The sequence below is a fragment of the Phyllobacterium sp. SYP-B3895 genome (assembly GCF_009647635.1).
GTDB lineage: Bacteria > Pseudomonadota > Alphaproteobacteria > Rhizobiales > Rhizobiaceae > Phyllobacterium > Phyllobacterium pellucidum.
In genome coordinates, this window is sequence record NZ_WJIG01000001.1 from 454,289 (window position 1) to 684,974 (window position 230,686).

Annotated in this window: 214 protein-coding genes, 3 tRNA genes, 3 pseudogenes and 1 riboswitch (2 of these 221 cut by a window edge); of the genes and pseudogenes, 104 read left to right on the forward strand and 116 right to left on the reverse strand. The window is 59.4% G+C overall.

Going from position 1 to position 230,686, the window contains the following annotated elements:
- A protein-coding gene (locus GF108_RS02160; protein WP_370462049.1) for a long-chain-fatty-acid--CoA ligase crosses the window boundary here: on the forward strand, window positions 1-396 show its end. It extends 1,590 nt beyond the left edge of the window; the window shows 396 of its 1,986 coding nt (coding positions 1,591-1,986); its start codon lies off the left edge, out of view; its stop codon occupies window positions 394-396.
- A gap of 15 nt (window positions 397-411) precedes the next feature.
- On the opposite strand, the gene GF108_RS02165 is transcribed toward GF108_RS02160, so the two are convergent.
- Entirely contained in the window at window positions 412-2,001 is a 1,590-nt protein-coding gene (locus GF108_RS02165) for a peptide chain release factor 3 (protein WP_153666693.1), read from the reverse strand.
- A 172-nt stretch (window positions 2,002-2,173) separates the two neighbouring features.
- Between GF108_RS02165 and GF108_RS02170 the strand changes: the two genes are divergently transcribed.
- Window positions 2,174-2,455, forward strand: a complete 282-nt coding sequence (locus GF108_RS02170; RefSeq protein ID WP_153667298.1) for a type II toxin-antitoxin system RelE/ParE family toxin — start codon at window positions 2,174-2,176, stop codon at window positions 2,453-2,455.
- Between the two features lie 20 nt (window positions 2,456-2,475).
- On the forward strand, window positions 2,476-2,799 hold the full coding sequence (locus GF108_RS02175) for a HigA family addiction module antitoxin (RefSeq protein WP_153666694.1): 324 nt from the start codon (window positions 2,476-2,478) through the stop codon (window positions 2,797-2,799).
- 118 nt (window positions 2,800-2,917) lie between these two features.
- Here GF108_RS02175 and GF108_RS02180 read toward each other — a convergent pair whose 3' ends face one another.
- Entirely contained in the window at window positions 2,918-3,757 is an 840-nt protein-coding gene (locus GF108_RS02180; RefSeq protein WP_153666695.1) for a class II glutamine amidotransferase, read from the reverse strand.
- A 163-nt stretch (window positions 3,758-3,920) separates the two neighbouring features.
- Here GF108_RS02180 and dut point away from each other — a divergent pair, with 163 nt between their 5' ends.
- From dut to GF108_RS02210, 6 genes are all read left to right on the forward strand, one after another.
- Window positions 3,921-4,406 (forward strand): dUTP diphosphatase, encoded by a 486-nt coding sequence (gene dut / locus GF108_RS02185; protein ID WP_027230678.1) that lies wholly within the window; start codon window positions 3,921-3,923, stop codon window positions 4,404-4,406.
- 36 nt (window positions 4,407-4,442) lie between these two features.
- On the forward strand, window positions 4,443-5,261 hold the full coding sequence (locus GF108_RS02190) for an isocitrate lyase/phosphoenolpyruvate mutase family protein (protein WP_153666696.1): 819 nt from the start codon (window positions 4,443-4,445) through the stop codon (window positions 5,259-5,261).
- On the forward strand, window positions 5,262-5,918 hold the full coding sequence (locus tag GF108_RS02195; RefSeq protein WP_153666697.1) for an HAD family phosphatase: 657 nt from the start codon (window positions 5,262-5,264) through the stop codon (window positions 5,916-5,918).
- Complete coding sequence (locus GF108_RS02200) at window positions 5,918-6,922, forward strand: proline racemase family protein (RefSeq protein WP_153666698.1); 1,005 nt, start codon at window positions 5,918-5,920, stop codon at window positions 6,920-6,922. The genes GF108_RS02195 and GF108_RS02200 overlap by 1 nt, the downstream gene beginning before the upstream one ends.
- A 63-nt stretch (window positions 6,923-6,985) precedes the next feature.
- On the forward strand, window positions 6,986-7,366 hold the full coding sequence (locus tag GF108_RS02205) for a helix-turn-helix transcriptional regulator (protein WP_153666699.1): 381 nt from the start codon (window positions 6,986-6,988) through the stop codon (window positions 7,364-7,366).
- A 17-nt stretch (window positions 7,367-7,383) separates the two neighbouring features.
- Window positions 7,384-7,926, forward strand: a complete 543-nt coding sequence (locus GF108_RS02210) for an SRPBCC family protein (protein WP_153666700.1) — start codon at window positions 7,384-7,386, stop codon at window positions 7,924-7,926.
- Between the two features lie 16 nt (window positions 7,927-7,942).
- On the opposite strand, the gene GF108_RS02215 is transcribed toward GF108_RS02210, so the two are convergent.
- From GF108_RS02215 to ubiE, 4 genes are all read right to left on the reverse strand, one after another.
- Window positions 7,943-8,521, reverse strand: coding sequence for a GNAT family N-acetyltransferase (locus tag GF108_RS02215; protein ID WP_153666701.1), 579 nt, complete (start codon window positions 8,519-8,521; stop codon window positions 7,943-7,945).
- 20 nt (window positions 8,522-8,541) lie between these two features.
- Window positions 8,542-9,924, reverse strand: coding sequence for a bifunctional phosphopantothenoylcysteine decarboxylase/phosphopantothenate--cysteine ligase CoaBC (gene coaBC / locus GF108_RS02220; protein ID WP_153666702.1), 1,383 nt, complete (start codon window positions 9,922-9,924; stop codon window positions 8,542-8,544).
- 67 nt (window positions 9,925-9,991) lie between these two features.
- The gene (gene ubiB / locus GF108_RS02225; RefSeq protein WP_153666703.1) at window positions 9,992-11,569 is read right to left on the reverse strand and encodes a 2-polyprenylphenol 6-hydroxylase; all 1,578 of its coding nucleotides are present in this window, start codon (window positions 11,567-11,569) and stop codon (window positions 9,992-9,994) included.
- A 7-nt stretch (window positions 11,570-11,576) separates the two neighbouring features.
- On the reverse strand, window positions 11,577-12,353 hold the full coding sequence (gene ubiE, locus GF108_RS02230) for a bifunctional demethylmenaquinone methyltransferase/2-methoxy-6-polyprenyl-1,4-benzoquinol methylase UbiE (RefSeq protein ID WP_153666704.1): 777 nt from the start codon (window positions 12,351-12,353) through the stop codon (window positions 11,577-11,579).
- A 108-nt stretch (window positions 12,354-12,461) separates the two neighbouring features.
- On the opposite strand from ubiE, the pseudogene GF108_RS02235 reads away from it, so the two are divergent.
- Together GF108_RS02235 and upp are read left to right on the forward strand one after the other, a co-directional pair.
- Window positions 12,462-13,480, forward strand: a pseudogene (locus GF108_RS02235) (adenosine deaminase).
- A 32-nt stretch (window positions 13,481-13,512) separates the two neighbouring features.
- Complete coding sequence (upp, locus tag GF108_RS02240; protein ID WP_027230687.1) at window positions 13,513-14,139, forward strand: uracil phosphoribosyltransferase; 627 nt, start codon at window positions 13,513-13,515, stop codon at window positions 14,137-14,139.
- Window positions 14,140-14,200: 61 nt separating this feature from the next.
- On the opposite strand, the gene deoA is transcribed toward upp, so the two are convergent.
- Genes deoA through GF108_RS02275 form a run of 7 tightly spaced genes read right to left on the reverse strand, consistent with a single transcriptional unit; the run spans window position 14,201 to window position 20,965 of the window.
- A complete protein-coding gene (deoA, locus tag GF108_RS02245) occupies window positions 14,201-15,514 on the reverse strand; it encodes a thymidine phosphorylase (protein ID WP_153667299.1) in 1,314 nt (437 codons plus the stop codon).
- 6 nt (window positions 15,515-15,520) lie between these two features.
- Window positions 15,521-16,321: a purine-nucleoside phosphorylase gene (locus GF108_RS02250; protein ID WP_027230689.1), complete on the reverse strand. Its 801-nt coding sequence runs from the start codon at window positions 16,319-16,321 to the stop codon at window positions 15,521-15,523.
- 40 nt (window positions 16,322-16,361) lie between these two features.
- Complete coding sequence (locus GF108_RS02255) at window positions 16,362-16,772, reverse strand: cytidine deaminase (protein ID WP_153667300.1); 411 nt, start codon at window positions 16,770-16,772, stop codon at window positions 16,362-16,364.
- The gene (locus GF108_RS02260; RefSeq protein ID WP_153666705.1) at window positions 16,772-17,743 is read right to left on the reverse strand and encodes an ABC transporter permease; all 972 of its coding nucleotides are present in this window, start codon (window positions 17,741-17,743) and stop codon (window positions 16,772-16,774) included. The genes GF108_RS02255 and GF108_RS02260 overlap by 1 nt, the downstream gene beginning before the upstream one ends.
- A complete protein-coding gene (locus GF108_RS02265; RefSeq protein WP_091947021.1) occupies window positions 17,743-18,888 on the reverse strand; it encodes an ABC transporter permease in 1,146 nt (381 codons plus the stop codon). The genes GF108_RS02260 and GF108_RS02265 overlap by 1 nt, the downstream gene beginning before the upstream one ends.
- A complete protein-coding gene (locus GF108_RS02270; RefSeq protein WP_153666706.1) occupies window positions 18,885-19,436 on the reverse strand; it encodes a cysteine hydrolase family protein in 552 nt (183 codons plus the stop codon). The genes GF108_RS02265 and GF108_RS02270 overlap by 4 nt, the downstream gene beginning before the upstream one ends.
- A complete protein-coding gene (locus GF108_RS02275; protein WP_153666707.1) occupies window positions 19,433-20,965 on the reverse strand; it encodes an ABC transporter ATP-binding protein in 1,533 nt (510 codons plus the stop codon). Before GF108_RS02275 ends, GF108_RS02270 begins: the two co-directional genes overlap by 4 nt.
- A gap of 172 nt (window positions 20,966-21,137) precedes the next feature.
- Between GF108_RS02275 and GF108_RS02280 the strand changes: the two genes are divergently transcribed.
- Entirely contained in the window at window positions 21,138-21,353 is a 216-nt protein-coding gene (locus tag GF108_RS02280) for a SlyX family protein (RefSeq protein WP_153666708.1), read from the forward strand.
- Window positions 21,354-21,363: 10 nt separating this feature from the next.
- Here the strand turns inward: GF108_RS02280 and GF108_RS02285 are convergent, their stop codons facing one another.
- The 3 genes from GF108_RS02285 to GF108_RS02295 form a co-directional block, all read right to left on the reverse strand.
- Window positions 21,364-22,005 (reverse strand): LysE family translocator, encoded by a 642-nt coding sequence (locus GF108_RS02285; protein ID WP_370462050.1) that lies wholly within the window; start codon window positions 22,003-22,005, stop codon window positions 21,364-21,366.
- Between the two features lie 91 nt (window positions 22,006-22,096).
- A complete protein-coding gene (locus GF108_RS02290; protein WP_027230697.1) occupies window positions 22,097-23,092 on the reverse strand; it encodes a BMP family protein in 996 nt (331 codons plus the stop codon).
- Window positions 23,093-23,282: 190 nt separating this feature from the next.
- Window positions 23,283-23,606: a hypothetical protein gene (locus GF108_RS02295; RefSeq protein WP_113281142.1), complete on the reverse strand. Its 324-nt coding sequence runs from the start codon at window positions 23,604-23,606 to the stop codon at window positions 23,283-23,285.
- A 366-nt stretch (window positions 23,607-23,972) separates the two neighbouring features.
- Between GF108_RS02295 and GF108_RS02300 the strand changes: the two genes are divergently transcribed.
- Window positions 23,973-24,063: transfer RNA gene (locus tag GF108_RS02300), tRNA-Ser, on the forward strand.
- A 409-nt stretch (window positions 24,064-24,472) separates the two neighbouring features.
- On the opposite strand, the gene GF108_RS02305 is transcribed toward GF108_RS02300, so the two are convergent.
- The 9 genes from GF108_RS02305 to GF108_RS02345 all read right to left on the reverse strand — a co-directional run bounded on the left by GF108_RS02305 (window position 24,473) and on the right by GF108_RS02345 (window position 30,727).
- Window positions 24,473-24,808, reverse strand: coding sequence for a hypothetical protein (locus tag GF108_RS02305; RefSeq protein WP_153666710.1), 336 nt, complete (start codon window positions 24,806-24,808; stop codon window positions 24,473-24,475).
- A gap of 169 nt (window positions 24,809-24,977) precedes the next feature.
- Window positions 24,978-25,214 (reverse strand): hypothetical protein, encoded by a 237-nt coding sequence (locus tag GF108_RS02310; protein WP_153666711.1) that lies wholly within the window; start codon window positions 25,212-25,214, stop codon window positions 24,978-24,980.
- A 108-nt stretch (window positions 25,215-25,322) separates the two neighbouring features.
- Window positions 25,323-25,607: a hypothetical protein gene (locus GF108_RS02315; RefSeq protein WP_210386047.1), complete on the reverse strand. Its 285-nt coding sequence runs from the start codon at window positions 25,605-25,607 to the stop codon at window positions 25,323-25,325.
- Window positions 25,604-25,870, reverse strand: a complete 267-nt coding sequence (locus GF108_RS02320) for a hypothetical protein (RefSeq protein ID WP_153666712.1) — start codon at window positions 25,868-25,870, stop codon at window positions 25,604-25,606. The genes GF108_RS02315 and GF108_RS02320 overlap by 4 nt, the downstream gene beginning before the upstream one ends.
- A 517-nt stretch (window positions 25,871-26,387) precedes the next feature.
- The gene (locus GF108_RS02325; protein ID WP_153666713.1) at window positions 26,388-28,076 is read right to left on the reverse strand and encodes an arylsulfatase; all 1,689 of its coding nucleotides are present in this window, start codon (window positions 28,074-28,076) and stop codon (window positions 26,388-26,390) included.
- 150 nt (window positions 28,077-28,226) lie between these two features.
- Entirely contained in the window at window positions 28,227-28,415 is a 189-nt protein-coding gene (locus tag GF108_RS02330) for a hypothetical protein (RefSeq protein ID WP_153666714.1), read from the reverse strand.
- A 103-nt stretch (window positions 28,416-28,518) separates the two neighbouring features.
- The gene (locus GF108_RS02335) at window positions 28,519-29,121 is read right to left on the reverse strand and encodes a DUF922 domain-containing Zn-dependent protease (protein WP_370462051.1); all 603 of its coding nucleotides are present in this window, start codon (window positions 29,119-29,121) and stop codon (window positions 28,519-28,521) included.
- Between the two features lie 68 nt (window positions 29,122-29,189).
- Window positions 29,190-29,705: a DUF992 domain-containing protein gene (locus tag GF108_RS02340; RefSeq protein ID WP_153666715.1), complete on the reverse strand. Its 516-nt coding sequence runs from the start codon at window positions 29,703-29,705 to the stop codon at window positions 29,190-29,192.
- Window positions 29,706-29,941: 236 nt separating this feature from the next.
- Window positions 29,942-30,727, reverse strand: coding sequence for an LssY C-terminal domain-containing protein (locus GF108_RS02345; RefSeq protein ID WP_153666716.1), 786 nt, complete (start codon window positions 30,725-30,727; stop codon window positions 29,942-29,944).
- 149 nt (window positions 30,728-30,876) lie between these two features.
- Between GF108_RS02345 and GF108_RS02350 the strand changes: the two genes are divergently transcribed.
- Window positions 30,877-31,989 carry a calcium:proton antiporter gene (locus tag GF108_RS02350; RefSeq protein WP_153666717.1) on the forward strand — a complete coding sequence of 371 codons (1,113 nt, stop codon included), beginning with the start codon at window positions 30,877-30,879 and terminating at the stop codon, window positions 31,987-31,989.
- Window positions 31,990-31,999: 10 nt separating this feature from the next.
- On the forward strand, window positions 32,000-32,641 hold the full coding sequence (locus GF108_RS02355) for an alpha/beta family hydrolase (protein ID WP_153666718.1): 642 nt from the start codon (window positions 32,000-32,002) through the stop codon (window positions 32,639-32,641).
- Between the two features lie 6 nt (window positions 32,642-32,647).
- Here GF108_RS02355 and GF108_RS02360 read toward each other — a convergent pair whose 3' ends face one another.
- Both GF108_RS02360 and GF108_RS02365 read right to left on the reverse strand, forming a co-directional pair.
- Window positions 32,648-33,427, reverse strand: coding sequence for an SDR family NAD(P)-dependent oxidoreductase (locus tag GF108_RS02360; RefSeq protein WP_370462052.1), 780 nt, complete (start codon window positions 33,425-33,427; stop codon window positions 32,648-32,650).
- A gap of 66 nt (window positions 33,428-33,493) precedes the next feature.
- Window positions 33,494-34,135, reverse strand: coding sequence for a TetR/AcrR family transcriptional regulator (locus GF108_RS02365; RefSeq protein ID WP_051614672.1), 642 nt, complete (start codon window positions 34,133-34,135; stop codon window positions 33,494-33,496).
- 210 nt (window positions 34,136-34,345) lie between these two features.
- On the opposite strand from GF108_RS02365, the gene GF108_RS02370 reads away from it, so the two are divergent.
- The 12 genes from GF108_RS02370 to GF108_RS02425 all read left to right on the forward strand — a co-directional run bounded on the left by GF108_RS02370 (window position 34,346) and on the right by GF108_RS02425 (window position 49,830).
- The gene (locus tag GF108_RS02370) at window positions 34,346-36,463 is read left to right on the forward strand and encodes an FAD-dependent oxidoreductase (RefSeq protein WP_246663819.1); all 2,118 of its coding nucleotides are present in this window, start codon (window positions 34,346-34,348) and stop codon (window positions 36,461-36,463) included.
- A 6-nt stretch (window positions 36,464-36,469) separates the two neighbouring features.
- Window positions 36,470-37,756, forward strand: coding sequence for an MFS transporter (locus GF108_RS02375; RefSeq protein WP_153666719.1), 1,287 nt, complete (start codon window positions 36,470-36,472; stop codon window positions 37,754-37,756).
- On the forward strand, window positions 37,753-39,771 hold the full coding sequence (locus GF108_RS02380; protein WP_153666720.1) for a CocE/NonD family hydrolase: 2,019 nt from the start codon (window positions 37,753-37,755) through the stop codon (window positions 39,769-39,771). The genes GF108_RS02375 and GF108_RS02380 overlap by 4 nt, the downstream gene beginning before the upstream one ends.
- Before the next feature lie 37 nt (window positions 39,772-39,808).
- Complete coding sequence (locus GF108_RS02385) at window positions 39,809-40,771, forward strand: ABC transporter permease (RefSeq protein WP_246663820.1); 963 nt, start codon at window positions 39,809-39,811, stop codon at window positions 40,769-40,771.
- Between the two features lies 1 nt (window position 40,772).
- Window positions 40,773-41,684 (forward strand): ABC transporter permease, encoded by a 912-nt coding sequence (locus GF108_RS02390; protein ID WP_153666721.1) that lies wholly within the window; start codon window positions 40,773-40,775, stop codon window positions 41,682-41,684.
- Window positions 41,681-42,679 carry an ABC transporter ATP-binding protein gene (locus GF108_RS02395; protein WP_153666722.1) on the forward strand — a complete coding sequence of 333 codons (999 nt, stop codon included), beginning with the start codon at window positions 41,681-41,683 and terminating at the stop codon, window positions 42,677-42,679. The genes GF108_RS02390 and GF108_RS02395 overlap by 4 nt, the downstream gene beginning before the upstream one ends.
- A complete protein-coding gene (locus tag GF108_RS02400; protein ID WP_172982552.1) occupies window positions 42,676-43,704 on the forward strand; it encodes an ABC transporter ATP-binding protein in 1,029 nt (342 codons plus the stop codon). The genes GF108_RS02395 and GF108_RS02400 overlap by 4 nt, the downstream gene beginning before the upstream one ends.
- 31 nt (window positions 43,705-43,735) lie before the next feature.
- Window positions 43,736-45,295, forward strand: a complete 1,560-nt coding sequence (locus tag GF108_RS02405) for an ABC transporter substrate-binding protein (RefSeq protein WP_153666724.1) — start codon at window positions 43,736-43,738, stop codon at window positions 45,293-45,295.
- 43 nt (window positions 45,296-45,338) lie between these two features.
- The gene (locus tag GF108_RS02410) at window positions 45,339-46,871 is read left to right on the forward strand and encodes a trimethylamine methyltransferase family protein (protein ID WP_153666725.1); all 1,533 of its coding nucleotides are present in this window, start codon (window positions 45,339-45,341) and stop codon (window positions 46,869-46,871) included.
- Window positions 46,872-47,045: 174 nt separating this feature from the next.
- A complete protein-coding gene (locus GF108_RS02415; protein WP_153666726.1) occupies window positions 47,046-48,224 on the forward strand; it encodes a patatin-like phospholipase family protein in 1,179 nt (392 codons plus the stop codon).
- 39 nt (window positions 48,225-48,263) lie between these two features.
- A complete protein-coding gene (locus GF108_RS02420; protein WP_153666727.1) occupies window positions 48,264-49,022 on the forward strand; it encodes an acetoacetate decarboxylase in 759 nt (252 codons plus the stop codon).
- Window positions 49,023-49,047: 25 nt separating this feature from the next.
- Entirely contained in the window at window positions 49,048-49,830 is a 783-nt protein-coding gene (locus GF108_RS02425; protein WP_153666728.1) for a 3-hydroxybutyrate dehydrogenase, read from the forward strand.
- A gap of 49 nt (window positions 49,831-49,879) precedes the next feature.
- Here the strand turns inward: GF108_RS02425 and GF108_RS02430 are convergent, their stop codons facing one another.
- The gene (locus GF108_RS02430; protein WP_153666729.1) at window positions 49,880-50,188 is read right to left on the reverse strand and encodes an MliC family protein; all 309 of its coding nucleotides are present in this window, start codon (window positions 50,186-50,188) and stop codon (window positions 49,880-49,882) included.
- Window positions 50,189-50,223: 35 nt separating this feature from the next.
- Window positions 50,224-50,670, reverse strand: coding sequence for a DUF1810 domain-containing protein (locus GF108_RS02435; RefSeq protein WP_153666730.1), 447 nt, complete (start codon window positions 50,668-50,670; stop codon window positions 50,224-50,226).
- A gap of 81 nt (window positions 50,671-50,751) precedes the next feature.
- Here GF108_RS02435 and GF108_RS02440 point away from each other — a divergent pair, with 81 nt between their 5' ends.
- The gene (locus GF108_RS02440) at window positions 50,752-51,219 is read left to right on the forward strand and encodes a DUF2721 domain-containing protein (RefSeq protein WP_153666731.1); all 468 of its coding nucleotides are present in this window, start codon (window positions 50,752-50,754) and stop codon (window positions 51,217-51,219) included.
- Between the two features lie 28 nt (window positions 51,220-51,247).
- Here GF108_RS02440 and GF108_RS02445 read toward each other — a convergent pair whose 3' ends face one another.
- Window positions 51,248-51,649, reverse strand: coding sequence for an SgcJ/EcaC family oxidoreductase (locus tag GF108_RS02445; protein WP_153666732.1), 402 nt, complete (start codon window positions 51,647-51,649; stop codon window positions 51,248-51,250).
- A 183-nt stretch (window positions 51,650-51,832) separates the two neighbouring features.
- Here GF108_RS02445 and GF108_RS22575 point away from each other — a divergent pair, with 183 nt between their 5' ends.
- Window positions 51,833-51,964, forward strand: coding sequence for a hypothetical protein (locus tag GF108_RS22575; protein ID WP_255453086.1), 132 nt, complete (start codon window positions 51,833-51,835; stop codon window positions 51,962-51,964).
- Window positions 51,965-52,084: 120 nt separating this feature from the next.
- On the opposite strand, the gene GF108_RS22305 is transcribed toward GF108_RS22575, so the two are convergent.
- Entirely contained in the window at window positions 52,085-52,795 is a 711-nt protein-coding gene (locus GF108_RS22305) for a hypothetical protein (protein ID WP_153666733.1), read from the reverse strand.
- A gap of 663 nt (window positions 52,796-53,458) precedes the next feature.
- Here GF108_RS22305 and GF108_RS02455 point away from each other — a divergent pair.
- The gene (locus GF108_RS02455; protein WP_153666734.1) at window positions 53,459-54,094 is read left to right on the forward strand and encodes a transglutaminase-like cysteine peptidase; all 636 of its coding nucleotides are present in this window, start codon (window positions 53,459-53,461) and stop codon (window positions 54,092-54,094) included.
- Here the strand turns inward: GF108_RS02455 and GF108_RS02460 are convergent.
- Window positions 54,087-54,512, reverse strand: a complete 426-nt coding sequence (locus tag GF108_RS02460; RefSeq protein ID WP_153666735.1) for a DUF4864 domain-containing protein — start codon at window positions 54,510-54,512, stop codon at window positions 54,087-54,089. The genes GF108_RS02455 and GF108_RS02460 overlap by 8 nt on opposite strands.
- Window positions 54,513-54,772: 260 nt before the next feature.
- On the opposite strand from GF108_RS02460, the gene GF108_RS02465 reads away from it, so the two are divergent.
- Window positions 54,773-55,960, forward strand: a complete 1,188-nt coding sequence (locus GF108_RS02465; RefSeq protein WP_246663821.1) for an MFS transporter — start codon at window positions 54,773-54,775, stop codon at window positions 55,958-55,960.
- A 156-nt stretch (window positions 55,961-56,116) separates the two neighbouring features.
- Complete coding sequence (locus GF108_RS02470; protein ID WP_153666737.1) at window positions 56,117-56,371, forward strand: DUF982 domain-containing protein; 255 nt, start codon at window positions 56,117-56,119, stop codon at window positions 56,369-56,371.
- Window positions 56,372-56,422: 51 nt separating this feature from the next.
- Here the strand turns inward: GF108_RS02470 and GF108_RS02475 are convergent, their stop codons facing one another.
- The 12 genes from GF108_RS02475 to GF108_RS02530 form a co-directional block, all read right to left on the reverse strand.
- Window positions 56,423-58,078, reverse strand: a complete 1,656-nt coding sequence (locus GF108_RS02475; protein WP_153666738.1) for a GMC family oxidoreductase — start codon at window positions 58,076-58,078, stop codon at window positions 56,423-56,425.
- Window position 58,079: 1 nt separating this feature from the next.
- Window positions 58,080-58,844, reverse strand: a complete 765-nt coding sequence (locus tag GF108_RS02480; RefSeq protein ID WP_153666739.1) for a 3-ketoacyl-ACP reductase — start codon at window positions 58,842-58,844, stop codon at window positions 58,080-58,082.
- Window positions 58,841-60,364 (reverse strand): GMC oxidoreductase, encoded by a 1,524-nt coding sequence (locus GF108_RS02485; RefSeq protein WP_153666740.1) that lies wholly within the window; start codon window positions 60,362-60,364, stop codon window positions 58,841-58,843. Before GF108_RS02485 ends, GF108_RS02480 begins: the two co-directional genes overlap by 4 nt.
- A gap of 11 nt (window positions 60,365-60,375) precedes the next feature.
- A complete protein-coding gene (locus GF108_RS02490; protein ID WP_153666741.1) occupies window positions 60,376-61,491 on the reverse strand; it encodes an ABC transporter ATP-binding protein in 1,116 nt (371 codons plus the stop codon).
- Window positions 61,492-61,495: 4 nt separating this feature from the next.
- On the reverse strand, window positions 61,496-62,377 hold the full coding sequence (locus GF108_RS02495) for a carbohydrate ABC transporter permease (RefSeq protein ID WP_027230745.1): 882 nt from the start codon (window positions 62,375-62,377) through the stop codon (window positions 61,496-61,498).
- Complete coding sequence (locus GF108_RS02500) at window positions 62,374-63,252, reverse strand: carbohydrate ABC transporter permease (RefSeq protein ID WP_027230746.1); 879 nt, start codon at window positions 63,250-63,252, stop codon at window positions 62,374-62,376. The genes GF108_RS02495 and GF108_RS02500 overlap by 4 nt, the downstream gene beginning before the upstream one ends.
- A gap of 97 nt (window positions 63,253-63,349) precedes the next feature.
- Window positions 63,350-64,597 (reverse strand): ABC transporter substrate-binding protein, encoded by a 1,248-nt coding sequence (locus tag GF108_RS02505; RefSeq protein ID WP_113281113.1) that lies wholly within the window; start codon window positions 64,595-64,597, stop codon window positions 63,350-63,352.
- 107 nt (window positions 64,598-64,704) lie between these two features.
- Entirely contained in the window at window positions 64,705-66,210 is a 1,506-nt protein-coding gene (locus tag GF108_RS02510; protein WP_153666742.1) for an aldehyde dehydrogenase family protein, read from the reverse strand.
- On the reverse strand, window positions 66,210-66,989 hold the full coding sequence (locus GF108_RS02515; RefSeq protein ID WP_153666743.1) for an enoyl-CoA hydratase/isomerase family protein: 780 nt from the start codon (window positions 66,987-66,989) through the stop codon (window positions 66,210-66,212). Before GF108_RS02515 ends, GF108_RS02510 begins: the two co-directional genes overlap by 1 nt.
- Window positions 66,982-68,583, reverse strand: a complete 1,602-nt coding sequence (locus GF108_RS02520) for an acyl CoA:acetate/3-ketoacid CoA transferase (protein ID WP_153666744.1) — start codon at window positions 68,581-68,583, stop codon at window positions 66,982-66,984. Before GF108_RS02520 ends, GF108_RS02515 begins: the two co-directional genes overlap by 8 nt.
- A 17-nt stretch (window positions 68,584-68,600) precedes the next feature.
- Complete coding sequence (locus GF108_RS02525; protein ID WP_153666745.1) at window positions 68,601-69,602, reverse strand: Gfo/Idh/MocA family protein; 1,002 nt, start codon at window positions 69,600-69,602, stop codon at window positions 68,601-68,603.
- Window positions 69,599-70,636: a LacI family DNA-binding transcriptional regulator gene (locus GF108_RS02530; RefSeq protein WP_153666746.1), complete on the reverse strand. Its 1,038-nt coding sequence runs from the start codon at window positions 70,634-70,636 to the stop codon at window positions 69,599-69,601. The genes GF108_RS02525 and GF108_RS02530 overlap by 4 nt, the downstream gene beginning before the upstream one ends.
- A gap of 217 nt (window positions 70,637-70,853) precedes the next feature.
- On the opposite strand from GF108_RS02530, the gene GF108_RS02535 reads away from it, so the two are divergent.
- Window positions 70,854-72,017: a dihydrodipicolinate synthase family protein gene (locus GF108_RS02535; protein ID WP_153666747.1), complete on the forward strand. Its 1,164-nt coding sequence runs from the start codon at window positions 70,854-70,856 to the stop codon at window positions 72,015-72,017.
- 116 nt (window positions 72,018-72,133) lie between these two features.
- Here the strand turns inward: GF108_RS02535 and GF108_RS02540 are convergent, their stop codons facing one another.
- From GF108_RS02540 to GF108_RS02580, 9 genes are all read right to left on the reverse strand, one after another.
- Complete coding sequence (locus tag GF108_RS02540) at window positions 72,134-73,858, reverse strand: ABC transporter substrate-binding protein (protein ID WP_153666748.1); 1,725 nt, start codon at window positions 73,856-73,858, stop codon at window positions 72,134-72,136.
- A 71-nt stretch (window positions 73,859-73,929) separates the two neighbouring features.
- Window positions 73,930-74,211 carry a DUF2160 domain-containing protein gene (locus GF108_RS02545; RefSeq protein WP_027230755.1) on the reverse strand — a complete coding sequence of 94 codons (282 nt, stop codon included), beginning with the start codon at window positions 74,209-74,211 and terminating at the stop codon, window positions 73,930-73,932.
- A 111-nt stretch (window positions 74,212-74,322) separates the two neighbouring features.
- The gene (locus GF108_RS02550; RefSeq protein ID WP_027230756.1) at window positions 74,323-75,228 is read right to left on the reverse strand and encodes a carbohydrate ABC transporter permease; all 906 of its coding nucleotides are present in this window, start codon (window positions 75,226-75,228) and stop codon (window positions 74,323-74,325) included.
- Window position 75,229: 1 nt separating this feature from the next.
- On the reverse strand, window positions 75,230-76,096 hold the full coding sequence (locus GF108_RS02555; protein ID WP_153666749.1) for a carbohydrate ABC transporter permease: 867 nt from the start codon (window positions 76,094-76,096) through the stop codon (window positions 75,230-75,232).
- Between the two features lie 60 nt (window positions 76,097-76,156).
- Complete coding sequence (locus tag GF108_RS02560) at window positions 76,157-77,221, reverse strand: ABC transporter ATP-binding protein (RefSeq protein WP_153666750.1); 1,065 nt, start codon at window positions 77,219-77,221, stop codon at window positions 76,157-76,159.
- Between the two features lie 9 nt (window positions 77,222-77,230).
- Window positions 77,231-78,313, reverse strand: a complete 1,083-nt coding sequence (locus tag GF108_RS02565) for an ABC transporter ATP-binding protein (RefSeq protein ID WP_153666751.1) — start codon at window positions 78,311-78,313, stop codon at window positions 77,231-77,233.
- Window positions 78,314-78,391: 78 nt separating this feature from the next.
- Complete coding sequence (gene glpD, locus GF108_RS02570) at window positions 78,392-79,981, reverse strand: glycerol-3-phosphate dehydrogenase (protein WP_153666752.1); 1,590 nt, start codon at window positions 79,979-79,981, stop codon at window positions 78,392-78,394.
- 73 nt (window positions 79,982-80,054) lie between these two features.
- Window positions 80,055-80,819, reverse strand: a complete 765-nt coding sequence (locus GF108_RS02575) for a DeoR/GlpR family DNA-binding transcription regulator (protein ID WP_027230761.1) — start codon at window positions 80,817-80,819, stop codon at window positions 80,055-80,057.
- 92 nt (window positions 80,820-80,911) lie between these two features.
- The gene (locus GF108_RS02580) at window positions 80,912-81,937 is read right to left on the reverse strand and encodes a LacI family DNA-binding transcriptional regulator (protein ID WP_153666753.1); all 1,026 of its coding nucleotides are present in this window, start codon (window positions 81,935-81,937) and stop codon (window positions 80,912-80,914) included.
- Between the two features lie 152 nt (window positions 81,938-82,089).
- Between GF108_RS02580 and denD the strand changes: the two genes are divergently transcribed.
- From denD to GF108_RS02625, 9 genes are all read left to right on the forward strand, one after another.
- Complete coding sequence (denD, locus tag GF108_RS02585) at window positions 82,090-83,073, forward strand: D-erythronate dehydrogenase (RefSeq protein WP_153666754.1); 984 nt, start codon at window positions 82,090-82,092, stop codon at window positions 83,071-83,073.
- Window positions 83,074-83,076: 3 nt separating this feature from the next.
- Window positions 83,077-83,853 carry an SDR family oxidoreductase gene (locus GF108_RS02590; protein ID WP_153666755.1) on the forward strand — a complete coding sequence of 259 codons (777 nt, stop codon included), beginning with the start codon at window positions 83,077-83,079 and terminating at the stop codon, window positions 83,851-83,853.
- 64 nt (window positions 83,854-83,917) lie between these two features.
- Entirely contained in the window at window positions 83,918-84,982 is a 1,065-nt protein-coding gene (locus GF108_RS02595; protein ID WP_091920511.1) for an ABC transporter ATP-binding protein, read from the forward strand.
- Window positions 84,983-85,097: 115 nt separating this feature from the next.
- Window positions 85,098-86,411, forward strand: a complete 1,314-nt coding sequence (locus GF108_RS02600; protein ID WP_153666756.1) for an ABC transporter substrate-binding protein — start codon at window positions 85,098-85,100, stop codon at window positions 86,409-86,411.
- A gap of 81 nt (window positions 86,412-86,492) precedes the next feature.
- Window positions 86,493-87,419, forward strand: coding sequence for a carbohydrate ABC transporter permease (locus GF108_RS02605; RefSeq protein WP_370462090.1), 927 nt, complete (start codon window positions 86,493-86,495; stop codon window positions 87,417-87,419).
- Window positions 87,420-87,441: 22 nt separating this feature from the next.
- On the forward strand, window positions 87,442-88,341 hold the full coding sequence (locus GF108_RS02610; protein ID WP_027230768.1) for a carbohydrate ABC transporter permease: 900 nt from the start codon (window positions 87,442-87,444) through the stop codon (window positions 88,339-88,341).
- Between the two features lie 21 nt (window positions 88,342-88,362).
- Window positions 88,363-90,165: an IlvD/Edd family dehydratase gene (locus GF108_RS02615; protein ID WP_153666757.1), complete on the forward strand. Its 1,803-nt coding sequence runs from the start codon at window positions 88,363-88,365 to the stop codon at window positions 90,163-90,165.
- Between the two features lie 18 nt (window positions 90,166-90,183).
- Complete coding sequence (locus GF108_RS02620; RefSeq protein WP_153666758.1) at window positions 90,184-90,936, forward strand: SDR family NAD(P)-dependent oxidoreductase; 753 nt, start codon at window positions 90,184-90,186, stop codon at window positions 90,934-90,936.
- A gap of 28 nt (window positions 90,937-90,964) precedes the next feature.
- Entirely contained in the window at window positions 90,965-91,804 is an 840-nt protein-coding gene (locus tag GF108_RS02625) for a fumarylacetoacetate hydrolase family protein (RefSeq protein WP_153666759.1), read from the forward strand.
- A 437-nt stretch (window positions 91,805-92,241) separates the two neighbouring features.
- On the opposite strand, the gene GF108_RS02630 is transcribed toward GF108_RS02625, so the two are convergent.
- From GF108_RS02630 to GF108_RS02640, 3 genes are all read right to left on the reverse strand, one after another.
- Window positions 92,242-96,846 (reverse strand): translocation/assembly module TamB domain-containing protein, encoded by a 4,605-nt coding sequence (locus tag GF108_RS02630; protein ID WP_153666760.1) that lies wholly within the window; start codon window positions 96,844-96,846, stop codon window positions 92,242-92,244.
- Window positions 96,843-98,771 (reverse strand): autotransporter assembly complex family protein, encoded by a 1,929-nt coding sequence (locus GF108_RS02635; protein ID WP_153666761.1) that lies wholly within the window; start codon window positions 98,769-98,771, stop codon window positions 96,843-96,845. Before GF108_RS02635 ends, GF108_RS02630 begins: the two co-directional genes overlap by 4 nt.
- Before the next feature lie 284 nt (window positions 98,772-99,055).
- Entirely contained in the window at window positions 99,056-100,330 is a 1,275-nt protein-coding gene (locus GF108_RS02640; protein ID WP_153666762.1) for a D-amino acid dehydrogenase, read from the reverse strand.
- A gap of 207 nt (window positions 100,331-100,537) precedes the next feature.
- Window positions 100,538-100,624: riboswitch (glycine riboswitch) on the reverse strand.
- Window positions 100,625-100,728: 104 nt separating this feature from the next.
- On the opposite strand from GF108_RS02640, the gene GF108_RS02645 reads away from it, so the two are divergent.
- Window positions 100,729-100,965, forward strand: a complete 237-nt coding sequence (locus GF108_RS02645; protein WP_027230775.1) for an Lrp/AsnC ligand binding domain-containing protein — start codon at window positions 100,729-100,731, stop codon at window positions 100,963-100,965.
- 164 nt (window positions 100,966-101,129) lie between these two features.
- Window positions 101,130-102,983 carry a dihydroxy-acid dehydratase gene (gene ilvD / locus GF108_RS02650; protein ID WP_153666763.1) on the forward strand — a complete coding sequence of 618 codons (1,854 nt, stop codon included), beginning with the start codon at window positions 101,130-101,132 and terminating at the stop codon, window positions 102,981-102,983.
- A gap of 40 nt (window positions 102,984-103,023) precedes the next feature.
- Here the strand turns inward: ilvD and GF108_RS02655 are convergent, their stop codons facing one another.
- The 8 genes from GF108_RS02655 to GF108_RS02690 form a co-directional block, all read right to left on the reverse strand.
- Window positions 103,024-104,010: an ABC transporter substrate-binding protein gene (locus GF108_RS02655; RefSeq protein WP_153666764.1), complete on the reverse strand. Its 987-nt coding sequence runs from the start codon at window positions 104,008-104,010 to the stop codon at window positions 103,024-103,026.
- A gap of 27 nt (window positions 104,011-104,037) precedes the next feature.
- Entirely contained in the window at window positions 104,038-105,138 is a 1,101-nt protein-coding gene (locus tag GF108_RS02660) for an ABC transporter permease (protein ID WP_153666765.1), read from the reverse strand.
- Between the two features lie 574 nt (window positions 105,139-105,712).
- Window positions 105,713-106,588, reverse strand: a complete 876-nt coding sequence (locus GF108_RS02665) for an ABC transporter permease (protein ID WP_153666766.1) — start codon at window positions 106,586-106,588, stop codon at window positions 105,713-105,715.
- On the reverse strand, window positions 106,585-107,088 hold the full coding sequence (locus GF108_RS02670) for a GNAT family N-acetyltransferase (protein ID WP_246663822.1): 504 nt from the start codon (window positions 107,086-107,088) through the stop codon (window positions 106,585-106,587). The genes GF108_RS02665 and GF108_RS02670 overlap by 4 nt, the downstream gene beginning before the upstream one ends.
- Complete coding sequence (locus tag GF108_RS02675) at window positions 107,057-107,896, reverse strand: ABC transporter ATP-binding protein (RefSeq protein WP_153666767.1); 840 nt, start codon at window positions 107,894-107,896, stop codon at window positions 107,057-107,059. Before GF108_RS02675 ends, GF108_RS02670 begins: the two co-directional genes overlap by 32 nt.
- Window positions 107,896-109,350 (reverse strand): dihydropyrimidinase, encoded by a 1,455-nt coding sequence (gene hydA / locus GF108_RS02680; RefSeq protein ID WP_153666768.1) that lies wholly within the window; start codon window positions 109,348-109,350, stop codon window positions 107,896-107,898. The genes GF108_RS02675 and hydA overlap by 1 nt, the downstream gene beginning before the upstream one ends.
- 144 nt (window positions 109,351-109,494) lie before the next feature.
- Window positions 109,495-110,742, reverse strand: coding sequence for a Zn-dependent hydrolase (locus tag GF108_RS02685; protein ID WP_153666769.1), 1,248 nt, complete (start codon window positions 110,740-110,742; stop codon window positions 109,495-109,497).
- Window positions 110,743-110,753: 11 nt separating this feature from the next.
- The gene (locus GF108_RS02690; RefSeq protein WP_153666770.1) at window positions 110,754-112,079 is read right to left on the reverse strand and encodes an aspartate aminotransferase family protein; all 1,326 of its coding nucleotides are present in this window, start codon (window positions 112,077-112,079) and stop codon (window positions 110,754-110,756) included.
- A gap of 214 nt (window positions 112,080-112,293) precedes the next feature.
- Here GF108_RS02690 and rutR point away from each other — a divergent pair, with 214 nt between their 5' ends.
- Entirely contained in the window at window positions 112,294-112,947 is a 654-nt protein-coding gene (gene rutR / locus GF108_RS02695) for an HTH-type transcriptional regulator RutR (RefSeq protein WP_027230785.1), read from the forward strand.
- 4 nt (window positions 112,948-112,951) lie between these two features.
- Here rutR and preA read toward each other — a convergent pair whose 3' ends face one another.
- From preA to GF108_RS02715, 4 genes are all read right to left on the reverse strand, one after another.
- Entirely contained in the window at window positions 112,952-114,262 is a 1,311-nt protein-coding gene (gene preA, locus GF108_RS02700; RefSeq protein WP_153666771.1) for an NAD-dependent dihydropyrimidine dehydrogenase subunit PreA, read from the reverse strand.
- An 11-nt stretch (window positions 114,263-114,273) separates the two neighbouring features.
- Entirely contained in the window at window positions 114,274-115,728 is a 1,455-nt protein-coding gene (locus tag GF108_RS02705) for an NAD(P)-dependent oxidoreductase (RefSeq protein ID WP_153666772.1), read from the reverse strand.
- A 205-nt stretch (window positions 115,729-115,933) separates the two neighbouring features.
- Window positions 115,934-119,065, reverse strand: a complete 3,132-nt coding sequence (locus tag GF108_RS02710; protein ID WP_153666773.1) for an efflux RND transporter permease subunit — start codon at window positions 119,063-119,065, stop codon at window positions 115,934-115,936.
- 9 nt (window positions 119,066-119,074) lie between these two features.
- Window positions 119,075-120,238 (reverse strand): efflux RND transporter periplasmic adaptor subunit, encoded by a 1,164-nt coding sequence (locus tag GF108_RS02715; RefSeq protein ID WP_153666774.1) that lies wholly within the window; start codon window positions 120,236-120,238, stop codon window positions 119,075-119,077.
- A 255-nt stretch (window positions 120,239-120,493) separates the two neighbouring features.
- On the opposite strand from GF108_RS02715, the gene pncB reads away from it, so the two are divergent.
- Complete coding sequence (pncB, locus tag GF108_RS02720) at window positions 120,494-121,801, forward strand: nicotinate phosphoribosyltransferase (protein WP_153666775.1); 1,308 nt, start codon at window positions 120,494-120,496, stop codon at window positions 121,799-121,801.
- An 18-nt stretch (window positions 121,802-121,819) separates the two neighbouring features.
- Here pncB and GF108_RS02725 read toward each other — a convergent pair whose 3' ends face one another.
- Together GF108_RS02725 and GF108_RS02730 are read right to left on the reverse strand one after the other, a co-directional pair.
- Window positions 121,820-122,077: a DUF1150 family protein gene (locus GF108_RS02725; RefSeq protein WP_051614838.1), complete on the reverse strand. Its 258-nt coding sequence runs from the start codon at window positions 122,075-122,077 to the stop codon at window positions 121,820-121,822.
- Window positions 122,078-122,133: 56 nt separating this feature from the next.
- A complete protein-coding gene (locus GF108_RS02730; RefSeq protein WP_027230792.1) occupies window positions 122,134-122,556 on the reverse strand; it encodes an Hsp20 family protein in 423 nt (140 codons plus the stop codon).
- A gap of 134 nt (window positions 122,557-122,690) precedes the next feature.
- On the opposite strand from GF108_RS02730, the gene GF108_RS02735 reads away from it, so the two are divergent.
- Together GF108_RS02735 and GF108_RS02740 are read left to right on the forward strand one after the other, a co-directional pair.
- The gene (locus GF108_RS02735; RefSeq protein WP_153666776.1) at window positions 122,691-123,629 is read left to right on the forward strand and encodes a nucleoside hydrolase; all 939 of its coding nucleotides are present in this window, start codon (window positions 122,691-122,693) and stop codon (window positions 123,627-123,629) included.
- Between the two features lie 141 nt (window positions 123,630-123,770).
- Window positions 123,771-124,334, forward strand: a complete 564-nt coding sequence (locus GF108_RS02740) for a L,D-transpeptidase (protein ID WP_172982554.1) — start codon at window positions 123,771-123,773, stop codon at window positions 124,332-124,334.
- Window positions 124,335-124,337: 3 nt separating this feature from the next.
- Here the strand turns inward: GF108_RS02740 and GF108_RS02745 are convergent, their stop codons facing one another.
- From GF108_RS02745 to rph, 13 genes are all read right to left on the reverse strand, one after another.
- Window positions 124,338-124,685 (reverse strand): 2Fe-2S iron-sulfur cluster-binding protein, encoded by a 348-nt coding sequence (locus GF108_RS02745; RefSeq protein ID WP_153666777.1) that lies wholly within the window; start codon window positions 124,683-124,685, stop codon window positions 124,338-124,340.
- 5 nt (window positions 124,686-124,690) lie between these two features.
- A complete protein-coding gene (locus GF108_RS02750) occupies window positions 124,691-125,716 on the reverse strand; it encodes an NAD(P)/FAD-dependent oxidoreductase (protein ID WP_113279862.1) in 1,026 nt (341 codons plus the stop codon).
- A 31-nt stretch (window positions 125,717-125,747) separates the two neighbouring features.
- Complete coding sequence (locus GF108_RS02755; protein ID WP_370462091.1) at window positions 125,748-126,275, reverse strand: DUF934 domain-containing protein; 528 nt, start codon at window positions 126,273-126,275, stop codon at window positions 125,748-125,750.
- Between the two features lie 5 nt (window positions 126,276-126,280).
- Window positions 126,281-127,036 (reverse strand): phosphoadenylyl-sulfate reductase, encoded by a 756-nt coding sequence (locus GF108_RS02760; RefSeq protein ID WP_153666779.1) that lies wholly within the window; start codon window positions 127,034-127,036, stop codon window positions 126,281-126,283.
- On the reverse strand, window positions 127,026-128,696 hold the full coding sequence (locus GF108_RS02765; RefSeq protein WP_153666780.1) for a nitrite/sulfite reductase: 1,671 nt from the start codon (window positions 128,694-128,696) through the stop codon (window positions 127,026-127,028). The genes GF108_RS02760 and GF108_RS02765 overlap by 11 nt, the downstream gene beginning before the upstream one ends.
- A 19-nt stretch (window positions 128,697-128,715) precedes the next feature.
- Window positions 128,716-129,030 (reverse strand): DUF2849 domain-containing protein, encoded by a 315-nt coding sequence (locus GF108_RS02770; protein ID WP_027230800.1) that lies wholly within the window; start codon window positions 129,028-129,030, stop codon window positions 128,716-128,718.
- Window positions 129,031-129,048: 18 nt separating this feature from the next.
- Window positions 129,049-130,500 (reverse strand): siroheme synthase CysG, encoded by a 1,452-nt coding sequence (cysG, locus tag GF108_RS02775; protein WP_153666781.1) that lies wholly within the window; start codon window positions 130,498-130,500, stop codon window positions 129,049-129,051.
- Window positions 130,501-130,875: 375 nt separating this feature from the next.
- On the reverse strand, window positions 130,876-131,241 hold the full coding sequence (locus GF108_RS02780; protein WP_153666782.1) for a YraN family protein: 366 nt from the start codon (window positions 131,239-131,241) through the stop codon (window positions 130,876-130,878).
- Window positions 131,238-132,137 carry a 16S rRNA (cytidine(1402)-2'-O)-methyltransferase gene (gene rsmI, locus GF108_RS02785; RefSeq protein WP_153666783.1) on the reverse strand — a complete coding sequence of 300 codons (900 nt, stop codon included), beginning with the start codon at window positions 132,135-132,137 and terminating at the stop codon, window positions 131,238-131,240. The genes GF108_RS02780 and rsmI overlap by 4 nt, the downstream gene beginning before the upstream one ends.
- An 11-nt stretch (window positions 132,138-132,148) precedes the next feature.
- Window positions 132,149-133,396, reverse strand: coding sequence for a radical SAM family heme chaperone HemW (gene hemW / locus GF108_RS02790; protein WP_153666784.1), 1,248 nt, complete (start codon window positions 133,394-133,396; stop codon window positions 132,149-132,151).
- A 100-nt stretch (window positions 133,397-133,496) separates the two neighbouring features.
- Window positions 133,497-134,144: an RdgB/HAM1 family non-canonical purine NTP pyrophosphatase gene (rdgB, locus tag GF108_RS02795; RefSeq protein ID WP_153666785.1), complete on the reverse strand. Its 648-nt coding sequence runs from the start codon at window positions 134,142-134,144 to the stop codon at window positions 133,497-133,499.
- Window positions 134,141-134,548, reverse strand: coding sequence for a VOC family protein (locus GF108_RS02800; protein ID WP_027230806.1), 408 nt, complete (start codon window positions 134,546-134,548; stop codon window positions 134,141-134,143). Before GF108_RS02800 ends, rdgB begins: the two co-directional genes overlap by 4 nt.
- 12 nt (window positions 134,549-134,560) lie before the next feature.
- Window positions 134,561-135,277, reverse strand: a complete 717-nt coding sequence (gene rph / locus GF108_RS02805; protein ID WP_153666786.1) for a ribonuclease PH — start codon at window positions 135,275-135,277, stop codon at window positions 134,561-134,563.
- A 127-nt stretch (window positions 135,278-135,404) separates the two neighbouring features.
- Here rph and hrcA point away from each other — a divergent pair, with 127 nt between their 5' ends.
- The 3 genes from hrcA (at window position 135,405) to GF108_RS02820 (ending at window position 138,037) form a co-directional block, all read left to right on the forward strand.
- Window positions 135,405-136,475: a heat-inducible transcriptional repressor HrcA gene (gene hrcA, locus GF108_RS02810; RefSeq protein ID WP_091920566.1), complete on the forward strand. Its 1,071-nt coding sequence runs from the start codon at window positions 135,405-135,407 to the stop codon at window positions 136,473-136,475.
- Between the two features lie 66 nt (window positions 136,476-136,541).
- Window positions 136,542-137,246 carry a nucleotide exchange factor GrpE gene (gene grpE, locus GF108_RS02815; protein WP_027230809.1) on the forward strand — a complete coding sequence of 235 codons (705 nt, stop codon included), beginning with the start codon at window positions 136,542-136,544 and terminating at the stop codon, window positions 137,244-137,246.
- Between the two features lie 110 nt (window positions 137,247-137,356).
- On the forward strand, window positions 137,357-138,037 hold the full coding sequence (locus GF108_RS02820) for a trimeric intracellular cation channel family protein (RefSeq protein ID WP_370462053.1): 681 nt from the start codon (window positions 137,357-137,359) through the stop codon (window positions 138,035-138,037).
- On the opposite strand, the gene GF108_RS02825 is transcribed toward GF108_RS02820, so the two are convergent.
- Complete coding sequence (locus GF108_RS02825) at window positions 137,997-138,989, reverse strand: adenosine kinase (protein WP_153666787.1); 993 nt, start codon at window positions 138,987-138,989, stop codon at window positions 137,997-137,999. The two genes, GF108_RS02820 and GF108_RS02825, sit on opposite strands and share 41 nt — an antisense overlap.
- A gap of 154 nt (window positions 138,990-139,143) precedes the next feature.
- Between GF108_RS02825 and GF108_RS02830 the strand changes: the two genes are divergently transcribed.
- Window positions 139,144-139,860 (forward strand): sulfate transporter family protein, encoded by a 717-nt coding sequence (locus GF108_RS02830; protein ID WP_153666788.1) that lies wholly within the window; start codon window positions 139,144-139,146, stop codon window positions 139,858-139,860.
- Here GF108_RS02830 and nth read toward each other — a convergent pair.
- On the reverse strand, window positions 139,853-140,611 hold the full coding sequence (nth, locus tag GF108_RS02835) for an endonuclease III (RefSeq protein WP_153666789.1): 759 nt from the start codon (window positions 140,609-140,611) through the stop codon (window positions 139,853-139,855). The two genes, GF108_RS02830 and nth, sit on opposite strands and share 8 nt — an antisense overlap.
- 22 nt (window positions 140,612-140,633) lie before the next feature.
- Here nth and GF108_RS02840 point away from each other — a divergent pair, with 22 nt between their 5' ends.
- The 4 genes from GF108_RS02840 (at window position 140,634) to cueR (ending at window position 145,173) form a co-directional block, all read left to right on the forward strand.
- Entirely contained in the window at window positions 140,634-141,140 is a 507-nt protein-coding gene (locus tag GF108_RS02840; protein ID WP_172982555.1) for a DUF2244 domain-containing protein, read from the forward strand.
- Window positions 141,141-141,228: 88 nt separating this feature from the next.
- Entirely contained in the window at window positions 141,229-142,128 is a 900-nt protein-coding gene (locus tag GF108_RS02845; protein WP_153666791.1) for a bifunctional helix-turn-helix domain-containing protein/methylated-DNA--[protein]-cysteine S-methyltransferase, read from the forward strand.
- A gap of 146 nt (window positions 142,129-142,274) precedes the next feature.
- The gene (locus GF108_RS02850) at window positions 142,275-144,776 is read left to right on the forward strand and encodes a heavy metal translocating P-type ATPase (RefSeq protein WP_153666792.1); all 2,502 of its coding nucleotides are present in this window, start codon (window positions 142,275-142,277) and stop codon (window positions 144,774-144,776) included.
- A gap of 7 nt (window positions 144,777-144,783) precedes the next feature.
- A complete protein-coding gene (cueR, locus tag GF108_RS02855) occupies window positions 144,784-145,173 on the forward strand; it encodes a Cu(I)-responsive transcriptional regulator (protein ID WP_027230816.1) in 390 nt (129 codons plus the stop codon).
- Window positions 145,174-145,180: 7 nt separating this feature from the next.
- On the opposite strand, the gene GF108_RS02860 is transcribed toward cueR, so the two are convergent.
- A complete protein-coding gene (locus tag GF108_RS02860) occupies window positions 145,181-145,474 on the reverse strand; it encodes a Dabb family protein (RefSeq protein WP_370462054.1) in 294 nt (97 codons plus the stop codon).
- 150 nt (window positions 145,475-145,624) lie between these two features.
- Between GF108_RS02860 and GF108_RS02865 the strand changes: the two genes are divergently transcribed.
- Both GF108_RS02865 and GF108_RS02870 read left to right on the forward strand, forming a co-directional pair.
- Window positions 145,625-148,333 (forward strand): ATP-binding protein, encoded by a 2,709-nt coding sequence (locus GF108_RS02865; protein ID WP_370462055.1) that lies wholly within the window; start codon window positions 145,625-145,627, stop codon window positions 148,331-148,333.
- Window positions 148,330-149,016, forward strand: a complete 687-nt coding sequence (locus GF108_RS02870; RefSeq protein WP_153666794.1) for a response regulator — start codon at window positions 148,330-148,332, stop codon at window positions 149,014-149,016. Before GF108_RS02865 ends, GF108_RS02870 begins: the two co-directional genes overlap by 4 nt.
- Here GF108_RS02870 and GF108_RS02875 read toward each other — a convergent pair whose 3' ends face one another.
- Window positions 149,017-149,799, reverse strand: coding sequence for an SDR family oxidoreductase (locus tag GF108_RS02875; RefSeq protein ID WP_153666795.1), 783 nt, complete (start codon window positions 149,797-149,799; stop codon window positions 149,017-149,019).
- 104 nt (window positions 149,800-149,903) lie between these two features.
- On the opposite strand from GF108_RS02875, the gene GF108_RS02880 reads away from it, so the two are divergent.
- From GF108_RS02880 to GF108_RS02895, 4 genes are all read left to right on the forward strand, one after another.
- Window positions 149,904-150,395: an OsmC family protein gene (locus tag GF108_RS02880; protein WP_153666796.1), complete on the forward strand. Its 492-nt coding sequence runs from the start codon at window positions 149,904-149,906 to the stop codon at window positions 150,393-150,395.
- Window positions 150,388-150,582: a glutathione S-transferase gene (locus GF108_RS02885; RefSeq protein WP_153666797.1), complete on the forward strand. Its 195-nt coding sequence runs from the start codon at window positions 150,388-150,390 to the stop codon at window positions 150,580-150,582. The genes GF108_RS02880 and GF108_RS02885 overlap by 8 nt, the downstream gene beginning before the upstream one ends.
- Window positions 150,583-150,667: 85 nt before the next feature.
- Window positions 150,668-151,000, forward strand: coding sequence for a helix-turn-helix transcriptional regulator (locus GF108_RS02890; RefSeq protein ID WP_027230823.1), 333 nt, complete (start codon window positions 150,668-150,670; stop codon window positions 150,998-151,000).
- 4 nt (window positions 151,001-151,004) lie between these two features.
- Window positions 151,005-151,478 carry an SRPBCC family protein gene (locus GF108_RS02895; protein ID WP_153666798.1) on the forward strand — a complete coding sequence of 158 codons (474 nt, stop codon included), beginning with the start codon at window positions 151,005-151,007 and terminating at the stop codon, window positions 151,476-151,478.
- A gap of 9 nt (window positions 151,479-151,487) precedes the next feature.
- Here the strand turns inward: GF108_RS02895 and GF108_RS02900 are convergent, their stop codons facing one another.
- On the reverse strand, window positions 151,488-152,453 hold the full coding sequence (locus GF108_RS02900) for a DMT family transporter (protein WP_153666799.1): 966 nt from the start codon (window positions 152,451-152,453) through the stop codon (window positions 151,488-151,490).
- A gap of 397 nt (window positions 152,454-152,850) precedes the next feature.
- On the opposite strand from GF108_RS02900, the gene GF108_RS02905 reads away from it, so the two are divergent.
- The gene (locus tag GF108_RS02905) at window positions 152,851-154,692 is read left to right on the forward strand and encodes a DUF882 domain-containing protein (protein ID WP_153667309.1); all 1,842 of its coding nucleotides are present in this window, start codon (window positions 152,851-152,853) and stop codon (window positions 154,690-154,692) included.
- Between the two features lie 61 nt (window positions 154,693-154,753).
- Here the strand turns inward: GF108_RS02905 and GF108_RS02910 are convergent, their stop codons facing one another.
- Window positions 154,754-155,494, reverse strand: coding sequence for an SDR family oxidoreductase (locus tag GF108_RS02910; protein WP_153666800.1), 741 nt, complete (start codon window positions 155,492-155,494; stop codon window positions 154,754-154,756).
- Window positions 155,495-155,622: 128 nt separating this feature from the next.
- Here GF108_RS02910 and GF108_RS02915 point away from each other — a divergent pair, with 128 nt between their 5' ends.
- Entirely contained in the window at window positions 155,623-156,516 is an 894-nt protein-coding gene (locus tag GF108_RS02915; protein ID WP_153666801.1) for a LysR family transcriptional regulator, read from the forward strand.
- On the opposite strand, the gene GF108_RS02920 is transcribed toward GF108_RS02915, so the two are convergent.
- Window positions 156,513-157,190, reverse strand: a complete 678-nt coding sequence (locus GF108_RS02920) for a TetR/AcrR family transcriptional regulator (RefSeq protein ID WP_370462056.1) — start codon at window positions 157,188-157,190, stop codon at window positions 156,513-156,515. The genes GF108_RS02915 and GF108_RS02920 overlap by 4 nt on opposite strands.
- 94 nt (window positions 157,191-157,284) lie before the next feature.
- Between GF108_RS02920 and GF108_RS02925 the strand changes: the two genes are divergently transcribed.
- The gene (locus tag GF108_RS02925; RefSeq protein WP_153666802.1) at window positions 157,285-158,049 is read left to right on the forward strand and encodes an NIPSNAP family protein; all 765 of its coding nucleotides are present in this window, start codon (window positions 157,285-157,287) and stop codon (window positions 158,047-158,049) included.
- Here GF108_RS02925 and GF108_RS02930 read toward each other — a convergent pair.
- The 4 genes from GF108_RS02930 to GF108_RS02945 form a co-directional block, all read right to left on the reverse strand.
- The gene (locus tag GF108_RS02930; RefSeq protein ID WP_153666803.1) at window positions 157,986-159,242 is read right to left on the reverse strand and encodes an acyltransferase; all 1,257 of its coding nucleotides are present in this window, start codon (window positions 159,240-159,242) and stop codon (window positions 157,986-157,988) included. The genes GF108_RS02925 and GF108_RS02930 overlap by 64 nt on opposite strands.
- A gap of 95 nt (window positions 159,243-159,337) precedes the next feature.
- On the reverse strand, window positions 159,338-159,889 hold the full coding sequence (locus GF108_RS02935; RefSeq protein ID WP_153666804.1) for a hypothetical protein: 552 nt from the start codon (window positions 159,887-159,889) through the stop codon (window positions 159,338-159,340).
- 150 nt (window positions 159,890-160,039) lie between these two features.
- Window positions 160,040-160,115 (reverse strand) — tRNA-Ala (locus GF108_RS02940).
- Window positions 160,116-160,264: 149 nt separating this feature from the next.
- Window positions 160,265-160,654 (reverse strand): TIGR02300 family protein, encoded by a 390-nt coding sequence (locus tag GF108_RS02945; RefSeq protein ID WP_027230833.1) that lies wholly within the window; start codon window positions 160,652-160,654, stop codon window positions 160,265-160,267.
- A gap of 234 nt (window positions 160,655-160,888) precedes the next feature.
- Between GF108_RS02945 and aroA the strand changes: the two genes are divergently transcribed.
- The 4 genes from aroA to rpsA all read left to right on the forward strand — a co-directional run bounded on the left by aroA (window position 160,889) and on the right by rpsA (window position 165,482).
- Window positions 160,889-162,244 (forward strand): 3-phosphoshikimate 1-carboxyvinyltransferase, encoded by a 1,356-nt coding sequence (gene aroA / locus GF108_RS02950; protein ID WP_153666806.1) that lies wholly within the window; start codon window positions 160,889-160,891, stop codon window positions 162,242-162,244.
- An 85-nt stretch (window positions 162,245-162,329) separates the two neighbouring features.
- Window positions 162,330-162,674, forward strand: coding sequence for a hypothetical protein (locus tag GF108_RS02955; RefSeq protein WP_091920606.1), 345 nt, complete (start codon window positions 162,330-162,332; stop codon window positions 162,672-162,674).
- 326 nt (window positions 162,675-163,000) lie between these two features.
- Window positions 163,001-163,660 carry a (d)CMP kinase gene (gene cmk, locus GF108_RS02960; protein ID WP_246663857.1) on the forward strand — a complete coding sequence of 220 codons (660 nt, stop codon included), beginning with the start codon at window positions 163,001-163,003 and terminating at the stop codon, window positions 163,658-163,660.
- A gap of 121 nt (window positions 163,661-163,781) precedes the next feature.
- Window positions 163,782-165,482 (forward strand): 30S ribosomal protein S1, encoded by a 1,701-nt coding sequence (gene rpsA / locus GF108_RS02965; protein ID WP_027230837.1) that lies wholly within the window; start codon window positions 163,782-163,784, stop codon window positions 165,480-165,482.
- A gap of 73 nt (window positions 165,483-165,555) precedes the next feature.
- On the opposite strand, the gene GF108_RS02970 is transcribed toward rpsA, so the two are convergent.
- Entirely contained in the window at window positions 165,556-166,143 is a 588-nt protein-coding gene (locus tag GF108_RS02970; protein ID WP_091947279.1) for a hypothetical protein, read from the reverse strand.
- Between the two features lie 423 nt (window positions 166,144-166,566).
- Here GF108_RS02970 and GF108_RS02975 point away from each other — a divergent pair, with 423 nt between their 5' ends.
- Both GF108_RS02975 and GF108_RS02980 read left to right on the forward strand, forming a co-directional pair.
- Window positions 166,567-167,583 (forward strand): LacI family DNA-binding transcriptional regulator, encoded by a 1,017-nt coding sequence (locus GF108_RS02975; protein ID WP_153667311.1) that lies wholly within the window; start codon window positions 166,567-166,569, stop codon window positions 167,581-167,583.
- 122 nt (window positions 167,584-167,705) lie between these two features.
- Window positions 167,706-168,674 (forward strand): complex I NDUFA9 subunit family protein, encoded by a 969-nt coding sequence (locus tag GF108_RS02980; RefSeq protein ID WP_153666807.1) that lies wholly within the window; start codon window positions 167,706-167,708, stop codon window positions 168,672-168,674.
- Window positions 168,675-168,712: 38 nt separating this feature from the next.
- On the opposite strand, the gene GF108_RS02985 is transcribed toward GF108_RS02980, so the two are convergent.
- The gene (locus GF108_RS02985; protein WP_027230841.1) at window positions 168,713-169,519 is read right to left on the reverse strand and encodes an undecaprenyl-diphosphate phosphatase; all 807 of its coding nucleotides are present in this window, start codon (window positions 169,517-169,519) and stop codon (window positions 168,713-168,715) included.
- Between the two features lie 173 nt (window positions 169,520-169,692).
- Between GF108_RS02985 and GF108_RS02990 the strand changes: the two genes are divergently transcribed.
- The 3 genes from GF108_RS02990 to GF108_RS03000 are packed head-to-tail and all read left to right on the forward strand — an operon-like array spanning window position 169,693 to window position 172,447.
- Complete coding sequence (locus GF108_RS02990) at window positions 169,693-170,385, forward strand: glutathione S-transferase family protein (RefSeq protein ID WP_027230842.1); 693 nt, start codon at window positions 169,693-169,695, stop codon at window positions 170,383-170,385.
- Between the two features lie 50 nt (window positions 170,386-170,435).
- Complete coding sequence (queG, locus tag GF108_RS02995) at window positions 170,436-171,578, forward strand: tRNA epoxyqueuosine(34) reductase QueG (RefSeq protein WP_153666808.1); 1,143 nt, start codon at window positions 170,436-170,438, stop codon at window positions 171,576-171,578.
- Complete coding sequence (locus GF108_RS03000; RefSeq protein WP_027230844.1) at window positions 171,578-172,447, forward strand: SDR family oxidoreductase; 870 nt, start codon at window positions 171,578-171,580, stop codon at window positions 172,445-172,447. The genes queG and GF108_RS03000 overlap by 1 nt, the downstream gene beginning before the upstream one ends.
- A gap of 9 nt (window positions 172,448-172,456) precedes the next feature.
- On the opposite strand, the gene GF108_RS03005 is transcribed toward GF108_RS03000, so the two are convergent.
- Entirely contained in the window at window positions 172,457-173,497 is a 1,041-nt protein-coding gene (locus GF108_RS03005) for a zinc-dependent alcohol dehydrogenase family protein (protein ID WP_153666809.1), read from the reverse strand.
- A gap of 179 nt (window positions 173,498-173,676) precedes the next feature.
- On the opposite strand from GF108_RS03005, the gene mepA reads away from it, so the two are divergent.
- From mepA to GF108_RS03045, 8 genes are all read left to right on the forward strand, one after another.
- Window positions 173,677-174,642, forward strand: a complete 966-nt coding sequence (gene mepA / locus GF108_RS03010; protein WP_246663858.1) for a penicillin-insensitive murein endopeptidase — start codon at window positions 173,677-173,679, stop codon at window positions 174,640-174,642.
- A gap of 115 nt (window positions 174,643-174,757) precedes the next feature.
- A complete protein-coding gene (locus GF108_RS03015) occupies window positions 174,758-175,186 on the forward strand; it encodes a methylglyoxal synthase (protein ID WP_091947299.1) in 429 nt (142 codons plus the stop codon).
- A 79-nt stretch (window positions 175,187-175,265) separates the two neighbouring features.
- On the forward strand, window positions 175,266-176,294 hold the full coding sequence (locus tag GF108_RS03020; RefSeq protein WP_027230848.1) for a glucokinase: 1,029 nt from the start codon (window positions 175,266-175,268) through the stop codon (window positions 176,292-176,294).
- A gap of 194 nt (window positions 176,295-176,488) precedes the next feature.
- Complete coding sequence (locus GF108_RS03025) at window positions 176,489-178,318, forward strand: ABC transporter ATP-binding protein (protein ID WP_153667312.1); 1,830 nt, start codon at window positions 176,489-176,491, stop codon at window positions 178,316-178,318.
- A 23-nt stretch (window positions 178,319-178,341) separates the two neighbouring features.
- The gene (dapB, locus tag GF108_RS03030; RefSeq protein WP_370462092.1) at window positions 178,342-179,148 is read left to right on the forward strand and encodes a 4-hydroxy-tetrahydrodipicolinate reductase; all 807 of its coding nucleotides are present in this window, start codon (window positions 178,342-178,344) and stop codon (window positions 179,146-179,148) included.
- 24 nt (window positions 179,149-179,172) lie between these two features.
- On the forward strand, window positions 179,173-179,793 hold the full coding sequence (locus tag GF108_RS03035) for a 2,3-bisphosphoglycerate-dependent phosphoglycerate mutase (protein ID WP_153666812.1): 621 nt from the start codon (window positions 179,173-179,175) through the stop codon (window positions 179,791-179,793).
- Window positions 179,794-179,962: 169 nt separating this feature from the next.
- Window positions 179,963-180,047 (forward strand) — tRNA-Leu (locus GF108_RS03040).
- A gap of 201 nt (window positions 180,048-180,248) precedes the next feature.
- Entirely contained in the window at window positions 180,249-181,193 is a 945-nt protein-coding gene (locus tag GF108_RS03045; protein WP_153666813.1) for an adenylate/guanylate cyclase domain-containing protein, read from the forward strand.
- Window positions 181,194-181,197: 4 nt separating this feature from the next.
- Here the strand turns inward: GF108_RS03045 and GF108_RS03050 are convergent, their stop codons facing one another.
- Window positions 181,198-181,833, reverse strand: a complete 636-nt coding sequence (locus GF108_RS03050; RefSeq protein WP_153666814.1) for a LysE family translocator — start codon at window positions 181,831-181,833, stop codon at window positions 181,198-181,200.
- 61 nt (window positions 181,834-181,894) lie between these two features.
- Window positions 181,895-182,854: an NAD-dependent epimerase/dehydratase family protein gene (locus tag GF108_RS03055; RefSeq protein ID WP_153666815.1), complete on the reverse strand. Its 960-nt coding sequence runs from the start codon at window positions 182,852-182,854 to the stop codon at window positions 181,895-181,897.
- 335 nt (window positions 182,855-183,189) lie between these two features.
- Between GF108_RS03055 and GF108_RS03060 the strand changes: the two genes are divergently transcribed.
- From GF108_RS03060 to GF108_RS03075, 4 genes are all read left to right on the forward strand, one after another.
- Window positions 183,190-184,491 carry a glycoside hydrolase domain-containing protein gene (locus tag GF108_RS03060; RefSeq protein WP_370462093.1) on the forward strand — a complete coding sequence of 434 codons (1,302 nt, stop codon included), beginning with the start codon at window positions 183,190-183,192 and terminating at the stop codon, window positions 184,489-184,491.
- Between the two features lie 114 nt (window positions 184,492-184,605).
- The gene (locus tag GF108_RS03065; RefSeq protein WP_210386049.1) at window positions 184,606-188,103 is read left to right on the forward strand and encodes a GH92 family glycosyl hydrolase; all 3,498 of its coding nucleotides are present in this window, start codon (window positions 184,606-184,608) and stop codon (window positions 188,101-188,103) included.
- A gap of 222 nt (window positions 188,104-188,325) precedes the next feature.
- Window positions 188,326-190,068, forward strand: a complete 1,743-nt coding sequence (locus tag GF108_RS03070) for a cation:proton antiporter (protein ID WP_370462057.1) — start codon at window positions 188,326-188,328, stop codon at window positions 190,066-190,068.
- Window positions 190,069-190,202: 134 nt separating this feature from the next.
- The gene (locus tag GF108_RS03075) at window positions 190,203-191,729 is read left to right on the forward strand and encodes a UxaA family hydrolase (RefSeq protein WP_153666817.1); all 1,527 of its coding nucleotides are present in this window, start codon (window positions 190,203-190,205) and stop codon (window positions 191,727-191,729) included.
- Between the two features lie 74 nt (window positions 191,730-191,803).
- Here GF108_RS03075 and GF108_RS03080 read toward each other — a convergent pair whose 3' ends face one another.
- From GF108_RS03080 to uxaC, 6 genes are all read right to left on the reverse strand, one after another.
- Window positions 191,804-192,649 carry an ABC transporter permease gene (locus GF108_RS03080; RefSeq protein WP_027230858.1) on the reverse strand — a complete coding sequence of 282 codons (846 nt, stop codon included), beginning with the start codon at window positions 192,647-192,649 and terminating at the stop codon, window positions 191,804-191,806.
- A gap of 3 nt (window positions 192,650-192,652) precedes the next feature.
- Window positions 192,653-193,564, reverse strand: coding sequence for an ABC transporter permease (locus GF108_RS03085; protein WP_027230859.1), 912 nt, complete (start codon window positions 193,562-193,564; stop codon window positions 192,653-192,655).
- Window positions 193,565-193,569: 5 nt separating this feature from the next.
- The gene (locus tag GF108_RS03090; RefSeq protein ID WP_153666818.1) at window positions 193,570-194,637 is read right to left on the reverse strand and encodes an ABC transporter ATP-binding protein; all 1,068 of its coding nucleotides are present in this window, start codon (window positions 194,635-194,637) and stop codon (window positions 193,570-193,572) included.
- A 61-nt stretch (window positions 194,638-194,698) separates the two neighbouring features.
- The gene (locus tag GF108_RS03095) at window positions 194,699-195,877 is read right to left on the reverse strand and encodes an ABC transporter substrate-binding protein (protein ID WP_370462094.1); all 1,179 of its coding nucleotides are present in this window, start codon (window positions 195,875-195,877) and stop codon (window positions 194,699-194,701) included.
- 116 nt (window positions 195,878-195,993) lie between these two features.
- Window positions 195,994-197,478: a mannitol dehydrogenase family protein gene (locus GF108_RS03100; RefSeq protein ID WP_153666820.1), complete on the reverse strand. Its 1,485-nt coding sequence runs from the start codon at window positions 197,476-197,478 to the stop codon at window positions 195,994-195,996.
- Window positions 197,479-197,486: 8 nt separating this feature from the next.
- Window positions 197,487-198,884 carry a glucuronate isomerase gene (gene uxaC, locus GF108_RS03105; RefSeq protein ID WP_153666821.1) on the reverse strand — a complete coding sequence of 466 codons (1,398 nt, stop codon included), beginning with the start codon at window positions 198,882-198,884 and terminating at the stop codon, window positions 197,487-197,489.
- Between the two features lie 254 nt (window positions 198,885-199,138).
- Between uxaC and GF108_RS03110 the strand changes: the two genes are divergently transcribed.
- The 7 genes and pseudogenes from GF108_RS03110 (at window position 199,139) to GF108_RS03140 (ending at window position 205,816) form a co-directional block, all read left to right on the forward strand.
- On the forward strand, window positions 199,139-199,909 hold the full coding sequence (locus GF108_RS03110) for a GntR family transcriptional regulator (RefSeq protein WP_153666822.1): 771 nt from the start codon (window positions 199,139-199,141) through the stop codon (window positions 199,907-199,909).
- A gap of 34 nt (window positions 199,910-199,943) precedes the next feature.
- Window positions 199,944-201,134: a mannonate dehydratase gene (gene uxuA / locus GF108_RS03115; protein WP_153666823.1), complete on the forward strand. Its 1,191-nt coding sequence runs from the start codon at window positions 199,944-199,946 to the stop codon at window positions 201,132-201,134.
- A gap of 488 nt (window positions 201,135-201,622) precedes the next feature.
- Window positions 201,623-201,928 carry a septal ring lytic transglycosylase RlpA family protein gene (locus GF108_RS03120; RefSeq protein ID WP_051614846.1) on the forward strand — a complete coding sequence of 102 codons (306 nt, stop codon included), beginning with the start codon at window positions 201,623-201,625 and terminating at the stop codon, window positions 201,926-201,928.
- A gap of 115 nt (window positions 201,929-202,043) precedes the next feature.
- Window positions 202,044-202,985 (forward strand): glutathione synthase, encoded by a 942-nt coding sequence (gene gshB / locus GF108_RS03125; RefSeq protein ID WP_153666824.1) that lies wholly within the window; start codon window positions 202,044-202,046, stop codon window positions 202,983-202,985.
- Window positions 202,986-203,097: 112 nt separating this feature from the next.
- Window positions 203,098-203,199 (forward strand): annotated as a pseudogene (locus tag GF108_RS22645) (ATP-binding protein); the annotation flags it as partial.
- A gap of 44 nt (window positions 203,200-203,243) precedes the next feature.
- Window positions 203,244-205,037: a recombinase family protein gene (locus tag GF108_RS03135; protein WP_172982558.1), complete on the forward strand. Its 1,794-nt coding sequence runs from the start codon at window positions 203,244-203,246 to the stop codon at window positions 205,035-205,037.
- 389 nt (window positions 205,038-205,426) lie between these two features.
- Window positions 205,427-205,816 (forward strand): hypothetical protein, encoded by a 390-nt coding sequence (locus GF108_RS03140; protein ID WP_153666826.1) that lies wholly within the window; start codon window positions 205,427-205,429, stop codon window positions 205,814-205,816.
- Between the two features lie 584 nt (window positions 205,817-206,400).
- On the opposite strand, the gene GF108_RS03145 is transcribed toward GF108_RS03140, so the two are convergent.
- The 4 genes from GF108_RS03145 to GF108_RS03160 all read right to left on the reverse strand — a co-directional run bounded on the left by GF108_RS03145 (window position 206,401) and on the right by GF108_RS03160 (window position 210,706).
- Complete coding sequence (locus GF108_RS03145; RefSeq protein ID WP_153666827.1) at window positions 206,401-207,426, reverse strand: NAD(P)-dependent oxidoreductase; 1,026 nt, start codon at window positions 207,424-207,426, stop codon at window positions 206,401-206,403.
- A 109-nt stretch (window positions 207,427-207,535) separates the two neighbouring features.
- Window positions 207,536-208,366 carry an SDR family oxidoreductase gene (locus tag GF108_RS03150; RefSeq protein WP_370462058.1) on the reverse strand — a complete coding sequence of 277 codons (831 nt, stop codon included), beginning with the start codon at window positions 208,364-208,366 and terminating at the stop codon, window positions 207,536-207,538.
- Between the two features lie 101 nt (window positions 208,367-208,467).
- Window positions 208,468-209,628 (reverse strand): aldo/keto reductase, encoded by a 1,161-nt coding sequence (locus GF108_RS03155; protein ID WP_153666828.1) that lies wholly within the window; start codon window positions 209,626-209,628, stop codon window positions 208,468-208,470.
- Between the two features lie 184 nt (window positions 209,629-209,812).
- Window positions 209,813-210,706, reverse strand: coding sequence for a LysR family transcriptional regulator (locus tag GF108_RS03160; protein ID WP_153666829.1), 894 nt, complete (start codon window positions 210,704-210,706; stop codon window positions 209,813-209,815).
- Window positions 210,707-210,832: 126 nt separating this feature from the next.
- Between GF108_RS03160 and GF108_RS03165 the strand changes: the two genes are divergently transcribed.
- From GF108_RS03165 to GF108_RS03190, 6 genes are all read left to right on the forward strand, one after another.
- Window positions 210,833-211,291, forward strand: coding sequence for a cytochrome P460 family protein (locus GF108_RS03165; RefSeq protein ID WP_153666830.1), 459 nt, complete (start codon window positions 210,833-210,835; stop codon window positions 211,289-211,291).
- The gene (locus GF108_RS03170; RefSeq protein ID WP_370462059.1) at window positions 211,288-211,962 is read left to right on the forward strand and encodes a DUF4405 domain-containing protein; all 675 of its coding nucleotides are present in this window, start codon (window positions 211,288-211,290) and stop codon (window positions 211,960-211,962) included. The genes GF108_RS03165 and GF108_RS03170 overlap by 4 nt, the downstream gene beginning before the upstream one ends.
- Window positions 211,963-212,296: 334 nt before the next feature.
- Entirely contained in the window at window positions 212,297-212,782 is a 486-nt protein-coding gene (locus tag GF108_RS03175) for an Hsp20 family protein (RefSeq protein ID WP_153666831.1), read from the forward strand.
- 494 nt (window positions 212,783-213,276) lie between these two features.
- Window positions 213,277-213,645 carry a hypothetical protein gene (locus tag GF108_RS03180; protein ID WP_153666832.1) on the forward strand — a complete coding sequence of 123 codons (369 nt, stop codon included), beginning with the start codon at window positions 213,277-213,279 and terminating at the stop codon, window positions 213,643-213,645.
- 292 nt (window positions 213,646-213,937) lie between these two features.
- Window positions 213,938-218,017, forward strand: coding sequence for a helix-turn-helix transcriptional regulator (locus GF108_RS03185; RefSeq protein ID WP_153666833.1), 4,080 nt, complete (start codon window positions 213,938-213,940; stop codon window positions 218,015-218,017).
- Between the two features lie 202 nt (window positions 218,018-218,219).
- Window positions 218,220-218,861, forward strand: a complete 642-nt coding sequence (locus GF108_RS03190; protein ID WP_153666834.1) for a recombinase family protein — start codon at window positions 218,220-218,222, stop codon at window positions 218,859-218,861.
- 342 nt (window positions 218,862-219,203) lie between these two features.
- On the opposite strand, the gene GF108_RS03195 is transcribed toward GF108_RS03190, so the two are convergent.
- Both GF108_RS03195 and GF108_RS03200 read right to left on the reverse strand, forming a co-directional pair.
- On the reverse strand, window positions 219,204-221,834 hold the full coding sequence (locus GF108_RS03195; protein WP_153666835.1) for a DNA polymerase: 2,631 nt from the start codon (window positions 221,832-221,834) through the stop codon (window positions 219,204-219,206).
- Between the two features lie 146 nt (window positions 221,835-221,980).
- Entirely contained in the window at window positions 221,981-222,523 is a 543-nt protein-coding gene (locus tag GF108_RS03200) for a hypothetical protein (protein WP_153666836.1), read from the reverse strand.
- Window positions 222,524-223,276: 753 nt separating this feature from the next.
- On the opposite strand from GF108_RS03200, the gene GF108_RS03205 reads away from it, so the two are divergent.
- Window positions 223,277-223,507: a hypothetical protein gene (locus GF108_RS03205; protein ID WP_153666837.1), complete on the forward strand. Its 231-nt coding sequence runs from the start codon at window positions 223,277-223,279 to the stop codon at window positions 223,505-223,507.
- Between the two features lie 180 nt (window positions 223,508-223,687).
- Here the strand turns inward: GF108_RS03205 and GF108_RS03210 are convergent, their stop codons facing one another.
- A complete protein-coding gene (locus GF108_RS03210) occupies window positions 223,688-223,882 on the reverse strand; it encodes a hypothetical protein (protein WP_153666838.1) in 195 nt (64 codons plus the stop codon).
- Window positions 223,883-224,742: 860 nt separating this feature from the next.
- Between GF108_RS03210 and GF108_RS22650 the strand changes: the two genes are divergently transcribed.
- A complete protein-coding gene (locus tag GF108_RS22650) occupies window positions 224,743-224,931 on the forward strand; it encodes an excalibur calcium-binding domain-containing protein (protein ID WP_370462060.1) in 189 nt (62 codons plus the stop codon).
- A 199-nt stretch (window positions 224,932-225,130) separates the two neighbouring features.
- Here the strand turns inward: GF108_RS22650 and GF108_RS03220 are convergent, their stop codons facing one another.
- Window positions 225,131-225,541 carry a PH domain-containing protein gene (locus GF108_RS03220; RefSeq protein ID WP_153666840.1) on the reverse strand — a complete coding sequence of 137 codons (411 nt, stop codon included), beginning with the start codon at window positions 225,539-225,541 and terminating at the stop codon, window positions 225,131-225,133.
- 291 nt (window positions 225,542-225,832) lie between these two features.
- On the opposite strand from GF108_RS03220, the gene GF108_RS03225 reads away from it, so the two are divergent.
- Both GF108_RS03225 and GF108_RS03230 read left to right on the forward strand, forming a co-directional pair.
- A complete protein-coding gene (locus GF108_RS03225; protein ID WP_153666841.1) occupies window positions 225,833-226,060 on the forward strand; it encodes a hypothetical protein in 228 nt (75 codons plus the stop codon).
- A gap of 154 nt (window positions 226,061-226,214) precedes the next feature.
- A pseudogene (locus GF108_RS03230) lies at window positions 226,215-226,859 on the forward strand (alginate export family protein); the annotation flags it as partial.
- Window positions 226,860-226,873: 14 nt separating this feature from the next.
- On the opposite strand, the gene GF108_RS03235 reads toward GF108_RS03230, so the two are convergent.
- Together GF108_RS03235 and GF108_RS03240 are read right to left on the reverse strand one after the other, a co-directional pair.
- Window positions 226,874-227,491, reverse strand: a complete 618-nt coding sequence (locus GF108_RS03235) for an AraC family transcriptional regulator (protein WP_153666843.1) — start codon at window positions 227,489-227,491, stop codon at window positions 226,874-226,876.
- 165 nt (window positions 227,492-227,656) lie between these two features.
- Window positions 227,657-228,292, reverse strand: a complete 636-nt coding sequence (locus tag GF108_RS03240; protein ID WP_153666844.1) for a response regulator transcription factor — start codon at window positions 228,290-228,292, stop codon at window positions 227,657-227,659.
- A gap of 321 nt (window positions 228,293-228,613) precedes the next feature.
- On the opposite strand from GF108_RS03240, the gene GF108_RS03245 reads away from it, so the two are divergent.
- Window positions 228,614-228,988 (forward strand): response regulator transcription factor, encoded by a 375-nt coding sequence (locus tag GF108_RS03245; RefSeq protein ID WP_153667317.1) that lies wholly within the window; start codon window positions 228,614-228,616, stop codon window positions 228,986-228,988.
- Here the strand turns inward: GF108_RS03245 and GF108_RS03250 are convergent.
- Window positions 228,977-230,686 carry the 3' portion of a PAS domain-containing protein gene (locus tag GF108_RS03250; protein ID WP_210386050.1) on the reverse strand. It continues 978 nt past the right edge of the window, so only the last 1,710 of its 2,688 coding nucleotides appear in the window; its start codon lies off the right edge, out of view; the stop codon is at window positions 228,977-228,979. The two genes, GF108_RS03245 and GF108_RS03250, sit on opposite strands and share 12 nt — an antisense overlap.

A 230,686-nucleotide genomic window follows, 5' to 3' on the forward strand; every position in this document is an offset into this window, starting at 1 on the left:
CCTGACGAAACCGCAAAGGTGATGACGGCGGACGGTTTCTTCCGCTCCGGTGACATGGGTTTCATGGATGAGCGCGGCTTCACCAAGATCGTTGACCGCAAGAAGGATATGATCCTTGTTTCCGGGTTCAACGTCTACCCGAACGAGATCGAGGAAGTTGCGATGGAGCATCCCGGTATCCGCGAAGCGGCGGCGATCGGCGTTCCCAACGATCATTCCGGCGAAAGCGTAAAGCTCTTCATCGTGCGCAAGGACCCTGCCCTCACCGAGGAAGCCGTGCGCGCCTTCTGCGCCGAGCGGCTGACAAACTACAAGCGCCCCCGCTCCGTCGAATTTCGCGACGAATTGCCGAAGAGCAATGTCGGCAAGATTTTGCGGCGCGAATTGCGCGGCTAGAGCGTTGGCGGCCGGTCAGGCCGCCTTCTCGCGCACCTGATAGTCCTTGATCGCCGTGAAGCGGATCGCCTTCCAGCGTTCGGCCTCATAGGACAGCGAGAAGCTGTTTTGGGCGAGGAACACCGGATCATTATCCAGATCATGGGCGATATCGGCGCGGTGCGCATTGATGAAGCGCTGCAACTCGGCCGGATCGTCGGCCGATATCCAGCGCGCGACGGTAAAGCGTGCCGGCTCGAATCCGACCGGCAGGGTATATTCCACCTTCAGCCGCTCGGTAAGCACATCGATCTGCAACGCCCCGACCACACCGACGATGGCCGGCGAGCCGTCATCGGGCAGGAACAGCTGCACGACGCCTTCTTCCGCCATCTGCTGCAGGGCTTCGCGCAATTTCTTGGCCTTCATCGCATCGTCGAGCCGCACCCGGCGCAGGATCTCCGGCGCAAAGTTCGGCACGCCACGGAAGAGAAGATCCTCGCCTTCCGTGAGGGTATCACCGATACGCAGCGTGCCGTGATTGGGAATGCCGACGACGTCGCCGGCCCAGGCCTCGTCGGCGATCTGCCGGCTGCGCGCAAAGAAGAATTGCGGCGCCGACAAGCTCATCGGCTTGCCAGTTCGCACGAGCTTCGCCTTCATGCCACGGGAAAGCTTGCCCGAACACACGCGCAGGAACGCGATGCGGTCGCGATGGTTCGGATCCATATTTGCCTGAATCTTGAAGACGAAGCCGGTCATCTTCTCTTCTTCGGCCGCGACCTTGCGCGTATCGGCATCCTGGTCGCGCGGGCTTGGACCGAAATCGCAGAAGGCTTCGATCAAATCGCGCACGCCGTAGTTGCGCAGCGCCGAACCGAAATAGACCGGGGTCAGATGGCCTTCGCGAAAAGCCTGGAGATCGAAGGGATTGCAAGCGTCGCGGGCCAGCGTCACCTCGTCGATCCAGTCCCGGCGCTCATTTTCGGGCAAGAGCCCCGAGGCTGCGTCCGCTTCAGGGCCATTGACCGGCGTCGGCACTTCTTCCTCGTCGCGGCGGCGCACCGTATTGTCCTTGAGATTATAGGTGCCGGCAAAGCTCTTGCCGCGCCCGATCGGCCAGGTGATCGGCGCCGTGTCGAGCGCAAGCTTCTGCTCGATCTCATCGAGGATTTCGTACGGATCGCGGCTCTCGCGGTCCATCTTGTTGATGAAAGTGACGATCGGGATGTCGCGCATGCGGCAGACCTCGAAGAGCTTCAAGGTCCGCGACTCGATACCCTTGGCGGCGTCGATGACCATGACGGCGCTGTCGACTGCGGTGAGCGTGCGATAGGTGTCGTCGGCGAAGTCTTCGTGGCCGGGCGTATCCAGGAGGTTGAAGATGCAATCCTTGTACTCGAAGGTCATCACCGAGGTAACGACGGAAATGCCGCGGTCGCGTTCGATATTCATCCAGTCGGAGCGCGTCTGCATGCGGTCCTTCTTGGCCTTCACCTCGCCGGCAAGCTGGATCGCCCCGCCGAAAAGCAGCAGCTTTTCGGTGAGGGTGGTTTTACCGGCGTCAGGGTGCGCAATAATCGCGAAGGTACGGCGCTTGGTGACAGGATGGTCGACAGAAGACATGAGGAAGGCTCGAACTTTGTAGTGAAAGGATTGCGCGCCTTCTATCAGCCAATGCCTTCCACGTCGACACTTGGATTTGGCGAAGGGGTTACAGCAATATTGTATCACGGCGTGATACCCGGCCCTTGACCGCAACTTGTATCACGATATGATACATCTATTTGAGGCGGTGATGATATGTTCGTTCAAGGACAAGCAGACCGAGGCTATTGCATCAGGGAAAAATCCAAAAGGCTTTCCACCGGACATTGTGCGGCGCGCTCATCGGAAACTGACCATGATTGAGTTTGCAACGTCATTGGACGACCTCCGGTCGCCGCCGGCGAACCGGCTGGAAGCCTTGAAAGGTGCGAGGTCCGGCCAGCATTCTATCCGCATCAATGACCAATGGCGTATATGCTTCCGATGGACTCGCGCCGGCGCCATTGACGTGGAGATCATCGACTATCACTAGTTAACGCGGAGACCAGGACCATGACAATCAAGCACTCCTCGCCGCGTCCGGGTGACATTTTGCCCCCTATTCATCCGGGCGAAATCCTGCGCGAGGAATATCTCGTCCCGCTCGATATGAGCGCCGGCGCATTGGCCAAGGCACTCCATGTGCCCCGGACACGCATAGAGCGTCTCGTGGCGGAACAGACCTCGATAACGCCGGACACGGCGTTGCGTTTGGGAAAGTTTTTCAGCACCGCGCCCGAATTCTGGATGAATATGCAGACGGGCTATGACCTCAAGATTGAAGCTCGTGCAAAGAGGGACGAAATCGAGCAGATATTATCGTTGCAGGCCGCGTAGACAGCGAGGTGGCGCGGAGAATTAGCGGAGGATAGGGCCGAGCCCGACCGCGTGAGTGCTCCAAAGGCACCACATGAAAGACGCAAGGTGCTCCCAAAGGCTGCCCGCTCCAATGCGCCTACTCTGCCGTCTCGTGCCTTGGCAGCGCTACACGACCTCGACACGCCTCTGCTGGCGCTTCTTCGGCCATGAAGGGCTCGATGGCAATGCGTTTCGTGTTTCGCACAGTCACGAAACTGTTGGGTGGGACCGGCATCCAGTTGCCGGCCTCGCCGTCGAGCGGCTCGGAGACAACGCAGAGTCCGGCGCTTGGCGTAAGGCTTGCGGTATAGAGCGAAGGAGCGAAGCGGTCCGTGGCATAGCGCACGGCGTAAAGCTGCCGGCCGTCGGAAAAGGCTGCCGTCAGTCGAATGAAGGCAGGCACGCCCGCCCGCTCGGCTTCGGCAGTGATGGCGTTGACCGTGCCCGTCAGGGCCGTCGGGGCGTCATCGTCGAGACCGTGTTGCAGCATGAGCAGGAAGATCAGCTCTGAATCCGTGGAGCCCAGCTTTTGCGCATAGAGGCCATCGTCGAGACGCGCCTCCAACCCGCGCCGAAGCTTGTCGAAATGGCCGATCTGGCCATTGTGCATGAAGCTCCATCGACCCGACACGAATGGATGGCAATTGGCGCGGCTCGTCGCCCCGCCGGTCGAGGCGCGCACGTGGGCAAGGAAGAGGTGTGAGCGGATCTGCCGCGACAGGCTTTTCAGGTTCTGGTCCGACCAGGCTGGAAGGATATCGCGGTAGAGGCCGGGCTCGTCGCGTTCGCCATACCAGGCAACGCCGAAACCATCGCCATTGGTGCGGGTTTTGGCCTCGTGCGCATCATGGCTCTGTGCGATCAGGGAATGGCAGGGAGAAGCGATGACATCTTCAAGATAGAGCTGCGGTCCAAGATAGGCTGCCCAACGACACATGAATCACCTGGTTAAGAGCAAGTCGGCTCACAATAGCCTGCAATTGCGCCATTGTGAATCGCCTCGATTGGAGTAGCTCGGTAGAAGGGGATTGTGTGCAAAGGATGGATGCTGCAAATCTTGTGAGTTGACGCGTGCCGCCCACTGGTGAAAAAGGTCTCTCATGTCCCAAGAAAACGATTCCGTTCGCCCAAGAAATCCTGCTCTCGGCCTGGTCAGGCTGCCGCACGGTCAGGATATCGACCTGCCCGCCTATGAAACGTCGGGATCCGCCGGAATGGATCTGCGCGCAGCGGTTCCGGCCGATCGCCCGCTCCTGCTGTTGCCGGGGCGGAGGGCGCTGGTTCCGACCGGGCTGATCTTCGAGGTACCGCAGGGCTTCGAGGCGCAGGTGCGCCCGCGATCGGGCCTTGCCCTCAAGCACGGAATTACCTGCCTTAACACCCCGGGAACGATTGATTCCGACTATCGTGGTGAGGTAAAAGTAATCCTGATCAACCTCGGCGAAGACGACTTCTATGTGGAGCGCGGCATGCGCATTGCGCAGGTCGTCGTGGCGCCGGTGGTGCAGCTTGCGATCGAAGAGCGGCAACATGCCAGCGAGACGGCACGGGGTGCCGGCGGCTTCGGATCAACGGGAACATCATAACAGGACGAGACTCTCAGCGTCCAATTGGAGGCCGGTATGGACAAGGGTTTGGTTTTCCGTCAGCTGCATGAACGTCCCGAGACCTTCATCATGCCCAATCCATGGGATCCGGGAACCGCTAAATTCCTTGCCTCCATGGGTTTCAAGGCGCTGGCGACCAGTAGCGCCGGGTTCGCCTTCTCGCGCGGCCTGCCCGATGGGGGGATTACCTTCGATGTGATGATGCAGCATTGCCGCGATCTCGTGGCGGCAACTGACCTGCCCATTTCCGGCGACCTTGAAAAAGGCAAGGGCGACAGTGCCGACAGCGCTGGAGAAACCATCTTTGCGGCGGAAGCCGCAGGGCTCGCCGGTTGCTCGCTCGAAGATTTTTCCGGCGATCCGGCACAGCCGATCTACGAGTTTTCCCATGCGGTCGAGCGTGTGGCCGCCGCTGCGGAAGCCGCGCGAGCCCTGAAGGGTGATTTCGTCTTCACTGCGCGGGCCGAAAACTTCCTGCACGGGCGCAACGATCTCGACGATACGATCAGGCGGCTGCAGGCATTCGAGGCGGCCGGCGCCGACGTGCTCTTTGCGCCCGGTATTTCCGACCGTGAAAGCATAGAAACGATCTGCAAATCCGTCTCGAAGCCGGTGAGCGTGCTTGCCCCGGCACCCTTGTCGGTCAGCGAACTCGCATCCATCGGCGTGCGGCGCATATCGCTCGGACCGCGCCTGACGACCGCCGCCTTCACCGCGATCCGGGATGCCGTGCGCGAAGTTCTCGACAAGGGCACCTTCGGGTTCTCGCAAGCGGGCGTGCCTTTCGGCGACCTGCAGCGGCTATTCTCCCAGGGCATGGACAAGGACAACTGAATGACGCGCCCCGATCTGGTGATTTTCGATTGTGACGGGGTTCTGGTCGATACCGAAACGCTTGCAAACCGGCACCTGGTCAAGATGCTCAATGCCCGCGGCTATGGCATCACCTTCGAGGAAGCGCGCAAGAACCTGTGCGGCATGCCAATGCGCGCAGTCAAGGACAGGGTTGAAGCCGAAGGCCATCTTCTTGGCGATGATTTTGTCGATCGCTGGTACGGAGCCATGCCGATCATCTTCGAAGCGGGCGTCGAAGCTATCCCGCATATTGAAACCGTCATAACCGCCGTCAAGAAGGCCGATCTTTCCTACTGCGTCGCCTCATCCGCCAATGTCGAAAAGATGCACCTCACACTCGGCAAGAGCGGGCTGATCGCGCATTTCGCAGACGTCCTCTACAGCGCCTCCATGGTGGCGCGCGGCAAGCCTTTTCCCGATCTCTTCCTGCATGCCGCGAGCGAAATGGGTGTCGAACCCGGCCGTGCGGTCGTGATCGAAGACAGTGTCGCCGGGACCACCGCCGGCACGGCGGCGGGCATGCGGGTGTTCTCCTATTGCGGCGATGAGCATGCCGACCATGAGGGGCTGGCAGCGGCTGGCGGCATTCTCTTTGACGATATGCGAAAATTGCCGGCGCCCCTGGGGATTGCCTGATGGCGGACCTCCTCAAAGTTATCGATATGCACACCGGCGGCGAGCCCTTGCGGATCGTGACGTCGGGCTATCCCGCCTTGCCGAAGAGCACCATCCTCGAAAAGCGCGCCCAGGTCCGCGACAGCTACGACAATTTGCGCAAGATCCTGATTTTCGAACCGCGCGGTCACTTCGACATGTATGGCGCTGTTCTCGTGGAACCAAACCTGCCGGGGGCGGACCTTGCGGTCCTGTTCATGCACAATGAGGGCTATTCAACCATGTGCGGCCACGCGATCATCGCGCTCGGCCGCTATGCTGTCGATTACGGCCTGGTGCCCAAGGTCGAACCTGTGACGACCGTACATATCGAATGCCCCTGCGGCATGGTGGTTGCTTCCGTGGAAGTAAACGACGGCAAGTCCGGCGGCGTTTCCTTCGAAAGCGTTCCGGCCTTCCTTTTTGCCGCCGACCAGGAGGTGGACTTAAAAGCTTTCGGACCCGTAAAATTCGACGTCGCCTATGGCGGCGCGTTTTACGCGCTTGCCGATGCGACCCAGTTCGGCCTCGAATTCGGGCGCGACCCGGCACGCAGGTTCATCGATGCGGCTACCGCCTTGACCGAAGCTGTCAAGGAAGCCGTCCCGCTCGATCATCCCGATCACAAGGACCTTGCTTTTCTTTATGGCTCGATCCTCACCGACGGCAACGACATGTGGAATGAGGCGCCGACGAAGAATGTCTGCATCTTTGCCGATGCGCAGCTCGATCGCTCGCCCACGGGTTCGGGCGTGACGGCCCGGCTTGCCGCCATGCACGCCAAGGGACAAATCCGCGAGGGCAATGCACGCATCTTCGAAAGCATCGTCGGATCGCGCTTTGCCGGATTTGTCGCCTCGCAGACAAAAGCGGGCAATTTCGATGCCATCACCGCTCGCGTCTCCGGCCACGCCTATTACAGCGGCAAGGCCGAATTCCTTGTCGAGGCGGATGATCCGCTCGGACAAGGATTCCTCGTTCTTTAACGAAGTACCAATATTATTAAACCTACTGGTTGACTATTATTTTCTGCACTGATATTAAACCGTATGGTTGAATTTCAGACACCCCATCTCGACGCAGTATTCCACGCTCTTTCCGATCCAACACGGCGGGCAATGCTGCACCGGCTTTCAAATGGCGAACACACGGTCAGCGAGCTGGCCACGCCATTCAACATGTCGCTGGCGGGAGCGTCGAAACATATCCGGGTGTTGGAATCGGCCGGGCTCGTGCGCCGCAATGTCCGGGGCCGCACCCATATATGCGAGCTTCAGGCGGCGCGGCTCGCCGAAGCGCAGGAATGGCTGCGGCATTACGAGCGGTTCTGGACGACGCGCCTCGACGATCTCGAAAAGCTGCTTCGCGACGAAGATCGCAAATCGGCGGGAGCAACTGGACCAACGCCGACCAAACCGGCAGAACCTTGAAATCAAAGGAGAACGAAATGGACCAGCATATTGGAAATGATCGTCTCGGCGTTGTCACCGCACCGCGAACGCTTCGCCTCGAACGCCTGCTACCCGGACCGGTGGAGCGAGTTTGGGCCTATCTTACCGAATCCGACAAGCGCGCCAAATGGCTGGCGAGTGGGCCCATGGCCGACTTTGTCGGCGGGCCGGTCAAGCTGACCTTCCAACATTCGCATTTGTCAGACGAAAAGACGCCGGCAGAATTTCAGAAATATGAAGGCTCGGGCTTTGAGAGCAAGGTGCTGCGCTATGAGCCGCCGCATCTGCTTGTCATCACCTGGCCCGATGGTGGCCAGGATTCTGAAGTGACGTTCGAACTTTCGGCGAGTGGCAGCGATACGCTTCTGAAACTTACGCATACGCGCCTCGCCAGCACCGATTCGATGGTCAGCGTCGCAAGCGGATGGCACGCACATCTGGGTGTCCTCATCGACCACCTTGAGGGCAAAGCGCCGGCCGGTTTCTGGAGCCATTACCAGCGTGTTCGCGACGAATATAGCCAGGTCATTAAGGATTAATTGCGTTAGCCTCGACTTACCTATCCGCAGGAGCCGGTGAGCCGCCGGCTTCTGCTCCGTTCACAAACTGGAACTTGCGCTCCAGAAGGATGACCGGCTCGTCGGTATAGGTCGTCTCCAGAACCTTCACAAATCCATTCTTCGCCGCGAGCCGCTGAGAGGCAGCATTCTTCGGTGATATGATGCACACTGCGCGCTCCTGCTTAAAGAACGTGTCGCCCCACGCGACGACGCGTGACAGCGCTTCGCTCGCGTAGCCCTTGCCGTGTGCGTTGGGCGCGAGAACCCAGCCCATTTCCGGTGCGTCGCCGAAACCGGGCGTAATCTCGCGCCTGAAATCGGCATAGCCCATCTCACCGATGAATTCCCCGCTCGCCTTGTCTTCCATGGCCCAGAAGCCAAAGCCGATCATGTTCCACAGCCCGCCATAGCGCAGCAGCCGCGCCCAGGATTGCTCGCGGGTCGATGGCTTGCCCGTGATCTGTTCGTAGATCGCCGGATGCTGCCACATGGCATGCACGGCGTCGAAGTCCTCGCTGCGGTGCGCGCGCAGGATGATACGATCGGTTTCGAGGATGGGAACTTCGATAGCCATGGAAATTTACTTTCGTCTGTCTAGACTTCCACCGTTTGCAAGGCGGCTGCGATCCTTGCGGCCAGCCGTTCTGCGACTTCATCCTTCCTCATGTCGGGCCATTCTTCGACGCCCGTGCGAGTGACAATGCGCACTGCATTGCGGTCGCCGCCCATGACGCCGGTTTCGTGGCTGACATCATTGGCGACGATCCAGTCCGCGCCCTTCTTGGCAAGCTTCGCGCGCGCATTGGTGAGCAAATCCTGCGTTTCAGCGGCAAATCCGACGACGAGCCGCGGTCGCAACTTGCTATGACCAATGCCGGCAAGAATGTCGGGGTTTTCGACCATCTGCAGCGCCGGCGCGGTTTCACCAGGCTTCTTCTTGATCTTTTCGCCAGCCTCGTTGGCCGTCCGCCAATCGGCAACTGCCGCAACCATGACCGCCGCATCGGCAGGCAAAAACTGCTCAACCGCATCGCGCATTTCGCGCGCTGATTCGACATGAACGACACTGACGCCTTCCGGATCCGGAATGGTGACGGGACCGGAAACCAGACGCACGGTGGCCCCAAGGCGCGCAAGCGCCGCGGCTATGGCGTGGCCCTGCTTGCCCGAAGACCGATTGGCGATGTAGCGAACGGGATCGATAGGCTCATGCGTCGGACCCGACGTCATGATAATCGTCTTGCCGGCAAGAGGCTTCGGCCTCCTGTCCAGCAATTTCTCGATTGCCGCCACGATTTCCAGCGGTTCGGCCATGCGTCCGGCGCCGCTCTCGCCGCTTTCCGCCATCTCTCCTATGCCGGGTCCGACAAACTGGATGCCGTCTTTTGCGAGCGTTGCGCGGTTGCGCCTGGTTGCCGGATGGTCCCACATCTTCGGGTTCATCGCCGGCGCAATCAGCACGCGTTTGTCGGTCGCCATCAGCACAGCCGAGGCCAGATCATTTGCCAGACCATTCGCCATCTTCGCTATGAGATCCGCGGTCGCAGGCGCGACCACAATAAGGTCCGCCTCACGTGACAGGCGGATATGACCGACATCGTGTTCGTCCTCGCGCGAAAAAAGCTCGGTGAAAACCTTGTCGGCGGCGAGCGCGCCGATAGCAAGCGGGGTGACGAATTCCTCCGCCGCCTTGGTAAGCACCGGCCGGACGCGTGCACCACGTTCCCGAAGCCGACGGATCAGATCAAGGCATTTATAAGCGGCAATACCACCGCCGATAATGAGGAGGATTCGCCTTTCCGAAAGCGAAGCACGCTGGATCGGCGTCTTCGCAGCCACTGGCGTGGGAGCGTACTCCACCAGATCGCCGAGGATAATCCGCGCCTCCTCTTCCATGGAACGGCCATGGGCAGCGGCGCGCACCCGCAATCTTTCCTTGATGGAATCATCCAGATTGCGAATGGTGATACTGGCCATTTGATTGCACTCATTGGATCGCACGGATAGATATGCAATCATTGCTATCACAAAACGCGGCGAAAGCTCAAGCAAAGAGCTTGTAGGTGATCAAAGCAAAGCACAGTGCAATCACCCAGAGCGCGATTCTCCCAGATCGCGTGTGACGCGCCTCGGCCTTGCCGATTGCCTTGGCGGTCTGCTCGTCAAAGCGAAGGCCGTTTGCCGCCATCGTATCGAGTTCGCGCGAAAGGCGATCGGCACGCGCCACCAGATCCGGCGCCTGCCGGGCAAGGTGCAGGATCGCATGGGCGCCGTCCCGCGCATCGATAAGGATGCCTTGCGGCCCGAGATTCTGTCTTATCCAGCCTCCGACAACCGGCTCCGACGCCTTCCACATGTTGAAATGCGGGTCGAGCGTGCGCGAAACGCCCTCCACCACCACCATTGTTTTCTGCAACATGACGAGTTCAGGACGGGTTTCCATGTCGAAGAGTTCCGTAACCTCGAAGAGCAAGGTCAAGAGCTTGGCCATGGAGATCGTCTCGGCCGGCTGGCCGTGGATCGGCTCGCCAATGGCGCGGATTGCCTGTGCGAAGCTCGCAACGTCATGGTGGTGCGGGACGTAGCCGGCCTCGAAATGAACTTCGGCGACGCGGGCGTAATCGCGGGTGATGAAGCCATAGAGAATTTCGGCGAGAAACCGCCGTTCCTTCTTGCCGAGCCGGCCGGTGATGCCGAAATCCACGGCGACGATATGGCCTTCGTCATCGACGAAAAGATTTCCCGGATGCATGTCGGCATGAAAGAAGCCGTCACGCAGCGTGTGGCGCAGGAAGGACTGGATCAGCGTTTCGGCGAGGCCGATCACATTATGACCGGCCGCCCGCAGCCCGTCGATGTCGGACATCTTGATGCCGTCGATCCATTCGAGCGTCAACACATCCCGGCCTGTCCGCTCCCAGTCAACCTTCGGCACGCGAAAGCCGGGATCATCCTTGGTGTTCTCGCCGATCTCCGAAAGCGCGGCGGCTTCGAGACGCAGGTCCATTTCTATGCGCGTGGTCTGGGCAAGCGTGCGCGTAACTTCGATGGGCCGCAGGCGGCGCGTCGCCGGCACGTAACGTTCCTGCCACTGCGCGACCAGGAAAAAGCTCTCAAGATCGTTGTTGAAGCGCTGCCGCACGCCCGGCCGTACAACCTTGACCGCAACCTTCTCAACCTCGCCAGCAACATTAACATAGGCGGGGTGAACCTGCGCAATCGATGCCGCCGCTATTGGTGCGTCAAAACTTACATACAGATCGTCAAGTCTCCGGCCGAGTGAGCCTTCGATAGCCTTGACCGAGGCTTCCATCGGGAAAAAATCCAGCTGGTCCTGCAGCAACGCCAGATCGTCTGCGACTTCCGTGCCGACCACATCGGGACGCGTGGCAAGAAATTGCCCGAGCTTTACGTAGGATGGCCCAAGCTTGTTGATGGCGCGCGACATGCGCTCCGAACGACGCGCGGTCATGGCGCGCCGGCGTGCCAGAAGGCCGGCGACGCGATGGCCAAAGGCGGGAAGACCGCTCAGGCCGTCCGCGGGCAGGGCTGAAATCACGCCTTCGCGCGTCATGATCCATCCGGCCCGCATGAGGCGGAATGTCGCTGCTAGCTTACTCATTCAGAATTCACAACTTCCAGCCGGAATGCAGGGCGGCCACTCCACCGGTGAAATTGCGCCAGGTAACGCGCTCAAAGCCTGCCTTGCGGATCATTTCGCCGAAATCGGCCTGACGCGGAAACTTGCGGATCGATTCGACAAGATATTGGTAACTGTCGGCGTCGCCGGTCACCGCCTTGCCAATCTTCGGAATGGCGTTGAATGACCAGGCATCATAGACCTTGTCGAGGATCGGCAGTTCCACCTCGGAAAACTCGAGGCACATGAAGCGCCCGCCCGGCTTCAGGACACGGAAGGCCTCGGCAAGGGCACGATCGATGTGCGGAACGTTGCGGATACCGAAGGCGATCGTATAGGCATCGAAGCTCGCATCGGTAAAGGGAAGCTCTTCCGCATTGGCTTCGACAAATTCCAAGTTTTCCGCGAGGCCCTTCTTCACGGCGCGGTCGCGCCCGACGCCGAGCATTGAGCCATTAATGTCGAGCACGGTTGCATGGGCGTTGCGCCCGGAGGCTTCCACGATCCGGAACGCGATGTCTCCGGTACCGCCGGCAACGTCAAGGACTTTCCAGTTGGCCGTGCGCGAAGGCGACAGCCAGGCAATCATCGAGTCCTTCCAGACCCGGTGCATGCCGCCCGACATGAGATCGTTCATCACGTCGTAGCGCTTGGCAACGCGGTGAAATACATCGTTGACACGCGACTGCTTATCGCCGTCGCTGACGTCCTGAAACCCGAATGAAGTTTCCATGCCGCCATGGGCGCCGGTGCGTTGCTGGCTCATCTCGATTACCTGATCTACTCTATTTGCGGCGAACCATAGAAGATTAGTTCGCGCAACGCTATTGTCCTCTTGCGCGATGAAGCGACGCGTTTGTTGTCGGGTGGCTTGATGGTTCTGAAAGCTGAGTTGCACTGCCATATAGAAGGCGCCGCATCCGTGCCGCTGGTGCAGCGGAAGGCGGCAAAATACGGCGTCGATGTTTCCGGCTTCATTCAGGACGAGAAATTCGTTTGGGACGACTTCACCTCGTTTCTTCAAGCCTATGACCAGGCATCCATGCTGTTTCGCACGGAAGAAGATTATGCCGACCTCGCCGAAGACTACCTTCTGGCGCTAAGCCGGCAGGATTGCATCTATTCCGAAGTGTTCATTTCCACTGATCATGCGATCAGCGCCGGGCTCGATCCGCGTGCCTACATCGAGGGCCTCGCCGAGGGCATGAGCCGCGCCAAGGCAGCAACCGGGATCGAGGGGCGCCTGATCGCGACGAGCCTGCGCCACAAGGGTCCTGAATCCGTATTGGCGGCGGCGCGTTATATCGTGGAGAATCCGCATCCGCTGGTAACCGGCTTCGGCATGGCCGGAGACGAACGCATGCATCGTCCGGGTGATTTTGCCGCCGCATTCAATCTCGCTCGCGAGGCAGTCTCGGCATAACAGTGCATGCGGGCGAGCTTTGCGGCTGGGAAAGCGTGGCCGCCGCGCTAGATGCCATCAAGCCCACGCGCATCGGCCATGGAGTGCGGGCCATCGAGAATCCGGACCTCGTCAAGCGCCTCGCCGCCGAGCAGATCGTCCTTGAATGCTGCCCGGGATCGAACATCGCGCTTGGCGTCTATCCGGACTTTTCCGCCCATCCCTTGCCCGCGCTGGCTCGCGCTGGCGTCCCGGTAACGCTCAATGCCGACGATCCGCCCTATTTCCATACGGATCTTGCCCGCGAATATGCCATCGCGGCCACCGATTTTGGCTATGACGAGGCGGGCCTCGTCGCCGTCACCGAGACGGCCCTCAACGCGGCGTTCATCGACGAGGATACGAGGCGTTTACTGATCCAACGTCTCACGACGGACAAAACTGTGCGCGCTTCCGTTGAGATCTTTGCGGGATCGGTGCCGAACGGCTAAGATCGCCGCGTAAAAGAGTGAAGGGGATTTCCATGGGCGTGACGCTCGTTTCTCACCCGCTTGTCCAGCACAAGCTAACCATCATGCGTGACAAGGATACCTCGACCGCCGGTTTCCGGCGGCTCCTGAAGGAAATTTCCCTGCTGCTCTGCTATGAAGTGACGCGCGACCTGCAATTGACCACGATCAAGATCCAGACGCCGCTGGCCGAAATGGATGCGCCGGTGATCGAGGGCAAGAAACTGGTGTTCGCCTCCATCCTGCGCGCCGGCAACGGCCTTCTCGAAGGCATGCTCGATCTCGTCCCGGCGGCGCGCGTTGCGCATATCGGGCTCTACCGCGATCACGAAACGCTGCAGCCGGTCGAATATTACTTCAAAGCGCCGGAGGACATCGTTAACCGGCTTATTATCGTCGTCGATCCGATGCTCGCAACGGCAAACTCCGCCATCGCCGCGATCCAGAAGCTGAAGGACCGCGGCGCGAGCAACATCCGCTTCCTGTGCCTGCTCGCGGCCCCCGAAGGTATCGAGCGGTTCACCACTGCGCATCCAGACGTGCAGGTCTTTACCGCCGCGATCGATGATCATTTGAACGAAAAGGGCTATATCGTGCCGGGTCTCGGCGATGCCGGCGACCGCATGTATGGGACGAAATAGCCTTCGGCGACCTCGCCCCGCGAGGGGAGCATGAGATCACGAACTTCTGTGGAATTGGCGCTTAGCCGCCGACGCGCCGCAGGACGGGGCTTACGGTACGCGGCTTGCGTTCCGAGAAGCTGAACGCCTGCTCGATGGCGCGAACGCCTGCTGCCGCGTCGTCGTCGCTGCGCGCATGGACCAATGCAATCGGCTCGCCCGCTTCCATCCTGGCACCAATCGGCTGCAGATCGGTGATGCCGACGGCGTGGTCGATGGGATCCTGGGGGCGGATGCGCCCGCCGCCAAGCGCGACCACAGCGACGCCGATGCCGCGCGTATCGATTGACGAGACGAAGCCCGCGGCCGGCGCTTTCACTTCACGGGTAATCGGCGCAACCGGCAAATAGTGGCGGGGCCGCGCCATCAAATCGGTTGGACCGCCGAGGGCAGCCACCATGCGCCCGAAGATCTCCGCCGCCTTGCCGCTGTGAAGCGCTTCGCGGGCCTTCTCCATTGCCAGCTTGTGGTTGGCGGCCAGTTTGCCCGAAACCAGCATTTCGGCGGCAAGTGCAAGCGTCACATCCTCGAGCCGGCTGTCGCGCTTGTCGCCGGTCAGGAAATCCACGGCAATCTTGACCTCCACGGCATTTCCAGCCGCGAGAGCCAGCGGCTCGTTCATATCGGTGAGCAGCGCCGTCGTCATAAGCCCGGCGCCCTGCGCCACCCCCACGATGCTCTCCGCAAGAGCAACCGCGTCGCGGGTCTTCGCCATGAACGCACCATTGCCAGCCTTGACGTCCAGCACGAGCGCGTTGAGCCCAGCCGACAGTTTCTTCGACAGGATCGAGGCGGTGATCAGCGGGATCGATTCCACCGTCGCGGTGACGTCGCGGATCGAATAAAAGCGCTTGTCGGCGGGCGCCAGGTTTGCCGTCTGGCCAATGATGGCACAGCCCACGCTGTGCACCACCCGGCGAAACAAGGCGTTGTCTGGCTGGCTGCGATAACCGGGGATCGCGTCCATCTTGTCGAGAGTGCCGCCCGTGTGGCCAAGCCCGCGGCCGGAGATCATCGGCACATAGGCGCCGCAGGCGGCAGCGATCGGCGCCAGCATCAGCGAAACATTGTCGCCAACGCCGCCGGTCGAGTGCTTGTCGACAGCGGGTCCGGGCAAATCGGACCAATCCAGAATATCGCCGGAATCGCGCATGGCGAGGGTCAACGCCACAGCTTCGTCGCGCTTCATGCCGTTGAAGAAAACGGCCATGGCGAATGCAGCGACCTGGCCCTCGGTGATTGAGCCCGAACTCATGGCATTGACGAAAGCGGTGATGTCGGCGGCGTCGAGTGTCTCGCCATCGCGCTTGCGGCGAATGATTTCCTGGGGCAACAGCATGGGTCAGCCAATCTCCCGGATCAGCACCCGGATAATCTTCTGCAGGCGCGCGCCACCCATCGGTGCGATGTCCTTGGTTTCCTCGTGCGAGAGTTCAGCTCCAGTCATGCCCGCACCGTAGTTGGTGACAACCGAGCAGGCCGCAACACGCAGGCCGAAGAACCGCGCGAGAATGACTTCCGGCACTGTCGACATGCCGACCGCATCGGCGCCGAGCGTGCGGGCCATGCGAATTTCGGCGGGCGTTTCGAAGGATGGGCCGGAAAACCACATATAGACGCCGGAGGTGATCTTCTCTCCCGCCTCGCTGGCTGCGAGGATTATGGCGTCCCTGAGCTTCTGGTCATAGGCTGTGGTCATGCCGACAAAGCGTTGATCCGAGGGTTCCCCGATCAGCGGATTGAGCCCCGAATAGTTGATGTGATCGTCGATCAGCATGACGCTGCCCGGCGCAATATCGTGGCGCACCGAACCTGCTGCATTGGTGAGGATCAACATCTCGATGCCGAGGTCCGCAAGCGCTGCAATTACCGGGCGCATGACCGATGCATCGCCCTTCTCGTAATAATGCGATCGCCCAGCCAGCATAAGGACCGGCTTGCCTGACAGATAACCGGCAACGACTTCTCCGGCATGGCCGGAGACGCCGCTATGCGGGAAGCCCGGCAGGTCGGCATAGGGGATACGGACCGGATTTTCGACGGCATCGACCAGCGAGCCAAGCCCCGAACCGAGCACCAGTGCCACGCGCGGCGCAAGGCCATTGAGCTTCTTGATGAGAGCGCCGGTTGCAGGTGCGATCATGCGGCACCCACAGGGGCGAGAGCAACGTGATGGATGTTCATCATCCCTTTGCTCCTCCGAGGACTTCCGCTTCAAAGGCGAAGGGGAAAATCTCCTTCATCGTCAAGGTCTCGACAATCCCGTCATTGTCGCAAAGGTGGAGTAGCGCGTCAGGTCCGGCAAATTCCGCAAGGCGCTGGCGGCAGCCCCCACAGGGGGTGCATTTCGCCTTCTTCTCGGCGACAACAGCGATTTCGGTGATCGTGCCGCCGCCACCCATGACGAAGTGCGAGAGCGCCGTCGTTTCGGCGCACCAGCCTTCCGGATAGGAGACAACCTCGATGTTACAACCCGAATAAATGCGCCCGTCGCTGGTGCGAATCGCTGCGCCAACCGGGAACTGCGAATAGGGCGAATGCGTCTTCTGCATTGCGGCATAGGCCGCGTCGAAAAGGTCCTTGCTGTTGGTCATCATCTTTCTTTCACGTAGGCAACGCCCCCGGCCTTGGGCGGGATCGCCTTGCCGATAAAGCCGGCGAGCAGCACGATGGTCAAAATATAGGGAAGCGCCTGCATCAACTGCACCGGCACCTCGCCGATAAGGGGCATGGGATGGCCCTGCATGCGAATGGCGACGGCATCGAGAAAGCCGAAGAGCAGGCAAGCGAACATCGCCTGCACCGGACGCCATTTGGCGAAGATCAAGGCGGCAAGCGCGATGTAGCCCTTGCCGGCTGTCATGTCCTTGACGAAGCCGGCGCCCTGGGCGGTGGCAAGATAGGCACCGGCAACGCCGCAAAGCACGCCGCAGCAGATGACGGCGCGATAGCGCAGCCAGGGTACAGATACGCCCGCGGTATCGACCGCCGCCGGGTTTTCGCCCACGGCACGCAAACGCAGGCCGAATCGCGTGCGGTAAAGCACCCACCAGGTGAAGGGGACGAGCAAGAAGGCGAGATAAACCAGGATCGAATGACCAGAGATCAGTTCGTAATAGATCGGGCCGATGATCGGGACACCTCGCACTGCCTCGGCGCCCGGAAGATTGATCGGATTGAAACGTGCCGTGTTGGGCAAGGACGGCGTGCGCCCGCCCTGGCTGAACCATGCCTGTCCGAGGATGACGGTGGTTCCCGCCGCGATGAAGTTGATGGCTACGCCCGAGACAATCTGGTTGCCGCGATGGGTGATCGAGGCAAATCCATGCACGAGACCAAGCGCCACGGATACGAGGACGGCAGCGAGAAGCCCCGCCCAGGCGGAGCCGTACCAGGCCGCAACCGTGCCGGCCGCAAAGGCTCCGGCAAGCATCTTGCCCTCAAGCCCTATATCGAAGATCCCCGATCGCTCGGAATAGAGACCCGCCAGGCAGGCGAGCAGCAGCGGCACCGAAAGGCGGATCGTTGAATCAAACAGCTGCAGCAGGGTGATCAGAAAATCCATTATTGCCCGCCCCCAGCTGTAACCACCGATGCAGTCTCCCGCTTCACCCGGCCCACGCGCTGAAAAATACGCTGCAGCGAGGGGCGGAACATATGCTCGAGCGCACCGGCAAAAAGAATGACGAGACCCTGGATGATGACGATCATGTCGCGCGAGATGTTGGGCATGTCGAAGGCGATTTCCGCGCCGCCCTGATAGAGCATACCGAAGAGAATTGCCGCGAGCACGATGCCGACCGGATGGGAACGGCCCATCAGCGCGACGGCGATGCCGACGAAACCCGCACCTTGCACGAAATCGAGCTGCATGCGGTGCTGGGCGCCCATGATCGGGTTCAGCGCCATCATCCCGGCGAGGGCGCCGGAAATCATCATGGTGATGATGATGATCCGCAACTCGCTGATGCCTGCATAGCGGGCGGCCTTCGGGCTGAAGCCCATCGTGCGAATTTCATAGCCGAGCTTGGTGCGCCAGATCAGCAGCCAGACCAGGAAGGCGGCTAGAAGCGCGAGCAGGAAACTGATGTTGAGAGGGGCCGAGCGCATGTCGAGGCCGATGATATTGAGCAGCCAGCCGAGGCCCGGCAATTGGCCGCCGTCGCCGAAGACGCGGGTTTCAGGAGCCTGGCTGCCGAGCGGCTTCAGAACGCCGACCAGAAGGTAGACCATGATGCTGGCCGCAATGAAGTTGAACATGATCGTGGTGATGACGACATGCGAGCCGCGCTTTGCCTGCAGCCATGCCGGGATAAGGGCCCAGAGAGCGCCGACCAGTGCCGAGGCGAGGATCGCCAGCGGAAATACCAACCACCAGGGCAGAGAATTGCCAAGTCCAAGTCCAACAATGGTCACGCCCAGCCCGCCAATATAGGCCTGGCCCTCGCCGCCGATGTTGAAGAGGCCGCAATGAAACGCGACCGCAACGCAAAGCCCGGTAAAGATGAAGTTGGTGGCGTAGTAGAGCGTGTAGCCGACACCGTCGCCGGAGCCGAAGGCGCCCTTTACCATCAGAACCGCGGCGTCGATCGGGCTTTCGCCGACAAGCATCACAACGAGGCCTGCCACAAGAAATGCAACGATCAGATTGATCAGCGGCAGAAGCCCGTAATCGGCCCAGGCAGGCAATTTGGCGAAGGGCTGGCTCATGGCAAGGTCTCGATGATCGCGTCAGTCATTGAAATGCGGGCATATTCGCCATCGAGGATGGCCAGTGACAGCGCATGTACGTCTTCGGCGCTCCACACTTTGCCGTTCCGATCCTTGCGGTCGATGCTTGCGACCGCATCCTCGGGGATCGTTACCTCGAACCCGAGATTGCTCGCCATGCGAACCGTTGCATCGACAGAGTTTTCGAGAAGCACGCCGGCAATGACCAGGCTGCGGACCTGCAATTCGTCCAGCACATCCATCAGATCGGTGCCGATGAAGGCATTGTTGGTGCGTTTGTCGACGACGGGCTCGCCCAATTGTGGTTCGGCCTCCGGCTTGAAGTCATTGCCGTCAGTGCCGGGCCGGTAGGGGGACTGCGGATCGGTGGAATCGTGGCGGATGTGGATGACCGGCAAACGTCGCTCGCGCCAGGCGGCGAGCAAACGTGCTATCGCTGCCTCCGCACCGGGTTGGCCGCGCCGCCCCCATTTCGGATCATCAATCGCTTTTTGAACGTCGATGATGAGGAGTGCCTGGGTCGTCATTCGGCTGCTTCCTTCGCTTCGACACCCGCCATCAACAGTCCGAGCTCGCCTTCGCTCGCATCGGACTCCCTTTCGCCGACGATACGGCCGGCGAACATGACAAGAATGCGGTCCGAGAGGGAGCGTATCTCGTCGAGCTCGACGGAAACAAGAAGCACCGCCTTGCCGGCGTCGCGCATTTCGATGATGCGCTTGTGGATGAATTCGATGGCGCCGACATCGACGCCGCGCGTCGGCTGGCCGATAATGAGCACACCGGGATCGCGCTCCATCTCGCGCGCGAGCACAATCTTCTGCTGGTTGCCGCCGGAGAAGTTCGCCGTCTTCAGGCGCGGATCGCCGGGACGGATATCGTACTTCTCGATCTTCTTGCGCGCGTCCGCCTGGATCGCCTCGATATCGAGAAACGGTCCGCGAAGATAAAGCGGGTCGTCATGGTAGCCGAGGATCGAGTTTTCATATTCCTCAAAGGCAAGGACGAGGCCCATGTGATGCCGGTCTTCCGGCACATGCGCGAGGCCGCGATCGCGCAGTTCGCCAGGGTCGGCGGCGCCAGTGATATCGATGACCTGGCCGTCTAGCAGCACGCGCCCCGAAATTGCCGTTCGAATCCCGGCGATGGTTTCGATAAGCTGCGACTGGCCATTGCCGGCGACGCCGGCAATGCCGACGATCTCGCCGGCGCGTACGGTAAAGGATGCGTCGTCCACCATGACGACGCCGCGGTTGTCGCGCACGGTAAGGTGCTCGACCGAGAGCTTGATATCGCCCGGCCTTGCCTCGCCCTTCTTGACGCGCAGGAGCACGCGGCGGCCAACCATCAGTTCAGCGAGTTCCTCCACCGTCGTCTCGTCGGTCTTTCGCGTTGCCACGACGGAGCCCTGGCGCATGACCGACACATTGTCGGTCACCGCCATGATCTCGCGCAGCTTGTGCGTGATGAGCACGATGGTTTTGCCCTGGTCCTTCAATTGTTCGAGAATGCGAAAGAGGTGATCCGCTTCGGGCGGCGTCAGAACCCCAGTCGGCTCGTCGAGAACCAGAATTTCCGCGCCGCGATAGAGCGCCTTTAAAATTTCCACGCGCTGTTGCAAGCCAACGGGCAGTTCCTCGATCAGCGCGTCCGGATCGACATCGAGCTGGTATTCGCGCTCCAGCCGCTTCAGTTCCGCCCTTGCCTTGGAAATGCCGTTCTTCAGGAGCGGCGCGCCCTCGACGCCGAGCATGACATTTTCGAGGACCGTGAAGTTCTCAACCAGCATGAAGTGTTGATGCACCATGCCGATACCAAGGTCGATGGCGGCGTTCGGATCCGGAATCTTCACCGGCACGCCATTAATGCGGATCTCGCCACTGTCAGCCTGGTAGAAACCATAGAGTATCGACATCAGCGTCGATTTGCCGGCGCCGTTCTCGCCGATAATGCCGTGGATCGTGCCCTTTTCGACAAGTATATGGATGTCGCGATTGGCGTGTACGGCACCAAAGCGCTTATCAATTCCAACAAGTTCGATTGCCGGTTCGGCCATATCCCCATCCGCTGTTTTGCAGCTTTTATCGTCTTTTCGCGTTTCGACCCTAACACGGGATTTTTTTCTTTCCAGTCAAGAAACGCAAGATTCAACAGCCATCGGGCGACGAGCCTTGCACCGGGATCGCCCACCGCCTAGAGAGTAAACCGCACGGCAAGGGAGACGAGTAATGACGACGGAAGACCGGCCAGATCGTTTGACGCGCCTCGAGATTATCGTCACCGAGCAGGAGAAGACCATTGAGGAACTTTCCGGCCAGATCGCCGAGCAGTGGAAGACAATCGAAGCCATGCGCCGCCAGCTAGAGGCGTTAACCGACCGCTTCCTTGTTCTCGAAGAACACGCGACACCGGATATCCCAATCACCAAACCACCGCATTATTGAGGGTTGGCAATCAGCCTTTGGCCTTGATCGCTTCCGCCATCAACTTCACGCCGAGGGCGCCCATGACGGCGCCAGCGCCGCGGTCGATCCAACGTTTCAAGCGCATATAGACGAGGCGGGCGCGCGTACCCGAAAAGGCGAGCGCCACGATCGTGTACCATCCGGCCTCGACGCAAAAGAGCATGGGCGGGAGGGCGAGAAGCAGCCAGAGAGGCGGCGATTGTGGCATGAGAGCGGCAAAGATGCTGGCATAGACGATCGACGTCTTCGGATTGCTGAGCTGGGTGAAAAGGCCGACGAGAAATGCCCGCCGCACGGAAAGACCTCTACCCTCGCCGCTCGGACCCGAAACAGCGAGCGGTTCGGATGCGCCGCGCCAAATCTTGATGGCGAGGTAGACAAGATATGCCCCGCCGAGAAGCTTCAATACCGTGTAGAGCCATTCGAACTTGAGCAGCAGCGCAGTCAGTCCAAGAACGGCGAGCGCCGCAAAGAACGCGCCTCCGACGCCCATGCCAAGCGCCGATGCGAGCCCATGGCTTCGCGATGACGCGACGGATATGCGCGAGACGAGGACAAAACTCGGGCCTGGGCTCATGGCGCCTATGGCGATGGCGGCGAGAATGCTGAGGAGTACGGCAAAAGCAGTCACGGCGAGCTCCCTGGTTTGAATGCGCCCAGTACTAACGACGAAGCCGCCGGATGTCACCATCGGCGGCTTCTGAAGTGCTTATGAGCAAGGCTTACTTGTAGGGGCAGGCATTGTCCGTGTTGTAATTGTGGACCTTGATCTTGCCGGAGATGATATCGGCCTTGGCCGCCTCGACCGCCGTTTTGACGTCATCGGTCAAAAGCTTGGCGTTGTTTTCATCGGCCGCATAATCCACGCCGCCTTCCTTGACGCCAAGAACGTTGACACCCGCGGTGAATTTGCCGTCAGCGCCGTCCTTAAAGGCATTATAGGTTGCAACGTCGACGCGCTTCATCATCGACGTCAAAACTTTGCCCGGATGCAGGCCGTTCTGGTTGGAATCGACACCAATTGCGAGCTTGTCCGCATCAGCGGCGGCCTGCAGCACACCGATGCCGGTGCCGCCAGCGGCAGCAAAGACCACATCCGAGCCCTGGTCGATCTGTGACTTGGCGATTTCGCCGCCCTTGGCCGGATCGTTCCATGCAGCAGGGGTATCACCGGTCATGTTCTGGATGACCTTTGCATCCGGGTTCGTGGCCTTGACGCCGCCGACATAGCCGCAGGCGAAATTGCGGATGAGCGGAACGTCCATGCCGCCGATGAAGCTGACCGTCCCGGTCTTCGAAGCCTTGGCGGCGATTACGCCGACGAGGTAGGAGCCCTCATTGTCGTTGAAGACCACGGAGCGAACATTGGGCTTCTCGACAACCGCATCGATGATGACGAACTTGGTGTCAGGAAATTCCGTTGCGACCTTTTCGATCGCGGCTGCGGCCGAGAAACCGGCGATGACAATCGGCGAATTGCCGTCCGAAGCAAACTTGCGCAGGGCCTGTTCGCGCTGTGCCTCGTTCTGGATTTCGAACTCGCGATATTTGACGCCCGAGTCCGTCTTGTACTTCTCGGCGCCGTTGAACGCGGCCTCGTTGAATGATTTGTCGAACTTGCCGCCCAGATCATAGATCACGGCCGGCTTGTCATCGGCGGCAAAAGCCGAGACTGACAATGCTGTAGCGGCCATGAGACCGAGAAGAATGCGCTTCATTTGAACCAACCCTCTGGATTTTTGTTGAAAGAACCAACCTGCCGTCGATCCTCGAAATCGTGGCGGTAACCCAGGATGGCCCCCGCCCCAAAATTCAATCTGGCATGCCCGCAGGCAAATTTCACGCGGAATTTTGCTGACCGGTCAAATATTGCGCAAATATCGAGTTATGTCAGTTGGTTAGATCGGATCAGCGGGCTGCAAAGCGCCCTGCCCGCTGCTCGCGACGGTGACCGAGCGCGTAAAGCACAAAAGCCAGCGCCGCGAAGATGATGAAGGTCGGCGTTTCGAAGATCCAGAGCATCAGGGGATCCCATAGCATGGGATAGAGATGCGAGCGGATATAGTCTTCGGCTGGGACAAGGGTTGAAGGCGAGAAGGACTGCCAGCTGTCGCGCAGCGACGTCATGACCAGACGCGACGCCCCGACGGAGCGGGCAGCGTCCAGGACTGCGGCGATAATCGCCAGGCTCAGGGAAATATAGGCAAGCAGCCTTAGAAACGCACGGATCACTCAACCACTCCAGAATCTTGCGCCCTGATCGCGATCGGGCCGACAGGCATTGCCGGCGATCATAAGAGGACACGAATGAACGCGACCTTACCGGCATTTTGACGGCACGTGATGAAATTTTCGCGAAAACTCCCAGTAAAATCAGCGTCAAATTTGAGAAATTGCGGCAAAGCGCGATAAAACTGAAATAGGTGTTGAACAAGTGCCTGTTCTGACTATATTGCGCGCCGCACGGGGTCGCTGTCGGCTAACCATCGACAGCGCCGTGCATGCTTCAAAAAAGAGTGACCGATGGTTTGACGGTGCTCACGGCCGGCATTTGCGGCCGATATTATCGACCCGCCCGGCAGATGCCGGACGTTCTGCGGAGAGGTGGCCGAGTGGTTGAAGGCGCACGCCTGGAAAGTGTGTTTACGTCAAAAGCGTAACGCGGGTTCGAATCCCGCTCTCTCCGCCAGTTTCACTAAAATTCTAGAAACGCCAATCGCCTATCCTTCCCGAACATCCCGTTCGCGTCAGATGCCTCGGCGACTAGGGCCCCCGTCGCGGTGTCTTGCCATAAAACTCGATGCGGATGATTTGACCATTCGACAATTCGAACACGCCGTTTTGGCCGCCTTGCGCGGAAAATTCCGATCGGATATCCCGCCAACGCCCCATATATGCTCCGCACTCGCTGCAAAAGACCGGACCGTCATCGTTGTCTATTCGGGGAATGCTCAGATAAATTGTCCGGCATTCCTCGCACTGGAGTTTCCCGTCAATTTTTTGGGCCATGATGCGCCTCTAACTCGGTGGTCGCCCGGGCTTAGCCCACTTCTTTAGAAGTGGATGCCTGCAGCCAGCGAACAGTAAAACCGGGTCGGTCAGTGGTAACCATCAAGGCTCTGCCCGCAGCCGGACAATCGGTATTGCCGCGCCTGCTCGTTCGCGGGAACGAGCGTCAGAATCTTGTTCAGGCTGTACGAATGCTGCGCCTGGGCCCGTTCCGTCTGTGCGGCGACTGCCGCGATGATCGCTATGTCACGATGCCCCAATTCAAACAGGCGTAAAACCTGCCTTGCCAAGCGATCAGAGTAACGGTGACCGTTCGGCGATCGACCCAGGTTCTTCGATGCGCTGTCATGGGCAGCCTGCAGCACAAGCCAATCGGCAGCGAGCAGGAGATGGGGGCTGGTTATGGAATGATCGATAGGCAACATGTCTGTCTCCTCGCGGTTGAAAGGCGGGAGCAGATACTCTCAAGCGTCAGCGGCCATTGCATGCCTGACGACCACTGACTAACGCGCTCAAATCACCGTTAAGTCAATCATGCTTCGATCACATTGCCGTCGTTGGGTTTTAAGTGACCGAGAGCACTGGCATATCAGCTCAAAGCTTCGGCTGGACTTTGCGGGTCTGCTCATTTTCGAAGCGGAGGACAACGGCCTTATAGTGCGATATGAGCTGCTTGTAATGTGCCGCCGCTTCGACCGAAATGTCTACGCCTCCGTACTTTCCGGTACTGAACACCTGATCGGTTCCGGCAATAAGGCGCTCTCTTGTTGCCTGGTACTCGGCAATGACAAGCTTGAGGTGTTCGATGAAAGCGTGGCGGGCTGTCCGCACGGTATTCCTCGCCAAAATTCTAGTCCTTTCGCCATGATTCGCCGGGTCGGATAAACCGCGCAGCAGAGTCCTCGCATCGGCTCTTTGAAGTCCTGCTGTCGGCCACTATCACGAGTGTACGTCTGCAAGTGCTCGCAGACTGTCGCGGTCGCCGCTGCTCCAGATATCGATGGCTTCAAGACTATCTTCAGTGGCCATCCGTTCGTGTTTCTCTTCTGCGTCGCGGATACGATACTGGAACGAGCCACCCTGGGGCGGGAGCCTCGCCATAATCTCGAAGGTTGCAGTGCTCTTCATCGCTGCGCCGCCGCCGCTACGCAGGCGGACTTGCTGGCCGATTGCGAACCGATGTGGTGGGGTTACCGGCAACTTGTAGCGTCGGTGGATATTCATTTGTTTGTTTCCTGTTCTTTTTTCAGTGCCATTTCGAGTTCGTCATAGTCGATTGCAACAAGCTGCGTTCGATGCGCTTTCAAGCCCCTTGCCGGAACGTGGATAAAGGTCGCGACGCGCTGATAGGCGAGCCGGGACAGGCCCTCGATCATTTCCTCATCTACATCGACATCGTATTCGCCGGGTGGCTGAACCCCCTCCAATCCGCGCAAGGCGAAGGGTTCCAGGAAATGAGCAATCAAACGTTTGGTACGCGGGTTCATGCCAATTCCTCCATCACAAGCTGCACTCGGCGATTTGGAGAGCAATGGCGGGTCGAGGATTTGCGCGAAGAGCCAGATTGTGGCCAAAAGACGAGAATAGGAGGCTGAGCTTCAATTGCGCTTTAATTGCGGTTCCTCGCCAAAAGATTAAATAATAAGCCAAATATTGTAGACGCGATTTTCCATTTTACTTGCAAGGCGTAGCGGAACAAAAGTCTGAGTGCCCAGTTTGAATTATGACATGCGCCGAATTCAGAAGCATAATTATGAAAGATTCTGAAATGGCGCGCTTTTTTCAAGATTGCAAAAACAATGATGACTTATTCAGCCAATGTCTTCTCAACAAATATTCTGAGCTACGCATTCGGCGCGATGTTCCTGATCGTGCTCGCTTGGGGCTTTTTCATCGTCCGGCGGCGCATGCGAGGACGACCTTCCAACGACGAATAGGCTGCTACCGCGTGCACAGGCAAACGGGCGGCCTTTGAGCCGCCCGCCGCATATAATTCAAACCGGCCTAGTTGCCTGGCTTGTTCTTGATTGCGGCATCGATCTGCCGCTTGACAGCATCGAGGTTGAATGACGCCGGGTCCTGCATAGGCGGGTAGTCGACCGCCGTCAGCGCGAGTTTCCCGACCTCCTGCTGAACACTGACGAACCTCCAGAACTCGCGGGCGAAGAAGTCGTTCATATAACCTCCGCCGAGATCGTTGAGGCTCTGCTCGCCAATCGACGGTGTCCGCTCGAACGGGTCCTGGCGGATATTGACCATGGTCGGCATGTCAGTCGTAACCTTTGCGCCGGGCCAACCTTGTGGCTGCTGGAAGAACTGGAACTTGAAGTCGTCGATGCGCACCGCACCGAGCTGGGGTCCACCGAAATAGAAGAATTCGTGCCGTGCGGAGGGGCCTTTGCCCAGCAAGAGATCCATCTGATTGTAGCCGTCAAGATGGTTCTTATAGGTGGTTTCACCCAGTTTCACACCCTTGAGCAACTGGTCGGTGATATCGGGGTTTCCCGCTGCCGCCACCAGCGTCGGGAACCAATCAAGCGCGGAATAGATGCCGTTCTCGACCGTCCCAGGCTTGACCTTCCCCGGCCAACGGATAATTGCCGGCGCCCGGAAGCCGCCTTCCATCACGGTGCCTTTCGTGCCTTTGAAAGGTGTCATGCCCCCATCAGGCCAGGTAAATACTTCAGCACCATTGTCAGTCGTAAAGAGAACGATGGTATTGTCTGCCTCGCCCGCATCCTGGAGGCATTTCAGGATGGCGCCGACGCTGTCATCCAGTTGCGCCATTCCGGCTTCTTCGAGCCCATAGTTGGACGTGCTGTTCATGAGCGCCTGGTATTTTGGCGACAGAAACGTCCAGACGTGCATGCGAGTCGTGTTGTGCCAAACAAAAAACGGTTTGTTTTCCGTTTTGGCCTTGTCCATGAAGTCGCACGAAGCCTTGACCAGCACTTCGTCAAACGTTCCCATGTCGTACTTCGCCTTGGGGGTTATGTCGTGCATGTTCGGTACATTGGACATATCCGGGTAAGGCGCCAGTGGACCCTCGTCGACGATGCGCTGTTTGCCGACCTTGCCCCAACGCGGCTGTTCGGTCGCGTCATCGGTGTCCGTCGCAAAGCTATGCACGAGATTACGGGGCCCGACCTTGTCGCGGTATGACTGATCGTCGGGGAACGAATACCAGTAGGGATCAGACATGGCATCAAGGTGATAGAGATAGCCGAAGAACTCATCGAAGCCATGCAGCGTCGGCAGGAACTTGTTCAGATCGCCGAGATGGTTCTTCCCGAATTGCCCCGTTGCATAACCTTCGGTCTTGAGGGCGGCAGCAATGGTCGCGGCCTTGTCGGGCATCCCGACATCTGCCCCGGCCTGGCCAACTGTCGTCAGCCCGGTACGCAACGGTATTTCACCGGTAATGAAACTTGCCCGGCCGGCCGTGCAACTCGCTTCAGCGTAGTAGTCGGTGAACATCATGCCCTCGGACGCCAGCTTGTCGAGGTTGGGGGTTTTGCCGGACATGATGCCCCGGTGATAGGCGCCGATGTTGAACCAGCCGACATCGTCGCCCATGATGACGACAATATTGGGCTTGCTGTTTTGAGCCTGCGCCGTATTTGCGACCGGCGATAGAAACGTACCAGTCAATGCCACTGCCGCGGCAAAGTATTTGAGCCTACTTGAACCCATGACCGTAACCTCCGTTGGCGGCGGGCCCACGCTGCCGGGCAGAGGCTTTGGCTATGATGGGCCACGCGCATGGAAAGGTTACTGCAATAAGGAAGGCCAGACAGGTAACTTACGGTAGGCTACATCCGGAGCGCGCCCCCGCATCTATTGTCACGGATACTTTTTGATGCAGGCAGCAGCCTTCCTATGGCCGTTGACTGCCGGCAAGCACCGTCCTGCGAGCGTTGCCAGCGGTGCCCCATAGATCGATGATTGCGGCGTGATATAGGGCGGTTCGATCTTGTTTCCCATGCAGCCGACGAGCGCGAGCGCTGCAAGCGTCAAGGCAAAGGCTTTCATTCGTGTGTCCCCCGATCAAAACTTGATCGGGCTCAGAATATCACGCCGGCAAAGTGCCGTCAGGGCATCCCTTTGGGCAGGGTGGATTGACGAGCCGCGGGTCTCAGGACCCGTTCACGAGTTGCAGGATGAGACGGTGAACATTGCCGCCCTCGCTCATTTCGTCCTGGTCGAAATCCCGGCTCTTCTGCCGCTGCGCCAGCGACAATGCGGAAAGGCGTCGGGTCATCTCAGACCTGATCTTCTGGCATTTGGGATCATCGGGCACGGACAGTCCGACGGTAGACGCCTCGATTGCCTTGACCATCTCCTTGATCGTATCGCCATGGACCCTTTCATGGGTCTCGATGCCGCTTATGAAGGTCTCCCAACCAGCTCGGACGGATGGCGGCAAAGGCTCGGCGGGCTTCGGAAGCGTATAGGTGATGATCAGCTTCGGCTGCGCCGACACCAGCGTGCAGGCGGTGCCCTGATTTTGGTAGTTTCGCCGCCATGTCAATTTGAAGTTTGTGTGAGCGATGGTGCGGACCTTGCCGCCGCCCAGTTGCGGACCGCGCTCTCCAATAGAGGCGTAGAGTTCGGCGCCCGACTTGCCCCGGATTGCGTAGGTTTCGACCTGTTCGACCGCCTGCCAGGCAGCTTTGACCGTCGCTGGAAGCACAATAAGGCACGTGGCAACGAGCGCGCGCTGGACGATCCTGTTCACGTGAGCCCCCGCTCAGTTCGATATCGATGGAAATGCCCCTTCCGGCGAGCGGAAGGGGCAACGGAAGGTCAGTTCGCCGAAGCGAGCGTCATCGACGTTCCGGTCGCGGCCAGGTTCAAGCCAATCTGACCGGTCACGCTTATTGCCTGCAGGTGAATTGAACCTGCGGTGCCGCCAAACAGCACGTTGGTGCCGATACCCGCGCCGATGGTGGCCTCCGCGGTCGCGCCGCTATAGACACCAGCCAGCGAGCCCCGATGATAGCCGGCCGTTGGTGCGAACACCGCCCACAGCAAGCGGCTTTGTGTCGTGAAGCCGAGGTCGACGCCGAGTTTCCTGATCGCACCTGAGTAGCGCTCCGAACGATCACCGGTCAGGCTGGAACGGAAAATGCAGTCGATCTCTTTTGCCGAGCCTAAAAGATAGCCGACACCGCCGCCGATCGTGCAGTCGAGAAAGCCGATCCTGACGCCGCCGCGCGCATCCGGGCTCTGGTAGCGCGCCATATCAGCGGCATTGGCGGAGCCCGCTCCAACGCCTGCCAGCAAAGCTCCAGTAAGCACCATTGCAAAGGTCTTTTTCATGATTTTCTCCTTAAGATTCGGCCTGCGGACCTTGGGTATTTAATCGTCGGCTACGGTTGGGGCAACGGTTTCCACGCAGAACGGTTCCAATTGGGACAATTGGAACGGATGATGTCAACAGCATGTTTGGATGCGCAAATTTCAGACACTTGATAGTACCTCCTGCTTTGGGTCAATTTGAAGGCATCGCGTTGATAAGCTGCGCTAATTTGATTCGAGAAGCGCAACAACGCGCATCAAAAGCCGAGCATGTTCTTGACGCCGTGCCAGGCCTGGTCCTTCGCCTCGATGAAAGGCGGAGGCGGCAGCACCTGCGGCGGCGCCGTGCGCTTCTGCCCGTCCTTGACCAGATCCAGCATGTGAATTTCACCGTCTGTGAAATATCGGCTTCCTTCGCCATTGCGCCCATTCAGCGTCGGGCCGACCCCGGAAACCTCGTAGATGGCGTTGACCATCCCGGCCTCACTGAGACTGCCCGCGAAAAAGTCCCGCTCCCGGTCGACATCGGGTGAAATGTCATGCGTCACCTGGCCGGTATATTCGCTGACGCCGACATGCGCATCATACGTCGCAGAACCCAGCCACACCGGGCGTCCTTCCTCGCCTGACTGCAGCACTTCCCACAGGCGGACATGGTGGCGATGGCGGGCGCTGTCCCCCACGGGTTTTTCGTAGGCAAGGTCCTCATGGCGCCCATCGTAGAACAGCGGGCTAACGGGCGCGCTCTTGTATGCCCGGTCGAAGACGACGCTGCCGATGATATCGATGCTCGATCGCAGGGTCACGGGATCGGCAGGATACCATCCGGCAGCGTGCATGACGCGAACGACATCCTTGCGGCTGCCGATCAATCCAACATTCAAGGGATCGCCAGGCATACCGCCCGCCGTCATCGTCACCATCGGGCGCTGTGCAAGACCGGGCTGGCGCTCGTAATGGGTCCAGGCGGCTGGCAGGATCACATATGCCAGCAGGAGGTAAACCGCGACCACGACTCCAAGCCCGATGAGCAAGCGCTTCATGTTTCCCCCGCGCGATTCCCCCAGATACGCAGATTGATCTTCGCACGGCTTGGCAAAATACGAAATGCAATCTGTGGATGCAGGTCGGGCTAGGCCTGTTCCGGGAGGAGTGGTAGGAATAACGTGCACTCGCTTGACCCGGATCGTTCATGGCCCCACGACCCATTTCAATCCATCGCTATCTTATCCCGATTGCCTGCCTTGCCCTTGCGGTCGGCATTCAAGTGGCGAAGGTGCCGGTCGGCGCCGGGCGTCACGGCATCGGCATTGTTGTTTCCGCGCTTGCAATCGCCTTGCTCCTTGCCACCGTGTTTGTCGTCCTGCAGCATGCGGAAGGCCTGGCGCTACGCCTCGGGCAACCTTACGGCACATTGCTCCTTACCTTTGCCGTTACCACTGTGGAAGTTTCGATCATCCTCGCAATGATGCTGCATGGGGAAAATAACCCGACACTGGCGCGGGAATCGGTGTTCTCGACGGTCATGATCGTTTGTGCCGGGGTCGTGGGTCTTTGCCTTACGCTTGGCAGTATGCAGCACCGCCAGCAGGAGATGAAACGGCAAGGCACGAGCGCGATTCTTTCCGTGCTTACGGCGCTTGCCGTCCTGACGCTGATCCTGCCGAATTTCACCCTGCATGACGCACCCGGCACATTTTCGCGTTTACAGCTCACCTTCGTGAGCATTTGCTCTGCCTTGCTCTACGGAAGCTTCGTCTTCGCGCAGACGGTTCGGCACCGCGATGATTTCGTCGATGACATCGGTGACGCCGGAGGCACACACGCCGGGCACGCACATCCCGGCGAAGGTTCGTGGATCAACGCCGTCCTTTTGATGATCGGGCTTTTCGGCATTGTCCTCCTCGCTGAACGGGTGGCAATCGGCGTCGAGAACGGTCTCGATGCGATCGGCGTCCAGCAGGCGGACGCAATTGTCGGCGCGCTCATTGCAACGCTGGTCCTCTTGCCCGAGGCCCTGTCGGCAATCCGCGCCGCCATGAACAACGAATTGCAGCGCAGTCTCAACATTGCGCTCGGATCGGCGCTCGCGACGATCGGCCTGACAATCCCGTCCATCGGCATTGCCAGCGTCATTACCGGCCGCGAACTGACGCTCGGCCTGCCCGGGGGCGACTCGGTGTTGCTTGCCCTTATTCTCGGCATAAGCATCCACAGTTTCGGGACGGGAAGAACCAACGTGTTGACGGGTCTCGTTCATCTCGTGGTCTTCGTCGCCTTCATCCTTCTCGTCACCACCAAATAGGCAGACTGAAATGCAGGACAGGTTCCTCTTCGACGGCAGTGACGATGCGCCGGTCACCATTCTGCTCGCACATGGCGCCGGCGCGCCGATGGACTCTGCTTCGATGACCGCAATGGCCAAGGCTCTCGCCGAAGCGGGCTTTCGGGTGGCGCGGTTCGAGTTTGCTTATATGGCGGCGCGACGCACCTCGGCAGGACGCAAGCCGCCACCGCGTGCCGAGACGCTCAAACCCGAGTATATCGACGCCATCGCCGCGCTCGGCAAACCGCAGCGCCTGATTATCGGCGGCAAATCGATGGGCGGCAGGGTTGCCAGCATGATCGCCGATGAACTCCATGCGGCTGGCGCGATCAGCGGATTGCTCTGCCTCGGTTATCCGTTCCACCCGCCGGCCAAACCGCACCAACTGCGTACGAAGCATTTTGCAGGATTGATGACGCCGACCTTGATCTGCCAGGGAACGCGCGACGAATTCGGCAGGAGGGAGGAGGTCGCGGGCTACGACCTTTCCGACAAGATCGAAATCCTCTGGCTCGAAGATGGCGACCACGATCTCAAGCCACGCAAGAGCATATCCGGCTTTTCGGCCGCCGATCACCTGAAGACACTGGCCGCCACAGTTGCGGGCTGGGCAGAGGGCCTGAAGCGTTAGGTCGTTTCAGGCGATTGACCAGCCGCCGTCGACGAGCAGGTTCAACCCTGTGATCAATGATGCGGCCGGTGATGCCAGGAAAATGACGGCGCCCACCACATCGCGGGTTTCGCCGATCCGTCCGAGTGGGATGTGCGCGAGCGTCTGGTCATGGAAATCCTTGTCGGCAAGCGCGGGCCTGGTCCCGTCTGTCCAGATGAAGGTGGGTGCGACCGTGTTGACGGTTATCCCATAGGGCGCCCATTCAGCGGCAAGGCACCGGCTCAGATGGTTGATCGCGGCCTTGCTCATGCAATAGATCGCCTCGCCGCGCAGCGTAACGGTACCCGCTTGCGAACTAATGCTGATGATGCGGCCTGCCTTGCGGTCGATCATGTGGCGGGCAACAGTCTGGGTCATCAGGAACGTGCCCTTGATATTGACCTGCAGAATCTCGTCAACCGCCGCTTCCGAAACGCGTTCGGCAAGATCGCCCGGCGCAACGCCGACATTGTTGACGAGCACATCGATGCGCCCGAATTGTTGCAGAGCGGCCTCGACCGCACTTTCTATGTCCGCGCGCTGCGAAATATCGAGTCGTACCGGCAGGACCTTGCGTCCCATGGCCTCGATTTCCGCGATCAGAGCGGATGAACCCGAAATGTCGCGCAAGCCGAGGACGATGTCGGAGCCAGCGGCAGCACAGGCAAGTGCGCAGGCTCTGCCTATGCCGCGCGATGCGCCGGTGACCAGCGTTACCTTGCCGTCCAGACTGAAGTTGGGTGCATGTTCGCTCGGCTGTGCCACGATTTATCCTCCTCGTTCTCCCAAGGCAGACCATAGCATGGAGGTGTGAAATCGGCCTAGAGATGGTCAGGCGAAGGCGCCGAGCCGCAATCCCTCGATCCAGTTCTTGCCGATCCGGATGCCTTCCTCGGGCTGGAATGCCTCGGGATTCAAGCACCAGGCGAGCCAGAGGCCGTCCATCAGCGCCGTGAAGCCGATAGCGGCAAGGCGCGGACTGGCTATCGCGCAGCCCTCCGCCTCGGCATAGTCCGTAATCAGTTTCTCCACGGTGACGACATAGGCGGTATATTCGCCCTTCTGCGAGGCGCTCATGCGCGGCGAGTGCAGGATCAGGCCCCAGAAAACGACCCAAACGCCAAGCACGTCGCGATCGAACAGCGCCGGCGAGAATGAGTTCTCGACAAAGGCTTCCAGCCTTGCCTTGGGTTCGGGCAAAGCGCTGTCAACGGCCGTCATGACCGTATCAAGCATGCCATCGGACATGATGTCGAAGGCATGGGCCACCAATTCGTTTATCTCGCCGAAATGATGGGTGATCAGCCCTTGCGTGACGCCCGCCTCCATGGCGATCTGCCGCGCCGATACCCCGGCATTTCCATGCCGGACGATGCAGCGCAGAGCCGCCTCGGCCAATTGCCGGCGGCGATCCTCCGGAGCTTCACGGCGGAACCCGGCCCGCGTTCTGACACCTGATTTGGACTTGGCCAAGATCAATTTCCCGTCGCTTTGTCACATCGAAGGATCGGGGGCGAAGAGGCGAAAATCTTAGCCTACCGACTCACTTAGTTCACGCTTGTTATCAAAATAACATAACTAATTCAAATACTAATAGAGAAATTATACGATCATATAATTTCTCTTGCGGAACACGCAATTCCTGCATATCCTTTTTCCAACGATCCGCCCCGGATGCGGACAATGGGAACGAGGTTTGGCATGAAGCGGGATCCCCGATACGACGTCCTATTTGAGCCGGTGAAGATCGGGCCGGTCACCGCGCCCAACCGTTTCTACCAGGTGCCGCATGCCAGTGGCATGACCAATGCACTGCCCCGCGTTCGCGCTGCATTTCGTGAAACCAAGGCCGAGGGCGGCTGGGGTGTCATCTGCACCGGCGCGTGCTCCACCGATCCGAGTTCCGACGATTCTCCGCTTCCCTTCGCTACCATGTGGGACACGAATGATATCCGCGCCCATGCGATGATGACGGAGGCTGTCCACCGCCACGGCTCTCTCGCCGGTGTCGAACTCTGGCATGGCGGCGCCTCGGTGATGAACCGTACCAGCCGCATTCCGCCGCTATCGCCGTCCGGCATTCCGTGGATGGCGACGCATGTGGGTTTCATGGGCAATGCGCGGCCGAAGACGATGGATAAGTCGGACATTCGCGATGTCCTCCGTTGGCAGGCCGAAGGCGCGCGGAAGTCACGCACCGCGGGCTTCGACATCGTCTATGTCTATGCCGGCATGGGCTATCTCGGCTATGAATTCCTGCTGCCGGAATATAATCATCGCACCGACGAATATGGCGGCTCGCTGGAAAACCGCGTGCGCTTCGTCCGAGAGCTTCTGGACGTGACGCGCGATGCCGTTGGCAAGGATTGCGGCGTTGCTCTGCGCATCAGCCTTGAAGAGCTGCGGGGCCGTCCGGGCACGCACCAGCCCTCCGAGGCGCACGAGGTGATCGAACTCCTCGCCGACTATGCCGACCTCTTCGACGTCAAGATGGATTCGAGCCCAACTGACTGCTCCGCATCGCGTTTCACGGGCGAAGGCAGCCACGAACCGGTAATCGACTTCGTCAAGGCGCTGACCAAGAAGCCCGTCGTCGGCGTCGGTCGTTTCACCTCGCCCGATACGATGGTCTCGCAAATCCGGCGCGGCGTCCTCGACCTCATCGGCGGGGCGCGTCCATCGATCGCCGATCCCTTTCTGCCGGTGAAGATCAAGGAAGGCCGCCACGACGAGATCCGCGAATGCATCGGCTGCAATATCTGCATTTCGAGCTGGCATGACGGCGTACCGGTGCGCTGTACACAAAACCCGACAGCGGGCGAGGAGTGGCGGCGCGGCTGGCATCCCGAACGGGTGGACGCAGCCAAGAAGCCGGAAAAGGTACTAATCGTCGGCGGAGGGCCTGCCGGCCTCGAATGTGCGCTCACCCTCGGCCGTCGCGGCCACGAGGTGACGCTTGCCGACAAGGGCACGAGCTTCGGTGGCCGGCTCACATTCGAAACGCGGCTTCCGGGCCTCTCCACCTGGAACCGCGTCGCAGAATACCGGCTCGGCCGTCTCAACGAGATGACCAATGTGTCGATGTATCTCGAGAGCGATATTGGCATCGATGAAATCATCGATCTCGCGCCCGATCACGTCGTCATCGCAACCGGCGCGCGCTGGACCCGCATGCTCTATTCATCCATGGAAATACCCGTCGGTGAACTAGATCATCCGCGCGTCTATACGCCCGATGACATCGCGGCGGGGCGCCTGCCGGAAGGGCCGACGCTGGTCTTTGATTTCGACAACTACTACATGGGCGGTGTTCTCACCGAGTATCTTGCGCAGCAGGGCAATGAGGTTACCTATGTGACGCCCGCCGGCCAGGCATCGGCATGGACGATAATGACGAACGAATTGCCATTGGTGCATCGGGCGCTGGCACGGCGCAATGTCCGGGTGACGACGCTGCACATGCTCACCGCCTTCGACGGTGCGATGGCAACGCTCACGCACCTCTTCACCGGCGAAACCTTCCGCATCAAATGCAGGTCGGTCCTTATCGTCGGCCTGCGCATGCCGCGCAACGAACTCTTCGAGGCCCTGACCGCGCGCAGCGAAGACGTTTCGGCGGCAGGTATCAAAAGCATTCGCCGCATCGGCGACGGCCTTGCACCCGGCGCTATCGCCCATGCGGTCCTTAGCGGCCATACCTGCGCCCAGGAGCTTGGTGGCAGGCAATACGCGCCATATCGGCGCGATACGCCGATCGTCGATGCCGAGCCCGAATTCAAATCTCGCGCAGCGGCGGAATAGGCGGCCATGAGCGAGCGTCCCGCCCTTTCCCCCTGGTCGATCGCCTCGCCGCTTGCCGGCGGGGCGCTGCATGCCGCGGGGTCGGGGTTGTTCCACACATTGCTGCCGTTGCGCCTGATCGAGAACGGCTACGGCGCCGACGCTGTCGGTCTCGTGGTCATGGCCGAGGGTGCCGGCTTTCTCATCGGCTGCATCGGCTCGGTGCGGCTCATTCGCTCGGTCGGCGAGGTCCGCGCCTATGCAGCGCTCTCAGCTTCATCCTCCGTACTTGTGCTTGCCCTGGGAGCCGGGCCGGAACTCGCCGTGATGATGGCGATACAGGCGGTCGTCGGCTTCGCCAATGCCGGCCAGTCGGTCGTGATCGAAAGCTGGCTCAATGCGATGGTGCCCAATGAGGGCCGCGGCCGTGCGCTTACCCTCTATGTGCTGGTGCTCGGTCTCTTCTACGGTCTTGGACAGTTGCTTGCACGCGATATCGCCCCTGCCGGCAATGCCATGTTGATGATTACCGCGGCATTCTATGCCCTGGCGCTGGTCCCGGTGACGGCGATATGGGTCGGGGAGCCGCAACTCCATGCGCCGTTGGGCATCGATCTCCTCGGCGCCTTTCGTACCTCGCCGCTCGGCGCCCTCGCCTGCCTGCTGACCGGTCTCGTATCATCGACCTTCTCGAGCATCGGCCCGCTATACGGCCTGGAGCTCGGCTTCAGCCAGGACAGGATCGTCATCCTGATGGCTGCAGTCGCACTTGGCGCCCTCTTTCTGCAGTTCCCGCTCGGCTACCTTTCCGACCGGCTCGACCGGCGCGGCATGATGCTGGGGCTTGCGCTCATCCTTGCCGGCGTCTGCGGCATGTTCCTTCTCGTCGACAGCAACACGCCGCTTTGGGCCTTCCTCATCCTGTTCTCGGTTTTCGGCGGCATTTCGGAAATCTTCTATCCGCTTGGCGTGGCGCACGCCAATGACCGCGCCTCGTCGTCGCAATTCGTTGCGCTCTCTTCGAACCTTCTGCTGATCTGGGCCTTTGGCGGCACCATCGGGCCGGCCATCGCCGCGACCGGCGTACAACATCTCGGCGCGCATTCCTTCTTCTGGTACGGGATTGGGCTATCGCTCACTTTCGCATCCTTCGCCCTGTGGCGGCAGTTCCGCCAGCCAATCGTCGGCACGCGCGATGAGTTCGTCACCTATCCCCAGACATCGCCGGCGGTCTACGAGTGGGTGCCGCGCAAGGAGATCGGGTCCCCTACCGAAACGGATGCCCCAGAATCCAGCGAGACATCAAAGCCATGACGCGCGTTATCGAGACATTCCCGCACAAGGTGCGCTGCATCGACCCTGTCTTCATACCGATGCCGGACGGAACGCGGCTCGCAGCGACGATCTGGCTGCCGGAGGACGCCGAGACGAAGAAGGTTCCGGCAATCCTCGAACTCATTCCCTACCGTCGTCGCGACGGCACGGTTTTTCGCGACCTCAAGATGCATCCCTATCTTGCCGGCCACGGCTTTGCCTGCTGCAGGGTCGATATTCGCGGGTCCGGCGATTCGGAAGGGCTGCTTGCCGACGAATACACCGAACAGGAGTTTGACGACGCCTGTGCGATCATCGACTGGCTGGCACATCAATCCTGGTCAACGGGCGCGGTAGGCATGACCGGCATCTCGTGGGGCGGGTTCAATGCGCTGCAGGTGGCTGCACGCCGCCCCCCGGCGCTGAAAGCGATCATCGCGCTGTGTTGTTCCGACGATCGCTTTGCCGACGATGTGCACTATTTCGGCGGCTGTCTTTTGACCGAGGACGCCATGTGGTCCTCTTTCATCCTCGGACTGGGCGCATTGCCGCCGGACCCGCAGATCGTCGGTGATCGCTGGCGCGCGATGTGGCAGGAACGGCTCGACGCAACCACATGCTGGTCGTCCGAGTGGATGCGGCACCAGCGCCGCGACGCCTATTGGAAGCGCGGCTCGGTCTGCGAGGATTTTTCCTCAATCGACATCCCGGTCTATGCAATCAGCGGCTGGGACGACACCTATTCGAACGCGGTGCCACGGCTGCTTGAAGGTCTTAGCGCGCCGTGCAAGGGACTGGTGGGTCCATGGACGCACGCCTATCCGTTCCTCGGCGAACCGGGCCCTGCCATCAACTATCTGCAGGAAGCAATACGCTGGTGGCGCCATTGGCTCGAAGGCATCGACACCGGCATCATGGACGAGCCGAAATACACGGCATGGATCAACGATCCGCACGCGCCGGCGCCATTTTACGAGGAACACCCCGGACATTTCGTTGCCGAGCCGTCGTGGCCCTCGCCAAACATCAGGGAAAACCGCCTCTATCTCAATCGCGGCGCCCTCGAGGAGGTTGCCCAGATCGGGACGAGCATGGTCCTGCGCTCGCCGGTGACCGCCGGTCGGGATTGCGGACGTTATGGCGGCTACGGCGGCATCGTGCCGGATCTTGCCGTCGACCAACGGCGCGAGGACGGGATTGGACTGCAATTCGAGACCGCGCCCTTGACGCAGGATATCGATCTCCTCGGCGCGCCAAGCATTTCGCTGGTCCTGACTTCCGACGCTCCGCAGGGCTTTGTCGTGGCACGGCTTTGCGATGTCGCTCCCGACGGAGCATCGACCCTCGTCACCTGGGGCGTTCTCAACCTCGCGCACCGCAACGGACATGAGCATCCGCAAGCGGTTGTTCCGGGCGAGCCGCTAACGGTGAGGCTCGAACTCAATCATGTCGGCCGTCGCTTTGCCGCGGGCAGCCGTATTCGCCTCATTCTATCCAACCAGCACTGGCCTATCCTGTGGCCGTCACCGACGATGCCGTCATTTACCATCGACACCGGCATCTCGACGCTCAGCCTGCCTTTGCGTCATGCGCCGGCAAACGATGTGCATCCGACCTTTGCGCCGGCAGAGATTGCGACGCCGGTGCAGATGATCGAACTCAGCAGCGAAGCGCATCGCCGCGACATTGCCATCGATGTCGGCGCATGCAGGGAAACGATCACGCTGACAAGCGACTTCGGTAGCCAGCAGTTGACCGACCGCGCCATTGTCACATCGGCCTGCGTCGTCGACAGGATGGAAATCGTGGACGGCGACCCACTCTCGGCACGGCTCGATACCGGCTGGGTGCTTGGTTTCAAAAGCAGCGAAGCCGACACGGAAACACGCTCCTCGGTGACGCTTACGGCGGATGCTTTGCGTTTCCGCCTGCAGTGGCGGCTCGAAGCCTATGAGCGCAACGAATTGATTTTTGAACGGGAGGGGGACGAATGGATCGACCGCGATCACCTGTAGCCCCCGATCGTGCAGGGGCCCATTGCGGATCCGCCCCTTGGCGGAGGGTCCGCCGGTGACGAGCTTCATCATGCGTCGCATTGGCCTTGCCGCCATCATCCTGCTGATCGTGGCAATACTTCTGTTTTCGATGATGCACCTTATTCCCGGCGATCCAACCGTGGTCGCGCTCGGGCCCCGCTCGACACCGGAAATGCGCGAAGCTTTTCGCGAGATGATGGGACTCGACCAGCCCATCCTGAAACAGCTCGCACTCTTCCTCGGCCGGCTCGCGGAAGGCAATCTTGGCGAAGACGTCTGGAGCAAGCGGCCGGTGCTGACCATGATCTTCGAGGTCCTGCCCTATACGGCGACACTTGCCGTGGCGAGCTTCCTGTGGGCGGTAACGCTCGGCATATTGCTCGGCTGCTTCGCCGTCGTCCATCACGGCAAGTGGCCAGACTGGCTCATCGGCATCCTTTCCGTCGGTTTCGTCGCCGTTCCCTCCTTCGTCGTTGCGCTGTATTCGCTGCTGATCTTCGCCGTCAGCCTCAACTGGCTCCCGGCAATCGGCGCCGGCACGCCTGGCGATTTCGTCAGCCAGTTGAAGGCGCTCGTCCTGCCCTCCTTCGCCATAGGCCTCGGCTGGGTTGGCTACGTGGCGCGGCTGGTGCGCGCTGCGATGATCGAAGCCATGGGCGAGAACTATACCCGTACGCTGCGTTCCTTCGGCGTTTCCGAACGCCGGATCATTTTCCGCTACGCCTTGCGGCAGGCGCTGATTGCCGTGCTTTCAGTGATCGCGATCGGATTTGGCGGCCTGCTGACAGGCTCCGTATTTGCCGAAATCGTCTTTTCGAGGCCTGGGCTCGGCAAGATGACCTATGACGCGGTGATGTCGCGCAATTATCCGCTCGTCATGGGCACCGTCCTCGTGACCTCCGGCCTTTACGTCACCTGCATGATCATCGCCGACGTCGTTACCGCCTGGATCGACCCTCGCGTCAGGAGCGCGCTCTGACATGGCGGTCATCGGCATAGATACGAACCCGCACCAATCGCAAACCAGAGAGCCCGGCTGGCTGCGCCGATCCGGCCGCGTTGTCTCGGACATTTTTCACACGCCGCTTGGCGGCATCGGCATCACCCTCGTTGTCCTGATCCTTGTCGTCGCGGTCTTCGCCCAATGGATCGCGCCATACAATCCGACTGCAATCAGCGTCAAGGAACGCCTCGCCGGTCCGTCCTTCACCCACCTTCTCGGCACCGATCAATTGGGACGCGACCTCTTCTCACGGGTCATCGTCGGCACGCAAACGGCTATGATGGTTGCGATATCGGCGCTTTCCATCGCTCTTGTCGCCGCGTTGCCGCTCGGGCTCATCGCCGGCTATGGACCGCGCTGGCTTGACGCCGCGCTGATCCTCGTCTTCGACAGTCTGAGTTCGCTGCCGATGATCATGCTCGGGCTCGCCATCGTCGTTCTTCTCGGCCCCGGCATCCCGACCGTCATCCTCGTAATCGTGCTCTATTCCGTTCCGAGCTATGCGCGCCTCGTGCGCACGCAGACGCTGAGCCTCAAGTCGCGTGATTTCATCAAGGCGGAGCAGGCCATGAATGCCTCGACGCCGCGCATCCTGTTCAATCATCTCCTGCCGAATGTCATCGGGCCGCTGCTCATTCTCGCTTGCCTCGATATTTCCACTGTCATCACGCTGGAGGCCGGGCTCTCGTTCCTCGGTCTTGGCGTCAAACCGCAGGTGCCAAGCTGGGGCAACATCCTGAGCGACGGGTTCTCGGTCATACGCTCGACCGCGCTACCGGTCATTGCCGGCGGCGCACCGCTTATCCTCGCGACGATCGGCTTCACCTTCTTTGGCGAGGCGCTGCGCGATGCACTCGATCCGAAGCTTGCCCGGGAGCGCAAGCCATGACCCCTGGCCCTGCAACCGCAACGCCCGTCAACCCGGCACCCGTGCTCGAGCTCGCCGATGTCTCAATCAGCTACAGCGGCATCGTACCTGCCGTCGTCGGCGTCGATCTCAAGGTCATGCCCGGTGAAATCGTCGGCATCATCGGCGAAAGCGGCTCTGGCAAGTCGACGCTGGCGCATTCGGTCCTCGGCCTTCTGCCAGACTCCGCCCAGATCTCCGGCAAGACGCTTTCATTGAACGGCATCGACATGCTCGGCGCGCCGGAACAAGCCATGCGCGAGTTGCGCGGCCCGGCCGCGGCGATGATATTCCAGAATCCGATGACGACCTTCAGCCCCATGCATAAGCTCGGTCGCCAGCTCATGGATCTGCTGTGGCGCGAGCGCGGCCTTTCAAATCAGGAAAAGCGCCAGAAGATCCTGAAGGCCTTGCAGGATGTCGGCCTTCCTGACCCGGCCGCGCGGCTTGAAGCCTATCCGTTCCAGCTCTCCGGCGGCATGCTCCAGCGCGTTGCGATTGCCGCGGCGTTGCTCATGCGCCCTTCGCTGCTTGTCGCCGATGAGCCGACAACCGCCCTCGACGTGACCATGGAAGCGCAAATCCTGCATCTCATGCGCCAGATTCGCCGCAACGCCGGCGTTTCCATCCTGATGATTTCGCATCATCTCGGCGTCATTGCCGAAATCTGCGACCGCGTCGCGGTAATGTATGCCGGACGCATCGTCGAAGAGGGACCGGTCGACGTCATTTTCGCCGATCCGCGCCATCCGTACACGAAGGCGCTGTTTGCCTGCGAGCCGGCGCTCATCGAAACAGGTGCGACGCGACTTCCGGTAATCGGTGGCGAAGTGCCCCGCCCCGTCCGGATCGGGTGTGGTTTTGCGGGGCGCTGCCCGCAGGTGCTCGAATACTGTTGCAACGCGACGCCTCCATGGGTCGCTGTCGGCGCCGGCAACGTCTCCCACTTCTCACGCTGCCATCGGAGTGCGCCATGATCCGGGAGACGGCACTGATCGAGGCAAACAATCTTTCGGTCGCGGTGCCGCGATCATCGCGCTGGTTTCCTTCGAGAAAGCCGGACCTCGACATTCTGGTCGACGTTTCGGTTGCGATAAAACCCGGTGAGATCGTTTGCATGGTCGGCGAGAGCGGCTCGGGAAAGACGACTTTCGGCCGCGCGTTGCTCGGTCTCGTGCGTCCCTCGGCGGGACAGATCGTCTTCGACGGTACGCCTCTGCCGGATTTCTCGCCGGCAAGCTTCAAGCGCATCCGGCGCGAAGCTTCACTCTTGTTCCAGGACCCGGTGACCTCGTTCGATCCGCGCCAGCGCATCGGATCGATCCTCGCGGAACCACGCCGCATCGCCCGCAGCGGCAGCGTTGCACGATCGGAGATTGAGGAGCTTGCGCGCAAGGCCGGGCTTGCGAGCCCGCTTCTATCGAAATTTCCGCATGCACTGAGCGGCGGTCAGGCAAGGCGTGCGGCGGTGGCGCGGGCCCTTTCGGTCGTGCCGCGGCTTATCGTTGCCGACGAGCCCACGGCCGGGCTCGACGTTTCGGTTCAGGGCGGCGTGCTCAACCTCTTCCTCGACATTCGCGAAGAATTTCGCACGTCGTTCCTCATCATCACGCACAACCTGTCCATCGCCCGCCACGTCTCGGACCGCATCGTCATTCTCTATCTCGGCCGCGTGCTCGAAAGCGGGCCGGCCCGCGAGATCTTTCGCGCGCCGCGCCATCCCTATACGCGCGCACTGCTCGACTGCGAGCCGATACCCAATCCGGCGAAGCGGCGCGAAGCGCCCCCGGTGATCGGCGAGGTGCCTGGTCTCGCGGCACGCCCAAGCGGCTGCGAATTTCACACCCGCTGTGCGTTCGCGCAGGATCGCTGCCGCCATGAACGGCCACTCCAGACGACGATTTCGGCAGAGCACGAAGTGGCTTGCCACTATCCGCTGACGCCGCGGCTGACCGTCGTCGGCCCGCCGCCACAACGCCTGCCGAAGACCGCAAACAGATAAAATCAAGCATAACAAAAGAGGGATCAGAACAATGCATGCAGTTTCGCTCAATCGCAGACACTTCCTTCTCGGCGCCGCGGCGGGCATGTCCGCCCTCGCCATGCGGCCGGGTCTTTCCTATGCCGTGGAGGGCGACACGCTCGTCGTACGCGGCGCCTCGGACATCGAAGTTCTCGACCCGGCGTTCCAGAACGGGCTGCTCGAGGAGGAGATCGGCCGTTGCCTCTTCGTCTCACTCAATCGCCTCGATGATGTGCGCTCGGGCGCGGCGAACTGGACGCTTTATGGCGCAAGCGAACTCAACCAGAAGTCCCCGACAGAGATCGAGTTCAAGCTCAACGACTGGCTGGAATGGACCGGCGATTTCGGTCCGGTGTCGGCGGAAGACGTCAAGTTCTCATTCGAGCGTGTCGCCAATCCTGAAAACAAATCCGCATGGGCCTACGCCTTCGATGCGCTGGACAAGGTGGAGGTGACAGGCGAGCGGTCCGGCATCATCCACCTGAAAGCGCCGTCAGCGCCGTTCTTCGTTACGACATTGCCCTATTACATGGGCCATATCGTCTGCAAGAAGGCTGTCGAGGCTGCCGGCGGTAAGTTTACCACCGAAGCTCCTGCCACCGCCGGTCCCTACATCATCGAGAAATGGGTACCTAAGCAGAACATCACCCTCGCGCCCAACCCGAAGTGGAAAGGGCCTGCTCCGACGTTCCCGAAGGTGCGCTTCGAGATCGTGACGGACGACGACTCTGCCGCCCTCGCCTATGAATCGAAGTCGCTGCAATACACGAAGATCAGCCTCAACACGCTCGCGAACTATCGCGAAAAGCTTCCGGCCGAAACGGAACTCATCGAGATGAACGGCAACCGCTTCGTCTGGCTCGCGATCAATCTCGGCAACCCGAAGTTTGCCGACGAAAAGGTTCGCCGTGCCCTGCAATATGCCCTCGACGTCAACCAGATCATGGACGGTTCCTATTCCGGGCTGGCGGCCCCGGCGACGGGTGTCGTGCCGCCTTCAATGATAGGTCATCGGGAGGCGATTCTCTTCCCCGCCGACGCCGCCAAGGCGCAGGCACTGCTCGAAGAAGCCGGTGTTTCCGATCTGAAGATCGAGCTTGCCGCGCAAAACGACAAGACCAGCCAGCTGACGTGCCAGATTATCCAGGCGGTGTTCGGTGCCGTGGGCGTTACCGTCGACATCAAGACCTATGATGACGGCGTCTACTGGACACTCGGCGACAAGAGTTCGGGCGATACCTACAAGACGCTCGAGATGGTGCTGATGAGTTTTGCCGGCGGCGTCGATCCATCCGAGAACCTGACCTGGTTCCGCCCGTCGCAGATCGGCGTCTACAACTGGTCGCAGTTCGACAGCCCGGAGTTCGAACAGCTTTACCTCGACGGCATGAAGGAAACCGACAAGGACAAGCGCTCCGTCATCTACAAGAAGATGCAGGACATCATGGAGCAATCCGGCGGCTTCATCTTCCTCACGCACGAGACGTTTGCTGCGGTCGTGCGCAAGGGATTGAAGCCCTGCATCATGGCCGACGGCTATCTCGACGTAACGCGGTTCAGCAAGAGCTGATTTCCCAGGGTTCGGGGCAACCCGGCATGAAAAGGAGGCCATCATGGCCCGGAGCATGTTGAACAGGCGCGAGCGCCGCCTTGCGAGCGCGGGGTCGGTGCGGCAGATGCCGTTTGGCGGTGTTACCAACCGCTATCCGCCGATTGCGATCCTGAGCACGGACGAGATCGAAGCGATCCACCGCGCTTCATTGCGGCTTCTGTCGGAGACCGGTATCGAGATCCTGCACGACGAAAGCCGCACGCTTCTCAAAGCTGCGGGAGCGGACATCGACATGTCCAATCTGCGGGTGCGGTTCGATCCGGCGATGGTCGAGGAAAAAATACGGACCGTACCGTCCAGCTTTACGCTGCAGGCGCGCAATCCGGCACGCAATCTGACCGTCGGCGATGGCAGCCTGATCTTTGCCGCGACCGGCGGTCCGGCCTTCGTCCACGATACTGACCGGGGCCGGCGCGCCGGCAATTATGCGGATATGTGCGATTATATCCGGGTGGTCCAGCAACTGAATGTGATCCATCAGGAGGGCGGGTGTCCGTGCGAGCCGACCGATCTGCCACCTGATTCGCGTCATCTCGATTTCTACCTTGCCGCGATCCGGCTCACCGACAAGAACTGGCAGTGCTGGGCGCTTGGCGGCTACCGGGTCGAGGATGCGATCGAAATGCTCTGCATCACGCTCGGACAGACGCGCGAGGAACTGCGGGCAAAGCCGGCGGCGCTCACCGTCGTCAACTCCAACTCGCCCTTGCGGCTCGATATTCCAATGGGCGAGGGTCTCTGCGCCATGGCCCGCGCCGGCCAGCCGGTGGCGCTCACGCCTTTCACCCTTTCGGGTGCCATGAGTCCAGTGACGATCGCCGGCGCCCTGACGCAGCAAAATGCCGAAGCGCTTGCCCTGATGACGCTGTCGCAGGTCGTTGCGCCAGGCGCGCCGGTGCTTTACGGCGGTTTCACCTCCAATGTCGACATGCGCACCGGATCACCGGCGTTCGGCACGCCGGAATATGCCAAGGCGCAGATTGCGTCTGGCCAGCTGTCGCGGCGCTACAACGTGCCCTTCCGCTCATCGAATGTGACGGCCTCGAATCTGGTCGACGTGCAGGCCGCCTATGAGAGTGGCATGTCGCTATGGAGTACGATCATGGGCGGAGTAAGCCTGATCGAACACGCCGCCGGATGGCTCGAAGGCGGGCTGACGGCTTCGTTCGAGAAGCTCATTCTCGATGCTGAAATGCTGCAGATGATGCGCAGCTTCCTCGATCCTATTCTCGTCGATGAGGACAGTCTTGCGGTCGATGCCATCAGCGAGGTCGGACCCGGTGGTCACTTCTTCGGCACAGGCCACACGCTCGCGCGCTTCGAGAACGCGTTCTACGAGCCGATGCTCTCGGACTGGCGCAATTTCGAAAACTGGTCGGAAAGCGGGGCGCGCAGTGGCACGGACCGCGCCAATGCGATCTGGAAAGACCTTTTGCGCACCTATGAGCAGCCGCCGCTCGACCCCGGTGTCGATGAAGCGCTGGACGCCTATGTGGCAAGGCGCAAGGAGGAAATCCACGCCGGCAAGTTTTGACCGTCGCGAGCCGATAGTAGCGAACAGGTCGCATCGATGTGGCCTGTTCGGCTTTTGAATTCCTGTATATAGTCCTGACAGTCTTGTGGGATCGATGCCGGCTGTCATCACACCAGCCGCAAACCTTTCCGCGGGCGTGATCGAAGCGACCTCTCATAAACCGGATTGGCCCGCATGACCGTCAATCGCACGCCGAGAAAAAAGACCCACCATACAAGCAAGCGTCCACCCTTCGAGCGGATCGCCCTGCTCCTCCAGGGCGGCGGCGCGCTCGGCTCCTATCAGGCCGGCGTCTACCAGGCGCTCGCCGAATCGGACCTTCACCCCGACTGGGTTGCAGGCATATCGATTGGCGCCATCAATTCGGCGCTCATTGCCGGCAATGCGCCCGAGCGGCGCGTCGATGCGCTGCGCAAATTCTGGGAAGCGGTCACCGAGCCGCCGCTTGGCGTCGCGTCACTGGCTTCGGCCTGGCTCGGCAAGCTTGCTGCAAGGGGCGACATGGCCCATGGCTTCGTCAACCAGGCGCAGGCCTTTGGCACCATGGTGGGCGGCGCGCCGGGCTTTTTCATCCCGCGGCCGCTGCCTCCCTTCATTTCGCCAGCTGGCAGCATGGAGGCCGAGAGCTTTTATGATGTCGCACCACTTAAGGCAACGCTCGAAGAGCTTGTCGATTTCGACCGGATCAATGAAGGGGGAACACGCTTCAGCGTCGGTGCGGTCAATGTTCGCTCTGGAAACTTCGAATATTTCGACAGCACGACCCACCACATCACGCCCGACCATATCATGGCGAGCGGCGCGCTTCCGCCGGGCTTCCCGGCGACGCGAATCGAAGGGGAATATTATTGGGATGGCGGACTGATCTCCAACACGCCGCTGCAATGGGTGCTCGAGAGCTATCCGCGCAAGGATACGCTGGCTTTCCAGGTTGACCTCTGGAGCGCACGCGGTGAAATCCCGCGCGACCTCGTAGGCATTGAGCTGCGCCAGAAGGAAATACGCTTTTCGAGCCGTACCCGCGCCGCCACGGACCAGTTCAAGCGGGCGCAGCGCCTGCGCCGGGCGCTCAAGCATCTGCTCAAGATGGTGCCCAAGGAAACGCTGGCAGCGGCCGATGACGAGACCAAGCTTCTGATCGAGCAGGCCGATGAAACCGTCTACAACATCGTGCAACTGATCTATCGCGCACGATCCTATGAGGGAACATCCAAGGACTATGAATTCTCCCGCCTGACGATGGAGGAGCACTGGGCTTCGGGGTACAATGACGCGGTTCGTACGCTGCGGCATCCCGAAGTGCTGGAACGCCCCGATACGCCGGACGGTGTCGCCACGTTTGACTTAGCCTAGACTATCAAACCCGTCTCCCAACGAGCAGCGAGCACACCCATGAATATCGAAGATGTCCGCGCCAAAGCCTTCGCCATGCCGCTTAATGATCCGGCATATCCTAAGCCGCCTTACAAATTCTACAACCGCGAATTCGTGGTGATCAATTACAGGACCGATCCCGACGCCTTGCGCGCCGTAGTGCCGGAACCGCTTGAAGTCATTGGCGATACTGTCGCCTATGAATTCATCCGCATGCCGGACTCGACCGGCTTCGGCGACTACACGGAAACCGGCCAGGTCATTCCTGTTCGTTTCAGGACTCCCTCCGGCGAGGTGCAGGAAGGCGGCTATGTTCACGCCATGTATCTCGACGACAACTCGCCGATTGCCGGCGGGCGCGAGATATGGGGTTTTCCGAAAAAGCTCGCATCACCAAAGCTCAGCCACGAACAGGAGACAATCGTCGGCACGCTGCACTATGGCAGCGTCCTCTGCGTCACGGCAACGATGGGCTACAAACACAGGGAGCTCGATCTCGAGCCCTTAAAGAAGGCGCTCACAAAACCGGCCTTCATGATCAAGATTATCCCCCATGTCGATTGCACGCCGCGCATTTGCGAACTGGTGCGCTACTATTTCGAGGATGTGACCTTGAAAGGCGCATGGTCTGGCCCGGCTGCCCTGCAACTCTACGAACACGCGATGTGCGACGTCGCCCGTCTTCCGGTGCGCGAAGTGATCTCGGCGAGCCACTATGTTGCCGACCTTACCCTTGGCCTTGGCGAAGTCGTTTTCGATTATCTGAAACAGGATTGATTTCCGAACAGCAAAGAGGTGGAGCATGTCTCGCTTTACAGGAAGAGTTGCAATCATAACGGGCGCTGCAAGCGGCATTGGCAAGGAGATCGCGCTGCGCTTTGCCGCTGAGGGCGGCACTCCCGTGATTGCCGATCTCAACATTGACGCCGCCAACGCCGCCGCCGATGAGTTCAAGGCGAATGGCGGTGACGCCTTTGCAGTGGCAATGAACGTGACCGACGAAGCGGAAGTGGATAAGGGCGTTGCCGACGTCATCGCCAAATATGGCAAGATCGACATTCTCGTCAGCAATGCCGGCATCCAGATCGTCAAGCCGATTGTCGATTTTCCGTTTGCCGACTGGAAGAAGCTGCTGTCGATCCATCTCGACGGTGCTTTCCTGACGACAAGAGCCTGTCTCAAGCACATGTACGCAGCCAATTACGGCCGGGTCGTTTACATGGGTTCCGTCCATTCCAAGGAAGCCTCCAAACTCAAGGCGCCTTACGTCACGGCCAAACACGGCCTTATCGGTCTTGCCAAGGTGGTGGCCAAGGAGGGTGCCGAGCACAATGTCAGTGCCAATGTCGTATGCCCCGGTTTCGTGCGCACGCCGCTGGTCGAGAAGCAGATACCCGAACAGGCCAAGGAACTCGGCATAACCGAGGAACAAGTCATCAAGAATGTCATGCTGAAGGATACGGTCGACGGCGAATTTACGACGACCGACGACGTGGCGGACGCCGTACTTTACTTTGCCGGCTCTAGGACAAATGCTTTGACCGGACAATCGCTGGTCGTGAGCCACGGCTGGTTCATGCAATAGATCGGGAAGTGGGGTCTTTCCAGTTCATGGGGAAGACTCCACGCGGTTTCTACTCCTCCTGGCAGGTCGTGCTGCTGCCGTTGCGCGTCAATTTCGCTTCCCTGCCCTTGGTCCAGAACTCGGTATTTTCATCGGCATAGCGTCCGCCGTCGGCCGAGAGCGCCTGCGGCAGGGTATAGGTATCGCCGCTACCGGCGAAGACGAGATCGACCGTGCCGAAGCCATCGCCCGGTGGCGTGAAGCTGGCGGTGAGGTGGGAGCCGTCGGCGCACTTATATTTCACGTCCTTTGCAAGCGCAGCTACCGGCACGAACGCCAGAGCAAACCCGCAGATCCCGAAGATCAACCTTGAATTCATACGCAATACCCCTCGGCTTAGATGTAAAAGGCGAGCTATTCGCCGCTGCCGTTGTCGATCAACGCCAGCGTGTTTTTATCAGGTACACCGTCGCACCAATAGTCAAGCGCCCGTTGGTAGGGACTGTCGGTGCCGGGCGCTGCCAGCGAAAACAATGTCATGCTCGAGCGAAACTTTATGTCGTCGGGCGAACCGAAGATTCCATGCAAGGTCGTCCCGCGGATAGCCAGAACCGTGTTGGTACATTCTTCGAGCCGGCTTCCCAGGAGCGGGTGGTCGAGATAGGAGCGCGCCTCGTCAAGCGAAGCGATGCCATAGAATTTCGCAGTCGATGAACGGCCAAGTTCGCGCAATTGCGGGAAGATGAACCACATCCAGTGGCTCTGCTTTAGTCCCGCGCGCAATTCAAGCAGCACCTGCTGATAGACGGGGGCCTGCGCTGTCACAAATCGCGCGAGGTTGAAGGGATCCTCCGGCGGCATATGAACCTCCTCCGTGTTGCCCAAGCCATCTTGACTGGAATAATGTGCGGCGGCAACGATGTATACATTGGGGGAATGCTTATGGATGCCACGTCGTCGCCTGTCATCGTATCAATCGTCAACACGCTCGAGACGGCGCTGACGCCGGTCTTCCTGCTTGCCGGTACCGCGGGCTTCCTCAATGCCTTTGTCTCCCGCCTCGCCCGTCTCTCCGATCGCGTCAATCAGATCTCGGACTTAATCGGCGCCGACCACGAACTCAATACAGCACGGCTGACTCAACTCAGTTACCTGCGTTTCCGCACGCTCGCGCTGGAGATCGCCGTGGTGTTTGGCACTCTTGCGGGCGTGTTGACCTGCCTTGCGATCGTGTCGCTGCTCGGTGGTGCCATCGGCCGCTCGGGCTTTCGCGAACACGTACTCTATTGGCTTTTTGCCGGAGCCGTCTTCGCCCTGGTCGGCGCGCTCATCGCATTCCTGTTCGAAATTCTGACCGCGAGCCAAAGCATGTTGCGGCAGATAGCCCGCGACCAGCGCAAACGCAAATAAGAGAACGCAGTGCAAAGCCCATCCACGATCAGGCGAAGGTGGAATAGGCCTCCTCGCGGCTGAGCAGATTGGCGTCGCGCGCCAAACGCCACCGGCCATCGCTATCCTTGCGGAGGATCGTCAGCGTATAGCCGGAACGATGGACGGTAGCTCCGTCGGCAGGCGTAACTTCCAGCCTGATATAGTTACGTAAATATGCCCATTCGCCAAGCACATTGACTTCCTGAATGTGATAGGCGCCGTCCATGCGAACCTGCTTCATCGATTTCATCGTCGCAGCAAATGCAGCTTTGCCAAATGGCTTTTGCCCGGAGACCATGAAGATAACATCGTCGGTCATGAGATCGAGAATGGTCGCGGTATCGCCAGATTTGCTTGCGGAAAACCAGGTTTCCACGAGGGTGCGAATCGCCTGCTCGTCGTCGCTCATCTGTCTCTCCCAGTCCACGTTAGCTCGGTCCTAAGAAATTATAGCGAGACGGCGATTAATTGAAGGGGCACCGACATGCGTGCACACTTAAACGGCTGATTGACCCCAGCAGGGGCCCGGTTTCCCATACCCCCTGAATATTTGCCTGGCCGGGCCTCTTTCATTCTTTTCGAGGTAGTGGAGATGGAACCGGACGATCCCACTCCGCCAAGGGCGGAGTACGAACCCTACCTTACGCCGGTGCTTCCCTACGTCATCGTCTTCATCATAACAACGACACTCGTCATCTCCGCGGGGTGGATGCTTCGCCCGTAGGTCGTGCCGGCTGCGATCCTTCGCGGCGATTTTCCTGCTTGGCAGCCGCAGTAAAAAAGCCCCGTCGCGAGAACGGGGCTTTTCTATTTTTCATGCCTTATGGACCGACTGGATTAGCAATCAGTGACCGCCATTGCCGTGGCCGCCACCACCGCTGTTGCCGCCGCGGCCATTGTTGTCGCCCCGGCCGTTGTCACTCTTGCCGTTATCGCCTTTGCCGCGATCGTCCTTATCCTTGTCGTTCTTGTCGTTCTTATCGTTCTTGTCGTTCTTGTCGTGGTTGTCCTTGTCCTTGTCGCCCTTGTGGTCACGATCATCGCCCTTGTGGTCCTTGTCGTCACCCTTGTGGTCTTTGTCGCCCCAGCCGCCCTTGTCGCCTCGGTCGCCCTTATGACCACGATCGCCATGGTCGCCCTTATCGCCCTTGCCGTGACCATGCTTGCCGCCGTGTTCGCCCGGTCCGCAATTGCCTGGATCGCTCGGGCCGGAAGGATCACTCGGACCGGACGGATCGCTCGGACCAGATGGATCGCTCGGGCCACTTGGACCAGTCGGGCCACTTGGACCAGTTGGGCCGCTCGGACCACTTGGACCACTTGGACCACTGGGGCCGCTCGGACCACTTGGGCCGCTAGGACCACTCGGCCCGCTAGTACCGCTCGGGCTACCACCCGTACCGCCACCATTATTGCTTGCCGAATTCGTACCGCCGGACGTGCCTGAACCGCCCTTGCCCGCGCCGCCCTTTGAACGACCGCTGCGGCTATTGTCCGATACGTTGCCATTGTCATGGGTCCAGCTGGATGGCTGGCTGATGGCCGCCGTGGTCATGGGCGGGCACATGTCAAGTTGCTGCTTGCTGAGGATCGACCGTTTGTTCAAGGCATAGCAGCAAAGCCCAACATTACCGTCGTTGAGCTGCCTGCACTGTGCGGCGCTCGCAAACAATGCGCGCCGGCCCTCAGCATAGCTTGGCGCCGTCTGAAGGAGAGTTGAAACCAGACCCAAGGTTGAAATCGTCATAACGGCGAATAAAACGCTGCGTCTGCTCTGGTTTTTATTGTTGTTTGTTATACGCATGTGACATTTCCCCAAGTGTTATTGTTATTAAGCAACTCCACACATCAGGGTAATGTTGTTATCTATCACCTAGCCATTGATGGCTTTATTGCTTGCCAAATATGTAAACTTAAGGTTGTGGTATTGATACATAACAATGCTGCTTATAAACGATGTAAAAAGATTGATGCAAAACGGGGGGTTATACCGTATTATCTAACCCGGGAGTAAGCGCCGGGTAATGAGGCGTCCTGTGTTCCAGTACATACTTTCGTAACCATAAATAAGTACGTTTAAGAAAAAGACGGCGTCAAAGTCGCGACGATCAGTGCGTAACGCCGTGTTAACCGTTGAATCACAAATTCAGGATCTTAGACACGATTTTACCGCCCTGACGCGCCAATTCGTCCCTGCCGATCTTTGGGAGAACACAGCATGTTGCGCAAATTTTCGCTCGTGATCCTGTCCGCAGGCTGTTGCCTGGGGGTCTTTGCTTCAATACCCGCCCGTGCCGACGGGACCGAAATGGAACTCAAGGGCAAGGGATTTGGCCCGCCTGCCTTCCAATCGTTCTGCAATCACTATGCCAGCCTTTGCAACACGCGCTCAGGCGCCAAGGTGGTGCAACTCACAGGTGAAAAACGCAAGCAGTTGCAAGCCGTCAACATGAGCGTCAACTCCTCGATCCGCCAACAGAGCGACATGCAGACAAATGGTGTCGACGATGTCTGGACGATCCCGACCAAGGCGGGTGACTGCGAGGACTTCGCTATCCTGAAGAAGCGCGAGTTGATGCGGCGCGGTTGGCCCGCGGCCTCGTTGCTGCTGACCGTCGCGCGGCTTCCATTCAGCAATGAAGGCCATGTCGTCCTGACAGCGCGCACCTCCGACGGCGATCTCATTCTCGACAGCCGCAACAATTCGGTGCGTGACTGGTCAAGCACATCCTATCGTTACTATGCGCGCCAGTCGCAAACATCGGCAGGCTGGGAACGTATTGGAAGAGCAATTCCGGTCACGACCACCGCCAAGGTGAAACTCGACTACACCACCACCGCCAGCATCAAATAGCAGGGCCGGGTGCGGATTGGAGGATCTGCACCCCGTTGATCTTGTAGCCGCCATCCGGTTGCTTCACCAGCTGGTAGATGGCCGTCCAGTCCTTGCCGTCCGGGCCAGTGATCAAGACTTCCTGTATGACCTGGTCGCCCTCGATCCTGCTGCGGCCAAACGCGAAGTTTCCCGGCCGGAAAACCGGCTGGTAAGCGCGCTTCACCATATCGAAGAAGAGGTTCTGGTTTAGGAACTTCTCCTGGATCGTGGGTGACGCAAACGAATAGGCGGTAGCGGCATCGTTGCTGAGGAAGGCGGCGATCTGGTTCCTGATGATGAGCTGCGCCGAATCGACAGGTTCCTCTGCCCGCAGCGGTCCGCCCAGGACAAGAGCAGTGCATAAAGCCGCGCTAAAGCCGAATGCCCTGATCGTCATGGTCTCCTCCTACATCCCAGTGCCACTTGAAGTAGATGCGCGTATCACTGCCGCTGCTGGGTCTTGCGATTTGTTGCCGCCGAGGTCGCCAACTGCGATTGCTATTTGCGGCGCAGTGGTGAAAAACTACGCCCACAATCACGCTCTTGCAATGAGAGGCGCGCCAGGCTCCCGGCGCGACTTATTTCTTCCATGCCCACCCGCACAAAACCCCTTCACAGATCATGACTGACAATCGCCCGGCCTCGGGCCAAAGCGTAATGGAATCGCGTTATTGGCGGCAGAACCTCGTTGTCTGCCTGCTTGGCTCGTTCACCACCATCGTTGCGATGACGCTCATCCTGCCGTTTCTGCCGCTCTATGTCGAAGAACTCGGTGTGAGCGACCACGCGGCGATCGTGCAATGGTCCGGCATCGCCTATGGCGCGACATTCTTCACCGCCGCCCTTGTTGCGCCGCTGTGGGGCCGGCTCGCCGATCTCTATGGACGCAAGCTGATGCTCATCCGTGCCAGCCTCGGCATGGCGATCGCCATGTCGCTGATCGGGATGGCAACAAACATCTGGATGCTCGTGTTCCTGCGCCTGCTCACGGGCCTGCTCGGCGGCTATGCCTCGGGCTCGACGGTCCTGGTTGCGACGCAAACACCAAAGGCACGCACCGCCTGGGCACTCGGCACGCTTTCCGCCGGCATCATGGCAGGCAATCTCGTCGGTCCGCTCATCGGCGGCGCGCTGCCGCCGCTCATCGGCATTCGCCAGACTTTCTGGCTGGCTGGCGGGGTGATTTTCATTACTTTCCTCGCCACAAGCTTCTTCATCAAGGAAGAGTGGCGCCCGCCCAAGGCCCGGTCAGAGAAACGGCTTGGCGGATGGAGTGCCATTCCCGACAAGCGGCCAGTTGTCGTGATGCTGCTTGCCGGCATGCTGCTGATGCTCGCCAATATGTCGATCGAACCGATCATCACCGTCTACGTGGCGCAGCTGGTCGCCGATCCGGCCAAGATCACGCTCGTCGCCGGCGTCGTCATGTCGGCGGCGGCGCTCGGCAGCATCCTTTCGGCGTCGAGGCTCGGCAAACTGGCCGACCGGGTGGGGCATTGGAACATCATCGTCGGGGCGCTCGGCGTATCGGCGCTGCTTCTCGTTCCCCAGGCCTTCGTAACCGAGAGCTGGCAGTTGATCGTGCTGCGATTCCTGATGGGGCTTTCCCTGGGCGGATTGTTGCCGTGCATCACCGCGGTGATCCGCCACAATGTCCCCGACAATGCGGCAGGCAGCATCCTCGGCTATGCCACCTCCTCGCAATATGTCGGACAAGTTGTGGGCCCACTGGCTGGGGGCTTCGTCGGCGGTCACATCGGCATGCGCGCGGTGTTCCTCGGCACGAGTTTGCTCCTCGCCGGTGCGGCCGTCTATGGCTGGTTGGTACGCCCCAAAGAACGGTGATACGCTCGCCGAAGTACCGAGTGATTCGTAAGCGATGACGATCACGAAAATTCGCCAGATTGTCATGGAACCAGACTGACTCCCGACGCATTACCGTGGTCAGTTTAGCCTGCAACTTGTTGCAACTAGACTGTCCTACATTCCATGGAGGAAGTAATGAACGACAAGCGGTTTCCCATCCCCGTCATGATCACAGTTGGAGCGGCCGGACAACGCGCCGTGTCCACGGTATGGGAAGCGATAGAATGCCTGCGAACGTACTGGCCCACGAAAAAGGGACCGGGTTACAGGCGGGCATTGCAAGCCTGCCTCGACGCACTCGACGGCTGGAAGCCTGCGCACAAGGCGCGGCATGCCTTCATCAGCGCCGCGCGTGAAGCCGGCGTTTTCCTCGACCCACATTTGCATTGATAAGGCGTTCGAGCCAACATATGCGGGCGGCATCGGCCGCCCGACTGCCCTTCAGCGAATATCTGCTCGCGCCCGCGGACGCCTTTCATTCATTTCATGGCTGAAGATCGCCGGCGGCAATGGTGTGCGCTGCCGGATAATGTCTGAACCCTTCTCGCCCATCATGATCGTCGGCGCATTTGTATTGCACGAGGGAACGCGCGGCATCACCGAACTGTCGCACACGCGCAGCCCCTCGATGCCGCGGACTTTCAGTTCGAGATCGACCACAGCCATATTGTCCGACCCCATCTTGCAGGTCCCGACAGGGTGATGGTCGGTCTTCGCATTGGCGCAACCATATTCAAAGAGTTCCTCGTCGGAATTATACCTCGGCCCCGGCAGGCGTTCCGCCATCACATAGGGTTTCAGGGCCGCCTGGCTCATGATCTCGCGGGCGATCTTCAGGCCTTCGATCGACATTTTCCGGTCATGCGGATCGCTCCAGTAATTGGGGTCGATCAGGGGAGCGGCATTCGGATCGGAAGACTGCAACCGCACCGTCCCGCGCGATCGGGGATGAAGATAGGCTGAGTTCAAGGTGACGCCGGCGTTCTTGAGCCGCTCGACGCCGGCTTCGATACCCGAGCCCAGTCCAAGATGGAACTGGATGTCCGGTGAGCGCGCATCGGGATCCGCATACCAGAAGCCGCCCGTTTCAAACAGGCTCGACGCAACTGGACCGGTACGGAAAAGCACGTATTGGATGCCCGCCCACAGTGTGCGGTGCAGTTTGGCGACACCATCATAGGTGTGATCGCCCGTGCATTCGCAAATGACGAAAAGGTCCAGGTGATCCTGCATGTTCTCGCCGACGCCGGGCAGATCATGCGTTACCCGCGCCCCTACGCTCTTCAGATGATCGGCCGGGCCGATGCCGGACTGGAGCAGCAGCTTAGGCGATCCGATTGCACCCGAACTGACGAGAACCTCGCGTTCGGCGCGGATTGTCTCGCGCGCATTGCCCTTGATGATCTCGACGCCGACCGCCCGCCCCTTCTCGGCAAGGATCCGGGACACCTGCGCGCCCAAGCGAATCGTCAGGTTCTTGCGCTCGCTGATTGGAGCGAGATAGGCCATCGACGCCGATGAGCGGCGGCGATTGCGCTGGGTCAGTTGATAGAACCCGACGCCCGCTTGCTGCTGGCCGTTGAAATCGTGGTTGTAGGGAATGCCGAGTTCCTGTCCTGCCCGGATATAGGCATCGCAGATCGGCAGGGTGGCCGCGGGCATCGAGACGCCGAGCGGCCCGCCATAGGCATGATAATCGTCGGCGTAGCGCTGATTGTCTTCGGCGCGCTTGAAATAAGGCAGAACGTCGCGATAACTCCACCCAGTACAACCGTCCTCCCGTGCCCACAGGTCGTAGTCGGTTGCATTTCCGCGCGTATAAAGCTGGGCATTGATGCTTGATCCGCCACCAATGACTTTTGCTTGCGTATAGCGCAAGACGCGGTTGTTCATGTGCTTCTGCGGCACCGTCGACCAGCCCCAACTGGCGACACCCTTGGTCATCTTGGCGAAACCGGCCGGCATATGGAAAAGCGGGTTCCAGTCCCCGCCCCCGGCTTCAAGCAACAGTACCGAAACCTCCGGATCTTCGCTCAGGCGATTGGCGAGAACGCAGCCTGCGGGTCCCGCGCCGGTTATGATGTAATCATAGGTCATTCTAGAGCCTGCTTATAGAAAGGGCGCCATCGGCATTGATGATCGAGCCCGTGGCAAAGTTGAAATCGCCGCTGGCAAGAGCGGCCACGATACGGCCGAGATCGTCGGGCTCGCCCCAGCGCTTCATCGGAACAAGGCCCTCGGCAATAAGCTTGTCGTATTTTGCAGCGGCAACGGCGGTCATGTCGGAACGGATGATCCCGGGACGCACATCGAAAACGCTGATTCCCTGATCGGCAAGACGCACCGCGAGCCCCTGCGTGAAGGACGCGAGCGCCGCCTTCGTCAGGCAATAGTCGAGACGTTCGGGCGAAGTCATCTCGGCGGAAACCGAGGTAACGTTGATTATGGTGCGCGATGTGGCGCTTTCCTGTTGCGCCAGCATGGCGCGCAAGGCGGCTTGCGTGAAGAAAACGGTGCCGCGCAGATTGACGGAGACAATAGCGTCGAAATTAGCCGGCTCAAGGTCGAGGAAGTCACCCCGTACCTTTGAACCGATGCCGGCATTGTTGACGAGACAGTCGATGCGGCCATGGGTGTCGAGCACGCCCTCAATCGTCGCGGCATGGCCGGCGAGAGCGGCAATGTCAGCCGTGTGAAACGAGACCTTCGCCCCGAGGCCTGCCAGTGTGGCGACCGCTGCCTCAGCTGTTTCGTCATTGGCGATATCCGTGATGGCGAGATCGAAACCCTTGCCCGCCAGCGCCCTGGCGATGCCAAGGCCGATCCCGCGGCGCGCTCCGGTGACGAGGGCGACCGGCTTCATGACAATTCCTTTCTGACGATATTATCCGCGACGCGCAGAGCCTGGGCCGCGATCGTCAGCGCCGGGTTGACCGCTGCTGACGTCGGCAGGAACGCGGCATCGACAACGAACAGATTAGGGTGGTCAAAAGCCCGGCAATAAATATCGAGCGGCGCGGTCGCGGGGTCGCTGCCCATTCGAACGGTGCCACACTGATGCGACGGCGTCTTGCGGTCGAAGGCCTTGGAGAGCACAAGCGGGAAGCCGGCCGCGCGCAGGGTCGACTTGATCCGGGCCACCAGCCTCAAATGGGCCGGCCAGTTGCTGCGGATCCACTCGAGAATGATCCTGTCGCCATCAATGCGCACCCGGCTTTCGGGCTTTGGCACATCCTCGCTCATGGCAAGGAAATCCACCGTATGCGCGCAGAATCTGTCAAGCGCCCATTCCGGCACCATCCGAAGATCGGATTTCAAAACCGCGCCGCTGATCCGACCGAGCAATTGCACATTGCCGAGCGGCGCGCCGCCATCGCCATCGGACAGATAGAAATCATTGAAGCCGAACGTCTTCTGGTAGACGCTGTCATTTTTGAAGCGTGGATCGAACCCGATGACGGCCGAAAGGTTGTGGTTCATAAAGTTGCGGCCAACCTGGTCCGAGCGATTGGAGAGCCCGGCGGGATTGGCATCGTCGGCCGAGCGCAGCAGGAGTACGGCGGACTGGACCGCTCCGGCCGAGAGTACGACGAGCTTCGGTCGCACGATATGCCTTGCGCCATTCTGCTCGTAATGGACTGCGGCGATTGACTTGCCATCGGCTGCGGTCTCGAGGCGGGTGACCCGCGCATTCGTTTCGAGCCGGACATTCTCGTGTTTCCGCGCGGCGGCGAGCGCGGTGGTTTCCGCGTCCATCTTGCCGTTGAAGCTGTTCGGATGGGCATCCCAAGGGGTTTTTCCGTGCTTCAGCCAGGTATCGATATCGACGCCCAATGGCAGCGATGCCGGATGAACGCCCACCTTCTTCAACCGGGAGCGAAGCGCGGCGATGGGCGCTTCGTCTGGCACGGGTGGGAAGTTGTAGGGCGCTGAATGAAACGGCTCGGTCGGGTCTTCGCCGAGTGTTCCTCTCACCTGAAACAATTGTTCGGCCTTGCTGTACCAGGGCTCGAGTTCCTCGTAAGCAAAAGGCCATGCCGGGGAGACACCTTCGAGATGCTGCATCTCCGCGAAATCCTCGGCGCGGTAACGCGTCAGCACCGCTCCATAGAACTTCGAATTGCCACCGACATTATAGTAATTGCCCGGTTTGAAGGGTTTGCCGGACTCGTCGTACCAGCTTTCCTTCGGCCGAAAGAAACCACGCTGGAAGATGGCGCGCGGATCGCGGTTCTCCGGCCGGTCCGCCAGGTGATCGCCCGCTTCCAGGATGGTGATCCTTGCTCCCGAACCGGCGAGCCCGGCGGCGATCGTGGCGCCGCCGATGCCTGAGCCGATGATAATGATATCTGCGGCCGCGTTCGGTGTGGGACTGGTGGTCATGACGCCGTCGATCAGGCTCCGATGCGCAATTGCGATTGCGGATCGAAGAAAACCGCCTTGTCGAGATTGAAGGCGAGCGCCGTTCTCGTGCCGGCGGATATTGGCGCATCCGCACGCAGACGTGCAACGACCTCCTTGCCGCCGAGCTTGGTGACCGCGAAAGTGTCGGAGCCTGCAGGCTCGACCACTTCGATGAAACATTCGCCTTCGACGAGTGAACCCGCGTTGCGATCCGCGCCATCAGGATCGGTCAACGCTTCCGGGCGGATGCCGAAAATCACATCCTTGCCCGTGAATGCAACGAGGGCGTTATTGGTCTTGATCGGCAGGCGCAACGGTTCCATGTCGGGGCGCTCGAGCACGACCGCGAGATCGTTGGCGCCACCTTCGATCTTGGCCTTGAGCAGGTTCATGGCCGGTGAGCCCATGAAGTCGGCGACGAAGATGTTGGTTGGATTGTTGTAGATTTCCGCCGGCGTACCGAACTGCTGCAATACGCCGTCTTTCAGGACCGCGATTTTTGTTGCCAGCGTCATCGCCTCGATCTGGTCGTGGGTCACATAGACGATCGTCGTCTTCATGCGCTGGTGAAGACGCTTGATCTCGGTGCGCATATCGACGCGCAGCTTGGCATCGAGGTTGGAGAGCGGCTCGTCGAAGAGGAACACCTGTGGATTGCGCACGAGCGCACGGCCCATCGCCACGCGCTGGCGCTGCCCGCCGGAAAGCTGGCTCGGCTTGCGGTGGAGCAGATGGCCGATCTGCAGCATGTCGGCGACCTGCTTGATGGCCTTTTCGCGCTCCTCCCTGGCGATACCGCGAATTTCCATGCCGAAGGCAATGTTTCCGGCCACGGTCATGTTCGGGTAGAGCGCATAGGACTGGAACACCATCGCGATGTCGCGCTTGGAGGGGTGCAATCCGCTGATCGACTTGCCCTTGATCGAGATGTCGCCTGACGTGATCGGTTCCAGCCCGGCAATGGTATTGAGCAGGGTCGACTTGCCGCATCCGGAGGGTCCGACGAGGACGAGGAAGCCGCCTTCATCGATCTCGATATTGATGTCCTTCAGGATCGGCACGTTGCCGTAGGACTTATGCAGGTCTTGGATCTTGAGAAATGACATTGATTTATCCCTTCACGGCGCCGGACATGAGGCCGCGGACAAAATACCGCCCGGAAACGATGTAGACGATGAGAGTTGGCAGGGCGGCGAGAATGGCGCCGGCGAAATGCACGTTGTATTCCTTCACGCCCGTCGACGAGTTGACGAGATTGTTGAGCGCAACCGTCATGGGCGTACTGCTGAAGCCGGAGAACGATGCGCCGAAAAGGAAGTCGTTCCAGATGTTGGTGAACTGCCAGATCACGGATACGACGATGATCGGCCCAGACGACGGGAGGAGGATACGCCAGAATATCTGGAAGAAGTTTGCGCCATCGATCTGCGCCGCGCGCACCAGTTCGGTCGGAAATGCCTCGTAGTAGTTGCGGAAATAGAGCGTCGTGAAGCCGAGGCCATAGACGATATGGACGAGGATCAATCCCTGGATAGTGCCGGCCATGCCGAGAAAGCCGAGGACGCGCGCCATCGGTATGAGCACGATCTGGAACGGGATGAAACAGCCGAGCAGCAGCATGCCGAACATGACGTTCGAGCCGCGGAACCGCCATTTCGTCAGGACATAGCCGTTGAGCGCGCCGATCACCGTCGATATGGCGACTGCGGGAATGACCATCAGGATCGAGTTGATGAAATAGGGCCGCAGGCCCGTGGGCTGCACGCCGATCTGCGCGGTCGACCAGGCCGAGAGCCAGGGCTGGATCGTCCATTCATGCGGTGGCGACAGCATGCCGCCCTGACGAATTTCATCGAGCGTCTTCAGCGAGTTCACCACCATTACGTAGAGTGGCAGCAGGTAGTAGAACGCGAAAACCAGAAGGGCGATATAGATGACGACGCGGGTGAGTTTGCCGCTGTTGATTACATTGTCGGGGCTTGGAGCGCTCATTTGTTGCCTCCCCTGATTTCGGAATAAAGGTAGGGGATGATGATCGCGAAGATCGTGATCAGCATGATGATGGCCGATGAGGCGCCGATGCCCATGGAATTGCGGGTGAACGTATAGGAATACATGAAGGTCGCCGGCAATTCGGTTGCCTGGCCAGGCCCGCCGCCGGTCAGGGCGATGACGAGATCGTATGCCTTGATCGCAAGATGCGCGAGAACGACGAAGGCGGAAAGAAACACGGGCCGCATCAGCGGAATGATGATGCGCCGGTAGATCATGCCGGTCGATGCGCCGTCGATCTGCGCCGCCTTGATGATCTCATTGTCGACGCCGCGCAAGCCGGCGAGAAACATCGCCATGACGAAGCCGGAGGATTGCCAGACCGCAGCGATAACGACCGTGTAGATCGCCATCTTCGAGTCCTTGATCCAGTTGAACTGAAAGCTTTCCCAACCCCACTGGTGCATGGTGTTTTCAAGACCGATGCCGGGATCGAGAAACCATTTCCAGGCGACGCCGGTGACGATGAACGACAGCGCCATGGGATAGAGATAGATGGGACGCAGGACACCTTCGATGCGGATCTTCTGGTCGAGAAGGATGGCGAGACCCAGGCCGAGCACCGTGCAGATGATGATGTAGAGCGAGGCAAATATGCCAAGGTTGGTAATAGCCCGCCACCAGTGCGGCAACGCCCACAGCTTGCGGTAATTTTCAAAGCCGACAAATCCATAGGACGGCAACATCTTGCTGTCCGTAAACGACAGAATGCCGGTATAGATGATAAAGCCATAGACGAAGATCAGGACGATCAGAAAGCTCGGTCCGAGAACCAGCTTGGGTATAAGGTCCTGTATGCGGCTGCGGGTATCCATAGCCTCACCTCTTAAATCAATATCGTTTTATATCGTTGCCGCGACGGGGCGGAGAATTCTATCCGGGGCATGTGCTGCCCCGGATAGAGGACTAAGCTTATTTCGCAGCGTCAACGGCGGAAACGAGTTCCTTCACCGCGTCTTCGGAGCTCAGTTCACCGTTGAATTCACGCGTGACGACGTCATAGATCGCGTTCTTCACGGCAGCAGGAACCGCATAGCCATGAGCCATGGAGCCGTAGAGCGTGCCGCCCTTGCTGGCTTCGGCAAGATCCTTGATGGCCTTCTTGCCGCAAGCGTCAAAAGCGGTATCCGGAACGTCCGTGCGAGCCGGAGCCGAACCCTTGACCACGTTGAACGCTGACTGGAAGCTCGGGCTTTCGATGGCCGATGCCATTACCAGCTGGTTCTTGTGGTCAGCATCGCTCTTCTTGAAGAAGAGGAACTGGTCGGAGTTGAAGGTTACCGACCCCTGGGTGCCCGGGAAGCGCATGCAGACGAAGTCCACGCCGGGCTCCTTCTTTGCCTTCACAAATTCACCCTTGGCCCAGTCACCCATGAACTGCATGCCGGCCTTGCCTTCGATAACCATGGTCGAAGCAAGGTTCCAGTCGCGACCGGAGAAATTGTCGTCGACATAGCTGCGCAGCTTAGTCATGCGGTCGAAAGCTTCCTTCATCTTGTCGCCGCCCAAAGCCTTGGGGTCGAGATCGATGAATGCCGCCTTGTAGAAGTCGTTGCCGAGGGAAAGAACAACGGCATCAAAGATGGTCGCATCCTGCCAGGGCTGGCCGCCATGGGCGATCGGCGTGATGCCCTGTTCCTTGAACTTGTCGAGGAGAGCGATCAGTTCGTCCCAATTCGCAGGTTCCTTGCCGCCAGCCTTGTCGAGGGCTGCCTTGTTGATCCATACCCAGTTGGTCGAGTGAACATTGACCGGCGCGGCGATCCAGTGGCCGTCATACTTGGAGAACTTCTGCAGTGCCTCCGGGATCACGTCGCCCCACTTTTCCTTGTCAGCGACGTCATCGACATTGGTCAGTGCGCCCTGCTTTGCCCAGTCGGTGATATCGAAACCGAGCGACTGCACCGACGTCGGCGGATTGCCGGCGGTAACACGGGCGCGCAGCACGGTCATGGCTTCTGAACCGCCACCACCGGCGACGGGCATGTCAGACCAGGTGATGCCCTTGGTCTCGAGATCCTTCTTCAGGACTTCGAGCGCCGTTGCTTCACCGCCGGAAGTCCACCAATGCAGGACCTCGACGTTTTCAGCAGCGCGGGCCGCCGTTGCAGTCCCGAGCAGCATCGCTGCGGCGGCGACCGTATTCATCCACTTTTTCATTTCAGGCCTCCCATTTGAAAAAAGAAAATATCCAAAATATCCGACTGAGATTCCTCAAGTCCGGAGCATTCTTACAATAGGCGGAAGGGGCTTTACAATCGATTTAATCAGCTCGCCCATACGACTTTCCTCCTACCCAGATGCATGTTGAGTGTCTTCGTTTCCGTGTAATCCTCAACCGCATGCCTGCCCAGTTCCCGGCCGAGACCGGACTGCTTGTAGCCGCCGAACGGCAATTCCGAAGCGCCGTCCATGAAGGTGTTCATCCAGATCGTCCCGGCACGAACCTGGCGCCCGATCGTCAGGCACGTATCAAAATCGCGGCTCCAAACGCCGGCTGACAGACCATAATCGATGGAATTGGCGATGCGAACCGCTTCATCGAGCGTTTCGAAGGTCAGGACGGAGAGAACCGGGCCAAAAACCTCCTCGCGTGCGACTGCCATGTCCGGCTGCACGGCCGACAGGATGGTCGGCGACATGAACTGTCCCATGCCGAGTTCCAGTGGCTCGCCGCCATGGCTGATATTCGCTCCGCCGGTTGCTGCATTGCGCACATAGCCGTCGATCTTCGCCAGGTGCTCCGGCGTGATGATGGCGCCAACCTTAGTCTGCGGATCGAGCGGATCGCCGACCTTTACCTTGGCCGAATGAGCGGCGATGCGGGCAACGACGTCGTCAGCGATATCGCGGTGGACGATAAGGCGCGAACCGGCATTGCAGCATTCGCCGGCATTGAAATAGGCGCCGAAGACCGCCGCATCGATGAAATCGTCGAGTTCCGCGTCGGGAAACACGATCTGCGGGTTCTTGCCGCCAAGCTCCAGCGACACCTTTTTCAAGGTCTGCGCGGCATTGGCCATGGTCAGCTTGCCGACCAGCGTCGAGCCGGTGAAGGACACCATGTCGACATCAGGATGAACGGTCATGGGCGCACCGACTTCCGCGCCGGTTCCCGTCACGATATTGACGACACCGGCAGGAACGCCGGCTTCCATCAGGATCTCCCCAAGCACAAGCGTCGAGCCGGAGGTAAGCTCCGATGGCTTGACCACGGCCGTGCAACCAGCCGCCAGGGCGAAAGGCAGTTTCTGGCTGACGATAAGGAACGGGAAATTCCACGGCGTTATGATTGAAACGACGCCGATCGCTTCGCGCAGGACGACCCCGAGTGTGCCTTCACCGAGCGTATTATAGCTTTCGCCATGGAGATCCCGGCCGAGCGCAGCGGCATAGCGCCAGATATCCACGGCGCCGCCGAGTTCGGCCTTGGCCTGGCTGATCGGCTTGCCCGACTCGATGCAATCGAGATAGGCGAGTTCATCGGAACGCGCGGCAATCAATTCGGCAGCCTTGAGCAGAATGTTCGAGCGCTCTGCGCCGGTCATGCGGGACCAGGTACCCGTATCGAAGGCGCGGCGCGCTGCGGCGATGGCGCGTTCCGCGTCGGCTTTCGTTGCGGCCTGATAGCGGGAGACGACGACACCATGTCCCGGGCTCTTGCGCTCGATGGAAGCGCCGCCGGAACCATCGACCCACCGGCCATCGATCAGCAGCTGAAATTCGCGCACCTTGAAATCTTCGAGCGCCCGTGGGCGCACCAGAATCGTCATTACCATTCTCCTTTGAATGCGGGCTCGCGCTTTTCGGCAAAGGCCGAAACACCTTCCTTAAGGTCCGCTGTCTTTGCGACGAGGATCGAGCCCAGCGCTTCGACCGCCGTTCCATTGTCTTCGCCATTGGCCGAGGCAATCATGAGTTTAGCCACTTCGACGGCAGCCGGTCCGCGCTTGGCAATACGTTCCGCATAGGCCGTTGCCATTGCGACCGCGGCGCCGGTTTCGGCCACGTGGTCGAGAAGGCCGAGGCCCAAGCCTTCGCCTGCACTGAAGATTTCACCGCCGAGCGCCATGCGGCGCACGACTTGCGCGCCGAAGCGCCGGACAAGGCGCTGCGTTCCCGACCAGCCCGGCACCATGCCTAGGCCGGTTTCCGGCAGGCCAAGCTTGATCTGGGCTTCCGCGATGCGGATATCAGCAGTTGCGGCAAGCTCGAGCCCGCCGCCCAGCGCATGACCATTGAGCGCGGCGATAAGCGGCACGCGCAAGGTCGCAAGGCGCTCGAACACGCGGTGGCCGAAGCGCACCCAGGCATGGCCGAACTCATTGGGCGTCATGGCTGCCCAAGCCTTGATATCGCCGCCGGCCGAGAACGCCTTGCCGGCGCCGGTGAGGATCGCGACGCGCGTTTCGGCGTTGGCTTCGACAGCGTCGCAGGCCGCACTCAGTTCCTTCAGCATGTCGAGATCGAAGGCATTGAGCTTTTCCGGGCGCGACACGGTGATCGTGGCGACGTGACCGGCGAAAGTGACGGTGATGCGCGGCTCAGCCATGGATTGTCCTCTGAGGCTTGTGCGGCAATTCGAGGCCGAACGGCTGCGGCTGGAAGAGGCGGGCATCCATCTGTTTCAGGTCGCGCGCGACAACCAGCGGGAACTCGGACTGGTCGAGAATATGCGCCTGCAGATCGACGCCGGGGGCGATTTCAGTCAGCACAACACCCTCGGGACGCAGCGCCATGACGCAGCGCTCGGTCACATAGGTGATGTCCTGTCCCTGCTCGATGGCGCGGCGACCGGAGAAGGTGACGTGCTCAACCTCGTTGACCAGCTTCTTGAGCTTGCCTTCCTTTTCGATCACCAGCTTTCCGCCTTCGACATGTACTTTCGCCCCGGCATTGAACATGCCCGAGAAGACGATCTTGCGAGCGCGCGCCGTGATATCGACGAAGCCGCCGGCGCCAGCAGTCACATGCGGGCGGAAACTCAGCTTCGATACGTTGACAGAACCGCTCTTGTCGATTTCCAGGAACGAGAGCAGCGACGCATCGAAACCAGCGCCCTGGAAATAGGTGAACTGGTGCGGCGAGGGCACGAAAGCCTCGGCATTCGAGGCGCAACCGAAGGCAAAGTCGAGAAGCGGAATGCCGCCGACCGGACCCTGCTCGATGACCCAGGCGACGGCACCGTGCAAACCCTCTTCGAGCAGAATGCGCGGCACGTTTGCCGAGATGCCGAAGCCGAGATTTACGGCGCTGCCTGCCTCGAGTTCCGTCGCGACCCGTCGCGCGATAACCTTCTGGATATTGAAATCCGGTAGTTCGAAATCTTCGAGCGGATGGAATATCTCGCCGGAAATAGCCGGATCATACAGCGTCTGTGTTGTCTGCTTCTGTTCCGGATCGACCACGACATAATCGACAAGGATGCCTGGAACGCGCACGTCGTGCGGCTTCATCGAGCCGCTCTTGGTGATCCGCTTGACCTGCGCAATGACGATGCCGCCATTGTTGCGCACTGCGAGCGCCTGATCGAAGCCACCAAGATAGGCGCCTTCATGCTCGTAGGTGAGATTGCCGCGCTCGTCGGCGGTCGTTGCACGGATGATGGCGACCTGCGGCACGATCGGCTTGAAGAACAACCATTCTTCGCCATCGAATTCGATCTTGCGCACCAACGGTTCCTTCGCGGCGGATGCATTCATGGCGCAACCCTGTCGGTCCGGATCGACGAATGTGTCGAGCCCGACCTTGGTCAAGACGCCCGGACGCTTGGCGGCAGCCTCACGGTGCATGTCGAAGAGAATGCCTGAGGGCACATTATATGCGGCAACCTCGTCATTGCCGATCATCTGCCAGATCAATGGAGGTTCGGCGCTGGACGGACCCGATGGGTAGGAGCCGCCGACGATCTTCTTCAAAAGCCCCTTCCGGGCAATGTAGTCGACGCCCTTGATCCCGCTCATGTCGCCGGCGGCTATCGGATGCAGGGTCGTCAGATCGCGCGGGTGACCTGTAGCCTCGAAGCGCGCTCCGATCGCCTTCAGCATCAGGTCGGGGCAACCGAGCCCGCTCGACGATGAGACGGAGACGATGGCTTCGTCAGGAATGAGGTTCGCGGCCTCTTCGGGGGTTATGTGCTTGTTCATGCTCTTGGATCGTGCTTTCAAAGGCCTGGATTGATCTTTTGGGCGGTTCCGGTCCGCGCGGCTTCCGTAACGGCGATGACGGCGGCAAGCGACCAGACACCGTCCTCGCCCGACGCTGCAGGCCGGCCGTTGCCGGCAATGGCGGCGTGGAATTTGGCAAGGCCTGTCTCGTAGAGATTCCTGTGGTCGAGCTTGAGTTCGCTTTCGCCGTCGGCATTACGGAGTATGACCGTGCCGACTGGCTTCTGCGTCATGATATTGTGCCCGACAAGCGAGCCTTCCGTGCCGTGCACTTCGAAGCCCGTTTCGGAGTACTTCGTGGTGAAGCCGTCATGAAACAGAGCAATCAGCCCCGACTTGAAGCGCATGACGCCCATCACACCGTCCTCGAGGCCCTCTTTGGCAAGCCCGCTCTTCTGGCCGAAGGCGACTGCCTCGAGCGGGTCGTCGCCAAGCACGTAGCGCAGCGTATCGGTATCGTGGACGGTAATATCGAGAATCACGCCGCCGCCAGCTTCCGGACGATCCAGGCGCCAGCCTTGAAGATGCGGCGGAAGATAGACGGCGTGGAAAACCTTGGCGGCGAGCGGCCTGCCGATCTTGCCCGCAGCAATGGCATCGCGCATCGCCGTATGGCTTGCGGCGTTGCGTAGGTGGTGGTTGGTGGCAAAGACGATATTGGTGGCGCGGCAGGCCTCGACCATGGCCCGCGCATCCTCAAGGCTCGTTGCAAGCGGCTTTTCGCACAGTACATGCTTTCCCGCCTTCGCTGCAGCGAGCACCTGGTCCTTGTGCAGTTCATTGGTCGTCGAGATATAGACTGCATCGATCGGCTGTTCGCTGAACAACGCGTCGAGCGTTGTGACCGAATGGGGAATTGCGTGATCGTCGGCATATTTGCGGCCGCGCTCGGCATTGGTGCTCATGACCGAGACAATCTCGCCGCCACTGGCGCGGATCGCATCGATGACCCATTCATGTGCGATGGTGCTCGCACCAATCAGACCCCAGCGTATCATGCCAATTCCTCCGTTTGCCTGACAGGCGCGCCACAGCTTTGGCGCACGACGAGACGCACCGACGTAACCAGTGTTTCCTGGTCGACCTGCCCGGCATTGATCTGCTTCATCAAAAGCTGTGCCGCCCGCTGGCCCATGCCCTGCGGATCGACCGAGACGGTCGTCAGGGCGGGAACGGCTGTCTTTGCCTCAATGACATCGTCGAATCCGATGACTGCAAAACCCTTGCCCGGCTCGATATTGTTGGAGCGAAGGCCATCGCACACGCCGAAGGCGACTGCATCGTTGAAGCACAGCGCCGCAGTGGGGCGCTCGTCAAAGAACATCATGCGTTCTACCGCGGTGGCGCCGCCGGCGCGCGAGGGCGCAGAATGAATGACGAAGTTTTGGTTGAGGGGAATACCGGCTTCCATCAGGGCATCCCGATAACCCCGCACCCGGTCGGATGACACGGCCGTGTCGGCAAAACCGCCCATGAAGGCGATGCGCCGGTGCCCGAGATTGATGAGGTGGCGGACTGCCGCTTTCGCGCCGGCGTAATTGTCGGAAAGCAACGTCGAAACCTTTGCGCCCGGAAGATTGCGCACGACGACCACAACGGGAATGCCGCTGTCGGCGAGCGGCTTGACGTCACTTGCGTCGGTTCCGCGTGCCGGTGACAGGATAAGGCCGGCGATGCCGTTTTCACGCATCGAGGCGATGACCTGGCGCTGCCTGTCGACGCTTTCGCCGCTATGTGCGAGGAATTGCACATAGCCTGCCGACTGCACCACCATGTCGACGCCGACAGCCAGTTCCGCAAAGAAACTGTTGGTCAGATCGTTGACGACGATGCCGATGATTTTCGATTTCGACTGGCGCAGATTTGCCGCCCCGCGATTGTAGACATAGCCCAGATCATTGATGAGCGCGATGACCTTTTCGCGGGTCTTTTCATTAACGAGCGGACTGCCCTGGAGGACCAGCGACACGGTGGATTTCGACACGCCGGCGGCGCGCGCAATGTCCACAATGCTTGTCCGTGTCTTGCTCAAGGTGATCTCTCCCAGTCGCTGCACAGTTAATTGGAACGTTCCAAATATGTCAAGAGATTTCTTTATGACGCGGCAAAGGCGCTGTTCTACGCGGGTTTTGTCTTCATCGCACCTCTTTCTGGGTGTTAGTCTAACTCTTCCGATAATTTTTCGGCTTGCCACTTGTGTTTTGGAACGTTCCAAATTAAAAAGCCGACGTCAGTATGGGAGCGAACGCATGACAATAAGCCTCAACCTGCCGACTTCAGATGGAGCAAGCGCTGCCTATAGCCTGCGCGGCGAGCCGCTTGCCAAACCATCGTCCCCGCCCTCGTTCAATCGCATCGCCTATGCCGCGGCGCATATCGTTTCCGATCCGCTCCGCGATGCCCATCCCTGGACCTCGCCCGCCATCGACTGGGATGCGACGATGGCATTTCGCCATCACCTGTGGTCGCTCGGCTTCAAGATTGCCGAGGCCATGGACACGGCGCAGCGCGGCATGGGCGTCGACTGGGCTACCGCGCAGGAGCTGATCCGCCGCTCGCTCGCCGAGGCGCGTACCGTTTCGGGCGCCGATCTTGCCTGCGGTGGCGGAACGGACCAGTTGTTGCCCCAGGATGCGAAATCGCTTCAGGATGTCATCTACGCCTACGAGACCCAGATCGGCTTCATTGAAGGCGAAGGCGGACGCTCGGTGATGATGGCGAGCCGTGCGCTTGCTCGTGTCGCCCGCTCTGCCGATGACTACCGCACCGTCTATAACGCCATCCTCTCGCAGACGCGGGAAAAGGTGACCCTGCATTGGCTTGGCGACATGTTCGATCCCCATCTTGCCGGCTATTGGGGTTCGGCAAGCTTTGAAACTGCGCTCGAAACCGTCCTTGCCGTCATCAACGACAATAGAGCCAAGGTGGAAGGCATCAAGATTTCGCTGCTCGACAATGCGAAGGAGATCGAGCTGCGCAAGCGCCTGCCCGACGACGTCCTCTGTTTTACCGGCGACGACTTCAACTATGCCGAGTTGATCGAGGGTGACGGAGAGCGCTACAGCCACGCTCTTCTCGGCATTTTCGACGCCGTTGCCCCATCGGCATCAAAGGCGCTCGCGCACCTCGCAGCCGGCGATGCCGAGGCATTTCGCGAGACCATCGAGCCGACCGTGCCGCTCTCGCGCAAGATATTCGAGGCACCGACGCAGTACTACAAAGCCGGTGTTGTCTTCCTCGCCTGGCTCAATGGCCACCAAAGCCACTTCGTCATGCCGGCCGGGATGCAGTCTGCGCGGGGTATCGTGCACTACGCCGACATCTTCCGGCTTGCGGATGGGGCCAATGTGCTCGACAAGCCTGACCTTGCGGTGGCCCGGATGAAGAGCCTTTTGCAGGTTTATGGGGTGTAAGGCACTTACTCATGGGTTCTCGGGACAAGCCCGAGCATCCATGGACCACCTCTCACACACATAGAAAAAGGGACGGTGCCGAAGCACCGTCCCCTCCCCGCTCCAATCGTTGAAGCTTACTTGTTCCAGCTCTTGACCAGTTCGTCGTAGTTGATGGTCTGCGGCTTCTCCTTTTCGTTTTCGATCTTCAGCTGCGGCGCGAGATTGCCAGCCTTGACCGCGTCCGCGTTCCAGTAGGCAAGGTCATGCTCCTCGGCCAGCTTCGGACCGATATCACCCTGGACGCCTGATTTCTCGAGGCGGCCGAGCACCTTTTCCTGCTCCTCGCAAAGCGAGTCCATGGCTTCCTGAGCGGTCTTGGCACCGGAAGAAGCGTCACCCACGGCCTGCCACCAGAGCTGTGCCAGCTTCGGATAGTCAGGAACGTTGGTGCCCGTCGGCGACCACTGAACGCGAGCCGGCGAACGATAGAACTCGATCAGACCGCCGAGTTCAGGCGCACGCTTGGTGAAGCTCTTGTCCTGGATGGTCGATTCGCGGATAAAGGTGAGGCCGACATGGCTTTTCTTCACATCCACGGTCTTCGAGGTTACGAACTGCGCATAGAGCCATGCGGCCTTGGCGCGATCCTCCGGCGTGGACTTCATCAGCGTCCATGAGCCGACGTCCTGGTAGCCGAGCTTCATGCCGTCTTTCCAGTAAACACCATGCGGCGAGGGCGCCATGCGCCATCTCGGGGTGCCATCTGCATTAACGACGGGAAGGCCTGGCTTGACCATGTCGGCGGTGAAGGCGGTGTACCAGAAAATCTGTTGGGCGATATTGCCCTGCGCCGGAACCGGACCCGATTCGGAGAAGGTCATGCCCTGAGCTTCCGGCGGTGCATAGGCCTTCAGCCAGTCGAGATATTTCTGGATCGAATAGACCGCTGCCGGTCCGTTGGTATCGCCGCCGCGGGCAACGCAGGAGCCGACCGGGCGTGACTGCGCATCGACCTTGATGCCCCATTCATCGACCGGGAGACCGTTGGGCAAGCCCTTGTCACCATTGCCAGCCATGGAAAGCCAGGCATCGGTAAAGCGCCAGCCAAGCGACGGATCCTTCTTGCCGTAGTCCATGTGACCATAGACCTTCTTGCCGTCGATCTCGCGACCGTTGAAGAATTCGGCAATGTCCTCATAGGCAGACCAATTGACCGGAACGCCGAGATCGTAGCCGTATTTCGCCTTGAAATCGGCCTTGTTCTTCTCGTCGTTGAACCAGTCGTAGCGGAACCAATAGAGGTTGGCGAACTGCTGGTCGGGAAGCTGATAAAGCTTCTTGTCCGGCGCAGTCGTGAACTTGGTTCCGATGAAGTCGTCGACGTCGAGACCGGGATTGGTCACGTCCTTGCCTTCATTGGCCATCCAGTCGGTCAAGTTACGCACCTGCTGGTAGCGCCAGTGCGTGCCGATCAGATCCGAGTCGTTGACCCAGGCGTCGTAGAGGTTCTGGCCCGTCTGCATCTGCGTCTGGATCTTTTCGACGACGTCACCTTCCTGAATGATGTCGTGAGTGACCTTGATGCCGGTGATCGCGGTGAAGGCCGGGGCCAGCGTCTGCGATTCATAGCTGTGGGTCGTCAGTGACTCCGACACCACCTTGATTTCCATGCCCGCGAAGGGCTTGGCGGCATCGATGAACCACTGCATCTCCTTTTCCTGAGCAGCGCGATCAAGGGTCGACATGTCGCCGATTTCCTTGTCGAGGAACGCCTTGGCCTCATCGATTCCGGCCCAGGCACTGCCTGCGCCGAACAACAGCACCATTGCTGTCGTTGTCGTCAATAATCGCGTTCGCATGGTTGTCCTCCCAGAGTTGCTGCGATTGCATTGTTGGGACAGGGCGGAATGCCCTGTCTCAATTTCATAAGTCAGACGAAGCGGAACACGCCGATGGCGTAGACCACCGAAATTGCCAGAGCCCACCAGAGGTTGGGACCAACGAGGCCAAGCCAGGCAAGATGGATATAGGCGGCGCCGAGCAGCGACACGAAAAGCCGGTCGCCCCGCGTCGTTTCAAAGCGCAATATGCCGATGCGGGGATTGCCGCCCGGCGAGAAGTATTCCCACACCGCCATGCCGATCAGAAGAAGGAAGATCGTCATGAAGAACAGTGCGGTCGGCACGGTCCATGCCATCCATGAAAGGTCCATGTCAGGCCTCCTTCCGTGCAAATCTAAAGTCAGAACGGGATGCTATCCTTGGCGCATTCCCGAGCACGCGCGCCTCCGCTATCCTCAGCGCACGCTCCTCCAAGCCCGTCATTATACCCTCCCCAGGGCGAAGCCCTTGGCGATATAGTTTCGGACGAAGTAGATGACGATGGCGCCCGGGATCAGGGTCAACACGCCGGCGGCGGCCAACAGCCCCCAATCCATGCCAGACGCTGAAACCGTGCGTGTCATCGTTGCCGCAATCGGCTTGGCATCGGTGGTCGTCAGCGTACGGGCGATCAGGAGCTCCACCCAAGAGAACATGAAGCAGAAGAAGGCGGCGACGCCGATACCGCTCGCGATGAGCGGCACGAAGATCTTCACGAAAAAGCGCGGGAACGAATAGCCGTCGATATAGGCGGTCTCGTCGATCTCCTTCGGCACGCCCGACATGAAACCCTCGAGGATCCAGACGGCGAGCGGCACGTTGAACAGGCAGTGCGCCAGAGCCACCGCGATATGTGTGTCAATGAGGCCGAATGCCGAATAGAGCTGAAAAAACGGCAGCGCAAACACCGCTGGCGGCGCCATGCGGTTGGTCAGCAGCCAGAAGAACAGGTGCTTGTCGCCAAGGAAGCGGTAGCGCGAGAAGGCATAGGCCGCAGGCAGGGCAACCAGCACCGAAATCACCATGTTCATGACGACATAGATGATCGAATTGATGTAGCCGCGATACCATGACGGGTCGGTGAAAATCACCGCGTAATTGTGAAGTGTCGGATTTTGCGGCCACAGCGTGAAGGTAGTCAAAATCTCCTGGTTGGTCTTGAAGCTCATGTTTACGAGCCAATAGATCGGAAGCAGCAGGAAGATGATGTACAGCGTCGGGACCAGCCACCAGAATTTCGACTCGTCGCCACGCCGCCGCATCCTGCGGGCCAGCGCCTTGTCGATCTGCCGCTGCTCGGCGGCAGGCCGTCCGCTTGTGCGTGCAAGGGTTTCGTTCTGCACCGACATGTCAGCGCTCCGCATCGTAGTTGGTCATGACGGTATAGAATATCCATGACAGGAGAAGGATGATCAGGAAGTAGATGATCGACATTGCTGCTGCCGGCCCCAGATCGAACTGGCCAATGGCGATCTTGACGAGGTCAATCGACAGGAATGTCGTGGAATTGCCGGGACCGCCGCCGGTGACGACGAAGGGCTCGGTGTAGATCATGAAACTGTCCATGAAGCGCAGGAGCACGGCGATGAGCAGCACGCGGTTCATCTTCGGCAGCTGGATGTAGCGGAAGACCGCCCAGCGCGACGCGCCATCGATCTTGGCAGCCTGGTAGAAGGCATCGGGGATCGAGACGAGACCGGCATAGCAAAGGAGTACGACGAGGCTCGTCCAGTGCCACACGTCCATGATAATGACCGTGAACCAGGCGTGCAGCGGGTTCTGCACATAATTGTACTTAATACCAAGGCTTTCCAGCGTATGGCCGAGAAGGCCGATATCGTTGCGGCCGAAGACCTGCCAGATCGTTCCGACGACATTCCAGGGAATGAGCAGCGGCAGCGCCATCAGGACGAGGCAGACGGGAACGCCCCAGCCACGGCGAGGCATGTTGAGGGCGATAACGATGCCGAGCGGCACCTCGATGGCGAGGATTATGAAAGAGAAGACGAGATTGCGACCGAGCGCTGCGTGAAAGCGGTCCGAATGCAGGATTTCCTCGTACCATTCTGTGCCGGCCCAGAAGAACTGATTGTTGCCGAATGTATCCTGCACCGAATAGTTGACGACGGTCATCAACGGAATGACGGCCGAAAACGCCACCAGCAACAGCATCGGCAGCACCATGAGCCAGGCCTTGTTGTTCCAGGTCTTATCCATGGCTGTTGCCTCCTGCCAGTGTGTGGAGGGTCGCGGACCAAAAGGTCATACCATGCATTGTCAGTTCCCTCCCACGCGCCAGGAATCGGCGTAGATATTGATGCCCTTCGGATCGAAAGCGATGTGCGGTTCGGCCGGAATTTCCTGGCCCTCGCCGACAATAACGGCGATCTCCTGCGTGCCGAGGCGGGTGCGCACGATCTTGTGGCGGCCAATATCCTCGACCTTGGCGATTTGAACGGGCATGCCGAGGCGGCCGAGCCGCACATATTCCGGGCGGATGCCGAGTTCGACCTTGCCTGCTATGGGAGCCGATGGCGAAGACAGTTGAATCTGATGCTCGCCAATGCGCGCCGCGCCGGCCTCGATCTCGACCGGCATCACATTCATGCCGGGAGAGCCGATGAAATAGCCGACGAAAGTATGTTTCGGCCGCTCGAACAATTCTTCCGGCGTGCCGATCTGCACGATCTCGCCGTCATACATGACCACCACCTTCTGGGCGAATGTGAGGGCTTCGGTCTGGTCGTGGGTGACGTAGACCATGGTATAGCCGAAGCGCTGGTGCAGTACCTTCAGCTGCGAGCGCAGCACCCACTTCATGTGCGGATCGATGACCGTGAGCGGCTCGTCGAAAAGGATGGCATTGACGTCGGAGCGGACAAGGCCCCGCCCCAGCGAAATCTTCTGCTTCTGGTCCGCCGTCAGGCCGCGCGCCTTCTTGTTGGCCCAGCTCGCCAGATCGATCATCTCCAGCGTTTCCTTGACCTTGCGATCGACTTCGGCTGCTGGAACGCCGCGGTTGCGCAGGGGAAAGGCGAGGTTGTCGTATACGGTCATCGTGTCGTAGATGACCGGAAACTGGAACACCTGGGCGATATTGCGTTCCTGGGTCGAAAGGTTGGTGACGTCCTCGCCATCGAACAGCAATTGCCCATGCGAGGGATGGAGGAGGCCCGAGATAATGTTGAGGAGGGTGGTCTTGCCGCAGCCGGAGGGTCCGAGCAGGGCATAGGCGCCGCCGTCCTCCCAGCTGTGGTGCACTTCCTTCAGCGCATAATCCTTGTCCGACTTCGGGTTGGGGACGTAGGCGTGGCGAATATGATTGAGGTCGATGCGTGCCATGGCCAGCCCCTATGCCGCGCGTTTCTGACCGCGGGTGACGGAATTGCCGGCCGCGTCAAAAATCATCAGGTTGCGTGGGTCGATGAAAATGTCGATCTGCTCATCGGGTGCGTAGATATGAATGCCATGGGTCAGCATGGTCCAGCGCGCATCGGCGAAGGAAAGGTGCACGAAGCTTTCAGATCCGGTGATCTCTGTCGCCGTGACCGTTGCCTTCAAGGCGATCTCATCGGGATGAGCCCGCGTCGTCTCGATATGGTGCGGCTGGAAACCGATCGTATAGGTTCCGTCGGCGAAATCCGCGAGATGCGGCGGCACCGGCAGTGTCACCCCGCCCTCGAGCTGGAAGGCCTTGCCGAACTTTGCCAGCGCGATGGTATTGAGCGGCGGGTCGGCAAAAGTCTGGGCGGTGATCAAATCATCCGGGCGGCGGAAGACATCGATGGTCGGCCCGAACTGAGTGATGCGGCCTTGCGCCAGCGTGGCCGTATTTCCGCCAAGCAGGAGCGCCTCATGCGGTTCGGTTGTCGCGTAGACAAAGATCGTGCCCGACTCCGCGAAAATCTTCGGCAGTTCCTGGCGCAGTTCCTCGCGCAGCTTGTAGTCGAGATTGGCCAGCGGTTCATCAAGGAGCACGAGCTTGGCATTCTTGACGATGGCACGCGCGAGCGCCGTACGCTGCTGCTGGCCGCCTGAAAGATTGAGCGGCGTGCGGTCGAGATATGGCGTCAGCTTCAACAGCTCGGCCGCCTTGCGCACTTCGCGATCGATGGTCTTGGCGTCCAGACCGGCAACGCGCATCGGCGAGGCAATGTTCTCATAGACGGTGAAGGCCGGATAATTGATGAACTGTTGATAGACCATCGCAACCGAGCGCTTTTGCACCGGAATACCCGTCACATCCTTGCCGTCAAACCACACCGAACCCGAGGTCGGCACGTCAAGGCCGGCCATAATGCGCATCAGGCTGGTCTTGCCCGACAGCGTCGGCCCTAGGAGCACGTTCAGTGTGGCGTGCTGCAAAGTCAGCGAAATATCGCTGAGATGGGGCTTGCCGCCCACCACCTTCGATACATCGCGCAATTCAAGCATTCGTGGTCCTCCCTTTGAGCGACGCTTGCCGCCCCGGCGATGTGGACCCTCCGTCCCATCGCCCGATTTCATTCCAGTCTATTCGGCCGCCAGCCTGCGCCGCCGGTCCACCGCATCTTCCATGAAGCGGTCGAGCGCGGCAGCCTCGTCGGCAGTCAGGTGCAAACCCTTCTTGGTGCGGCGCCACAGCACGTCCTGCGCCGTGACCGCCCATTCATGTGCAATCTGGTAGCGTACTTCGGCCTCGTAGAGATCGGAACCGAAATTCTTGCCCAGATCCTCGATCGACGTGGCCTTGCCAAGCAGCGTGCGCGCCTTGGTGCCGTAAAGGCGGAACAGCCGCCGCGCATGCGCCGCTTCAAGAAAGGGGTAGTCGGTTTTCAGTTTCTGCAATTCGGCATCGAACGCCGTCGCGGCAAAATCACCCCCGGGCAGCTTGCCGGCAGCGGTCCAGGGCTGGCCGCGCTTGCCGAGAAACGCTTCGATCTTTTCCAGCATGTGTTCCGACAGCCGGCGATAGGTGGTGATCTTGCCGCCAAAGATGTTGAGAAGCGGCGCCTTGCCTTCCACCGTGTCGGCCTTGAGGACGTAGTCGCGGGTCGCTTCCTGCGCCTTGGACGCGCCATCGTCATAAAGCGGCCGCACGCCGGAATAGGTCCACACGACATGTTCGCGCTTGACCGGTTCGACGAAGTACTCGCTCGCCGCGGCGCAAAGATAATCGATCTCGGCGTCGCTGATTTTAACCTCGGCGGGATTGCCGTGATAATCCTGGTCGGTGGTGCCGATGAGGGTAAAATCCTGCTCGTAGGGAATGGCGAATATGATGCGGCCATCGGTGTTCTGGAAGAAATAGGCGCGCGGATCGTCAAACTTCTTGCGCACGACGATGTGACTGCCCTGCACGAGCCGGACATTGTGCGCGTCATTGGCACCGACGACGCCGGTCAACACCTCGTCGACCCAGGGCCCCGCGGCATTGACGACGAGACGGGCGCGAACCTCCTCCGTCTCGCCGGTCAAACCGTCCTTCAGGGTCAAGGTCCAAGTCTCGGCGTCGCGCCGGGCGCTGACGACGCGGGTGCGGGTGCGCACGACAGCGCCGCGATCCGCGGCATCGCGGGCATTGAGCGCAACGAAGCGTGCATCGTTGACCCAGCAATCCGAATATTCGAAGGCGCGCGTATAAAGCGATTTGAGCGGCTTGGCTGCCGGGTCGCGGGTCATGTCGAGCGTGCGCGTTGCCGGCAGCTTCTTGCGCCCGCCAATATGGTCGTAGAGGAAGAGGCCCAGCCGCAACAACCAGGCGGGGCGAAGGCCCGCATGGTGCGGCAAGACGAAACGCATCGGCCATATGATATGCGGCGCGTTGGCCCAAAGCACTTCGCGTTCCATCAGGGATTCCCGCACGAGCCGGAACTCGTAATATTCGAGGTAACGCAGGCCGCCGTGGATGAGCTTGGTCGAACCGGAGGACGTGCCGCTGGCAAGATCGTTCATCTCGGCGAGGAACACCGAGAAACCACGGCCAACGGCATCACGGGCTATGCCGCATCCATTGATGCCACCGCCGATCACGAAGATATCGTAGATCTGTTCAGCCAAGCCCGGCAATCCCCACCCATGATTTCGCAGCGCACCATTTGTTCGCAATTGCGAAACATACATGAGGCGATTACGAAAGCAATACGAAACTGAAATGAACTATATAGCGCAACTTCGACGCGCACAAGAGCCGCAATCAAGCCGATGTTTCAATCAGGCGTACGTCGGCATCGGCGCAAATCCTGCGGATTGCCTCGCTCTCGCAGCGATCGGTGATGAAGGTGTGGACCTGCGAAAGATGCCCGATCCGGACCGGCGCGGTGCGCTCGAACTTGGTCGAGTCGGAAACGAGAATCACATGACGCGCATTCGCCATGATGGCTTGCGCCACCTTCACCTCGCGAAAATCGAAGTCGAGAAGCGCGCCGTCAGCATCGATGGCGGAGGTGCCGATGACGGCAAAATCCACCTTGAACTGGCGGATGAAATCGACCGCCGCTTCACCGACAATGCCGCCATCCGAGCCCCGGACGACGCCGCCAGCGATGACCACCTCGATATCGGGGTAGACACGCAACTTATTGGCAACGTTGATATTATTGGTAATTATCATGAGGCCCTTGCGATCAAGCAGGGCTTGTCCAACCGCTTCCGTGGTCGTTCCGATATTGACGAAGAGCGATGCATTGTCAGGTATCAGGCCGGCGGCGGCGCGTCCGATTGCTTCCTTCTCCGCTGCGGCAATCAGGCGGCGCGATTCATATTCCAGGTTCTGAATGCCCGACGGAAAAAGAGCGCCACCATGGATTCGGTTGAGCAGGCGCTGGTCGCAAAGGTCGTTCAAGTCTTTACGGATCGTCTGCGGGGTAACATTGAAATGAAGCGCGAGATCGTCAACAAGGACGCGCCCATGTTCCTTGGCCATTTCGATGATTTCGGCGTGCCGGGAGGAAAGGAACATGGACATAGACTTTCATTTTCGTTTTTTCGCGCATTATACGAAAACGAAAACGATCACATGTCAATCGAGCCCAATGCGAAACCGCGCCTTTTTCAGGCCGTGGCGCCTTCGATAATGTCGAAGCCGGTGTTGATGATCGTCTTCTCCTGCGGCCTTTCACGGCTTTCGATGAGTTTCTCGGCCGCCGTGAGCCCGATGAGAAAACGCCGGGACAGAATGGTCGAAAGCGGCATCGGCATGGCCTGCCCTATGTCGAGCCCGTTGAAGCCAAAGATACCGAGCTTTTCCCTGACTGCGATCCCGCGGTGCATGCAATGGAAAATGCCGCCCATCGCCATATCGTCGTTCGGAAAGACCACGACGTCGAGGGAAGGCTCGGCACCAAGGAGAATTTCCAGCGAGTCCCGCCCCGCCTTCGTCGAACTCGGACCAGGCTGCCTGTGCTCGGCAATCAGCGAAAGCCCGGCCTCGCGCAAAGAGGTGCAAAGCCCTTCGTAGCGGGCGCTGGCGCGATCGTCCGTGGCGACGCTATGCCCGGCATAGCCGAACCGGCGATAGCCGCGCTGAACCAGATGGCGGCCGGTTTCATAGCCAGCCTGCCGGTGTGACATGCCGACGGCGATATCGACAGGGTCGCCGTCTATGTCCATGAGTTCGGCGACGCGAAAGCGTCCATGTTCGAGGTGACGGCGCGCGGTCGGGGTATGGTGCAACCCCGCGAGGATCACTGCCGCAGGCTGCCAGGCGAGAAACGACAGAAGGATGCGCTCTTCGATCAGCGGATCGTAGTCTGTCACGCCGATGACGGGCTGGTAGGCCGTATGTGTCAGCGCCGAATGAATTCCGCGCAGCACGTCTGGAAAGACGATGTTGGAGAGGGACGGCAGCAGCACGCTCATCAGTGTCGAGCCGGCGGAGGCGAGGCTGCCGGCGGCGCGGTTCGGTATATAACCGAGTTCGGCGATCGCGGTGAGGACGCGCGTGCGGGTGGAATCGGCGATTGGTCCACGATCGCGAACGACGCGCGATGCCGTGATTTCGCTGACGCCGGCAAGGCGCGCGACATCTGCCAGGGTCGGCAGGTCAGGGCTGCGATGAGCGTTGCGTTTGCGCGGCATGTGTCAATCCGGACGGCTGACGAAATTTATTTTATGACAGCGCTACCATAAAACGCTTGATGAATGCTAGTCAGTGTGCATAACTTTATGACAGCGCTGTCATTGTTAAGTGTTTCGGGTCTTGGGAGAGGCCCTTCGGAGGATTCTTGCCCATGCACGTACTGGTCATCGGTGCAGCCGGAATGGTTGGCCGCAAATTGCTCGACAAGATCGCATCGCAGCCGGGCGCGCTTGGCAGGGACATTGAAAAGCTCATTCTCGTCGATGTCATCAAGCCTGATGCCCCAGCTTCGCTCGCAAGCATTTCGACCTCGCGTGCTGCCGACCTTTCGGAACCCGGCGTCGCCGAATCACTGATTGCGAGCCGCCCCGACCTCATCTTTCATCTCGCTGCGATCGTTTCGGGCGAAGCCGAAGCCGATTTCGAAAAAGGCTACAAGGTAAACCTCGATGGTACCCGGCAGTTGTTCGAAGCGATCCGGCTCGAGAGCGCCAAGTCGCCCTACAAGCCACGCGTCGTCTTTGCTTCGTCCATCGCGGTCTTTGGACAGCCCTTCCCGGAAAAGATCGGCGACGAGTTCTTCACGACACCGCTGACGAGCTATGGCACGCAGAAGGCGATTTGCGAACTTCTGCTCTCCGACTATAGCCGCCGCGGCTTCTTCGATGGCATAGGCATTCGCTTGCCGACGATCTGCATCCGCCCGGGCAAGCCCAACAAGGCGGCGTCCGGCTTCTTTTCCAATATCCTGCGCGAACCGCTTGTCGGCCAGGAAGCGGTATTGCCCGTCGATGAAAGCGTTCGCCACTGGTTCGCAAGCCCGCGTTCCGCCGTCGGGTTCTTTCTTCACGCTGCAAGCCTTGATCTCGAAAAAGTCGGCGACCGGCGCAATCTTTCCATGCCTGGCCTCTCCGCCCTGGTAGGCGAGGAAATTGCGGCTCTGCAACGCGTTGCCGGGGAAAAAGCTGTAAGGTTGATCCGGCGCGAGCCGGATGCAACAATCCAGAAGATCGTTGCAGGCTGGGCCACGGATTTCGATACGAAACGGGCCACAGCATTAGGCTTCAAGGCTGAAACCGCCTTCGATGACATCATCAAGGCGCATATCGAAGACGAACTCGGCGGGAACATTTAGGGCATGGCTTACAATCAGCAATCCGGCAAGGGCAAGATTGCCCTCGTCACCGGCGGCGGCACAGGTGTTGGCCGAGCAATTTCCGCAGCGCTTCTCGGTGCCGGCTATACGGTTGTCATCTGCGGGCGGCGCGAGGATGTGCTTGAGGATACGGCAAGGACGCTCGCCGCCGAGACAGGCGGCAAAGTCAAGGCGATCGCGGCGGATGTCAGCGATCCCCAATCGGTTTCGGGGCTCTTCAATGCGATCCAATCGGAATTCGGACGGCTCGATCTCCTCGTCAACAATGCCGGCGTGAATGTTCCGAACATTCCGATGGAAGAACTCACTTTCGATCATTGGAGCGCCATTGTCGGGGCAAACCTGACCGGCGTGTTCCTCTGCACGCAGCAAGCCATGAAACTGATGAAGGCGCAGACGCCGCGCGGCGGACGTATCATCAACAATGGCTCGATCTCTTCGCAGACGCCCAGGCCGCATTCCGCGCCCTATACTGCGACAAAGCACGCCGTGACGGGTCTCACCAAATCGACCGCGCTCGATGGCCGTCCGTTCGACATTGCCTGCGGGCAGATCGATATCGGCAATGCCGGCACGGAAATGACGTCGAAAATGTCCAGCGGCGTCCTGCAGGCGAACGGCGAGACGGCAAGCGAGCCGACGATCCCTGCCCACCATATTGGCGACGCAGTCGTGCACATGGCGAGCCTGCCGCTGGAAGCAAACGTGCTGACAATGACGATCATGGCAACGAAGATGCCGCTCGTCGGACGCGGCTAATACAAAATCGACGGCAGCGGTCGGGAGAATCGCCGCCACAGGGACAATATTTGGAGGAGAACGCATGGCATCGGTTGAATTCGCCAACGTACGAAAATCATTCGGGACGCACCCGGTCATCAAGGGCGTCGATATCGAGATTGCCGATGGCGAATTCGTTATTCTTGTCGGCCCCTCCGGCTGCGGCAAGTCCACATTGCTGCGCATGCTGGCGGGACTTGAAAACATCTCCGCCGGCGAAATCCGCATTGGCGGCCAGGTCGTCAACGGTCTCGCGCCGAAAGAGCGCGATATCGCCATGGTCTTCCAGAATTATGCGCTCTATCCGCATATGACGGTTGCCGACAATATGGCTTTCTCGCTCAAGCTTAAGGGCGCACCGAAGTCGGAGATCGACAAGCGGGTGAAGCCCGCTGCGGAAATTCTCGGCCTGTCGCATCTTCTCGAACGTTTTCCGCGGCAGCTTTCGGGCGGCCAGCGCCAGCGTGTCGCGATGGGGCGCGCCATCGTTCGCGACCCGCAGGTCTTTCTTTTCGATGAGCCCCTGTCAAACCTCGACGCGAAGCTGCGCGTTGCCATGCGGGCGGAAATCAAGGAACTGCACCAGCGCCTGAAGACCACGACAGTCTATGTAACGCACGACCAGATCGAAGCCATGACCATGGCCGACAAGATCGTGGTCATGCATGACGGTATCGTCGAGCAGATCGGTGCACCGCTCGAACTCTACGATCAGCCGGCTAATCTGTTTGTGGCAAGCTTCATCGGCTCGCCGGCGATGAACATGATCAAGGGCAAGCTCGATCCCAACGACAATGCGAAGTTCGTGACCGACAAGGGCATCGTCCTCCCCGTCGCGAAGGCGCCGGAGAGCGCCAAGGGACGCGCGTTGATCTATGGTCTGCGCCCCGAACACATGACTATCAGCAGCGGTGGCATACCGGCAGAGGTTGTGGTCATCGAGCCGACCGGCTCGGAAACCCAGATGATCATGCGTATTGGCGGCGATGACATTACCGGCGTCTTTCACCAGCGCGTCAGCGCCAAGCCCGGTGAGACAATCGGGCTCTCCATCCATGCGGAAGCCACGTATCTGTTCGACGCGGAGACGGGCCAGCGCCTGGTTTGACAAGCGGCTGCCTGCCGTTCGGGGCAGCAGGCGCCGTGCATAATTGTCCCCGAATGCAATTTGCCGGGAACGTGGGAGCGTTCCGGGAGAGGACTTAAATCATGGAGGAGAATCAATGACCATCAATAGAAGACATCTTCTTGGCGCGTCAGCAGGGCTCGTCGCGGCTGCCGGGCTCAATCGCTTCGGCCTTACCCCCGCCTTCGCCCAGTCGGCGCCGGCATACAAGCCGGAGGAAGGCGCCAAGCTGCGTCTGTTGCGCTGGGTGCCGTTCGTTCCGGCCGAAGAGGCGGCCTGGCTCGCAAACACCAAGAAGTTCACCGACGCCACCGGCGTTCAGGTGCGCATCGACAAGGAAAGCTGGGAAGACGTTCGCCCGAAGGCGGCTGTCGCCGCCAATGTCGGCTCCGGTCCCGACATGGTCATGAGCTGGTTCGACGATCCGCAGCAATATCCTGACAAGCTCGTCGACGTGACCGAGCTCGGCGAATATCTCGGCTCGGCGCATGGTGGCTGGTATCCGGGTCTTGAAGGCTATGCCAAGCGCGATGGCAAGTTCATCGCGCTGCCGCTCTGCGCCATCGGCAACGCGGTCGTTTATCGCGACAGCCACATGAAGGCTGCGGGTTTCAGCGAGTTTCCGAAAGACACGGCGGGCTTCCTCGAGCTCTGCAAGGCCCTGCATGCCAAGGGAACGCCCGCCGGCTTCCCGCACGGCAAGGCCGTCGGCGACGGCAACAACTATGCTCACTGGCTGCTATGGAGCCATGGCGGCAAGATGGTCGACGAGAGCGGCAAGGTTGTCATCAACAGCCCCGAGACGCTTGCATCGGTCAAGTACGCGCAGGAGCTGTACAAAACCTTCATTCCGGGCACCGAAAGCTGGCAGGACGTCAACAACAACCGTGCATTCCTTGCCGGCCAGGTATCGCTGACCGCCAACGGCGTTTCGGTGTATTATGCCGCGATCAAGGATCCGGCCATGAAGGCGATTGCCGACGACATGCGCTCGGTCAACCTGCCGATCGGTCCGGTCGGACAGTCTGTCGAGTTGCACCAGACTTCGACGATCTCGATCTTCAAGCACACCAAATATCCGGAAGCAGCAAAAGCCTATCTGCAGTTCATGTATCAGGCCGACAATATGAACGCCTGGATCACGGGGGCCAGTGCCTATTGCTGCCAGCCGTTGAAGGAATTTGCAGCAAATCCGGTTTGGACATCGAACCCGATCCATGCCGCCTATGCCAAGGCATCCGAGACGCTGCGGCCGAACGGCTATGCCGGTCCGCTCGGAACCGCTTCGGCCGGCGTGATGGCCGACTACGTGCTCGTCGACATGTATGCGACGGCCGTAACCGGCCAGATGTCGCCGGAAGACGCCATCGCCCAGGCGGAAAAGCGCGCCAACCGCTACTACACGCTTTAGGCATGACAGCGATCTTCCGCCGCCAACGCGCGGCGGAAGGTCCTCCAGCGCTGACGAGGAAACCGGAGACTTCCGATGACAATGACGCAAACCGCAAAGCAGGAATCCGCCTTCCGCTCCTTCGCGCGCAGCAATACCGCCATCGGCGCACTGTTCATGCTGCCTGCCGCGGTCTTTCTCCTGTGCTTTCTGACCTATCCACTCGGCCTCGGGGTCTGGCTCGGCTTCACCGATGCGAAGATCGGGCGCGACGGCGTCTTCATCGGCCTTGAAAACTACGAGGCGCTGGCGGGCGACTCGGTATTCTGGATGGCCGTCAGCAACACCGTCTTCTACACGCTCTTCGCCTCGATCCTGAAATTCATCCTCGGCCTGTGGCTCGCGCTCATTCTCAACGAGAACCTGCCGTTCAAGTCGTTCTTCCGGGCTATCATCCTTCTGCCCTGGGTCGTGCCGACTGTCCTTTCCGCCCTCGCCTTCTGGTGGATCTACGATGCGCAGTTCTCGATCATATCCTGGTCGCTCATGCAGCTCGGCTGGATCGACACCCCGATCAACTTCCTCGGCGAGCCCAACAATGCGCGCGCCTCCGTGATCGCCGCCAATGTCTGGCGCGGCATTCCCTTCGTCGCCATCTCGTTGCTTGCCGGCCTGCAGACGATCCCGCAGTCCCTGCATGAGGCAGCCTCGCTCGATGGGGCAACGCCGTGGCAGCGTTTCCGCTTCATCACACTGCCCATGCTGACGCCGATCATCGCGGTGGTGATGACCTTCTCGGTGCTCTTTACGTTCACCGATTTCCAACTGATCTACGTTCTGACCAAGGGCGGACCGGTCAATGCCACGCACCTTATGGCGACCCTGTCGTTCCAGCGTGGCATCCCCGGCGGCCAGCTCGGCGAGGGAGCCGCGATTGCGGTGGCCATGATCCCGTTCCTGCTTGCTTCGATCCTGTTCAGCTTCTTCGGCCTGCAGCGCCGCAAGTGGCAACAGGGCGGACAGGATTGAGCGGAACAAGGAGGACAGCATCATGAGCATTACCGAACAGAGCAACGCCCAGCCGCTTACCGATGATGCGCAGGGCATGAGCTATCTCAATCGCCTGCCGCGACGCATTGTGGTGCTGTACCTGCCGCTTGCGGTCTTCGTCTTCGTGCTGCTTTTCCCGTTCTACTGGATGGCGATCACGGCGGTGAAGCCGAATTCGCAGCTGACCGATTACAGCAATTTCAGCCCGTTCTGGGTGGTCGGCCCGACGCTCGACCACATCAAGTACCTCTTGTTCGAGACCTCCTATCCAGGCTGGCTGTGGAACACGGTGGTGATTTCCGTATGCGCAACCTTCCTTTCACTCGCCGCTTCGGTCTTCGCCGCCTATGCCATCGAACGCATCCGGTTTTCGGGGTCACGCTCGGTCGGCCTGATGATCTTCCTCGCCTACCTGGTTCCGCCTTCGATCCTCTTCATTCCCCTTGCCGTTATCGTCTTCAAGTTCGGCATCTACGACACGCGCTGGGCGCTGATCTTCACCTATCCGACGTTTCTCATTCCTTTCTGCACCTGGCTGCTTATGGGCTATTTCCGCTCCATACCCTTCGAGCTCGAAGAGAGCGCACTCGTCGATGGCGCGTCCCGCTGGCAGATCCTCGTCAGGGTCATATTGCCGCTGGCGGTGCCGGGAATGATCTCGGCGGGCATTTTTGCCTTCACATTGTCGTGGAATGAGTTCATCTATGCACTCACCTTCATCCAATCCTCGGAAAACAAGACTGTCCCAGTCGGTGTCCTGACGGAGCTGGTTCGAGGCGATGTCTTCGAGTGGGGATCACTGATGGCGGGCGCCCTTTTCGGGTCGCTGCCCGTCGTCATTCTCTACTCGTTCTTCGTTGACTATTACGTTTCCTCCATGACCGGCGCGGTCAAGGAGTAACTCACCAGGAGTTCTTTCAAAATGACGACGTCCAGCACCCCGAAAAAGCTCCGTTCGCAGGAATGGTGGGATAATCCCGACAATCCGGGGATGACCGCGCTCTATCTCGAACGCTATTTGAACTATGGCCTGACCCGCGAGGAACTGCAGTCGGGCAAGCCGATCATTGGCATTGCCCAGACCGGCTCCGACCTTTCGCCTTGCAACCGCCACCATATCGAACTCGCCAAGCGCGTGCGCGACGGCATCATTGCGGCCGGCGGCATTCCCTTTGAATTTCCGGTGCATCCAATCCAGGAGACCGGTAAGCGTCCGGGCGCTGCGCTCGACCGCAACCTCGCCTATCTCGGCCTCGTCGAAGTGCTTTTCGGCTACCCGCTCGATGGCGTCGTCCTTACCATCGGCTGCGACAAGACCACGCCCGCCATGCTGATGGGCGCCGCAACCGTCAACATTCCTGCGATTGCGCTCTCCGTTGGCCCCATGCTCAACGGCTGGCATCGTGGCGAGCGCACAGGCTCTGGAACCATCGTCTGGAAATCGCGCGAGAAGCTCGCCGAGGGCGAAATCGACTACAACGAGTTCATGGATATCGTCGCCTCGTCGGCGCCGTCCGTTGGTTATTGCAATACGATGGGTACGGCGACCACGATGAACTCGCTCGCCGAGGCGCTCGGCATGGAACTGCCCGGTTGTGCGGCAATTCCCGCGCCATATCGCGAGCGCGGCCAGATCTCCTACGATACCGGAAAACGCATCGTTGAAATGGTGCGCGAGGACCTGAAGCCCTCCGATATCATGACGCGTCAGGCTTTCGAGAATGCCATCGTCATCAACTCGGCCATCGGCGGTTCCACCAATGCCCCGATCCACTTGAACGCAATTGCCCGCCACCTCGACGTTCCGCTCGACAATGACGACTGGCAGACACTCGGCCACGACGTTCCGCTGCTCGTCAACCTGCAGCCCGCCGGTGAATATCTCGGCGAGGACTATCACAGGGCCGGGGGCGTTCCGGCAGTCGTCGCCGAACTGATGAAGGCGGGCAAGCTGCCGCATCCCGGTGCGCTGACCGTCAACGGCAACAGCATCGGCAACAATTGCGAGAATGCCGAGAACCTGAATACCGACGTGATCAAGCCGTTCGAGGCGCCGCTCAAGAAGAAGGCCGGGTTCATCAATCTCAAGGGCAATCTCTTCGATAGCGCCATCATGAAGACCAGCGTGATCTCGGAAGAATTTCGTGAGCGCTATCTATCCAATCCGGATGATCCGGAAGCTTTCGAAGGCATCGCCGAGGTATTCGAAGGTCCCGAGGACTATCACCATCGCATCGACGATCCGAAGCTCGCGCTCAACGAGCACAGCATCCTGATCATGCGCGGTACCGGGCCTATCGGCTATCCGGGAGCGGCTGAAGTCGTGAACATGCAGCCACCGGCCTATCTGTTGAAGAAGGGTATCCACGCGCTTCCGTGTCTTGGCGATGGCCGCCAGTCCGGAACGTCCGGCTCGCCATCCATCCTCAATGCTTCCCCGGAAGCCGCGGTCAATGGCGGGCTCGCACTGGTACGCTCCGGCGATCATCTACGGATCGATCTCCTCAAGGGCACGGCCGATATCTTAATCGACGACGAGGAACTGCAGAAGCGCAAGGACGACCTGAAGGCCGCCGGCGGATACAAATATCCGGCGAGCCAGACGCCCTGGCAGGAAATCCAGCGCGGCATGGTCGGTCAGCTCGATGAAGGCATGGTGCTGAAGCCTGCGGTCAATTACCAGCGCATTGCCCAGACGAAGGGGTTGCCGCGAGACAACCACTGAGCGTTCAGGGAGGACACCATGGCGAATGCAATAAGGCGCTATGAAGGGCGGCATGCGGTCATTACCGGCGGCGCTTCGGGCATCGGCTTGACCACGGCTGCGCGCATTGTCTCGGAAGGCGGCACGGTCAGCCTTTGGGATGTCGACGACGGCAAGATCGAAGAAGCCCGGGCGGCGCTCGGTGATGGCGCCCACGGCATCAGGCTTGACGTCTCGGCTCCGGACGAAGTGGAAGCGGCTGCAAAGGCGACGGCAGAGAAGTTCGGCAAGATTGACGTGTTGATCTGCTCAGCCGGCATTACCGGTCCCAATGCCAAGGTCGCCGATTATCCGATCGACGCATGGAAGCGTGTCTTCGACATCAACGTCAACGGGCTCTTCTATTGCAACCGCTTCGTCGTTCCGATCATGCAGAAGAACGGCTATGGTCGCATCGTCAATGTCGCCTCGATCGCCGGCAAAGAGGGTAATCCCAATGCCTCCGCCTACAGCGCTTCCAAGGCGGCTGTGATCGGTTTCACCAAATCGCTTGGCAAGGAACTGGTCCAGGATGGCATTACCGTCAATGCGATCACGCCAGCGACGGTCGACACGCCGATCCTCCAGCAACTGCAACCGAGTTTCATCGACTATATGCTTTCGAAGATCCCGATGCAGCGTTTTGGCAAGGTCGACGAACTTGCCTCGCTGATCACATGGATCGCCAGCGAGGAATGCTCATTCACCACGGGCGCCGTATTCGATATTTCGGGTGGCCGCGCCACCTATTGACGCCCTCCAGCCAGGAAAAGGTAAACCCATGAAACTCTTGCGCTATGGTCCTGCGGGCCAGGAAAAGCCGGGCCTTGTCGACAAGGACGGGAAGGTCCGCGATCTTTCTGCCCACGTAAAGGATATCGCTGGCGACGCCATATCACCGGAAGGCTTGAAGAAGCTTGCCGCAATTGATCCGGCCTCGCTGCCGCTGGTCGAGGCCGACCGCTATGGCCCTTGTGTGGCGGGAACCGGTAAATTCATCTGCATCGGTCTCAACTATTCCGATCACGCTGCCGAAACCGGCGCCAAGGTGCCGCCGGAACCGATCATCTTCATGAAGGCGACGTCCGCGATCGTCGGCCCGAACGACGATGTCGAGATTCCGCGCGGCTCGGAAAAGACCGACTGGGAGGTCGAGCTTGGCGTCGTCATCGGCAAGCACGCGAAATATGTGAGTGAGGATGAGGCGCTCGATTACGTTGCCGGCTATTGCCTGATCAACGACGTGTCCGAGCGAGCGTTCCAGGCCGAGCGTCAGGGCCAGTGGACGAAGGGCAAGAGCTGCGACACATTCGGCCCGACCGGTCCCTGGCTCGTCACCAAGGACGAAGTCGCCGATCCGCAGAACCTCAAGATGTGGCTCGATGTCAACGGCCACCGCTACCAGGACGGTTCCTCGGCGACGATGGTCTACGGCGTCAAATACCTCGTCTCGTACCTGTCGCAATTCATGAGCCTGCATCCGGGCGACATCATTTCGACCGGCACACCGCCCGGCGTCGGTCTCGGCCAGAAGCCGAACGTGTTTCTCAAGGCCGGAGACGTGATCGCACTCGGGATCGAAGGCCTCGGCGAACAGCATCAGAAGGTCGTCCAGGGTTAGTCCGGCGGATCGTCGCTTTTTTTCGCATTGGATCCTCGCGCTCTCGTCCCTGAGGATCCGCTCTTTGCATCGTGGCTCAGCCAGGGGCATGGATCCTCGGGAGACAAGGGCCCGAGGATGCCGGCAGTGTGGTGGGCGAGGATGACGCCAACCTGGTGGCGAGGATGGCGGCAGCGTGTGGGGAGGATGGCGGAAGTTTGTGGACGAGCAAGATGCTGACCGTTGTGGGCAAGGATGGCAACGGCAGTGGTGCTGGCGGTGACTCGGTCAGGGCAGGCGCTTAGTTTGGCGGAGCTTCGCAGCCCGGAAAAGCCTGTCAGCCTCCATTCCCGACTGCATTCAAGTGGCAACTGATGCCGGGACGCGTTTCTTGATTTCCCGGCCGCCACACTCACCCCGCGACGGCAGCCTCGCCGTCCTCTCCGGCTGGCCAGCCCTCAATAGTCCTTTTCGTAGAACAGTCCTGCGCCCGAATCGCCGTCGGCACCGACGGAGCCTCGCGCCTTCAGGTTCGGCGTGATGTCGAGATTGACCGTACCCTTGCTCGATCCACCTGAACCTGCCTCGACACCGAGGTAGACATTGTCGCGGATATAGCGCCCTGCGCGCACGCCAGTATTGCCCTTGGCGTCGGTAATGACGTCAAGATCATCAAGGCCGGTACTCTTGCGCAGATTATCGAGCAGCGACGAACGCTGGCCGCCGGCGAGTTCCGCCGCGGCAGCGGCGAGGCGCGCCACCTGCAGCGGCGACAATTCGCCGATCGAACGCTTGAATATCAAACGGGCAAGAACCTCGTCCTGCGGCAGTTCCGGCTGCGACGAGAAGGTGATCTTCAGGTCAGATACCCGGCCCCTCACCATGACATTGACGGTAATGTCCGACCCTTGGGTTGTTGCAACAAAGTTTATTTCGGGGTCGAGGTCGCCGACGAGCGTGACCTGGCCTTCGGTAAAGGTAATGCGCTGGCCAAGAATGCCAAGCCGGCCGCGGATAAGATCGAATGCGCCGACCGGCTGGATATCGGTGGCAGGACCAGTCAGGCGCACCGAACCGCCGATTTCGGCATCGAGACCGCGACCGCGAATGAAGATCTTGTTCGGCGCGTTCACGTTGATATCGAGACGAACGATGCTCGGCCGCGCCGTGGATGCGCCAGCCTTCCGCGTTCCATCGACACCGGCGCGGCGCAACGTTTTCACCACCGCCTTTGACGGGTCCTTGTGGCGAACATCGATCATTGCGGCAGAACCGCCGAAGTTTTCCGGCACGGTGATCTCGGCACGATTGACATCGATGTTACCGGCAATCACCGGATCGCGGGTGAGCGGACCGCGGACCGTAAGCGCGCCCGTAACGGTCGCAACGAGCAGGTCGTCGTCGACATAGCGCGCCTTATCCAGCCGGATATCGATATTGGCGGGGAAGTTTGCTGCAGCGTCCGTTGAAATCGTGCCGCTGGCGCTGATCGAGCCGCCGGTCGAAAGCGCGGCGTTGAAGGTGCGAATGGTCACCGTCGTTCCCGCCATATCGCCAAGCAACGTAATGCGTTGCAGCCGAAGATTCGTCTGCGGGTCGAGCACCTCGGCGCCATTGGCGGAGAAGTTGCCGCGAATCTGCGGCTGACTGAAGCTTCCCGAAACTGCGGCTGATACTTCAATGGTGCCCTTGGCCTGCGTCCCGCGCTCGGCGAGGGAGCGATTGACCAGCGAAAGCGGTATCCGGCCGGTGACGTTGACGCCCAGACCGGATCCGGACAGCGGAACATTGCCGTCGGCCGATACAGTCAGTCCTTGCGGCCCGTCCACCTTGGCGGAAGAGAGGTTCAGCGCGTTATTGGCAAAACGGCCCGCGGCGGCAAGCTGCAATGGCGCCAGTCCGTTATCCTGCAGGGGACGTGCAGTAAGGCCGGCACCCTTCAGGTTGAACTCCACATCGGGCCGGCTCAATGTGCCGGTGACACGGCCGCCGCCCGAGATATCGCCGCCAAGATTCTGGTCCCTGACGACGCCGTTGAGCGCCCGCAGCGGCAGGCTGCGCAGGTTGAAATCAATGCCGAGCTGGCCACCGGCAAGCGGAACGGACCCTTTTGCCGACGCATCGATACCGCCGGCGCCGGTTACATGTGCGTCGACGTTCAACTGGTCGGTGGTCGAGGTCCCCTTGGCATCGACATTGACGGCGTCGACACCCGCCTGCTTCAACGCGGCAGCAGTGATGCCGCGTGCCTGCACATCGAAATTTACATCGGGTTTCTGGCGTGTGCCGCTGATCCGGGCCTGGCCGTTGATCTCGCCACCGAGCCCAAGGTCGGGCTTGATCAGATTGGCGATGCTGAGCGGCAATCGCTGGGCGGCGACGGTCAAGCTCAGCGTTTCGGCAACATCACCGCTGACGGTGACCTTGCCCCCGTCAATATCGAGCAGGATATCGCCAAAGGAAATATTGCTGCCAGCAACATTGATCGCGGCCGGTGCGGTCAGCCTCGCGGCAACGTCGCCGCGCGTGAGCTCAGCCTTGGCAAGCGACAACAGGAAACCGTTGTCCGTGGGTTGCAGTGCGCCGGTCGTGGCGATGTGCGCGCTGTTGGCGAGGCTTGCGCCAACTACGAAATTGGTCGTTCTACCCGACTGCATGGCGCGCGCTTCGGCCACGGTGATGTCGATGCCGGCCGCCGATACATCGGTCGCAGTCACCGAACCATTGGCTGAAGGAACTTTGAAAATGTCCTGCGCCGTCAGGGCAATCGCTGCCTTGCCGACACGGATGTCATTGGCCTTCAGACCGTTTACCTGCCCCTTTACCTCGACATTCTGTTTCTCGTCATCGTGGGTAAGCGCAATCGTTGCATCCGCCTTACCGGTGGCGTTGACGAGGAACAGGGCCGCCGCCGTCGAAAGATCCGTCGAAGCAAGGGTAAAATTACCCTGCAGCAGCCCTTTTGGGTTCTGCGTGACGTCGCCGCGCAGCCGTGTCCCGCCGGCGATGAACTGGATATCGCTCAAGCGCTTCTCGTCAGCACGGATTGCGATATTCGTGCTGAGGTCTGCCCGCTTGTCGTCGAGGAAGGCGAGACCGGAAACCCTGCCGTCGACATTGCCATTGAACAGCGTGCCATTGAAGGTCAGGGCCCCATCGGTCAGCTTGCGCCCCGAGAGTGCGCCTTGCGGCACGCCGGCATTGAAGGCGAGCGCTATGATATTGTCCTGGCCGCGTGCGCTGCCCTTCACCTTGAGAGCGCCCTTCGCCTTTTCGGAAAGCAGGGCGAGATCGCTCAGATCGAGGCCGAAATCGAAGTTCGCTGCGCCAGTCGCGAAGGTTCCGTTAGCCGTGAGAAGCGTTTGTGGATTCTCGACGCGGAAGTTCCTGGCGCTAAGACCGGCTTCGCCGCGGGCAAGACCGCCGGTAAGGCGCGTCTCGCCGGCAAGCACCTTGTCGGCAGCGTCGATGCCGAGCTTCATGCCAGTTGCCCGCCCGTCGAGCATGAGATCGAACCCGCCCTTCAGCATTTCGATCAAGCCATTGGCCTTGAGGTCGAGCGAGCCGGCAAGGTCGCGCCCGGCAAGGGCGGAGAACGGTGCAAGGCTCGATGCCTTGACCAGAATATCGCCCTGGTAAGCGAAATTCTGGATCGTGCCTTCAAGGCCAGCGCTGAACCCGTTCGCCGCGATGAGAGCCTGGCTGAGGTTGACAGGGGTACCTGCCTTCCAGTCGCCATTGATCTTGAGTTGGACCTTGTCGCCGAGCGCTTCGGCAACATCGGCGCGCGTCGCGGTAATGCCGGAAACGTCGCCCGTTACGTCAAAGGTGAGCGACCGAGCGGTCGGGCTGTCGAGATTCTCGGCAATGCCCTTGCCAAGAAGATTGACGTTACGGGCAGCAAAGCTCTCCGTCGTCAGATTGGTGATCTCGATGCTGCTCGTCCAGTCGTTGGTGGCGCTGGCGCCAAACGAGACGGCAAGCACGGCCTTGTCGACGGTGGTCTGCCCGCCTTTGACCGGGAGGATCACCTTTTTGCCGGACGGATCGGCAATCGTGCCATCGATCTTCAGGCGGCGCGGGAAGAGATCGTCGGTCGTATCGCCAGTGGCGTTGAGCGTGAGCGAATTGCTCCTGATGCTGAGTTGATCGAGCGCGACACCGCCGCCGTCACGGGCGACGCCATTGACGACGAGTGCGGTCTCGTTGCCGAAGAAATCGCGGAAGATAGGCGGCACCAGCGTGGCGATTTCGCCGTTCATCGTTGCCTTGAAGGCGAGGCCATCTGGCTGGCGGTCGAATTTTGTATCGCCGGTGAGAACGCGCTTGCCGGCAGCGTCGAGGGTCAACTGCAGGGCAAGGTCGCTTACCGGGCCCGATCCCTTCAGCGCCAGCGCCACGGGGGGCCTGCCTTCAATATTGAGAAGATTGGCAACGATGCCGTTCTGCGGCTCATTCAAGGTCAGATCGAGGTCGAGCTGCTGGCTCTGATTTGCATAAGCCGCCTTGATGTTGAACTCGCCGCCGGGCCCATCCAGGCGTTTGACGGCAAGCGTCGTATCAAGCGATCCGCTTTCAAGCTTCAGGTTGCCTGCGATGGAGATTTCCGACCGGAGGCCGAATACACCGTCGCCAAAGGCAATGCGCGCAACCTGCAAATCCTGGAGAATGACGGCAAGCGGGAGTTCCGGCAGACTGAAACCCTTGGCTTCCGGCGAAGGCAAGCTGTCGTCGGGAAGCGGCTTGCGAAAGACGTCGATACGATCGGCAGCAAGCGTGTTGATATCGAGCCGGCCTCTCAGAAGCGCAAGGCGGCTCCAGACAATGCGGGCATTGGTGATCTTGAGCCAGACGCCCTCGCGGTCCGCCACCGTTATGCTGCCGATGCTCGCTTCGGAGGAAAGCACGCCCTGGATGTCCGAAATGACGATCTGCCGGTTGGGGGTCGAAAGCTGGTTCTGAACGAAGCTCAGGAAGTAGGATTTCTCCGCCTCGGCGCTATCCTGCGCCAAGGCCGGGGCTGCAAAAAGCAGCAGGAAGACGCTTACGAGGAACCGGGTCAAAACGCTTGTCCTATGCCAACATAGAGAGCAAAATCTGGATCGTCGTGGGTGCGGTCGAGCGGTACCGCAAAGTCGAGGCGGATCGGGCCAAGGCCGGTATTGTAGCGCAAGCCGGCGCCAACGCCGACACGGAGTTGTTCGGAAAAGTCCGGATAGGACTGTTCGCCGACATAGCCCGCATCGACGAAGCCGACGACACCGATCGTATCCGTCATGCGCACCCGCGCTTCAACCGAGCTTTCGACGAGCGAGCGCCCGCCAATGACGAAATCCTCGCCGTCGCGGGTCACGTTCACGCCGACATTGCGATAAGCATAGCCGCGAATCGAGCCGCCGCCGCCGGCAAAAAACAATTGGTCTGGCGGCAATTCGGCGATGTCGGCTCCAACAATACTGCCGAGCTTCAAGCGGCCGGCCAGGATGAAGCGCTTGTCGGCATCGAAACTGTAGTAAGTGCGGCCTTCAGCGGTGAACTTGCTGGCGAAATTGCCGTACTCGAACTCGTAGAAGGGCGTGATCAGGCCTTCGAGGTAATGTCCCTTCGAAGGATCGACCTTGTTGTCACGGCTGTCATAGGTAAGCCCACCGATAAAGCCCGCCGTCAGAAAATCACGCTTGCCGAAAAAGTCGTCGTCGAAGCGCGATTTCGCGACGTTGGCCATGATCTTGCCGGTCAGTTCATCGGAGAAAATCCGCGTGAACCCACCCTGCGCCGTAATCGACGTCTGCGTATAGGCATCGAGGACCTGGCGCTCGCCGATGAGCGACGTGACGAAATCAGTATCCGGATTGAAAACGCCCGGCTTGGTGAAGGTCACGCCAAGAAGATAATTATAATCCTGCGGATTGAACGACTGGCCACCAATGCCGCCGATCTTCGCATCGAAGCGCAATCGTTCGGCGTGACCGAAGAGATTGCGGTGCAGCCAATAGGCCTCGAAACCGGCGCCGTCGAGCGTTGAATAGCTGCCGCCGAGGCCGAACCGGCGCAGCTTCTGTTCCTGCACGGCGACGGTGATCGGCAGCAGCCCGTTCGGTGTGATCGCGTCGGCTTCTTCAATGCGGGCGGAACGGAACACTTCAAGACGGGAGAGCCGCTTCTTGGCGCGCTCGATTTCGTCCGGATCATACTCCACCCCCGGCTGCAATCCGGTGATGAAGGCCACGAACTCCGGATCCATCCGTTCGGTACCTCTTACGGTCACAGGACCGAAGGCGGCGCGGCGATCGGGCTCGACATCAATGGTGGCATCGATCCTGTTGTCATCGTGATTGGCGACGACGTCGCGCGATACGATCCTTGCCTTGGGGTGGCCCTGTTCGCGCCATGCGTCAACCGCAAGGCGTTCCGCCTTCAGGATCGCCGTCGATGTCGCAACATCGCCTGGTGCGAAGCCTTGATCTTCGGGCCTGTCAACGACGTCCTTGGGGTCGATAGGCGGCGGCGCCATATTCTTTATGCGCGTCGATGCAAACAGGAATTGCGGTCCCGGATCGACGGCGATCACGACCGTGGAAGGATTGGGCAAATCGGCATCGGGTGGAATATCCGCGGCCTCCCGGCCGTCGATCTTGATGCTGATCGTGCCGCCATAGCGGCCATCGGCATAAAGCGCGCCCAGAATGCGGCGGTAGTCTCCCCGTGCCTTGGCGATCAGGCCCGCCGCGCCGGAGGCAGGCTTATCGTCATCCTCGACAAGGCTCGATGCACCCGCGACGAGCTTGGTTGTCGCCTTGTCCTCGCCTTGCGCATTTTCGACGCTGTAACGGTGGGGGTCGGCAATGACAGCATCCGTGTCATCGGTCTTGCGCTCGCCCCAAAGATGAATGCCGAAGAGGTCAAACGCCTGCGCCGGCGAAACAAGCGCGGTGAAGGCCAGCAAAGCGGCGCCGAAAAGCTTGGCCTGTGGGCGCCTCAATTCCATCAACCAGCAAAATCCTTACTCAAAAAATGACACACATTACGCCGCAGGCATGGAGACACATCCCCACGGATTGTTAAAAATCCTCTCCTGAGCTTAAGAAATTGATAACATGCCGGTCAGGGTGGGCCAACCCGCTAAGACCACGCCCTGGTCGGCTAGGGGTTATCTTGTGGCCATATCGCCACAGAACCCCGCCGGCTTGAGATCACTTTTTGTTAGAGCAATGCAACAGACCGGCTTGAAAACGACGAAGCGCCGGTAAGGCCGGCGCTTCTCCAGTTCAATTATTCCGCGGCGGCCAGCCACTCCGATTGCCCGGCTCTTTCCGCGGGCATCGCCGCGCTGATATGACCGGCAACGATCTCCGCAGTTGCAGCCGAGAGCGTCCAGCCAAGATGGCCATGTCCCGTATTGTAGAAGACACCCGGCCGCTTGCCGCTGCCGACGCGCGGCAGCATGTTCGGCATCATCGGGCGAAGGCCAGCCCACGGCACCACATTCGACGTATCCATGTCCGGGAAGAGATCGCGGCTCCAATCGACCAGCGGCTTGACACGGTCATGACGGATGTCACGGTTTTCGCCATTGTACTCGGCGGTGCCGGCGACACGCAGCCGTCCCGCACCGAGGCGGCTGGTGACGATCTTGGCATCGTCATCGAGCAAACTGACCCACGGCGCTGCCGTACGGCTTGCCTCGTCGCCGAGGTTGATGGTGATCGAGTATCCCTTGACCGGATAGATGTTGACCCTGTCGCCAAGCTGCGCGGCAAATTTGCGGCTGGCAATGCCGGCACAGATGACGATCGCATCGAAGCGCTCGCTCTCGACCGGCGAAAGCGCCTGTGAGGCGCTGTTCCAGACAACAACGATGCCATCCTTCCCATGCCTGAGGGTCTGCACATTGGCGTCACCTACGAAGCGAACGCCACGGCGCGTCGATGCTTCGGCAAGGCCCCGGGTGAACTTGTGGATGTCGCCCGTCGAATCCGAGGGCGTAAAAAAGCCGCCATAGAACGTGCCGTCGAGCGCTGGTTCGATGTGGTGAATTTCTTCGTTCGTGACCGAGCGGCGGTCTAGGCCCCCTGCTTCGAGCAGCTTGTTGACCTTGACGGCATGGTCGTAACCATATTTCGAACGATAGATATGCAGGATGCCGCGCTTCTCGAGGTCGAAATCGATCTTCTCTTCGGCAGCGATTTCGAACATGCGCTTGCGCGCCTCGATGGCGAGCCTGGTTGTCGCTATCGTGTTCTTCTCATAGTGCGGAATGTTCATGACGAACTCCGCCATCCACGAATATTTGTGCCACGATGGCTTGGGATTCATGAGCAGCGGCGCATCCTTGCGCAGCATCCACTTCATGCCCTTGAGCACGGTGCCCCAACTGTTCCAGACTTCGGCGTTCGACGCCGAAAGCTGGCCGCCATTGGCAAACGACGTCTCCATCGCGGCATAGCGGTTGCGGTCGAAAACGGTAACGGTGTGCCCCTGGCGGGCAAGCGCATAGGCGGTGGTGACGCCGGTGATACCAGCGCCGATAATGGCGATCGAGGTCATGGCAGTTTAGTCCTTCAGCACAAATGGTTCCCGTTTCGCCGCGAGCGGCACGAAACCCCATCTGTCACGGGACCTGAGAGTTTGGCCCTAACGCACCTGCCGGATGTTTGCCATCCCTTGTCTCGGCTGCGTTACCGGCTTGCGCCGGTCAGGGCTTTCTCCTTCGGTGGGCGAAGCCTTCGAAGCCACGCCACTCTCCAGATGTCCGACGCTAGTCTGGTCCTTTTGCCTGAGAGTTTCCGGGGCGGTTGCTCCATCGGCGCCGGTTTTACCGGTCTCTCCCAGATAGCCTGTGCGAACGGGCTGCTTATATCGCAACCGCGAGACGAGAACAACTGGCTAACGAAGCCCGGACCCATTATGTTGATTGCACCAGTTCAGACCACCGGAGCAGATAAATGAAACCCGTCTTCCTGCAGCTGCAGTGCTTCCCCGGCAAGACCTATGAGGTCGCAGCTGCCCTCTACGAGCGTGAAATCGTATCGGAGCTTTATTCGACAAGCGGCGATTATGACCTTCTGGCAAAAATCTACATCGCCGAGGACAAGGACGTCGGCAAGTTCATCAACGACAACGTGCTCGGAATTCCGGGAATTGCCCGTTCCTTGACGACGATGACTTTCACGGCGTTTTGAACGCGAGCCCCGAGACATTACGTCCCGTTTCGGGCAGAGATGAAGTTCACTATGAAATAAATGCAACAATTTGCACGCCCCGCAGGAAACAAATGCCATTTTGCCATTGGCTCTGTTTGTCTGTAGAGATGCTTTTTCGACCACTGCCATCAGGATGATCCCAAATGCCCCCCTATCGTTCACGCACAACCACACATGGCCGCAACATGGCTGGTGCCCGCGGGCTCTGGCGCGCGACCGGAATGAAGGACGAGGATTTCGGCAAGCCGATTATTGCGGTGGTCAATTCCTTCACGCAGTTCGTTCCCGGCCACGTCCATCTCAAGGATCTCGGCCAGCTCGTTGCGCGCGAGATCGAAAGTGCGGGCGGCGTCGCCAAGGAATTCAATACGATCGCTGTCGATGACGGCATCGCCATGGGCCATGACGGCATGCTCTATTCGCTGCCTTCGCGCGAGATCATCGCCGACAGCGTCGAATATATGGTCAACGCCCATTGCGCCGATGCGATGGTGTGCATCTCCAATTGCGACAAGATCACCCCCGGCATGCTGATGGCCGCGCTGCGCCTCAACATCCCCGTCGTCTTTGTTTCCGGCGGCCCGATGGAAGCCGGCAAGGTCGTTTGGGGAGACAAGGAAAAGAAGCTCGATCTCGTCGATGCGATGGTAGCGGCGGCCGACGACCGCATTTCCGACGAGGAAGTCCAGGTCATCGAGCGCTCGGCCTGCCCGACCTGCGGTTCGTGCTCCGGCATGTTCACCGCCAATTCGATGAATTGCCTCACCGAGGCGCTCGGCCTGTCGCTGCCCGGCAATGGTTCGACGCTCGCCACCCATGCGGACCGCCGCCGCCTCTTCGTCGAGGCTGGCCATCTCGTCGTCGATCTCGCTCGTCGCTACTACGAACAGGACGACGAAACCGTCTTGCCGCGCGCGGTTGCCTCGTTCGCCGCTTTCGAAAATGCGATGACGCTCGATATCGCCATGGGCGGTTCCACCAACACGGTTCTGCACCTGCTTGCTGCGGCGCATGAGGCCGAGGTGGATTTCACCATGAGCGACATCGACCGGCTCTCGCGCCGCGTGCCGGTGCTTTGCAAGGTCGCCCCTGCCGTTGCCAACGTCCACATGGAGGACGTGCACCATGCCGGCGGTATCATGGGCATTCTCGGCGAACTCGATCGCGCCGGCCTCATCGACACGTCGGTCTATTCCGTGCATTCGGCCAATCTCGCCGCAGCGCTCGACCGCTGGGACATTGCCCGCACCTCGAACAAGTCGGTGCACGACTTCTTCCGGGCGGCGCCTGGCGGCGTGCCGACGCAAGTCGCGTTCAGCCAGGATCGCCGCTTCGATACGGTCGATCTCGACCGCGAAAAGGGTGTGATCCGCAGCGCCGAGCATGCCTATTCCAAAGACGGCGGCCTTGCGGTTCTCTACGGCAATCTCGCCGAGGACGGCTGCATCGTGAAAACCGCGGGCGTCGACGACTCGATCCTGAAATTCTCCGGCCCGGCCCGCATCTTCGAAAGCCAGGACAGCGCCGTACTCGGCATCCTGAATGGCGGCGTCAAGCCAGGCGACATCGTGCTGATCCGCTATGAAGGTCCGCGCGGCGGACCCGGCATGCAGGAAATGCTCTATCCGACGAGCTACCTGAAATCGAAGGGTCTCGGCAAAGCCTGCGCCCTGATCACCGACGGGCGTTTCTCCGGCGGTTCTTCCGGCCTTTCGATCGGACACGTGTCACCAGAAGCCGCCGAGGGCGGATTGATCGGCCTCGTCGAGGAGGGCGATATGATCGATATCGATATTCCGAACCGCAAGATTCACCTCGCGGTGGACGATGCTGTACTTGCCGATCGCCGCGCCCACATGGAAGCCAAGGGCGCCGCCGCCTGGAAGCCTGCAGAAAAGCGCAAGCGCAAGGTAACGACGGCACTACGCGCCTATGGCGCCATGGCGACCAGTGCTGCCCGCGGGGCGGTCCGGCAAATTCCCGACGATTGGAACTAGGCGGTAGACGGCCCTCCGCGAACAGGGAGGGCCGTTCCGGTTACTTCGCAGCGTCGGTGATCTTCGAGGTCCACGCGCCTTCGGGCTTCTTGGTGATGACCGGATCCGAACCGCCGCCGAGCAGTGTTTCGACCGTCCGCTCGGCCGCAGCCACGTCGAGAACGCCCGTAGAGCCTTCCGTCAGCTTGTTGATCTCCGCGACCATTCGCTTCTGATGCTTCTCGGTCTGCGCGCCGCTTGCATCATTGTCGAGGACGATGGTCGCAGCCTCATCCGGATTGGCGCGGGCATAGTCCCAGCCCTTCATCGAAGCCTTGACGAAACGCGCAAGCTTGTCGACCATCTTCGGATCGTCGAGGCTCTTCTGCAGCACGTAGAGACCATCTTCCAAGGTCGCGACCTTTTCGTCCTCATATTTGAACGTGACGAGTTGGTCCGCCGGGATGCCGGCATCGATCACCTGCCAATATTCGTTGTAAGTCATGGTCGAGATACAGTCTGCCTGCTTCTGGATCAGCGGATCAACATTGAAACCCTGCTTGAGAACGGTCACACCATCGGGTCCACCATCGGTCTTGAGCCCGAGATGGTTCATCCAGGAGAGGAACGGATATTCGTTGCCGCCGAACCAGACGCCGAGCGTCTTGCCCTTGAAATCCTCCGGCTTGGTAATCCCTGTTTCCTTGCGGCAGGTCAGCATCATGCCCGAGCGCTTGAACGGCTGGGCGATGTTGACGAGAGGCAGCCCCTTCTCGCGGGTTGCGAGCGCCGAAGGCATCCAGTCGACGACCACGTCGGCGCCGCCGCCGGCGATGACCTGGGGCGGCGCGACGTCGGGTCCGCCCGGCTTGATCTCGACGTCGAGGCCGGCTTCCTCGTAAAAGCCCTTATCCTTGGCGACATAGTAGCCGGCAAACTGGCCCTGCGTGACCCATTTCAGCTGCAGGACGAGCTTGTCCGCAGCAAGCGCCGAGCTGGCCATCAGGGTCATGGCGAGGCCGAGTGAGAGTGCCAACGTTTTCTTCATGCTTCAGTTCTCCTCTGTTCTTGTTTGTTATGCGCGATAGGACGGGTGCCAGAAGGTGACGGCCCGTTCGATGAGTGTAATCAGTCCGTAGGATAGCGATCCGGCGAGCGCCGCAACGAAGATTTCGGCCCACACCATATCGACATTCATGCGGCCAACCTCGGCCGATATGCGAAAGCCCATGCCGACGATGGGCGAGCCGAAGAATTCGGCAACGATAGCGCCGATCAACGCAAGGGTCGAATTGATCTTCAACGCATTGAAAATGAAAGGCATCGCCGCTGGCAGGCGCAGCTTGACGAGGGTCTGCCAATAATTGGAGCCATAGGTGCGCATCAGGTCGCGTTCCATCGCGCCAGAGGCGGCGAGACCCGCGACAGTATTCACGAGCATTGGAAAGAACGTCATGATGACGACGACCGCAGCCTTCGACTGCCAATAGGAACCGAACCACATGACCATGATCGGCGCGATGCCGACGACGGGAAGGGCGGCGACCAGATTGCCGATCGGCAAGAGTCCCTTGCGCAGGAACGGGACGCGATCGACGATGATCGCGGCAATGAACCCGGAGCCGCAGCCGATGGCATAGCCGGCGATCGCGGCCTTAAGGAATGTCTGCTGGAAGTCTGCCCAAAGGGTCGGGACGGAGCCAGCAATGCGCCCGGCGATCATCGAGGGCGGCGGCAGCAGAATGGTCGGCACGCCGAAGCCGCGCACCACGATCTCCCAGAGGATCAGCAGCCAGGCGCCGAAGAGGACGGGCAGCGCGAGATTGACGAAACGTTGCGCACCGGCGGATTTGAGGCGTAGTGCCGCAAGTCGCTGGACGGCGACCCAGGCAAGCAGCCAGGCGGATACCACCATGCAGCCATAGCCAATCGCCGGACCGCTTATCGTGAAAGAGCCGAGGAGCGCGATGAGGCACGCTGCCGCGATATGGACGAGGATCAGCAAGGCAACCAGTGAGGTTAGAGACGGGGCCACGAAGAGCCCAACCGCCGCTGTTGCGAAGACGATGGCGGGTGCTACGAAGAAAAGGGCGCCCGGACCATCGGCCCCAGTCGGCAGTACCAGCGATGCAGCCGCAAGCAGGAAGGCGAGAATGGCGAGAGGCGAGCGCTTCATGCCCGCACCCCAGTTGTGGAACATGGCCGTGGGTTCGCCCCCCACCCCGCCGTTGCGCGGCGACCCTCCCCACCCTGGGGGAGGGTAAGGGCGGTGCCCGGCGTTGACAGGTCGATTATTCCAGCTGGTTCCAGGTTTGCCGCTTGAGGTTGGAAGTAAGGCCGCAGCCCCACCCTCCCCCAGCGTGGGGAGGGTCGGATCGAAGATCCGGGGGGGGGGGAAAGGCCCAACCAATAATCAACCGGCGATCGCCGCAGAGCCCCCCACCCCGCCGCTGCGCGACGACCCTCCCCACGTTGGGGGAGGGTAAGAGCGGTGCCCGACGATGATAGGTCGATTATTCTAGCTGGGTCCAGGTTGGCTGCTTGAGTTTGGAAGAAACGCCGCAGCTCCACCCTCCCCCGGCGTGGGGAGGGTCGGATCGAAGATCCGGGGTGGGGGGAAAGGCCCAACCAATAATCAACCGACGATCGCCGCAGAGCCACCCTCGCCGCCGCTGCGCGGCGACCCTCGCCGCGATGGGGCAGGATGAAAGCGGTGCCACGCAACGATCCGATGCTTGTCTTGCCCAGCCTCATGCCCGCACCCCCATGCGCCTGTTGACCAGGGTCGCGATCAGGCCGATCAGGCTGACAAGCACTGCTGCCATCAGCGCCGCTGCGATCAATGCTGCCCAGATTTGCACGGTTTGCCCGTAATAGGAGCCGGCGAGGAGCCGCGCGCCGATACCGGCGACAGCCCCTGTCGGCAATTCGCCGACGATTGCCCCAACAAGGCTGATGGCCACGGCGATCTTCATGGAGGTGAAGAGGTACGGCATCGAAGCCGGCCAGCGGAGCTTCCAGAAAACCTGCATTTTCGAGGCGTTATAGGTGCGCATGAGATCAAGGTGCATGATCTCCGGCGAGCGCAAACCCTTCACCATCCCGACAGCGACGGGAAAGAACGAGAGGTACGTCGAGATCATCGCCTTGGGCAGCAGGCCGGTAATGTTGACCGCATTGAGAACCACAATGATCATCGGCGCAATTGCGAGAATAGGCACGGTCTGCGAGGTGATGATCCACGGCATCAGGCTCTTGTCGAGGGTCCGCGAGTGGACGATGGCGATGGCCAGGAGGATGCCGAGCAGCGTGCCGAGCGCGAAGCCGAGCAGGGTCGAAGAAAGCGTAATCCAGCCATGATAGACGAGGCTGCGCTTCGAGGTCGGACTGACGTCGAAGACGGTCTTGCGTATTTCCGCCGCCACCTGATGCGGCGCCGGCAGCACGGGCCGCTCCTGCGCCATGGTATTGGCGATGAGTTGCTGCGTCGAAAGGGTCGTATTGGCGCGTGCCGCCTGATCGCGCTCGAATGGCGCATTGAGAATGACTGCGAATGCGTACCAGAGCACCAAAATGGCGACGAGGACGGTCGAGACCGGAATGACACTGTGGCGGATGAAATTCATGGCGTGGCTCTCGCCCCGTCCTGAGGGCAGACATAGAGGATATCGGGAAGTTGCTCCTCGTTATCGCCCTCCGTGCGTCGCACTTCCGTAAATCCTTCGTGCTTGTAGAACGCCTGGGCTGCCCGGTTGGCGACGAAGGTCCAGAGCTGCACGGGACCTGTCGCCTCACGCTTGGCGCGGTCGAGCAGTGCCTTGCCCACGCCCTGCCGGCGCGCATCGGCGTGGACATAGAGCGCGCTGACCATGTTGTCCGGCGCCAGCGCAACCATGCCGGCGATTTGCTCGTCGCGGTCGGCCACGAAAACCTCGAAGCGTTCGAAAACCGTATCCCGATAGAATTCCGCCACCTCATCAGGCGAATGCACGCGCGGCATCCAGTCGGTCGCATCGATCCATGTGTTGACGATATCCGCGCAGGCCGGCATGTCGCGCAATCTGGCCGCCCGGATGATCATCAGGCGAGCCTCGTCATAGATGCGCCTCGTCGTAGGAATGGCCATGGCGCAGCCCCTCGCGCACCCGGTGGGCAATCTCGAGGAATTTCGGCGTCTCGCGAATATCGAGCGTACGCTCGCTGCCGAGGTCGCAATCGATTATCTCATGGATCCGGCCGGGGCGCGGGCTCATGACGACGATCTTCGTCGAGAGAAACACTGCCTCGGGAATCGAATGGGTAACGAAGATGACGGTCTTCTGCGTCTTCGCCCAGAGCTTGAGAAGCTCCTCGTTGAGGTGGTCGCGGACGATTTCGTCGAGCGCGCCAAAAGGTTCGTCCATCAAAAGCAGATGCGGATCGAAAGACAGGGCGCGGGCGATGGAAGCGCGCTGCTGCATGCCGCCCGATAATTGCCAGGGAAACTTCTTCTCGAAGCCGGATAAGTTCACGAGGTCGAGATTCTTGGCGATACGCTGCCTGCGCTCATCGCGCGGCACGCCCATCACTTCCAGCGGCAGCGAAATATTGCCGCCTATGGTGCGCCAGGGATAAAGCGCCGCCGCCTGGAACACATAGCCATAGGCGCGCTTCTGGCGGGCTTCGGAAGGCGACATGCCGTTGACAGTTATGCTGCCCGATGTCGGCTGCTCAAGATCGGCGATCACACGCAGAAGCGTGGTCTTGCCGCAGCCAGACGGGCCGATGAAGGACACGAACTCGCCGGCATTGACCGTAAGATCGATATGGGAGAGCGCGTTTACGGGGCCGTCATTAGTCTCGAAGACCAGCGACAGGTCCTTGACGTCAATAACATTTTTGGGTGCCGCCTCGGACATCGTCTTCGCCTTGGGCCTAAGGGCGACGACTGTCATCAGACGCCCGCCGGAATGTTCTTCGGATCGCGATCCACCTTACGCGGCGCCATCAATTCCTTCCAAGTGGAAAGTGCGCGGTTGGCAGGCGCGTTGGCCTCGCGCTCGACGAAACGGCCACTGCCCGTCGCGGCGACAACTTCGCCGTCCTTGTAGGCGACGCGCCCGCGCGACAGGGTCATGCGCGGCAGACCCGTGACCTCGAAGCCCTCGAACACATTGTAATCGATGGCGGACTTCTGCGACGTGGCGGAAATGACTTTGCTGGCCTCGGGATCCCAGATGACGATGTCCGCGTCGGAACCGGGAAGGATTGCACCCTTGCGCGGATAAATGTTGAGAATCTGCGCAATATTGGTCGAGGTGACGGCGACGAACTCGTTGGGTGTCAGCCGGCCGGTGCGGACGCCGCGCGTCCACAACACCGGCATGCGATCCTCAAGTCCGCCGGTACCGTTCGGAATCTTGGTGAAATCGCCGACGCCGAAACGCTTCTGCTCGGTGGTGAAGGCGCAATGATCGGTCGCAACGACCTGCAGGCTGCCTGATGCGAGCCCGGCCCAGAGCCCGTTCTGGTGGATCTTGTCGCGGAACGGCGGCGACATGACGCGCCGCGCCGCATAGTCCCAATCCTCGTTCTTGTACTCGCTTTCATCAAGGACGAGATGCTGAATGAGGGGTTCGCCGTAGACACGCATTCCCTTCTGGCGGGCGCGGCGAATGGCTTCGTGTGCCTGCTCGCAGGAGACGTGGACGATATAGAGCGGAACACCGGCCTGGTCTGCGATCATGATGGCCCGGTTGGCTGCCTCGCCTTCGACTTCCGGCGGGCGCGAATAGGCATGCGCCTCAGGTCCGTTATTGCCTTCTGCCAGGAGCTTCTGCTGGAGCTGGGCGACGACGTCGCCATTTTCGGCGTGGACCAGCGGCATGGCGCCGATCTCGGCGCAGCGCGTGAACGAGGCGAACATCTCGTCATCGTCCACCATCAGCGCGCCCTTATAGGCCATGAAGTGCTTGAAGGTATTAATGCCGCGCTCGACCACCTTCGGCATTTCATCGAAAACCTGCTTGTTCCAGCCCGTGATCGCCATGTGGAAGGAATAGTCGGTGCGCGCCTTGCCCGCCTTCTGGAACCAGTCCTGCAGTGCGGCGAGCAGTCCATCGGCCCCGGGCAGAACGAAATCGACCACCATCGTTGTGCCCCCGGCAAGCGCCGCCGCCGTGCCGGTGTCGAAATCATCGGAGGAGTGGGTACCCATGAAGGGCATTTCGAGGTGGGTGTGCGGATCAATGCCGCCCGGCATCAGATAGCAACCGGTGGCGTCGATAACCTCATCGCCCGAAAGGTCAGTCCCAATCGCCGCGATAGTATCGCCATCGATCAGCACATCCGCCTTGTAGGTGCGATCCGCGGCGATGATGGTGCCGCCCTTGATCACTTTCGTCGCCATGTGTCCGTTCCCCTTTTTGGCTCCCTCTTGCTACCCCCTTTGGGGGAAGGTCGCCGCAAAGCAGCGGGAGGGGTCTTGTTTGAAGCGTTAGCGAGGCATTCTGTGTTCGACCGCGGTCCGCCCCCCTCCCGAGGGGCTAAGTGGCTAGCTGACAACCTCCGCCGTCTCCAGCACCGCATGCAGCAGCACGTCGGCGCCGGCTGTCGCCCATTCCTTCTTGATGTCCTCGTCCTCGTTGTGGCTGAGGCCGTCGACGCAAGGGCACATGACCATGGCCGTCGGCGCCACGCGGTTGATCCAGCAAGCATCGTGGCCAGCGCCGGAAACGATGTTGCGATGGCTGTAGCCGAGCCGCTCGGCGGCGTTGCGCACCGCCGTCACACAACCGGCGTCAAATGCGACCGGATCGAAGTGGCCCTCTTCCTCGATCTCGATGCCCAGGCCGAGTTCCTTGGCGATCCCGGCTGCTTTCGCCTCGATTTCCGCCTTCATGGCGTTGAGCGTGGCAATATTGGGCGAGCGGATATCGACGGTAAAGACGACTTTTCCCGGGATGACGTTGCGCGAGTTCGGATAGACGTCGACATGACCGATAGCACCGACGGCGCTCGGCTGGTGCGCCATTGCGACCTCATGGACAAGCTCGGTGATGCGCGCCATGCCGAGCCCTGCATTCTTGCGCATAGGCATGGGCGTCGAGCCGGTATGGCTTTCCTTGCCGGTCAGGGTGATCTGCAGCCACCACAGGCCCTGCCCGTGGGTGACGACGCCGATATCCTTGCCCTCGGCCTCCAGGATCGGGCCCTGCTCGATGTGCAATTCGAACAGCGCATGCATCTTGCGCGCGCCGACCTTCTCGTCGCCCTTCCAGCCGATCCGCTCCAACTCGTCGCCGAATTTCTTGCCTTTGGCATCCTCGCGCTGATAGGCCCAATCCTGATCGAGCACGCCGGCAAAGACCCCGGATGCCAGCATGGCCGGAGCGAAGCGCGTGCCTTCCTCGTTGGTCCAGTTTACGACGACAATCGGGTGCTTGGTCCGGATATTGAGATCGTTCAGCGTGCGGACGAGTTCGAGCCCGCCAAGGACGCCGAGAACGCCATCGAACTTGCCGCCCGTCGGCTGCGTGTCGAGATGACTGCCGACATAGACAGGCAGAGCGTCTGGGTCAGTTCCCGGGCGCATGAAGAACATGTTGCCCATCGTATCGACGCCCATCGACAGACCGGCTTTTTCGCACCACCCCTGGAACAAGCGCCGGCCTTCGCCGTCCTCGTCTGTCAGGGTCTGGCGGTTGTTGCCGCCGCGCAGGCCCGGCCCGATCTTTGCCATTTCCATCAGGCTGTCCCAGAGACGGTCGCCATTGATCCTGAGATTTCCAGTGAGCGTCATCGGGTGTGCCTCTATGCGAGATTTTTCAGAACGTCGGCCAGCGTATCGAAGAGGTGTTCGATCTGCCCCTTGCTGATGATCAGCGGCGGCGACAGGGCGATGATGTCGCCGGTCGTCCGGATGAGCAGGCCTTTTTCGTAGGAATCAAGGAACGCCTGGAAGGCGCGCTTCGTCGGCGCGCCGTCGATCGGCTCGAGTTCGACGGCGCCGATCAATCCGAGATTGCGGATATCGACGACATGCGGCAGGCCTTTCAAGGCATGCAGCGCGTCGGCCCAGTAATCAGCAAGGTCAGCCGCCCGCGTCATCAGGCCCTCGTACTCATAGGTATCGAGCGTTGCGAGCGCAGCGGCGCAGGCGACGGGATGGCCGGAATAGGTGTAGCCGTGGAAAAGCTCGATCATGTTTTCCGGGCCCGTCATGAAGGCCTCGTAAATCTGCCGCGTGGCAAAGACCGCGCCCATCGGGATGACACCGCTGGTAATGCCTTTCGCAGTGGTGACGAGATCCGGAATGACGCCGAAATAATCCACGGCAAAGGGCGCGCCGAGCCTGCCGAAACCGGTAATGACCTCGTCGAAAATCAGAAGAATATCGTGCTTGGTGCAGATTTCACGCAAGCGCTTCAGATAACCCTTTGGCGGTATCAGGACGCCGGTCGAGCCGGCCACCGGCTCGACAATGACCGCGGCAATATTGGAGGCATCGTGAAGCGCGATGACCCGTTCGAGATCATCGGCGAATTCGACGCCGTATTCGGGCTCGCCGCGCGTAAACGCATTGCGTGCCGGATCATGCGTGTGGCGAATATGATCGATGCCGCCGAGCGCATTGCCGAACGTCTTGCGATTGCCGGATATGCCGCCGACGGAAATGCCGCCGAAGCCGACGCCATGATAGCCGCGTTCGCGGCCGATAAGCTTGACCTTGGTGCCGTTGCCCTTGGCGCGGTGATAGGCGATGGCGATCTTGAGCGCCGTATCGACCGCCTCAGAACCCGAATTGGTGAAAAACACATGGTCGATCGGCGATGGCAGCATGGCCGCGAGGCGTGCAGCAAGCTCGAAAACCTTGGGATGGCCCATCTGAAAGGCGGGCGCGTAGTCGAGTTCTGCAACCTGTTTCTGCACCGCTTCGACAATCTTCGGCCGGGCGTGACCTGCATTGCAGCACCAGAGGCCCGCGGTGCCATCGAGAATCTCGCGGCCGTCATGCGATTTGAAATGCATGTCCTTGGCACTGACGAGCAGACGCGGGTCCTGCTTGAACTGGCGGTTTGCCGTGAACGGCATCCAGAACGCGTCGAGATTATTTGTCCCCATTGCCGCCTTGGACATGTGACTCGCCTCCTGATCGCAGATGGCCCGTTTGGGGCCGATTTTTTTGTTCCCGATTGACTGTGCGTCTGGCACAATCAAAAACTTGACTACTTGGTCAAAATGCAGGCTAGAAGAGCATAGGAAAGCGGTCAAGCGCTTTGTCGGTTTTTCCGCCTGTGGCGGCCGGCAACAGAACTGTCATCTTGTCGCGGTCTGAGAGGAGAGCGGGTGCATGGGGAGAGCGGCCAAAACCAGCGCAGGCGCGGTTCCTGAAAAGACGACGCGCATACAGGAAATCAACCGCCGCCTCATTCTCGACGCCGCGCTCGACGCTTTTTCCACCTATGGCTTTCGCGGCACCACGATCGACCAGATTGCCGAGAAAGCCGGCATGTCGAAACCGAACCTCCTCTATTATTTTCCGCGCAAGCAGAACATCTATGTGACGCTGCTCGAAGAGACGCTGGCGGAGTGGCTGGCGCCGCTCGCCGACATCGATCCCGACGGCGATCCGATCGAGCAATTGCGCAAGTATATCACGCTCAAGATCAGCATGTCGGAAAGCCATCCGGCGGCGTCACGGCTGTTTGCCAACGAAGTGTTGCATGGCGCCCCGGCGATCAGCGAGTTTCTAACCACGCATCTGAAGCCGCTCGTAGACGAGAAGGCGGCAGTCATTCGCCGTTGGGTCGGCGAAGGCAAGCTTGCCCCGGTCGATCCCTACCACCTGATCTTCATGATATGGGCGACCACGCAGCATTACGCTGATTTCGACGTCCAGGTCCGGGCGATCATGGGCAGCCAGGTCGGCCGTCCGGGCTTTCGCGAACAGACGGCGCAGGCAGTGCTCAGCATCATCCTCAATGGGATAAAGCCGCGGGGCTAGCTCCCTACTCCGCGGCGACCTTTGCCGTCGGGTTGTTCGGATGGGTCGTCCAGTTGGCGTAGTCCGGCTTGATCGGCAGCTTCGTGCGCGGATCGACGCCTGCCGTCATCGGCACCATGCTGATGCAATTGTCGACCGGACAAACGTTGACGCAGAGATTGCAGCCGACGCACTCCTCGTCGATCACTTCGAAGTGCCGCGCGCCATCGACCATGGAGGTGATGGCCTGGTGCGAGGTATCCTCGCAGGCGATGTAGCAGCGGCCGCACTTGATGCAGAGGTCCTGGTCGATCCGCGCCTTGGTAATGTAGTTGAGGTTGAGGTATTGCCAGTCCGATACGTTCGGGACGGCAAGGCCGCGGAAATCCTCGATCGTTTTGAAGCCGCGCGAATCCATCCAGTCGGAAAGACCGGAGATCATCTCCTGCACGATCTTGAAGCCGTAGGTCATGGCCGCCGTGCACACCTGCACATTGCCGCAACCGAGGGCAATATATTCCGCCGCGTCGCGCCAGGTGGTTATTCCGCCGATGCCGGAAATGGGCAGACCGCGCGTTTCACCATCGCGGGCGATCTCCGCCACCATGTTGAGCGCAATCGGCTTTACCGCCGGGCCGCAGTAGCCGCCATGCGAGCCGCGCCCGTCGATGGACGGGACCGGGGCGAAATTATCGAGATCGACGGAGACGATGGAATTGATCGTATTGATCAACGATACGGCATCGGTTCCACCCGCATTCGCGGCGCGCGCGGGCTTGCGGATATCAGCAATATTTGGGGTCAGCTTGGTGATAACCGGCATGCGGGTGTACTGCTTGCACCAGCGCACGACCATTTCGATATATTCCGGCACCTGGCCGACCGCCGATCCCATGCCGCGCTCGGACATGCCATGCGGGCAGCCGAAATTCAGCTCGATGCCATCAGCGCCCGTTGCCTCGACAAGCGGCAGGATCGCTTTCCACGCCTGCTCTTCGCACGGCACCATGATCGACGCGATCAAGGCGCGATCAGGCCACTTTTTCTTCACCTCGGTCATTTCGCGGAGATTTACTTCAAGCGGCCGGTCGGTGATGAGCTCGATATTGTTGAAGCCCAGAAGTCGGCGATCCGGCCCATGGATAGCGCCATAGCGCGGGCCATTGACATTGACGACCGGCGGGCCCTCCTCACCTAGGGTCTTCCAGACGACGCCGCCCCAGCCGGCCCTGAAGGCGCGCTCCACATTATAGGCCTTGTCGGTCGGCGGGGCGGAAGCCAGCCAGAACGGATTGGGCGATTTGATGCCGAGGAAATTCGTCGATAGATCAGCCATGTCGATCTCCTTCAGCCTGCCACGTGGCGTGGGTGACTGGGTTTGTGCGCGCTGTCGGTCGCCTTGGTATTGTCGGCCATGACGGCCTCGACAAAACCCGCAACCTTTTCCGGCTTCTGCATCAAGGCGCGATGAATGGATTCGGCGGCAATCTTGCCGTCCTGCACTGCCGCAACGGTCAGATCCTCGCCATCGGCCACGCAGTCGCCGCCGGCCCATATCCCCGGGATTGAGGTTCTGCCTTCCTCATCGACGCTGATACGGCCGCGCGAAAGCGCAATGCCTGCCTCTGCCAGAAGGGTGGCCGCCGGAGCCTGGCCGATAGCCTTGAAAATCTGGTCGCTGGCGAGCGTAATGCTTTCGCCGGTCACGCCGAGACGGCCATCCGTAATGGCGGTGTAATCCAGCGTAATGCCGCAGACTTCGCCATGTTCGTTGCGGGTAAGTTCGCGGGGCTGCAGCCAATGGCGGATGATGACCCCGTTCTTCAGCGCAAGTTCCTGTTCGAAGGCGCTGGCATTCATATGCTCCGGGCCGCGGCGGTAAGCGATAATGACATTTTCGGCGCCAAGCAGTTTGGTCTGCACGGCGACGTCGATAGCAGTCATGCCGCCGCCAATGACGACCACGTCGCGACCGACGGCAATTTCCGAAAGGTCGTCGCTCTGGCGCAGCACCGAGATGTAGTCGACCGCGTCGATACAGCCGGCCGCATCTTCGCCTTCGAGTCCGAGTTCGTTGACGGACGGCAGGCCGATGCCGAGAAACACGGCATCGAAGCCCGCGTGCAATGCATCGAGGCTTACATCGCGTCCAAGCGCCTTATCGTTCTGAATGGTAATGCCGCCGATCTCGAGGATGAAATCGAGTTCCTTCTGGGCAAAATCATCCGGTGTCTTATAGGCGGCAATACCATATTCATTCAGACCGCCGGCCTTGGGCCGCGCTTCGAAGATCGTCACGTCATGGCCGCGCATCGCCAGGCGATGCGCTGCAGACAACCCTGCCGGTCCTGCCCCGACTACCGCCACGGATTTGCCGGACGGTTCTGCGCGCTGGAAGGGATGTTTGCCGTTCGCCATCAGGTGGTCGGTCGCATAACGCTGCAACAGGCCGATCTTCACCGGCTTGCCTTCGGCGATTTCACGCACGCAAGCCTGTTCGCAAAGGGTTTCGGTCGGGCAGACGCGGGCGCACATTCCACCGAGAATATTCTCCGACAGAATGGTCTTGGCCGATCCGGTCGGATTGTCCGCGTTGATCTCGCGGATGAAGAGCGGAATGTCGATGCCGGTCGGGCACGCATTCATGCAAGGAGCGTCGTAGCAAAAATAGCAGCGATCGGATTCGACGAAAGCCTCGTGCCGTGTAAGCGGCGGATGGAGGTCGGAAAAGACATCCGCATAGTCTTCGGCTGGAAGACGTCCGGTCCTGACGTCACGGATTGCAGAATCGATCGATCCCATAAAATCGCATCTCCTCTTTCTGGCCGCGTCCGGTTCCCGGGGATCGCTGCCATTTTCGTGGGCCGGTTCGTCCGGCTCCTCTAAGGGAAGAATGCCATATTTTGACAGAAGGTCAAATTTTTTATCAAACGGTCAATATTTTGCTAAGCAGATTGCACCAACGCCCGTCTACGTCGAGACAGGCGTTGGAATGTTGCGAAGGCGGCTATTCGGCGGCGAGGCGGGGTCGCGAATCGACTTCGAGCAATTCGCGGTTGAGACGCGCCTCTTCCTCGATTTTCGGCTTGGAGAAGCCCGCGAGCAGGAGATAGGCAACCGGCGTCAGGAACAGCGTCGATGCGGTGGCGAGACCCAGCCCGCCGACGATCACCCAGCCGAGCGCTATGCGCGCTTCAGCGCCGGCGCCGCTGGCAAGGACGAGCGGAACGCCGCCGAGGATCGCGCAGAGCATCGTCATCACGACGGGACGCAAGCGGATGTTTGACGCCTCTTCGATGGCCTCGCGCACGCCTTTGCCCTGGTCGCGCAGATGATTGGCGAACTCGACGATGAGAATACCGTTCTTGGCCATAATACCGACGAGCAGCACCAGGCCGATCTGGCTGTAGACGTTCATGCTGGTGCCCGTCATCACCATGGCGAAGACGGCACAGGCAAGACCGAGCGGCACCGTCGCCATGACGATGATAGCGCTGATGAAGCCTTCGAACTGCGCTGCAAGGACAAGCAGGATGATCAAGAGGGCGAAGCCGAACGTCACCATCATGCTCGCCGAATTTTCGCCGAGCGTCGCCGCTTCGGCAAGCGGAATGAGACGGTAGCCGGGCGGCAACAACGGCGCAGCCACCTGCTGCGCCACCTTATAGGCATCGCCGAGGGCAAAATCCGCACGCAGTCCGGCGGTGACCGCAACGGAACGCATCTGCTGTTCGCGGGTAAGTGCAGGCGGAACAGCAACCTCGGTGAGCTTGGCGATTGTCGACATGGGCACGAAACGACCATCGCCGGTGCGCAGGAACACGTTTTCCAGATCGGTCGGATCGTTGATCGGATTGATGGTCGCGACGAGCTTCACGTCGAAGCTGCGATCCTCGATATAGACCGAGCCGACCTTGTAGCCATCAAGGACCGACTGCAGCGCTTCCGCCAGCCCGCTGATGTCGATGCGAAGATCGGAGGCGCGCTCGCGGTCGATCGATACGGCGAGCTGGGGCTGCGTCGGCTCGTTGGTCAGGCGCGGCCGGTCGAAGCGAGGGTCTTTCTCCAGTTCGGAGACGATCTTTGCCGCGGTGGTCCCAAGTTCCGAATAGCTGCTGCCGACGACGGCAAATTGCAGACCATTGCCGGCCCCGCGAATGCCAAGCGAATTGGGCTGCGCCGCAAAGACCTGGATGCCCGGAATATCGCGCACAAGGCGCGAAACGTCAGCGACGATTTCCTGCTGGCTGCGCTGGCGTTCCTTCCACTTGGCGAGGCTCAGAACCATGAAACCGCGATTGGTGTTGCCGTTCTGCCCGGCGATGGAGAAGGTGTTCTCGATCTCGCCGGCATCGCGCAACGGCTGGATGAGCGCCTCGATCTTGCGCATCTCATCGCCGAGATATTCAAGGCTGACGCCCTGCGGCGCCGTTATGCGCAGGAAGGCCGCGGCCCGGTCCTCGGTGGGTGTCAGTTCCTGCTTGAGCAGAGAAAATGCGCCGAAGGCGGCTCCCGCAAACAGGACCGAGACGATGACGACGATCCACGGGGCGGCGAGGCAGGCATGCAGCATTCGCGCATAGAGGCCGCCAAACCAGCTGCCGATGCGGCCGACAACACCGGGCGCGTGGGCAACTTCCTCATGCCGCCGCTCGCTGGCGCTCAAGAGCCGCGAAGCGAGCATGGGGCAGAGCGTCAGGGCGACGACGGCCGAGAGCAGTACGCAGATGGCGAGCACGAAGCCGAACTCGCGGAAAAGCCCGCCGGTCTGGCCAGGAAGGAAGGAGAGCGGCACAAAAACCGCCGCTAAGGTGACCGTGGTGGCGATGACGGCAAAGAACACTTCCTGCGTGCCGAGCACCGCCGCGGCCCGCGGCCCCATGCCCTGGTTGCGGCGGCGAACGATATTTTCAAGGACGACGATGGCATCGTCCACGACGAGGCCGGTTGCGAGAACGAGAGCGAGCAGCGTCAGGATGTTAATGGAAAAACCAGCGAGATATATCGCCGAAATTGTGCCGATCAGAGCAACCGGCATGCTGACTGCCGGGATCAGGGTCGCCTTGAAATCCCAAAGGAAGAGATAGATGATTAGGATGATGATGAGGACCGACGCGCCAAGCGCGATCTCGACTTCGTGCACGGCGCCGTTGATGAAGTCGGCATCATCGCTGGTCACCCGAATGTCGACGCCCTTCGGCAGCGTCTTCTGCAGTTCTTCCACTGCGGCGCGTACGCCCTTCGAGATGTCGAGCGTATTCGACTGCGCCTGACGAATAATGCCAAGGCCGATGCCGGTCTTGCCGTTGGCGCGCAGCGACGAGGTGCCGATATCGGGCCCAAGCGTGACGGTGGCGACGTCGCGGATGCGCGTCTGGTTCTTGATGATGATGTTCTCGAAATCTTCGGGCGTCGTCACCGGCGCCTGCGCACGCACGACGATACTTTGGTCATTGCTGTTGAGCTGGCCTGCCGGCGTGTCGAAGGCCATGGTGTTCAGCGCGTTGCGGATATCGGCGATGTTCATGCCGAGACCGGAAAGCTTGCCCTGGTCAATATCGATGCGGAAAATCTTGCTGCGGTTGCCGTTGATCTGAACATCGGCGACGCCGGGAACCGAGGCCAGCACGTCTTCGATCTGGTCTTCGACGAGGACCGTCATGTCCTCCACCGCCATCGTGTCGGACGTGACCGCGAGGCGCATGACAGCGTCGGAATTGGCGTCCGCCTTGACGATGCGCGGCGGGTCAGCTTCGTCGGGCAGCGTGTTGGAGATGCGGCTGATCGCATCGCGCATATCGGCGGCGGCGACATTGAGGTCGACATTGTCGTTGAACTCGACCGTCACGCGGCTATTGCCGAAGGACGAGCTCGATGAAATGGACTTGACCCCCGAGACGCGGGATACAGCGCCTTCGATGGCGGATGTCAGTTCGCGATCGACCGTTTCTGCTGCCGCCGAGGTGAAATCCGTACTCACGGTCACCACGGGACGGTCGACGTCGGGCAGTTCACGGACATCGACGCCGTAGAACGCCGCCAGTCCGGCAACGACGATCAGGGCGTTCAACACCAGCGACAGAATCGGACGGCGAATGAAAAGGGCGGTAAAGTCGGCTTGGCCTTTCGAGCTGCTCATGGCGCTGCCTCAGCCCTGTTCGCCGACGGAAGCCAAGGGACTTGCCTGGTCAGGAGCGGGCTGGCCCTGAATTTGGACGAGGCCGTCCTGCCGCACCGACTGCACGCCTTCGGCGACGATCTGGTCGCCCGGCTTGATATCGGCGTCGACGAGTACGTTGGTCGTGTTGCGCTGGACGATCCGCACCGGCACCCGGGATGCCTTGCTGTCAACAATGCGCCAGACATAGGCGCCATCCGTCCCCCACTGGATCGCCAGCGGATCGACCGTCGGATAGGTCTCGCCCGGAAAACCGAGCGACACCTGGAATGCCATGCCCTCGCGCAGCGTATCCTTCGGGTTGGTGATCTTCGCCTGGACGTGAAGCGTGCGGCTCGTCGGATCGACCCGGTTGTCGATGGCACTGACTGCGCCCTTGAACGATTCTCCAGGGCGGGCAATCGAGCTTGCCGACACTTCGGCGCCAATCGTCACCGCTGGCGCAAACCGTTCCGGCACCCAGAAATCGACAAGGAGTTCCGACCGGTCGTCGATGGAGGCGACTTGCGTGGTGGTGACGACGTAGTTGCCGGCATTGATCGGGAATATGCCGACGGTGCCGCCGATCGGCGCCCGGATGGCGCGGCGATCCAAGGCAAGCTCGGCTTCGCGCAGGTTCAGCCTTGCATTTTCAACGACGAGTTCGGCGTCGGATACCTGGACCGCCGAGACGGTGTTGGTCGTCGAGAGATTCTGAGCGCGCCTCAGCTTGGTCTCGGCATCCTTGAGAGCCGTCCGGGCCTTGTCTGCCAGGATGCTTTCCGATTCGGAATCGAGCCGGGCAATAACGTCGCCATTCTGCACGTGGCTGCCGGAGGTAACGAGTATCTCGGTAAGACGGCCGGCGGCATACGGCGTCACGGAGACGGAGCTCTTGGCCTTGCCCGTTCCGATCGCCGTCAGCCGGTCATTGATCTTCGCATCGGCGGCCGCACGAACCGTGACGAGCGGCAAAGGCTGTCCGCTGCGCTTCTGCTTTTGCCCGCCGGCCGGCGCGGTCGCCGCCGTGGTTGCGCCGCGATCGATGCCGGCCTTCTTCAGGAAATCACTTGCGCCAGGAAAGACATACAGCCAGCCTGCCCCGGCAGCACCAAGGATTACCAAAGCCAGAGCCAGTTGTTTCCAAACCTTCATACGTCACTCCAAAACGCCGGTCCCGCGTCAAAGCAGAGCCAGCGCCTAAATTAATTATACCTCAACGCGTCATCGAGCGCGAACAGGCGAATGTGGAGCGAAGATAGGGTGCTTTGCCTGAACCGTTAATGACAATTCGGTGAGGTTACAAATATTTAATGGAAGAGCCGCTTCGTGAATTTAGCCAGCTCCGCTTGAAGGCGGATAGTTGCCGTGCAACATGGCTGGCGGAATATTCGGAAGGAGAGCGGCCATATGGCGACCAAGACCGACATCGCACGGCGTGTGTTCAACCACACATGGAAGCTCGATCCCATCGTCCGCAGCCTGCTAGACACGGATTTCTACAAGCTTCTGATGCTGCAGATGATCTGGGGGCTCTATCCCAAGGTCGATGCCACCTTCACCCTGATCAACCGGACGACGCGCGTCCGGCTTGCCGACGAAATCGACGAGCAGGAACTCCGGGCCCAGCTCGACCACGCGCGGACGGTGCGATTCAGCAAGAAGGAAATGATCTGGCTCGGCGGTAATACGTTCTACGGCAAGCGGCAGATCTTCGAGCCGGATTTCCTCGAATGGCTGACGAATTTCCAATTGCCCGAATATGAGCTTACGCGGCAAGACGGACAATACGTCCTGAATTTCTACGGGCCGTGGATGTATACGACGATGTGGGAGATCCCGGCGCTGACGATCATCAACGAGTTGCGCTCGCGCGCCGCCATGAAACAGATGGGGCGCTTCGAACTCGACGTCACCTATGCCCGCGCCAAGGCCAAGATGTGGTCGAAGGTCGAACGCCTGCGCGCGCTCCCCGATATCCGGATTTCCGATTTCGGCACGCGGCGGCGCCATTCATTTCTATGGCAGCGCTGGTGCGTCGAGGCGCTGAAGGAAGGGATCGGCCCTGCGTTCACCGGCACGAGCAATGTTCTGATGGCGATGGACAATGATCTCGAGGCGCTCGGCACCAATGCCCACGAGTTGCCGATGGTGCTTGCGGCGCTCAGCACGACAAGGGCGGAGCTGCTCAAATCGCCCTACAAGGTCCTGCAGGATTGGAACCGCTATTATGGTGGGAACCTGCTGATTGTGCTCCCCGATGCATTCGGTACGGCCGCCTTTCTGCGCGATGCGCCGGACTGGGTGGCTGACTGGACTGGTTTCCGACCCGATAGTGCGCCCCCGATCGAGGGCGGCGAAAAGATCCTCGCCTGGTGGCGGTCGAAGGGAAAGGACCCGCGCCAGAAACTGCTGGTCTTCTCCGATGGTCTCGATGTCGATACGATCGAGGAGACCTATCACCATTTTCGCGGCAAGGTGCGCATGAGCTTTGGCTGGGGCACCAACCTCACCAATGATTTCGAGGATTGCGCGCCGCGCTACAATGACCGGCTCAATGCCATTTCGCTGGTTTGCAAGGTCAGCGAAACCAATGGTCGACCGGCGGTCAAGCTTTCCGACAACCCGAAGAAGGCGACGGGCGATCCGGCGGAGATAAAGCGCTATCTGGAAGTATTCGGGGCGGAGGATCGCGTGGAACAGGCCGTCAAGGTCTGAACCACGCTTATCCGGTTTTTACTGCAGCATTACGGTGCGCAGTTCATGTTCCTGGGCGCCGACGAGGACATTGTCGCGCTCGTCGGAGAGGACGATCGGATCGCCATTGGCACCAAAGAGGGCCCAGAGCTCGACACCCGGCGTCATCGGCGGCAGCGCCGGAAAGCTGTGGGCGAGCTCGTCGGTCTTGACCTTGCGCATATAGGCAACCTGTCCGGCGCCAAGCCGTGCAAATTCAAGATCCGAGAACGGGCTTTTGTGAACAGTGTTTTGCATGTCAGCCTCCATATTCGGACAGTCTATTTCGAAGCCCTGTCCTGTTAGAGCTACGGTCAGTCCTCTACCGCAATGTTTATGCGCTTGACCAACCGTTCGGGTTCCGGCCGATCGAGGTCGATCGACAACAACCCATTCTTCAGCGAGGCAGCGCTTACGCGCATTCCATCGGCAAGTACGAAGATCCGCTGGAACTGGCGCGCGGCTATACCGCGATGCAGATATTCCCGTTCGCCTTCATCGGCCTGCCTGCCGCGAATGACCAGCTGGTTGTCCTCCGTCGTGACTTCCAGGTCTTCGTTGGAGAAACCGGCCACTGCCAGAACGATGCGAAGCTGTTCGCGGTCGTTCGCGCCGCGTATGCGCTCGATATTGTAGGGTGGATAGCCGTCGCCGGATTTCGCGATGCGCTCCAGCGTCTTTTCCATCGAGTCAAAACCAAGCAGCAAGGGGCTTGAAAATGGCGTCATTCGTGTCATTGGTGCAGTCCTTGATAAAAGCGACCTAAAAGCAAAACCCGTGTTCGACAGCATTTCACCTTTGCCAAATGATATGGTCGATCGAATCACGGAGTTCAAGAGAGGGCCGGATTCAGGTCGCGAGAAAGTAGGAAATGACGCGTAAAATCATAATCGATACCGATCCCGGCCAAGATGATGCCCTTGCCATCCTTCTAGCCTTTTCCAGCCCCGAACTTGACGTGCTTGGCATAACCGCAGTCGCCGGAAACGTGCCGCTGGCGCTGACCGAGCTCAATGCCCGGAAGATCTGCGAACTTGCCGGTCGCCCGGATGCGAAAGTCTTTGCCGGCGCGGATCGGCCGCTGCTGCGCCCCCTGATCACCGCCGAACATGTTCATGGCAAGACCGGACTTGACGGGCCCGACCTGCCGGTGCCGACTATGCCGCTCCAGACGCAGCATGCGGTCGATTTCATCATCGAGACATTGCGCCGCGAGGAACCAGGCAGCGTGACGCTCTGCGCGCTCGGCCCGCTCACCAATGTGGCGCAGGTCCTCATCAGGGCGCCGGAACTTGCCCCGCGCATCCGCGAGATCGTGCTCATGGGCGGCGGCTTCTTCGAAGGCGGCAATATAACGCCGACTGCCGAGTTCAATATCCACGTCGATCCCCACGCGGCGCAGATCGTGCTGCAATCCGGCGTTCCCGTCACGATCCTGCCGCTCGATGTGACGCACAAGGCGCTTTCGACGGCAAAGCGCGTCGACCGCTTCCGCAATATGGGAACGCGCGCCGGCGATGCCTGCGTAGAACTCCTCGAATTCTTCGAGCGATTCGACGAGGAAAAATATGGTAGCGACGGTGGGCCGCTGCATGACCCGAACGTGATCGCCTATCTGCTCAAGCCGGAACTTTATGGCGGCCGGACCTGCAATGTCACGGTGGAGGCAGCCAACGAGCTGACGCTCGGCATGACCGTGGTCGACTGGTGGGGCGTCACCGACCGGCCAAGCAATGCCTACTACATCCGTGACGTCGATGATGAAGGCTTCTTCGACCTTTTGATCGAGCGCATAGGACGTATCTCTTGACGCTCCGATGGCGGCCGTCCACGGCCGCCATTCCATCACAAAAAGTTGAGCCGGCGTAAACGATGACTCAGTAATTTCCGGACAGAATCCTCCTGAAAGTGTAGTGTCCTTTGACGGACAGCAGCCAAGTTGGGGGATGAGATGCTGACGCGACGCTTATTCTTGACCGGTGTTCTTGCAGCGGCGGCAGCGCCGCAGGCAGCGCTCGCAAAGCCCGCCCGCAAACCATTCGTCATCGACCCGGTCTTCCAGCCGCAATATGTTTCCTTCGATTCGTCCTATGCGCCGGGCACGGTCGTCATCGACCCGCGCAGCCGTTTTCTCTATCTGGTCGAGGACGGGTTTACAGCGCGGCGCTACGGTGTCGGCGTCGGCCGGGCCGGACGCGCCTTTCACGGCAGCGCCAAGATCGGGCGCAAGGAAGTATGGCCCCGTTGGGTACCGACCCAGGGCATGATCAGCCGCCAGCCGAACAAATATGCGCGCTACGCCGGCGGCGTGTCGGGCGGACCGCACAATCCACTCGGCGCGCGGGCGCTCTACCTCTACCGAAACGGCCGCGACACCTATTATCGCATCCACGGTACGACGGAGCCGTGGAGCATTGGCCGCGCCGTTTCCAATGGCTGCATCCGCATGATCAACGAGCATGTGATGGATCTCTATGCGCGGGTGCCGCTCGGCGCACGCGTCGTTGTGATCTAGAAGCTAGGCCGCGACGCTAGCGCGCTGCGTGTCCGGTGCGAGCGTGACTTCAAGTCCGTTGAGTTCCGGCGTCATTATCAGCTGGCAGGAAAGGCGCGAATTTTCCTCGACGTGGAACGTCACGTCGAGCTGGTCGATTTCCTCATCCTGTGGCTCATAGAGCTTTTCCGTCCAATCCTCGCCGACATAGACATGGCAAGTGCCGCAGGCGCAGGCGCCGCCGCACTCGGCCTTGATGTCCAGTCCCCAATCGCGAATGACCTCCATCACACGAAAGCCTTCGAGGGCCTCGAGCGTATGCCGTTTGCCGTGCTGATCGGTGACGTGGATATAGAGGGCGTCGTCGCTCATCAGTCCTATGCTGCCTTCAGCTTCTTCTGCAGGGAGGTGGATGATGTCGTATACTGGAAGATGATCCGCTCGCCAGGCGATACGATCCGCTTTGCCGCTTGTGACATGAGCGCGGCCTCGTGGAAGCCCGAAAGGATAAGCTTTAACTTGCCGGGATAGGTATTGATGTCGCCGATGGCGAAGATGCCGGGTTCGGATGTCTCGAATTTCTCCGTATCGACCGCAATCAGGTTCTGATCGAGATTAAGGCCCCAATCGGCGATCGGGCCGAGCTTCATGGTCAGGCCGAAGAACGGCAGCAGGCGGCCAGCTTCCAGATGCTCGTCGCCCTCGGCGCCCTTGATGACGACCTTGGACAGTTGCCCGTCGGCGCCCTCGAGATTGCTGACCTGGCCCATGCGGAACCTTACGCGGCCTTCCTTCTCCAGTGCCCACATCTTGTTGACGCTGTCGGGCGCGGCGCGGAATTCCGGGCGGCGATGCACTAGCGTCACCGATTTCGCCACAGGTTCGAGGTTAAGGGTCCAGTCGAGCGCCGAGTCGCCGCCGCCGACAATGACGACGTCATGGCCACGGAAGGCCTCGATCTTGCGAACCGCATAGTGGACGCTCGTTCCCTCATAATGCTCGATCTGCGGCACGGGCGGACGCTTCGGCTGGAAGGACCCGCCGCCGGCGGCAATGACGATGACCTTGGTGATGAACACCTCGTCCGCATCGGTTTCGACGCGGAAGCGGCCGTCTTCGAGCCTGGTCAGCGCGGTTACCATGGTCGAGAAATGAAACTGCGGGTCGAAGGGCGCAATCTGCTTCAACAGATTGTCGGTCAAGGCCTGACCGGTCACCTCGGGCAGACCCGGAATGTCATAGATCGGCTTTTCCGGATAGAGCTCGGCGCACTGGCCGCCCGGGCGGTCGAGAATGTCGATGACATGGGCGCGAAGGTCGAGCAGGCCGAGTTCGAACACAGCAAAAAGGCCCACGGGACCCGCGCCAACAATAACCACATCTGTTTCAATCGTGTCGGACATAAGTGCTTTCCAGGTGATGTCGTGAAGGGGTTCAGGCGACCGGGACGCGGCGCCAGCTATAGGTTCCGGGGGCAGTATGCGATCCCCTGCCAGGCTGGTAGTACACCGGCGCATCGTGAAGGTTGTGATCGGCAAGCCGCTCCAGCGTGACCGCATGCGACACCTTCAGCGTATCGAAACCGGTCCGCAGCATATAGGCGACCTGATCGATCAGGACATCACCCACCGCGCGCAGCTCGCCTTTGAAGTGGCGCTGATTTTTCAGCATTTCAGCCTTCGAATAGGAGCGCCCGTCATTGAAGGCGGGAAATTCGAGGGCGATCAGCGGAATGCGGTCGAGCAAGCCGAGCAGCGGCTCGATGTTCTCGCCGGGCGCCACGGATACGCCGATGCGCCGGTTTGTTGCAAAACGCACATCGTCCTCAAGACTAAGCCAGACCGCGAGCGGCAGAATGACCGCCGGCGCGTCGCCGGCCTCATCCAAAGACGGAGCCGTGATATAGGGATCTTCGCGAAATCCTTCACGGCCCCAGAGTTCGCCGGCGGGCTTTTCGGAAATGTCGCTCATAAATTCGAATCCGTCAGTGAAATATTGCTCAACTGGTCGGTAAGGCCAGTCAGGTGAATACCGCATTCGGTCTTGTCCGACCCGGCCCAGCGTCCGGCCCGGTCGTCATCGCCGTCCTTGACCGGCGACGTGCACGGCATGCAGCCGATCGAACGGTAGCCTTCGGCAACCAGCGGATGCGGCGGCAATTCATGCGCGCTCATATAGGCCTTGAGGTCGGCCGAGGTCCAGTGGGCCAGCGGATTGATACGGACGCGCGAACCGACCGACTCGAAGATTGCCAGGCTGGAGCGTGTCGAGGCCTGGAACTGCTTGCGGCCCGTCATCCAGGCGCGATAGGGCGCAACGGCGCGCGCCATTGGCTCAACCTTGCGGATATAGCAGCAGCGGTCCTTGTTGGTCATGGACAGCGCGCCAAAGGGATCTTCATCCTTCAGGCTCTGCTTGAGCGGGTGGATGTCATGCACGTCAGTCAAGCCAAGCTCGCTGACCAGTTGGTCGCGATAGCGCAAAGTGGCGGGAAAATGCTTGCCTGTCTCCAGAAAAAGCACCGGCGTTGCCCGATCGATCTGCGCGATCATGTGCAGCAAGACCGAGGATTCCGCCCCGAACGAAGAGACAACCGCGATCTCCTCGTTGAAGAGGTGGTCGATGGCGAGTTCGATGACATCCAGCGGCTCGAGATTGCCGTACCGGGCTTCGAGCGAGCGTGCTTCATCCGCCACCGTTTGCTCGTTGAACTCAAGCAGCATTTGCAGCCTCGCTATAGAGCGCATCCTTGAACGGCGCGGCTCCCACACGACGGTAGGCGGCAAGGAACGTTTCTTCCTTGTCGGTGCGGATTTCAAGATAACGATCGACGATGGTCTCGACCGCATCGACGATCTCTTCGGACGAGAAGCCGCGGCCGGTAATATCGCCGATGGTGCAGATCTCGTCGCCCGAGCCGCCCAGCGAAATCTGATAGAGCTCCTCGCCCTTCTTCTCGACGCCGAGAATGCCGATGTGGCCAACATGGTGGTGGCCGCAGGCGTTGATGCAGCCCGAGATCTTGATCTTGAGCTCGCCGATATCCGCTTGGCGATCCGGCTGGCCGAAGCGCTCGGAAATGCGCTGAGCCACCGGGATCGAGCGGGCATTGGCGAGGGCGCAATAGTCGAGGCCGGGGCACGCGATGATATCGGTGATGAGACCGGCATTGGCCGTTGCAAGGCCGTCGGTCAGGAGAAGGTCGTAGACGATGCGCAGATCGGCGACCGCAACATGCGGGAGAACAAGGTTCTGCTCGTGGCTCACGCGGATTTCGTCTTGCGAGAATTTCTCGGCAATATCGGCGACGAGGTCCATCTGCGCGTCGGTTGCATCGCCCGGAATTCCGCCGATGGGCTTGAGCGAGATGGTTACGACGCCGTAATCCGGGTTCTTGTGCGGCGTGACGTTCTGGTCGACCCATGTCGCAAAGGCATGATCCGCCTTGCGCGCGGCGGCAAGACCCGACCACCCTTCCGGGCGCTGCGGCAGGTTGGGCGCGCGGAAATAGCTGTCGATGGCATCGACGTCCTGCTGCGGCAGCTTGAGGTCGCTATCCTTGAGCACCTGCCACTCGGTCTCGACCTGGCGGGTCAATTCCTCGGTCCCGGTCTCATGCACCAGAATTTTGATGCGAGCCTTGTATTTGTTGTCGCGGCGGCCGTTGAGATTGTAAACGCGCATGATCGCCGTCGTATACGTCAGGAGATCCTCTACCGGGAGGAAATCCCTGATTTTCTTGGCCACCATTGGTGTGCGGCCCTGCCCGCCGCCGACATAGACGGCAAAGCCAAGGTCGCCGGCTTCGTTCTTCTTCAGATGGAGGCCGATGTCATGCACCTGGATAGCGGCGCGGTCGCGCTCGGCCCCTGTCACCGCAATCTTGAACTTGCGCGGCAGGTACGAAAACTCGGGGTGCATCGACGACCACTGGCGCAGGATCTCCGCATAGGGACGCGGGTCGGCGACCTCGTCAGCCGCCGCACCGGCGAAATGGTCCGCCGTCACGTTGCGAATGCAATTGCCCGAGGTCTGCAGCGCGTGCATCTCGACCGATGCCAGTTCGTCGAGAACCTTGGGCATGTCTTTCAGTGCCGGCCAATTGTACTGGAGGTTCTGCCGCGTCGTGAAATGACCGTAGCCTCGATCGTAATGGCGGGCGATATGGGCGAGCTTGCGCATCTGGCGGCTCGATAGCGTGCCATAGGGAATGGCGACGCGCAGCATATAGGCATGCAGCTGCAGATAGACGCCGTTCATCAGCCGCAGCGGCCGGAACTGGTCCTCGGTCAATTCGCCGGCGAGACGGCGCTCCACCTGATCCTTGAATTGGTCCACGCGGGCAGAAACGAATGCGTGGTCAAACTCGTCATAGCGATACATGAATGCGAACCTTCAGGAATTAAGCGGCCGAAGCTTTGGGCTTTTCAGCCTGCTTGCCGAGATCGAGGCGGATGGTGGGGCCGAGCTGGCGAATACGCTCGCGCAGACGCAGCGGATACAGATTGGTGCCGCGCTCTTCAACATCGATCACGTTGACGTCGATAACGAGGTTGGACTTGATCGCTGCCTTGCCGGCTTCCTCAAGCGCGGTCACCGCTTCGGCGTGACGGGCGATCAGCGCACCATCGATCTGTTCGAGCCATTCGCCATTGGCGCCGAGCCAGACGGCTTCACCATCGGTCAGGCGATTTGCGGTAAGAACTTTGACACTCATGATCGTGATCCTTCGCGTTCAGGCAGCATTGGTTTCAAGGTGGCGCAGCGCCACGGAATTCTGGTTCCGGGCGGAAAGCGCCTCGGCCTTGTCGATGGCGGCGCCAGCAACGGCGTCACCGATGACGACCATGACGGGACCGCTCAAATCCTCGCGCTGCTCAAGCGACGGCAGGTCGTTCAACGTGCCGTGGAACATGCGACGGTCGGTCCGGCCAGCATTTTCAATGACGGCAACCCCAGTATCGGCATGAAGACCAGCGGCGATCAGCCGCTCTGCCACCGAAGCTGCGACGCTGCGGCCCATGTAGACGGCAATCGTCGCGCCGGAGATGGCAAGCCGCGCCCAATCCGGCAGGACTTCGCCGGTCATGTCGTGGCCCGTCGTGAAGACGAGCGAGGAGGCAACGCCGCGCAAAGTCAAAGGCAGTTGCATATCGGCAGCCGCGGCAAAGGCCGAGGTGATGCCGGGAACGATCTCGAAGGAAATTCCGGCATCGCGAAGCGCGGCCATCTCTTCGCCGGCGCGACCGTAGACGAGCGGATCGCCTGATTTCAACCGCACGACGCGCTTGCCTTCGCGGCCGAGGGCGACGAGCAGATCATTGATCTCGCTCTGGCTCTTCGAGTGGCAGCCCTTGCGCTTGCCGACGGAAATGCGCGCGGCGTCGCGGCGGCCCATGCCGACGACCGCGTCCGGCACCAGCGCGTCATAAACGATGACATCGGCTTCCATGAGGACGCGATGAGCCCGCAAGGTCAGCAGATCCTCTGCGCCCGGACCCGCACCGACCAGCCAGACATAGCCTTGGCCCGTTTCCCGGTTGCCCAGCAGCGCCGTCGCCGCCTCATGCGCGCCGGCAAAATCATTGTTGTAGACATTGCTTGCGACATCGCCGGAAAAAAACGACCGCCAGAACAAACGGCGAGGCAAGCCCTTCCTGACCAGCCGTTCGACCGCGGGGCGATAGGCGTTGGCGAGGCGCGCAAGATCGCCAAGGCGGGGCGAGAACGCCGCATCGATGCGGGCGCGGATCATCTGGGTAAGAACGGGACCGGTGCCTTCCGAACCTATGGCGATTGCGAGCGGTGCTCGGTTGACGATGGCAGGCGTGAAGAAATCGCAAAGGTCGGGACGGTCGACGACGTTGACTGGAATGTGCTGGCGGCGCGCTTCGGCGGCAATCTCTCGATCCTGGTCTTCATCGCCGGTAGCGATGAAGACCAGTTTTGCACCGGTCAGTTGCTTGGGAGCAAATTTTTCCGCGACGTGTTCATATCCACCATCGCGCAGGAAGGCCGCGAGTTCCGGTTCGGGCGCATCGGCGACAACGCGAATTGCCGCATTCGTCTGATCGAGTAGGCGCGCTTTGTTAAGCGCCTCTTCGCCATTGCCCACGACCACAAGCACTTCATTCCGCACGCGGAAAAAGGCTGGAAAGACAGAAAGCTGGGTCTTGCTGATGGACATGAATGCGATAATCCCAATGGTTGCAGGGATTATCCATGAAAGGTCAGCGGTTTATAAGGAACAGAAATGCGCCGAAACCGGGGGCGGAGCATGGAATTTCTGAAAAACCGGGGGCTTGCAGATTCTCGTTCTATCAATCCAACAGCCAACCGCCCCGCTCACCTCAGGGTTTAACAAAGCGGGCGCAATTGCAACCAATAGACGACCACTTTTATAGTGTTAATCAGAAAATGCAAGTACCCTTTTACGAAGAACTTGGCGCCGCCGACTTTGCCATCTCGGCGCCATGAGATTCTCAACGCTCTGAGCGGCGTCGCGATGGAACCTATCTGGAGCCAGCCACCGGGTTCCCACTGGGCGAATTGCAGCTGACCCTCAGCTTGTAAAGATTGCAGGCACATGTACCGGCCAGCGCCAGGGCAGGATCGCCACAAGATCGAACCGCAAGGACAGCAACGCCTGATCCGGTTGGCGCGCCAGCCATTGATCGGCTGCCGCCTCGATGCGGCGCTGCGCAAGAACGTTTACCGAGTCCATGGCCTGGTCGAGCCTTGCCCGTGCCTTCACCTCGATAATGGCGACGATATTGCCGCGGCGGGCAATCAGATCGATCTCGCCGACCTTGGTGCGGTAGCGGCGGGTGACTATGCGATAGCCCTTCAGCATGAGGGCGAGCGCGGCGAGCCGCTCGGCGGAATGGCCGCGGCGGTATGCCTTGCGCCTGCCGCCCCGCTCGCTCATTTCATCGCCAGTAACCGTTGATAGAGCTCGCCCTTGGGCCGCCCCGTCATCCGCGCCGCCTCACCGGCCGCCTTTGCCGGCGACATTTCGAGGACGAGCGCCCGCAGCAACGCGTCGACATCTTCGTCCGAGCGGGGGATATTCGCATCCTCGACGGGAGAGCCGACGACGAGAACCACCTCGCCGCGAATACGATCCTCGTCCGCGAACGTCTCGGCCAGCTTTTTCAGCGGCAGGGTCACAATGGTCTCGTAGGTCTTGGTCAACTCGCGGCAGAGGGAAGCCGGTCGTTCTGCGCCAAATATATCGGCCATGTCCGCAAGCGTCGCGGCAGCACGGTTGGGCGATTCGAAGAAAACCAGCGCCGCATCGAGCGCCTTGAGTTCGGCCAGCCGGGCACGGCGCTGACCCTGTTTCGACGATAAAAAGCCGGCAAAGTAAAACGAATCCTTGAAGAGGCCCGACGCCGTCAGCGCGGCGAGGACAGATGAGGCGCCGGGAATGGGTACCACCCTGATGCCGGCCGCCTTGGCCGCCGGCACCAGCCTGCCGCCGGGATCGGCGACGAGTGGCGTTCCCGCATCGGAGACGAGTGCAACGCTCTTTCCGGCAAGCAGCGCCTCAATGAGTTTAGGGCCGGCGATTTCGGCATTGTGCTCGTGATAGGCGAAAGGGCGGCGTGACATGCCATAGCGCTCCAACAGGACGCGGCTCACCCGGGTATCCTCGCAGGCAATGATGTCCGCGGCGGCCAGGGTTTCAATGCCGCGGATCGTCATATCGCCGAGATTGCCGATGGGCGTCGCCACGATGTAGAGCGCCGGCTCGAGCGGGCGAGCCCGGAAACTGGCGCTGCCGATCTGATAATGCCGGTCGCCGGTTTCAGCTTCGGACAATGTTTTTCCCCTCAAGCCGCGAGATCTGCGATGACCGCATTGAGAACGATCGCGCCCTGCGGGGTCGTGCGTATGCGGCTATTGCCGACATACTCGATAAGCCCCTGCTCGGCGAGGGAAATTACCCGCTTCTCCTTGACGCTGTGCCCGGTAAGACGTTCGTAGCGCGCAAGGTCGATCCCCTCGACAAGCCGCAGGCCCATGAGCAGGAATTCGTCGCCTTCCTGCTCGCGGTCAAGACGCTCTTCCTCGATAATGCCGTGTCCCGCTGCCTCGACCTTTTCGACCCAGGTTTCAGGATGGCGCTCGATGATCGTGACGGCGCGGATATTGTCCTCGACAAAGCGCCCATGGGCGCCGGGTCCCACACCGACATATTCGCCGTAGCGCCAATAGACGAGATTGTGCTGCGACTCTGCGCCGGGAATGGCATGATTGGAAATCTCGTAGGCCGGCAGACCGTGCTTTGCAGTCACATCCTGCGTCTCGGCATAGAGCGCGGCCGCATGATCGCCATCCGGCGTAACGAGCTTTCCTGCCTGCCAGAGATTGTAGAAGGGCGTGCCTTCTTCGATGGTCAACTGATAAAGCGAGAGGTGATCGGCGGCGAAGGAGATGGCACGCACAAGTTCTTCACGCCATGCCTCGACGCTCTGGTCTGGCCGCGCATAGATGAGGTCGAAGGACAGCCGCGGGAAAATTTCCCGTGCAAGGCTGATCGCCGCAAGTGCCTCATCGACACTGTGCATGCGGCCGAGGCGGCGCAGATCGACATCATTCAATGCCTGCACGCCAAGCGAAACCCGGTTCACGCCCGCGGCGCGATAGCCGCGAAACCGATCAGCCTCCACGCTGGTGGGGTTTGCTTCGAGGGTAATCTCGATTCCTTCTGGCACGTGCCAGTTCTGCGCGATCGCATCAAGAACCGAGCCGACCGTATCGGGGTGCATCAGCGAGGGAGTCCCCCCGCCGAGAAATATGCTGGACACTGTGCGCTCGCCGGTGCGCTGGCGCATTGTCGCGAGCTCGCGGGCAAAGGCAGCGGCGAAGCGCTTCTGGTCGACCGGCTGATGCCGCACATGCGAATTGAAATCGCAATAGGGACACTTGGCCATGCAGAACGGCCAGTGCACATAGACGCCAAACCCGCTCTCGCCCTTGTCGGGGTGCGCTTTCGCGCGCCCTCCCTTAACCGCCAACGCGTGGGGGAGGTCGGACCGCAGATCCGGGGCGGCTTGAATCACCGGCAAGGACGCCATCAGACCCGTCCCCCACCCCGTTGCAACCCAACGACCCTCCCCACGAGGGGAAAGGGGAGGCAAACCACAAAACTCCGGCGTGTGATCGGATCGTTGCGGGTCATCCTGCGTCCAGACAATCCCTGGCGAAATGCTGGAAGGCACGGGCGCGGTGCGACAGCGCCTTTTCGTCACCCGGCTTCCAGCCATGCTTCTGTTCAGCAGTCATCTCGCCGAAGGTCGCCTCATAGCCTTCCGGCTTGAATACGGGATCGTAGCCGAAGCCAGCATTACCGCGCGGCGGCCAGACGATCTCGCCCTCGACTTCGCCGCGATAGTAATTGGCTTCACCGTCCGGCCAGGCGAGGCAGATGACGGAGACGAAACGCCCGCTGCGTTCGTCGGGGCTTGTCGCGCCCTTGTCCTGCAAGGCCTTTTCCACCTTTTCCATGCCGTGGCTGAAATCGCGCTTGCCATCGGGAAGCTCCGCCCAGTTCGCCGTGTAAACGCCGGGATCGCCGCCGAGCGCGTCGACGCAAAGGCCGGAATCATCGGAGAGAGCAACGAGGCCGGTCGCCTTCGCCGCCGCATATGCCTTGATATAGGCATTTTGCTCGAACGTGGTTCCGGTCTCATCCGGTTCCGGCAGGCCGAGATCGCCAGCGGAAACCACTTCGAAGCCGAATGGTCCCAGAAGGTCGATCATCTCATTGATCTTGCCCTGATTGTGACTTGCGACGAGCAATTTGCCCTTTTCGAGTTTTCTCATTCCAAATTCCATAATTTCGGTTCTGCGAATTCGATCGAATTTCCGGCGGGATCGCGGAAGTACAGCGAGCGCGCGCCATTCGGCCAGTCGAACTCGCTTTCGATCTCGATGCCATTTGCCTCAAGATGGGATTTCCATCCGGCAATTTCATCCCGTGTTGCCTTGAAACAGACGTGGCCCGGACCTGTTGCCCCATGCGAGGGGATAGGCAGGCTGCCGGGCGGGCGCTCGTTGATCAGCACGGGATCGAACAGGATGAGGACACCGGCGCCGCAGCGAAAGAAGATGGACCGCTTCGGCGTCTCCAATATGATCTCGAGCCCGAGAATGCCGGCATAGAAGTCCTTGGCGGCCGCAAGGTCCGTAACGTAAAGCGCCGTTTCAAGGATACCGGATGGTCGCATCGTCTCGGGCTTTTAGCTCACAGCCATCTGCTGCAGGTTGACCAGCCGCCCGATGCCGTTGCGGGCAAGGCTCATAAGGGCAAGCAGTTCTTCCTCAGAAAAGGGCTCGCCTTCGGCGGTTCCCTGCACCTCGACGATACCACCCTTGCCAGTCATGACAAAGTTCGCGTCCGTCTGTGCCGTCGAATCCTCCTGATAATCGAGGTCGATCACCGGCGCGCCGTTGGAAATTCCGCATGAGATCGCCGCAACATGATCCTTCAGAACTTTTTCGACCTTGATCATCTGGCGCGCTTCCATCCAGCGCAGGCACTCGTGCAGAGCGACCCAACCGCCGGTGATGGCAGCCGTGCGCGTGCCGCCATCGGCCTGGATAACGTCGCAGTCGACCGTGATCTGCACTTCGCCAAGCGCCTGAAGGTCTACGACCGCACGCAGCGAGCGAGCGATCAGCCGCTGGATTTCCAGCGTGCGACCGCCCTGTTTGCCAGAGGATGCCTCGCGGCGCATGCGATCGCCGGTCGAGCGCGGCAACATGCCGTATTCGGCCGTTACCCAACCCTTGCCGGTGTTGCGCATCCAGCCTGGCACCTTTTCCTCAAGGCTCGCTGTGCACAAAACGTGGGTGTCGCCGAATTTGACAAGGCACGAGCCCTCGGCATGCTTGGAAACGCCGCGTTCGAAGGAGATGGCGCGCATCTCGTCGGGGGCTCGCTTGGAAGGACGCATTGGAAAGACCTCTTTGAAAATCTGTGGTCCGGCCTTTTAGCCGTGATGGCAGATCGAAGCAAAGGCTTTGATGATTGCCCGGACAATGCTTATATCAGGGCTGTAATAAGCAGACATACGAGGCAAGATGAAACGGGCCGTGGTACCGGAGGCATATCAGTCGCTTGACCAGCGGTCGCGCGACATTTTCCGGCGCATCGTCGAGAGCTATCTTGGCGACGGCGAACCGGTCGGCTCGCGCAACCTTTCGCGGATTCTGCCCGTGTCGCTGTCGCCGGCGACGATCCGCAACGTCATGAGCGATCTCGAGCATCTCGGACTGGTCTATGCACCGCATATTTCGGCCGGACGCCTGCCGACGCAGCTCGGGCTGCGCTTCTTCGTCGACGCCTTCATGGAAGTTGGCGATCTTTCCGCCGCCGAGCGCAACTCGATCGAGGCGCAGGTTCGTGCCTCAAGCGAAGACCAGTCGACTGAAACCGTGCTGACTCAGGCGAGCCAAATCCTCTCCGGCATGTCGCGCGGTGCCGGTCTTGTGCTTGCGACCAAGGCGGAAGGTGCACTGAAACACATCGAGTTCGTGCGCCTTGAGCCGACCAAGGCACTGGCCGTTCTTGTCAGCCAGAGCGGGGATATCGAAAATCGCGTTATCGATTTGCCCGTCGGCGTGACGCCCTCACAGCTCATCGAAGCTTCGAACTTTCTCAATGCGCATATCCAGGGCCGCACGATCAGCGAGGCGCGCCAGGAAATCGGCCGGCTCAAGGACGAGACCCAGCAGGCGCTCGATGCCTTGTCGCAGCATCTGGTGCAACAGGGGCTCGCGGTCTGGGGTGGCGCAGGCAGCGGACAGCCGCCGCGCCTGATCGTACGCGGGCGCGGCAATCTTCTCGATTCGATCAACGCCGAGGCCGATCTCGACAGGCTGCGCCATCTCTTTGACGATCTCGAAACCAAGGAAGGAACGCTGCAGCTTCTTGACCTCGCCGAGGCGGGACCGGGCGTGCGCATCTTTATCGGGTCGGAAAACAAGCTGTTCTCGCTGTCGGGTTCGTCGCTGGTGATCGCGCCCTATCGGGACTCGGAGCAGCGCATCATCGGCGCCCTCGGCGTCATCGGCCCGACCCGGTTGAACTATGCCCGGATCGTGCCGATGGTCGACTATACCGCCCAGCTCGTATCCCGCCTTTTGCGATAAGACTTGATTTTCAAGAGCCGAACGTCGATATCCAGCGCAACTTCGAAAAATGAACGGACAGGATAGATGGCTGAAGACAAGAAACTTCACGACACCCCGGATCTCGATCAGCGCGACCTGAAGAATCCGCGCGATCGCGATGCGCTGAAGCGCGCTGCCGATGATTTTCTTAAATCGCGCAAGGCCGAGGAATATGCGCTTGCCGAGGAAGACCAGGAGCAGGCAACGACCGCCGAACTCGACGCGCTGCGCGCCGAAAATAACGATCTGAAGGACCAGTTGCTGCGCCTTGCCGCAGATATGGAAAACCTGCGCAAGCGAACCGCACGCGACGTCCATGACGCGCGCAGCTATTCGGTTGCGAACTTCGCCCGCGACATGCTTGCTGTTTCCGACAATCTGAAGCGCGCCATCGAAGCGGTTCCCGCCGATGCACTCGCAGGCGGCGATGCCGGCCTTAAGGGCCTCGTAGAGGGCGTCGAGATGACGGAACGCTCCATGCTCACCGCAATGGAACGCCACGGCGTCAAGAAAATCGAGCCGCAAGGCCAGAAGTTCGATCCGAACTTCCACCAGGCGATGTTCGAAATTCCGAATGCGGATGTTCCGCATAATACGGTGGTTCAGGTTGCGCAGGCCGGCTTTGTCATCGGCGACCGCGTGCTGCGTCCGGCGCTGGTCGGCGTGTCGCGGGGCGGACCCAAGCAGGCGGCCGGCGAAGCCCAACCGGAACCCGGCCCAATCAATCCGCAGGCTGAAAAAGACGCCTGACGGTCTTAACAACGTTCCAAGAGCCGCATTTCCCTGACCGGAATGCGGCTCTTTTCATTTTCCGGTCATGCTCTATCGTGGGACAAAATAACGGCGAGGGGAAACTGCCGGTGACCATGATTCAGCTGTTCAACTATGCCGGAATTTTCGTTTTCGCCGCGACGGGAGCTCTGGCAGCCTCGCGGCGCCAGCTCGACATCATGGCTTTCATCTTTCTCGCCGCGGTCACCGGGATCGGCGGCGGGACGTTGCGCGACCTCATCCTCGGCGTACCCGTCTTCTGGGTGAAGGATCCGATGAGCCTACTTGTCTGCGCCGCAGCGGCAATCCTGGTCTATTTCACCGCCAACCTGCTTGAATCACGCTATCGCGTTCTCCTCTGGCTCGATGCGGTCGGGCTTGCCGCCTACAGCGTGATGGGCGCGGCGAAGAGCCTTGCACTCGGCTTCGACTCGACCATTGCGGTGGTGACCGGCATCATGACGGCGACATTCGGCGGCATCTTGCGTGATATCATTTCGGGGGAGCCATCCGTGGTGATGCGCCGCGAAATTTATGTCACGGCGGCGCTCGCCGGCTCACTTGTCTATATCGTGCTGCACCGGCTTGCCGTCGGGACGGAGATTTCCGCGCTCGTCGCGGCGCTTGCCGCCTTCACGGTTCGAGGCGGCGCGCTCTATTTCGGCTGGTATCTGCCGACCTATCACAAGCCCGGCCGCAGCGCGGACGAGCTTGAGCGGGAAGGCTTGATCAGAGCAGCCCCGCCCGCTCCGCCGCGGCCTTCAGATTGATCTGCGGACGCGGACCGATCTGCTGGATGACAAGACCCGCCGTCAGCGAGCCGAGGCGGGCGCAATCGGTCAGCGAGCGGCCGTTGGTGTAGCCGAAGAGGAAACCCGCTGCATAAAGATCGCCCGCGCCTGTGGTATCGACCAGTTCCTCGATCTCGATGGCTGGAACCGCGACGGTCTCGTCGCCGGAAACGACGACAGAACCTTTTTCCGAACGGGTGACGGCAGCGAGCTTGCAATCCCTGCGGATCAGCTCGAGCCCTTCCTCAAAGTTGTCCGTCTGGTACAGCGATTTCATTTCCGCCTCGTTGGCAAAAACGATATCGACCGTGCCGGAGCGCATCAGATCGAGAAACTCCTCGCGGTAGCGATCGACGCAGAACGGATCCGAGAGGGTCATCGAGACTTCCCGCTTGTGCTCATGAGCGATCTTTGCCGACAGGCGGATAGCTTCCTTGGCGCGCGGCGGATCCCAGAGATATCCCTCGAAATAGGTGACCTTGGCCTGGGAAACCTTGGAACTCTCGACATCCTCCGGCCCGAGCTCGATGCAGGCGCCGAGATAGGTGTTCATCGAGCGCTCGCCATCGGGCGTCACGAAAATCATCGAACGGGCGGTGGGCGGCGGGGAAGCCAGCACACGCGTGTCGAAGGCGACCCCTTGCGAACGGATATCATGGGTAAAAACGTGGCCCAGCTGATCGTCCGCTACCTTGCCGAAATAGGCGGCGCGTCCGCCGAGGCTGGCAAGGCCCGCCGCGGTATTGCCGGCGCTGCCGCCGGACGCCTCGATCGCGGGACCCATGCGCTCGTAGAGGAACTCGGCCCGATCGGCGTCGATCAGGTTCATTGCATTTTTGATAATGCCGTTCTTGATGATGAAATCGTCATCGGTGCGGGCAATGATATCGACAATGGCGTTGCCTATGCAAAGCACGTCATAAGTGGACATGGAAACTCCGGGATAGATCGCAAACCTGTTGGCGTTGTTTTGCCTGCTCTACCCCGTCGCGACAGAATTGACCACCCCCCACTTGGGCGAACACCTTGTCCGAAGGGTCAGTTGCGCTTATGTCGGGTGCCTACGCCATGGAGCAAAATGCCCGATGATCGTCGAAAGCGCCCGCGCCGCCGCCAGTCACCTCTTCCGTCCGGAATTTCGCGCTGTCCTGTGGAAATCGCTGGGGCTGACATTGCTGCTGCTCGTCGGCGCATGGTTCGGGCTGCGCGAAATCTTCGAATGGCTCGCGCTCCCTTTTTTCGAAGGAATGATGCCGGATTTGCCATCCTGGACAGGCTGGATCGGCTTCATCGCCGGCCTGTTTGCCAGCATCGGGCTTGCATTGGGACTGGCGCTGCTGATTGCTCCAGTCACCGCCATCGTAGCCGGACTATTTCTTGACGATGTTGCGGAGGTCGTCGAAAAGGAAGACTACCCTGGCGACCCGGCCGGAAAGCCGCTTCCCGCCATGCGCTCGATGGTTCTTTCGATCAGGTTCTTTGGCGTCGTCATTCTCGGCAATATTGCCGCCCTGCTGATGTTGCTCATTCCCGGCATCAACCTGATCGCATTCTTCATCGTCAATGGCTATCTGCTGGGCCGCGAGTTCTTCGAGTTCGCCGCGATGCGTTTTCGATCCGAAGCCGAAGCAAAGGCCTTGCGGGCGCAGAATGCCGGTACGGTCTTCCTCGCGGGCCTCGTCATCGCCGCATTCATGGCCGTGCCACTGCTCAACCTTCTGACGCCGCTCTTTGCCGCAGCGCTCATGGTGCACCTCCACAAGGCCGTCGCCCGTGCGGCACGGCCTGTACCTGTCAGATAGCCTGCGGCGGCAGCGGCACCAGCGGCGCCGGGATTTCCGAGGTCTTTTCCGCAGCCTTGCAGATATCGGCGATGACACAGGCCGGACATTCCGGCCTGTGCGCCTTGCACACGTATCGGCCGTGCAGGATCAGCCAGTGATGCGCATGATAGAGATATTCCGACGGAATGACCTTCATCAGCTTTGCCTCCACCTCGTCCGGAGTCTTGCCGGGCGCAAGGCCAAGGCGGTTGCCGATGCGGAAGATGTGCGTGTCCACCGCCATCGTAGCCTGGCCGAACGCCATGCTGAGGACGACATTGGCAGTCTTACGGCCAACCCCCGGCAGCTTGACCAGTTCGTCACGATCGTCGGGAACGACGCTGCCATATTTTTCGACCAGTGCTTGCGATAGCGCGATGACATTCTTGGCCTTGTTGCGCCACAGCCCGATCGTTCGGATATATTCGCCGAGCCTCTCTACCCCTAGGGCCATCATCTTTTCCGGCGTGTCGGCGACCTTGAAGAGCGCGCGCGTCGCCTTGTTGACGCCGACATCGGTTGCCTGCGCCGAAAGCGCCACGGCGACAAGCAGGGTGAACGGATTGATGTGTTCGAGTTCCCCCTTTGGCTCCGGCCGCTGGATCGAAAACCGCCGAAATATCTCGTGGATCTCCGCCGCCGTGTAGCGCGTACCCGGAACACGCCGCTCTTCCTTGGCGGGCCTGGCGGTCACAGCGTTCTGATCGATTTTCGGCTTGGGATTTTCCATGACCCCTCTATACTTGAGCCCTATGAGCCAAACAACAAACCCGATTGACCCGGCCGCGATCAACGAAGAAGAAATCTTCCGTGCGCTTCTTGTGCCACATCGATCGCTTGGCCGTTTCGGATTTCTTGTTCTTATGGGAACGCTTGGGGTCAGCAGTTTTATGACCGGCCTTTTCTTTCTGTCGATCGGCGCCTGGCCGGTATTCGGCTTCTTCGGGCTGGACGTCGTCATCGTCTACGTGGCGTTTCGCATGAACTACGCTGCAGCGAAAGCACACGAAGAAGTCAGCATTTCGCGCGTAGCCCTGCACATCCGCCAGGTCGCGCCTTCGGGACGGGCAAAGCAGCACGAATTCAACCCTTACTGGACACGGTTCAGCATTGCCCGCCATGCCGAGATCGGCATTACCTCGATGCGGGTCGAGGGACAGGGCAAGGCTGTCATCATCGGCTCGTTCCTCAATCCAGACGACCGCGAAAGCTTTGCCTCGGCCTTTCAGACAGCGCTTGCGACCGCGAAAGGACGCTGATCTTTTCGACCAGTCCGGCCGTCAAGAATCGGGTGGCGGCGACAGCGGGTGCGTGGTCATATATCCTCAACACAAGAGGTAAAAGCTCATGAAACCGCACGCCATACTTCAAAAAGACATCACTCCGACCGGCGACGATTATGCCATCGTCAGCCACATCATCGAACGCATCAGCAAGGACTATCGCGACCAGCCTTCGCTTGAGACCCTGGCGCGCGACACCGGCCTTTCGCCGACGGCGCTGCAAAAGCTCTTCACGCGCTGGGCCGGGCTTTCACCAAAGGGTTTCCTGCAGGCGGTAACGATCGATCATGCGCGCCGGCTGCTCGATGAAGGCATGCCGCTGCTCGAAACCGCCTATGAGACCGGACTTTCCGGCCCCGGAAGGCTGCACGATCTCTTCGTTACCCATGAAGGCATGTCGCCGGGAGACTATAAGAGCCGCGGCGCAGGCCTGACGATCCGATATGGCTTTCTCATATCGCCGTTCGGGCTGGCGCTCATCATGGTGACGGATCGCGGTCTTGCCGGCCTCGCCTTTGCTGACGCCGGCAAGGAGCGAGAAGCGCTTGCCGACATGTCGTCGCGCTGGCCAAATGCCACCTACGTCGAGGATCTGGCGGCCACAGCCCCCTATGCCGGGCGGATTTTCAATCCGGCGGAATGGCGCGCGGACCGTCCATTGAAAGTCGTGACGATCGGCACCGATTTTCAGCTGCGGGTCTGGGAAGCGCTGCTCAAGATTCCGATGGGCAAATGCGTCGCCTACTCTGATATCGCCGCTGACATCGGCTCGCCCAACGCCTCGCGCGCCGTCGGTGCGGCGATCGGCGCCAACCCGGTTTCCTTCGTTGTTCCCTGCCACCGCGCCGTCGGAAAGTCGGGAGCCTTGACCGGATATCATTGGGGCCTCACTCGCAAGCGCGCCATTCTCGGCTGGGAGGCAGGGCATCTCGCACAGGAGGCGCCGCACAGCCAAGCAGGCTGAGAACCGTCTTCTCCCAAGACCGCCAGAAAGCCCGGCCGTGTGCCGGGCTTTTGCGTTGAAACTTCTCGCAACGTGGCCCTTGACCTTCCAGTCACTGGAAAGATTACCTTTCGTGCATTACTTAGTTGAAGGCGGAAAGCAGGACCATGAAGCACGAGCACGCGAACCACCAGCACCACGGCCATAATTGCTGCGGCGGGCATCAATCCGCAGCAGCCGAGGTCGTTCGCGATCCGGTATGCGGCATGTTTGTGGATCCTGACGCGGGAAAGCCAACGGCCGAACATGGCGGGCGCCTTTTCCATTTCTGCTCGACCGGCTGCGAGGCGAAGTTCGTGAAGGATCCGGAAGCCTATATCGAGGCAACGGATCCGGTATGCGGCATGAAGGTCGACCGGGCCAGCGCCAAGCATTTCCTGCGCCAGGAAGGCGAGAAATACTACTTCTGTTCGGCGGGCTGCATGGCGAAGTTCGAGAAAGCCCCGGAGGATTATCTCGGCGACCGGCCCCTGCCAAAGCCTGTGCCAGCCGCAACGCAATATACGTGCCCGATGCATCCTGAGGTCGTTCGGGACGGTCCCGGCGCCTGCCCGATCTGCGGCATGGCCCTTGAAGCGATGGGCATACCGACGGGCGACGAAGGCCCCAATCCGGAGCTCGTCGATTTCACCCGCCGCTTCTGGATCAGCGCCCTCTGTTCGGTGCCGCTGCTCGTCATCACCATGGGGCCGATGCTCGGTCTCCCGTTCCGCGACTGGCTTGGCGAGCGCCTCGCCGTATGGATCGAGTTTGCGCTGGCGACGCCGGTCGTCGTCTGGGCGGCTATCCCCTTTTTCGAGCGCGCCTTTGCCTCATTCGTCAATCGAAGCCCTAATATGTGGACGCTCATCGCCATCGGCGTTGGCGCGGCCTACGCGTTCAGTGTCGTCGCGACGCTGTTTCCGGATATTTTCCCGCATTCCTTCCGTGGCCATGGCGGCATGGTTCCGGTCTATTTCGAAGCCGCCGCGGTGATCGTTGCCCTCGTCTTTCTCGGCCAGGTACTGGAACTCAAGGCCCGCGAACGAACCGGCTCGGCAATACGCGCCCTGCTCGACCTTGCGCCGAAGACGGCACGTCGCGTCGGCGGGGGCGGCGCCGAGATGGACGTTCCGCTCGACGAGGTCGCCGTGGGCGACAAGCTGCGTGTTCGTCCCGGCGAAAGCATTCCGGTCGACGGCATCGTGCTCGAGGGGCGCACGTCGATCGACGAATCCATGATTACGGGCGAACCGCTGCCGGTGGAGAAAGCCGAGAGTGACCAGGTCACGGGTGGGACGCTCAATCGCAACGGCACGCTGCTCATCAAAGCCGAAAAGGTCGGCGCGGATACGGTGCTGTCGCAGATCGTCGGCATGGTCGCGGCGGCGCAGCGTTCGCGCGCACCGATACAGGGCCTCGCTGACCGGGTTGCAAGCTATTTCGTTCCGACCGTCGTGCTCGTCGCCATGCTGGCATTCGCCGCCTGGGCGCTTCTCGGCCCCGAGCCGAGCATGATCCACGGCCTTGTCGCGGCGGTCTCGGTGCTCATCATTGCCTGCCCCTGCGCGCTTGGTCTGGCAACGCCGATGTCGATCATGACGGCAACGGGACGTGGCGCCCACGCAGGCGTTCTCATCAAGGATGCTGAAGCGCTCGAACGCTTTGCCGGCGTCGATACGCTGATTGTCGACAAGACCGGCACGCTGACCGAAGGCAAGCCCCGGTTGACCGATCTCATCGCTCAGCCGCCTTTCAATGACGGCGAACTCCTGGCACTCGCCGCAGGCCTCGAAAAAGGTTCCGAGCATCCGCTGGCCGAAGCCATCGTCGACGGCGCGAGGGATCGCGGCCTCACAGTCCCCGACGCAACCGGTTTCGAAGCCGTCACCGGCAAGGGCGTTACCGGTATTGTCGGCGGACGCAACGTTGCGCTCGGCAACCGCGCCATGATGCAGGATGTCGGCGCCGATGTTCTGCCGCTTCAGGATCGCGCCGACGCATTGCGCGCCGCAGGCAAGAGCGCGCTGTTCATCGCCGTTGACGGCAAGGCCGCCGGCATTGTTGCCGTTGCCGATCCGATCAAGGCGACGAGCGCTGAGGCGATTCGCCTGCTGCAGGCTGCGGGTCTGAAGATCATCATGGCGACAGGCGACAACGCCGTGACCGCTCGGGCCGTGGCTTCGCAGCTTGGCATCGATGAGGTGCGCGCCGATATGCTGCCCGAGAGCAAGAAAGCGCTGGTGGATGAACTGCGACATGGCGGCGCCAAGGTTGCGATGGCTGGCGATGGCATCAACGATTCGCCCGCCCTTGCCGCAGCCGATGTCGGCATCGCCATGGGTACGGGCGCAGACGTCGCCATGGAAAGCGCGGGCATAACCCTCGTCAAGGGCGACCTCAACGGCATTGTCCGCGCGCGTCACTTGGCCGAGGCGACGCTTCGCAACATCAAGCAGAACCTCTTCTTCGCCTTCATCTACAACGTGCTCGGCGTGCCGGTCGCGGCGGGCGTCCTCTATCCGGTCTTCGGCCTTCTGCTTTCGCCGATGCTTGCCGCTGCGGCGATGAGCCTTTCATCGGTTTCGGTCATTGCCAACGCGCTGCGCCTGCGCACCGTCAAACTGTGAGGTTGCCATGAATATCGGGACCGCTTCCGACAAATCCGGCCTGCCGCCCAAGACGATCCGTTATTACGAGGATATCGGCTTGCTGAAGCCCGGACGCGCGGAAAATGGCTACCGCGACTATTCCATGTCCGATGTGCACAAGCTGCGCTTCCTGCAGCGCTCGCGCGGCCTTGGATTCTCCGTAGAGGAATGCCGACAGCTCCTTGCACTCTACGAGGACAAGGAGCGCGCCAGCGCCGACGTAAAGGCAATCGCGCAATCAAAGCTCGGTGAGATCGAACGGAAGATTCTGGAACTGCGCGAGTTGCAGCACACGCTGCAACATCTGGTCGCCCATTGTCACGGCGACCAGCGGCCTGACTGCCCAATTCTCGAGACGATTTCAGGAAGGAACTGACAGAAGGTCAGACAAGCGTCGAAACAACATCGGCCGAAATACGCAGTTCGCGCATCGGCCGGACCACTGCCGTCGTCTCGCTATAGATCGGATGCGCCTTGTAAGCCGCGAGCGCTTCGGCATTCTCGAACTCGCCATAGACCACGACATCGATCTCGCCGGAGATCGGATCCGTCTTCGTGTTCTGCATCACTTCGAACACATTCGAATGCGGAATTTCGCCGAGGCGCTTGAGGCCCTCGACAATTGCTCCCACGTCTTCCTTGTTCCGGGCACTGAAAAACACAATATGACGGATCACGGCTAGGCTTCCTGCTGCATAGTTTGCGCGGGACTTTCCACACTCGGCCGGTTGCGTCAATAGATGTGCTGTCGCAGCCCAGCCGATCCACGCCTTGGCTTTTCCGACGAAGCTGGGGTAAACGTTCTGGCCTGTCCCTGAGATTTGAGTATGGGCCGCGTAAAACAGCTTGAGGCATCCATGGCCGATTACGGTCAAAAAAACAGACCCGATCCCGACAGACTTTTGCAACTTGCGACGCGCGAAACGCGTGGCAAGCTCACGGTGTTTCTCGGCGCGGCACCCGGTGTCGGCAAGACCTATGCCATGTTGCAGCGCGCCCGCCGCCTCAAGGAAGAGGGCGAGGATATCGTCGTCGGCATTGCCGAAACCCACGGACGCGCCGAGACCGCCGAATTGCTCAAGGGGCTGGACGTTATCCCGCGCAAGGAAGTGACCTATCGCGAACGGCTTCTCGAGGAATTCGATATCGATGCAGCCATCGCGCGCAAGCCGAAAGTGCTCATTGTCGATGAGCTCGCCCATACCAACGTTCCCGGCAGCCGCCACCCCAAGCGTCATCAGGATGTCGAGGAACTGCTCTGGCTCGGCATTGACGTCTGGACAGCCATGAACGTCCAGCATCTCGAAAGCGTATCCGATATCGTATCGAGCATCACAGGCGTCACGGTGCGCGAGATTGTCCCCGATACGGTGTTGAAACGCGCCGACGATGTCCTTCTCGTCGACCTGCCCCCGGCGGAACTGATCGAACGCCTGAGAGAGGGCAAGATTTATCTCCCCGGCAATGCGGAGCGGGCGGCAGAAGGCTTCTTCAAGCCTGCAAACCTCACTGCCCTGCGCGAGCTTGCGTTGCGGCGTACTGCCGATCGCGTCGACGATCAGATGATCGATATCCTGCGCCAGCAGGCGATCGAAGGTCCGTGGGCGACGGGCGAGCGCCTCCTCGTCTGTGTCGGTCCAGACAGTCTATCCGACAAGGTTGTGCGCACCGCCAGTCGTCTCGCTTCCGGTCTCAATGCGCGCTGGCTTGTCGTTTCGATGACGCAGACCAGCGATCTCGGCGGCGAGACCGGCAAGCGCATCGACGCCCTGCTCGATCTTGCCGAACGCCTCGGCGCAGAAACACGGCGCGTCATCGCCGACGACTTCGTCGAGGAAATCTTCCGCATTGCCCGACGTGAGAATGTCACGCAGATCGTTGTTGGCCGTCCCAAGCCAAGGCGGCTCGCCAATCCGTTCCGCCGGTCCCTTCCCGATGAAATCATCAAACGCTTTACCGATGTCGGCGTTCATATCGTCACCGGCGAAGAACAGGACGTTTCCTATGCGCCGCCCAGACTGCGCAAGCGTTCGCGGCTGGAACTCGCCCTCGCCGTTGGCGTTCCCGTGGCAACGACGGGTGCGACGACACTGCTCGGGCTGACGGCCAGCAATGTCGTGCATCCGCAGAATCTGTCGATGGTATTCCTCGTTGCCGTCATCCTTTCCGGCATGATCTGCGGGCGTCTTTCGGCCGTGATCGCGGCTGGCCTTGCCTTTGTCTTCTATAATTTCTTCTTTCTCGAACCGATACACGATCTCAGCATAGCCAAGCCGCACCAGCTGCTGTCGCTGATCATATTCCTCGCCGTCGCGCTGATGATCGGCGACCTCACCGGGCGTTTGCGCGAACAGGTGGGCCGCTCTCGCCAACAGGCGAAGAACACGCAGGCGCTTTACGAATTTTCGCGCAAGCTCTCGGGCACGGCGCGACTGGACGACGTGCTTTTCTCGACGGCGACGCACTTGCACGCGACCTTCGGGACAGGCGCTGCGATCTTGCTTCCGGACGAGGGCGAATTGAGCGTGCAGGCGGCCTGGCCGCCTGATTCAAACCTCGATGGCACCGACATGACCGCAGCGCGCTGGGCTTTTGAGAAGAACGAGCGGGCTGGCCACGACACCGCGACATTGCCGCAGATCGGGTGGGAATTCCTGCCCATCCTCACCTCGCATGGCGTTGCAGGCGTCATTGGTCTCCAAATGGACGACCGCGACGTTCTGACCGAGGAGGACGACCGCATGCTGACAGCGATCCTCGATCAGGCGGCCATTGCCATCGATCGCGCACAACTTGTTAAGGAAAACGCGAAGACGACCGCTCTGCAGGAGAGCGAACAGCTGCATACGGCGCTGTTTTCATCGCTCTCCCATGACCTCAAGACGCCACTTGCCTCGATCACCGGTGCGATCACGACCCTGCGCCAGCTCGGCGACCGCATAAAGCAGGAGAGCCGGGATGACCTTCTGCTTTCGATTGAGGAAGAGGCCGGCCGCCTTACGCGTTTCGTCGCCAATCTCTTCGACATGACCCGAATCGAGGCCGGCACCCTGAAGATCAGGAATGTGCCGGTCGATGCGTCGGAGGTCATCACCGCCTCGATCGAGCGCATAAAGAAGCTCAAGCCCGATATTGTCGTCGATATCAGCGTCGCCCCCGACCTGCCGATGGTCAAAGGCGATGCCTCAATGCTCGGGCAAGTCCTGTTCAATCTCCTCGACAATGCAGCGAAATATGCCGGCGACGGCCCGGTTACGATCTATGCGCGCCAGGACGACAGCGCGGTGGCGATCAGCGTCACCGACCAGGGCAAGGGTATTCCCCCGAAGGATCTCGACAAGATTTTCGACAAGTTCTATCGCCGTACCAAGGGCGATGGCCGCGCACCCGGTACCGGCCTCGGGCTTTCGATCGCGCGCGGCTTCGTCGAGTCGATGGGCGGGACGATCAAGGCGGAAAGCCCGGCGGTGCGCAAGCGTGGCACCAGATTCATCATCCGCCTGCCCGTCGCCAATCCAGCAGGAGCGCATGAATGAACCAGCATCGCATCCTCGTTGTCGACGATGAGCCGCAAATTCAGCGGTTCCTGCATCCGGCACTGACGGCGTCGGGTTATGAGGTCATTCAGGCGGCGACCGGCGGCGAGGCGGAGCGCATGGTTGCAACGAGCGCGCCGGACCTCGTTATCCTCGACCTTGGCCTGCCGGACAAGGATGGTAAGGACGTCATCGAGACTGTGCGCGCATTTTCCGATGTTCCGATCATTGTCCTTTCGGCGCGCGACCGCGAGGCGGAAAAGATTGCCGCGCTCGATCTCGGCGCCAATGACTATGTGGAAAAGCCCTTCGGCATCGGCGAACTTTTAGCACGCATCCGCACCAGCCTGCGCCGCCAGGTGGCGGGGGCGAGCGTTCCCTCGCGCTTCGAGGTCAATGGGCTCGTCGTGGACACCGCCAAGCGCATGGTGACGCGCAACGATCAGGAAGTGCACCTGACGCGCAAGGAGTACCAGTTGCTGGTCCACCTTGTGCTCCATGCGGGCATGGTCGTGACCCATCGCCAGTTGCTCGCTTCCGTATGGGGAGCGGCCCATGTCGAGGACCTGCAATATTTGCGTGTCTTCGTCGGGCAATTGCGGGCAAAGATCGAGGACGATGCGAACAACCCGCAGTTCATTCGCACCGAGCCCGGCGTCGGCTACCGCTTCATCGCCGAGTGATCAACCGAGCGTCGAGTTGAAGGCTCCGCCGTCGAGCAGGAGATTCTGGCCGACGATGAAGCCGGAATACTGGCTGCAGAGGAATGCCGCAGCCGCGCCGAATTCCTCAGCCGTACCGTAGCGTCCTGCGGGATTGTCAGCATAGGCCTCTTTCCGCGCTTCCTCGATCGATATGCCCTTTTCCTTGGCGGAGCGCTCGATGAAACCCTTGGTTCGGTCGGTGTCATGCGATCCGGGCAGGAGATTGTTGATGATAACGCCATGGCGGGCGACCTGACGCGACGTTCCCGCGACGAAGCCGGTAAGGCCGCTGCGTGCAGCGTTGGAAAGCCCGAGCTGTGCGATCGGCGCCTTGACGGAACCTGAGGTAATGTTGACCACGCGTCCCCATTTGCGCTCGATCATACCGGGCAAAATCGCCTTCATGAGCAGGATCGGCGTCAGCATATTGTTGTTGATCGCCTTCAGCCACTCTTCTTCGCCCCAGTCGGACCAGACGCCGGGAGGCGGGCCGCCGGCATTGTTGATAAGGATGTCGGGCTGCGGTTCCGCCTGAAGCAAGGCTTGCCGCCCGGCCTCCGTAGTGACGTCCTCCGCCACGATCTGAACCTTCACGCCGTACTTGCTTGCTATCGCATCCGCAGTCGCCTTGAGGGTCGACTCGGTGCGCGCATTCAAAGTCAGATCGACACCCGCCTCGGCGAGCTTTTCTGCGACACCGCGCCCCAGCCCCTTCGAACTTGCACAGACGATAGCGCGTCTGCCCTTGATACCAAGATCCATCTCATCCTCGCCGATTCTTTTCCGGGCACTGGTTATCGACAATTCTTGGCCGCTTTGACAAGCTCTGGTTGATCAAATCAGCGGCAGATCCGGGAAACGCAGCAATGACCACTTTCGGCGCGACAGTCCTTTGGGAAAAACAGGACAGCGAACCCTTCACCGACAACAAGTATAGCCGTGCCCATGTCTGGCAGTTCGATGGCGGCGCCGAAGTTCCGGCTTCGTCGTCGCCACACATTGTCCGCGTTCCCTTCTCCGAGCCCGCGAATGTCGATCCCGAAGAAGCCTTCGTTGCATCGCTGGCGAGCTGTCACATGCTGTTCTTTCTTTCGATTGCAGCGAAGAAAGGCTTTGTCGTCCGCCAGTATCGTGACGCTGCAGAGGGCGAACTTGCCAAGAATGAAGGTGGCCGGCTTTATGTGAGCCGGGTTACGTTGAAACCGGGCATAACCTACGTTGGCACGGCCCCAGATCGCGACACCGAAGCCGGCATACATCACGAAGCCCACGAACAATGCTTCATCGCCAATTCCGTGCTCACGCACGTCGTGGTCGAAGCCGTTCAAGGCGCCAGGGAGGAACAAGACGATGCATGAACTGAGGATTAGCGACGCGGTCAACAGGAATTGTCCCTGGTCGGGCGATCCGATCAAGGAGGATAGCCTCACGCTCTACAAGGGCGCGGTCGTTGGCTTTTGCAACCCCGGCTGCCGCGACAAGTTCGAAAAGGCGGTCAACCATTTCGAAGCGGCCCTGGCGCGCGTAGCGCACGCGAATTCTTAGAGCCGGACTTGCGCTAGCAATATCCGCCTGATTTTCCGACGACTCCGCCGATTGACAGCCTGCCGATGTTGGGATACTTAAGTGTATGCTTAACAAACAGGACAAGCTCGATCTCATGTTTCAGGCGCTCGCGGATCCGTCCCGGCGCAGCATGATCGAGCGGTTGAGCAAGGGACCAGCCTCGGTCAGCGAACTCGCCAAGCCCCTCACAATGTCCCTGCCGGCCGTGGTCCAGCATTTGCAGGTTCTCGAAGCGAGCGGGCTGGTACGGTCTGAAAAGGTCGGGCGCGTGCGCACCTGCCGTGTCGACTGGGTGGCACTGCAGACGGCCGAGGACTGGATGATGGATCGGCGCAGGACGTGGGAACTGCGCCTCGACAGGCTCGGCGATTTCCTCGCCGATCAAACAAAGGGATAAAAGCATGACCAAGCGATCCGTGACGCATGATACTTTTACTCTCGAGCGCAGCTATCCGGCTGCGCCAGCCCGGGTGTTCTTCGCATTGAGCGATCCGCAAGCGAAAGCAAAATGGTTCAAGGGTCCCGAGGAATGGGGGCCGGCCCAGCACCAGATAGATTTCAGGATCGGCGGACGCGAAGTCAGCATTGGCGGCCCCAAGGAAGGACCGCAGCACCGCTTCGATGCGATCTACCAGGATATCGTGCCGGACCAGCGCATTATCTACACCTACGAGATGCACCTTGACGGCAAGCGCATCTCCGTATCGCTGGCAACGCTCGAACTGAAGCCGGAGGGCACCGGAACGCGGCTGGTCCTGACCGAACAGGGCGCCTTCCTCGACGAGTTCGACGATCCGGCCGTGCGTCGGGGTGGGATGGACTCGCTGCTCGACGCACTCGGCGCATCCCTTGAAGCCGTGCCAGCAAACGCCTGAGCGAAATCACTAACCGTTGCCGGGTCCGGCGCCATCGCCCGATCCGGCAACCACTGTCTGATTGAGCGTTTTGATCCGCCCCTGACGCTTCAGCTGTTGTTCGCGGAAGAAGATGAAGAGGCCGGAAGCCACGATGAAGCCCGACCCGATCAACATCGACATGCGCGGTACGTCACCGAACACCAGCCAGCCGAAGACAATTGCCCAGAACAGCAACGTATACTGCAGCGGCGCTACGGTTGCCGCGTCCGCGAGCTTGAGAGCACGGTTGACAAGGACATGGGAGAGCATGGCGACGACGCCGAGAAGGCCGAGGAGCAGCAGATCGCGCAAGCTCACCGGCTTCCAGTCGAACATGATGGCGACGAGCCCCGCTGCACCGGCACCGACGATCTGCCAGAAAACCAGTGTCGTATCAGGTGTCCCGCGCAAGGATCGGCCAAGCAACAGCATGAAGGCAAACGCCACGCTGCCGAAAATCGAGATGATCGCCTGCGGTGTCAAAGCCTGGGACGACGGTTCGAGCGCGATGACCACGCCTACAAAGCCGATGACGATGGCGCTCCAGCGACGCCAGCCGACGGGCTCCTTCAGGATGAAGGGCGAGACCGCGGCCACATAGATGGGCGCCGCGAGCCAGTAGGTCATTACGTCGGCAAGCGGCAGGTAGACCACGGCGAAATAGAAGGCGAAGACCTCCACGGTCGAGAGAACCGCGCGCAGCAGCTGCAGGCGCGGGCGATCGACCTGAAACAGCTTCTCCGGTCCGTTGAACCAGATGAACGGCGCCAGGATGATGATCGCAGCGACGCTGCGGATGAAAACCACTTGGCCCACCGAATAGGTCGACACCAGCCATTTGCCCATCACATCGTTGAGGGAAAACATAAGCATGCCAAGCAGCATCAAAACGACGCCGTTGCGAGCTGCAGGCGATGTGGATGCGTGAATATGGGTATCCGATGGAGCGGACATTTCGGTTCTATCCTGGGGAGATTTTTTAGTCCGGCTGGTTTGCGCTATTTTTCTTGGCCAATCCAGCCCAAACAACCAAAAGGCCAGCTGTGGCACAAAAATAAGCAGATTTGGCCCAACCATTTGCAATGTCAGCCATAATCTCGACTTGAATTTGTCCTTTTAGGGAAGACAGCTTGTCTGGGGAAGCGTTCATTGACATTCAAATCGGATGCTCGTGTGCATCAATAAAGTGGTCATTAACCAATAAATCGGATAGTCCAGCTATTCGGTGCTTTGGAAAACGGTCAGGATTGGAACGATATTGTCTAGCGTGAGTGAAGCAAAAAGCGGCCTATCGAAGACAGTTTTCCCGATCAGCGGCCGCTGGTTTGGACCCTTCGTCCTTTTCCTGTCGATGCTGTTTTCCTCCGCCGAGGCCTTTGCCGAGACCCGCACGTTGCGGCTCTATTTCGTCCATACCAACGAACGCGCCGAAATAACCTTCAAGCGGAACGGCCGTTATCAGCAAGACGGCCTCAACAAGTTGAACCGTTTCCTGCGCGACTGGCGCCGCAACGAACCGACAAAGATGGACCCCCGCCTGTTCGATCTCGTCTGGCAGGTCTATGACAGGGTTGGCGGGCGCGATTATATCCACGTTGTTTCGGCCTACCGCTCACCGGCAACCAATTCCATGCTTCGCTCCCGTACGCGCGGTGTCGCCCGCAAGAGCCAGCACATGCTCGGCAAAGCCATGGACTGGTACCTGCCCGGCGTGAAGCTTGCGACCCTGCGTGCCACTGCCCTGCGCTACGAGGCTGGCGGCGTCGGTTATTATCCCCGTTCGGGATCGCCCTTCATTCACACCGACGTCGGCAATGTCCGCCACTGGCCGCGCATGAGCCGCAAGGAACTTCTCGCGGTCTTCCCGGACGGCAAGACGATCCATGTTCCATCCGACGGACGGCCGCTGCCCGGCTATGAACAGGCGGTCGCCGCCTATGAAGCCCGCCGTCGCAACGGCAGCTCGATACAGATTGCAAGCTCGTCATCGGGCTCCAGCCGGAAAGGCAAGACCCTGTTCGGCCTGCTCTTTGGCGGCGGTGCGGACGAGGAAGAGGATTCGAGCGAGAGCTCTGTCGCGGTCGCTTCAACGGCCAAGCCCTCGCGCGCCGTTGCCCAGGCTCCGGCAGGCGAGGATGCGGACGATGGCGGTGCGGCTCCGGCAGTGGCGGCACAGCCGCAACCGGCGGCAGCGCCTGCGGCAACCGCAACTCCGGTTGCCCCGGAGCTACCCGCCCGGGTTCCGCAGCCTTTGGCCGCGCCGCGCCAGGAAGCACCGGCGCCCGTCGCCATAACGCCCGAAGACAATGCCGCTCTCGCCTTTGCCGTGCCGGTACCGCTGCGCCGTCCAGACTACGCGCCGACACCCGCGCCGGGCGATCCTTCGACGCTTAATGCGCTCGCGCAGAACTCTGCCACGGTCGCCGTGCCCGAGACGCGACCCGACGACAGCGCCAGCGCGATCCGCGAACTCATTGCAGCAAATATCGACCAGCCCGCCGAGGCCGCCGATCAGTCCCAACCGGCCATGGCCAACGCCCTTGTTCCCGTGCCCTTCGACAAGCCGAAGCAGCCAGACATGAAGGTTGCTTCGGTTGTCCCGAGCCAGCGCCCGGTTGTGGCCGCAGCACCTGCCCCTGCCGCCGCAGAACAGGACGTCATCGCCGTTCCCGATGACAGTCTTAGCCCGGAGGCCATCATTGCCCAGGCGGACGTCGACCATGACGACGATTCCGCCGACCTTGTCGCGCCAATGCCGACGACGAGCGGGACCACAGGCGGACGGTTGCAGCCGCAGCAGAATGTTCAAATGGCGGCAGTTCAACCACAGACGTCCCTCCGTCGTACAATGCTCGAAGCCAAGGGTGATCCGGTCGCCATGCTCGACAGCGGCGTGAAGACCACCAGCAAGAAGGCCAAGCCGCACCGCCAGGCAGCACAGGGGCAGACGGCAAAGGCAATCCAGGTGTCCTCCGACCTATCGGACAGGGCGCTGTCATCCGAACAGGTCGCCGCCACTGCGCCAGAGGTGGTGCCGGCAGTTCTGCGCAACAGCTCGATGCGCAAGGCGCCGACGACGGTCTATACCGCCGGCTTCCAGCAAGCACTGCCTGTTGCTGACGCCAACAAGTTTACCGGCAAGGCCGTGACCTTCATGCAGATTGCGCGCTTCCAGCCGACCAGCGGCATGTAACGGCTGCAAGAACCCGAGACGAGCAACGGCGGCTTCACAGCCGCCGTTTTCTGTTTTGGGCTCAGACCAGCCCGCCATTGGCGCGCACGACCTGTCCATTGATCCAGCCGCCATCGGGACCGGCGAGAAACGAGACGACGCGGGCGATATCATCCGGCTGTCCAAGCCGTTCCATGGGCGCAGCCTTGCTGAGCTGCTGAACCAGTTCCTCGCTCTTGCCTGCAAGGAAGAGATCGGTTGCAACCGGCCCCGGCGCAACGGCATTGACCGTTATGTTACGGCCGCGCAGTTCCTTGGCGAAGATGCGGGTGAATGTTTCGACCGCCGCCTTGGTGCCGGCATAGACAGCGTAGCCCGGAAGGTTCGTCCCGACGACCGAAGTTGAAAAGTTGATGATGCGGTCGCCGTCGCCCATCCTGCCGGCAGCCTCGCGCATCGTGTTGAATGTGCCCTGAACGTTCGTGGCGAATTGCTGTTCGAAGACCGCGTCGCTGGTTTCGGCAAGCGGCTGAACGTTCATGATGCCGGCATTGTTGACGAGAACGCTGACCTTGCCGAGTTCCGCCTCGACAAGATCGAACATGCGGCGCACTTCTTCGGCCTTGGCAACATCCGCCTGCACGGTGATCGCTCTTTGGCCGGCCTTGCTGAGCTTGGCCGCAAGCGCCTCGGCTTCCCTGGCGCTGTTCGCATAATTGATGACGACGGCAAAACCGTCATTTGCGAGCCGCTCTGCAACTGCCGCTCCAATACCACGCGCTGCGCCTGTGACGATTGCGATCCGTTTATCGGTGTGTGTCATTCGATGGAACTCCCCTGTCACGTTGACATTTGCTCCACTATGCCGCAAATCGCTTTCTGCATAATTAGCCAATAATTGGCATGACTATTCGATATTCGATAACAATTGAACGAGAGTGAGGCGGCGCGATGGATCGCTTTCGTGATATGCAGATTTTCGTACGCATCGTCGAGCGGCGCAGTTTCACTAATGCTGCGGACGATCTTCACATTCCGCGCGCGACGGTGACCAACGCCATGCAGCGCCTTGAAGAGCGCCTGGGTACGCGCTTGCTCGACCGAACGACACGCCAGGTCAACCCAACACTCGACGGCGAAGCCTATTACGAACGTTGCCTGCGCCTTCTCGCCGACATGGAGGAAGCGGAAGCATCGTTCCGAGACTCGGCGCCGAAGGGTCTTTTGCGGGTAAACTTGCAAGGCACGCTGGCGCGACATTTCGTGATACCGGCGCTGCCCGATTTCCTCAATCGTTACGCCGCGCTCGAGCTCAGCATCGGCGAAGGCGACCGGCTTGTCGATCTCGTTCAGGAGGGAGTCGACTGCGTTCTGCGCGCCGGCGACCTCAAGGATTCCACGATGGTCGGACGCAAGATCGCCGAGATGCAGCAGGTCACCTGTGCGAGCCCGGCTTACCTTGCCCGGCATGGCGAGCCAAGGAGCTTGGATGACCTCGCCGGACATCAGGCCGTCAATTATGTTTCAAGCGGTACGGGCAAACCGTTTCCGCTGGAATTCGCCACGCAAACAGGTCTCAGACTGGTGAACTTGCCGGGACCCGTTTCGGTGACGGGCGCGGATATTTATGCGGCATCCGCAATTGCCAGCCTCGGGCTCATCCAGGTGCCACGTTATCGGATCGCGAATGAACTTGCTGAAGGAAGCCTGCGCGTCATTCTCCCCGGGAGCCCACCACCGCCAATGATCGTTTCGGTGCTCTATCCGCAGAACCGCCAGCTTTCTTCGCGCGTGCGCGTCTTCGCCGACTGGCTCACCGAAATCTTCGCTGGGGCGCCGCTCTAGGTTCTGCGCAGCAAGGTCTCGAGTTGGGTCGCGCAGGCGCGCAGCGGCGCCGCGCTCTGGCTGGTCTTGGCCATCGCCATCGCCCCCGAATAGCTGGCAACCACGAGCGTGGCGAGATCGTGCGCGCGCGCCTCGTCCATTTCCGGATGATCAGCGTGCAAGCGGAAGGAAAGCGCGGCGCGCCAGCGATCGAAGACGGCGTTGACCGCTTCGCGAAAGTCTGGATCGGCCAGTGAAAGTTCGAGCGCGAGGTTGTTCAGCGGGCAACCGGTCACCGCCCGGTTATGCTCGAGCGTATCAGCAACACCGTTGAACACCGCGCGAATTCCCGACGCGGCCGATGATGCATTTGAAACCGGCTGGATGGCGGTCGCCTCGACTTCCGGCGCCACCCGCTCGGCGATGACGGCAAGGCCAAGCGACTTCTTTGTCGCAAAATGATGGTGCAGCGCGCCTCCGGTGGTGCCCGCTGCCCGCACCACGTCATGCACGCTCGTTGCATTGTAGCCGTGCCGCTGGAAAAGGTCGGCGCCAACATCGAGGATGCGGGCTCGCATTGCCTGCGGGTTATTCGTACGCTTCGGCTTGCCGGCAGCAGCCACGGCCGGGGCTCCGGCGCGATGCTTTTCGCTCATGGGCGCCACACCGCGCGTTTTCAGTTCGTTCTCGGCCACGACCAGATCTCCTTTCCAAAGGATAGCGAGATTGACAAAACAGGACAACCGGTCTTTTATTAAAACAGGACGCCCTGTTTGTTTCGGAGGATGAATGTTCACGACTGTTGAAACCGCCCATCCCGCGGGTCTTGAGCCGAGGCAAAGCCCGATCACGGAGCTACGCCGCTACAGGCTGCATCCGGGGCGACGCGACGAACTGATCGCGCTCTTCGATGCTGAATTCATCGAAACCCAGGAAGGCTGCGGCATGCGTGTCATTGGCCAGTTCCGTGATCTCGACGATCCGGATGCATTTGTCTGGCTCAGGGGATTTTCCGGCATGCGAGAACGGCATGCTGCGCTGACAGCATTCTATGACGGGCCGGTCTGGGCAAGACATCGCGACGCTGCCAACGCGACCATGCTCGATTCCGATGATGTGCTGCTTCTGCACCTGGCAAGCGTTTCGGGAGGCTTCAGGCTTCCGGATGCCCGACCCGGGCATGGCTGCGAGGAGCCGCCATCGGCAATCTATCAGGCGTTGACATACAGGCTGAAGGAACCCGCTGAAAACGCGTTTCACTCATTTCACCGCAATGAACTGGAGCCGATTCTGGACCGGATTGGCGATATGCGCATTGCAATTTTGGCTTCGGAGCCCAGTGAAAACACTTTTTCTCGGCTTCCCGTGCGGCTCGGAGAAAATGTTTTCGTGGTCTTCTCCCGCTTCGCCGATCTGGCCGCCCATGCCGATTTCACCAGACGGCTGACAAACGACATTGCATGGCAAGGCGCGCAGGAGGTACTGGAAAGCTATTTGATCGGGGAATCTATCGTAGCAAGGCTTTCGCCGACCGGCCGCTCTGCGTTGCGATGAACCTGCAGCTGGCGCTCACCCGCTGCGGCGGCCGGCTCGCGTTCGCTGCGCTGAATTCTGCGACCGAGTTCGATGCCGGGCCGCTCAATGAGAACATGCGCTGCCAGCGCCGTGAAAACCAGCAGGACCATGACAACGCCTATGATGAGCCAATAGTACGCGTCGGCGGCCAGAGCGAATGCACGCAACGGCGGAATGGCGAAGATTGAAAACAACGCGAGGCCCTGCATCAGATAAATGCAATAACTGATTTCTCCGAGCCGGATCGAAGGCCGCGCGACCAGCAGCCCGAAAAGCGTGCCGCCGCTTAGCATCAAATAGAAGGACGCTCCGATTAAGACAGACCCATCCGGGCGATAGGATGTTTCATAATTCATTCCTATGACTGCAAGTATCGCGGCAATGCCAATCGACGCTATCGCCGGGTGCAGCAGCGGCACCAAACCTTCATCTTCAAGCGACGCACACACCATACCGAAGCCAAAGAGCGAATAGAGCGCAAACTGCCTGTCCGGCGCAATCACGGCAAAGATCAGGGCCAGCACCGTTGCGAGCACCGTGAAAGGTAGATGCAGGCGATCACGCCGCGCAAAAATTGCAAGGAAAGGCAACGCGAAATAGAAAAGCCATTCATATTGCAAGGTCCATGTGACCCCGGCCGTCAGGGTGCCTATGCCCGGGGCACCGTTTATCTCGACAAGCGGAAAGATACCAAGGGACAGGTTTTGGATGAGTTCCATGAAAAGTTGCGACGCTGGGACGTTCAGCCGCGCGCCGGACCTGACGAACATGATAGCCATGGCGATCGAGGCGACAAGCAGATAGACCGGGCCCAGCCTGAACAGGCGTCCGAGCATGAGACTGGCGAAATCAACCGATCCCATCGCCCTGACGATCTTCCCCCAGAACAGATAGCCCGTGATCACGAAAAAATAGGCAACACCCAGTTGTCCGGCCAGGGTGTAAAAGCGCGACGGTGGCACTGCCCAGGCGCCATTGCGCATGAACTCATAGTAAATGATGGAATGGTGGAGCACGACGCCAAGTGCCAAAAATCCCCGCAGCCCATCCACCGCATCGATGCGCCGACCCCTGGCTGGACCAAATCCCGCCCGATCGAAGACCGGCAGGCAAGCGAGCAGCATGACTAAGCCAATAGCGACGAATGCTGGCCAAACGGCATAAACGGTCATTCAGGAGCGGTCCACCATGCAGAATTTACCCGGCATTGCACATAAACCGCAGCGATGCAACGCCCATGCGGGGCGGCACATCTCCTCGTAAGCGATCAAGATATATAAACGTCCCAAGCCACAAGCGGCAAATACACAATTGTCAGCGCTGCGTATACCTTGCGCGACTTGGCGAAGAAGGTTGCGACGGGCAGTACAATCATTGGAACGTCGGTCAAAGCCCATGAAGACAAAGGCGACGATTTGAAAAAGAAAATATTCACGAGGAAAGCGAGCAGGAGGAAACCGGTCAGCGATAGGAGGGCGTATCGCCCGTCATGTTCAAAATAGGCGCGCAGTCCGTTTTTTTCATCCTCACTTCTGCTCGGCAGCATCAGCGCTGCTGACAGGAAAAGCATCAGGGTGAGGAGAACAAGGAAGATAAAATCTGGGAAAGAAAACGTTGGCTTCACAGATGGCAGCAGCGTAATGGCCCACCAGTATTGAAGTTGGATAGTGAACAGGATCGCCGCCCATACGAGCGGTACCCAGTCAAGTGGACTTTCGCGCCGGATACGGAACACAGTGACCAAGCCAAGCAGCAGGCGTGTCACCCCGAGGCCCAGGACCATTGAGAGAACGGTTACAATCCTGCCGAAGTCGGTCATAGGTACAGATCGCCGTTTTTCTCAGGAGAAACAACTCGCCCTGTTGTAAACTGGCATTCTTAACAAATCGCATTGGCACGCTAACTGCGCTCGGGCCCCCGATGCTCAGATGTGAGATTTCCAAGAGAGATCGGATTGATTTAGGAAATTTGGTGGAGCCAAGCGGGATCGAACCGCTGACCTCTTGCATGCCATGCAAGCGCTCTCCCAGCTGAGCTATGGCCCCATTCCAATCGGCCGGAAAGGCCGCGCCGGGTAAACCGGCAAACTGTTCGGCAAGGTCTGGCGCCTTGCCCGGGCGGGTACTTATCTCCCGCCGCCGGGAAGATCAAGTCCTGTTCGCCGGTTATTTTCGACGAACAGGATTATTTGAAATCAATTCTCGTCGTCGTCGCCAATGCCGCCGCCGAGGATGTCGGTGACGTCGTCGTCCTCGTCTTCCTCGTCTTCGGCAAGGAACGTATCGTCATCGTCGGAATCTTCCACCTCGACATCGACATCATCGCCAAGGTCCGGAACATCCTCGCCGCTGTCGGCATCCGCATCCTCGAGCGAAACGAATTCCGGCTTCTCGAGCGCAACGTCGAGTTCTTCGGTTTCAACCTCTTCTTCCTCTTCGCGCGCGGCGGCCGCGGTCGAATCGAAGTAGCTGAGCGGGTAGCTCTTGCCCGTATACGGCGAAACAATCGGATCGCGGTTCAGATCGTAGAACTTCTGCCCGGTCTCCGGGTCAATTCGCTTGGTGCCAAGTTTGGGATTTGCCACGTTTTGCCTCGCGTTCTGGCTGCGCCCGCATCCGGTCAACATTCAGGTCCTAAACCCGACCGTGCATGCAAGCGCTCATCAAAAATGGATTTCTGGTCCCATAAACGCAATTCAGCGTATTTGTCAAAGTGAAAAAAGCCCGCACACGCGAATGCATTTGCGAGATGACCGCATCTTCAAGCTGTGTTACCAACGCGGCCGCACCCTGCCAGCCCTTTTCATTGTGATTGCTCCATGTCCCACACTTCATTGCCCCGCCCCGCTACCGCCCGTCGCTCGAAGGCCCTTTCGGGCGATATCCGCATCCCCGGCGACAAGTCGATCTCGCATCGCTCTTTCATGTTTGGCGGCCTTGCTTCCGGCGAAACCCGCATTACCGGCCTGCTCGAAGGCGAAGACGTGATCAACACCGGTCGCGCCATGCAGGCCATGGGCGCGAAGATCGCCAAGGATGGAGATTCATGGATCATTCACGGTACCGGCAATGGCTGCCTTCTTGAGCCGGAGGCTCCGCTTGATTTCGGCAATGCCGGAACCGGCGCACGCCTGACCATGGGCCTCGTCGGCACCTATGCGATGGAGACGACGTTCATCGGCGACGCCTCGCTCTCGAAGCGCCCGATGGGCCGCGTGCTAAATCCCTTGCGAGAAATGGGCGTGCAGGTCTCGGCCGCGGATGGCGACCGCCTGCCGTTGACGTTGCGCGGTCCCAAGGCGGCGACCCCGATCACATATCGCGTGCCGATGGCGTCAGCGCAGGTCAAATCAGCCGTGCTTCTCGCCGGCCTCAACACTCCGGGCATAACGACCGTGATCGAGCCGGTAATGACACGCGACCACACCGAAAAGATGCTGCAGGGTTTCGGTGCCAATCTTTCGGTCGAGACGGGCACGGATGGCGTCCGCCATATTCGTATCGAGGGCCAGGGCAAGCTTGTCGGACAGGTCATCGACGTGCCGGGCGATCCCTCCTCGACGGCCTTCCCGCTGGTCGCGGCCCTGCTCGTCCCCGGCTCCGACATCACCATTCGCAACGTGCTGATGAACCCGACGCGCACCGGCCTGATCCTGACATTGCAGGAAATGGGCGCGAATATCGAGGTTCTCAACGCACGTCTTGCCGGCGGCGAAGACGTCGCCGACCTGCGCGTGCGCTCGTCTGAACTCAAGGGCGTCAGCGTGCCGCCGGAACGTGCGCCCTCCATGATCGACGAATATCCCGTCCTCGCGGTCGCAGCGAGCTTTGCCGCGGGCGAGACACTCATGCACGGACTCGATGAACTGCGCGTCAAGGAATCGGATCGTCTCTCGGCTGTCGCCAATGGGCTGAAAGCCAATAGGGTCGATTGCACGGAAGGTCCCGAAAGCCTCAGCGTGCGCGGCCGTCCGGACGGCAAGGGCGTTGGCGGCGGTACCGTCGAGACGCATCTCGACCACCGAATCGCCATGAGCTTCCTCGTCATGGGCCTTGCCGCCGAAAAGCCGGTCACTGTCGACGACGCGACGATGATCGCGACGAGCTTCCCGGAATTCATGGAGATGATGACCGGAATGGGCGCGGAGATTTCCGAAGACGGCGCGCAAGGCTAGATCGGTTCCGATTGCGCATGATTGCATCTGAACAATCCGCAGAACTATCAGCATGCCGTGCGCCAGATCGGGAGCGCCTCGGACAATGAGCGCGCTCCTTTCAGCCTTCACGGTCTATTTCCTCTACGCCATGTCGAGCGTTCCCTGCCTGGTCTGGGCGGGACGCAGCGCCTATGCCGGCACGATCGCCAGCAGGGAGCCCCGGCCATGGCCGGGCACGGCCAGAACAATCCTGTGGGTTGCGCTTCCTTTGCTCTTGATCTTCCTTTATGCGTGGAATGTGTCTGACACTGCATCCGGTGCAGTGAATGCAGAGGCTGAAGGCGCCAGCGATTGGATGCCCTATCAGTTTCTGCTCTTGCCATCGGCGCTCGGTTCGATCGCCGGCTACGGCATAGGCTTTATCATGGGCAAGAGAAGGGTCGCTTGATGTTTTTCCTGCTGACGTCATTTGCCATCGTCGCCATTCCCTATGCGGTCGAACGCGTGGGCCTTCGGGTCCGCTTCGGCCTGTTTGCGCTGCTTTTCTGGCTCTTCATCTTTCAGTTCGTTCTCATTTTCCTCATCGATACGATACTGCAGAATTTTGCCGCCACCCTGCCCGGCTGGCTGGAATCAATGCTGTCGACCGTCGGCGGGTTTGCTTTTGTGACGATAGGCATCACTCCCATCATCACGCTGGTTCTTGCCGCCGCCTACTCGCTGTTTGCGCTCTGGCAATGGGCTTTCGACAAGGAAGAAAAAGAAGACGCGGCGCTGCCGCAGACGCATTTCACGATTGCGATCGACGGACCGGCTGCCTCGGGCAAGGGCACGCTTGCCCGCCGTATCGCCGATGCTTACGGCTACCACCACCTCGATACGGGCCTCACCTACCGCGCGGTGGCGAAATCGCTCATGGACCAGAACATGCCGCTCGATGACGAGTTCCTTGCCGAAAAGGCAGCGCGCAGCGTTGATCTTTCGAGGCTCGACCGGGATGTCCTTGCCGCCCACGACATTGGCGAGGGCGCGTCGCGTGTCGCGGTGATGCCGGCGGTGCGGCGCACGCTCGTCGCTGCGCAGCAGAGTTTTGCGGCACGCTCACCGGGCGCGGTGCTCGATGGCCGCGATATTGGCACGGTGGTTTGCCCGGATGCACCGGTGAAACTCTATATAACTGCCTCGCCCGAGGCGCGCGCCAGGCGCCGCTACGACGAGATCAAGTTGAACGGCGGTTCGGCGACGTATGAGGATATCCTCAACGATTTGCGGCGCCGCGACGCACGCGACATGGGCCGAACCGATTCCCCCTTGAAGCCCGCTGGCGACGCGCACTTGCTTGATACGACAGAAATGGATATAGAGACCGCGTTTCTCAGTGCCAAAACCCTGATCGATCAGGCCTTGGCGCGAAACACGCATTCTAAACGATAACATTTGCCGCCATCCCATGCACCGGATTGCCCTTCAAAGGGCGGGTTGGCATGCAAATGAACCGCAACACGAACCACCGGTGCTGTGTCCGATGTATTTTCCGGACACTTCAGGAGTATGTATGTCTCAAGCCAATCCAACGCGCGAAGATTTCGAAGCTCTTCTCGCCGAGTCCTTTGCCACCAACGACCTTGCTGAAGGTTATGTTGTAAAGGGCCGTATCGTCGCCATCGAAAAAGACATGGCGATCATCGACGCCGGCCTCAAGGTTGAGGGCCGCGTTCCGCTGAAGGAATTCGGCGCCAAGGCCAAGGACGGTTCGCTCAAGCCGGGCGATCTCGTCGAAGTCTATGTCGAGCGTATCGAAAACGCTCTCGGCGAAGCCGTTCTGTCGCGTGAAAAAGCACGCCGCGAAGAGAGCTGGGTCCGCCTTGAAGAGAAGTTCAATCGCGGCGAGCGCGTCGACGGTGTCATCTTCAACCAGGTCAAGGGCGGCTTTACCGTCGATCTCGATGGCGCCGTTGCCTTCCTGCCGCGTTCGCAGGTCGACATCCGTCCGATCCGCGACGTCACCCCGCTTATGCACAACCCGCAGCCGTTCGAAATCCTCAAGATGGACAAGCGTCGCGGCAACATCGTTGTCTCGCGCCGTACCGTTCTTGAAGAGAGCCGCGCTGAGCAGCGCTCCGAAATCGTCCAGAACCTCGAAGAGGGTCAGGTCGTTGAGGGCGTGGTCAAGAACATCACCGATTACGGTGCGTTCGTTGATCTCGGCGGCATCGACGGTCTGTTGCATGTGACCGATATGGCATGGCGCCGTGTCAACCATCCGTCGGAAATCCTGTCGATCGGCCAGACGGTCAAGGTCCAGATCATCCGTATCAACCAGGAAACCCATCGTATTTCGCTCGGCATGAAGCAGCTCGAAAGCGATCCGTGGGATGGCATCGGTGCCAAGTACCCCATCGGCAAGAAGATCACCGGTACCGTCACCAACATCACCGACTACGGTGCATTCGTTGAGATCGAGCCCGGCATTGAAGGCCTGATCCACGTTTCCGAAATGTCCTGGACGAAGAAGAACGTGCATCCCGGCAAGTTGCTCTCGACCACGCAGGAAGTCGAAGTCGTTGTTCTCGAAGTTGATCCGGTCAAGCGCCGCATCTCCCTCGGCCTCAAGCAGACGCTCGACAATCCGTGGACGACCTTTGCAGAGAAGTTCCCGGTCGGCACGATCGTCGAAGGCGAAGTCAAGAACAAGACCGAGTTCGGCCTGTTCATTGGCCTCGACGGCGACGTCGACGGCATGGTTCACCTTTCCGACCTCGACTGGAACCGTCCGGGCGAACAGGTCATCGAAGAGTACAACAAGGGTGATGTCGTCAAGGCTCAGGTTCTCGACGTCGACGTCGAGAAGGAGCGTATCTCTCTCGGCATCAAGCAGCTTACCGGCGACAAGGTCGGCGAAGCCGCTTCCTCCGGCGAACTGCGCAAGAACGCTGTTGTAACCGTTGAAGTCACCGGGATCACCGATGGCGGCCTCGAAGTTCGTCTGGTAGACCACGACCTCGATACCTTCATCCGTCGTGCTGACCTCTCGCGTGACCGTGACGAACAGCGTCCGGAACGCTTCACGGTCGGTCAGAAGGTTGACGCCCGCGTCATCGCCTTCGACAAGAAGACCCGCAAGCTGCAGGTCTCGATCAAGGCGCTTGAAATCGCCGAAGAGAAGGAAGCTGTCGCACAGTACGGTTCGACCGACTCCGGCGCTTCACTCGGCGACATTCTCGGCGCTGCGCTGAAGAAGCAGGAAAAGAACTAAGCGTCTCTTCCAGCCGAAAACCAATGACCCGCCGGTGCAAGCCGGCGGGTTTTTCTATGGACGTCTGGCAGCCTCAGATCGTGTCGAACTGCACGAGGATAAAGGCGATCTGGACTATAAGCGCGAGGCAGACGAGAACGATCTGCGCGTTCGGACGGCGAAGATAAATGCCAAGTCCCGCAATGCCGATCAGGAACAAATTGCGGAAGGGATATTCAGGGCCGAGCGAGCCAAAATGCGCCTTGCCCTTCATCGCAGTATCAAAGAAATCGACGACAAAAATCGCGATCAATATGCCGAAATACCACGCTCTTCGTGACATGAAGTAGTCTTCATAGCCGGAATAGCCCTCCATGCTGTCGGGGAAAAGCAGCGCGCAGGCAAGGAAGTGAATGCTCGCGAAGAAGATGACGAAGAGATAGGCCTCAAAAGTCCATTGCACGAGTTCGTGCAGGTAAAATTCGAACCACCAGAAATGCACGACGGTGAGAAAGGTAAAGAGCACCCAGCCGAGATGCACGGCAAATATGTTCTTGCGCTGCGGGTGCTGGATGATACGTGCGACACCGGTCAGCAGTCGCGAGACGCTCAGGCCGAGGATGATGCCGATGATGACGCGCACATGGGTGAAGACTTCCGGGTCGGGTATGCGGCCTTCCAATGCGTATCCTCCCCTCGCAGCCATGAACTGGAAGCTTATGCTAGCCGACTGCAAGATTGATGCAAACAACTGGCTCAAACACAGCCTGCGAAGGTGTCAGGTTTCATGCCTGCCGTGCAAAGGCATCCGAAATATTTCTATAGCCCAAAGGTATTAGCTTCACCCTCTTCGCAAGGATTAGTTTCATGATAATGTTTTCCCGGAATTGATCCGGACTAATTAAGATCTTGACGCGCGTGAGGCTCTCTGCAACTTTCCGAAAAATTGATCGCGCCCCATCAATCAGGTGATGTATTGCGCCGTCTTAGTTTTGAGCAAAAAATCATTGTGATGATCGGCGGTAATTTCCGCACGCACCGGCTTTTTAGAGAGCAAGCCGACAGCAAGCAGGGAAACCAGACGGTGAAAAAACCTATCAAGACGATGGAAGATTTTTCCGAGTTCGTCGGGCTGTCGCGTCCGACGGTTTCGAAATATTTCAACGATCCGAATTCCGTCCGAAGTTCCACACGCGCCATCATCGAGGCCGCCGTCAAGCAGTCGGGATTTCGGCCCAACATCTTTGCGGTCAATCTCAATCGCCGCCGCACCAATATACTCGGCATCATCGTGCCGAATTCGACCGATCCATTTTATATGGCCTTGACGCGCCGGATCGAAGGCATTGCCGAACAGGCGGGCTACCTTGCCTTTGTCTTGAGCTCCGACGGCAAACCGGAACTTGAAGAACGCGCCATCGAGACATTCAAGTCGATGAACGTCGCGGGCGTGATTATCGGCCCTCTCGGCGTGCAGTCGCATCACGAAAAGCTGCGCAAGCTCGGCGATTCAATTCCGCTGGTTTATGTCGATTCACCGCTCGATGCCACCTCGGCCTATGTCGGCACCAATAATCGCCAGAGCTTCAGGCTGATCGTCGATTATCTGACGCGCTCCGGCGAGCCGCCCTGCTATTTCGGCATGGCGCTCGTCAACAACAACGCACTCGAGCGGCGCGACGCCTATACGGAGGCGATGACTGACCTTAATTTCGAGCCCCGCCCCATTCCGATCGAGGAGCATGCCAATTGGGATTTCGAGAAATATGCGTTCGACCGGACGACCCGTATCCTGAAGGAAGGGGGTTTCCCCACCAACACCGTATTTTGCGCCAATGACCGGATCGCGTTCGGCGTGGTGGCTGCTGCATACCAGGCGGGACTGAAGGTTGGACGCGGATCCGACTGCCAACTGCGCGTCGCCGGGCACGACGACCAGCCGCTGTCGCGCTATATGTGTCCGCCGCTGACGACGGTGGCGCAAAACTACAACGAGATCGGCCGGCTAGCGATCGAACTGCTCTTCCATAAGCTCGGCGAGAACCAGGACTCCAAAACGCCCCTGCCGGTGGATTCGCGCATCCTTCTTAATGCGGAAATCAAGCTGCGCATGTCGGCCTGACGGGATGCGAGCGCGGCAACGCGCCGCGAGAATGCAGCGCAACGACCCTTTGCCTTCATTCAAAAAGGCAGTAAACAGCTTGGAAATATGCGGCCGCAGTTTCATTCCCATAGGAGCGCTCGATGACAATCACCAAGCCAAAACTCGTCACCGTTTTCGGAGGCTCTGGCTTTATTGGTCGTTATGTCGTGCGTGCGCTGACGAAGCGCGGCTACCGGGTTCGTGTCGCAGTGCGTCATCCGGAACTCGCCTTTCACCTGCAGCCGCTCGGCGGCGTCGGCCAGATCCAGGCTGTCCAGGCCAATCTGCGCTATCGCTGGTCGGTGGATCGTGCCGTTGCGGGATCGGACCATGTGATCAATCTCGTTGGTCTCCTGTTCGAAGGCGGCAATCAAAAGTTCGGCACGGTGCATGATTTTGGCGCGCGGGCCGTCGCCGAGGCTTGCCGTGCGGCGGGCGTTCCGCTGACCCATATGTCGGCCCTCGGTGCCGACCCGAAGTCACACTCCGCCTATGCCAGCACCAAGGGCCGCGCCGAGGCTGCGGTGCGCGATATCCTGCCGGACGCCGTGATCGTCCGCCCGTCGATCGTCTTCGGCCCTGAGGACAATTTCTTCAACAAGTTCGCCAATATGGCGCGGTTGTCGCCGTTCCTGCCATTGATCGGTGGCGGACATACCAAGTTTCAGCCGGTCTATGTCGGCGATGTTGCCGAGGTTATTGCGCGCTCCGTCGACGGGGCCTTGAAGCCCGGCGAGATTTATGAACTTGGCGGCAATGAAGTGCTGACGTTCAAGCAGTGCCTCGACATCGTCCTGCGCGTGATCGGCCGCAAGCGCTGGTTCGTCTCGCTTCCCTTCTGGGTTGCCCGCCTGCAGGGGCGGATCATGGGTATGCTCCCCAACCCGATGCTGACGCGAGACCAGGTTCTTTTGCTGCAAAAGGATAATGTGGTGTCGCATGCCGCCAAGGCCGAGGGGCGGACTCTAGAAGGCCTCGGCATTCAGCCGGAAACAGTCGAGATTATCCTGCCATCCTATCTCTGGCGCTTCCGCGTCCACGGGCAGTATTCAGCTCAGAAGCCCGCCTAGGTCTCCCGCAACGGGAGACCCCTTGATGTCCCGCCGTCTCAGCGCATGAGGATAAGGGCGACGAGGCCCAGCGTGCCCACGACCAGACGCCACCAGGCGAACAGGCCAAAACCGTGGCGTGACACGTAGTCGAGCAGATAGCGAACCACGAAGACGCCCGAAATGAAGGCTGCGATGAAACCGACCACGATGAGCGATGCATCGTTGAAGGTCAGGATATGGCGGTTTTTGAAAAGGTCATAGGCGAATGCGCCCGCCATAGTCGGCATGGCAAGGAAGAACGAAAATTCCGCCGCCGAACGCTTGTCCGCGCCGAGCAACAGCGCGCCGACGATGGTGGCGCCGGAACGCGACGTTCCCGGGATCATGGCGAAACACTGGATAAGCCCGATCTTGAAGCACAGCGACAGTGGATAATCCATGACGTTGGTATAGCGCGGCTTCAGGTCGAGGCGATCGACCCAGAGCAGGATCAGGCCGCCAAGAATCAGCATCACGCAGATGAGCATCGGCGATTCGAACAGCACGGTCTTGATCAGGTCATGCGCGAGAACGCCGATGACCACGGCGGGCAGGAAAGCGATAAGCACGCCGGCGACGAAGCGGCGCGTCTTCGGATCGCTCGGCAGATCGCGTGCGATCTTGAGGAGACGGCTGAAATAAACGGTGAGGATAGCCAGAATCGCGCCGAGCTGGATCAAAACTTCAAAGGTCTTGCCGTTTGATTCAAAGCCGAGGAAATGCCCGGCAAGCAGCAGATGGCCGGTTGACGAGACCGGTATAAACTCTGTTAACCCTTCCAGCAGACCAAGGAAAAGGGCTTCGACAATCGTCTGTGATTCCATGATATCGCTTTCATGACGGCGCCGGGAGCGGTTGGTAACCGGCTATTGGTGAAATCGTGTTTACTTGTCTCATGCAGCGCTTGCGCCTATAGCTTTGGGCGCAGACTCAAAGCGGTGCCGAGAAATACGACGACGCCGAATAAAATGCCAGTTTGAAAGATCCGCTTACAAAGATGCTGACGCTCTTCCATCACCCCATGTCCACCGGCTCACGCTATGCGCGCCTCATCCTCAATGAATATGACATCGAGGCGGAACTGATCGAGGAGAACAGTTGGGCGCGGCGCAAGGAATTCCTGGCGCTCAATCCAGCCGGGACACTACCGGTGCTCCTCGCTGAAGGCGACGTGCCGATCTCGGGGGCCTCCGTAATCGCCGAATATATCGACGAGACGCGCGGTGCGCTGAAGCGCAGCCGTCGGCTGTTTCCCGAAGATTCGCTGAACCGCGCCGAAGTGCGCCGGCTGATCGACTGGTTCCTGTCGAAACTCGAAAACGAAGTAACGCGCCACATGGCGCGCGAGCGCATCTTCAAGCTGCACATGACGGCCGAACAGGGCGGCGGCGCTCCCGACTCCACCGCCATCCGCGCGGCCCGCTCCAACATCACGCAGCACATGAAATATATCGACTGGCTTTCGGCGACCCGAAATTGGCTCGCCGGTCCAACGCCGAGCTATGCCGATATGGCTGCCGCGGCATCGATTTCGATCCTTGATTATCTTGGCGAGATCAAATGGGCCGAATACAAGGCCGCACGCGACTGGTATACGCGCATGAAATCGCGCCCGTCGTTCCGGCCTCTGCTCTCCGACCGCGTGCGCGGACTTCCACCTGCATCGCATTATGGCGATCTGGATTTCTGAGCCAAACCGCTGCAAGCTTGCGAGTTCAAGGGTCCACGGGACTTTGCCAGATGCGTGCCGGCCAACCGGATAAGCTGAAACAGTTCATCATCGATGAGGCGCGTGCGCACGGCTTTGATCTCGTTGCGGTGACGCGTCCCGACGCCATTCCGCAAGCCGAGGAACGGCTCCGCCAGTATCTGGCGCTCGGCCGCCATGCCACGATGGATTGGATGGAGGAAACGGCACTCAGGCGGGCGCGCCCAGACGCGCTATGGCCCGAGGTGCGCTCCGTCATCGTGCTCGCCATGAATTACGGGCCCGACAGCAATCCGCTTGAGCTTCTCCAAGAACGGGACAAGGCGGCCATATCGGTCTACGCGCAGAACCGCGACTACCACGATATCATCAAAGGCAAGCTCAAGGGCATCGCCAGCCGTTTCGTTGCGCGCGCGGCAGGCGCGGACGTAAAGGTCTTCGTCGATACGGCGCCGGTGATGGAGAAGCCGCTCGCCGAAGCCGCAGGCATCGGCTGGCAGGGCAAGCACACCAATCTCGTCAGCCGGAGCCACGGCTCCTGGCTGTTTCTGGGCACGATCTTCACGACGGCGGAACTTCCTGCCGATGAGCCCGAGTCCGACCATTGCGGGTCGTGCCGCGCCTGCCTCGATGCCTGTCCGACGCAGGCTTTTCCCGCGCCCTATCAGCTCGATGCGCGCCGCTGCATCTCGTATCTTACGATCGAACACAAGGGACCGATCGCGCCGGAATTCCGCAAGGCGATGGGCAACCGCATCTATGGCTGCGACGATTGCCTGGCCGTGTGTCCCTGGAACAAGTTTGCCGAAAGTGCGCGCGAGGCGAAGCTGAAGGCGCGCGAAGATCTGAAGTCCCCTGATCTCGGATCGCTGCTTGGCCTTGATGATGCGGCATTTCGAGAGCTCTTCGCCGGTTCTCCGATCAAGCGCATCGGCCGCGATCGTTTCATCCGCAACGTACTGATCGCCAGCGGCAATTCGGGCAGGTCGGAACTCATCGAACGTGTGGAAGCGCATCTCGCCGACCCTTCGCCGCTGGTGCGGGGCGCGGCAGTGTGGGCGCTCGGCGAACTCTCGGAACCGGAACCGCTTTCAGCCTTGCGAATGCGCCACGCAGCTCATGAGAACGACTTGGACGTCTTGACCGAATGGCGGAATGCTGTGAAAAATCGATAATGCAGATTTTTCTTTTCGGGGCCGGATATTCGGCACGCGCATTCGCCAGGATCATGGCCGGTCAAGCGGACTTTATCGGCGGGACGACGCGTGACGCGAGCAAATTCGCCGCGCTTAAGCAGGACGGCATAACGCCATATCTTTTCCATGGGACCCATGCCTCGCAGGAAATCGTCGATACGCTTGCGAGCGTAACCCATATCGCCGTTTCGACATCACCGGGCCAAAGCGGCGATCCGGTACTTGCCCAGTTCACGCCGACGATTGCGCGCGGGATGCCGAAGCTGCAATGGATAGGCTATCTGTCGACGGTGGGCGTATACGGCAATCATGGCGGCGCGTGGGTTGATGAAACGACGCCGTGCCACCCGGTCTCCGCCCGGTCCGTCGAGCGCGTCGATGCGGAGAAAGGCTGGCAGGAGCTTGCGAACCGGCGGGAAGTGCCGCTTGCGATCCTGCGCCTGTCCGGCATCTATGGGCCAGGCCGCAATGCATTCGTCAATCTCTCGAACGGCACCGCGCGCCGGCTCAACAAGACCGGACAGGTTTTCAACCGTATTCACGTCGACGATATTGCCGGGGCGCTCCGCTTCCTCGCGACCCGCAACGAGGGCGGCATCTTCAACATTACCGATGACGAACCGGCGCCACCGCAGGACGTGGTCGCCTACGCGGCCGAATTGATGGGCGTCGAACCGCCCGAGGAATCCGACTTCGAGACAGCGCCGCTCACACCGATGGCGCGTTCCTTCTACGGCGAGAACAAACGCGTCTCCAATGCCAGGATCAAGGCGCTGGGCTATACGTTCCGCTACCCGGACTATGGAACCGCCTTTTCAGCAATGTGGCGGGGCGACAGCTGGCGCTGACGCGGGCCGCTAGAATTTCGTGATCACATTGATGCCCGTGCCCTCAAATCGATCCATGGCCATCAGGGCGGCAGGAGCATCGTCGAGCGTGATCTCCTTGCCGATCAACTTCTGCGGTGCGAGCTTGCCGGTTTCGAGCATATCCATCAGCGCCTTGTAACGGAACGCCTGCATGCCGTGGCTGCCATAGATTTCAAGTTCATGAGCGATGACCTTGTCCATCGGGATCGGTGCATGGGCATGGTCGCCAAGCATCAGTCCGACCTGCACGTGCCGGCCGCGGCGGCGCAGATTGGCGACTGAGTTGAAGCAGGTCGATGGATGACCGAGCGCATCGATCGAGACGTGCGCGCCGCCCTTGGTGATTTCACGGACGGCGCCCACGACGTCTCTTCTCTCGGCGCCGTTCACAATGGCGACAGCACCCAGCGTCTTCGCAAAAGCAAGCTTCTCGTCGGCAAGATCGATCGCGACGACATTGGCGCCCATGGCAGTGGCGATCATGATCGCGGACAGCCCGACGCCGCCGCAGCCGTGCACGGCAACCCATTGGCCGGGCTTGACCCTGGCCTGATCGACGATTGCGCGAAACGAGGTGACGAACCGGCAGCCAAGGCTGGCCGCCGTCGCAAAGTCGAGAGATTCCGGCAAACCGACCAGGTTGGTATCGGCATAGTCGACAGCGACAAACTCGGCAAATGAACCCCAGGCGGTAAATCCCGGTTGAAACTGGTTCTCGCAGACTTGATGGTTACCAGAATTGCACTCGAAGCAATGACCGCAGCCGCCGACGAACGGCACTGTTACGCGCTGGCCGATCTGCCATTGCTTCACGTGCCTGCCGACTGCCGCAATGGTTCCGGCAAGTTCGTGACCCGGCACATGCGGCAGGACGATGTCCGCGTCATGCCCCATCCAGCCGTGCCAGTCGCTGCGGCAAAGGCCCGTCGCTTCGACCTTGATGACCACGCCGGTATCCGCCGGGCGTGGATCGGCGACGTTTGCAACGCGCGGCGTCTCGCCGAACTTTTCGAAGATGACAGCTCGCATAGTAAGTACCCCTTCGAATCAGAGTGCGTATTCGATCGCATATTGCGACTTGGCGGCGAATCTGGCCATCATAAAGCCCCGATCCTCGACGCAAATTTGCCAGGATCACCTGTGGGATAGCGATTATGACACCCAAAGTCCTGTTGCGCCTGATATTCGGCGCGCTCGTTTCACTCAGCATGACAGCGGGGGCGATTGCAGAAGATGGTCCGGCCAAGCAATTGTTCGGCGCGCAGCCGTTGCCGACCCTCGGTGCGCCGCAATCGGACGGATTCTATGCCAAGGGATGCCTTGCCGGCGGTGTGGCCCTCCCGGTCGACGGACCGACATGGCAAGTGATGCGACTGTCCCGCAATCGGCGCTGGGGCCATCCGCGGATGATCAGCCTGCTGGAGCGCTTGTCGCGCGATGCCGCTGCCAAGGATGGTTGGTCAGGCCTGCTCGTCGGCGACATTTCCCAGCCGCGCGGCGGACCGATGCTCACGGGCCATGCTTCACATCAGGTTGGGCTCGATGCCGACGTCTGGTTGACCCCTATGCCAAAGCACCGTTTCACCAATCAGGAGCGCGAAACTGTCGAGGCCACATCGATGCTCAAGGGCGACACGCTCTTCGTCGATCCGGACAAGTGGTCGGCGTCCCGCGCCGCCCTTTTGAAGCGTGCGGCGAGCTATCCGGAGGTCGAGCGGATTTTCGTCCATCCGGGCATCAAGAAGAAGCTCTGCGACACCGTCCAGGGCGATCGCAGCTGGATGGCAAAGATCCGTCCCTATTGGGGCCACTATTACCACTTCCATATCCGCATCAAATGCCAAGCCGGGTCGCCCAATTGCAAGCCGCAGGAGCCGACTGGCATCGACGACGGTTGCGGCAAGCCACTCGCCTGGTGGTTCACGGACGAGCCATGGAAGAAAAAGCCCGAGCCGGCCAAACCGGTCAAACCGCGCGTCATGATGCTTTCGGACCTGCCCAAGGTCTGCGCGCAGGTGCTCAATGCACCCGGACCGAATTCAGCCGCTGAGGTTACCTATGGTGCCGGCGGTACGGTCGCTGCGCCAGCTAAGGCTGCCGCTCCTGCCGCGGCCTATGCGCCGGACGATGAGACGCTGCCCGAGGACGTACCGGTTCCTGGGCAGAAGCCCTGAGGGGGATCGTCTTTCCGCTGCGAGCCGGTCTTTTTTCGCTGCGGCCTTTTCATGCTGTCATGAATTGAGTATAGGGTTTCAATCGATTTAGGGTCGGACCCAAGTTAGAAATTTGATGACACAGCCTTTCCGCCTCGCGCTGATCGCTCACGACCAGAAAAAGGCCGACATGGTGGCGTTCGCCCGCACCTACGAAAAGCTGCTGGCACCGTGTGAAATCGTTGCCACGGGCACGACGGGCGGGTTGATCCAGGAAGCGTGCCCATCCCTCACTATCCGCCGCGTCAAAAGCGGACCACTCGGAGGTGACCAGCAGATCGGCGCGCTCATTGCCGAAGGCAAGATTGACGGGCTCATCTTCTTCGTCGACCCGATGTCACCGATGCCGCACGACGTCGATGTGAAGGCCCTGATGCGGCTCGGCAGTGTTTACGACATTCCAATGGCATTGAACCGGGCGACCGCCGAGGTTCTGGTGCAAAAAAGAGGCTTGCTGCGTGATGACGCAGCAGACAACACAATCACTGCGGCGAGCGCCACTTGAGCGCAAGCGTGCAGCGACAAGGCTAAAAGCGTATGATCCAATGGTCATACTCAAGAAGGGGCGACGCGAGGAAAGCGATATGGTGACACAGGCAGATACCGACCACATCATGAAATTTCCGATTCTGGTCGGCGATATCGGCGGCACCAATGCGCGCTTCGCGATACTGGTGGATGCCAATGCCGAACCCAAGGAATTCCCGATCATCCAGACCGCGGATTACCCGACGATCGATGAGGCGATCCAGAATGCCATTCTCGATCATACCTCGATCCAGCCCCGCTCTGCTGTGCTTGCCATTGCCGGTCCAGTTGAAGGCGACGAGATCGACCTCACCAACTGTGCCTGGGTCGTAAAGCCTCGGCAGATGATGGAGACCCTCGGTCTCAGCGACATTACCGTGCTCAACGATTTCGAAGCACAGGCGCTGGCTGTCGTCTCCCTGGAGCCCAAGCACCTCGAAAAGCTCGGCGGCGGTGCGGGCGACCCCCATGGCAGCCGGGCCGTTCTCGGACCCGGAACCGGGCTCGGCGTCGCCGGCATGGTGCGTTCGCGCAATAGCTGGGTTCCGGTGCCCGGCGAAGGCGGCCACGTTGACATGGGACCGCGCACGGCGCGCGACCTCGAAATCTTCCCGCATGTCGAACACATCGAAGGACGCATTTCCGGCGAGCAGCTGCTTTGCGGGCGCGGCCTTCAGAATATCTACCGGGCCATCTGCAAGGTAAGTGGCACCGACGCGACGCTGCAGACGCCGGCGGAAATCACGGCCGCGGGGCTTTCAGGCGAATCGCCCGAAGCCAAGGAAACGCTGGCGCTTTTCGTCATCTATCTCGGACGTCTTGCCGGCGATTTCGCCTTGACCTTCATGGCACGTGGCGGCGTCTATCTTGCCGGCGGCATCGTGCAGAAGATCGTCCAGCCGCTAAAGGATCCCTCGTTCCGCAAGGCTTTCGAAGACAAGGCGCCGCACGGCGAAATCCTCCGCGAAACCCCGGTCTATATCATCACTCATCCCCTGGCGGCGTTGAGCGGCCTTTCTGCCTTTTCCCGGACGCCCACGCGTTTTGGCGTTTCGACCGAAGGACGCCGCTGGCGCCGCGATTGAGGCGCCTTGCGGCTCTCGCGCCAACCGCACGCGAGGCGCAGGCCGCAGCACAATGGCAACACTCGGCGCCCAGACGCGGTGCCGAGGCCCAAAACCGATAGGCAAGGCGGATCAATAAGGCTATAGGGACAATTTCAGCGGCAAGGGTCTTCCCTTGCCGGGAAGTCTTTTTGTACCAGCGAGTTGCCGCCTGCATGGATGGTCAGACCAAAAAGAAAAAGATCGATATGAACGAGGCGCGCCGCGTGATCGGAAGGGTTCTGCGCGAGAACCTTTATGAACAGCGCGGTTCGTATGCGGTCGCGGTGCCCGCCATGCTGGCGACGGCCGGCGCTATGGCTTTCGTCGCGATCATCTTCCGGGATGTGATCAACAAGATCTACTACGAACAACGCGCGGACCTGATCATCCCGATCAGCCTCGGCGTGCTTGCCGCCTTCATTATTCGCGGTGTCGCCACCTATATCTATTCGGTCTATATGGCGAAGATCGGCAACAATATCGTTGCGCGCTACCAGCGCCGCATTTTCGACCAGCTTATGCGTCTCGGGCTCGATTTCTACCATGACAATCGCTCGGCGCAGCTTGCAGCGCGGATAAATCAAAACATTTCAGGCGTGCGCGACCTTCTGCAGCTGATCGTGACGACAGTCGGCAAGGATATTCCGACCCTCGTCTCGATGGTCGGCAGCATGATCTATCTCGACCCGGTGCTGTCGCTCTTTGCCCTTTTGATCGGGCCGCCGGTGCTGCTCACCGTCCGGTACCTGACAAAGCGCCTGCGTAGCATCCACCGCGAGTCGGTGACGCTGAATTCGCATCTTCTCGGCGCCATGCAGGAAGCGACGCAGGGGATTACCATCGTCAAGGCCTTCACGATGGAAGAGCAATTGCGCGGCAAGGTGACGACGTTGATCAACCGCGCCGAGGAACGCTCCAATAAGATCGCACGCGTCGAAGAGCGGCTGACGCCGATCACCGACCTCATAGCCGGCCTCGCGATTGCGTCGATGATCGCCTATACGGGCTACCGCGCCGTTCTCAATGCGGAGCCGCCCGGCGCAATGTTCGGCTTCATGACGGCGGTCCTCCTCGCCTATGATCCGGTGCGACGGCTCGCACGGGTCCAGGTCGGGCTTGAGCGCGCGCTGGTCAATGCGCGCATGATCTACGAAATCCTCGACATCGAGCCCCGACAGGCCGACAGCATTGGCGCGGTACCGATCACCGTGCCCTCTGGCGAGGTAAAGTTTGACAATGTCCGCTTCAGCTACGGAGAAATCCCGGTCCTGCACGGGATCAGCTTCACGGCGGAAGCCGGCAAGTCCACCGCCATCGTCGGCGCTTCGGGCGCCGGCAAGTCGACTCTGTTCGGGCTTGTCGAGCGTTTCTATGACATAGACGGCGGGCGCATCCTCATCGACGGGCAGGATATCGCCCATGTCAGCAAGCGGTCGCTGCGGCAATCGATCGCCTATGTGTCGCAGCAGCCCTATCTCTTCGAAGGCACCATCGCCGACAATATCCGCTATGGCCGCCCCGATGCCACCGACGACGAAGTCATCGAGGCGGCAAAGCTCGCCAATGCCGACGAGTTCATCCGCCGGCAGCCGCAAGGCTACGGCACCGAGATCGGCGAAAACGGGGCGAACCTTTCCGGCGGACAGCGCCAGCGCCTTTCCATCGCCCGCGCCATCGTTCGCAACGCCTCGATCCTTCTCCTCGACGAGGCGACCTCGGCGCTCGACAATGAATCCGAAAAACGCGTGCAGCAGGCACTCGACTATGTGATGCGCGGCCGCACGACGATCGTTATTGCGCATCGGCTTTCGACAATCGTCAATGCCGACCGCATCGTCGTCATGGAGGCCGGACGCGTGGTCGAGGAGGGCGTGCATGCCAGCCTCCTTGCCATTCCGAACGGCGTCTACGCGCGTTTCTACCAGTTGCAAGGCAAGGAAGAGTCGCCCATCATCGACGATACCGAATTGCAGCCCGCAGAAATCACAGGAACCACCACATGAGTGCCGAACAACCCGCCACGCCGATGAAGCTTGCCGTCGTCGGCGCCGGCGGCCGCATGGGGCAGACGCTCATGCGTCTTATCAACGAGACACCCGGCGCCGTTCTCGCCGGCGCAGTGGAACGGGCCGGCTCGCCGCATATCGGCCGCGATGCCGGTGAGATTGCCGGCGTGGGGACCCTTGGCGTTGAAGTGACCGACGATGCGCTGGGTGTGTTTGTCGGCGTCGAGGGCGTCCTCGATTTCACCACCCCTGGCGCCACAGTTGAATTTTCCGAGCTGGCGGCCCAGGCCCGCATTGTCCACGTCATCGGCACGACCGGCTGCTCGGCTTACGACGATGCCAAGATCCGCGCGGCCGCGCGCCATGCGGTCGTCGTCAAGTCCGGCAATATGAGCCTTGGCGTCAATCTTCTCAGCGTTCTCGTCAAGCAGGCGGCAAGGGCCCTCGGCTCGGACGATTTCGACATAGAAATCCTCGAAATGCACCACAAGCACAAGGTCGACGCGCCATCCGGCACAGCGCTGCTTCTGGGTGAGGCTGCAGCGGATGGCCGCGATATCGGCCTCGGCCAGCACAGCGTGCGGGTTCGCGATGGCCACACCGGCCCGCGCGAGGCTGGCGCGATCGGCTTTGCCGCTCTGCGCGGCGGTTCGGTGGTCGGCGACCATTCGGTGATCCTCGCCGGACCGGGCGAACGCATCACATTATCGCATCACGCTGAGGATCGCAGCATTTTCGCCCGCGGCGCCATCAAGGCGGCGCTCTGGGGCAAGGGCCGCAAGCCCGGCCTCTATTCGATGCTCGACGTGCTCGGCCTCAACCCATAACGCTTGTCTCACAGGAGTAATCCCATGTCCGGAACCCTCGTCCTTGTCCGCCACGGCCAGAGCGAATGGAATTTGAAGAACCTTTTCACCGGTTGGCGCGATCCGGGCCTGACGGAACTCGGCCATAAGGAAGCGATCGAGGCGGGCAAGCGCCTGAAGGCGAAAGGCCTGAAATTCGACATCGCCTATACGTCGGTTCTTTCGCGCGCGCAGGCGACTCTCAATCATATACTGGAAGAAGTCGGACAGACGGGCCTCGAGACCATTCGCAATCAGGCGTTGAACGAGCGCGACTATGGCGATCTTTCCGGTCTCAACAAGGATGATGCCCGCGCCAAATGGGGCGAGGAGCAGGTCCACATCTGGCGCCGGTCCTATGACGTCTCGCCTCCCGGAGGCGAGAGCCTGCGCGATACCGGCGCGCGCGTATGGCCCTATTACCTGCACGACGTGCAGCCGCATGTCCTGCGTGGCGAGACCGTTCTCGTTGCCGCTCACGGCAACTCGCTGCGGGCGCTGATCATGGCGCTTGACGGCCTGACCGGCGAAGAGATCGTCTCGCAGGAACTCGCGACGGGTGTTCCGATCGTCTACGAGCTGAATGCGGATTCGACCGTGGCCTCGAAGGAAGTGCTGGCGGGCTGACCGGTCTGGAGCCGCCCTTTTGTGATTGGCGAAGGCCGGCGCTGCGCCGGCCTTTTTCGGCACCAACGAGGCGCAAAGGGCGCGAATTTGCACAACGCGTTCTATTTAAACGCGAAGCGCTCTAAATGGATTGACAGACTCAAAACCGCCCCTTACATGAGACCCCGCTGCCCAGATGGCGGAATTGGTAGACGCGCACGGTTCAGGTCCGTGTGCCGCAAGGCGTGGAGGTTCGAGTCCTCTTCTGGGCACCATTTCCCAATATTTCAGTTTCATTCGACGATGTCGGTAATGCCGACGTTGCTTCTGACCCAAGCGATCGGTACCACCTTGGAGCACGTTCGCGGCCAATTGAACCGTTTGCACATTTACCCGGCCATCGTAAATCGCTATATCTCATGGCATGACTGGAGCCCCTCTTTGTTCAGTCGCTCGCTCGCAACGAGAGTGAAACGATGTCCGAAACGCGCCGCAAGCTGACGACCATCTTTTCCGCAGATGTCCAGGATTATACCCGGCTGATGCAGGCTGACGAGGAAGGCACCCTCGATACGCTGAAGCAATATCGCGACGCCATGGCGGGCCTCATCGCATTGCATGGCGGGCGCGTGATCAACACTTGGGGCGATGGCGTGATCGCCGAATTCCCGAGCGTAGTCGAGGCCGTGCGCGCTGCGATCGACGTCCAGAACGAGCTTGCCGGCTACAATGGTGACCGTTCCGAAGGTGACCGCATGCTTTTTCGCATCGGGCTCAATCTCGGCGACGTCATCGCCGAGGGCGAGGACATTTATGGCGACGGGGTCAACATCGCTGCGCGCCTGCAAGCGAGTGCTCGGCCGGGCGGTATCGTCATCTCGCAAACGGTCTATGACCAGGTGCGCAACAAGGTTGCAGTCGGTTTTGATTTTCTCGGCGCGCTCAATGTGAAGAACATCGACGAGGGCGTGCCGAGCTATGCGGTGCGTATTGGCGAATTCGGAAACACCGACGCGCCGCGGCAGCCGGAAATCCCCTACGGACGCGATGCCCGGCCAGCGCCCTTGCAGTCAGTCCTAAGGGAGCCGTCCACTGCACAATCGGCGCCCCGGCGCAGCTTCGGCGTGCTCGCAGTGATTGCCGCCATGCTCGCGGGCATCAATCTTCTAACATGGGAAGGTGAATTCTGGGCGCAGTGGCCGATCCTTGCCCTCGCCACGTTGGCGGCGCTGATCTGGGTGCGCGGCACAAGGATGATCGACCGCGGCATCGGCACATTGGCCGTCATCGGGCTTGGCCTTGCGGTCATCAATCTGTTCTCGTGGTCGGGTACATTCTGGGCCGTGTGGCCGATGTTTGCCCTTGCTGTCATTGCCGGCCTCAAATGGGCCATGCGCCGGCAGGGCGCAGCCCGTTCATAAGCCCTCAGGCATTTGCGCGGCGATAAAATGCCAGCGAAGCCGCCAGCATCAGCATAGCCCCGCCGCACACGCGATCGAGCCATAAGGCACCGGACCTGCGCAGAAAGCGCGCAGCGCGCGAACCGAGCATCGCATACCCGAACATCACCATGAAATCGATGGCGGCGAATGTTGCGGCCAATACCATGTGTTGCGGTAGCTGCGGCAAAGCTGGATCAACGAATTGAGGCAGAAAGGCCGAGAAGAAGAGGTAGCCTTTGGGATTGGTGACCGCGACCGCAAAGCTTTTCAGGAACACCGACCGCACCGAAATGGATGTCGCGGGATTTGCAGTCATATTGGATAGTTCGAGCGTTCCTTTTGATCGGATCAGCATCACACCCAGAAAGGTGAGATAGACGACGCCGATCCACTTGACGACGGAAAACCAGAACTCGGACGCCGCGAGTAGAGCACCAAGGCCAAGCGCCACCGCGCCGATGAGGACAAAGTCGGAAAGCACCGCGCCCGCCATGCCAAAACAGGCAGTCCTGGCGCCGAAGCGCGAGCCATTCGTCAGGGCGAGGATCACGGTCGGACCAGGCGTCGCAATGCCAATGAAGGCAACCACGGCAAATGCCAGGACTGTCAGATGTGTCATCTATCCCCCCATCTTCGGCGTAAGGTAAAACACTCTCATGCCTATTCAAATGTCAAGGCCGCTACCGTTCGGATCGTCCGGTTTCGATGAGACCGCGGATTGTCGCCTCTCGCGGAAACGCACCGAAAAGTTCTGCCTTCAATTTCGTATCGACCTGCCATGATCCGAGCAAGCGCTCCGCATCGCGCGACCTGCCAAGCAGTCGTGCAATGGTAAGCAATAAGGAAGGGGGCATGGAGAAAAGCCTCGCCTTGACGCCCATGCCCTGGGCAAAAGCGCGCAGCAATTCAGGGGTCGATACATCATTGCCATCGGCGAGAAGCACGGTTCTTCCGGCCGCAGCGGGCAGATGCGCGGCCTCGGTAATGATCGCCGCCAGGTGACCAACATTGAGCAGACTGCGCCGGTTTTCGACTGAAGCCAGCGGCAGCGGCACACCGGTTTTAACCAAGCGCACGAGACGCGCCAGATTGCCGGGATTGCCCGGACCGTAGACGAGGACCGGGCGGAGAACCACAAGTTCCATGGCGCCTTGCCGGCAGATATCCTGAAGCGCCTGTTCCGACTGCCATTTGCTCATGGCGTAGGCGCTGGCGGGTTGTGGCAGATCGGCTTCAGTAAAGGGGCGTTGCGAGAAATCGCCCATGACGCCTGCGGAACTCACGAAGACGAAACGCTTCACCTTCGCGGCGAGTGCCGCGCGCGCCAGAGCAATCGTGGCATCGACATTGGTGCGCCGGAAGAGTGCGTGCGAAGCGTCGGGAGATTCGCCGGTCTTGTGCGCGCGCGCTGCAAGATGGACGACGACCCGGCAACCGGACACAAGTGGCGACCAGTCGGAAATAGCGCTGATGTCACCCACCTTGTGCAACGACAAACGGGCGTGCGGTGCAAGTTCACTATGCGCTTCGGAACGTATCAGCCCACGGACGCGCCAGTCTTTGGCCAGCAGCTGTCTTACGGCTTCACGGCCCACGAAACCCGCGACGCCCGTTATTAGAATTTCGTCTCGATTATCCATGCGGCGAGACTGCTTTGACGGCGCACAATGTTCAATCCCCGCTCGCAATGATTCGAAGGGCAGAGCTGTTAGACTTTGGGATAATTGACGCTTTTATAACAGGGCGATAATTGTCGCCAACTCTGGAGGACTGCGTGGGAAGGGAGGCCCAGGCACAGCCATACAAAAATTCATAGCGTTACGACGCAGCGACGCCCTTATGGGGTGCTCGCGGCTGAAGCTTTAAATGCGCCCATAGACTTAAATCGATTTAAACCACGGCTTTCATACCTATTTATTTGGAGGAATTCATGACCATAACACGGACCATGCTTGCCGGCCTGCTCGGCTGCACCATGCTTGCCGGATGCAATTCGGATGACAAGAAAGACGCCGACGCCGCAGCAACCAGCACCTTTGCCAGTGATGTCGATGCGCTGAAGCAGGACAATACCAAGCTCAATGCCAAGGTTGGCGAGTTGCAGGCGGCCGCTGCCGGCACAGCCACGGTGAGCGTCACGGTTGTCTTCGGCGCCAAGAATTTTGATCTCGTGAGCGCAGCGAAGTTCTTCAAACAGGAGGCCTTCAATCCTGACAGCGCCTGTAACAACAAAGGAAGCTACAGCTCCCCGCAAGGGATGCAGCACTACCTGACCTACGGTTACATGACCGGCAACGCCAACATAACGCTTGAGACCGTCACCCAGGATCGATCCGCTGCTGCGTTCTTGAAAGCCCTGCCGGCACCGGTTCTGACCGAATCCGGGGCTACAGCGGCCGATATTTCGGCCCTGCTCGTCAGAGCCAACAACTGGACGAACAACTTCGACGACACTTCCAAGATGCTGAAGACGCGCAATGCCGGCAGTACCGATGCAGCCGGCGCCCTGATCAAAGGCACTTTCATTAATGGTACTTCGTTCCACGAAAGCACGGAACCGAATTACTTCTGGTCCTACGCTCAATCCTGGACCGACATCATCAATAGGCTCGGCGCTGACCGAACGGCGGCAAAACTGGCAGCCATGAACAGGCTGAACACGTTGTTCGGGCTGAATATGGACCTTTCCGGACCCGAGCCTTCATCGAAGACGCTCAACAGCAGCGAGGGCGGTTCCACCTTCTATGTCGGCAACGAGATGAACTTCTCTACGCCCTGGGCATACAATTGGGCGGGTTCGCCGAAGCACACGCAATATGTGCTTTCCACGATCCTGAACAAGAACTTCACCAACGATCCCGGCGGTCTTCCCGGCAATGACGACCTCGGATCGTTGTCGACTTTCTATGTCTTCGCCGCGCTCGGTATTTATCCGGTCGTTCCATCCGAGCCGGGTTTTGCGATCTCCGCTCCCCAGTTCGACGGCATCAACTTCTGGCTGCCCAACGGCAAGAAGCTGCGCTTCTCGACAGGCGGCAAGAGTGCCCTGCTCGACGATGTCCGCTTCATCCAGGACATGAAGCTCAACGCCGCCACGTATCAAGGTACCTGGCTGCCGCTCGACAAGATCAAGGATGGCGGGCAGCTGACCTACACCCTCTCCAAGACCCCGACGGGATGGGGCGAGGGCGAGGCTCTCACTCCGCCTTCGGGCCCGGCCGGCGACTACTCGAAGCCGACGGCCAATCCGCTGCCCAGTGTTCAGATGATCCAGTAGGCATCCTCTACGGGGCCGCTTCGGCGGCCCCGCTTCACATCCCTAGCCAGCGGCTGCCTCGCAGATTCGTCGATTTAACCAACAGCTTTCATACCTTTTTATTTGGAGGGTTTCATGACCATAACACGGACCGTGCTTGCCGGCCTGCTCGGCTGCACCATGCTTGCCGGATGCAATTCGGATGACAAGAAAGACGCCGAGGCCGCAGCAACCAGCACCTTTGCCAGTGATGTCGATGCGCTGAAACAGGACAATACCAAGCTCAATGCCAAGGTTGGCGAGTTGCAGGCGACTGCTGCCGGCACAGCCACGGTGAGCGTCACTGTTGGCAAGCTCCAGGGCGATATAGAGAAAGTTGTAAGCGACTTGGAAACCTTGCAGGCCAGGGCGAGTGCAGGCGAGGCCGGGGACGGCGCGCTGGCCGGCGAGTTCACATTGCTGCAGGACCGCGTTGACGCGCTCACCACCGCCCTTTCCACCCTCGACAAGTCGTCCGCCACCAAGCAACAGCTGGATACGCTCACCGCCAGCCTTGCTGGACTGCAGACCACACTTGGCGCCGACATTGCCGCGCTCGACAAGAAAGCAGCCACCAAGGAACAACTGGACAAGCTGGCGACAGACCTTAGCGCCTTGAAGACGAACCTCACGACTTTGTCCGATCTGCAGAAGGCCGATCATAAGCTCGCCGTTTCTGCCACTGCCTCCAAGATCAGCACCATCGACTTTCCGGCAGCTTCCGACCGCCTGAAGGCCGCTGACGCAGCCCGCCAGTCTTTCGCCGCGCTGCTGCCGCGCATCGATCAGACGACGAAGGATATCGCCGCTGTTGAAGCCATCTCCGGCATTTCGGCCGGTGACAAGGCCAAGATCGCTGAGCTCGCCACGCAAACAACAGCGATCAATGACGACTTCACGACGTCGCTCGCCGAATTCGACAAGGGCATCAGCGACGCCCGCCTGCTGGCCGAAAAGGTCAGCGCCGCTCTTGCCAGCGGCGACACCGAGACCGCGGCCCAGCTTTCTGCCGAACTCGAAGCGCTGCCGAAAACCCTCGAAACCCTTGCCAAGGAGATCGCAGCTACAACGGCAACCCTCGACAAGCGACTTGCGCCCTATTCGGGTCCATGGAAAGAGAGCCTCGAGTTCCTGCGCCCCCGCTCCGACGCGCCGCTGACGAAATATGTCAATCCTTTCATCGGGACGTCCATGTCCGACACCGGCGGTGGACACTCCGGTAACGTAAATCCCGGTGCACAAACTCCCTTGGGAATGGTCAGCTTCGGACCGGATACCGATGGTAGCTATCAAGGCTGGGGCTACGGTTCGGGCGGATATTACTACGACGATTCCACAATTGACTTTTTCAGCATGACGCATCTAAACGGGCCCGGCTGTCGCGGCCAGGGTGCCGTCGCGATGCTGCCAGGCGAATCGGCAACGCAAAGCCTGTATTACGGGCTTAATTACTCGCACAACAATGAGAGCGCCGAGCCCGGCTACTATAAGGTCAAGTTCGACAACGGTATCACCGTCGAGACGACCGCGACGACCCGCACGGGCATGATGCGGGTGACCTATGCCAACGCGTCGAAAGCTTTCTTTATTCTCAACTCGCTTCTGAACAATCCGAACAAGTCGTCAGGTGTGCCCAAGGACCAGGGCGGACTGAAGATCGATGTCGATGCCAGGTCGATCTCCGGCAACGCTGTCGCCAGCAGGTTCTGCGATGGCACCTGGAACCAACCGGTTTATTTCTACGCAACCTTTGATAAGCCCCTCACCAGTGGCACGGCCGATGCAGGCAGTGACGTTGCAACGCTGCAGTTCGCATTGAGCGATACGGACAAGACAGTGCAGATCAAGATTGGCGTCTCTTCGGTCAGCATCGAAAATGCCAAAGCCAATCTTCTCGGCGATGCAGCAAAGAACCTGAAAGGCGAAAACACCGCCTGGTCGTTCGACGAGATCAAGAAACAGGCTTCGGATGTCTGGAACAAGCGGTTGAACACGATCCAGATCGATCTCGCCAAGCCGGGTGAGGCGGACAGGCTGGCCAGCGCCGATCTCAAACAGGCTGCAATCAACAATCTCACCAAATTCTACACCACCCTCTATCGGGTCTTCAGCGGCCCGACCGTCTTCAGCGACGTCAATGGCGATTACCGCAGCATGAAGCAGGCTGATCTAAAGGCCGCTGGCGGCTCGCTGCCTGCGCGCGAAGTCGAGAACGTGTCAAAATACAGGTTCAAGATCGACGGTAAGGACGCCGGGTATACGACCCATTATTCCGGCTTCTCCATGTGGGATACCTATCGCTCGGCCGCGCAACTTGTCGCTCTCATCGCGCCGGACGAGGCGAGCGACATGATGCAGTCGCTCGTCGCCGATGCGCAGCAGTGTGGAGCATTCCCGCACTGGGTCGACGGCTCTGAAGACACAATCCCCATGCAGGGCGACCATGGCTTGAATGTCGTTGCAGGCTCATATGTATTCGGCGCCAAGAAATTCGACACCGAGACCGCCCGCAAATATGTTATCCAGTCGACTTTCGACCCCAAGAGCGCGTGCAACGACAAGCTCAGCGTCGGGCGCAATGCCGATAAGCCCGCGCTGCCGGACTGGCTCCAGTATGGCTACATCCCGACGGACGCAATCGCCGACTGGAAGGAATCGTCGGCAACGGTCGAGATGGTGACCTCCGATCGCTCTGCTGCATCGTTCCTGTCGCGGCTGCCGACGGCATCGACCGACAAGGACCAGATCGCCCAGCTCTACGCGCGCTCCAAGAACTGGTCCAACATCTTCGACACGACGGCTGGGCAGTTCAAGCTGCGCGCCAAAAACAAGGCCGGCGCCTGGGAGAACGGCGTGTTCCATGAGGGTACGGAGCCGCACTACGTCTGGGCCTTCGCCCATGATTGGGCCTCGCTGATGGAGAAGCTCGGTGGCAAAACCGCGGCGTTGACACGTCTGCACACGCTATTCGCGCTCGACACGGCCAACCCGTTCAGCAAGGAGCCGACCGGCAACCAATTAAACTCCAGCGAGGGGGGCTCGACCTTTTATATCGGCAACGAACCGTCCTTCCAGACACCCTGGGCATATAATTGGGCAGGCGCACCGAAATACGCGCAGTACATCATCCCGACTATCATGCGCAAAAACTTCTCATTGGCCGCAGGCGGTCTGCCAGGCAATGACGACATGGGCGCTACATCCGCATGGTACGTCCTCGCGACACTCGGCCTCTATCCTGTCATCCCGTCCGAACCCGGGCTTGCGGTTTCCACTCCGCAGTTCAAGGGTATCTCGATGTGGCTCGGAAACGGGAAGAAGCTGCGCATTTCGACCGACCGGCCGGCGATGCTCGGCGACAGCGCACCGGTCGCCGAAGACGCCCGCTACATCAAGGAGATGAAATTGAATGGGGCGACTTATCAGGGCACATGGCTTCCGCTTGACAGGATCAAGGACGGTGGCAAGCTGAACTTCGACCTATCAACCACTCCAACCGAATGGGGTGCGGAGTGGACGCCGCCTTCGGGCCCGGCCGGCGACTACTCGAAGCCGACGGCAAATCCGGTGCCCGGCGTTCAGGTCATCCAGTAGGAAACCTCGACGGGGCCGCTTCGGCGGCCCCGCTTGCTCCCTGTAATATTGTCTGCGCATCCTCAATCGCTTCAGGCATCGGAAAGCTCGGCAGCTGCTATCCGCATCTGAAAATTTTGATGGCAGCATGTGCGCTTCAAGGTTAGGTTGTACCCGGAGGTGGCACGGTTGTTCGACCGCGACCTGCCTCGTGGGAAAACACCAAACAATCGAAGGCTGAGGGTGCACCAGGAAGTCGCATTGATCGCAACCGTTGCCGTTGGCTTCGTGTTCGCCGCCATCCTCGGCTATGCCGCGGACAGGCTGCGCCTTCCGCCCCTCGTCGGTTATCTCGTCGCTGGCATCCTCATGGGGTCTTATACGCCTGGCTTCATGGCAGATGCGTCGCTGGCCGGCCAGCTCGCGGAAATGGGCGTCATTTTGCTGATGTTCGGTGTGGGCCTGCATTTTTCCGCAGCTGATCTTTTGGCCGTGCGCGGCATTGCCGTGCCGGGTGCGCTTGGCCGTATCGTGCTTGCGACCCTGCTCGGCATGGGCCTTGCGTCGCTATGGGGCTGGGGTCTCGGAGCCGGACTGGTCTTCGGTCTCAGCCTGTCCGTTGCCAGCACGGTCGTACTCCTGAAGGCGCTGGAGGAGCGCAATCTGATCGAATCCGTCGGCGGCCGCGTGGCCGTTGGATGGCTGATCGTCGAAGATCTGGCGATGGTGCTGGCTCTGGTGCTCTTGCCGGCCTTTGCGGAAGTCCTGGGCGGCCATGCCGCCGCCCATGCGGCCAGCGATCTTTCGATTGCCGCAACGATTTCCATCACCTTGCTCAAGGTTGCCGCCTTTACCGGCATCGCCGTCTTTGTCGGGCCGAAGGTCGTGCCATGGCTTTTGACGCTGGTTGCCCGTACCGGCTCCTCGGAGCTCTTCACCTTGTCCGTGCTTGCCCTTGCCCTCGGCATCGCCTACGGGTCCGCGGCAATCTTCGGCGTTTCCTTCGCGCTCGGCGCCTTCTTTGCCGGCGTCGTCATGAGCGAATCGCGCCTCAGCCACCGGGCCGCCGCCGATTCCCTGCCGCTGCAAAATGCGTTTGCCGTTCTGTTCTTTGTGTCCGTCGGCATGCTCTTCGATCCCTCGATCATCGTGCGCGAGCCGATCGCGGTGATCGCCGTTCTGGTGTTGATCATCATCGGCAGATCGCTGATCGCCTTTTTGGTAGTGCTCGTGCTGCGCTACCCCTTGGGTATGGGCGTGCGCATATCCACCGGTCTCGCCCAGATCGGTGAATTTTCCTTCATCCTTGCCGGACTTGGCGTCACGCTCGGCTTGCTTCCACGCGAAGGGCAGGACCTGATCCTCGCCGGGGCGATCCTGTCGATCACGCTCAACCCGCTGGTATTGCTCGCCGGTGAGGCCATTCAGAAGAAACTGCAGGCAACCTGGCCAACAGTGTATGCAACGTACGGCAAGGTGAAGTTTGAAAAGCTTAATCACGCGGTCGAGCAGATCCGCGCCGCCAATGACGAGCGCAACCGGCAGCACCAGCTGGAGATGCAGCAGCTTTGCGAGACATTTCCGCTTTTCTCCCAGGTCGACGAGAATTCGCAGGAGGAACTCTTGCTGCTGTTCCGGCCGAAATCCGCATCACCCGGCGAGCGCGTCCTGCGCAAGGGCGATCGCCCGGACGGGCTCTATTTCATTGCTTCCGGCGCGGTCGAGGTTGAGCTGGCGGATGACAATGTCCGGCTCGACGCCGGCGCTTTTTTTGGCGAGATGGCGCTGCTCAGCGGCGGCCGGCGCACGGCAGACGTTATTGCCGTTGACTTTTGCGCGTTCCTCGTGCTTGAGCGACGCGACTTCAACGTCTTCATGTCCCGGCACCCGGCACTGCGCAAGGCCGTGAGCAACATGGCACGCGAGCGTGCTGAAATGAACGTCTCCCGCCGGAAGCGGGACGACCAGTCACTCGATGTGACCTGAACCAGCCCACGCATTGGCTACAAGTTCTCGCCCCCGAAAGGTCCCCGCGGTGCTATGATGCGGGCAACGCTAACATGACGCATTGAAACTGCTACCCTCTCCAACTAATATATTAATTCAACCTGGAGAATTTCATGGACACGCTTACCGCCCCTCGTCATTTGCGGCTGCACGCCAGCGACAACGTCGTCGTTGCCGTCGACTCGTTTCAGGCCGGGCAAAAAATCGAGGGCGTCACGGTTGCCGATCGGGTGCCGCGCGGCCACAAACTGGCATCGCGAGTCATTGCCGAGGGCGAGCCTGTGCGCAAGTTCGGCCAGATCATCGGCTCGGCATCAAAGCTGATCGAGCCTGGCCAATGGGTGCACGAACATAATCTGAACTACAGCGATTTCGTACGTGAGGCGGATGCGGGCCACGCGCCACATGGGAGCGGTTTGCTGCCGCTGACGCAGCGCGCCACCTTTGAGGGTTTCCGCCGCGCCAATGGCCGTGCCGGTACGCGCAACTATATCGGCGTCCTTACCTCGGTGAACTGCTCGGCCTCGGTGGCGCGATTTATCGCCGAGGCGGTGCGCAAGTCGGGGCTTCTCGATGAATATCCAACGATCGATGGCGTCATACCACTCGTCCATGGCGGCGGCTGCGCCATGGATACGAACGGCGAAGGCTACGAAGTTCTGAAGCGCACGCAGTGGGGCTACGCCACCAACCCGAACATCGGCGCCGTGCTCATGGTCGGGCTCGGCTGTGAGGCATTCCAGATCGGTCGCTGGAAAGAAACGTATAATATCGTTGAGAACGACACGTTCCGCAGCCTGACGATCCAGGAAGTGGGCGGCACCCGCAAGACGATGGAAGCGGGCATTGCCGCCGTCCGTGACATGCTGCCAGTCGCCGCGAACGTTCGGCGCGAAACCATTCCCGCCTCGGAACTCATGCTCGCTTTGCAGTGTGGCGGGTCCGACGGCTATTCCGGCATTACCGCCAATCCCGCTCTCGGTGCTGCGGTTGATCTCCTCGTCAAACATGGCGGTACGGCGATTCTTTCCGAAACGCCGGAGATCTACGGCGCCGAGCATCTCCTCATCGAGCGCGCCTCGAACCCGCAGGCGGTCGAGCGGCTGCAATCGATCATTGCCTGGTGGGAGGATTATACCGCCCGCAACAAGATGGAGATGAACAACAATCCGTCGCCGGGCAACAAGGCCGGTGGCCTCACCACTATTCTCGAAAAGTCGCTTGGTGCAGTCGCCAAGTCGGGCACATCGCCGCTCGAGGCCGTCTACGGCTATGCCGAGCCCGTCACTTCCCATGGGCTCGTCTTCATGGATACGCCCGGTTACGATCCCGTTTCAGCGACGGGTCAGGTTGCCGGCGGCGCCAATGTACTTGCCTTCACCACAGGCCGCGGCTCGGCCTATGGCTGCAAGCCGACGCCTTCGATCAAGCTTGCCACCAATACGCCGATGTACAACCAGATGATCGAGGACATGGACATCAATTGCGGTGACATTCTCGACGGTGTCTCTATCGAGGCGAAGGGCCAGGAAATCTTCGAACGGGTTCTGAAGGTTGCTTCCGGCGCGCCGAGCAAGTCCGAACAGCTCGGCTATGGCGATGCGGAATTCGTGCCTTGGCAGATTGGCGCAACGATGTAGCCGACAAGGCTGCAGGCATTGGAACGAAAACGGGAGCCAATGGCTCCCGTTTCCTTTCGTCCCTGCCTCTACGGTCAGGCGGCTGTTTGCTGATGCTTGGCTCGCGCCACGATTTGCGTGGGGTTGACGAAGCGCAGTGCGATGAGCAGCCAGACCAGCGTCGTGATCATGTAGACCACAGCCATCGCGTCGATCGATTGCACGGCGCGAACGCCCGACGCAAACACCGAATAGTAGAGCGCGACGACAAGTGTCTGGCTGGTCGGCCCGGCGGTCAGGAACGTCAGCTCGAACATTGCGACGGTGCGCACGAGCACGAGGAGGAGAGCCGCAAGGATACCCGGCAATAGCATCGGCAGGAGAACGTGGATGAAGAGCTGGAACGTTCCGGCGCCGAAGACGCGTGCGGCGGCTTCGATCTTGGGATCGATCTGTTCGATGAACGGGATCATGACCAGAATGACGAAGGGCACTGTCGGCACGAGATTGGCGAGAACCACGCCCCAGAACGTGCCGCCAACGCCCGCCTGATAAAGCACCGTCGCGAGGGGAATACCGAAGGTGATCGGCGGAACCAGCAGTGGCAACAGGAAGAGCAGCATGACCAGTTTCTTGCCGGGAAAATCCCTGCGCGCCAGCGCGTAGGCCGCGGTCACGCCGAGTATCCCCGACAGGGCGACCACGGCGAAGACGATCTGGAAGGTGACGAGCAGGACGTCGCCGAGCTGGAACTCGGTCCAGGCGGTGAAATACCACTTCGTGGTCCATCCGGCCGGCAGCCACGTGCCGAGCCAACGGGTGGCGAAGGAAGAGAAGATCACGGTGGTGATCATCGCAAGGAGATTGAGGACAAAGAAGCCCACCAGGACCCAAACGGCGGTGATCCAGAGCTTTGCAGCAATTGTTGTGTCGCGGATCATGGATCAGCCCTTTCCGCCGGCGGTCGAGCCGCGATAGAACATGTTGCGAATGACGAGAATGGCGACGACGATCAACAGCTGGACAGCCGCCATGATCATAGCGATCGCCGATGCCATCGAATAATCATATTGCTCGAATGCCGCTTGGTAGGCCGCAATCGAAATGACGCGCGTCGGTCCGGCAGGCGCGCCCAGCAAGACCGCGGAAGGAAACACCGCGAAGGCCTGGACGAAGGACAGGCAGAAGGCGATGGCAAGGCCGGGAACCAGAAGCGGCAACATGACATGGCGGAAGCGCTGCCAGCTGCTTGCGCCATGGGTGGCGGCAGCTTGTTCCAGCGCCGGGTCGATGCCCGATACGTAGGACAGCGTAAGCAGGAACGTGAACGGGAAGCCGGTGATGATCAGCGACGCGAACACGCCCCAGTAATTGTTGGTGAGCTTGAGCGGCCGGTCGATCATGCCGAACTGGATGAGGGTGCGGCTGAACCAGCCTTGCGGGCCGAGATAGTTCAGGAGCCCTTCGGCGACGAGCACGGTGCCCAATGTGACCGGAAGAACCAGGATTGTCGTCAATAGCCGCTGATGCTTCAGCAGCCGCACCCGCAGGGCAACCGGAATGGCGATGGCGATGCTGATGATCGTCACCGGTACGGCGAGCCACAGCGTGGTGAGGATAGTGTCGTAGAGAAACGGGTCGGAGAAAAACTTCTGATAATTGCCAAACAGGCCACCTTCCTTTGGCGTGAAGGAAAGGACCAGGCCATAGATGAAGGGATAAACGAATACGGCCAGCAAGAACAGGAATGCCGGCAGTACCAGAAGCGTAACGCCGTCAATGCCGCGCACCGCCAGCCGCTGGCGCAGCGGCAGTCGATACTCGGACGGGGAGGAGGATGCGGTAATGCTCGCCATGGCCGTCACGCCGCAAAAGCCAGCGCACGCGCCGGATCAACTGAAAGCCAGATGGAACTGCCGAGTTCTGCGGTATGGCCGGCGTGGAAAACAAGTTCTAGACCGCCAGCGGTCCGCGCCGTCCCGACAAATTCGCGGCCGCGATACTCGATCGTCTCAACCACGGCCTCGACAGTCTGCGCCGACTTTTCGCCGGCAACGACATCGTCGGCACGGGCGGCAATGACGGCCGTATCTCCGGGCTTCAGGGATGAACGGGCGGTGCCGATCAAGGTCGCATTGCCGACGGTGACGGTTGCCCGGTCGCCTTCCTTGGCGACGACTTTGCCGGTCAGGCGGTTGCGGTAACCCATGAATTCGGCGACATCCAGATGATCGGGGCGCTCGTAGAGATCACTTGGGACGCCAACCTGCCTGATCTCACCGTCGCGCAGGACCACGACGCGATCAGCCAGGGACAAGGCTTCATCCTGGTCGTGGGTAACGTAAATCGTTGTTGCGCCGAGCTGATTGTGAATGCGGCGTATTTCGGCGCGCATTTCGAGCCGGAGCTTGGCGTCCAGATTCGACAATGGTTCGTCCATGAGGACGAGCGGCGGTTCGATGACGATGGCGCGCGCGATCGCAACGCGCTGCTGCTGGCCGCCCGACAACTGACCGGGCAGCTTGTGGCCCTGACCTTGCAGGCGCACGAGATTAAGTGCCTCTTCGACCCGCTTGTCGATCTCGGCCTTGGCGACTTTGCGCATCTTCAGACCAAAGCCAATGTTCTGGCGCACGGTCATGTGAGGGAACAGGGCATAGTTCTGAAACACCATGCCGAACCCGCGATCCTCGGGCTTCAAGGTGTCGATGCGCTTGTCGTCGATGAATATGCCGCCGCCCGTGGTTGCCAGGAGCCCGGCAATGCAGTTGAGCGCCGTGGACTTGCCACAACCTGACGGCCCGAGGAGGGCGATGAATTCCCCCTTGCGAATGGAAAGCGAGACGCTCTTCAGCGCGTTATGCGCACCGAAGGCACGGCTCATTTGATCGAGACGAATTTCGCGAAATGGCGATGATGCAAGCAGCATCTGGAAACCTCATGGCTGTGCGCGGTCCGGCATCGCCGGGCCGCGCCGATGAAACAATAAATTATGACTTCTTGGCTGCGACTTCCTCATCCCAGCGCCGGAATGCCACCACCATCGACGACGGCTCGAGCGGAACCTCGATCGGGTTGTTGGCCATCCAGTCGGCATATTCCTTGCGGCCAAATTCGGCGATCGCGTCCTGGCTTTCCTGCGGCGCCATGGAGAGCGGTACGTCCTTCACCGCCGGACCCGGATAGAAGTAGCCCTGGTCGTAGGTGTAGGCCTGTTGCTCGGGTGTAAGCAGGAAGCTCATGAGATCGAGGAGCACCGCAACCTTCTCATCTGCCACGCCTTTCGGCACGCACATGTAATGCGCGTCGGCGACCCAATGGAAGCCCTTGAGCGGGGCGACTGCGGCTTCCTTCGGAACAACGCCGAGGACGCGCGGGTTGATATCCCAGCCGGTTGTCGACACCGTCATGTCGCGCGTACCTTCGCCGAGTTCCTTCATCAGTGCGCCAGTGCCTGTCGGGTAGTATTCGATATATTGACCAAGTTCCTTGAGGTAAGCCCACGTCTTGTCCCATCCCTTGACCGGATCGCGCGGATCGCTATCGCCAAGAAGGTAGGGCAGGCCCATGAGGAAGGTACGGCCTGGACCGGAATTTGCCGGACGCGCATAAAGGAACTTGTTCGGGTTCTCCTTGGCCCACGCCAGCAGCTCTTCGGCTGTGGTCGGTACTTTTTTCACCCGATCCGGCATGTATTCAAGCAGCGGCCCCGAGGGGTAATAGGTAACGACGACGCCATGGTCCTTGCCGAGCGCCAGCATGCGATGAGCCGGTTCAAGATAGATTTTCGCAAGGTCAGGCAGCGATGCAGCGTGATCCGGGAGAAGCTTGATCCATAGATCCTGTTCGAGCCCGGCGGAGAGCGCGTCAGTACCGGTGAGCACGAGATCGATATCGAGCCGATTGGCCGCCTGCTGTGCCTTTATCTTGCCGGGCAGTTCCGGTGCCGGCGCCTTGGTAAAGGTGATCTTGGAAACCAGTTCCGGCTTCGCCTTCGCGTAGTTCTCGATTGCAGCCTGCGTCAATGCAAGGTTGCCGGCAACGTCAGCGACGTTGATCGCGACCGGCGAAGTCGGCAGTGCCAGCTTCGACTGGGCAAAGAGCCGCGTGGCGGGTAGCGCGGCGACTGCTGCCAGACCGCCGATGGCCTGTCTGCGTGTAATGCGGATCATATTATTCCTCCCTTTGATTTCCCAATGTCCTGCGGTGAGACTGCGACCGGGTTCCCGGACCGGCCTGTTTTGAGATTTGATATATTAATCTATCAGATCAGGATAGCAAGGCTTTAGTCTCTTCCAGCTTTTGCTACAGTCAGAGCGGCGCCATCGCGCAGCAGTTGTTCCAGTGCCCCGCCAACGGCGCGCCGAAATTCATCCTTGTCCGCAAGGTCCTCACCAAAAATCTGCTGCATCCCTAGATAGGCGTCGAGAAGGTCGGCGCCCGAGGTTTTGCCCTGCGTGCGTTCGCGGAAATCGTTTGCCAGCGGATCGCGAACGTCGATCGGCTGTCCGCGCTCATCTATCCCCGTGGCGTAGCGCATCCAGGCCGCGACGCCGAGCGCCAGCCGTTTGAAGGGCTGGCCCTGTTCGATGCGCTTGCGGATCGTGTTCAACAGCCGCTGCGGCAGTTTTTGCGAGCCATCCATGGCGATCTGCCATGTGCGGTGGCGCAGAGCCGGATTGCGAAAGCGCTCGCGCAGCTGCGCCTTATAGGACGAAACGTCGAAGCCTGAAAGCGGCGGCAGGGTCGGCGTAATTTCTTCGTCCATCATCGCTTCGATGAAGGCAGAAAAGCCTTCCGCCTGCATCACGTCGGATACCGTCTCGTGTCCGGCAAGATAGCCGAGATAGGCGAGAGTCGAGTGACTGCCGTTAAGGAGGCGCAACTTCATCAATTCGAACGCATCGACGTCTTCAACGAAGGTGACGCCGACTTTCTCCCATGCGGGACGTCCGGATGGGAAATGGTCCTCCACCACCCATTGCGTAAACGGCTCGGTCATGATCGGCCAGGCATCGCGAAGCCCGGTCGCTTGCGCGACAATTGCGCGATCCGTGTCGATGGTTGCCGGAACAATGCGATCAACCATAGTCGAAGGAAAGGCCACGCTTTCGCGGATGAACATCGCGAGGTCAGGATCGCGCAATTCGGCAAAGCGCAGGACGACCCGCTTGAGTGTTTCGCCGTTCGCCGGAAGATTGTCGCACGACAGGAGCGTAAACGGCTCCGTCCCGTTTTCACGACGGCGCGCGAGTGCCTCTACGATGAAACCAATCGCCGAACGCGGCGCAGCGGGATGCGCAAGGTCGTGGACGATATCCTGGTGACTTTCGTCGAGCGAAGCCGTCGCGGGCGCATAGCAATAGCCCTTTTCCGTTACCGTCAGCGAAACGATCTTGACGGAAGGTGCGACCATTGCCGACAAGACGGCTTGCGGATTTTCGGGCGCCACAAGAACGTTGGTAATGCTGCCAATAACGCTGAAACGATCGCCGCTGCCATCACGCACGGCAACCGTATAGAGGCCGTTTTGCGGCTGCAGCGCATCTCGTGTGTCGGCACTGCGCAACGAAACCCCGAGGATGCCCCAGCGATTGTCGCCGCTCGCCAGTACGGCATCCGTGTAGACTGCCTGATGGGCACGGTGGAATGCGCCAATACCAAGGTGCACAATCCCGGTATTTATCTCGTCTCGATCGTAAGCCGGCCTTTGCACAACCTTGGCGAGGCGAGCCAGCGTGGCAGCGGACAGTTGATTTTGTTCGGTCATGTCCATTCCTAAAGCTTGTATGCCTGCTTGGCGAGGCGGTAGGAAAGATCGACCGCCACCTCCTGCGCCTCGTCCTCATCGAGCCGGTGATCGGCGACAAGGCGGGCAAGAAATGCGCAATCGACGCGGCGCGCCATATCGTGGCGGGCAGGGATCGAAAGATAGGCGCGCGTGTCGTCGTTAAAGCCCACAGTATTATAGAAACCGGCGGTCTCGGTCGTCAGTTCGCGGAAGCGGCGCATGCCTTCCGGACTGTCGTGGAACCACCAGGCCGGTCCGAGGCGCAAGGCCGGATAATGCCCGGCAAGCGGCGCTAGCTCGCGGCTGTAGCTGGTCTCGTCGAGCGTGAACAGAATAAGCGTCAGCCGCGGATCGTTGCCGAATGCATCGAGCAAGGGCTTCAGCTCTTCCACGTAGCCGGTGGCGCGCGGAATGTCCGCGCCCTTGTCCGCTCCGAAGCGGCCGAAAATATCCGGATTGTGATTGCGGAAGGAGCCGGGGTGGACCTGCATGACCAGGCCGTCCTCAACGCTCATGCGTGCCATCTCGGTCAGCATCTGTGCGCGGAAGAGTTCTGCATCGGCAGCAGAGGCTCCTTGCAAAACGCGATCGAACAGGCTCGCGGCCTCCGCCGGCGAAAGATTTGCCGTGCGGGCCGTCGGGTGGCCATGGTCAGTGGATGTCGCGCCCCGCGCCTTGAAATAAGCGCGGCGCAGGCGATGCGCTTCGAGGTAGCCGGCATAGTCGAGATTAACGCCAGCCAGCGCGACGAAATTTTCCACATTCGAGCGAAAAGCCGGCTGCGCGGCATCGACGACCGCATCGGGCCGGTAGGCCGGGACAACGCGGCCATCCCAACCTGAGCGCAGGATCGCATAATGCGCGGAAAGATCATCTGTTGCGGCGTCGGTGGTCGAAATGACCTCGATGCCGAACTGCTTGTAGAGCGCGCGCGGGCGCATGGCCGGATCAGTCAGGCGTTCGGCGATCCGGTCGTAGAGCGTGTCCGCATTCTTTTCATTGAGCCGCTCATCGATACCGAAAACCGTTTCGAGCGCATGCTCGAACCACAGGCGGGAAGGCGTTCCCCGGAACAGGTGAAAATGCCGCGCGAACGTTTGCCAGATGGTGCGTCCGTCCGTCTCGACGGCCCCGCCATCCTTTCTCGGAACGCCAAGCGTTTCGAGGCGCACGCCTTGTGAGTAAAGCATACGAAAAATATAATGATCTGGCTTGACGAAGAGGCTTGCCGGATCGGGAAATGCTTCGTCATCCGCGTACCAGCGCGGGTCGGTATGGCCGTGCGGGGAGACAATCGGCAACCGCTCAACGGTCTCGAACAAGCGCCGCGCGATGGCACGCGCGTCAGGCTCGATTGGAAACAACCGGTCGGGGTTGAGGGCCATTCTTCAACTTCCTTGCTGCGTCATACATTAAGGGGCTACGTGATACCAAAGCTTGGTGCCGATGCCCGCAAGGCCATTATCTTCAGAGATTTGCCGGTATTGGCCTTGGCGAACACTAGAGAATAATATATTAGTATGTCAACACCCGATCGCGCGTGGAATGTCTCGCCGCTGCGGATCGCGGATCTAGGAATTTGGGTGGAATTCCATCATTGAGGATTGAAGGATCCAAAATGAGGAAATGGAGCGCTTGAATGGCAGCAAAGCAGGCGGGAGAAAAAAGCGTCGTCCTTTTGGCGTCCGAGACGATCGTCACGCCCGGCGCTACCAATGTGCGGCCCGTTCGGCATGGGGGAGCAGCGCCTGTTGCCCGGGTCACCACGGCGACAGCCATTTATCGCGAACTCCATGCAGCCATCGTTTCGATGGAGATGACGCCCGGAACGCCGCTGAACGAAAAGGTGCTCACCGAACGCTTCGGCGTCAGCAGGACGCCGGTTCGCGAGGCGCTGATCCGCCTCGTTGAAGATGGCCTTGTCGACGTGTTTCCCCAGTCCGGAACCTTTGTTGCGCGCATTCCTGTTGCGCTGATACCTGAGGCTGTCGTCATCCGGCAGGCGCTGGAAGGCGCGACCGTCGAGCGCGCTGCATCGCGAGCGACCGCGAACGACATCGAACGTCTTGACGAGGTTCTGGCGCGGCAGCAATTCTTCGCCGACCGCCAGAACATGGGCGCATTCCATGAAGCCGACGAAGCATTTCACGAGGCGATTGCCGCCATTTCAGGACATCCCGGCATCTGGCGCTACCTTAAGCCGGTGAAGGTACAGATCGACCGGGCGCGGCGCATGACCCTTCCCGCTCTGGGGCGCATGGAACATGTGCTTTCCGAGCACCGGATCATCCGCAATGCCATTGAGGCCCATGATGTGGCGGCAGCTTGCGCTGCCATGCGGAAGCACCTCGACGCCGTCATCCCCGATGTCGACGAATTGAGAAAAAGCCACCCGGAATCATTCATCTGATCCGGACGAGATAAAACACACTACGGAGGAATGCATGCGTCAGGGATGGCGATGGTTTGGCCCGAAGGCGGGCGTGTCGCTGGATAATGTGCGTCAGGCCGGGGCGACCGATATCGTCTCCGCGCTGCACGACGTACCGATCGGCGAAGCCTGGACCTCAGCGCAGGTTCAAGAGCGCAAGTCCATGATCGAATCGACGCCGGACGGCCGCTCGCAGTTGACCTGGTCAGTGGTCGAAAGCATTCCAATTCCCGACGCCGTGAAACGGACAGGCGGTACGGCGAAGAACGAAATTGCCGCCTGGATCGCCAGTATGGAAGCTCTCGCGGCCAATGACATCAAGGTCATCTGCTACAACTTCATGCCCGTTGTTGACTGGTGCCGCACCGAACTCGACTACGTCACGCCGACCGGGTCCACGGCCATGCGTTTCGACCACAACATGTTCGCTGTGTTCGATCTGCACATCCTGCAACGCAATGCTGCCGCGGGTGAATATTCGCAAGCCGACCAGGAGATTGCGGCCGAGCTCTATGCCGGCATGGGCGCACAGGAAATCGCTGATCTTACCCGCAATATTGCCAGCGCCCTTCCCGGCTCGACCACCGAGCCGCTGACGATTCCGGCGTTCCGCGACAAGCTGGAGGCCTATTCGGGTATCGATGCGAACAAGCTTCGCCAGCACCTCATCGAGTTCCTGCTGGCCGTGACACCCGTCGCCGATGATCTCGGTGTCAAGCTGACACTGCATCCCGACGATCCGCCGCGCCCGCTGTTCGGACTTCCGCGCATCGCCTCGACGGAGGCGGATTATGCCGCGCTGTTCGAAGCAGTGCCTTCGACCGCCAACGGCATGTGCTATTGCACGGGCAGCCTTGGCGTGCGCGCCGACAACGATCTGCCCGCAATCGCGCGGCGCTTTGCCGACCGCATTCACTTTGCCCATCTGCGGGCAACGACGCGCGAGGGCGATGGCCGCACCTTCCACGAGGCAGCACATCTCGAAGGCGACGTCGATATGGTGGCTGTCTTGCGCGAACTCCTTGCCGAGGACCGCAAACGCGACAAGTCGCGCAGCATCATCTTCCGCTCGGACCATGGTCACCGCATGCTCGACGATCTCAACAAGGAGGTGACCCCTGGCTACCCTGCCATCGGCCGCCTGCGCGGCCTTGCCGAACTTAGGGGCATCATTCACGCCCTTGATCCACAAGCTCTCGTCTAAAAGCGATCACTTTTTACCAAATATTGCACCCCGGCTTTCCCAAGCCGGGGCGTTCTAGTTCTTTATAGTTAATCCATTTTAACCATATTCATGAGTCGGCTCGTCCTGCTGGGCAAATAGAGCGCAATAATCCGGTGAATATCCATCACATTATCGCCATATTTTGCCAAACAGGCAGAAATACCTTTCCATAGAGAAGCATTTCCGATCACGTTTTGAATCATATTAAGACAAGCTTTTTGAGTAACTTGGCTGCTCTTCACGGCTGATCTCGGCCGATCTTGCTTTGGCGGGCCACCTCAGGGCCACATTTCTCCAAAATAGAAGCAATTACTCGCTCACGCCGTGATCTACTTGCCCGGGGGTCAATCTTCAATGCGTGTGTCTTCAGTCCGGCAGTTCTGCCGCGGGCTACCACAAGTGCGAACATCACCATGGTATCTATCGCAAGCATCCGCACCGTCCTTTCGGCATCGGTGCTATTCCTCATGCTCGGCGCCGTTTCAGCACACGCAGGCTCAGCCTGCGGCGGCGCTTCCTGGTATGCCTTGCGTTCCAAGACTGCATCCGGCGAACGGATGAACCCATCCGATTTGACCGCCGCTCACCGCACCCTGCCCTTCGGCTCGAAGGTCAAGGTTACCAATCAGCGCAATGGTCGTTCCATTGTCGTGCGCATCAATGATCGTGGGCCGTTCATCAAAGGCCGTGTGATCGACCTCTCCAAGGGTGCGGCCAACCGGCTCGGCTTCGTCGGGCAGGGACACACCAACATCTGCATGGCCCAGCTCTGATAAGGCCTCCGGAAGCAGGCATGCGCCAACGGCGTTGGCGTATCATGGGATTGACGTTGACCGTCGAACGTGACATCGCCATGTGAGCATTTCCTGCTCGTTTAGGGGACGTTCGATGGTACTCCAAGTCGCGGTCCAGATGGACCATATCAAATCGATCCGGATCAGCGGCGACACGACCTTCGCGCTTTGCCTTGAAGCGCAGAAGCGGGGCCACGTTCTCTTCCATTACACGCCCGACCGGCTCAGCCTGCGCGACGGCGTCGTGTCGGCGCGTATCGAGGAACTCAGCGTCCGCGATGTCGAAGGCGACCACTTCACCCTTGGTGAGCCGATCCGCCGTGACCTGTCGGAGATGGATGTGGTCTTGCTCCGCCAGGATCCGCCCTTCGACATGAACTACATCACGACGACGCATACGCTCGAGCGCATCCATCCGCGGACGCTCGTTGTGAATGACCCCGCCTGGGTGCGCAACAGTCCCGAGAAAATCTTCGTCACCGAGTTTCCGGATTTGATGCCGGAGACGCTGATCACCAAGGATCCTCAGGAGATTGTCGCCTTCCGCAAGGAGTTCGGCGACATCATTCTGAAGCCGCTCTATGGCAATGGCGGCGCCGGCGTATTCCACCTTGCCGACGGTGACCGCAATCTCACCTCGCTGCTCGAAATGTTCGGCCAGATGTTCCGCGAGCCTATCATCGCCCAGCGCTACCTGAAGGACGTGCGGGCCGGCGACAAGCGCATCATTCTGATGGACGGCGAACCCGTGGGCGCAATCAACCGTGTCCCGTCGGATAGCGATGCGCGATCCAACATGCATGTCGGCGGCCGGGCTGAGAAAACGGAACTCACCGAGCGCGAACGCGAGATCTGCGCGCGCATCGGACCGGCTTTGCGCGAACGCGGCTTCATTCTCGTCGGCATCGACGTGATCGGCGACTACATGACCGAGATCAACGTGACCTCCCCGACCGGCGTGCGCGAGGTGAAGCGTTTCGGCGGCGCCGACATTGCCGCGCTGTTCTGGGATGCCGTCGAGGCCAAGCGCGATTAAGGCTCCCCGCCTGAACCGTTCACTTAATGTTCTTGTGATGTGGAATGAAATGTGCTGATGTTGCGTCATTGCACTCAGCTCTTTTCATGCCCGCATTTTCAAGGACGAAATCATGGTCACCCGTGTTCGGACGGTCGCCTTCCAGGGTATCGATGCGCAGCCCGTCGATGTGCAGGTCATGATCGCGCCCGGCAAGATGGGCATGCACATTCTGTGGCCAATTAAATACAAAAGCTGTATTCTGCTGAGATGGCCAATTTGTCAAAACCGCTTGCTTATTCCTATGTTCGCATGTCGACAGACATCCAACTTAAAGGCGATAGCCTTCGTCGTCAGAAAGAGGCTTCGGCAAAGTATGCTCTGACGCACAACCTTAACCTGATTGAGGATCTCCATCTGGAGGACATTGGTGTCTCGGCGTTTAAGGGAGCCAACGCTGAAAGCGGGTCTCTAGGAGTTTTTCTCAATCTCGTAAAGTTAGGACAGATTGAAAAGGGCTCATATCTTTTGGTGGAATCGCTGGACCGCATCAGCAGAGCGGATCTCATAGACTCTGTTCCACTTTTTCTACAAATCATAAAGTCGGGAATAAACATCGTAACACTGGCGGATGAGCGTCTTTATCCTGCTGGAGAAGCCAGCTTCGAGCAGATGCTTTATTCCATGGTCGTGCTCAGCAGGGCTCATGAAGAGTCTAAGACTAAGAGCATCAGAGTCTCGGCGGCTTGGGAACAGAAGCGAAATAAACTTCAAACCCAAAAGATGACGCGAGTCTGTCCTTCGTGGCTCGAGTTAACGGAAGACCGCGCGTCCTATAAAATCGTCTCCGATCGGGACGTCACAATAAGACGAATATTTGGCGAAGCCGACGCTGGCTATGGTTCGTATGCAATTGCTAAGAAGCTTAACGAGGAAAATATTTCGACTTTTGGAAAATCTCAAGGTTGGCATCAGTCTTTCGTCAGCAAGATTTTGGGCAACCGAGCTGTTCTTGGTGAGTTTCAACCTCATCGCTATGTCAACGGCATTGCAGAACCTGCTGGAGATCCAGTCCCGAATTATTTTCCTCAGATTATTTCTGAAGATTTGTTTCTGCGAGTTCGGGCCGAAAGGCGCGGGCGTTTAGTCGAAGGCGCCGGCAGAAGAGGTCCGGAAAACCGTAACCTTTTTAGTCACTTAGCCAAGTGCGCTTACTGCGGCAGCCCGATGAGATTTGTCAACAAAGGACCCGGTCCCAAGGGCGGGCACTACCTGAGATGCACCAATTCCGTCCGGGGATACGGTTGCATAGCTACTAGTTGGAAGTACTCGGACTTTGAGACATCCCTGCTGTACTTCGTTAGAGAGATCGATTTAGAAGCTACGCTACGCAGCGCTGAGCGAAAATCTGACCGGGTTATTATCGAAGAAAATTTGCGATCGATCGATGAGAAAATTCGCGAATTAGAGCTTCGAAGGGACCAGACCTACAATACGATAGGTTCTGTTCCTACCGATTTCCTTAGACTTAAGCTGGACGAATGCGAACACGATATCGCAAAGCAGACATCCCTCAGAAAAGAGGCTGCAGAAAGGCTATCACAACTCGGCGGCGACTCATCGTTCAGCTCTGAAGAGATCAAACTGCAAATCGTTGCCCTACAAAGCGGGGTAGGCAAGGACTTGGCCAGCAAACGCGCAGCGGTATCGAAGAAACTTAGGTCTATAATAACTACTCTGACCGTGGCACCTGAGGGGGACAAACCGAAGATCGACAAAATCAAAAGCCTATTGAAACGATCCGAGGTTGACGAAAAATATCAACACCAACTTCTGTCCCATATAAATGATACTCAAGTCGAGTTTGGGCGGCAGAATCGTAGTTTCAAGGTGGTGCTCGCCGATGGTGTCGCCAGGAAGGTGATTGTCGATACTGACGACCCAACGCGTTTTGTAACCCAAGTCACAGTCGATGCTGCTGGAAATATCAGCGGTGAAGGCCTATCGTTTCCTATCAACGAATATGAAAATATTGATTGGAGCGATGAAACCGCGTCGGTTCCCGATAAATAATCGATAATCGAATACAATTCTGCTGTGTAAAGACCCTCACAATTATCTTCGATGTTTGAGTTGGCAAACCACCTGAAAATCTGGTGGTTTATATTTCTATGAAAATTTTAAGAGAACAGAAATTGTCTAATAAATTCAATAATGCATACGGATTTTGGTTTGACCAAGTGATGACCGATTACGTCTGCAAACATAAATCTGAAACAGATACATTCGAAGGGTACTCCAAGGAAAACGGCTTCTTCATAACGTTCAGTTTCGACTCCAACGCAGTTGCTTCGCGTAAGCGAAGTTTCCACGATGACAATCAGACTCCTCGATCAATCGAATTTTGGAACGTCAACCATTTCTACAATGTGATTTGTAATCGGCTTATCGGTAGGAGGTTCATGGATGAAAAAAACAGAGATCGCCTTCCAAAAATGATTGCCTGTGCGGATGCAAATGGAACTCGGTATTGGTTAGCAATGGGGGACGTTGAAAACGTTCACCTTCACACAATTTGGATGCTACCTGCTGACCTGACTGAGAAATTTAAATCGGCCATCAATGAAATTCAAATCGAATGGGAGTTCACGAAATTTGATCTCAGAGACATCGATATTCAGCCCATGACGTCGTTTGTAACCGATCGCTTACGGCCTTCGGTCCTGTCTTCCTACACCTCGAAGTTTCTAGATTTCAACAATGAAAAATTACAGGTGGCGGAGGACATACAAATTTTCCCTAGATCAAAGGAATCTCATAAAATCGCCGATGCTAGAAAGTTTGAGAATTAGCGATCATTAATAATGGTGTTTTTAACGATAGGCGGCTTGTGAAGTGGTCCATCAACTTCACAGAGTGAAATGCTTGAAGCTTAGCTGTTCCGCGCAAAACAGGATGGCCACCAATCCATGACCCCCACTCGTGAAGCTAAAATACCATACCTACTCTGCGAACTGCCACTCCTTCCAGCGGGTTAACCCCATGAATGGCCAGCTGCCTACGAGCGCCGGAAGTGTTTCCCCGTAGGTATCTCGTCATCATTGTGGCGACCGGCCCCATCCCGCCTAGGTTGTAGCGGAGATTTTAGCTCCTCACGAACCTGAAAGTCAAAAAAACGATCTCAGATTCGTCGCCAAAATGGTCGCTATTGGCCCATTGCGGACATGGAAGCCACTATTACTGAAAGACGGCTCCGCCGCGCCTGCATGTCTGCCCCTCAGAATTCTGTCCTAATCACCTTAAAGCGGACACCGGCTACTGCAGAGTAAGCGCAGCTCAATCTGGACGACGCAGCACTGCGATCACAGGCCAGACGACGTAACGCTCGACGAGGTCGAGCGTTACTGACGTGCCAAATCAAACCACGGAATCGCCGCTATGTCATCGACACAGGTTTGGAGCGGAGTCGACTAGCTGTCGCCGGATCAGCCCGGCGGGAGAGCTGCGGAGGATACCCTTTTATAATGAGCTCGGCATCGGCCACCGCCATTTCGCCGATCGCAAATAGTGCATCGCGCGTCGCACCTGTGCGGTGGGCCGACAGTAGCAATCCCTCCATCCGGCGCACAGGATCGTCCAGAGCGACGGGTTCATTGGGGAACACGTCGACAGCAGCGCTGATACGCCCGGATTCCACTGCTCCAAGTAGATCGGGAAAATTTACGACGGCAGCCCGGCTCATCAGCAGAAATACAGAGCCTGACCGCATCAGGTCGAAGTGGCGTTTGTTGATGAACCCCTCGTTGTCGCTGGTCACACTCGCGAACACGAACACGACACGGCTCTCGCGAAAGACCGTTTCGATTTCGGCCGGAATGCAGTCCGACCGATCAATGATCTGGTCAGGAAGCCAGGGATCGAATACGCGCACGACGTTGCGAAACGGCCGCGCCAGATCGCGCAGCTGCCGACCGAGATCGCCGAAGCCTATGATGCCGATCGGTGCGCCGCCGAAACGAAACACCCCATCATTCCCTGCAAGTCCCCACCCTTCGGTGCCGGCGCGGAACTGGCGGTCTGCCGTGGTGATGTTGCGGCACAGGTCAATGGCCATCCCCAGCGCCGCTTCCGCGACCGGCGCCGCAAAAGCGGAAGCCGGTGTAATCACCCATATGCCGCGCTCGGTGCACACCTGGTAGTCGATGTTGGGCAGCAGATTGGTTTCGACATTGATGATGGCTTTGAGCTTTTGAGCTCGGTCGAGCCGTTCCTTGGGCATGGCCGTCTGACCAAAAATCAGGACTGTATGGGGGAGCAATTCCTCGATCTGCGCATCATCCATTGGGTGATCTTCCGAAATCACGACTTCACCCAGTGCCTCTAACCGGGCACGAACGCTCGGCTCCATGATTTGAACCAGTGTCCGCGGCAGCGGATCTACAAGTATAATGTTGCGGCTCATAATACCTCCCTTAACGCCCCGGGCCACAGCGACCAGTGGACGTTGCCTTATAAGCGGCTTTGCCGCTATTTGCGTTTCCAACCTGCGGGTGGCCGTACATGCTGGGTGCCTACGCGTCGAACGCCAGCGAACTCGACAATGCGCGGTAGGCGTCGATCTCTTTCTGTAACGTCGCGATCTTCTGTTCGGCTGTGGCGATGGCGTCCGCACCGGCGAGGAACCGCCGTGGAAGTGCGGGCTCTTTGTCGAGCTTGACCAGGGCCTGCGCAAGCTTGGCAGGATCACCGCCTTGTGTGCCATTGGCGCCGGTCCAGAAGGCCTCCTGTTGCATCCTGCGTTCGCGGTAGTCATCAACCGTGTTGTCAGCATACTGCGTCGATTCCGCAGTCAGCAGCTCGGTACGGAAGAAGCCGGGATTGACGATCATGGTCTCGATGCCGAACGGCGCCACTTCGGCCTGCAGGGCTTCCGTCCAGCCGTCGAGTCCAAATTTCGATGCCGAGTAGGCCGTGCAGAACTCATAGCCGATGAGGCCTGCGGTCGATGAGATCGAGATGATGCGGCCGGCTTTCTGCTTGCGCATGTCGGGCAAGAATGCACGCGTTACGTTCATGGGACCGAGGAGGCTGGTCGCCAGCTGCAGATCCATCTGCTGTCGCGACAGTTCCTCGAAATACCCGGCATAAAAGCTGGCAGCATTGTTAACGATTACGTCGATACGGCCGAAGCGCTTGATCGTCGTCTGTGCCGCGGCTTCCGCATCGGCGGGGCTGGTGACATCCAGCTTGAGCACAAGCAAATTGTCAGACGTTTCGAACACTTTCGCTACCTTGTCAGGGTTGCGACCGGTCGCGACGACCTGGTGCCCCGCAGCAAGGGCTGCATTGGTGATGTGCACTCCCATACCGCGACCGGCACCCGTAATGAACCACACGCTCACATCATCCTCCTTCGGTGTCGTAGCTTTCCATTCAGCCAGGCAAGAACAGCAACCCCGGGGCCGCCGTTCTGCTTGTCGCGAACTGTGTTAGCTTCGGCTAGTTAGGCCGCCGTCGTGTCGACGAAATCCATCTGCATCGCATTCATCCGTCCGCCATGCACCTTCAGTGCAGCGAAGGCGATATCCGACTCTCGAAGTTCAGTTGGCGTCAGTGTGAACGCGGTCGCACGCAAATTCTCCGTCAAGTGATCGAGGCTGCGTGTGCCCGGGATCGGAACGATGAACGGCTTCCTGGCCAGCAACCAAGCCAGCGCATACTGAGCAGGGGTGGCTTCTTTTTTGTCGGCGAACTGCTTTAGCAAAGCGAGGATCGGCAAGTTAGCCGTCAGATTGGCTTCGCTGAAACGGTCGAAGGTGCCGCGGAAATCGTTACTCGGGAACGGCGCATAAGGGCTGATGCGGGCGGTGAGATAGCCCATGCCGACCGGTCCCCAAGGCACAAAGCCGATCCCCAACTCTTCACAGACATCCAACACGCCGTTGGTCTCGACGTCTCTTTCCATGAAGGAATATTCGGTCTGAACCGCCGCGACCGGCTGCACGGCATGTGCGCGCCTGATCGTGCCGGCACCCGGCTCAGAGAGACCAAAGTGCAGGACCTTGCCCTCCAGGATCAGCTCCTTGACCGCACCGGCCACGTCTTCGATCGGAACGTTCGGATCGACGCGGTGCTGGTAAAGCAGATCGATATGGTCAGTACGCAGGCGCTTTAACGACGCCTCAACAACTTTCTTAATCGTCGCCGGGCGGCTGTCGAGCGGATGCCCGCCATCACCGGAAAGGTTGAAGCCGAACTTCGTTGCGATGGCGACCTCACCCCGGATCGGCTGAAGCGCTTCGCCGACCAGTTCTTCGCTGGTGTAGGGACCGTAGACTTCGGCCGTGTCGAAGAACGTGACCCCGTTCGCGTGGGCAGCGCGGATAACTGCTATGCCCTGGGCAATGTTCGCAGGCGGGCCATAGTTGGCGCTGACGCTCATCGTCCCCGCACCCAAGGTGGAGACGTGCAGTTTTCCTAGTTTACGTGTGTCCATAGCAGTACTTGTACCTGTTGATTGATTGAGCTTCGCCGAAGCGACGGACGACTGCGCCCAGATTGGAGTTGCCGCAGTAAGTGCGCTGGCGGCGGCTGTCGCTGCCAAGAAGTTGCGGCGAGTAACGCCATGCTTGGTTAAAACACCTGTTTGCGTAACGTCGTTCATCTTCGTCTCCTTCCAAGAATGGCCTCACCTGCCGGCGAACGCCTAAGTAGTGTGGGACTGTTCGAGCTTTATGCCGATAGTTAAACCAAGAGAGAGTAATCGACTATGTGCTAAAATACGCATGGCCTAATCGACTGCATGCATAAATGCAGGATCGCCTTTGGAGTAACTGGTTGCAAAGCGCCTATGGGCGGTAGCGTAAAGCGCCGATTAGGGCGGACAACGCTGGGGGGACCTGCCGGCGGCTGGGATGATAGAGATAATAGCCCGGGAATGTTGGGCACCAAGCCTCAAGTGTGCGAGCGAGCCGTCCCGCGACGATGTGCGAGAGCACCTCGTCTTCATAGACGAATGCGAGCCCCTGTCCTGCTAGCGCCGCTTCCAGCAGCAATTCGGAATTGCTGAACGTCAGCTGGCCCGACACCCGAACCTGGAAAGGGCGTCCATCCTCGGCGAACTCCCACGGGTAGATCCCGCCTGTGCGGATGTGCCGGTAGTTGATGCATCTATGCGCGGCCAGGTCCCGCGGGGTAGCCGGAGCGCCGTGTTCGGTAAAATAGGAGGGTGCGCCCACCACCGCCAGGCGGATATCGGCGCCGATGCGGATCGCGATCATATCCTTTTCAACGATGTCGCCGAAGCGGATGCCGGCATCAATGCGCTCGGCAACGATATCGATAAGGTCGTTAGTGACGATCATGTCGATCTCGATATCGGGATTAGCCGCAAGGAAGGCAGGCATCGCCGGCATGACCACGGTTGACACGGCATGTTTGGTGGCCGTGATGCGAACCGTACCGGTCGGCTTTCCGCGAAGCGCGCCAATCGCGTCCACTCCCTGCGCAATATCGTCAAGGGCCGGGCGCAACGAGCGAAGAAGTGTTTCGCCCGCGTCAGTGACAGATACCGAGCGCGTCGTGCGGGAGAGCAGGCGTACGCCTAAGCGTTCCTCGAGCATCTTGATCGCATGGCTCAACGCCGACTGCGACATGCCGAGTTCCGCGGCTGCGCGCGTGAAGCTCGCCTGTTCGGCCACCACCGCAAAAGCGGCCAGGTCATAAAGATCGTCTCGTTTCATTTATGCGCACCATCGATTAGGTCATGCGCATTATAGCGCCTAATCGAAGGGCTGGTCATCCACTATATGCCGACATGTAAGTCCGTCGCAGCCTGATCCAGACCAACACCGAAAAGGGGCCCACCAATGACCCGCATGACGCCATTCGCAGCGTTGATCTGCCTTGTCGCCTTCGCCACTTCCGCCATTGCCCAGACTAATCGCGTCACCTTCCCGACCGATTTCGCTGAGATGAAAATGTATGGCGATTACCGACGTGGCACAGGTGGGGAGCTGGCCTATGCACTGCCGGAAACGATCGAGACAGCAAAAGCAGGCAACCCGTTACCGCCGGGCACGCGGATCGTGCTGGAGATCTATAGCAACGACGCCCTGACCGATTATTTTGTGATGGAGAAGGGCGAACAGTGGGGGCTCGACTTTCCCGAGGAGCAGCGTACCGGCGACTGGCACTTTCAGCAATTCGAACCCAACATGCAGGTGCGCCGCACCGACATCGCCGACCGCTGTATGTCGTGTCACCAGGGTGCAGCGCGCAACGATTTCATGTTCAGCCACGACCGGTTGCTGTCGTACCTGCCGTGAAGCCGCTGTTCCTGGTCCGGCTTTTCCTAGACCTGGTAGCGGCGAGCCTGCTGCTTGGCGCCATGGCTTACTACTGGTCCGGGAACGCGCTGCACGAGATGATGGGCACCGCGATGTTCCTGCTACTCGTCGCCCACAACATCTTCAACCGGCGTTGGTATGGCACGATCACCAAGGGTCGCGGCGCGGCGCGCGGTATCATTACCAAAACCGTCAACCTGTCGCTCCTCGCCAGCATGCTCACGCTGCTGGTGACCAGCGTCATCATCTCGCAGAGCGTGTTCAGCTTCCTACCGCTCAACAGCACATTCACCGCCCGGCAGGTCCATGTGGCGGTCGCCTATGTGGTACTGCTGATCACGGCGGTGCATCTGGGCATGCACTGGACGCTCATCATGGGCATAGTGCGGGCCAGGCTTGGCATCCAAGGCCCGAGCCTGCTTCGGACGTCCGTCCTACGCGGACTTGCTGCAACGATCGCCGCTGCCGGTGTTTATGCCCTGTTTGAAGAAGGCGTTGTGTCGAAGCTTCTGATGCAGCTGTCGATGGAATTTCCCAGCTTCTCCACCCTGCCTTTTCTTGCGAACCACATCGCCATCGTCGGGCTGTTCGCCTGCCTTGCGCATTATGGCTACACGCTTTTCGGGCGGCGGCTTCAGCGCCGCACCTAAGTAACGCGCCCTCTTCACCATCGTCACTGGCGCTGGTCTGGAATGCGAGCCTGGATACAGATGTCCCGACTGTATTCATCGCAAGCTTTGCCCGACGATTGCTTCCCTGCCTGTATCGTCCGCTAGACGCTAAGCAAACTGCCTGCGTCAGTTGGGTTCGAGCCTGGGGTCGTTTCAGAGTCATTTTTTCTAATCGACCCCACAGCAAATCTTGACGGCGCGCTGCTGAATTACCAAATTTGTTCCCGTCGGTTGCACTGAGTGGGCCGACAGTCAGGGAGCGCCAAGCTTCTTGGCGCCCTCATTTCTATGTTGCTCAAAGGAGGACCTAGCTATGAGAAGCAACGTCGATTTTTCCCCGTTTTATCGGTCGAGCGTCGGCTTTGACCGTATCTTCAACCTGCTTGAAAACTCTGCCCAACCCCAGGGTTCGGACAAATGGCCGCCTTATGACATCGTCAAACTTGGCGAAGACAAATATCGGATCGTCATAGCGGTGGCCGGTTTCAAACAAGATGAACTGACTATCACCCACGAACCAAATTTACTGGTGATCAAGGGCGATAAGCTACAAGACAAAGAGGGGGTGCAATACCTTCATCACGGGTTGGCGCTGAGGCCGTTTATTCACCGCTTCGAGCTCGCCGATCATGTGACCGTAACGGATGCCCAACTCGACACGGGGTTGCTCATCGTCGAACTCAAGAAGGAAATTCCAGAAGAGATGAAGCCACGCAGGATCGCAATTAGCGGTGCGGGCAATACCTTCGCTGGAGAAAGTTCGCCGCAGCGGCAGGTCATGGGCGACCGGGCTGCGTGATTGGCGTCAGACTGACACGTGCTGCGCCGTCGGCCACTTGAGCTCAATTGCCAAGCGGTCTGGCGGCGCATTTTTCAAAGTTACCCCCAGCCGAAGCCCGGGGGGCACGATTTGTTGTTCTGAACGGAGTGACAAACATGCAAACACCGACACAAAAGACACCGGGACAACGCACAGCACCGCCGGAAGTTCTTCAGAAAATAAGGTCCCAGGCGGCAACCCCTCAATCAAACGCACCCACGCTCTCTGAGGTGTTGCGTAAAGCACGGGGCGGCTGCATGAAGCACCGGTTTCGATCCGTAAAGAGCTATTAAATGACCGGGGACGGAAGCGGGTCAGGTAACTGATCCGCTTCTGTCAACGCTCAGGGCCGCTGCTTTTTTAAGCGCAGCGATTCTTGCACCGGCGTCCTGCCCCGTGCCATCTGAATAGAACGACGTTGATTTTCACCTGCGATTGAAGGGACCCTTCCTCTAGATAAAAGGAGATGGTCGATGTCCCTAGATGGATTGAAGCTTAGCGCAGCACGCCAAAAACCTCAGTTAGATTCTTGGGCGTTACGAAGAAAACGACTGGTTAAACAGATAGATAAACAGATTGCGTTTGTTGAGCAGACGGCTCAAGGACGAAACCCTCGCGGCCGTTGGTGGTGGGTCGACGAAGATGGAAAATTGGTTCTGTCGATCAAATATGGACGGAACGCACTGGAACTCGCAAAAGGCAAGCAAGCCATCATTTGTGACACACTGGCCGACGTCGTTGTTGCATTGGACAAAACCCGCGCTGCGGCGGTTGGAGGAACATTTGATCCTCAACTGGAAGCAATCTCTGTCCAAATCAAAAAGCGATTTCAAAAAAAATAGAACCATCGTCTCCGACGTTGCCGATGCTGTTCGCTCTTCCCGAGTAAACGAGCCTCACTCCAGTTCAACGGGGCTTTTTAAGAAGGCCTAACCCATAATGTTCATTAGAATAAGGAGGCCGCTCACCCAAGGACAATGACGAGTGCAGCGAAAATGGCCATGCGCCCCGAGGCTTTCACCGCCAGTACTTTCGTCAACACCACCTCTATTTGGTCAAAATTCATCACTTGAACCTTCCGACTGCAAAAGAGTAAGGTTGACGGCGTATATTGAGCTATGTCATATATAAAATATGACGTCGGGTCAAGAAACAAACATAGAAACCCTTTCAGGCGCTCAGTCCCGTGCGGCTCGCGCCCTGCTTGGTTGGTCGCAGGCCGATCTTGCTCAACGTGCGAGAGTCGGTGTGTCTACTGTGGCCGACTTCGAGCGCGGTGCTCGGGTCCCCGTCACAAATAACCTTGATGCCATGCGAGCTGGATTTGAAAGTGCTGGCATCACGTTTGCATTGGGCGGCGCGATTGTCGGACCGCTTCCAACCTTTGCTATACATAGTCGCGTGCCCGGGACGGAACTTCGCCCCGTTCGGTGGGTTGATGAAACGACCCTTAACTCATGGGCAGATCGAATTTCCGCTCGTGAAGATTTTCCTGAACTGATGCGACGATTGATGCTCGCTAGATTTGGTTACGGAGCACAGATTAGGTTTCCGTCAGGTGGTGCCATACAACTGAAAGGTTGGGATGCGCAGACCAACTTAAAAGCGGAAGATGCACTAATCCCAAGTGGTCTGGCCGGCTGGGAGTTTGGAGTAAACCAGAACATTCGTCAGAAGGCCGATAGTGACTTCCGCAACCGTGCAAAGAGTTATGAAGGAATTGTCCCGGCTGAACTAGCATACGTATTCGCGACACCAAGATATTGGGGTGCGAAGAACGAATGGGTTGAAGAACGTAGGAAAGAAGGGGTGTTTCGTGAAGTGCGTGTAATCGACGGTGTCGATCTTGCACAACTGCTCGAACAAACTCCTTCCGTCTCTCTGTGGCTAGCGCAGAAGTTGGGTCGTGTGCCTTTTGGAGTTCGGCTATTAGCAGACGCTTGGCAGGAATGGGCGTATTCCACCGCGATCCCACTCACGGAGCAGTTGATCCTAACGGGTCGCGACGAGCAATCGACTAAGATACATCGGTGGCTCAAGGAAGATGCGTCGGCGTTTGGGATGCAGGGTGAGTCTACAAGTGAGGCAATAGCTTTCTTGTATGCGTCGCTATCTGAGTATCCGCAGGAAGTCTCGGATGCGTACCAGTCGCGCGTGGTGGTTGTCGACACGCCCGAAATGGCGCGGGAAATAGCCAACGTCCCCGTACCGCTTATCGTAGTACTCTCCGAGGTCGACCCTGGAGTCGGCAACTTGCTATTGAGCAAGGGACATCATGTATTTCAGGCCTTCGGATCAAGCATCGCAGTTCCCGACGCGGTTAACGTGTTGCCACGAATTGGGCGCCATGCACTAACCGATCAGTTGAAGTCCATGCTGCCGCACGACCATACACGACAGGACGAGGAGCGGGTATATAACCTAGCCCGCGATGCGGCTGGCAGCCTAACTGTTCTCCGAAGATTGATGGAGGCTGCGCCAGGCTTGCTTCCTCCACCTTGGGCGCGACCGGACCGAGGGCGAGCATTCCTGCCTCTATTGCTCGCTGGCGCGTGGAGTGATGACAGCGAACTCGACCGCAAGCTCGTGTCTACTCTCGCTGGCATTCCATATCCAAATGTGCAGGAGAATCTAACCACAGCACTGGCATCGCCTGAAAGCCCGGTACGACGCATAGGGTCGATTTGGAAAGTGGCTTCGCCCCGCGACGCGTGGTTCCGGCTGGCTCGGTATATTATATCTTCCGACGTCGAGGCTTTCAAAGAGGCGGCGATGTCCGTCCTAACATACCCAGATCCTGTTGACGATGAGACATCAAATTGGTTTACGAAGCGTCCCCCAACGTACTCCGAGGAACTCAAGCAGGGTATTGTCGAAACTCTCATTCTCTTTGGAGTGTTCGGTTCCGTCCAAAAAAACGTTCGGGGACTTGAACACCAAGCCTCGATGATTGTGCGTAATCTATTAAAGGATGCTGACAGTTGCCGTTGGAGAGCTCTTGCTCCAGTTCTGCAGGAACTTGCTGAGGCGAGTCCCGAAGAATTTTTGCAAGCCGTAGATACGAGTCTGGACTCACATAAGATGCCTGTGATGACGCTTTTTGAGGCGGACAACGACAGTCTATTTGGAAGGAGTACTCAACATTCGAACTTACTTTGGGCGATGGAGATGTTGGCTTGGAGTGCGGAATATTTACCGACGGTCACGTCTTTACTTCTTAGGCTTGGAGATGTGGACCCCAAGCAGGATAGTCTTTTAAATCGTCCAGAAAACTCTCTCCGGCACATCTATCTGACGTGGTTCCCCCAGACTAATGTTCCGCTGGTGGAAAGAATGGCCATTCTTGACGCCATGCGTTCGCAGCATCCGGACGCCATGTGGCGATTGACGATGGCTCTGTATCCACAGGGCCACGACAACGCTACGAATACACCTACACCAATGTGGAGGTCTTTCGATTCGTTCGGAACGAGAGAAATAGTCACCAATGGCACAGTTCGTAATGCCGCGGAAATACTTGGTCGGTGGATTCTCGAAGGCGTGGGGCATGATTATGCGCGCTGGGACGAGGTATTGGATCGCCTCACCGATTTCCCATCCGATTTCCGTTCCGCCTTGGCCGAGCAGTTGTCAGCAGCTGCCGCAGAGATGTCATCTACCCATCGGGAGAAGCTTCGCGATAAACTACGACAGCAGCTTCACCGAAATCGACAGTTTTCAGAGGCGGGCTGGTCGATTCCTGACGTGGAGCTTGCTCCATTTCAAGCTGCCTACGACTCGTTGGAGCCAACCGATCCATTCTCCAGAACGGGTTGGCTTTTTAGAGAGTATAACGCCCCGTTAATTCATCCGCCCGGAACCGATTCTCGCGAGGAAGAGCGGCTCTCACGTGCAGCTCGAAGAGATGCCATCGGCGAATTGTCAGCTCATGGGAATTTGATTTTTGTGCGAGACTTCGCCAATTCAGATTCAACCATCAACCCCCACCTAGTAGGCGTAGCTCTTGCTGATGTGGCAGGCGACAAACGCATTTGGGACGTTTGGTCTGACTTACTTGCGCCAGGAGATAGCACTGGCCAGCAGATCGCCGCAGGCGCAATCAATACCCTGTGGCGTGACGGCGCAAGAAATCTGGTGTCCCGTCTCTTGGATAAGGCCATGTCCGAGCGATGGCCGGACACCAGCGTCGCCCTCGTTATGGCATCTTTGCCCAAGGAAGAAGAGTTATATCGGCGGTTAGATGCATCCTCTGACGAGGTTCAAAAGCTATTTTGGCGGAAAGTTTGGCCACATGAGCTAGATTTGAAGAGTCGAGGGCTTGGGTGGGTCGTCCGCAAACTTGTTGCAAACGGACGACCGTACAATGCTGCGGAGCTAATGCATCATCATCTCAACCAGGCTGGATCTAAGCTAATAGTGGAGGTGCTTGATAGCATCCTTGCCTCGGAAAATTCCGAACATTCCCGCGGAAACGATGGTGTGATGCTCCAGTACTACGTGGAACACATGTTCCACCAACTTGACGAGGACGAGTCATTCAACCAAGCTGAGTTGGGTCGGTTGGAGTGGGCCTACTTGAAAGTATTGGAGAACTCAAAACGTCCTCCGCGAATGCTTGTCCGTCAATTGAGCACTAGCCCAGAGTTTTTCAAAGAAATTCTCTGCCTTATGTATCGGGAAAAGAACTCTCGTCCAGCGGAATCAGACGACGATGACGTGAGCGAAACTGTTCGAAGACTCGCTCGCCATGCCAACACCCTCTTGCACAACTGGCGCGAGTTGCCAGGATTATCGGGAAATCGAATCGACTCTAATGTTTTTAATTTGTGGCTCAATAAAGCCCGCAGCCTCTGCGGAGCGGTGGGGCGGGGTGAAATTGCAGACGAAAAGATTGGCGAACTATTTGCGCACTCACCAAGCGATACAGACGGTACTTGGCCGCATAGCGACGTGCGCTCGGCCATTGAACGGCTGAAGAGTGAGAGGGTCGAGACGGGCCTTTACATCGGCACTCGCAACAAGCGTGGCGTTACCTCTCGCGGTCTCTTTGACGGTGGTGCGCTAGAGAGAGAGGAAGTCGAATACTATCGCGGCATGGCAACGCTTATTCGTCTGACGTCACCGAGAACGGCCGCAGTCCTTGCACGCATTGCACGCTCATATGAGATTGAAGCGCAGCAGTTCGATGACGAAGCCGCAAGGCGTGATTGGTAGGTTTAGGCTCCGCTCTTGAGTTTCGGGCGAGTTCTACCCCATCCTGCTGCCGCCGATGTAGCTTCTCTTGTTGTGCTTTCAAGCCTCTCTAGAGCACGCTTTACGATGGCATTCAGTTCAGCGAACCTTTCAAATGTTGTCTTTCAATTCCTAGGAGGGGATCCTTCAAACATAAACCAGCGTTTATGTTTGAAGGAGATCGATGAAATACGTCGCTTACTACCGCGTTTCGACAAAAAAACAGTCCAAATCGGGGTTGGGTTTAGAGGCTCAAAAGCTGATGGTCGAGACATTTGCAGAAGCAAATGGTTATCTGATCGCTGACTTCGTCGAGGTTGAATCTGGCAGGAATGACCAACGTGCCGAACTGACTAAGGCTATGACTTTTGCCAAAAAGACGAATGCCTCGCTTCTAATTGCGAAGCTCGACCGTTTTTCACGGCGGGTCAGTTTCATCGCCACGATGATGGAAAAGGGCGTTCCATTAGTTGTCGCGGAAATGCCGAATGCAACGGATTTTCAGCTTCATATTTTCGCTGCCTTGGCCCAAGAGGAAAGACGACTGATCTCTGAGAGGACTAAGGCCGCCTTGGCTCAAGCGAAGAGACAAGGGAAGAAGTTGGGGTTAAACGGGTCGGTATTGGCGTCAACGAACAAGGTTGAGGCTGAAGCGTTCGCTTCAACATTGGTTGAATACCTAGATAGCAATTGGAAGGAGCAGTCTTTAAGTCACTTGTCTAGAAATTTGAATTCGAAAGGCATTAGGACACGAAACGGTGGCAAGTTTTTCCCTCAGACAGTTAAAAACTATCTCGAAATCTGGAGACGCATTCCGGATATCTGAATATGAGATGAAGACTTGATACACGTTGTATCCGTCAAAGTTGTATATGGGTGTGAGGAGGCCAACAATTACAGATTTATGATAATTGGATGCCAGTATCTGCGTAGACATTATTTAAATCAATTAGGAGGAAATGTAAAATAAGAAATTCGTTGTCGGCTCTCGGCAGGCGAGATAAATATTGAAATACCGGTATGGCGCTTGTATTGACAGCGGGGATTGACCTATTTCGATATTTATGTTGGCTGTCGGGGCCGGGTTGCACCAGGGAAATGTATCGTATCCCTGGATGACCCATCGACGGGCTTTGACTAAGGCGGCGTACGTTTCCACTTCGGTGTTTCACCGAAGTGGCTCCAGGAAAGCCTCTACATCCAACTCAGGATAATGGTGTTGCTTGAGCAGCTCCAGCGCTCGGAGAGACTTTTCCGTGCGAAAGGACTGATGCGCTTTGAAATCGGCTCGTCTTCCATTGTCAATATCAGCGATGCTGCACTCGATGCCACATTCCTGCAAAGCTGACTGAAAGCTTGCATGAGACACTCTTCCTTGCCTCGCGGCCACCAACTCAAACCCTGCCTTGCTGTGTTTGAGGGCGCGGCACAAATCTCTTCTGATGCGGTCGATATCGCCGTTTGTCTTTCTCAAATATTTGGCCCTGTCCAAGTTGGGCGTTGAGTTTGTCTCTAGGTAAAGCTGGAACTCCTCAAGGTCTCGTTTTGTTTTGAGACACTTGAACGGCTTGATGTTGAACTTCTCCCAGGCTTTCCTGGCCTCGTTGAATTGATCTTCGTTTTCGAGCGGTTCTGTCTCAAACGACAAATGTGTATATTCCCTTTCGTTAAACACAACGGATCGGTCAGCCGCATTCACCGGTTGCCGTTTCCAGTCAAATTCCATGGAAACCCGTTTCACAACCCTCCGGAAAACAAAGTCGGCGCTATGCCGCATCATATCTTTTATCCCAATCCCAGACTCGTATTCCAGTTGTTGCCCCGGACAGCGATTAAAAAACAACTCCACGACCACGGAATTCTGCTGATCGATATTGAGAAGGGACTTAGTTTTTAGCCCTCCTTTCTGAATGACGATATTGTTCTTGCCGGCCCCCTTCTTCAATGTTGCCGAACCGCGTGTCCTCCACCCCAAAGGTTGTCTAATCTGGTGTTTAACTTCCAGCGCACTATCGCTGCCTACTAGCTTCTCTCGAGTATCTCGGAAGGACTGATAAAGGGGCCCTGCCTTTGCTATTTCGATTTGCTCGGTTGTTGCGTTAGTTAGCATCCCATCCGTAGTAGCGCTGAACACTTTGACACCGAGTGGGAATCCATTCAGAAGCTCCCCTAGGACTGCGCGCACGTACGATGTGATATAGGCCGCAAAGAAAGGCTGGGTGAGTTCACTTTGTGGCAATCCCACCATCTTGTCCCGATATAGGTCGTAAACACGCTTCTCTCGCAGCCCTTGGGCAGTCTTTCCGTACGTGCTGTTGCCCACTTCTTTCCAGAACAGATTATCAAACGTGCCTTTTTCAGATTTATTTCGATGTTCGATGCAGGTACGATTAAAATCTGTAAAAATTGGCTGTGTCTTGTCCGTATCGACAATGATCGCGGTTTTGATTTTGAGCTCGGCTCCAAGGCGTCTTGCTAGGAAAAGTTCTGGGGCGGCACACCATGACTCACCCTTACGAGGAAAGATAATTCCGTGGGCCGTCCTCACGGGTAGGGTTGGAAAGCGGACCGATCTAGGAAATTCGAATTCGACCCAAGCGTAGCCAAGATCATCGATATTAAGCTCTTCAATCTGATCAATCTCGCGCACACTGTCCCAATCGGGCGTTCCGATTAGGGACATTGCCGTAGGATAGGCAGAGCTTAGGTCAATATCATTCCAATCACCCTCGTCGGCGATACCGAAAATGTACTGCTCATTACGCCCCCCATGAAAGCACTCGGTGATAGTTTCCTGCCTGATATGTACTTTGGCTAAAAAGGGTTTTTGCGTGTGTTTCGTAAAGTAACCCAGTTTCTTGCTATATTTCTGGGTCTCAATTTCCTCTCTTCCTAGAATCTGCATAGGGTCGAGCCCTTTTTCTTCCCAACCCTTGAAGACTAGCTTCCGACCAAAACTCGTCAGCGTTACAGGCATTTTGAATTCATTGAACAGCTTTTGATTCTGTCGAATAATTCGCTCCCCGTATGCAACGCAGATCTCTGCATCCCGAATGGCATACTCGCGGAATTCGTCCCAGTTCGTTTTTCTATAGTCTTTCATATTCTCCTTGATACGAAGCTCTTCTTCCGGGCTATCAGCCAACTCGACCTTCGGGAATCCGAGAATATCTCCGATGGCGGCCAGTGATTTAGCATTTGCCGGAGCCAGCAACATCGTATCTCGCATCCGGATGCTAAGTGCACCGATGTCATTCCCCTTCTCATCGATGATCGCTAGCTTTTGCGATGTATCGATAGAGACAAAAGTGCTGCGGACGTTGGACAACAGTCTACGTGCATGATCTGCGAAACCTTCGAAAGCCGGCAGATCGGCTCGTGTGAAATGCCCAATGAGATAAGCGTCGCTTGGAAGGATGATGTCGGGATATTTCTGGACCAGCGCGCCCACACTAGCGACTATGAAATCGTTGAGAAACAATCTTTGATTTTCTTCGGGAATGATAATTCCTGAAGTCATGATAGGCGGCTCGCTCGCCTCAGCGTCAGCTTCCACTAGCTTTACGCTATATTGATAGGAAAGAATTTCATTCCGAGCCCTCTTCCCCTCAATATCGTCCCGCATCACTGGAGCGATTGACTGATATTCGGTATCGAAGCCGATCAGTAGATGGCGGCTGGCCGACTTGCCCTTTCTGCCTTGCTTCGAGAAGTTATGGGATCCTATGGAAACGGATAATGGACTACCTCCTTGTTCAGGCGTGGCAGTGTTAAATGTCTGGACGTTCAAAGTTTTCATGTAAACCTCTTTGATTTGAAAAATAAAGTTGAGAGCGCGATCGGTGCAGGACCGATTGCCAAAGCCTCGATGAATGGGAAAGAGTGGGTCCTGTGGACCAGGGGAGACCTTTAGGGAGGAGCCCCCTCTTGGCGGGGCCTCTGGGGTCAGTAGCCGTGGAGACCGTAGTGCCTAAACACGTCGACAGTTCTCAAGATCGGATATTCACCGCAATCAGTATACTCTTCGCGTTTTCCAGCCTCATCAGCAATGCCAATGAAGGTATTGTGGACAAGGGGAATGGAAGAGTACCTGTCGAGAGCGTTAATCCGTTCCTGGTCGGCGACCTTCAGTTCGCAAATTTCTATACCCAGGCCCGTTGCTGAAATTCGATCCAACGTGACCCCATCCGTCGCGCCATGCGTTGGCGCAATTGGACCAATCTGTCCTTTGACACCGAAAACGAGTTCATCGGCGTTGTGAACGAGCACAACCCCTGGGCCTTGACAAACGCTAGATACGACAAGCCTTTGAAACGTAAAACGTTTTTGTAGAAACAGGGCCAAAGAAATGGCACTGCTAAAGTCGCCGTCAAGGGTGCTCAAAGCTAAGGTAATCGACCCGCCTCGATCGAACTTGTGAAGCATCGTTTGGAATTTGGTATTGTTGGCCGGGGTGATGGGGCCGTTGAATATAGCTATTGTATTCATTGAATACTCCAATGTTGTTATATTTTTAAAATAAGGGGTGATGTGTCGTTATGACTTTCAATATATGTCATGTATCTTGAAGCATATCAAGAAAAATGTTTCCCTTGGTGATGGGTTTTATTGTTTTAAAAAATGAAACGTGACTTTAATTAGCTGTAAGCTATTGAAATACATCATTTATTCGTGAGCAAGTTTAAATAATAAATCTATTAGGACGAGGAGTTGCTTGTGCCCGATGGAGCCAGCTGCGTCTAGCCACGAATAATGGAAGCCAAACTTGGCCTGTTTTCAACGGTTGTCTGATTTAAGTTTCTGCCAGACTGTTCATTATGATCGCCAGAACAAATTTCGAGAATATTTCAGCCTATATCCTGCTTGACGATGTACCATATCTGCCTGAACCCGATTATTGGGTTAAGCGCGGAAGCATCGTTTTTGCATGTCTGCAACCAGACCATGGCATGGCCAGAGGTGACAGCTTGGTGATGGGGGAGCCTTATCTGGCGGTCACACTAGACCCGACGGGGGATTATCCGTTTTGGACAGTGCCGCTGAGATTGCTGACGCCTGCGATAAGGGCCAACTAGGTCTAGATAGTATGAGATGCTGTATGAGGCGGCTCTCAACCGGCAATTCACCTCTTCAGCCCTGTGCTCAAATACACGAAAGGCTGATCCGACGGGTTAGTGACGGTTATGAAGGCCACGTGCATTATCTGAGCGCACGTATTCGACAGGCAATAAGGAGCGATTTTTGACGCCCGAGCGATTTAAAGAATGCCTCTCCCTCTTGCGCTGGTCTCAGATCGATCTTGCGGCCGCATTGGAATGCGACATTTTTCTCACGAACGCTTGGGGCAACGGGCTCGAGCCGATCCCCGCTGAGATTTCGGCGTGGCTCGAGAAGCTCGCTAAAGCTCACCACAAAGCTGGTATTCCCGATGCTTATAAGGGCGCTGTGCTGAAAATGAGAGTTGGCGGGTAAGACAGAGCGGTGGTTCAAGTATTCCGTTTCGTCATTACCCTTCGCAATTCTGTCTCGATCGACACGAACTGATCTCGGTGCATAACTAGTTGGGTTGTATCCGCAACAGCGACGATACCCGCAAACACCTCATCCTCACCCCATCCGGCTGCCACGGCCTCTCCGAAGAGTTCAAGCAATTTATCCTCGATCGCTCTCTGCGGTTTCTTCATCAAAATAAAAGTGATGGCCAAGGGCGGAGGCGCCGAGCTGCGTGGCTTGGCCGCTGATGGCCCACAGATGATTTCGCTTCTTGGCATCGTTCTTGAGCATGACCTGGTGGGGATAGTAACGATCGACCATTGTCTTGGTCAGCGCGCCGCGGCTTCGGCTCAAGGGTGGGCGTCCTTTCAGATGCCATGCTCCCCCATCCCAAACAGGGTTTAAGAGTTTCAGATCATCGTCGGAACGGTCGTCGCTACCGAGCGTGTTCTACAAATGTTCTCACGGACCAGAGTTGTCAAGGCGGAACAATCTAGACAACATAACGTTGGCAGACATCAACGTGGGAACAGCTCATGCCGATCGCCATCCTCCACTTGATTGATCTGCAAGATTTTATGTTCGCAGCGGTCGCAGTGTTGATCTTTCTCTGGGCGCGCTTCGCTTTCACGTCCTGAATTAAAGCCCGACGAGCGCGATCGTGCGCGTATCGGTCAAGCGACCATTATGCGGGTCGAACCGCTCTAATCGTCGGCGCTCCCGTCATTTTTCCCGAGCGAGAGAAGGGATGAAATCAGTCGAGACGTGAAGGCGCGCAAGCGACCTCCGCTAGTCCCTCTGATTTCCCGCGATGCGATATGCTTATCGTACTGTACGGAGACGCCACGAGCCGAGAATTTCCGGCGCAACGACCTGACTTGATTTTTGAACTCAGGCATCAGCGTTTCCGGTGGCCGGCATCGCAGCGTTTACGAGGTACAGCTAGATGAACGACGCCCGCAGAACATCATTCACTACAATTCGAGCAATCTTATGGAGCCTACATTCACGAATATCTGCTCCAATACGGCCCTGGGGGCGGTATGTGGACAGACAAGCGATACCAACATGGGATTGGCGTTTCTGGCGCGGCCAAGTTCGGCCGCAATGGGAGCTATTATATATCCCGGTTGCGGTACAGCTGGTATCGCTATCGGACCGGACTATTCTTGGTCGCTGGTACGTCTATCTTCATCGCGCCGATGGTCATCGGAATGATCACAAGTCCCTGGCCGATCGGGGTCACAATCCGGCACTACGCGGCCCGCGCTAACTGCGACGCTGCGCGGTCGGTCGGGCTTGCTCCCGCACGCCGCGGCCAACCCGGATATTGGGACAATCTCGACGCAGACAACGACGGAAAATCATGCGAGCCGTTCAATCGAGGTTGGGCAAAGAGGTAGACGCTTTCAACCTCCCAAGGCTGTCAGTCCGCGGCATTCTTCTCGCGCAACTTCAGCCGCTAGACAGGCCCGATTTGGAACCTCTATGCCGTCTGGAACCGAGAAGATCCACTTTGTTCGGGAGAGCACATAACCTGTCATTTTTTTTACCGTCGCCGTGCGCAACACCCATCCATTTCAACCTTGAACTGGTAGATTGCTACTCGGTGTGAATGAGAACGTTGCGACTTTGTTTCAGCTGTTCAGTGGCGTGGCGAATGGTTTCACGGGTCTGTCTTGGTGACGTTATTTTTTGTAGATTCCAGTTACCAGACGCATCGGTTGTATTCACACTCACCGATCCAATTTGGAGCAATCTGTCGATCAAGCCTTGGTCAGATTTAGTGTCCTTGATACGATAAAGCTCGATGTCGTCAACCCGCTTTGAAATTATACCGACCTCTACGATAAGCCTGTGAGTGGTCAGCGTGTACTTCGTGGCGAGCCTTTTACCGATGGCATAAAGCGGGATCACTGCCCCAACACCAGTCATCGCCAATAGGTAATAAACTGGATTCAAGAATACGTCTCTCGATACAGGCCGCCGCACCCAAAGTGTCTGTTCTTCCATGTGTTTTTATCCTTTGAACTAATTGCCCGGCCCCATACCCCTCTATAAAAATAAGTCCACTGGCACCCTGACGTCTTCAACCCCTTTTTAGGTGATCCATTTCGACAAATTTCGCAGACAAGAATGCCAAATCGACACGGTGAACGCGCGGTACCTGGCATAGATGCTGCTCGGACAGAACAGGATCGAGCGGAGTCGCTTTGACTACTGAAACGGGTGATCGCTGGAGGCTGATCGTTCTCGAGGATGCGTACCAGCGCTTTCACGCTCTTGCTTCCGGTAGGGGAATAGGTGGCAACCAAGTTGGGTTCGATTCCAAATGCTGCCGAGCTGCTTGAATTTTGGCCCTTAGCCTCAGAAGGGGATCGCCGAGCAAATATCCTCATTCAATGCCAAACCAATATCGCGAAACTCGCAGTTTATATCGACAACTTGCTGCCAGCATTGGAACGCCCGGTGCCAAATGGAAAGCATTCGAAGATCGACTTGATGCGGTGGTTTGCGCCTGGGTTGGCGTAGAGGCGACCCATGCAGAACTACCCTGCGGGGCAAACTGTCGGCACCAGTCAAGCAATGCGCGGAACTTTGACCGTTCGAGAGTTCTATAATTACTGACAGTAAACTGGGAGGTATTCAATTATGAGAGTTCTAAAGTTTCTTATATCTCGGACTTGAAAGGGAAAATGCGCGCTTCTCACAAGGGACTGCCGAAGAACAGCGTCAGACCATCGGCACTCGGCTCTTTGGCAGACATGACGCTTTTGACTGGAATGTCGAGGCCGCCTACCAGTTTGGAAATTTCGGAACGGCCGACATTAGCGCATGGACCGTGTCTGCGGACATCGGATATACGTTTGCCGACGTTCCTTTTTCCCCGCGCCTCGGGCTCAACGCTGACGCTATAAGCGGTGACTATGATTTGCATGATCAAACGCTCGGCACGTTTAACCCTCTGTTCCCGAAGCTTCCCTACTTCTCCGAGGCGAATTTGGCGGCTCCCGCCAACCTCATCGATATCCAACCGAGTATAACCTTATCTCTGACGCCAAAAGTCAATTTGAATATTGGATGGAACCCGCTGTGGAAAGAGGCAGAGGCCGACAGTTTCTATATCCCGCCGCTCACTCCGGCGAAGGGTACCTCTGGCGGAAGCGGCCGCTTCATTGGCCAACAGATCAGCGCCACCATCGGACGGCAGGTAACCGACCATCTGAATTTCAACGGAACTTATGTGCACTTTTCTCCAGGGCAGCGGATCAGAGATGCGGGCGGACAATCCGGTGATTTTGTTGCGGCCTGGGCGCAATGGCTCTTCTAGCCCTGCATCGCACGCTAGAAGCGCCAAAGGTTCTCGCGCTCGCGCCGCCAGTTCGATGGGCTCTGGCCAAGAGCTTGCCTGAATTGCTTGCATAGATGTGCCTGATCGGCAAATCCGACACTCAAAGCGATTTCGCTCAAAGACGCTGAGCTCGTCAGCATCAGGTGGCAGGCTTCCTCAAGCCGCCGCCGAATGATGTAGGAGTGCGGCGGTTCTCCGAAGGCTTGCTTGAACGAGCGTGAGAAGTGCGCAGTGCTTCGGCGCGCGACAGCACTGAGGTCGCTCGCATGAATGGTCCGATGCAGATTCTCGTCAATGAACGTTCTGACGCGCGCTATCTGCCAACCCGCCAATCCACCTGTCCTGGTGTCCTTGCCGTGCGAACGGCGCTCGATTTCAGACTGGAGGATGGACGACGCTGTGGCCAGTGATGTCTTTGCCGCCTCCTGATCATGATCGAGCTCGGTTTTGGCTGCTTCAAGCAGCAGTACGAGACTGTTTGCAAGGGAACCAAACTCGAAATCAGTTTGAGACGAAATGTAAGCATCTTCACTGTACGTCCTATCCATCGAAACCTCGTCACTATCCCGACGAATTTCACGTGCCGGCTCTCGAGGAGAACCAAAAAACACGGTGTCGGCCGTGGTGACGTGCAGTTTGATGATTTGAAATGCCGATATCTATTGCACGCAGGTGGCGCGGATTAGCATCATGGTTTTACTGCGCTGAACTTTAGTTTACACGTGAAAGGACGGTGGTTCGCATGCGCGTGCCGCGACCGTCGCACCGGCTTCGGCTCAGGAGCTTTGCGTTTCCTCGGGTACCAGTTGCAGCTTTTCCGCCATTCGGAGGAGCGCGAGCAGCGAATGAGCCTTCATCTTTCGCATCAGACGGCTGCGGTGCACCTTCACCGTGGCTTCGGCGATGCCGATATCACCAGCAATCTGCTTGCTGAGGCGGCCGCGCGTGACCTGAATCATGATCTCGCGCTCTCTGGCGCTCAGCAATGAAAAACGCTCCCTGAGTTCCACCAGCGCGTCTTCATTCTGCCGCCGGGCACGATCGCGGGAAAGGCCGAGCTGAATGGCATCGAGGAGCTCCTGATCGCGAAACGGCTTGGTCAGAAACTCGATGGCACCACCCTTCATCGCCTGCACCGACATGGGAACATCGCCATGACCTGTTATGAAGATGATCGGGATATCCTCGTTCGTCATGGCTAGCTGGCGTTGAAGATCAAGGCCACTTTGCTCCGGCAATCTGACGTCGAGCACAAGGCAAGTAGGACCATCAGGCGGATCCGCCTCGAGAAACTCGGAGATGGATGCAAACAAGCGAGCATTCAGGTCGAGCGATCGCAACAGACGCCCGATCGAAGCTCGCAGGGCTGGATCATCGTCGATGACCAACACGGTATCGTTCGCGCCTGACATCGTTACTGCTCATGATCAATGGGCAGACAAATGAGCCTGTCCGGTTTACAAAGGTTTCGCGTGACTCCCAGCCAGAGTTTAGTCCCGACAATTGGACTTGAATAGTGTCATTCGCCGGAAGGCACCTGAGCGAGTGTAAACGAAAGTTTAGGCAGTCCAGCTTTCGCTTGGTCGCATTCTGCTGCGTGTTTGCTCAGTTTACAGCGTGTCCTAAGCCAAAGTTTACAGATGCGGCTATTGCTCCCGCATCATACTTGGGCGCAGGCTATCATTCGCATGCGGGCGCCCGCTTCGCAGTTCGTGCGCACTTCCGGAGCAAACATGGCGACGGTGTCGTTGGTCTCGGTCGTCGAGGACGATCAGTTCTTTCGCGAATCCATGAGAAGGCTCATGCGATCGCTTGGGTACGAGGTCGCGACCTTCCAGTCGGCGGCCGATTTCCTTGCGTCATCTCATGTAGCCGAAACGGCCTGTCTGATCGCCGATGTCAATATGCCAACGACGACTGGCCTCGAGCTTTACGAACACCTTAATAGAGGGGGCTATAGAATTCCGACGATTCTCGTTACGGCCTACCCTGACGATGTCGACCACGCTCGCGCTCTGAATAACGGGGTCGTGTGTTACCTTCGCAAGCCGTTTAATGAACAGCATTTGATACGTTGCCTTCGTGCCGCTATCCAGTCAGCGACCTGAGCGACCAAAGTTCACGGTTTCCTTGGTGGTGCCGGGCAAGGAAATTTGAAGTACGGCCCCGCCTGATGCGCCCATATCTGCCCATAGGCGCCCCCCATGAGCATCGATGATCGACCGGGAGATCGACAGACCCATTCCTACCCCACTCGGCTTTGTTGTGTAGAAAGCCTGGAAAACGCGATCAAGATGGTCCGTATCAATGCCCGGTCCTGAATCTTGCACGGACACGAGAACGCCGCCGGACTGGGTTGGCTCGGTACTGATCAACAATTCTCGCGGCCCGGTTTTAAGCGTGCTCATGGCTTCGACCGCGTTCAGGATCAGGTTCAAAACGACTTGTTGCAGTTGAACGCGGTCCCCCTCGAAAGGTGCTAGTGCCTCTTCCAGGCGCGTTCGGACCGAAACTCCGTTCGTGGCGATGGCGCTTCGCGCCAGTTCAATTACTTCTTCGATCGCCTTGTTCAGATCGAAACGAGACTTTCGCGGCGGCGCTTTCTTGATCTGGTCACGAATACGGTCGATGATTTCGCCAGCTCGGTCGGAATCGTCGACGATACAGGCGAGCGCTTCACGGATCTCATCCAGGTCCGGTGGATTCCTGTCCAGAAAGTGCATGGCCGCACGGGCGTTGTTGCGCGCCGCGGCAATCGGTTGGGTGATTTCGTGGGCGAGCGAGGCGGTCAGTTCTCCCATTATGCTCAGGCGGTTCACATGCGCCAAATCCGACTCCAGCTGGCGCAGCCTCTCATGCTCCTCCTGCGCGAGCATGAGTGCTGTCACGTCGGTGCCGGTACCGCGATAGCCACGGAATTCTCCGTCAGCGTCAAACACTGGCTTGCCGCTGGCCTTCACATAGATGGGAGTGCCCTTACGGCGAGTGGAGCAATATACGAAGTCACGGAACGGTTTGCGTGCATCGAGAGTTGCCTGGATAAGCCGCCATTTCTCCGGCTCCGTTTCAAGATCGAGAGCGCTATCCCAGCACGCCGTGCCAATTCGATCGGCCGAGTCTGAACCAAACGCATTCTCGGTCAGCAGCGTGAACTTGTAGTCCGGACCGATTTCCCAAAACCAATCGGAGGCACTTTCGGCGTAATCGCGGAACTTCGCCTCGCTTTCCCGCAGCGCTTCCTCGGCGCGCTTGTGTTCCGTCACATCGAGGAGTGTACTAACAACCTCCACAAGTTTTCCGCGTGCTGAGAACTTGGGATGAGAGGTCACTTCGATATATTTGATGGTTCCTGCTGGTAGTAGGACTCTGTACTCGAGTTTATAGTCTTTCTTCTGCCGCACCGCTCGCTGGGCCTCCTCGCGCACCCGTTCTAGATCATCTGGATGAATTACTTGCTGCACAGCTGCGGGGCTCGGGAGGCCGTTAAGCGGATCAAACCCAAAAATTCGATATGTCTCATCCGACCAATAAAGAATTGTTGTGTCATTGAAGGCCGCGGAACCGCTGTGGCTAAGCCATTGCGCTTCGGCCAAATAAGCTTCGCTACGGCGCAGCAGATCTTCGGCTCTCTTGGCTTCATCGATGTCGACAGACAGGCCGTACCACTGGAGAACACGTCCCTGTTGGTCGCGCAGGGGCTCACAACGGGCATGGTGCCAACGAAACTCGCCGTCCGCCCGGCGAAGACGCATCACGCCTTGGTACGAAGCTCCGGTCTGAATTGCCTGATAGAAGGCCTTTGCGGT

Coding starts and splice junctions, on each gene's coding strand:
- GF108_RS02165 (WP_153666693.1), bottom strand. CDS start 2,001: ATGTCTTCTGTCGACCATCCTGTCACCAAGCGCCGTACCTTCGCGATT.
- GF108_RS02170 (WP_153667298.1), top strand. CDS start 2,174: ATGATATGTTCGTTCAAGGACAAGCAGACCGAGGCTATTGCATCAGGG.
- GF108_RS02175 (WP_153666694.1), top strand. CDS start 2,476: ATGACAATCAAGCACTCCTCGCCGCGTCCGGGTGACATTTTGCCCCCT.
- GF108_RS02180 (WP_153666695.1), bottom strand. CDS start 3,757: ATGTGTCGTTGGGCAGCCTATCTTGGACCGCAGCTCTATCTTGAAGAT.
- dut (WP_027230678.1), top strand. CDS start 3,921: ATGTCCCAAGAAAACGATTCCGTTCGCCCAAGAAATCCTGCTCTCGGC.
- GF108_RS02190 (WP_153666696.1), top strand. CDS start 4,443: ATGGACAAGGGTTTGGTTTTCCGTCAGCTGCATGAACGTCCCGAGACC.
- GF108_RS02195 (WP_153666697.1), top strand. CDS start 5,262: ATGACGCGCCCCGATCTGGTGATTTTCGATTGTGACGGGGTTCTGGTC.
- GF108_RS02200 (WP_153666698.1), top strand. CDS start 5,918: ATGGCGGACCTCCTCAAAGTTATCGATATGCACACCGGCGGCGAGCCC.
- GF108_RS02205 (WP_153666699.1), top strand. CDS start 6,986: ATGGTTGAATTTCAGACACCCCATCTCGACGCAGTATTCCACGCTCTT.
- GF108_RS02210 (WP_153666700.1), top strand. CDS start 7,384: ATGGACCAGCATATTGGAAATGATCGTCTCGGCGTTGTCACCGCACCG.
- GF108_RS02215 (WP_153666701.1), bottom strand. CDS start 8,521: ATGGCTATCGAAGTTCCCATCCTCGAAACCGATCGTATCATCCTGCGC.
- coaBC (WP_153666702.1), bottom strand. CDS start 9,924: ATGGCCAGTATCACCATTCGCAATCTGGATGATTCCATCAAGGAAAGA.
- ubiB (WP_153666703.1), bottom strand. CDS start 11,569: ATGAGTAAGCTAGCAGCGACATTCCGCCTCATGCGGGCCGGATGGATC.
- ubiE (WP_153666704.1), bottom strand. CDS start 12,353: ATGAGCCAGCAACGCACCGGCGCCCATGGCGGCATGGAAACTTCATTC.
- upp (WP_027230687.1), top strand. CDS start 13,513: ATGGGCGTGACGCTCGTTTCTCACCCGCTTGTCCAGCACAAGCTAACC.
- GF108_RS02250 (WP_027230689.1), bottom strand. CDS start 16,321: ATGATCGCACCTGCAACCGGCGCTCTCATCAAGAAGCTCAATGGCCTT.
- GF108_RS02255 (WP_153667300.1), bottom strand. CDS start 16,772: ATGACCAACAGCAAGGACCTTTTCGACGCGGCCTATGCCGCAATGCAG.
- GF108_RS02260 (WP_153666705.1), bottom strand. CDS start 17,743: ATGGATTTTCTGATCACCCTGCTGCAGCTGTTTGATTCAACGATCCGC.
- GF108_RS02265 (WP_091947021.1), bottom strand. CDS start 18,888: ATGAGCCAGCCCTTCGCCAAATTGCCTGCCTGGGCCGATTACGGGCTT.
- GF108_RS02270 (WP_153666706.1), bottom strand. CDS start 19,436: ATGACGACCCAGGCACTCCTCATCATCGACGTTCAAAAAGCGATTGAT.
- GF108_RS02275 (WP_153666707.1), bottom strand. CDS start 20,965: ATGGCCGAACCGGCAATCGAACTTGTTGGAATTGATAAGCGCTTTGGT.
- GF108_RS02280 (WP_153666708.1), top strand. CDS start 21,138: ATGACGACGGAAGACCGGCCAGATCGTTTGACGCGCCTCGAGATTATC.
- GF108_RS02290 (WP_027230697.1), bottom strand. CDS start 23,092: ATGAAGCGCATTCTTCTCGGTCTCATGGCCGCTACAGCATTGTCAGTC.
- GF108_RS02305 (WP_153666710.1), bottom strand. CDS start 24,808: ATGTTGCCTATCGATCATTCCATAACCAGCCCCCATCTCCTGCTCGCT.
- GF108_RS02315 (WP_210386047.1), bottom strand. CDS start 25,607: ATGAATATCCACCGACGCTACAAGTTGCCGGTAACCCCACCACATCGG.
- GF108_RS02320 (WP_153666712.1), bottom strand. CDS start 25,870: ATGAACCCGCGTACCAAACGTTTGATTGCTCATTTCCTGGAACCCTTC.
- GF108_RS02325 (WP_153666713.1), bottom strand. CDS start 28,076: ATGGGTTCAAGTAGGCTCAAATACTTTGCCGCGGCAGTGGCATTGACT.
- GF108_RS02330 (WP_153666714.1), bottom strand. CDS start 28,415: ATGAAAGCCTTTGCCTTGACGCTTGCAGCGCTCGCGCTCGTCGGCTGC.
- GF108_RS02340 (WP_153666715.1), bottom strand. CDS start 29,705: ATGAAAAAGACCTTTGCAATGGTGCTTACTGGAGCTTTGCTGGCAGGC.
- GF108_RS02345 (WP_153666716.1), bottom strand. CDS start 30,727: ATGAAGCGCTTGCTCATCGGGCTTGGAGTCGTGGTCGCGGTTTACCTC.
- GF108_RS02350 (WP_153666717.1), top strand. CDS start 30,877: ATGGCCCCACGACCCATTTCAATCCATCGCTATCTTATCCCGATTGCC.
- GF108_RS02355 (WP_153666718.1), top strand. CDS start 32,000: ATGCAGGACAGGTTCCTCTTCGACGGCAGTGACGATGCGCCGGTCACC.
- GF108_RS02370 (WP_246663819.1), top strand. CDS start 34,346: ATGGGAACGAGGTTTGGCATGAAGCGGGATCCCCGATACGACGTCCTA.
- GF108_RS02375 (WP_153666719.1), top strand. CDS start 36,470: ATGAGCGAGCGTCCCGCCCTTTCCCCCTGGTCGATCGCCTCGCCGCTT.
- GF108_RS02380 (WP_153666720.1), top strand. CDS start 37,753: ATGACGCGCGTTATCGAGACATTCCCGCACAAGGTGCGCTGCATCGAC.
- GF108_RS02390 (WP_153666721.1), top strand. CDS start 40,773: ATGGCGGTCATCGGCATAGATACGAACCCGCACCAATCGCAAACCAGA.
- GF108_RS02395 (WP_153666722.1), top strand. CDS start 41,681: ATGACCCCTGGCCCTGCAACCGCAACGCCCGTCAACCCGGCACCCGTG.
- GF108_RS02400 (WP_172982552.1), top strand. CDS start 42,676: ATGATCCGGGAGACGGCACTGATCGAGGCAAACAATCTTTCGGTCGCG.
- GF108_RS02405 (WP_153666724.1), top strand. CDS start 43,736: ATGCATGCAGTTTCGCTCAATCGCAGACACTTCCTTCTCGGCGCCGCG.
- GF108_RS02410 (WP_153666725.1), top strand. CDS start 45,339: ATGGCCCGGAGCATGTTGAACAGGCGCGAGCGCCGCCTTGCGAGCGCG.
- GF108_RS02415 (WP_153666726.1), top strand. CDS start 47,046: ATGACCGTCAATCGCACGCCGAGAAAAAAGACCCACCATACAAGCAAG.
- GF108_RS02420 (WP_153666727.1), top strand. CDS start 48,264: ATGAATATCGAAGATGTCCGCGCCAAAGCCTTCGCCATGCCGCTTAAT.
- GF108_RS02425 (WP_153666728.1), top strand. CDS start 49,048: ATGTCTCGCTTTACAGGAAGAGTTGCAATCATAACGGGCGCTGCAAGC.
- GF108_RS02430 (WP_153666729.1), bottom strand. CDS start 50,188: ATGAATTCAAGGTTGATCTTCGGGATCTGCGGGTTTGCTCTGGCGTTC.
- GF108_RS02435 (WP_153666730.1), bottom strand. CDS start 50,670: ATGCCGCCGGAGGATCCCTTCAACCTCGCGCGATTTGTGACAGCGCAG.
- GF108_RS02440 (WP_153666731.1), top strand. CDS start 50,752: ATGGATGCCACGTCGTCGCCTGTCATCGTATCAATCGTCAACACGCTC.
- GF108_RS02445 (WP_153666732.1), bottom strand. CDS start 51,649: ATGAGCGACGACGAGCAGGCGATTCGCACCCTCGTGGAAACCTGGTTT.
- GF108_RS22575 (WP_255453086.1), top strand. CDS start 51,833: ATGGAACCGGACGATCCCACTCCGCCAAGGGCGGAGTACGAACCCTAC.
- GF108_RS22305 (WP_153666733.1), bottom strand. CDS start 52,795: ATGACCACGGCGGCCATCAGCCAGCCATCCAGCTGGACCCATGACAAT.
- GF108_RS02455 (WP_153666734.1), top strand. CDS start 53,459: ATGTTGCGCAAATTTTCGCTCGTGATCCTGTCCGCAGGCTGTTGCCTG.
- GF108_RS02460 (WP_153666735.1), bottom strand. CDS start 54,512: ATGACGATCAGGGCATTCGGCTTTAGCGCGGCTTTATGCACTGCTCTT.
- GF108_RS02465 (WP_246663821.1), top strand. CDS start 54,773: ATGGAATCGCGTTATTGGCGGCAGAACCTCGTTGTCTGCCTGCTTGGC.
- GF108_RS02470 (WP_153666737.1), top strand. CDS start 56,117: ATGAACGACAAGCGGTTTCCCATCCCCGTCATGATCACAGTTGGAGCG.
- GF108_RS02475 (WP_153666738.1), bottom strand. CDS start 58,078: ATGACCTATGATTACATCATAACCGGCGCGGGACCCGCAGGCTGCGTT.
- GF108_RS02480 (WP_153666739.1), bottom strand. CDS start 58,844: ATGAAGCCGGTCGCCCTCGTCACCGGAGCGCGCCGCGGGATCGGCCTT.
- GF108_RS02485 (WP_153666740.1), bottom strand. CDS start 60,364: ATGACCACCAGTCCCACACCGAACGCGGCCGCAGATATCATTATCATC.
- GF108_RS02490 (WP_153666741.1), bottom strand. CDS start 61,491: ATGTCATTTCTCAAGATCCAAGACCTGCATAAGTCCTACGGCAACGTG.
- GF108_RS02495 (WP_027230745.1), bottom strand. CDS start 62,377: ATGAGCGCTCCAAGCCCCGACAATGTAATCAACAGCGGCAAACTCACC.
- GF108_RS02500 (WP_027230746.1), bottom strand. CDS start 63,252: ATGGATACCCGCAGCCGCATACAGGACCTTATACCCAAGCTGGTTCTC.
- GF108_RS02505 (WP_113281113.1), bottom strand. CDS start 64,597: ATGAAAAAGTGGATGAATACGGTCGCCGCCGCAGCGATGCTGCTCGGG.
- GF108_RS02510 (WP_153666742.1), bottom strand. CDS start 66,210: ATGACGATTCTGGTGCGCCCACGGGCGCTCGAAGATTTCAAGGTGCGC.
- GF108_RS02515 (WP_153666743.1), bottom strand. CDS start 66,989: ATGGCTGAGCCGCGCATCACCGTCACTTTCGCCGGTCACGTCGCCACG.
- GF108_RS02520 (WP_153666744.1), bottom strand. CDS start 68,583: ATGAACAAGCACATAACCCCCGAAGAGGCCGCGAACCTCATTCCTGAC.
- GF108_RS02525 (WP_153666745.1), bottom strand. CDS start 69,602: ATGATACGCTGGGGTCTGATTGGTGCGAGCACCATCGCACATGAATGG.
- GF108_RS02535 (WP_153666747.1), top strand. CDS start 70,854: ATGACAATAAGCCTCAACCTGCCGACTTCAGATGGAGCAAGCGCTGCC.
- GF108_RS02540 (WP_153666748.1), bottom strand. CDS start 73,858: ATGCGAACGCGATTATTGACGACAACGACAGCAATGGTGCTGTTGTTC.
- GF108_RS02545 (WP_027230755.1), bottom strand. CDS start 74,211: ATGGACCTTTCATGGATGGCATGGACCGTGCCGACCGCACTGTTCTTC.
- GF108_RS02550 (WP_027230756.1), bottom strand. CDS start 75,228: ATGTCGGTGCAGAACGAAACCCTTGCACGCACAAGCGGACGGCCTGCC.
- GF108_RS02555 (WP_153666749.1), bottom strand. CDS start 76,096: ATGGATAAGACCTGGAACAACAAGGCCTGGCTCATGGTGCTGCCGATG.
- GF108_RS02560 (WP_153666750.1), bottom strand. CDS start 77,221: ATGGCACGCATCGACCTCAATCATATTCGCCACGCCTACGTCCCCAAC.
- GF108_RS02565 (WP_153666751.1), bottom strand. CDS start 78,313: ATGCTTGAATTGCGCGATGTATCGAAGGTGGTGGGCGGCAAGCCCCAT.
- glpD (WP_153666752.1), bottom strand. CDS start 79,981: ATGTATGTTTCGCAATTGCGAACAAATGGTGCGCTGCGAAATCATGGG.
- GF108_RS02575 (WP_027230761.1), bottom strand. CDS start 80,819: ATGTTCCTTTCCTCCCGGCACGCCGAAATCATCGAAATGGCCAAGGAA.
- GF108_RS02580 (WP_153666753.1), bottom strand. CDS start 81,937: ATGCCGCGCAAACGCAACGCTCATCGCAGCCCTGACCTGCCGACCCTG.
- denD (WP_153666754.1), top strand. CDS start 82,090: ATGCACGTACTGGTCATCGGTGCAGCCGGAATGGTTGGCCGCAAATTG.
- GF108_RS02590 (WP_153666755.1), top strand. CDS start 83,077: ATGGCTTACAATCAGCAATCCGGCAAGGGCAAGATTGCCCTCGTCACC.
- GF108_RS02595 (WP_091920511.1), top strand. CDS start 83,918: ATGGCATCGGTTGAATTCGCCAACGTACGAAAATCATTCGGGACGCAC.
- GF108_RS02600 (WP_153666756.1), top strand. CDS start 85,098: ATGACCATCAATAGAAGACATCTTCTTGGCGCGTCAGCAGGGCTCGTC.
- GF108_RS02605 (WP_370462090.1), top strand. CDS start 86,493: ATGACGCAAACCGCAAAGCAGGAATCCGCCTTCCGCTCCTTCGCGCGC.
- GF108_RS02610 (WP_027230768.1), top strand. CDS start 87,442: ATGAGCATTACCGAACAGAGCAACGCCCAGCCGCTTACCGATGATGCG.
- GF108_RS02615 (WP_153666757.1), top strand. CDS start 88,363: ATGACGACGTCCAGCACCCCGAAAAAGCTCCGTTCGCAGGAATGGTGG.
- GF108_RS02620 (WP_153666758.1), top strand. CDS start 90,184: ATGGCGAATGCAATAAGGCGCTATGAAGGGCGGCATGCGGTCATTACC.
- GF108_RS02625 (WP_153666759.1), top strand. CDS start 90,965: ATGAAACTCTTGCGCTATGGTCCTGCGGGCCAGGAAAAGCCGGGCCTT.
- GF108_RS02635 (WP_153666761.1), bottom strand. CDS start 98,771: ATGGAATTGAGGCGCCCACAGGCCAAGCTTTTCGGCGCCGCTTTGCTG.
- GF108_RS02640 (WP_153666762.1), bottom strand. CDS start 100,330: ATGACCTCGATCGCCATTATCGGCGCTGGTATCACCGGCGTCACCACC.
- GF108_RS02645 (WP_027230775.1), top strand. CDS start 100,729: ATGAAACCCGTCTTCCTGCAGCTGCAGTGCTTCCCCGGCAAGACCTAT.
- ilvD (WP_153666763.1), top strand. CDS start 101,130: ATGCCCCCCTATCGTTCACGCACAACCACACATGGCCGCAACATGGCT.
- GF108_RS02655 (WP_153666764.1), bottom strand. CDS start 104,010: ATGAAGAAAACGTTGGCACTCTCACTCGGCCTCGCCATGACCCTGATG.
- GF108_RS02660 (WP_153666765.1), bottom strand. CDS start 105,138: ATGAAGCGCTCGCCTCTCGCCATTCTCGCCTTCCTGCTTGCGGCTGCA.
- GF108_RS02665 (WP_153666766.1), bottom strand. CDS start 106,588: ATGAATTTCATCCGCCACAGTGTCATTCCGGTCTCGACCGTCCTCGTC.
- GF108_RS02670 (WP_246663822.1), bottom strand. CDS start 107,088: ATGGCCATTCCTACGACGAGGCGCATCTATGACGAGGCTCGCCTGATG.
- GF108_RS02675 (WP_153666767.1), bottom strand. CDS start 107,896: ATGACAGTCGTCGCCCTTAGGCCCAAGGCGAAGACGATGTCCGAGGCG.
- hydA (WP_153666768.1), bottom strand. CDS start 109,350: ATGGCGACGAAAGTGATCAAGGGCGGCACCATCATCGCCGCGGATCGC.
- GF108_RS02685 (WP_153666769.1), bottom strand. CDS start 110,742: ATGACGCTCACTGGAAATCTCAGGATCAATGGCGACCGTCTCTGGGAC.
- GF108_RS02690 (WP_153666770.1), bottom strand. CDS start 112,079: ATGTCCAAGGCGGCAATGGGGACAAATAATCTCGACGCGTTCTGGATG.
- rutR (WP_027230785.1), top strand. CDS start 112,294: ATGGGGAGAGCGGCCAAAACCAGCGCAGGCGCGGTTCCTGAAAAGACG.
- preA (WP_153666771.1), bottom strand. CDS start 114,262: ATGGCTGATCTATCGACGAATTTCCTCGGCATCAAATCGCCCAATCCG.
- GF108_RS02705 (WP_153666772.1), bottom strand. CDS start 115,728: ATGGGATCGATCGATTCTGCAATCCGTGACGTCAGGACCGGACGTCTT.
- GF108_RS02710 (WP_153666773.1), bottom strand. CDS start 119,065: ATGAGCAGCTCGAAAGGCCAAGCCGACTTTACCGCCCTTTTCATTCGC.
- GF108_RS02715 (WP_153666774.1), bottom strand. CDS start 120,238: ATGAAGGTTTGGAAACAACTGGCTCTGGCTTTGGTAATCCTTGGTGCT.
- pncB (WP_153666775.1), top strand. CDS start 120,494: ATGGCGACCAAGACCGACATCGCACGGCGTGTGTTCAACCACACATGG.
- GF108_RS02725 (WP_051614838.1), bottom strand. CDS start 122,077: ATGCAAAACACTGTTCACAAAAGCCCGTTCTCGGATCTTGAATTTGCA.
- GF108_RS02730 (WP_027230792.1), bottom strand. CDS start 122,556: ATGACACGAATGACGCCATTTTCAAGCCCCTTGCTGCTTGGTTTTGAC.
- GF108_RS02735 (WP_153666776.1), top strand. CDS start 122,691: ATGACGCGTAAAATCATAATCGATACCGATCCCGGCCAAGATGATGCC.
- GF108_RS02740 (WP_172982554.1), top strand. CDS start 123,771: ATGCTGACGCGACGCTTATTCTTGACCGGTGTTCTTGCAGCGGCGGCA.
- GF108_RS02745 (WP_153666777.1), bottom strand. CDS start 124,685: ATGAGCGACGACGCCCTCTATATCCACGTCACCGATCAGCACGGCAAA.
- GF108_RS02750 (WP_113279862.1), bottom strand. CDS start 125,716: ATGTCCGACACGATTGAAACAGATGTGGTTATTGTTGGCGCGGGTCCC.
- GF108_RS02760 (WP_153666779.1), bottom strand. CDS start 127,036: ATGCTGCTTGAGTTCAACGAGCAAACGGTGGCGGATGAAGCACGCTCG.
- GF108_RS02765 (WP_153666780.1), bottom strand. CDS start 128,696: ATGTATCGCTATGACGAGTTTGACCACGCATTCGTTTCTGCCCGCGTG.
- GF108_RS02770 (WP_027230800.1), bottom strand. CDS start 129,030: ATGAGTGTCAAAGTTCTTACCGCAAATCGCCTGACCGATGGTGAAGCC.
- cysG (WP_153666781.1), bottom strand. CDS start 130,500: ATGTCCATCAGCAAGACCCAGCTTTCTGTCTTTCCAGCCTTTTTCCGC.
- GF108_RS02780 (WP_153666782.1), bottom strand. CDS start 131,241: ATGAGCGAGCGGGGCGGCAGGCGCAAGGCATACCGCCGCGGCCATTCC.
- hemW (WP_153666784.1), bottom strand. CDS start 133,396: ATGGCGTCCTTGCCGGTGATTCAAGCCGCCCCGGATCTGCGGTCCGAC.
- rdgB (WP_153666785.1), bottom strand. CDS start 134,144: ATGAGAAAACTCGAAAAGGGCAAATTGCTCGTCGCAAGTCACAATCAG.
- GF108_RS02800 (WP_027230806.1), bottom strand. CDS start 134,548: ATGCGACCATCCGGTATCCTTGAAACGGCGCTTTACGTTACGGACCTT.
- rph (WP_153666786.1), bottom strand. CDS start 135,277: ATGCGTCCTTCCAAGCGAGCCCCCGACGAGATGCGCGCCATCTCCTTC.
- hrcA (WP_091920566.1), top strand. CDS start 135,405: ATGAAACGGGCCGTGGTACCGGAGGCATATCAGTCGCTTGACCAGCGG.
- grpE (WP_027230809.1), top strand. CDS start 136,542: ATGGCTGAAGACAAGAAACTTCACGACACCCCGGATCTCGATCAGCGC.
- GF108_RS02825 (WP_153666787.1), bottom strand. CDS start 138,989: ATGTCCACTTATGACGTGCTTTGCATAGGCAACGCCATTGTCGATATC.
- GF108_RS02830 (WP_153666788.1), top strand. CDS start 139,144: ATGATCGTCGAAAGCGCCCGCGCCGCCGCCAGTCACCTCTTCCGTCCG.
- nth (WP_153666789.1), bottom strand. CDS start 140,611: ATGGAAAATCCCAAGCCGAAAATCGATCAGAACGCTGTGACCGCCAGG.
- GF108_RS02840 (WP_172982555.1), top strand. CDS start 140,634: ATGAGCCAAACAACAAACCCGATTGACCCGGCCGCGATCAACGAAGAA.
- GF108_RS02845 (WP_153666791.1), top strand. CDS start 141,229: ATGAAACCGCACGCCATACTTCAAAAAGACATCACTCCGACCGGCGAC.
- GF108_RS02850 (WP_153666792.1), top strand. CDS start 142,275: ATGAAGCACGAGCACGCGAACCACCAGCACCACGGCCATAATTGCTGC.
- cueR (WP_027230816.1), top strand. CDS start 144,784: ATGAATATCGGGACCGCTTCCGACAAATCCGGCCTGCCGCCCAAGACG.
- GF108_RS02865 (WP_370462055.1), top strand. CDS start 145,625: ATGGGCCGCGTAAAACAGCTTGAGGCATCCATGGCCGATTACGGTCAA.
- GF108_RS02870 (WP_153666794.1), top strand. CDS start 148,330: ATGAACCAGCATCGCATCCTCGTTGTCGACGATGAGCCGCAAATTCAG.
- GF108_RS02875 (WP_153666795.1), bottom strand. CDS start 149,799: ATGGATCTTGGTATCAAGGGCAGACGCGCTATCGTCTGTGCAAGTTCG.
- GF108_RS02880 (WP_153666796.1), top strand. CDS start 149,904: ATGACCACTTTCGGCGCGACAGTCCTTTGGGAAAAACAGGACAGCGAA.
- GF108_RS02885 (WP_153666797.1), top strand. CDS start 150,388: ATGCATGAACTGAGGATTAGCGACGCGGTCAACAGGAATTGTCCCTGG.
- GF108_RS02890 (WP_027230823.1), top strand. CDS start 150,668: ATGCTTAACAAACAGGACAAGCTCGATCTCATGTTTCAGGCGCTCGCG.
- GF108_RS02895 (WP_153666798.1), top strand. CDS start 151,005: ATGACCAAGCGATCCGTGACGCATGATACTTTTACTCTCGAGCGCAGC.
- GF108_RS02900 (WP_153666799.1), bottom strand. CDS start 152,453: ATGTCCGCTCCATCGGATACCCATATTCACGCATCCACATCGCCTGCA.
- GF108_RS02905 (WP_153667309.1), top strand. CDS start 152,851: ATGCTGTTTTCCTCCGCCGAGGCCTTTGCCGAGACCCGCACGTTGCGG.
- GF108_RS02910 (WP_153666800.1), bottom strand. CDS start 155,494: ATGACACACACCGATAAACGGATCGCAATCGTCACAGGCGCAGCGCGT.
- GF108_RS02915 (WP_153666801.1), top strand. CDS start 155,623: ATGGATCGCTTTCGTGATATGCAGATTTTCGTACGCATCGTCGAGCGG.
- GF108_RS02925 (WP_153666802.1), top strand. CDS start 157,285: ATGTTCACGACTGTTGAAACCGCCCATCCCGCGGGTCTTGAGCCGAGG.
- GF108_RS02930 (WP_153666803.1), bottom strand. CDS start 159,242: ATGACCGTTTATGCCGTTTGGCCAGCATTCGTCGCTATTGGCTTAGTC.
- GF108_RS02935 (WP_153666804.1), bottom strand. CDS start 159,889: ATGACCGACTTCGGCAGGATTGTAACCGTTCTCTCAATGGTCCTGGGC.
- aroA (WP_153666806.1), top strand. CDS start 160,889: ATGTCCCACACTTCATTGCCCCGCCCCGCTACCGCCCGTCGCTCGAAG.
- GF108_RS02955 (WP_091920606.1), top strand. CDS start 162,330: ATGAGCGCGCTCCTTTCAGCCTTCACGGTCTATTTCCTCTACGCCATG.
- rpsA (WP_027230837.1), top strand. CDS start 163,782: ATGTCTCAAGCCAATCCAACGCGCGAAGATTTCGAAGCTCTTCTCGCC.
- GF108_RS02975 (WP_153667311.1), top strand. CDS start 166,567: ATGGAAGATTTTTCCGAGTTCGTCGGGCTGTCGCGTCCGACGGTTTCG.
- GF108_RS02980 (WP_153666807.1), top strand. CDS start 167,706: ATGACAATCACCAAGCCAAAACTCGTCACCGTTTTCGGAGGCTCTGGC.
- GF108_RS02985 (WP_027230841.1), bottom strand. CDS start 169,519: ATGGAATCACAGACGATTGTCGAAGCCCTTTTCCTTGGTCTGCTGGAA.
- GF108_RS02990 (WP_027230842.1), top strand. CDS start 169,693: ATGCTGACGCTCTTCCATCACCCCATGTCCACCGGCTCACGCTATGCG.
- queG (WP_153666808.1), top strand. CDS start 170,436: ATGCGTGCCGGCCAACCGGATAAGCTGAAACAGTTCATCATCGATGAG.
- GF108_RS03000 (WP_027230844.1), top strand. CDS start 171,578: ATGCAGATTTTTCTTTTCGGGGCCGGATATTCGGCACGCGCATTCGCC.
- GF108_RS03005 (WP_153666809.1), bottom strand. CDS start 173,497: ATGCGAGCTGTCATCTTCGAAAAGTTCGGCGAGACGCCGCGCGTTGCA.
- mepA (WP_246663858.1), top strand. CDS start 173,677: ATGACAGCGGGGGCGATTGCAGAAGATGGTCCGGCCAAGCAATTGTTC.
- GF108_RS03015 (WP_091947299.1), top strand. CDS start 174,758: ATGACACAGCCTTTCCGCCTCGCGCTGATCGCTCACGACCAGAAAAAG.
- GF108_RS03020 (WP_027230848.1), top strand. CDS start 175,266: ATGGTGACACAGGCAGATACCGACCACATCATGAAATTTCCGATTCTG.
- GF108_RS03025 (WP_153667312.1), top strand. CDS start 176,489: ATGGATGGTCAGACCAAAAAGAAAAAGATCGATATGAACGAGGCGCGC.
- dapB (WP_370462092.1), top strand. CDS start 178,342: ATGAAGCTTGCCGTCGTCGGCGCCGGCGGCCGCATGGGGCAGACGCTC.
- GF108_RS03035 (WP_153666812.1), top strand. CDS start 179,173: ATGTCCGGAACCCTCGTCCTTGTCCGCCACGGCCAGAGCGAATGGAAT.
- GF108_RS03045 (WP_153666813.1), top strand. CDS start 180,249: ATGTCCGAAACGCGCCGCAAGCTGACGACCATCTTTTCCGCAGATGTC.
- GF108_RS03050 (WP_153666814.1), bottom strand. CDS start 181,833: ATGACACATCTGACAGTCCTGGCATTTGCCGTGGTTGCCTTCATTGGC.
- GF108_RS03055 (WP_153666815.1), bottom strand. CDS start 182,854: ATGGATAATCGAGACGAAATTCTAATAACGGGCGTCGCGGGTTTCGTG.
- GF108_RS03060 (WP_370462093.1), top strand. CDS start 183,190: ATGCTTGCCGGATGCAATTCGGATGACAAGAAAGACGCCGACGCCGCA.
- GF108_RS03065 (WP_210386049.1), top strand. CDS start 184,606: ATGACCATAACACGGACCGTGCTTGCCGGCCTGCTCGGCTGCACCATG.
- GF108_RS03075 (WP_153666817.1), top strand. CDS start 190,203: ATGGACACGCTTACCGCCCCTCGTCATTTGCGGCTGCACGCCAGCGAC.
- GF108_RS03080 (WP_027230858.1), bottom strand. CDS start 192,649: ATGATCCGCGACACAACAATTGCTGCAAAGCTCTGGATCACCGCCGTT.
- GF108_RS03085 (WP_027230859.1), bottom strand. CDS start 193,564: ATGGCGAGCATTACCGCATCCTCCTCCCCGTCCGAGTATCGACTGCCG.
- GF108_RS03090 (WP_153666818.1), bottom strand. CDS start 194,637: ATGCTGCTTGCATCATCGCCATTTCGCGAAATTCGTCTCGATCAAATG.
- GF108_RS03100 (WP_153666820.1), bottom strand. CDS start 197,478: ATGACCGAACAAAATCAACTGTCCGCTGCCACGCTGGCTCGCCTCGCC.
- uxaC (WP_153666821.1), bottom strand. CDS start 198,884: ATGGCCCTCAACCCCGACCGGTTGTTTCCAATCGAGCCTGACGCGCGT.
- GF108_RS03110 (WP_153666822.1), top strand. CDS start 199,139: ATGGCAGCAAAGCAGGCGGGAGAAAAAAGCGTCGTCCTTTTGGCGTCC.
- uxuA (WP_153666823.1), top strand. CDS start 199,944: ATGCGTCAGGGATGGCGATGGTTTGGCCCGAAGGCGGGCGTGTCGCTG.
- GF108_RS03120 (WP_051614846.1), top strand. CDS start 201,623: ATGCTCGGCGCCGTTTCAGCACACGCAGGCTCAGCCTGCGGCGGCGCT.
- gshB (WP_153666824.1), top strand. CDS start 202,044: ATGGTACTCCAAGTCGCGGTCCAGATGGACCATATCAAATCGATCCGG.
- GF108_RS03140 (WP_153666826.1), top strand. CDS start 205,427: ATGGATGAAAAAAACAGAGATCGCCTTCCAAAAATGATTGCCTGTGCG.
- GF108_RS03145 (WP_153666827.1), bottom strand. CDS start 207,426: ATGAGCCGCAACATTATACTTGTAGATCCGCTGCCGCGGACACTGGTT.
- GF108_RS03155 (WP_153666828.1), bottom strand. CDS start 209,628: ATGAACGACGTTACGCAAACAGGTGTTTTAACCAAGCATGGCGTTACT.
- GF108_RS03160 (WP_153666829.1), bottom strand. CDS start 210,706: ATGAAACGAGACGATCTTTATGACCTGGCCGCTTTTGCGGTGGTGGCC.
- GF108_RS03165 (WP_153666830.1), top strand. CDS start 210,833: ATGACCCGCATGACGCCATTCGCAGCGTTGATCTGCCTTGTCGCCTTC.
- GF108_RS03175 (WP_153666831.1), top strand. CDS start 212,297: ATGAGAAGCAACGTCGATTTTTCCCCGTTTTATCGGTCGAGCGTCGGC.
- GF108_RS03180 (WP_153666832.1), top strand. CDS start 213,277: ATGTCCCTAGATGGATTGAAGCTTAGCGCAGCACGCCAAAAACCTCAG.
- GF108_RS03185 (WP_153666833.1), top strand. CDS start 213,938: ATGACGTCGGGTCAAGAAACAAACATAGAAACCCTTTCAGGCGCTCAG.
- GF108_RS03190 (WP_153666834.1), top strand. CDS start 218,220: ATGAAATACGTCGCTTACTACCGCGTTTCGACAAAAAAACAGTCCAAA.
- GF108_RS03195 (WP_153666835.1), bottom strand. CDS start 221,834: ATGAAAACTTTGAACGTCCAGACATTTAACACTGCCACGCCTGAACAA.
- GF108_RS03200 (WP_153666836.1), bottom strand. CDS start 222,523: ATGAATACAATAGCTATATTCAACGGCCCCATCACCCCGGCCAACAAT.
- GF108_RS22650 (WP_370462060.1), top strand. CDS start 224,743: ATGATCACAAGTCCCTGGCCGATCGGGGTCACAATCCGGCACTACGCG.
- GF108_RS03220 (WP_153666840.1), bottom strand. CDS start 225,541: ATGGAAGAACAGACACTTTGGGTGCGGCGGCCTGTATCGAGAGACGTA.
- GF108_RS03240 (WP_153666844.1), bottom strand. CDS start 228,292: ATGTCAGGCGCGAACGATACCGTGTTGGTCATCGACGATGATCCAGCC.
- GF108_RS03245 (WP_153667317.1), top strand. CDS start 228,614: ATGGCGACGGTGTCGTTGGTCTCGGTCGTCGAGGACGATCAGTTCTTT.